This window comes from Burkholderia sp. AU33803, assembly GCF_002223095.1.
Lineage (GTDB): Bacteria > Pseudomonadota > Gammaproteobacteria > Burkholderiales > Burkholderiaceae > Burkholderia.
Window position 1 is genome coordinate 906,241 of sequence record NZ_NKFJ01000006.1, and the last position, 227,385, is coordinate 1,133,625.

Annotated in this window: 202 protein-coding genes and 2 tRNA genes (2 of these 204 cut by a window edge); 114 read left to right on the forward strand and 90 right to left on the reverse strand. The window is 67.2% G+C overall.

The features are described from left to right. A protein-coding gene (locus tag CFB41_RS21360) for a hypothetical protein (protein WP_218828696.1) crosses the window boundary here: on the forward strand, positions 1-769 show its 3' portion. 50 nt of this gene lie to the left of the window's left edge; the window shows 769 of its 819 coding nt (coding positions 51-819); its start codon lies off the left edge, out of view; its stop codon occupies positions 767-769. Between the two features lie 10 nt (positions 770-779). Here CFB41_RS21360 and CFB41_RS21365 read toward each other — a convergent pair whose 3' ends face one another. Beyond that, a complete protein-coding gene (locus CFB41_RS21365; protein WP_089457793.1) occupies positions 780-2,225 on the reverse strand; it encodes an MFS transporter in 1,446 nt (481 codons plus the stop codon). 142 nt (positions 2,226-2,367) lie between these two features. Here CFB41_RS21365 and CFB41_RS21370 point away from each other — a divergent pair, with 142 nt between their 5' ends. Beyond that, the gene (locus tag CFB41_RS21370; protein WP_089457794.1) at positions 2,368-2,811 is read left to right on the forward strand and encodes a GNAT family N-acetyltransferase; all 444 of its coding nucleotides are present in this window, start codon (positions 2,368-2,370) and stop codon (positions 2,809-2,811) included. Positions 2,812-2,872: 61 nt separating this feature from the next. Here CFB41_RS21370 and CFB41_RS21375 read toward each other — a convergent pair whose 3' ends face one another. After that, positions 2,873-3,646 (reverse strand): AraC family transcriptional regulator, encoded by a 774-nt coding sequence (locus CFB41_RS21375; RefSeq protein ID WP_089443015.1) that lies wholly within the window; start codon positions 3,644-3,646, stop codon positions 2,873-2,875. 34 nt (positions 3,647-3,680) lie between these two features. Next, positions 3,681-4,022: an FKBP-type peptidyl-prolyl cis-trans isomerase gene (locus tag CFB41_RS21380; RefSeq protein ID WP_011355854.1), complete on the reverse strand. Its 342-nt coding sequence runs from the start codon at positions 4,020-4,022 to the stop codon at positions 3,681-3,683. 581 nt (positions 4,023-4,603) lie between these two features. On the opposite strand from CFB41_RS21380, the gene CFB41_RS21385 reads away from it, so the two are divergent. Then, complete coding sequence (locus CFB41_RS21385; RefSeq protein ID WP_089458948.1) at positions 4,604-5,521, forward strand: metal-dependent hydrolase; 918 nt, start codon at positions 4,604-4,606, stop codon at positions 5,519-5,521. Positions 5,522-5,971: 450 nt separating this feature from the next. Further along, complete coding sequence (locus tag CFB41_RS21390; RefSeq protein ID WP_089457795.1) at positions 5,972-7,453, forward strand: sigma-54 dependent transcriptional regulator; 1,482 nt, start codon at positions 5,972-5,974, stop codon at positions 7,451-7,453. 28 nt (positions 7,454-7,481) lie between these two features. On the opposite strand, the gene CFB41_RS21395 is transcribed toward CFB41_RS21390, so the two are convergent. Next, a complete protein-coding gene (locus tag CFB41_RS21395) occupies positions 7,482-7,874 on the reverse strand; it encodes a GtrA family protein (RefSeq protein ID WP_089457796.1) in 393 nt (130 codons plus the stop codon). A 1,098-nt stretch (positions 7,875-8,972) separates the two neighbouring features. After that, positions 8,973-9,755, reverse strand: a complete 783-nt coding sequence (locus CFB41_RS21405; RefSeq protein WP_089457797.1) for an ABC transporter substrate-binding protein — start codon at positions 9,753-9,755, stop codon at positions 8,973-8,975. 233 nt (positions 9,756-9,988) lie between these two features. Here CFB41_RS21405 and CFB41_RS21410 point away from each other — a divergent pair, with 233 nt between their 5' ends. Beyond that, positions 9,989-10,408 (forward strand): MbcA/ParS/Xre antitoxin family protein, encoded by a 420-nt coding sequence (locus tag CFB41_RS21410; RefSeq protein ID WP_011355846.1) that lies wholly within the window; start codon positions 9,989-9,991, stop codon positions 10,406-10,408. A gap of 2 nt (positions 10,409-10,410) precedes the next feature. Beyond that, a complete protein-coding gene (locus CFB41_RS21415) occupies positions 10,411-11,106 on the forward strand; it encodes an RES family NAD+ phosphorylase (protein ID WP_089457798.1) in 696 nt (231 codons plus the stop codon). A gap of 55 nt (positions 11,107-11,161) precedes the next feature. Here the strand turns inward: CFB41_RS21415 and CFB41_RS21420 are convergent, their stop codons facing one another. Next, positions 11,162-11,893 carry a metallophosphoesterase gene (locus tag CFB41_RS21420; RefSeq protein ID WP_089443009.1) on the reverse strand — a complete coding sequence of 244 codons (732 nt, stop codon included), beginning with the start codon at positions 11,891-11,893 and terminating at the stop codon, positions 11,162-11,164. 139 nt (positions 11,894-12,032) lie between these two features. Here CFB41_RS21420 and CFB41_RS21425 point away from each other — a divergent pair, with 139 nt between their 5' ends. Further along, complete coding sequence (locus tag CFB41_RS21425) at positions 12,033-12,686, forward strand: DUF1345 domain-containing protein (RefSeq protein ID WP_039360521.1); 654 nt, start codon at positions 12,033-12,035, stop codon at positions 12,684-12,686. 24 nt (positions 12,687-12,710) lie between these two features. Here CFB41_RS21425 and CFB41_RS21430 read toward each other — a convergent pair whose 3' ends face one another. Continuing rightward, the gene (locus CFB41_RS21430) at positions 12,711-13,379 is read right to left on the reverse strand and encodes a glutathione S-transferase (protein ID WP_089457799.1); all 669 of its coding nucleotides are present in this window, start codon (positions 13,377-13,379) and stop codon (positions 12,711-12,713) included. Positions 13,380-13,505: 126 nt separating this feature from the next. Next, positions 13,506-14,213 (reverse strand): class I SAM-dependent methyltransferase, encoded by a 708-nt coding sequence (locus CFB41_RS21435; protein WP_089457800.1) that lies wholly within the window; start codon positions 14,211-14,213, stop codon positions 13,506-13,508. Between the two features lie 309 nt (positions 14,214-14,522). Here CFB41_RS21435 and CFB41_RS21440 point away from each other — a divergent pair, with 309 nt between their 5' ends. Next, complete coding sequence (locus CFB41_RS21440; protein ID WP_089458949.1) at positions 14,523-16,175, forward strand: DUF3459 domain-containing protein; 1,653 nt, start codon at positions 14,523-14,525, stop codon at positions 16,173-16,175. A 72-nt stretch (positions 16,176-16,247) separates the two neighbouring features. Here the strand turns inward: CFB41_RS21440 and CFB41_RS21445 are convergent, their stop codons facing one another. The 5 genes from CFB41_RS21445 to CFB41_RS21465 form a co-directional block, all read right to left on the reverse strand. Continuing rightward, on the reverse strand, positions 16,248-16,832 hold the full coding sequence (locus CFB41_RS21445) for a thiamine phosphate synthase (protein ID WP_089457801.1): 585 nt from the start codon (positions 16,830-16,832) through the stop codon (positions 16,248-16,250). 22 nt (positions 16,833-16,854) lie between these two features. Next, positions 16,855-18,198, reverse strand: coding sequence for a hemolysin family protein (locus CFB41_RS21450; RefSeq protein ID WP_089443005.1), 1,344 nt, complete (start codon positions 18,196-18,198; stop codon positions 16,855-16,857). Between the two features lie 76 nt (positions 18,199-18,274). Beyond that, a complete protein-coding gene (locus tag CFB41_RS21455) occupies positions 18,275-19,054 on the reverse strand; it encodes a sensor histidine kinase KdpD (RefSeq protein ID WP_089457802.1) in 780 nt (259 codons plus the stop codon). Between the two features lie 67 nt (positions 19,055-19,121). Continuing rightward, a complete protein-coding gene (locus CFB41_RS21460; protein ID WP_089457803.1) occupies positions 19,122-20,045 on the reverse strand; it encodes a DMT family transporter in 924 nt (307 codons plus the stop codon). A gap of 41 nt (positions 20,046-20,086) precedes the next feature. Further along, entirely contained in the window at positions 20,087-20,944 is an 858-nt protein-coding gene (locus CFB41_RS21465) for a LysR substrate-binding domain-containing protein (RefSeq protein WP_089443002.1), read from the reverse strand. Between the two features lie 115 nt (positions 20,945-21,059). On the opposite strand from CFB41_RS21465, the gene CFB41_RS21470 reads away from it, so the two are divergent. The 3 genes from CFB41_RS21470 to CFB41_RS21480 all read left to right on the forward strand — a co-directional run bounded on the left by CFB41_RS21470 (position 21,060) and on the right by CFB41_RS21480 (position 24,090). Continuing rightward, the gene (locus CFB41_RS21470; protein ID WP_011355834.1) at positions 21,060-21,443 is read left to right on the forward strand and encodes a tautomerase family protein; all 384 of its coding nucleotides are present in this window, start codon (positions 21,060-21,062) and stop codon (positions 21,441-21,443) included. A 126-nt stretch (positions 21,444-21,569) separates the two neighbouring features. Further along, positions 21,570-23,204: a CHAD domain-containing protein gene (locus CFB41_RS21475; RefSeq protein ID WP_089457804.1), complete on the forward strand. Its 1,635-nt coding sequence runs from the start codon at positions 21,570-21,572 to the stop codon at positions 23,202-23,204. A gap of 49 nt (positions 23,205-23,253) precedes the next feature. Then, positions 23,254-24,090: a TOBE domain-containing protein gene (locus tag CFB41_RS21480; protein ID WP_089457805.1), complete on the forward strand. Its 837-nt coding sequence runs from the start codon at positions 23,254-23,256 to the stop codon at positions 24,088-24,090. 167 nt (positions 24,091-24,257) lie between these two features. On the opposite strand, the gene CFB41_RS21485 is transcribed toward CFB41_RS21480, so the two are convergent. The 4 genes from CFB41_RS21485 to CFB41_RS21500 form a co-directional block, all read right to left on the reverse strand. Beyond that, a complete protein-coding gene (locus CFB41_RS21485; RefSeq protein ID WP_089432358.1) occupies positions 24,258-24,959 on the reverse strand; it encodes a sulfate/molybdate ABC transporter ATP-binding protein in 702 nt (233 codons plus the stop codon). A gap of 55 nt (positions 24,960-25,014) precedes the next feature. Continuing rightward, positions 25,015-25,692, reverse strand: coding sequence for a molybdate ABC transporter permease subunit (gene modB, locus CFB41_RS21490; protein ID WP_089457806.1), 678 nt, complete (start codon positions 25,690-25,692; stop codon positions 25,015-25,017). A gap of 10 nt (positions 25,693-25,702) precedes the next feature. After that, positions 25,703-26,503, reverse strand: coding sequence for a molybdate ABC transporter substrate-binding protein (modA, locus tag CFB41_RS21495; protein ID WP_089457807.1), 801 nt, complete (start codon positions 26,501-26,503; stop codon positions 25,703-25,705). A 137-nt stretch (positions 26,504-26,640) separates the two neighbouring features. After that, positions 26,641-27,339 (reverse strand): phosphatase PAP2 family protein, encoded by a 699-nt coding sequence (locus CFB41_RS21500; RefSeq protein ID WP_089457808.1) that lies wholly within the window; start codon positions 27,337-27,339, stop codon positions 26,641-26,643. A 248-nt stretch (positions 27,340-27,587) separates the two neighbouring features. Between CFB41_RS21500 and CFB41_RS21505 the strand changes: the two genes are divergently transcribed. Next, the gene (locus tag CFB41_RS21505) at positions 27,588-28,697 is read left to right on the forward strand and encodes a PHB depolymerase family esterase (RefSeq protein ID WP_089457809.1); all 1,110 of its coding nucleotides are present in this window, start codon (positions 27,588-27,590) and stop codon (positions 28,695-28,697) included. 81 nt (positions 28,698-28,778) lie between these two features. Continuing rightward, complete coding sequence (locus tag CFB41_RS21510) at positions 28,779-28,955, forward strand: DUF3563 family protein (protein WP_069251078.1); 177 nt, start codon at positions 28,779-28,781, stop codon at positions 28,953-28,955. 113 nt (positions 28,956-29,068) lie between these two features. Here the strand turns inward: CFB41_RS21510 and CFB41_RS21515 are convergent, their stop codons facing one another. The 5 genes from CFB41_RS21515 to CFB41_RS21535 all read right to left on the reverse strand — a co-directional run bounded on the left by CFB41_RS21515 (position 29,069) and on the right by CFB41_RS21535 (position 32,583). Then, entirely contained in the window at positions 29,069-29,488 is a 420-nt protein-coding gene (locus tag CFB41_RS21515; RefSeq protein ID WP_011355825.1) for an organic hydroperoxide resistance protein, read from the reverse strand. 156 nt (positions 29,489-29,644) lie between these two features. Further along, positions 29,645-30,097 carry a MarR family winged helix-turn-helix transcriptional regulator gene (locus tag CFB41_RS21520; RefSeq protein ID WP_089457810.1) on the reverse strand — a complete coding sequence of 151 codons (453 nt, stop codon included), beginning with the start codon at positions 30,095-30,097 and terminating at the stop codon, positions 29,645-29,647. A 190-nt stretch (positions 30,098-30,287) separates the two neighbouring features. Beyond that, on the reverse strand, positions 30,288-31,097 hold the full coding sequence (locus CFB41_RS21525; protein WP_089442995.1) for a BPSS1780 family membrane protein: 810 nt from the start codon (positions 31,095-31,097) through the stop codon (positions 30,288-30,290). Then, positions 31,088-32,086, reverse strand: a complete 999-nt coding sequence (locus CFB41_RS21530; RefSeq protein ID WP_089442994.1) for a homoserine kinase — start codon at positions 32,084-32,086, stop codon at positions 31,088-31,090. The genes CFB41_RS21525 and CFB41_RS21530 overlap by 10 nt, the downstream gene beginning before the upstream one ends. Before the next feature lie 101 nt (positions 32,087-32,187). Next, entirely contained in the window at positions 32,188-32,583 is a 396-nt protein-coding gene (locus tag CFB41_RS21535) for a hypothetical protein (protein ID WP_021160838.1), read from the reverse strand. Between the two features lie 129 nt (positions 32,584-32,712). On the opposite strand from CFB41_RS21535, the gene CFB41_RS21540 reads away from it, so the two are divergent. Together CFB41_RS21540 and CFB41_RS37655 are read left to right on the forward strand one after the other, a co-directional pair. After that, complete coding sequence (locus tag CFB41_RS21540) at positions 32,713-34,239, forward strand: AMP nucleosidase (protein ID WP_089442993.1); 1,527 nt, start codon at positions 32,713-32,715, stop codon at positions 34,237-34,239. 279 nt (positions 34,240-34,518) lie between these two features. Then, positions 34,519-34,716, forward strand: coding sequence for a hypothetical protein (locus CFB41_RS37655; protein WP_105749919.1), 198 nt, complete (start codon positions 34,519-34,521; stop codon positions 34,714-34,716). Between the two features lie 204 nt (positions 34,717-34,920). On the opposite strand, the gene CFB41_RS21545 is transcribed toward CFB41_RS37655, so the two are convergent. Both CFB41_RS21545 and CFB41_RS21550 read right to left on the reverse strand, forming a co-directional pair. After that, positions 34,921-35,217 (reverse strand): hypothetical protein, encoded by a 297-nt coding sequence (locus tag CFB41_RS21545; RefSeq protein WP_089457811.1) that lies wholly within the window; start codon positions 35,215-35,217, stop codon positions 34,921-34,923. A 391-nt stretch (positions 35,218-35,608) separates the two neighbouring features. Next, positions 35,609-36,367, reverse strand: a complete 759-nt coding sequence (locus tag CFB41_RS21550; RefSeq protein ID WP_069259466.1) for a TIGR00730 family Rossman fold protein — start codon at positions 36,365-36,367, stop codon at positions 35,609-35,611. A 1-nt stretch (position 36,368) separates the two neighbouring features. Here CFB41_RS21550 and polA point away from each other — a divergent pair, with 1 nt between their 5' ends. The 3 genes from polA (at position 36,369) to CFB41_RS21565 (ending at position 42,033) form a co-directional block, all read left to right on the forward strand. After that, positions 36,369-39,122, forward strand: coding sequence for a DNA polymerase I (gene polA, locus CFB41_RS21555; protein WP_089457812.1), 2,754 nt, complete (start codon positions 36,369-36,371; stop codon positions 39,120-39,122). A 269-nt stretch (positions 39,123-39,391) separates the two neighbouring features. Then, entirely contained in the window at positions 39,392-40,726 is a 1,335-nt protein-coding gene (locus CFB41_RS21560; RefSeq protein ID WP_089442990.1) for an NAD(P)/FAD-dependent oxidoreductase, read from the forward strand. Positions 40,727-41,157: 431 nt separating this feature from the next. Next, positions 41,158-42,033, forward strand: coding sequence for a dienelactone hydrolase family protein (locus CFB41_RS21565; protein ID WP_089457813.1), 876 nt, complete (start codon positions 41,158-41,160; stop codon positions 42,031-42,033). Positions 42,034-42,087: 54 nt separating this feature from the next. Here the strand turns inward: CFB41_RS21565 and CFB41_RS21570 are convergent, their stop codons facing one another. Together CFB41_RS21570 and CFB41_RS21575 are read right to left on the reverse strand one after the other, a co-directional pair. Continuing rightward, positions 42,088-42,957, reverse strand: coding sequence for a sulfurtransferase (locus CFB41_RS21570; RefSeq protein WP_069251090.1), 870 nt, complete (start codon positions 42,955-42,957; stop codon positions 42,088-42,090). A 117-nt stretch (positions 42,958-43,074) separates the two neighbouring features. Beyond that, complete coding sequence (locus CFB41_RS21575; protein ID WP_089442988.1) at positions 43,075-44,181, reverse strand: aromatic ring-hydroxylating dioxygenase subunit alpha; 1,107 nt, start codon at positions 44,179-44,181, stop codon at positions 43,075-43,077. 270 nt (positions 44,182-44,451) lie between these two features. On the opposite strand from CFB41_RS21575, the gene CFB41_RS21580 reads away from it, so the two are divergent. From CFB41_RS21580 to folE2, 4 genes are all read left to right on the forward strand, one after another. Next, positions 44,452-44,745 carry an exodeoxyribonuclease VII small subunit gene (locus CFB41_RS21580; RefSeq protein WP_027791079.1) on the forward strand — a complete coding sequence of 98 codons (294 nt, stop codon included), beginning with the start codon at positions 44,452-44,454 and terminating at the stop codon, positions 44,743-44,745. Beyond that, the gene (locus tag CFB41_RS21585; RefSeq protein ID WP_089457814.1) at positions 44,742-45,626 is read left to right on the forward strand and encodes a polyprenyl synthetase family protein; all 885 of its coding nucleotides are present in this window, start codon (positions 44,742-44,744) and stop codon (positions 45,624-45,626) included. The genes CFB41_RS21580 and CFB41_RS21585 overlap by 4 nt, the downstream gene beginning before the upstream one ends. An 81-nt stretch (positions 45,627-45,707) precedes the next feature. Further along, positions 45,708-47,612: a 1-deoxy-D-xylulose-5-phosphate synthase gene (gene dxs, locus CFB41_RS21590; RefSeq protein WP_039358114.1), complete on the forward strand. Its 1,905-nt coding sequence runs from the start codon at positions 45,708-45,710 to the stop codon at positions 47,610-47,612. Positions 47,613-47,766: 154 nt separating this feature from the next. After that, complete coding sequence (folE2, locus tag CFB41_RS21595) at positions 47,767-48,576, forward strand: GTP cyclohydrolase FolE2 (protein ID WP_011355803.1); 810 nt, start codon at positions 47,767-47,769, stop codon at positions 48,574-48,576. A 98-nt stretch (positions 48,577-48,674) separates the two neighbouring features. Here folE2 and tsaD read toward each other — a convergent pair whose 3' ends face one another. Further along, positions 48,675-49,715: a tRNA (adenosine(37)-N6)-threonylcarbamoyltransferase complex transferase subunit TsaD gene (gene tsaD / locus CFB41_RS21600; RefSeq protein ID WP_011355802.1), complete on the reverse strand. Its 1,041-nt coding sequence runs from the start codon at positions 49,713-49,715 to the stop codon at positions 48,675-48,677. 130 nt (positions 49,716-49,845) lie between these two features. On the opposite strand from tsaD, the gene CFB41_RS21605 reads away from it, so the two are divergent. The 7 genes from CFB41_RS21605 to CFB41_RS21635 all read left to right on the forward strand — a co-directional run bounded on the left by CFB41_RS21605 (position 49,846) and on the right by CFB41_RS21635 (position 58,510). Further along, a complete protein-coding gene (locus CFB41_RS21605; protein ID WP_089442984.1) occupies positions 49,846-51,066 on the forward strand; it encodes an NAD(P)/FAD-dependent oxidoreductase in 1,221 nt (406 codons plus the stop codon). Positions 51,067-51,172: 106 nt separating this feature from the next. Beyond that, the gene (gene rpsU, locus CFB41_RS21610) at positions 51,173-51,385 is read left to right on the forward strand and encodes a 30S ribosomal protein S21 (RefSeq protein ID WP_006479415.1); all 213 of its coding nucleotides are present in this window, start codon (positions 51,173-51,175) and stop codon (positions 51,383-51,385) included. Between the two features lie 208 nt (positions 51,386-51,593). Next, positions 51,594-52,040 (forward strand): GatB/YqeY domain-containing protein, encoded by a 447-nt coding sequence (locus CFB41_RS21615; RefSeq protein WP_089427999.1) that lies wholly within the window; start codon positions 51,594-51,596, stop codon positions 52,038-52,040. 70 nt (positions 52,041-52,110) lie between these two features. After that, positions 52,111-53,985, forward strand: coding sequence for a DNA primase (dnaG, locus tag CFB41_RS21620; protein WP_089442982.1), 1,875 nt, complete (start codon positions 52,111-52,113; stop codon positions 53,983-53,985). Between the two features lie 88 nt (positions 53,986-54,073). After that, positions 54,074-56,494 carry an RNA polymerase sigma factor RpoD gene (rpoD, locus tag CFB41_RS21625; protein WP_089442981.1) on the forward strand — a complete coding sequence of 807 codons (2,421 nt, stop codon included), beginning with the start codon at positions 54,074-54,076 and terminating at the stop codon, positions 56,492-56,494. A gap of 129 nt (positions 56,495-56,623) precedes the next feature. Continuing rightward, positions 56,624-56,699 (forward strand) — tRNA-Ile (locus CFB41_RS21630). A gap of 260 nt (positions 56,700-56,959) precedes the next feature. Beyond that, entirely contained in the window at positions 56,960-58,510 is a 1,551-nt protein-coding gene (locus CFB41_RS21635) for a phospholipase D family protein (protein WP_089457815.1), read from the forward strand. Positions 58,511-58,532: 22 nt separating this feature from the next. On the opposite strand, the gene CFB41_RS21640 is transcribed toward CFB41_RS21635, so the two are convergent. Then, a complete protein-coding gene (locus tag CFB41_RS21640) occupies positions 58,533-59,999 on the reverse strand; it encodes a PLP-dependent aminotransferase family protein (protein ID WP_089457816.1) in 1,467 nt (488 codons plus the stop codon). A 313-nt stretch (positions 60,000-60,312) separates the two neighbouring features. Between CFB41_RS21640 and CFB41_RS21645 the strand changes: the two genes are divergently transcribed. Then, a complete protein-coding gene (locus CFB41_RS21645; protein ID WP_089457817.1) occupies positions 60,313-60,963 on the forward strand; it encodes a pyridoxamine 5'-phosphate oxidase family protein in 651 nt (216 codons plus the stop codon). A gap of 136 nt (positions 60,964-61,099) precedes the next feature. On the opposite strand, the gene CFB41_RS21650 is transcribed toward CFB41_RS21645, so the two are convergent. The 7 genes from CFB41_RS21650 to CFB41_RS21680 all read right to left on the reverse strand — a co-directional run bounded on the left by CFB41_RS21650 (position 61,100) and on the right by CFB41_RS21680 (position 72,500). Further along, positions 61,100-62,791: a DUF3300 domain-containing protein gene (locus CFB41_RS21650; RefSeq protein WP_089457818.1), complete on the reverse strand. Its 1,692-nt coding sequence runs from the start codon at positions 62,789-62,791 to the stop codon at positions 61,100-61,102. A 436-nt stretch (positions 62,792-63,227) separates the two neighbouring features. Beyond that, positions 63,228-65,057 carry a protease pro-enzyme activation domain-containing protein gene (locus tag CFB41_RS21655; protein ID WP_089442976.1) on the reverse strand — a complete coding sequence of 610 codons (1,830 nt, stop codon included), beginning with the start codon at positions 65,055-65,057 and terminating at the stop codon, positions 63,228-63,230. Positions 65,058-65,770: 713 nt separating this feature from the next. Next, positions 65,771-66,382 (reverse strand): ankyrin repeat domain-containing protein, encoded by a 612-nt coding sequence (locus CFB41_RS21660; protein WP_089457819.1) that lies wholly within the window; start codon positions 66,380-66,382, stop codon positions 65,771-65,773. A gap of 73 nt (positions 66,383-66,455) precedes the next feature. Beyond that, positions 66,456-67,991 carry a catalase gene (locus CFB41_RS21665; RefSeq protein ID WP_089457820.1) on the reverse strand — a complete coding sequence of 512 codons (1,536 nt, stop codon included), beginning with the start codon at positions 67,989-67,991 and terminating at the stop codon, positions 66,456-66,458. A gap of 307 nt (positions 67,992-68,298) precedes the next feature. Beyond that, positions 68,299-69,786 (reverse strand): efflux transporter outer membrane subunit, encoded by a 1,488-nt coding sequence (locus tag CFB41_RS21670; protein ID WP_089457821.1) that lies wholly within the window; start codon positions 69,784-69,786, stop codon positions 68,299-68,301. 13 nt (positions 69,787-69,799) lie between these two features. Next, positions 69,800-71,386 (reverse strand): MDR family MFS transporter, encoded by a 1,587-nt coding sequence (locus tag CFB41_RS21675; protein WP_089432373.1) that lies wholly within the window; start codon positions 71,384-71,386, stop codon positions 69,800-69,802. Continuing rightward, positions 71,379-72,500, reverse strand: coding sequence for an HlyD family secretion protein (locus tag CFB41_RS21680; protein WP_089457822.1), 1,122 nt, complete (start codon positions 72,498-72,500; stop codon positions 71,379-71,381). The genes CFB41_RS21675 and CFB41_RS21680 overlap by 8 nt, the downstream gene beginning before the upstream one ends. A gap of 92 nt (positions 72,501-72,592) precedes the next feature. Here CFB41_RS21680 and CFB41_RS21685 point away from each other — a divergent pair, with 92 nt between their 5' ends. Beyond that, entirely contained in the window at positions 72,593-73,426 is an 834-nt protein-coding gene (locus tag CFB41_RS21685) for a CerR family C-terminal domain-containing protein (protein WP_089457823.1), read from the forward strand. A 27-nt stretch (positions 73,427-73,453) separates the two neighbouring features. Here the strand turns inward: CFB41_RS21685 and CFB41_RS21690 are convergent, their stop codons facing one another. Next, positions 73,454-75,940: a mechanosensitive ion channel family protein gene (locus CFB41_RS21690; RefSeq protein ID WP_089457824.1), complete on the reverse strand. Its 2,487-nt coding sequence runs from the start codon at positions 75,938-75,940 to the stop codon at positions 73,454-73,456. A 299-nt stretch (positions 75,941-76,239) separates the two neighbouring features. Continuing rightward, on the reverse strand, positions 76,240-77,199 hold the full coding sequence (locus CFB41_RS21695; protein WP_089457825.1) for an LLM class oxidoreductase: 960 nt from the start codon (positions 77,197-77,199) through the stop codon (positions 76,240-76,242). 185 nt (positions 77,200-77,384) lie between these two features. Between CFB41_RS21695 and CFB41_RS21700 the strand changes: the two genes are divergently transcribed. Further along, on the forward strand, positions 77,385-77,783 hold the full coding sequence (locus CFB41_RS21700) for a lysozyme inhibitor LprI family protein (RefSeq protein ID WP_089457826.1): 399 nt from the start codon (positions 77,385-77,387) through the stop codon (positions 77,781-77,783). Positions 77,784-77,804: 21 nt separating this feature from the next. On the opposite strand, the gene CFB41_RS21705 is transcribed toward CFB41_RS21700, so the two are convergent. Further along, positions 77,805-78,536 (reverse strand): GNAT family N-acetyltransferase, encoded by a 732-nt coding sequence (locus tag CFB41_RS21705; protein WP_089457827.1) that lies wholly within the window; start codon positions 78,534-78,536, stop codon positions 77,805-77,807. 1,044 nt (positions 78,537-79,580) lie between these two features. Here CFB41_RS21705 and CFB41_RS21710 point away from each other — a divergent pair. The 4 genes from CFB41_RS21710 (at position 79,581) to CFB41_RS21725 (ending at position 83,170) form a co-directional block, all read left to right on the forward strand. Beyond that, the gene (locus CFB41_RS21710; RefSeq protein ID WP_089457828.1) at positions 79,581-80,477 is read left to right on the forward strand and encodes an NAD-dependent protein deacetylase; all 897 of its coding nucleotides are present in this window, start codon (positions 79,581-79,583) and stop codon (positions 80,475-80,477) included. Beyond that, positions 80,474-81,115, forward strand: coding sequence for a DUF938 domain-containing protein (locus CFB41_RS21715; RefSeq protein ID WP_089457829.1), 642 nt, complete (start codon positions 80,474-80,476; stop codon positions 81,113-81,115). The genes CFB41_RS21710 and CFB41_RS21715 overlap by 4 nt, the downstream gene beginning before the upstream one ends. A 97-nt stretch (positions 81,116-81,212) precedes the next feature. Beyond that, positions 81,213-82,625: an NADP-dependent phosphogluconate dehydrogenase gene (gene gndA / locus CFB41_RS21720; protein WP_043177729.1), complete on the forward strand. Its 1,413-nt coding sequence runs from the start codon at positions 81,213-81,215 to the stop codon at positions 82,623-82,625. A 200-nt stretch (positions 82,626-82,825) separates the two neighbouring features. After that, the gene (locus tag CFB41_RS21725; protein ID WP_043177725.1) at positions 82,826-83,170 is read left to right on the forward strand and encodes a DUF4148 domain-containing protein; all 345 of its coding nucleotides are present in this window, start codon (positions 82,826-82,828) and stop codon (positions 83,168-83,170) included. Positions 83,171-83,303: 133 nt separating this feature from the next. On the opposite strand, the gene CFB41_RS21730 is transcribed toward CFB41_RS21725, so the two are convergent. Beyond that, a complete protein-coding gene (locus CFB41_RS21730) occupies positions 83,304-83,624 on the reverse strand; it encodes a hypothetical protein (RefSeq protein WP_089457830.1) in 321 nt (106 codons plus the stop codon). 424 nt (positions 83,625-84,048) lie between these two features. On the opposite strand from CFB41_RS21730, the gene CFB41_RS21735 reads away from it, so the two are divergent. Continuing rightward, the gene (locus tag CFB41_RS21735) at positions 84,049-84,783 is read left to right on the forward strand and encodes a peptidoglycan DD-metalloendopeptidase family protein (RefSeq protein WP_089457831.1); all 735 of its coding nucleotides are present in this window, start codon (positions 84,049-84,051) and stop codon (positions 84,781-84,783) included. 48 nt (positions 84,784-84,831) lie between these two features. Here CFB41_RS21735 and CFB41_RS21740 read toward each other — a convergent pair whose 3' ends face one another. Then, positions 84,832-85,470, reverse strand: a complete 639-nt coding sequence (locus CFB41_RS21740) for a Pr6Pr family membrane protein (protein WP_089443373.1) — start codon at positions 85,468-85,470, stop codon at positions 84,832-84,834. Between the two features lie 225 nt (positions 85,471-85,695). Between CFB41_RS21740 and CFB41_RS21745 the strand changes: the two genes are divergently transcribed. The 5 genes from CFB41_RS21745 to CFB41_RS21770 all read left to right on the forward strand — a co-directional run bounded on the left by CFB41_RS21745 (position 85,696) and on the right by CFB41_RS21770 (position 91,332). Next, positions 85,696-86,232 carry a cytochrome b gene (locus CFB41_RS21745; RefSeq protein WP_089458950.1) on the forward strand — a complete coding sequence of 179 codons (537 nt, stop codon included), beginning with the start codon at positions 85,696-85,698 and terminating at the stop codon, positions 86,230-86,232. Positions 86,233-86,387: 155 nt separating this feature from the next. After that, entirely contained in the window at positions 86,388-86,756 is a 369-nt protein-coding gene (locus tag CFB41_RS21750; RefSeq protein ID WP_089457832.1) for a DUF2946 domain-containing protein, read from the forward strand. Positions 86,757-86,838: 82 nt separating this feature from the next. Continuing rightward, complete coding sequence (locus CFB41_RS21760) at positions 86,839-88,971, forward strand: TonB-dependent copper receptor (protein WP_089457833.1); 2,133 nt, start codon at positions 86,839-86,841, stop codon at positions 88,969-88,971. Between the two features lie 228 nt (positions 88,972-89,199). Further along, positions 89,200-90,294, forward strand: a complete 1,095-nt coding sequence (locus CFB41_RS21765; RefSeq protein WP_089457834.1) for a triacylglycerol lipase — start codon at positions 89,200-89,202, stop codon at positions 90,292-90,294. A gap of 3 nt (positions 90,295-90,297) precedes the next feature. Then, complete coding sequence (locus CFB41_RS21770; protein ID WP_089457835.1) at positions 90,298-91,332, forward strand: lipase secretion chaperone; 1,035 nt, start codon at positions 90,298-90,300, stop codon at positions 91,330-91,332. A gap of 36 nt (positions 91,333-91,368) precedes the next feature. Here the strand turns inward: CFB41_RS21770 and CFB41_RS21775 are convergent, their stop codons facing one another. After that, the gene (locus CFB41_RS21775) at positions 91,369-92,892 is read right to left on the reverse strand and encodes a PLP-dependent aminotransferase family protein (RefSeq protein ID WP_089457836.1); all 1,524 of its coding nucleotides are present in this window, start codon (positions 92,890-92,892) and stop codon (positions 91,369-91,371) included. A gap of 108 nt (positions 92,893-93,000) precedes the next feature. Here CFB41_RS21775 and CFB41_RS21780 point away from each other — a divergent pair, with 108 nt between their 5' ends. From CFB41_RS21780 to CFB41_RS21800, 5 genes are all read left to right on the forward strand, one after another. Further along, complete coding sequence (locus CFB41_RS21780) at positions 93,001-94,107, forward strand: ABC transporter ATP-binding protein (RefSeq protein WP_089427971.1); 1,107 nt, start codon at positions 93,001-93,003, stop codon at positions 94,105-94,107. Between the two features lie 77 nt (positions 94,108-94,184). Next, entirely contained in the window at positions 94,185-95,231 is a 1,047-nt protein-coding gene (locus CFB41_RS21785) for an ABC transporter substrate-binding protein (protein ID WP_039358217.1), read from the forward strand. A gap of 102 nt (positions 95,232-95,333) precedes the next feature. Then, positions 95,334-96,590: an ABC transporter permease gene (locus tag CFB41_RS21790; RefSeq protein WP_179250219.1), complete on the forward strand. Its 1,257-nt coding sequence runs from the start codon at positions 95,334-95,336 to the stop codon at positions 96,588-96,590. 37 nt (positions 96,591-96,627) lie between these two features. Further along, positions 96,628-97,464, forward strand: coding sequence for an ABC transporter permease (locus CFB41_RS21795; protein ID WP_027791109.1), 837 nt, complete (start codon positions 96,628-96,630; stop codon positions 97,462-97,464). Positions 97,465-97,672: 208 nt separating this feature from the next. Then, a complete protein-coding gene (locus tag CFB41_RS21800; RefSeq protein WP_089458951.1) occupies positions 97,673-99,091 on the forward strand; it encodes an MFS transporter in 1,419 nt (472 codons plus the stop codon). A 106-nt stretch (positions 99,092-99,197) separates the two neighbouring features. Here CFB41_RS21800 and CFB41_RS21805 read toward each other — a convergent pair whose 3' ends face one another. After that, a complete protein-coding gene (locus CFB41_RS21805; protein WP_089457838.1) occupies positions 99,198-100,931 on the reverse strand; it encodes a protease pro-enzyme activation domain-containing protein in 1,734 nt (577 codons plus the stop codon). A gap of 645 nt (positions 100,932-101,576) precedes the next feature. Here CFB41_RS21805 and CFB41_RS21815 point away from each other — a divergent pair. The 3 genes from CFB41_RS21815 to CFB41_RS21825 are packed head-to-tail and all read left to right on the forward strand — an operon-like array spanning position 101,577 to position 102,765. Next, a complete protein-coding gene (locus CFB41_RS21815; protein WP_089458952.1) occupies positions 101,577-101,900 on the forward strand; it encodes a helix-turn-helix transcriptional regulator in 324 nt (107 codons plus the stop codon). After that, complete coding sequence (locus CFB41_RS21820) at positions 101,900-102,331, forward strand: SRPBCC domain-containing protein (protein WP_089457839.1); 432 nt, start codon at positions 101,900-101,902, stop codon at positions 102,329-102,331. Before CFB41_RS21815 ends, CFB41_RS21820 begins: the two co-directional genes overlap by 1 nt. After that, positions 102,328-102,765: a DUF1801 domain-containing protein gene (locus tag CFB41_RS21825; protein WP_089457840.1), complete on the forward strand. Its 438-nt coding sequence runs from the start codon at positions 102,328-102,330 to the stop codon at positions 102,763-102,765. The genes CFB41_RS21820 and CFB41_RS21825 overlap by 4 nt, the downstream gene beginning before the upstream one ends. A 122-nt stretch (positions 102,766-102,887) precedes the next feature. Here CFB41_RS21825 and acnA read toward each other — a convergent pair whose 3' ends face one another. From acnA to CFB41_RS21850, 5 genes are all read right to left on the reverse strand, one after another. Further along, a complete protein-coding gene (gene acnA / locus CFB41_RS21830) occupies positions 102,888-105,605 on the reverse strand; it encodes an aconitate hydratase AcnA (RefSeq protein ID WP_089457841.1) in 2,718 nt (905 codons plus the stop codon). Positions 105,606-105,657: 52 nt separating this feature from the next. Then, positions 105,658-107,109: a bifunctional 2-methylcitrate dehydratase/aconitate hydratase gene (locus CFB41_RS21835; protein ID WP_089457842.1), complete on the reverse strand. Its 1,452-nt coding sequence runs from the start codon at positions 107,107-107,109 to the stop codon at positions 105,658-105,660. A gap of 22 nt (positions 107,110-107,131) precedes the next feature. Then, positions 107,132-107,647, reverse strand: a complete 516-nt coding sequence (locus tag CFB41_RS21840) for a hypothetical protein (protein ID WP_089442945.1) — start codon at positions 107,645-107,647, stop codon at positions 107,132-107,134. Positions 107,648-107,877: 230 nt separating this feature from the next. Next, positions 107,878-108,885: a CoA ester lyase gene (locus CFB41_RS21845; protein WP_089457843.1), complete on the reverse strand. Its 1,008-nt coding sequence runs from the start codon at positions 108,883-108,885 to the stop codon at positions 107,878-107,880. A gap of 184 nt (positions 108,886-109,069) precedes the next feature. Beyond that, the gene (locus tag CFB41_RS21850; RefSeq protein ID WP_006479357.1) at positions 109,070-110,056 is read right to left on the reverse strand and encodes a malate dehydrogenase; all 987 of its coding nucleotides are present in this window, start codon (positions 110,054-110,056) and stop codon (positions 109,070-109,072) included. 288 nt (positions 110,057-110,344) lie between these two features. Between CFB41_RS21850 and CFB41_RS21855 the strand changes: the two genes are divergently transcribed. The 7 genes from CFB41_RS21855 to gltA all read left to right on the forward strand — a co-directional run bounded on the left by CFB41_RS21855 (position 110,345) and on the right by gltA (position 116,279). Then, a complete protein-coding gene (locus tag CFB41_RS21855) occupies positions 110,345-111,169 on the forward strand; it encodes a GntR family transcriptional regulator (RefSeq protein ID WP_039358249.1) in 825 nt (274 codons plus the stop codon). 170 nt (positions 111,170-111,339) lie between these two features. After that, entirely contained in the window at positions 111,340-111,756 is a 417-nt protein-coding gene (sdhC, locus tag CFB41_RS21860) for a succinate dehydrogenase, cytochrome b556 subunit (protein WP_034185792.1), read from the forward strand. 4 nt (positions 111,757-111,760) lie between these two features. Beyond that, positions 111,761-112,129 carry a succinate dehydrogenase, hydrophobic membrane anchor protein gene (gene sdhD / locus CFB41_RS21865; RefSeq protein WP_011355745.1) on the forward strand — a complete coding sequence of 123 codons (369 nt, stop codon included), beginning with the start codon at positions 111,761-111,763 and terminating at the stop codon, positions 112,127-112,129. A 3-nt stretch (positions 112,130-112,132) separates the two neighbouring features. Further along, a complete protein-coding gene (sdhA, locus tag CFB41_RS21870) occupies positions 112,133-113,911 on the forward strand; it encodes a succinate dehydrogenase flavoprotein subunit (RefSeq protein ID WP_089457844.1) in 1,779 nt (592 codons plus the stop codon). A gap of 21 nt (positions 113,912-113,932) precedes the next feature. Next, positions 113,933-114,634, forward strand: coding sequence for a succinate dehydrogenase iron-sulfur subunit (locus CFB41_RS21875; protein ID WP_011355743.1), 702 nt, complete (start codon positions 113,933-113,935; stop codon positions 114,632-114,634). A 7-nt stretch (positions 114,635-114,641) separates the two neighbouring features. Then, positions 114,642-114,911 (forward strand): succinate dehydrogenase assembly factor 2, encoded by a 270-nt coding sequence (locus tag CFB41_RS21880; RefSeq protein WP_039358259.1) that lies wholly within the window; start codon positions 114,642-114,644, stop codon positions 114,909-114,911. A 66-nt stretch (positions 114,912-114,977) separates the two neighbouring features. Then, positions 114,978-116,279: a citrate synthase gene (gene gltA, locus CFB41_RS21885; RefSeq protein WP_011355741.1), complete on the forward strand. Its 1,302-nt coding sequence runs from the start codon at positions 114,978-114,980 to the stop codon at positions 116,277-116,279. Positions 116,280-116,369: 90 nt separating this feature from the next. On the opposite strand, the gene CFB41_RS21890 is transcribed toward gltA, so the two are convergent. Then, positions 116,370-117,347: an AraC family transcriptional regulator gene (locus CFB41_RS21890; protein WP_089457845.1), complete on the reverse strand. Its 978-nt coding sequence runs from the start codon at positions 117,345-117,347 to the stop codon at positions 116,370-116,372. Between the two features lie 72 nt (positions 117,348-117,419). On the opposite strand from CFB41_RS21890, the gene CFB41_RS21895 reads away from it, so the two are divergent. The 5 genes from CFB41_RS21895 to CFB41_RS21915 all read left to right on the forward strand — a co-directional run bounded on the left by CFB41_RS21895 (position 117,420) and on the right by CFB41_RS21915 (position 122,332). After that, a complete protein-coding gene (locus tag CFB41_RS21895) occupies positions 117,420-117,809 on the forward strand; it encodes a VOC family protein (protein WP_089442941.1) in 390 nt (129 codons plus the stop codon). Between the two features lie 110 nt (positions 117,810-117,919). Further along, a complete protein-coding gene (locus tag CFB41_RS21900; RefSeq protein WP_089457846.1) occupies positions 117,920-119,170 on the forward strand; it encodes a DUF1479 domain-containing protein in 1,251 nt (416 codons plus the stop codon). A gap of 209 nt (positions 119,171-119,379) precedes the next feature. Then, entirely contained in the window at positions 119,380-120,138 is a 759-nt protein-coding gene (locus tag CFB41_RS21905) for a dimethylarginine dimethylaminohydrolase family protein (protein ID WP_089442939.1), read from the forward strand. Positions 120,139-120,236: 98 nt separating this feature from the next. After that, entirely contained in the window at positions 120,237-120,701 is a 465-nt protein-coding gene (locus CFB41_RS21910; RefSeq protein ID WP_089427955.1) for an Lrp/AsnC family transcriptional regulator, read from the forward strand. A gap of 98 nt (positions 120,702-120,799) precedes the next feature. Further along, positions 120,800-122,332 carry an amino acid permease gene (locus CFB41_RS21915; protein WP_089457847.1) on the forward strand — a complete coding sequence of 511 codons (1,533 nt, stop codon included), beginning with the start codon at positions 120,800-120,802 and terminating at the stop codon, positions 122,330-122,332. A 167-nt stretch (positions 122,333-122,499) separates the two neighbouring features. Here the strand turns inward: CFB41_RS21915 and CFB41_RS21920 are convergent, their stop codons facing one another. Then, positions 122,500-123,225: a glutathione S-transferase gene (locus CFB41_RS21920; RefSeq protein WP_089457848.1), complete on the reverse strand. Its 726-nt coding sequence runs from the start codon at positions 123,223-123,225 to the stop codon at positions 122,500-122,502. 143 nt (positions 123,226-123,368) lie between these two features. Further along, entirely contained in the window at positions 123,369-123,692 is a 324-nt protein-coding gene (locus CFB41_RS21925; protein WP_089442936.1) for a cupin domain-containing protein, read from the reverse strand. 400 nt (positions 123,693-124,092) lie between these two features. Here CFB41_RS21925 and CFB41_RS21930 point away from each other — a divergent pair, with 400 nt between their 5' ends. From CFB41_RS21930 to asd, 7 genes are all read left to right on the forward strand, one after another. Further along, complete coding sequence (locus tag CFB41_RS21930) at positions 124,093-124,914, forward strand: hypothetical protein (protein WP_089458953.1); 822 nt, start codon at positions 124,093-124,095, stop codon at positions 124,912-124,914. Positions 124,915-124,944: 30 nt separating this feature from the next. Then, the gene (locus CFB41_RS21935; protein ID WP_089458954.1) at positions 124,945-125,694 is read left to right on the forward strand and encodes a Tat pathway signal protein; all 750 of its coding nucleotides are present in this window, start codon (positions 124,945-124,947) and stop codon (positions 125,692-125,694) included. A 285-nt stretch (positions 125,695-125,979) separates the two neighbouring features. Then, complete coding sequence (leuC, locus tag CFB41_RS21940) at positions 125,980-127,389, forward strand: 3-isopropylmalate dehydratase large subunit (RefSeq protein ID WP_039358286.1); 1,410 nt, start codon at positions 125,980-125,982, stop codon at positions 127,387-127,389. 3 nt (positions 127,390-127,392) lie between these two features. Continuing rightward, positions 127,393-127,539, forward strand: coding sequence for an entericidin A/B family lipoprotein (locus CFB41_RS21945; protein WP_089442934.1), 147 nt, complete (start codon positions 127,393-127,395; stop codon positions 127,537-127,539). A gap of 68 nt (positions 127,540-127,607) precedes the next feature. Continuing rightward, positions 127,608-128,258 (forward strand): 3-isopropylmalate dehydratase small subunit, encoded by a 651-nt coding sequence (gene leuD / locus CFB41_RS21950; RefSeq protein WP_089442933.1) that lies wholly within the window; start codon positions 127,608-127,610, stop codon positions 128,256-128,258. 79 nt (positions 128,259-128,337) lie between these two features. Then, positions 128,338-129,405, forward strand: a complete 1,068-nt coding sequence (leuB, locus tag CFB41_RS21955) for a 3-isopropylmalate dehydrogenase (protein WP_089432401.1) — start codon at positions 128,338-128,340, stop codon at positions 129,403-129,405. Positions 129,406-129,703: 298 nt separating this feature from the next. Then, positions 129,704-130,825 (forward strand): aspartate-semialdehyde dehydrogenase, encoded by a 1,122-nt coding sequence (asd, locus tag CFB41_RS21965; protein WP_069251145.1) that lies wholly within the window; start codon positions 129,704-129,706, stop codon positions 130,823-130,825. A gap of 104 nt (positions 130,826-130,929) precedes the next feature. Here asd and flgE read toward each other — a convergent pair whose 3' ends face one another. Continuing rightward, a complete protein-coding gene (flgE, locus tag CFB41_RS21970; RefSeq protein WP_089442932.1) occupies positions 130,930-132,174 on the reverse strand; it encodes a flagellar hook protein FlgE in 1,245 nt (414 codons plus the stop codon). Positions 132,175-132,212: 38 nt separating this feature from the next. On the opposite strand from flgE, the gene CFB41_RS37660 reads away from it, so the two are divergent. The 13 genes from CFB41_RS37660 to CFB41_RS22030 all read left to right on the forward strand — a co-directional run bounded on the left by CFB41_RS37660 (position 132,213) and on the right by CFB41_RS22030 (position 146,443). Beyond that, positions 132,213-132,398: a hypothetical protein gene (locus CFB41_RS37660; RefSeq protein WP_143329524.1), complete on the forward strand. Its 186-nt coding sequence runs from the start codon at positions 132,213-132,215 to the stop codon at positions 132,396-132,398. Positions 132,399-133,023: 625 nt separating this feature from the next. Beyond that, positions 133,024-135,222 carry a FimV/HubP family polar landmark protein gene (locus CFB41_RS21975; RefSeq protein WP_089457849.1) on the forward strand — a complete coding sequence of 733 codons (2,199 nt, stop codon included), beginning with the start codon at positions 133,024-133,026 and terminating at the stop codon, positions 135,220-135,222. Further along, positions 135,222-136,034: a tRNA pseudouridine(38-40) synthase TruA gene (gene truA / locus CFB41_RS21980; protein ID WP_179243709.1), complete on the forward strand. Its 813-nt coding sequence runs from the start codon at positions 135,222-135,224 to the stop codon at positions 136,032-136,034. Before CFB41_RS21975 ends, truA begins: the two co-directional genes overlap by 1 nt. Continuing rightward, on the forward strand, positions 136,031-136,732 hold the full coding sequence (locus tag CFB41_RS21985; protein ID WP_089442929.1) for a phosphoribosylanthranilate isomerase: 702 nt from the start codon (positions 136,031-136,033) through the stop codon (positions 136,730-136,732). Before truA ends, CFB41_RS21985 begins: the two co-directional genes overlap by 4 nt. A 55-nt stretch (positions 136,733-136,787) precedes the next feature. Continuing rightward, the gene (gene trpB, locus CFB41_RS21990; protein WP_089457850.1) at positions 136,788-137,981 is read left to right on the forward strand and encodes a tryptophan synthase subunit beta; all 1,194 of its coding nucleotides are present in this window, start codon (positions 136,788-136,790) and stop codon (positions 137,979-137,981) included. A gap of 9 nt (positions 137,982-137,990) precedes the next feature. Continuing rightward, positions 137,991-138,842, forward strand: a complete 852-nt coding sequence (locus CFB41_RS21995; protein ID WP_089442927.1) for a site-specific DNA-methyltransferase — start codon at positions 137,991-137,993, stop codon at positions 138,840-138,842. A 41-nt stretch (positions 138,843-138,883) separates the two neighbouring features. Continuing rightward, on the forward strand, positions 138,884-139,699 hold the full coding sequence (gene trpA / locus CFB41_RS22000) for a tryptophan synthase subunit alpha (protein WP_089442926.1): 816 nt from the start codon (positions 138,884-138,886) through the stop codon (positions 139,697-139,699). A 64-nt stretch (positions 139,700-139,763) separates the two neighbouring features. Beyond that, a complete protein-coding gene (gene accD / locus CFB41_RS22005; RefSeq protein WP_089427938.1) occupies positions 139,764-140,636 on the forward strand; it encodes an acetyl-CoA carboxylase, carboxyltransferase subunit beta in 873 nt (290 codons plus the stop codon). A gap of 100 nt (positions 140,637-140,736) precedes the next feature. Further along, positions 140,737-142,047 (forward strand): bifunctional tetrahydrofolate synthase/dihydrofolate synthase, encoded by a 1,311-nt coding sequence (gene folC, locus CFB41_RS22010; protein WP_089457851.1) that lies wholly within the window; start codon positions 140,737-140,739, stop codon positions 142,045-142,047. A 29-nt stretch (positions 142,048-142,076) separates the two neighbouring features. Further along, a complete protein-coding gene (locus CFB41_RS22015; protein ID WP_089457852.1) occupies positions 142,077-142,922 on the forward strand; it encodes an SPOR domain-containing protein in 846 nt (281 codons plus the stop codon). Between the two features lie 6 nt (positions 142,923-142,928). Then, a complete protein-coding gene (locus CFB41_RS22020) occupies positions 142,929-143,423 on the forward strand; it encodes a CvpA family protein (protein WP_039358324.1) in 495 nt (164 codons plus the stop codon). Between the two features lie 51 nt (positions 143,424-143,474). Then, positions 143,475-145,007 carry an amidophosphoribosyltransferase gene (gene purF, locus CFB41_RS22025; RefSeq protein WP_089457853.1) on the forward strand — a complete coding sequence of 511 codons (1,533 nt, stop codon included), beginning with the start codon at positions 143,475-143,477 and terminating at the stop codon, positions 145,005-145,007. A gap of 245 nt (positions 145,008-145,252) precedes the next feature. Next, the gene (locus CFB41_RS22030) at positions 145,253-146,443 is read left to right on the forward strand and encodes an O-succinylhomoserine sulfhydrylase (protein WP_059815232.1); all 1,191 of its coding nucleotides are present in this window, start codon (positions 145,253-145,255) and stop codon (positions 146,441-146,443) included. 109 nt (positions 146,444-146,552) lie between these two features. On the opposite strand, the gene CFB41_RS22035 is transcribed toward CFB41_RS22030, so the two are convergent. The 3 genes from CFB41_RS22035 to CFB41_RS22045 are packed head-to-tail and all read right to left on the reverse strand — an operon-like array spanning position 146,553 to position 149,657. Then, positions 146,553-147,524, reverse strand: a complete 972-nt coding sequence (locus CFB41_RS22035) for an NAD-dependent epimerase/dehydratase family protein (RefSeq protein WP_089457854.1) — start codon at positions 147,522-147,524, stop codon at positions 146,553-146,555. Further along, complete coding sequence (gene gmd, locus CFB41_RS22040) at positions 147,511-148,557, reverse strand: GDP-mannose 4,6-dehydratase (protein WP_089427932.1); 1,047 nt, start codon at positions 148,555-148,557, stop codon at positions 147,511-147,513. The genes CFB41_RS22035 and gmd overlap by 14 nt, the downstream gene beginning before the upstream one ends. Positions 148,558-148,592: 35 nt before the next feature. Then, a complete protein-coding gene (locus CFB41_RS22045; protein WP_089457855.1) occupies positions 148,593-149,657 on the reverse strand; it encodes an acyltransferase in 1,065 nt (354 codons plus the stop codon). Positions 149,658-150,156: 499 nt separating this feature from the next. Here CFB41_RS22045 and CFB41_RS22050 point away from each other — a divergent pair, with 499 nt between their 5' ends. Genes CFB41_RS22050 through CFB41_RS22060 form a run of 3 tightly spaced genes read left to right on the forward strand, consistent with a single transcriptional unit; the run spans position 150,157 to position 156,304 of the window. Next, positions 150,157-152,349, forward strand: a complete 2,193-nt coding sequence (locus CFB41_RS22050) for a hypothetical protein (RefSeq protein ID WP_179250221.1) — start codon at positions 150,157-150,159, stop codon at positions 152,347-152,349. A gap of 26 nt (positions 152,350-152,375) precedes the next feature. After that, entirely contained in the window at positions 152,376-153,842 is a 1,467-nt protein-coding gene (locus CFB41_RS22055; protein WP_089457857.1) for a flippase, read from the forward strand. After that, positions 153,839-156,304 carry a glycosyltransferase family 4 protein gene (locus CFB41_RS22060; RefSeq protein WP_179250126.1) on the forward strand — a complete coding sequence of 822 codons (2,466 nt, stop codon included), beginning with the start codon at positions 153,839-153,841 and terminating at the stop codon, positions 156,302-156,304. The genes CFB41_RS22055 and CFB41_RS22060 overlap by 4 nt, the downstream gene beginning before the upstream one ends. Before the next feature lie 465 nt (positions 156,305-156,769). Here CFB41_RS22060 and CFB41_RS22065 read toward each other — a convergent pair whose 3' ends face one another. Next, positions 156,770-157,945, reverse strand: a complete 1,176-nt coding sequence (locus CFB41_RS22065; protein WP_089457858.1) for an acyltransferase — start codon at positions 157,943-157,945, stop codon at positions 156,770-156,772. A gap of 217 nt (positions 157,946-158,162) precedes the next feature. Here CFB41_RS22065 and CFB41_RS38250 point away from each other — a divergent pair, with 217 nt between their 5' ends. Both CFB41_RS38250 and galU read left to right on the forward strand, forming a co-directional pair. Then, positions 158,163-158,306 carry a hypothetical protein gene (locus tag CFB41_RS38250; RefSeq protein ID WP_006479318.1) on the forward strand — a complete coding sequence of 48 codons (144 nt, stop codon included), beginning with the start codon at positions 158,163-158,165 and terminating at the stop codon, positions 158,304-158,306. A gap of 230 nt (positions 158,307-158,536) precedes the next feature. Continuing rightward, positions 158,537-159,424, forward strand: a complete 888-nt coding sequence (gene galU, locus CFB41_RS22070) for a UTP--glucose-1-phosphate uridylyltransferase GalU (RefSeq protein WP_011548079.1) — start codon at positions 158,537-158,539, stop codon at positions 159,422-159,424. A gap of 395 nt (positions 159,425-159,819) precedes the next feature. On the opposite strand, the gene CFB41_RS22075 is transcribed toward galU, so the two are convergent. Beyond that, entirely contained in the window at positions 159,820-160,938 is a 1,119-nt protein-coding gene (locus CFB41_RS22075; protein ID WP_089457859.1) for an acyltransferase, read from the reverse strand. Positions 160,939-161,195: 257 nt separating this feature from the next. On the opposite strand from CFB41_RS22075, the gene CFB41_RS22085 reads away from it, so the two are divergent. Beyond that, complete coding sequence (locus CFB41_RS22085; protein WP_011355701.1) at positions 161,196-161,645, forward strand: HU family DNA-binding protein; 450 nt, start codon at positions 161,196-161,198, stop codon at positions 161,643-161,645. A gap of 278 nt (positions 161,646-161,923) precedes the next feature. After that, a complete protein-coding gene (locus CFB41_RS22090) occupies positions 161,924-162,715 on the forward strand; it encodes an AadA family aminoglycoside 3''-O-nucleotidyltransferase (protein WP_089457860.1) in 792 nt (263 codons plus the stop codon). Between the two features lie 145 nt (positions 162,716-162,860). Here the strand turns inward: CFB41_RS22090 and CFB41_RS22095 are convergent, their stop codons facing one another. The 3 genes from CFB41_RS22095 to CFB41_RS22105 form a co-directional block, all read right to left on the reverse strand. Continuing rightward, positions 162,861-163,334 (reverse strand): VOC family protein, encoded by a 474-nt coding sequence (locus CFB41_RS22095; protein ID WP_089457861.1) that lies wholly within the window; start codon positions 163,332-163,334, stop codon positions 162,861-162,863. 385 nt (positions 163,335-163,719) lie between these two features. Beyond that, positions 163,720-164,877 carry a porin gene (locus CFB41_RS22100; RefSeq protein WP_089457862.1) on the reverse strand — a complete coding sequence of 386 codons (1,158 nt, stop codon included), beginning with the start codon at positions 164,875-164,877 and terminating at the stop codon, positions 163,720-163,722. A gap of 403 nt (positions 164,878-165,280) precedes the next feature. Further along, entirely contained in the window at positions 165,281-166,228 is a 948-nt protein-coding gene (locus CFB41_RS22105) for a YihY/virulence factor BrkB family protein (RefSeq protein WP_089457863.1), read from the reverse strand. A 142-nt stretch (positions 166,229-166,370) separates the two neighbouring features. On the opposite strand from CFB41_RS22105, the gene fdnG reads away from it, so the two are divergent. The 8 genes from fdnG to CFB41_RS22150 all read left to right on the forward strand — a co-directional run bounded on the left by fdnG (position 166,371) and on the right by CFB41_RS22150 (position 176,010). Continuing rightward, positions 166,371-169,442 (forward strand): formate dehydrogenase-N subunit alpha, encoded by a 3,072-nt coding sequence (fdnG, locus tag CFB41_RS22115; RefSeq protein WP_144029958.1) that lies wholly within the window; start codon positions 166,371-166,373, stop codon positions 169,440-169,442. Positions 169,443-169,452: 10 nt separating this feature from the next. Further along, entirely contained in the window at positions 169,453-170,367 is a 915-nt protein-coding gene (gene fdxH, locus CFB41_RS22120) for a formate dehydrogenase subunit beta (protein WP_089457866.1), read from the forward strand. Beyond that, on the forward strand, positions 170,364-170,990 hold the full coding sequence (locus CFB41_RS22125; protein ID WP_011355693.1) for a formate dehydrogenase subunit gamma: 627 nt from the start codon (positions 170,364-170,366) through the stop codon (positions 170,988-170,990). The genes fdxH and CFB41_RS22125 overlap by 4 nt, the downstream gene beginning before the upstream one ends. 107 nt (positions 170,991-171,097) lie before the next feature. Further along, positions 171,098-172,033, forward strand: coding sequence for a formate dehydrogenase accessory protein FdhE (fdhE, locus tag CFB41_RS22130; protein ID WP_179250128.1), 936 nt, complete (start codon positions 171,098-171,100; stop codon positions 172,031-172,033). Positions 172,034-172,109: 76 nt separating this feature from the next. After that, positions 172,110-173,549, forward strand: a complete 1,440-nt coding sequence (gene selA, locus CFB41_RS22135) for an L-seryl-tRNA(Sec) selenium transferase (protein ID WP_089457867.1) — start codon at positions 172,110-172,112, stop codon at positions 173,547-173,549. Next, entirely contained in the window at positions 173,546-175,471 is a 1,926-nt protein-coding gene (selB, locus tag CFB41_RS22140; protein WP_089458956.1) for a selenocysteine-specific translation elongation factor, read from the forward strand. The genes selA and selB overlap by 4 nt, the downstream gene beginning before the upstream one ends. Positions 175,472-175,503: 32 nt before the next feature. Continuing rightward, positions 175,504-175,599, forward strand: a tRNA-Sec gene (locus tag CFB41_RS22145). 198 nt (positions 175,600-175,797) lie between these two features. Next, positions 175,798-176,010: a hypothetical protein gene (locus CFB41_RS22150; RefSeq protein ID WP_089457868.1), complete on the forward strand. Its 213-nt coding sequence runs from the start codon at positions 175,798-175,800 to the stop codon at positions 176,008-176,010. Positions 176,011-176,085: 75 nt separating this feature from the next. On the opposite strand, the gene CFB41_RS22155 is transcribed toward CFB41_RS22150, so the two are convergent. The 4 genes from CFB41_RS22155 to CFB41_RS22170 form a co-directional block, all read right to left on the reverse strand. Continuing rightward, positions 176,086-176,511: an NUDIX hydrolase gene (locus CFB41_RS22155; RefSeq protein ID WP_089457869.1), complete on the reverse strand. Its 426-nt coding sequence runs from the start codon at positions 176,509-176,511 to the stop codon at positions 176,086-176,088. A gap of 9 nt (positions 176,512-176,520) precedes the next feature. Continuing rightward, positions 176,521-176,763: a hypothetical protein gene (locus CFB41_RS22160; RefSeq protein ID WP_089457870.1), complete on the reverse strand. Its 243-nt coding sequence runs from the start codon at positions 176,761-176,763 to the stop codon at positions 176,521-176,523. A 66-nt stretch (positions 176,764-176,829) separates the two neighbouring features. Further along, positions 176,830-178,218 (reverse strand): nucleobase:cation symporter-2 family protein, encoded by a 1,389-nt coding sequence (locus CFB41_RS22165; RefSeq protein WP_089457871.1) that lies wholly within the window; start codon positions 178,216-178,218, stop codon positions 176,830-176,832. A gap of 142 nt (positions 178,219-178,360) precedes the next feature. Next, complete coding sequence (locus tag CFB41_RS22170; RefSeq protein WP_089457872.1) at positions 178,361-179,317, reverse strand: LysR family transcriptional regulator; 957 nt, start codon at positions 179,315-179,317, stop codon at positions 178,361-178,363. Between the two features lie 103 nt (positions 179,318-179,420). Between CFB41_RS22170 and CFB41_RS22175 the strand changes: the two genes are divergently transcribed. Further along, positions 179,421-180,158 (forward strand): SDR family oxidoreductase, encoded by a 738-nt coding sequence (locus CFB41_RS22175; protein ID WP_089457873.1) that lies wholly within the window; start codon positions 179,421-179,423, stop codon positions 180,156-180,158. A gap of 8 nt (positions 180,159-180,166) precedes the next feature. On the opposite strand, the gene CFB41_RS22180 is transcribed toward CFB41_RS22175, so the two are convergent. Continuing rightward, on the reverse strand, positions 180,167-181,144 hold the full coding sequence (locus CFB41_RS22180) for a LysR family transcriptional regulator (RefSeq protein ID WP_089457874.1): 978 nt from the start codon (positions 181,142-181,144) through the stop codon (positions 180,167-180,169). A 133-nt stretch (positions 181,145-181,277) separates the two neighbouring features. Here CFB41_RS22180 and CFB41_RS22185 point away from each other — a divergent pair, with 133 nt between their 5' ends. The 3 genes from CFB41_RS22185 (at position 181,278) to CFB41_RS22195 (ending at position 183,691) form a co-directional block, all read left to right on the forward strand. After that, positions 181,278-181,994 carry an SDR family oxidoreductase gene (locus CFB41_RS22185; RefSeq protein WP_089457875.1) on the forward strand — a complete coding sequence of 239 codons (717 nt, stop codon included), beginning with the start codon at positions 181,278-181,280 and terminating at the stop codon, positions 181,992-181,994. A gap of 207 nt (positions 181,995-182,201) precedes the next feature. After that, positions 182,202-182,537: a putative quinol monooxygenase gene (locus CFB41_RS22190; protein ID WP_089442900.1), complete on the forward strand. Its 336-nt coding sequence runs from the start codon at positions 182,202-182,204 to the stop codon at positions 182,535-182,537. Beyond that, the gene (locus CFB41_RS22195) at positions 182,534-183,691 is read left to right on the forward strand and encodes an iron-containing alcohol dehydrogenase (RefSeq protein ID WP_089457876.1); all 1,158 of its coding nucleotides are present in this window, start codon (positions 182,534-182,536) and stop codon (positions 183,689-183,691) included. The genes CFB41_RS22190 and CFB41_RS22195 overlap by 4 nt, the downstream gene beginning before the upstream one ends. Positions 183,692-183,775: 84 nt before the next feature. Here the strand turns inward: CFB41_RS22195 and CFB41_RS22200 are convergent, their stop codons facing one another. Next, on the reverse strand, positions 183,776-185,956 hold the full coding sequence (locus CFB41_RS22200; protein ID WP_089457877.1) for an ornithine decarboxylase: 2,181 nt from the start codon (positions 185,954-185,956) through the stop codon (positions 183,776-183,778). Positions 185,957-186,019: 63 nt separating this feature from the next. Next, the gene (locus tag CFB41_RS38255; protein WP_179250130.1) at positions 186,020-186,322 is read right to left on the reverse strand and encodes a hypothetical protein; all 303 of its coding nucleotides are present in this window, start codon (positions 186,320-186,322) and stop codon (positions 186,020-186,022) included. 141 nt (positions 186,323-186,463) lie between these two features. On the opposite strand from CFB41_RS38255, the gene CFB41_RS22210 reads away from it, so the two are divergent. Both CFB41_RS22210 and potE read left to right on the forward strand, forming a co-directional pair. Further along, complete coding sequence (locus CFB41_RS22210) at positions 186,464-188,764, forward strand: Orn/Lys/Arg decarboxylase N-terminal domain-containing protein (RefSeq protein ID WP_089457878.1); 2,301 nt, start codon at positions 186,464-186,466, stop codon at positions 188,762-188,764. Positions 188,765-188,810: 46 nt separating this feature from the next. Further along, positions 188,811-190,196, forward strand: coding sequence for a putrescine-ornithine antiporter (gene potE, locus CFB41_RS22215; protein WP_089457879.1), 1,386 nt, complete (start codon positions 188,811-188,813; stop codon positions 190,194-190,196). A 21-nt stretch (positions 190,197-190,217) separates the two neighbouring features. Here potE and CFB41_RS22220 read toward each other — a convergent pair whose 3' ends face one another. Then, positions 190,218-191,126 (reverse strand): LysR family transcriptional regulator, encoded by a 909-nt coding sequence (locus CFB41_RS22220; protein WP_089457880.1) that lies wholly within the window; start codon positions 191,124-191,126, stop codon positions 190,218-190,220. 175 nt (positions 191,127-191,301) lie between these two features. Between CFB41_RS22220 and CFB41_RS22225 the strand changes: the two genes are divergently transcribed. Next, entirely contained in the window at positions 191,302-191,886 is a 585-nt protein-coding gene (locus CFB41_RS22225) for a putative glycolipid-binding domain-containing protein (protein WP_089457881.1), read from the forward strand. A gap of 42 nt (positions 191,887-191,928) precedes the next feature. Here CFB41_RS22225 and CFB41_RS22230 read toward each other — a convergent pair whose 3' ends face one another. Further along, on the reverse strand, positions 191,929-192,921 hold the full coding sequence (locus CFB41_RS22230) for a sulfonate ABC transporter substrate-binding protein (RefSeq protein WP_046549856.1): 993 nt from the start codon (positions 192,919-192,921) through the stop codon (positions 191,929-191,931). Positions 192,922-193,222: 301 nt separating this feature from the next. Further along, positions 193,223-193,630: a DUF427 domain-containing protein gene (locus tag CFB41_RS22235; protein ID WP_089457882.1), complete on the reverse strand. Its 408-nt coding sequence runs from the start codon at positions 193,628-193,630 to the stop codon at positions 193,223-193,225. Between the two features lie 290 nt (positions 193,631-193,920). Between CFB41_RS22235 and CFB41_RS22240 the strand changes: the two genes are divergently transcribed. Next, positions 193,921-195,582: an ABC transporter substrate-binding protein gene (locus CFB41_RS22240; protein ID WP_089457883.1), complete on the forward strand. Its 1,662-nt coding sequence runs from the start codon at positions 193,921-193,923 to the stop codon at positions 195,580-195,582. Between the two features lie 100 nt (positions 195,583-195,682). On the opposite strand, the gene CFB41_RS22245 is transcribed toward CFB41_RS22240, so the two are convergent. From CFB41_RS22245 to CFB41_RS22270, 6 genes are all read right to left on the reverse strand, one after another. Continuing rightward, positions 195,683-196,630: a TauD/TfdA family dioxygenase gene (locus tag CFB41_RS22245; RefSeq protein ID WP_089457884.1), complete on the reverse strand. Its 948-nt coding sequence runs from the start codon at positions 196,628-196,630 to the stop codon at positions 195,683-195,685. A 159-nt stretch (positions 196,631-196,789) separates the two neighbouring features. Next, a complete protein-coding gene (locus tag CFB41_RS22250; protein ID WP_089457885.1) occupies positions 196,790-197,743 on the reverse strand; it encodes a TauD/TfdA family dioxygenase in 954 nt (317 codons plus the stop codon). Between the two features lie 148 nt (positions 197,744-197,891). Then, entirely contained in the window at positions 197,892-198,737 is an 846-nt protein-coding gene (locus CFB41_RS22255; RefSeq protein ID WP_089442888.1) for an ABC transporter ATP-binding protein, read from the reverse strand. Positions 198,738-198,777: 40 nt separating this feature from the next. Beyond that, the gene (locus CFB41_RS22260; protein WP_089457886.1) at positions 198,778-199,599 is read right to left on the reverse strand and encodes an ABC transporter permease; all 822 of its coding nucleotides are present in this window, start codon (positions 199,597-199,599) and stop codon (positions 198,778-198,780) included. 42 nt (positions 199,600-199,641) lie between these two features. Beyond that, the gene (locus CFB41_RS22265; protein ID WP_089457887.1) at positions 199,642-200,484 is read right to left on the reverse strand and encodes an ABC transporter permease; all 843 of its coding nucleotides are present in this window, start codon (positions 200,482-200,484) and stop codon (positions 199,642-199,644) included. 15 nt (positions 200,485-200,499) lie between these two features. After that, complete coding sequence (locus CFB41_RS22270; protein WP_089442885.1) at positions 200,500-201,567, reverse strand: ABC transporter substrate-binding protein; 1,068 nt, start codon at positions 201,565-201,567, stop codon at positions 200,500-200,502. Positions 201,568-201,781: 214 nt separating this feature from the next. Between CFB41_RS22270 and CFB41_RS22275 the strand changes: the two genes are divergently transcribed. Beyond that, the gene (locus CFB41_RS22275; protein ID WP_089458957.1) at positions 201,782-202,156 is read left to right on the forward strand and encodes a phage protein NinX family protein; all 375 of its coding nucleotides are present in this window, start codon (positions 201,782-201,784) and stop codon (positions 202,154-202,156) included. Positions 202,157-202,178: 22 nt separating this feature from the next. Here the strand turns inward: CFB41_RS22275 and CFB41_RS22280 are convergent, their stop codons facing one another. After that, positions 202,179-203,165: an ABC transporter substrate-binding protein gene (locus CFB41_RS22280; RefSeq protein ID WP_089458958.1), complete on the reverse strand. Its 987-nt coding sequence runs from the start codon at positions 203,163-203,165 to the stop codon at positions 202,179-202,181. A gap of 157 nt (positions 203,166-203,322) precedes the next feature. After that, positions 203,323-204,201, reverse strand: a complete 879-nt coding sequence (locus CFB41_RS22285; RefSeq protein ID WP_089457888.1) for a LysR family transcriptional regulator — start codon at positions 204,199-204,201, stop codon at positions 203,323-203,325. 100 nt (positions 204,202-204,301) lie between these two features. On the opposite strand from CFB41_RS22285, the gene CFB41_RS22290 reads away from it, so the two are divergent. Further along, complete coding sequence (locus CFB41_RS22290; RefSeq protein ID WP_089457889.1) at positions 204,302-205,873, forward strand: MFS transporter; 1,572 nt, start codon at positions 204,302-204,304, stop codon at positions 205,871-205,873. 87 nt (positions 205,874-205,960) lie between these two features. Further along, entirely contained in the window at positions 205,961-206,902 is a 942-nt protein-coding gene (locus CFB41_RS22295) for an AEC family transporter (protein ID WP_089458959.1), read from the forward strand. Between the two features lie 43 nt (positions 206,903-206,945). Here CFB41_RS22295 and CFB41_RS22300 read toward each other — a convergent pair whose 3' ends face one another. The 5 genes from CFB41_RS22300 to CFB41_RS38715 form a co-directional block, all read right to left on the reverse strand. Beyond that, on the reverse strand, positions 206,946-207,377 hold the full coding sequence (locus CFB41_RS22300) for a DUF1090 family protein (protein WP_089457890.1): 432 nt from the start codon (positions 207,375-207,377) through the stop codon (positions 206,946-206,948). Between the two features lie 160 nt (positions 207,378-207,537). After that, on the reverse strand, positions 207,538-208,722 hold the full coding sequence (locus tag CFB41_RS22305) for a LysR family transcriptional regulator (protein WP_089457891.1): 1,185 nt from the start codon (positions 208,720-208,722) through the stop codon (positions 207,538-207,540). A gap of 61 nt (positions 208,723-208,783) precedes the next feature. After that, positions 208,784-209,512 (reverse strand): aspartate/glutamate racemase family protein, encoded by a 729-nt coding sequence (locus tag CFB41_RS22310; protein ID WP_089442880.1) that lies wholly within the window; start codon positions 209,510-209,512, stop codon positions 208,784-208,786. Positions 209,513-209,534: 22 nt separating this feature from the next. Further along, positions 209,535-211,085 carry an NCS1 family nucleobase:cation symporter-1 gene (locus CFB41_RS22315; protein ID WP_089457892.1) on the reverse strand — a complete coding sequence of 517 codons (1,551 nt, stop codon included), beginning with the start codon at positions 211,083-211,085 and terminating at the stop codon, positions 209,535-209,537. 110 nt (positions 211,086-211,195) lie between these two features. Continuing rightward, positions 211,196-211,537: a hypothetical protein gene (locus CFB41_RS38715; RefSeq protein ID WP_256941126.1), complete on the reverse strand. Its 342-nt coding sequence runs from the start codon at positions 211,535-211,537 to the stop codon at positions 211,196-211,198. Between the two features lie 259 nt (positions 211,538-211,796). On the opposite strand from CFB41_RS38715, the gene CFB41_RS22330 reads away from it, so the two are divergent. After that, entirely contained in the window at positions 211,797-212,345 is a 549-nt protein-coding gene (locus CFB41_RS22330) for a DUF3005 domain-containing protein (RefSeq protein WP_089457893.1), read from the forward strand. A 64-nt stretch (positions 212,346-212,409) separates the two neighbouring features. Here the strand turns inward: CFB41_RS22330 and CFB41_RS22335 are convergent, their stop codons facing one another. Beyond that, the gene (locus CFB41_RS22335) at positions 212,410-213,171 is read right to left on the reverse strand and encodes a DUF4397 domain-containing protein (protein WP_089442877.1); all 762 of its coding nucleotides are present in this window, start codon (positions 213,169-213,171) and stop codon (positions 212,410-212,412) included. A 465-nt stretch (positions 213,172-213,636) separates the two neighbouring features. Continuing rightward, the gene (locus CFB41_RS22340) at positions 213,637-214,944 is read right to left on the reverse strand and encodes an MFS transporter (protein WP_089457894.1); all 1,308 of its coding nucleotides are present in this window, start codon (positions 214,942-214,944) and stop codon (positions 213,637-213,639) included. A 533-nt stretch (positions 214,945-215,477) separates the two neighbouring features. On the opposite strand from CFB41_RS22340, the gene CFB41_RS22345 reads away from it, so the two are divergent. Then, positions 215,478-215,924, forward strand: coding sequence for a MarR family winged helix-turn-helix transcriptional regulator (locus tag CFB41_RS22345; protein ID WP_046549825.1), 447 nt, complete (start codon positions 215,478-215,480; stop codon positions 215,922-215,924). 106 nt (positions 215,925-216,030) lie between these two features. Here the strand turns inward: CFB41_RS22345 and CFB41_RS22350 are convergent, their stop codons facing one another. The 5 genes from CFB41_RS22350 to CFB41_RS22370 form a co-directional block, all read right to left on the reverse strand. Further along, positions 216,031-218,316, reverse strand: a complete 2,286-nt coding sequence (locus tag CFB41_RS22350; RefSeq protein ID WP_089457895.1) for a xanthine dehydrogenase family protein molybdopterin-binding subunit — start codon at positions 218,314-218,316, stop codon at positions 216,031-216,033. Positions 218,317-218,535: 219 nt separating this feature from the next. Further along, complete coding sequence (locus tag CFB41_RS22355; RefSeq protein ID WP_089457896.1) at positions 218,536-219,189, reverse strand: isochorismatase family protein; 654 nt, start codon at positions 219,187-219,189, stop codon at positions 218,536-218,538. 19 nt (positions 219,190-219,208) lie between these two features. Next, positions 219,209-220,249, reverse strand: a complete 1,041-nt coding sequence (locus tag CFB41_RS22360; RefSeq protein WP_089457897.1) for a 2,5-dihydroxypyridine 5,6-dioxygenase — start codon at positions 220,247-220,249, stop codon at positions 219,209-219,211. A 47-nt stretch (positions 220,250-220,296) separates the two neighbouring features. After that, complete coding sequence (locus tag CFB41_RS22365; RefSeq protein ID WP_089457898.1) at positions 220,297-221,127, reverse strand: alpha/beta fold hydrolase; 831 nt, start codon at positions 221,125-221,127, stop codon at positions 220,297-220,299. Positions 221,128-221,154: 27 nt separating this feature from the next. Continuing rightward, positions 221,155-221,907 carry an Asp/Glu racemase gene (locus CFB41_RS22370; RefSeq protein WP_089457899.1) on the reverse strand — a complete coding sequence of 251 codons (753 nt, stop codon included), beginning with the start codon at positions 221,905-221,907 and terminating at the stop codon, positions 221,155-221,157. A 298-nt stretch (positions 221,908-222,205) separates the two neighbouring features. Here CFB41_RS22370 and CFB41_RS22375 point away from each other — a divergent pair, with 298 nt between their 5' ends. The 4 genes from CFB41_RS22375 to CFB41_RS22395 all read left to right on the forward strand — a co-directional run bounded on the left by CFB41_RS22375 (position 222,206) and on the right by CFB41_RS22395 (position 227,012). After that, positions 222,206-223,363 carry an FAD-dependent monooxygenase gene (locus tag CFB41_RS22375; RefSeq protein ID WP_089457900.1) on the forward strand — a complete coding sequence of 386 codons (1,158 nt, stop codon included), beginning with the start codon at positions 222,206-222,208 and terminating at the stop codon, positions 223,361-223,363. Between the two features lie 151 nt (positions 223,364-223,514). Beyond that, positions 223,515-224,018, forward strand: coding sequence for a (2Fe-2S)-binding protein (locus CFB41_RS22385; RefSeq protein ID WP_089457902.1), 504 nt, complete (start codon positions 223,515-223,517; stop codon positions 224,016-224,018). Then, a complete protein-coding gene (locus CFB41_RS22390; protein ID WP_089457903.1) occupies positions 224,008-226,428 on the forward strand; it encodes a c-type cytochrome in 2,421 nt (806 codons plus the stop codon). Before CFB41_RS22385 ends, CFB41_RS22390 begins: the two co-directional genes overlap by 11 nt. Positions 226,429-226,679: 251 nt before the next feature. Further along, complete coding sequence (locus tag CFB41_RS22395) at positions 226,680-227,012, forward strand: hypothetical protein (protein ID WP_089442876.1); 333 nt, start codon at positions 226,680-226,682, stop codon at positions 227,010-227,012. Positions 227,013-227,134: 122 nt separating this feature from the next. Here CFB41_RS22395 and mmsB read toward each other — a convergent pair whose 3' ends face one another. Then, positions 227,135-227,385, reverse strand: partial view of a 3-hydroxyisobutyrate dehydrogenase gene (gene mmsB, locus CFB41_RS22400; protein WP_089442875.1) — the end only. The gene runs 640 nt beyond the window's last position; only the last 251 of its 891 coding nucleotides appear in the window; the start codon falls outside the window, past its right edge — the gene reads right to left on this strand; it ends in the stop codon at positions 227,135-227,137.

The following is a 227,385-nucleotide window of genomic DNA, read 5'->3' on the forward strand; positions in this document are numbered from 1 at the left end:
CTGCAGCGTCGCATCCACGACTACTGCGAGCGCGTGGGACGAACCGTTCGACTGGACGCTGCAATGCCTTGCAGAGCGGGACGTCGGGGATCTCGTCACCGACCTCGCGTTCAGCGGTCTGGACGAAGGCGCCAACGGCTCGCGCGAATGGGATTTCGGTCCGCTGCTCGATTCGGATGGGCGTTTCCCGATGCTGCGCTCGCTGTATGTGCGGCCGACCGAGCCGGCCGATCACAACCAGTCGATGATCGTGCGCCGCGGCCTGATCATGCAGGAGGGCGGCGAGATTGCCCGCATTGCCGCGAAGGCGCCGTTTCTCACCGAGCTGACGGTGCCGAATGCGCCCGACGCGCATTTCTTCGACGTACCGCTTGCGCATCTCGAGCGGCTGCGCATCGGTGGCGGAGATGACACGCAGCAGTTCATCGAGCATCTGGCCGGCAGCGACAACCTGTCGTCGCTCGGCTGGCTCGATTTCTCGGAATCGACCGCGTTGCATTCGACGTGGAAGCGCGAGCGCGGCGCCGGCAGCGTGACGTCGTTCGACGCCTACGAGCGCTTGCTGAAGAGCCCCGCTGGCCAGCGGCTCCACACGCTGACACTGAGAAATACCTGCCTCGATCGGGAAGCGCTCGACGCGCTGCAGGCCCTGCATCCGCGCTTGTCGTTGATGGTGATCCAGGCCGGCACCGGTGGCTACGTGAGCCATTTCAAGGACAACGTGTTTCCTTGGCGTCACCTGATCCAGCGCGACCCCGGCGACGCATGACCGCATCTGTTCAATCGGCCGCCGTCACGACCTGACGCGCGGACGACGCGCCACGATGCGCATCGGGCCGCACCCGCGTCGCGAGCAACGCGGCGGTGACGAGCAGCGCAACCGACACGGCCGTTTCGATCCGCAATCCGCTCACGACCTGCGCCGCGCCGCCACCGCCGGCGAGCGCGCCGAACGCAGCCACGCCCATCGCGCCGCCGGCCTGCCGCGCGGTATTCAGCACGGCCGACGCGATGCCGGCCCGTTCGGGCGCGACCGACGCGAGCACGGCGGTCGTCATCGCCGGCACCGCGAAGCCCATGCCCGTCGGAATCAGCAGGAACGGCACGAGCAGGACGGCCAGCGGCGTCGACGCGTCGACGAAATGCAGCGACCCGTAGCCGAGCGCGGCGACGAGCGCGCCCGCCAGCATCGGCGCACGCGGGCCGTGACGCGCCACGACGCGCCCGCTGGCGAGGTTCGACAGCAGGAAGCCGCCGGTCAGCGGCAGGAACGCAAGGCCCGCCTGCAGCGCCGATTCGCCGCGTGCGCGCTGCAGGTACAGCGCGAGCACGAACACGGTGCCGTAGTACGTGAGGTTCACGCAGATCCCGAACAGCACGGCCGCGCTGAAGGTGCGATGGCGGAACAGCGAGAGCGGCAGCATCGGCGTGGCCGTGCGCGCTTCCACGGCGACGAACGCGAGCGCGGCGAGGGCGGCCAGCGCGAAGCCGCCGACGACGACCGGATGCGTGAAGCCGAGCGGCCGCCATTCGATCACGGCGCCGGTCAGCGCGGTCAGCATCGCGATCGCGATGAACTGGCCGCGCAGGTCGAGTGCGCGGATGGAACGGGACGCTGCGGCCGGCGCCGCCGTACCACGCGCGGGGATCCAGGCGAACGCCGCCGCCAGCCCGGCCGCACACAGCGGCAGGTTCACGAGGAAGATGCCGCGCCAGCCCCATGCCGCGATCAGCACGCCGCCCACCACCGGGCCCGCCGCGATCGAGATCGAGCCGGCCGCCGTCCACCCGCCCACGGCGCGCGCCCGCAGGTGCGGGTCGTGCCGGCACGCGTCGTTGAGCAGCGCGAGCGAATTGGGCAGCATCGCCGCGGCGCCGACGCCCTGCAGCGCGCGCGCCGCGATCAGCATCGCCGGCGCGCGCGCGGCGCCGCACGCGAGCGACGCCAACGCGAACAGCACGAGGCCGGCGAGGTACAGGCGCCGCGCGCCGAAGCGGTCGCCGAGCGCGCCGCCCGACAGCATCAGTACCGCGAACGCGAGCGTGTATGCGTCGACGACCCACTGCAGGCCGGCGACCGGCAAGTGCAGGTCGCCGGCGAGATGCGCGAGTGCGATGTTGACGATCGTCACGTCGAGCTGCGTCACGACGAAACCGGTGCTGACGGTCGCGACGACGCGGGCGAGCGCGGGCGGGAAAGCGGGCGTGGGGGCGGTCGTATCCATGCGTCAATCGTAGGCGCGACGGACATGCAATGTTTCAGCGGAACGTGAAGCGTCGATACGTGCCCGTGCACGGCGATTAACATGGCACTGCGGCGGCTCATGCCTGCCACCGCACACATCGACTATCGACAGGCCCGTCCGGATGACTTCCTCGAACCTGATGACGCGCGACGCGCAGATCGCCGATCACGCCGACATCGCAAGACTGATGCACCAGCTTGGCTACGATGCGACCCCCGCGATGATCCGCGACAAACTGGCAGCCCTGCTGCCGAGCGCGGTCGACCGCATCCTGGTCGCGACGGTCGCGGGCAGCGTGGTGGGCTGCATCAGCTTGCATGCGCTTGCGCTATTTCACGCGCACGGCAATCTCGGGCGTATCACCAGTCTGGTCGTCGACGAAGGCTGTCGCGGGCAGGGTGTCGGCGGCGCACTGATCGCGGCGGCGCACATCTGGTTCGAGTCGACGGGGTGCGTGAAACTGGAGGTGACGAGCGGCGACCTTCGGCTCGATGCGCACCGCTTTTACGCGCGGCACGGCTTCATGCGGGACGGACAACGGTTGTCGAAGCTCGTCCGGCCGTAATGCCGCCGCGCGAGCGCGCGGCGTAGCCGCTGTCGCGGAAAAACCGGCGACGTGTGGCCGTTCAATGCCGCTCGCCGCGCCAGCGTCCCGGCGCCACGCCGAAGCGTTTCGTGAACGCATGGGTGAACGTGCTTTGATCCGCGAAGCCGACCATCCCGGCGATGTCGACGAGCGGATACCGGCCGTCCGCGAGCAGGATCACAGCGGCGTCGAGCCTGAGCCGCTGCAGGTAGCGATGCGGCGTTTCACCGAACGCGTCGACGAACAGTTGATGAAAGCGGCGCATCCCGTAGCCGCAGTGCGCGGCGAGATCGGCGATGCGCAGCGGCTCGTCGAGCCGTGCGCGCAGCCAGCGGTCGATGCGCGCGAAATCGAGGCCCGAGGCAGGCGCGGCGATCGCGCGTTCGTCGAGCAGCGCGCCGCACAGCCGCGCGGCGGCCTGCCACTGGAAGCGATGCGCGGCCGCGTGCCGCGCGTCGTCGGCGGGGGCGTCGAGTTGCGCGGCGGCGGCCGCGATCTGCGCGACCAGCGACGTCAGTGCCGGATCGATCGCCACGGCGCGCGCGCTGTCGAACAGCCGCTGCGGCACCGCGAGCGACGCGAGGGGCAGATTGAGCACGAGCTGGCGGTTCTCGCCGAGGCCCGCGTAATCGTGGCGCGCGCCGGCCGGAACCAGCCACGCGCCGTGCCGGTCGAGCCGCTGGCTGACGCCGTCCACCGCCATCACCATCGCACCGTCGATGCCGAGCACGATCTGGTGAAAGTCGTGCACGTCCGACGCTTCGAGCGTGTCGTAGCGTTGCAGTGCGATGGTGGGGGACGAAAGGTGGGCCATGGGGCAGGCGTCAGGCGGCGGCTCGCGTGCGGTGTCAGATGTCGAGCAGTTCGACTTCGAACACGAGCGTGGCGTTCGGCGGAATCACGCCGCCTGCGCCGCGCGGGCCGTAGCCGAGTTGCGGCGGGATCGTCAGGCGACGCACGCCGCCGACCTTCATGCCCTGCACGCCTTCGTCCCAGCCCTTGATGACCATGCCGCCGCCGAGCACGAACGCGAACGGGTCGTTGCGATCCTTGCTCGAATCGAATTTCTGACCGTCGGTCAGCCACCCCGTGTAGTGGACGCTGACGGTCTGGCCGGCTTGCGCTACGTCGCCGGTGCCTTCGGTCAGGTCTTCGTATTTGAGGCCCGATTCGGTCGTGATGACAGACATGACTTCTCCTGAAAAAGGATGGGTAAAACCGCTATTGTAGGCGAGCGCGCAACGGGCCGCCGCTCGGGGTTGTCGGCCGCTCGCACGTGTGTCGCGGCGGCGGCGGGCCGCCGTGGCCGCGATCGTCCGAAACGCAAATGGAACGCGCGTTTGAATTTTGCGCGTGCCCCGCGACCGCGGTTGCACCGCGCGAGTGCGACGCGTGTATGAATCGGTGCTACCGGGGCGCGCCGCAGCGTACCGCGTGGCGTCGCCGATTTCCATGAAACGCCCGCCGCACAAGGCTTTCAGGCCGTCGACGTGACATTGCACGGCGCCGTGCGTAGCGCTCGCGAGCCGCCGCGCGCGTTCGAATCCCGCCTCGTCCGGACGCTGTTCGAGCGCCGTTTTTTCCGCCTGTTCGACCGTGCCCTGTTTGGAAGCGCGCATCTACCGCGCGGCTTGCGTGCGCCGCTGCGGGCGGCCTATCTTTACAGCTGTCGATGTCAAGATTTTGGCGGTGCGCGACGCGCCGCCCGGGCCCTGCGCCGGCTGCGTCCGACGACGCGCCCGGCCGCTCTGGAACCAGGAGAACGATGAACATGAAGTCAGCCGCTTCCGTCACCGCAGCCGGGATCATGCCGGTGCGCCGCGACCTGCGCTTCGACCTGCCGGTCGAACGCGCGAAGGACTGGCATGGCCTCGGGTCGCACGTGACCCATTTCTTCAACGCGTTGTCGCTGCTGTTTCCGGCCGGCGAGCGTTTCTTCATGGATTCGGTGCGCAATTACCGCGACCGGATCGGCGATCCCGTGCTGAAGCAGCAGGTGCTCGGCTTCATCGGCCAGGAGGCGATGCACACGCGCGAGCACATCGAGTACAACGAGCTGATGCAGGCGAACCGGCTGCCCGCGCGCAAGCTCGACAAGCGCGTGTGGACGGTGCTCGGCTACATGAAGCGCAAGCTGCCGCATTCGGTGCAGCTCGCGCATACGGTCGCGGCGGAGCACTACACGGCGATGCTCGCCGACTGGCTGCTGCGCGACCCGACGCGCCTCGACGGCTCGGTCGAGGGCTATCGCCAGATGTGGATCTGGCACGCGCTCGAGGAAACCGAGCACAAGGCCGTGTCGTTCGACGTATGGAACACCGCGATGGAACCGGGGCTGCGTCGTTACCTGATCCGCATCGGCGTGTATCTGCTGACGACGCTGACGTTCTGGCCGACCGTGTTCCTGATGCATGCGACGCTGCTGTGGCGCGATCGCGGCGCCGGCCATCACGTGCGCGGCATGCTGCGGATGATCGCGTTCCTGTACGGGCCGCGCCGGGGGCTGTTCCCGCGCATCGCCGGCGAATGGCTGAGCTTTTTCCGGCCGGGCTTCCATCCGTGGGATCACGACAATCACCACCATCTGGCGCGGGTCGATGCGCTCGCCGCCACCTACGGCGAACAGGGCGGCGCACCGGCCGGCCGCGGCCGCGCCAACGCGCCTGCGCCCCTCGCATCGGGCCGCTGAGACCGTCGCTGCGCCGGCATGCGCGGCATCGGGCCGCGCATGTTGCGTTCGTGCATCAGCCGGCTTCCTCTGACGATTGACCCAAATCAATTCGAACCGGCGGCACGGGTGCGCTGCGGGCTCGTCGACCGGTTGTGCACGCATGCGCGGGTCAGCCGATCCGGTGTGCGCGGCATCGCCCGGGAACGCCATGCGCCAGCACCGGCGCGGCTTTGCGCGCCGCGCAGCCCCCCGTTCAGGGGTTCCGCCGCGCACGCCACCGGGATAACACCCATCTAGCCGCGCGCCGGCCGCATCGATATACCGTTCATGACAATGTCCACCTCACGCGCGATTCCTGCACGGGGGGATTTTATTCGGACGGAAATGCGGCCAATATGTCGGTTCGACCAAGGTCCGTCGCGTGCGACGGCGAGCCGGCGCGATACCAACGCGAAGCGGGGAACAACGATGGTTGCTAGGTCACCTGACGCAAACGGGCATGCGGTGCCCGAGATGTCGCATGTGTCCGTCACCGCGCCCGAGGACGGACGCAAGCTGTTCGTGATCATGCGTTCGCCCGACGAGCCGTTGCTTGCGCAACTGCGCGGGCTCGGCTGGGAAATCGCGGTCGCGAAGACGGCCGGCGCCGCGCAGAACATGACCTCCGGCGTGAGCGTCGCCGCTGGCCTGGTCGATTTCACCGGGTTCACGTCGCGCGACTATCCCGCGCTGAAGGCGTGCCTGAGCCAGCCGTCGATCGGCTGGATTTCCATCGCGCAGGCCGGCATCACGATCGGCCCCGCGGTGCGCGAACTGATCCGCAGCTATTGCTTCGATTACGTGACCCTCCCGTTGCCCTACGAATGGATTTCGCACGTGCTCGGCCATGCGCGCGGGATGGCCGCGCTCGATCGCGTCGATGGCGCGGCCTATGCGGCGTCGATCGGCGAACACGGGATGATCGGCAACTGCGAGGCGATGCAGCAGCTGTTCAGCACGATCCGCAAGGTCGCGAAGACCGACGCGAGCGTGTTCATCTCCGGCGAGTCGGGCACCGGCAAGGAGCTGACGGCGCTCGCGATTCACGAGCGCTCCGGCCGCGGCAAGGGGCCGTTCATCGCGATCAACTGCGGCGCGATTCCGCATCACCTGCTGCAGTCGGAACTGTTCGGCTACGAGCGCGGCGCGTTCACCGGCGCGAACCAGCGGCGCGCGGGCCGGATCGAATCGGCGAACGGCGGCACGCTGTTTCTCGACGAAATCGGCGACATGCCGGTCGAAAGCCAGGCGAGCCTGCTGCGTTTCCTGCAGGAAGGGAAGATCGAGCGGCTCGGCGGCCAGGAATCGATTCCGGTCGACGTGCGGATCATCTCGGCCACCCACGTCGATCTCGACGGCGCGGTCGAGGCCGGGCGCTTCCGCGCGGACCTTTATCACCGCCTGTGCGTGCTGCGCATCCACGAGCCGCCGCTGCGCGCGCGCGGCAAGGATATCGACATCCTCGCGCACTACGTGCTGCAGAAATTCAAGTCCGACAGCGGCCGCAAGATCAGCGGCTTCACGTCGGCCGCGCTCGATGCGATGCGCCGCTACGAATGGCCGGGCAACGTGCGCGAGCTGATCAACCGCGTGCGGCGCGCGATCGTGATGGCCGAGAGCCGGCTGCTGACGCCGCACGATCTCGGGCTCGAGACGCCGGGCGAAACCGAACCCGTGACGCTCGAACAGGCGCGCGCGCTCGCCGAGCGCACCGCGATCGAGAATGCGCTGCTGCGCAACGATCATCGCATCAACAAGGCCGCGGCCGAACTCGGCATTTCACGCGTGACGCTCTACCGGATGATGATCGAGCACGGGCTGAACGATCACGACAACAACGGCGGGAACGGCGACAACGGCGGGCACGACGGCGCGCCGTCCGGCGACACGGGGCATCAGCGGGTCGGCTGAGCGGCGCACGCGTGACGCGTGAACCGGTTCAGCGATAGGTCCAGAGCCGGGGCAGCACGAACGCGACCGGCGGCACGCACGGCACGACCGCGACGATGCTCCACGCGCGGGCGAGGCCGAGCGTCCCGGTGCCGTGCGCCAGCAGCATCGTCATGCCGAGGCCGGCCATCGCGACGGCGAGAAAGCGCACGAAGTTGCCCCACGTCACCAGCGACGAAAAACTCCACAGCGTGTTGGCGAGAGACGAGAACGCGGTCGAGCGCGCGAACGCGACCGCGTTCGCGTTCGCGCTCACCGGCGTCGCGTCGAACAACGCGAACATCGCGGCCGCGATCAGCGCATGCAGCGCGGTCGAACCGACGCCCGACACCCCGAAGCGAATCAGCCTGGCGCGTTCGGCGGTATAGAGGGTGCGGATCATCGGGTGCGGTCGTTCGGGTGATGGGGCGGGGGCGTGCGCCACGCGCCGGCGAAGGGCGCCGGCGCAAACGTGACGCGCACCGGTTTCGCAGTATGGCGATGCCGCCGGCCGATGGATGTGCGGACAACCTGCGGCGCCCATGCCGCCCGCGCCATGTAAAGCGCATGAAACATTTTCGTCTCGGCTGCCACGCAAATTGCCGCAGCAAATCGGCGTGAACGGCGGCTACCCGTCGGTAAAAATGTCGCGCCGCATTGTTCAGCCTTATCCGGCAAGGCAGGGCCGCGACACCGCCGGCGCAGGCCGCGCGCCGCGTGTTTCAGTTTCGTAACTTCCCGCCTTCCGCCCCCGTTCCGGCCATCACGCTGCCGGGTCGACGCCTTGTCCGGACGGGCTCGCGCGACGCTGGCCCGCACCTTGCGACAGTGGGCGTGCGAAAGTCGACGATGCACGGTCCATCCGGTTCGGCAGCGAACCCTGTCAGTACCGGCCTGGACACGGTCCGCGGGGATGCGGCGGCGGAGCGCGGCACGACAGCTGCGTTCCGGCGAGCACGGCATGTCGTCGCCTGATCGTCGGGGCACCGGTCTCGTCCGGTTGCCGGAACAACCATCAGATTGAAACGGGGAAGAAAAATGATCGATCGCCACACGCCGCGGCCGGCAGGCCGCGATCGCAGTGATTCGGAGCATCGCCGGTCGAACGCCGTTCTCGCAGCCGGCCGGCATGCATCGACAGGCCATCTCTCCGCGCCCGGTGCGAGGCGCATCCGGCTGATTGCCGGCCATCCGCGCCGGGTCGGTACTTTCCTGCACGCGAACCCGATTCGCAAGGGCATGTGCACACGGGCGCCGGTCCCTCGACGCCCGGTCTTCGCCTACTGACTGAAGCCGCACGTTATCCGTTCGCGCGAGGCATCGTCCCCGCGAACGATCGATCTGCAATCCGAATGAAATTTGCAGCGTCGTGCGATGTGTGCGAAGGATGAAGCATTCGATGCGACGGCACACGGCGTGATGCCGGTGCCGTCCGGTGGTGAGGGGAGGGGCGGTCGGACGCGCGCGACGGGAGTGGCACCCGTACGCGCGCGACGCCGTTTCAGCCGCCGTAGATGTCGAAGTCGAAGTACTTCGACGCGAGCCGCTTGTAGGTGCCGTCCTTGACCATGTCGAGGATGGCGCCGTCGATCTTCGCCTTCAGGTCGGTGTCCTCCTTGCGCAGCCCGATGCCGGCGCCGATGCCGAGCACCTTCTCGTCGACGAGTTCGGGGCCGACGAACGTGTAGTTCGCGCCGCGCGGCGATTTCAGGAACCCGATGGCCGCCTGCACTTCATCCTGCAGTGCCGCGTCGAGGCGGCCCGAGGTCAGGTCCGCGTACACGCCGTCCTGGTTCTGGTACGACACGACGTTCGCGCCTTGCTTGCCCCAGTACGTCTTCGCATACGTTTCCTGCGTCGTACCCTGTTCGACGCCGATCGATTTGCCCTTCAGCGATTCGGCCGTCGGCAGCAGCGGCGAACCCTTCTTCACGACGAGCCGCGTCGGCTGGTTGTAGATCTTCGTCGTGAAGCCGATCTGCTGCGCACGTTGCGGCGTAATCGACATCGACGACAGCACCGCGTCGAACTTCTTCGCCTTCAGCGCCGGAATCATCCCGTCGAAATCGTTCTCGAGCCATACGCATTTCGCCTTCAGGCGCGCGCAGATCTCGTTGCCGAGGTCGATGTCGAAGCCGACGAGCTTGCCGTCGGGCGCCTTCGACTCGAACGGCGCGTAGCTGGCGTCGGTGCCGAAGCGGATCGTGGTCCAGTCCTTCGCGACGGCGGGGCCTGCGGATACCGCGAGCAGGGCGATCGAAACAGCGGCAATCAGTCTCTTCATGGTGCGTTCCTTGGCGGGGTGCTTCCGGGTTCTGTGCGACACGGTTTCACGGATACGAACCGCGTCTGCGCGCGGTGTCCGCACGGCCATTAACGCAGAAAATAAAATAAGAGTCCAGAATGGACAAAAAATATCGTTTTGCCGGATGAGCGGATCGATCGGCGGTCTCGACCCTTGCAAAAATACGAAAATGGACTAATCTTGTTAGTAAATTCGTTTCGAGACTAACGATCATGTCACAGCCCGCCTATGAATCGCACTCCGCCCCGCCGCAGGCCTCGGTCGCGCAGATGTCGGCGGCCGGCCTGCGCGCGTTTTTCAACATCGCGCGCGACTGGGAACTGACGATCGACGAGCAGATCGTGCTGCTCGGGTCGCCCGGCCGTTCGACGTTCTTCAAGTGGAAGGCCACGCCGGAATCGGCGCGGCTGCCGCGCGATACGCTCGAACGGCTATCGCTGTTGCTCGGCATCTACAAGGCGCTGCAGATCCTGCTGCCGCAGCCGGCCGCGGCCGATGCGTGGGTCAAGCGGCCGAACGACGCGGCGCCGTTCGGCGGCAAGCGCGCACTCGACCGGATGCTCGCCGGCAACGTCGGCGATCTGGTCGCCGTCCGGCAATATCTCGACGCGATGCGGGGTGGCTGGGCGTGACCATGCCGATCCAAGCACAACAATGGCCCACGACCACGGTCGACTGGACGCCAGCCTATCGCGTGATCCCCACCCGCTTCCCGGCGATCAACCTGTTCGACCGCGTGGCCTCGGCGGACGATTTCGACGCGCTTTATGCACTCGAATCGCTGACCAACGACCGCATCCGCAACGAAGTCGGCGCGCTCGACCTCGTGCCGCCCGCCGAGCGCCGCTACGGGCAGGGCTGGGGGCCGATCATGGCCGCGTTCACGCACCTGAATCCGCAGGGCAGCCGCTTTTCCGACGGCAGCTATGGCGTGTTCTACTGCGCGCGTTCGCGCGATACGGCGATCGCCGAAACGCGGTATCACAGCGCGCTGTTCCTGGAAGCGACGAAGGAGCCGCCGATGCGCCAGCAGATGCGGCTCTATACGGTGATCGCGCAGGGCGACGTGGCCGACATACGCGTGTGGCCGAAACGCGATCCGGCGCTGCTGCATCCGCTCGATTACAGCGCCGGGCAGGCGCTCGGTCGCGCGGTGCGCAATGCGGGCGGCGCGGGGATCGTCTATCCGTCGGTGCGCGACCCGCGCGGCGAGTGCCTGGCGGCGTTCCGCACCACGCTGCTGCGCGACTGCCATCACGCGGCGTACCTCGAATACAACTGGAACGGTTCGGCCGTCGATGCGGTGTTCGAACTGAACCAGGTCGGCTAGGGCCCGCTCGCGGGCGTCAGCACCTATCAGCATCTATCAGCGCATATCAGCCGCCTCAAGGGAGCGGCCAGTCGCCCGCATGGCGTTCGCGTGCCTCGGCCTGCGTCATCGACCAGGTGCGCCCGGTGCGCGGCTCGGCGAGCGTGAGCCGCCCGGCCGGCGCGAACGCGCCCGTGTCGATGAACCACTGCGCGCCGATCCGCTGCGGCGCGCGCACCGGTGTGTGCCCGGTGCAGGTCAGCGACAGCCCGGCCTGCCGCGCGGGATCGGCGAGCCCCTGGACGAGGTCGCGGCCCCAGATCAGCCGCTCGCGCACGTCGTGCGCATAGCTGCCCGTGTCGAGATCGGCGTCCGAGCCGAAGAATTCCGCATGCAGCACGTTGAAGCGCCCGGGGCCGTCGCCGATCACGCGCACCAGCGGCAGCGCGTCGATGCGTGCCGCATGCGCGTGCAGCCGTTCCGGCGGCAGGTCGGCCCCCCAGTCGCCGCCGATCCCGCGCCACGCGTCGGGCGACAGCTTGCCGCGCGCCACGAGGCTCAGCACTTCCTCGTGATTGCCGCGCACGACGTGGCACCACGGGCGGTCGAGCAGGTCGAGCGTGGTTTCGGAGGCCGGGCCGCGATCGACGAGGTCGCCGACCGAGAACAGGCGGTCGCGGGCCGGGTCGAAGCGGATGTCGTGCAGCAGCGCGCGCAGCACATCCACGCAGCCGTGCAGGTCGCCGACGACGAAGTCGCGGCCGACCGTGTTCGCCGGATGGCGGCAGAGGGGGGCGGTGGCAGTCATCCCAATATCTTAGGCGCTTGCGCCCCCATCGCCACGTCACGATGGAATGGCGATAATCGGGACAATACCCGCCGGTGCGGCGCGGCGGGCAGTCCCGCGCGCCGGCCGAATCCTTTCCATTCGCTTTCGGAATCACATGATGACGATTTATCCGCAGGTATTACGCAACCGGCCGCGCATGGTCGCGGCGTTCGTCGCCGGCTTGCTGTGCGCGGTATTGCTGCCGTTTCCGCTGCGTCCGACCGTACGGGCGCTGATCGGCTGGGATTGCGCGGTCTGGCTGTATCTCGCGCTGATGTGGGTGCGCATGGTCACCGCGCATCATGACCAGGTGCGCGACATCGCGATTCGCGAGGACGAAAACGCGACGACCGTGCTGACCATCGTGTCCCTTGCGACCGTCGCGAGCGTGGCCGCGATCGCGATCGAGCTCGCGACCGTCAAAAGCGTCGGCTTTCGCGCGGGGCTCAGCCACTACGCGATCACCGGCGCGACGCTGTTCGGCGCGTGGTTCATGATTCCGACGATTTTCACGCTGCACTATGCGCGCCTCTATTACGGCTCGCCCGGCAACGACCGCGCGCTTCGTTTCCCGGACCGGAGCCCGGAGCCCGATTACTGGGATTTCCTGTATTTCGCGTTCACCATCGCGGTCGCGTCGCAGACGGCCGACGTGTCGATGACGAACCGCTCCGCGCGGCGCTCGGTGCTCGCGCAGTCGATCCTGTCGTTCTACTTCAACATGGCCGTGCTCGGGCTGTCGATCAACGTCGCGGCGGGCCTGCTGAGCTGATGCCGGCCCAGGTCATCCACGGCGTTACTTGAGCAGGTCGTACGGGCCGCCGCGTTCCAGCGCCCGCTGGTACGCGGGCCGCGCGTGGATCGCATCGAGGAATCGTGCGATCGCCGGATAGCGGCTGCCGCCCCCGCGCGCGGTCGCGGCTTCGAGCGGAAAGCTCATCTGGATGTCGGCTGCGCTGAAACCGTCGCCGACGAACCAGCCGGTGCGGCTCAACGAGTCGTTGACATAGCCGAGATGCAGGGCGATCTGCGGATCGACGAAGCTCGATTGCAGCGTGTCGGCGATCTTGCGTGCGATCGGCCGTGCGAAGAACGGCATCGGCGCGTGTGCGATCCGCAGCGCGACGAGCTTGAGCAGCAGCGGCGGCATCGCCGACCCTTCCGCGTAATGCAGCCAGTACGTGAAGTCGTGCCGCTCGGGCGTGCCGGGCGGCGGCGCCAGGCGCCCGTTGCCGTAGCGTTCGACCAGGTATTCGGTGATCGCGCCCGATTCGGCGTACGTGCGGCCTTCGTCGGTGATGACCGGCGACTTGCCGAGCGGATGGATCGCGCGCAATTCGGGCGGCGCGAGCATCGTCTTCGGATCGCGCGCGTAGCGCACGATCTCGTACGGCACATCCAGTTCTTCGAGCAGCCAGAGCACGCGCTGCGAGCGCGAGTTGTTCAGGTGATGGACGGTGAGCATGTCGACGCTGGGAGTGGGGGCGGGAACGACATCATACCCAGCATGTAGGGCGCGTACGCGAAACGCGCTGCGCGCCGTGACGAACGGCGCCTGGCCGGCCGCGTTTGGCCGGCCGCCCCCGCTCCATCACGCGCGCCGCACCGCGATCCACGCCCCCCAGAACAGGCTCGCGAAAAAGCGCAGCGGCGCATCGAAGCCCGCGTCGCGCAGCAGGCCGAACACGGCGTCCTCGGACGCGGGCGGATCGGCGCCCTGCAGGATCTTCGCGAGTTGCGCGCGCACCGCGTCGGGCGTCGCACCTTTCATGCGCCAGCGCTGCTGCCACGCGTCGAGCAGGCGAGGGTGGTCCGCGTAGCGGCGATGGTTGCCGGCGAGCACGAGCGGCGCGCCGGGTTTCAGGCGCCGCGCGATCGCACGCAGCAGCGCCGCCTTCGCTTCGTCGCCGGGCACGTGATGCAGGACGCCGATCAGCGTCGCGCCGTCGAACGCGGGCGTGTCGGGCAACGCGTCGACACCGTCTTCTACGAACGCCGTGCGCGCACCGAACCCCGCGGCCTCGACGTTCGAGCGCGCGAGCGCGAGCATCGGCGCGGACGGGTCGACGGCCGTGAATTGCCAGCCCGGCTCGAGCGCGGCCGCCACGCAGATTTCCTGCCCGGTGCCGCCCGCGCCCGCGACGAGGATCCGCGCCTCGGGCACCGCGATCGCCGACGCGAGCATGCACGCAGTGAGTTCGTGGCAGGCATCGTAGCCGGCGAGCGCGATGCGGGATTGCTCGGCGTATTCGTGCGCGCGTGCCGGATCGAATTTGGCGGCGCTGGCGGGAAGCGACATGGCAGGTTCCTCGGGTCGGGCGCGGACGTCGTGTCCGCGAGCATGGCGCAGAGCGTAAGCGTGCGCGGCCGGTGCAACAAGGCGAGCAGCCATTCCGGTATGACTGCTACCCGACTCGGCGGGACCGGCAGGATCGCGGGTTTTCCCGGGGTCGATTCGTATTTAAAAATGTCCGGGCGCGATGTATCGCGGTAGCGAATCCGGCGCATACTCGTTTCTCTCCCCCCGCCTGGCCGTCGCATGCCGGGCCCCGATGCGCCGCGCCCCGCGGGCGCGGCCATGCCGCTCGGCACGCACGAGGAGCGCATGATGTCCGATTGTCCGCACGATCCGTATGCGCAGCACTACATTCACTGCTTGCCGTTCGGCGCCCAGCCCTGTGGCGCGCTCGGTACGACGCCGCGCACGCATTTTCGCGTGTGGGCGCCGGGCAGCACGCAGGTCCAGCTCGAACTCGACACCGGCTTCGGCCCGTTGCTCGTCCCGATGACGGCGGCCGGCACGAACTGGTTCGAGGTCTTTGCCGATTGCGGTGCGGGTGCGCTTTATCGCTATCGCCTCGACGATGCGGTATCGATTCCCGATCCCGCGTCGCGCTCGCAACCCGAAGGGCTCAACGGCCCGAGCGAGGTCATCGATCCGCGCGCATTCACGTGGCGCAATACGTTCTGGCATGGGCGCGCATGGGAAGACATCGCGCTCTATGCAATTCGCCCGCACGCGGTGGGCGGCTTCGACGGCGTGCGCCGGCGCCTGCCGCAACTCGCGCGGCTCGGCGTGACCGCGCTAGAGCTGCTCGCGTCGCCGCACGACAGCCTGCCGTTCGCGCCGCTCGCGGCCGAAGGCGGCCCCGACGCGCTGAAGGCGCTGATCGACGACGCGCACGGCTACGGTCTCGCGGTGCTGCTGGAGCTCGACTACGCGCGCTTCGGCAGCGGTACCGAGGCGCTGCGCCACTACGCGGCGCCGTTCTTCCATACGCGTGACGATCCGCTCCAGGCGCCGCCGCTCGCGCTCGATCATCCGGAAGTCTGCGATTTCTTCTGCGACAACGCGCTGTACTGGATCGACGAGTACCGTTGCGACGGGCTGCGCCTGCGCGAAGCCGACCGGATCGGCGTGTCGTGGCTGCGCGAGATCGCGGATCGCGTGCGCGCGGCCGTGCCGGCCGACCGCCTGATCCATCTCGTCCTCGGCAGCGAGCGGCATCCGGCGCATCTTGCCGATACCCATTTCGATGCGCAGTGGAACGGGTGCGGCGAACGCGCGCTGCACCGGCTGACGGGGCGCGATACGTCGGCCCACGAAGGCATTTCCACGCACCAGTCGATCCACACGCTCGCCCGCGCGCTGACCGCGGCCGGAGCCGCGTTCCAGCCGGCCGGGTCGGGAGAAGGCATGGCTGCCGACGGCGGGCTGTCGTTGACGTCGCTGGTGCTGTCCGATGGCGCGTGGCACGACAGCGGGCAGGGCGACCACGGGCGGGCGGCCGGTCTGGCCGCATTGGCGCTGTCGCTGCTCACGCCGCAGATCCCGTTGATCTTCGACGAAACCGCGCGCGATGCCGATCGCGCGCATTTCGTGCAGTCGGCACTCGCGGTGCGCGCGAAGCTGATCGCGCCGCGCTTGTCCGATTGCCGGCCGCAGGAGGCGCGTGCGCTGAAGTCGGACGGCGACGGCGATGCCGACGCGCTGCTCGCATCCTGGCGGCTCGCCGACGACGAGACGCTGACGATCGCGTTGAACCTGTCGCCCGACGCGGTGCCGTTCGATGCGCCGCGAGGGCGAGTCGTGTTCGAGACGCCGGCGCGTGCGCGCGACCGGGTCGATGAAGGGGTGTTGCCGCCGTATGCGCTCGTCGCGTGGCTGACGGGTGACGTCAACCGGTATGCGCTCACGCACGATGCGCGTCGTATCGATGGCGGCGCCTGGCGCGGCATGCGTCCGAACCTGAACGCATGACGACGTGAACGTGTGTGTGTATGAGAGGCCGCGCGCATCTGCGCCCGGCTGCACCGCAGGGCAATCTCCGACCTACCAGAACCCGCGAATGCCTGCGATGCCGTAGGCGCCGTGGCGGCGCGCCTCGTCGAGGTGGGTGCGTGTCATGCCGCCGAGCGCGAAGACGGGCATGGCGGCCTCGGCGGCCAGCGCGTCGAACCGGGCCCAGCCGAGCGTCGGCGCACCGGGATGGCTGAGCGTCGGCAACACGGGCGACAGCGTGACGAAATCCGCGCCGGCGCGCGCGGCCAGCAGCAGGTCGTCGCGCGTGTGACAAGCGGCGGACACCCATCGTCCGGCCGGCAACGGCCGCTGCGTGGTAGCACGCAACGCGGTGCCGTCGAGATGCCAGCCGGCGCCGTCGAGCCGCGTCACGCCGGCCGCATCGATCGGCCCGTTCAGCATCAGGTGCGCGCCGGTCGCCTCGCAGCGCGCGAGCGCTTCGGCGGCGAGTCGCGCGAACGCGGCTGCATCGAGCGACTTCACGCGCAGTTGCACGAGCGTCGCGCCGCGCGCGAGCACGGCCGACAATCGATCGAGAAACGCCGCGCAATCGGCCGCCGACGCGGACGCCGGCTCCGGCGTGATCACGCAGCAGCGCGGCAGCGTGGCGTTCATCGCGTGCGGCGCAGCGCGGCCGTCATTCGTCGGCCTCTTTCGAGATCTTCGGGTAGACGCGCACGAGCACGATGCGCGGCCCGTTCATCTTCTTCACGACGACGTCGAAGCGGTCGAACGACACGCGCTGCCCTTCGGTCGGCAGGTCGCTGAGCGCCTGGATCACGAGGCCGCCGACCGATTCCGCACGGCCTTCGTCGATGTCGATGCCGAGCGCCTGTTCGAGCGACACGACGGGCAGGCTGCCCTTGCCCATCAGCGTGCCGTCGTCGAGGCGGGTCCAGTCGGCGTCGCCCTGGCGGAACTCGTCGTGGATCTGGCCGACCAGCGCGCCGAGCAGGTTGTCGAGCGTCAGGAAGCCGATCGGCTTCTCGCCCTTGTTGCCGACCAGCGCGAAGTGCGGTGCGCCCTTGCGGAAGCGGCGGAACAGGTCGAGCGCGGGCGTGTCGGGCCGCACGTACTGCACCGGGCGGACGTAGTCCGACAGGTCTTCCAGCGCCGCACCCGCGTGACGCGCGAGCAGCAGGTCCTTCAGGTGGATCAGCCCGCTCACCTGTTCGCGCGACGCATCCTCGAACAGCGGATAGCGGCTGAAGCGGTGCCGCGCGACGATTTCCATGTTGTCGGGCAGCGGCAGGTCGCGGCGCAGGCCGATCATTTCATGGGCCGGCCGCATCAGGTCCGACACCGTCATCGACGAAAAGTCGAGCGAATGCGCGAGCGTGTTCCACTCGTCGTTGCTGTACGTGCCGCGCGCCGGCTGGGCCGGATTGCCGGCCGTGCTTCGGCGGCTGCGCAGGATCAGCTTCAGCTCGTCGGTCGAGTAGTGGGCGTCGCTGCCGTGGTCGGCGGACAGCCCCGCGAGCCGCAGCACCGCGTTGGCGCTGTTGTTGAGCACCCAGATCGCCGGATACATCGCCCAGTAGAACGCATAGAGCGGCAGCGCGACCCACAGGCCGATCTTTTCCGGCTGGCGGATCGCCATCGATTTCGGCGCCAGCTCGCCGACGACGATGTGCAGGAACGAGATCAGCGAGAACGCGAACACCAGCGAGATCAGGTGCACGACACGTTCGGATTCCACGCCGATCAGGTCGAGCAGCGGGCCGAGCAGTTGCGCGAAGGCCGGTTCGCCGACCCAGCCGAGGCCGAGCGACGCAAGCGTGATGCCGAGCTGGCACGCGGAAAGATACGCGTCGAGTCGGCCGTGCACGATGCCGAGGATGCGGCCGCGCAAGCCGTGCTTGCGGGCCAGGGTCTTGACGCGCGTGGCGCGCAGTTTGACCAGGCCGAATTCGGCCGCGACGAAGAACCCGTTCAGGGCCACCAGGAACAACGCGCCGATGAGCGCGAAGATCTGTAACAAAGAAACACTCCGGTTATGACAGGCCCATCAGTATAGAGCCGGAAAGGAATTTGTAATGTGACGGGCGGCCGATTGCTTACACCGGCGCCTCACCGGGGACGGAGAGCGTGATGGTGGCCGTGGCGCCATCGGCGAACGCGTCGTGCGCGAACGTGCCGCCGTGTGCGAGCGCGACGCGCTGGCAAAGCGCGAGCGTCCAGGCGACGCGCTTGGCGTCGCGCTCGCGCAGCATCTCGCGTCGTGCGAACGATTCGAATGCATGCGGTTGCACGGGATCGGCGAGTGCGTCGGCGTTGACGGTACACGTCGCGCGCGCGGTGAACTGCAGGCCGTCGCGCGCGCACGCAAACGTCACGCGGCTGCCGGCGGCGCTGGCTTCAACCGCGGTGGTGAGCATCGTCCAGAGCGCCTGTGCGATGCGTTCGCGGTCGGCGGTCAGCGACAGGTCGCCGTCCGGCAGCGTCGCGTCGAGCGCGACCTGTCGTGCGTCGGCGAGCGCGAAACGGGCGAGCGCGATCGTGTCGTCGAGCAGCGCGCGCAGCGCGAACGGCTGCGGCTTGACGGCGAGCGTGCGCGTTTCGGCGCGCGGCGCGTCGAGCACGTCGTCGATCAGCGCAACCTGCTGGTCGATGCCCGTGCGGATGCCCGCGAGCGCGCGCTGCAGGTTCGGATCGGCGTTGGCGAGCTGGCGATCGAGCACGTACGCCCAGCTATGCATCGCGTTCAGCGGGCTGCGCAGGTCGTGCGACGCGGTGGAGAGCGCCTGGTCGCGCAGGAACAGCGCCGCCTGGGTGGCGTAATGCGCTGCGCGTTCGCGCAGCAGGTCGGCGGCGGGATCGACGGTAGTGGACGTCACGGAGCTGGCCTGTCGGAAGCGGTTGGCGTGGAAGTCACGCGAACCGTCATTATAGGGACGGTGCGTGTCACGCCGGCAGCGCGTCTTCGTCCTTTTTCCGGGCGTCGCCGTTCGGCAGCAGCTGGCACGCGAGCAGGCCGGCCAGCATCAGCGCGCAGCCGACGAGCGCGCGCAGCGTCAGCGTTTCGCCGAGCGCGGCCCAGCCGGCGATCGCCGCGAACACGCCTTCCATGCTGAAGATCACGGCCGCGTGCGCGGGCGCCGCGTCGCGTTGCGCGACGACCTGCATCGTATAGCCGACCCCGACCGACAGCAGGCCGCCGTACAGCAGCGTCGGCAGCGCGTTGCGCAGCATCGTGCCGCTGACCGGCTCGATGACGAGGCCGACCGCGAGGCACGCCACGCCGCACACGACGAACTGCATGAACGCGAGCACGAGCGGATTGTGGCGCTTCGCGAAATGGCCGACGGCCATCACGTGCGCGGCGATGATCACGGCGCCGGCGAGCTGGAACCAGTCGCCGTACAGCACCGAGAATTGCTCGTTGATGCTGAGGAAATACAGGCCGATCGACGCGAGCAGCGCGCCGAACCACGTGCCCGGGCCGATCCGGTGACGGGCGAACACACCCATCAGCGGCACGATCACGACGTACAGCGAGCTGATGAAGCCCGCGTTGGCGATGCGCGTGTACTGCAGGCCGATCTGCTGCAGCGAAATCGACACCGCCAGCAGCCCGCCGAGCGCGAGGCCCGGCAGCAGCAGCGCCGGCTCACGGCGGATCGCCGCGAGTTGCGTGCGCGACGCCGTGTTCAGCATCAGCAGCGGCACCAGCACCAGCGCGCCGAGCAGGAAGCGGAGCCCCGTGAACAGGAACGGCCCGATCACGTCGAGGCTCAGTCGCTGCGCGACGAAAGCCGAACCCCAGATCGCGGCGGCGGCGAGCATCAGCAGGTTGGCTCGGAGGTGCTTGCGGGCGTCGGGCTTCATTGGAATTCTTCTGGAGATTGCGGGCGGCGAAACCCGTTAGTTTACGCCGAGATTGCAAGGCTGTCGGCAAACCTGCGCAACGCGGCGCCGGCACGGGCGTCGCGTACCCGCGAATACAGCACGACCTGCGACAGCGGCAGCGGCGGCAGCCCGAATTTCGCACCGACGTCGACCAGCGTGCGCGGCGCGACCCGCCGCGCCAGCGGGCAGACGGCGAGCCCCGCGGCGGCGGCGGCCGTGACCGCCGCCACGCCGCCGCCCGTAAAGCGCTCGCGCCACGGCCGCCCCGCATGGTCGAGCGCGCGCAGCGCGGCGGCCCGCACGCCGCACGGGCCGGCCAGCACCGCCAGCGGCAGCGGCTCGCCCGCGCGCGGCACCCAGTCCGGCGCGGCGAGCCAGGCCAGCGGTTCGGAAAACAGCAGCGTGCCGTCTTCGCGCGGCGGGTCTTCGCCCGGCTCGTGCCGCACGATCACCGCATCGAACCGGCGTTCGTCGTATTGCGCGAGCAGGTTCGTCGACGTGCCGAGATGCATTTCGAGCGACAACCCGGGATCCTGCCGATGCAGGCTCGTGAGCACGGCCGGCAGGTCGGGCACGGCGACGTGCTCGCTGACGCCGAGCGACAGCCGGTGCGTACCGGCCGAGATCGCGCCCAGCGCATGATCGTGCGCATCGAGCAGCGCGCGGGCGGCCGGCAGGAAATTCTCGCCGTCGGCGGCCAGCTTGACGATGCGCGGCGTGCGCGCGAGCAGCGGCTTGCCGAGGTGGGCCTCCAGCCGCTTCAGCTTCAGGCTGACGGCCGATTGGGTGGTGCCGAGCGCATCGGCGGCGCGCGTGAAGCTGGCGAGATCGGCGACCAGCACGAACGCGCGGACGGCATCGAGATCAAGGACTTTCATTTTCGATGTAAATGGATGAAATATTCATCGATGACTGTTCATTATAGTTCGGCGCGCCTAACCTGACGCTGTGTTTCCGTTCTTCAACGTCACCTTCACCGACAGGAGCAGGACCATGCCATTCACCCGTATCGCCGTGCGCGAAGGCAAGCCGGCCGCTTATCGTGCGGCGCTCGTCGACGGCGTGCATCGCGCGCTGATGCACACGTTCAACGTGCCCGAGGACGACATCTTCATGGTCGTCACCGAGCATGCGGCCGAGAATTTCGTGTTCGGTCGTCACTACCTCGATATCGAACGCAGCGACGATCTCGTGATGATCCAGATCACCGCGAACAACACGCGTACGCTCGAGCAAAAGCGGGCGCTGTACCGGGCGATCGCGGACAACCTCGCGCAGCAGCCGGGCGTGCGGCAGCAGGACGTATTCATCAGTCTTGTCGAGGTGCTGAAGGAGGACTGGTCGTTCGGCAACGGCCTCGCGCAATACGCCGTTTGACCTGTGACAGCCCGACAGGGCCAGATCGTCGCCGGCGAGTTTTGACGACGTGTACTATGGAAGGAGCTTCACGGTCGACGCCGGCGCGCACGATGCGCCGGCGCTTCTTCATGTGCAGGAGCCTCCATGTCGCGTGTGCTGGAAATCGTGTTGTCGCTGTCGCTGGAAGGGTGGCCGGTCAAGGCCGCGAGTCGCGCCCGGGGGGCGCAGCGTGATTTCGGCGCCGAACTCGTGCGGGCGTGGAGGATCTGCCCGCAGGTCCGGATGCGCCGCGGCCATGAGCGCGTGACGATCGAGCCATGCCAGATCGAGGAGGCCGAGTCGAGCCCCGGCGCAAGCTGGTGGACGTGGGTCGAGTCGAATGCGCACGGCAGGCGCGTGGTCGCGTCGCGCACGACGGTATTTGCGCCAGGCGTCACGGCGCGCGAACTGTTCGACGCGGAGCATGAGGGTATCGCCGTCGCGATGCCGCTGCCCGTGCCCGAGGCGGCCGCTGCGGCCGATGCCGATGCACCGGCAGACGAAGTGGATGGCGTTGCGCCCGACGCCGCGGTGCCCCCGGCCCCGAGCGTGCAGCCGGAGTCGTCGGCGCTGCGTGTCGTCAGCGAACGGCGGCGCGGGCGCTGGGCCGACGATTCCGGCGTCGTGGTCGAGATGACGCTCGACGACGTCACGCTGCATCGCGGCAGCGAGCCGCCGCGCCGCTTCGTCGAGCTGCGCCTTGCGGCGCCCGACTGGGAGACACTGCCCGCGCGCACTGCCGCGCTGCATGCGCTGTTTGCAGCGGCCCGCGAATTGAGCGGTGCGTGGCCCGCATTCGTGCAATTGACGAGCGTGATCGATCGCGCGTGCGCGGCCGAGCCGGCCGCCGACGGGCCCGTCAAGGCCAAGCCCGTCGACCTGACCGGCGTGCGCTCGCAGCGCACCGCGCTGTTCGCGCTGGCCGGCGACATCACCGCGCAGTGGCTCGGCAACGAGGGCGGGGTGCTCGAGCACGACGATCCCGAATTCGTGCACCAGATGCGTGTCGCGCTGCGCCGCCTGCGTACGCTGATGCGCTTCTTTCCGCGCTTTACCGACCGCCAGTGGCGCGACACGCTCGGTATCGACCTGCGCTGGCTTGCGTCGCTGCTCGGCACGGTGCGCGACTGGGACGTGTTCGCGACCGAAAGCCTGCCCGCGCTGATCGCGGCCGACGGCGGCGACGGTGAGTGGAACGGTACGCTCGACGCCGCGCGCGCGCAGTGCGCGGCCGCGCGCGCCGAGTTGCGCCAGGCGCTGCATTCGGCTCGCTATGCGCGGCTGACGCTCGGCTGGCTCGAGTGGCTGAGCTCGCTGGCGCTGCCGCCGGCCGAGGACGGCGACGCGCCTTCGCTGCGGCGCCACGCGACGAAGCGCGTGCGGCGGCTGTTCGGCCATCTGTACGCGTCACCGTCGCTGACGTCGCTCGACACGGCCGCGCGCCATCAGGTGCGGATCGATGCGAAGCGGCTGCGCTACGCGCTCGAATTCTTCGCATCGCTGGCGTCGCGCCGCACGCGCACCGAGACGGTCAAGACCCTCGCGCGCGTGCAGAGCGTGCTCGGCGAAGCGAACGACACGATGGTCGCGCTGCAGCACCTCGAAAAATTGGCTGCGCCGCCGTACCAGCTCGGGTTCGTGCGGGGCTACGGCGCGGCGCTCGAGCAGCGCGCGGCGCGCGACGCCGAGACGCTGCTGGCCAGCCTGCGGCCGCCGAAGCTCGACGGCAAGCCGGGTTGACCGGCACGCGCTGACTATAATGGCCGCCCGATTTCCCCTACGCATCCCGATGACCGACGCACCTCATGCTTTTTCGTCCGCCGAACCGCTCGAACTGGGCGGCGAGCTGTGGCTGCGCGCCGGCGAGCAGACACTCGGCGGCGCCACGCGCATCGCGTTGCTCGCGGCGATCGGCGACACCGGTTCGATCACGCGCGCGGCGAAGGCCGTCGGCCTCAGCTACAAGGCCGCGTGGGATGCGGTCGACACGATGAACAATCTTGCCGGCGAACCGCTCGTCGCGCGTTCGACGGGCGGCAAGGGCGGCGGCGGTACGACGCTGACGCCGCGCGCGACGTCGCTGATCGCCGCGTTCCGCACGATCGAGCGCGAGCATCGCCGGTTCATCGAGGCCGCGAGCGCGGCCGTGGCCGGATTCGACGTCGACTGGGCGCTGATCGGCCGGATCGGGATGAAGACCAGCGCCCGCAACCAGTGGTTCGGCAAGGTCGCATCGATCGTGCGCGGCACCGTCAACGACGAGGTCACGCTCACGCTGCCCGGCGGACAGTCGATCGTTGCCGTGCTGACGCACGAGAGCGCCGATGCGCTCGGCCTGCAGGTCGGCGCGGATGCCTGCGCGCTGGTGAAGGCATCGTGGGTCGTGCTCGCGGTCGACGATGGCGAGCACGAGCTGAAGGTGTCCGCACGGAATCAACTGCGCGGCAGCGTGGAAACCGTCGCGGCGGGGGCAGTGAACAGCGAGGTGACGCTGGCGCTCGACGGCGGCGGGACGCTGACGGCCGTCGTGACCAACGACAGCGTCGACGCGTTGCAACTCGACGCCGGCGAGCGGGCGATCGCGCTGTTCAAGGCGTCGAGCGTGATTCTTGCGGTGACGGGCTGACGAAGCAGGCCGGGCGGCGCGCATCGACGATCGTGTGACGGGCGGGGCGAAGCCGGCGTCGTACAGCGCCTGCACGGCACCGGCTTCGTTTCCGCTTTCAGCCTATGCCGCTACGCGCGGCTTCTCTCAGGCTCCAACCTGCCTGCCACGACCACGGCCCCGCGCGCTCAGGTGACGCGCGTCGGCCACTCGGCGTGCGGCGGAGCCGCCTGCACGCGTCCTTCGCTCAACTGCACGACCTGGTCGCCGAATGCGGCGACGTCGTCGGGGTCGTGCGAGATCAGCACCATCGGGATATCGAGCCGCGCCTGCAGCTCGGCGAGCTCGTGACGCATGCGCTGGCGCATGGCGCCGTCGAGCGCCGCGAACGGTTCGTCGAGCAGCAGGATCCGCGGTTGCGCGACCAGTGCGCGCGCCAGCGCGACGCGCTGTTTCTGCCCGCCCGACAATTGCGACGGATACTGCCCCGCGAGCGCTTCGAGATCGAACGCCTGCAGCCAGTACGCGACTTCCGGCGGCACCGTCTTCGCGCGCGGGTTGCGCAGCCCCGACGTGAGCCCGAATGCGATGTTCTGGCGCACGTTCAGATGCGGAAACAGCGCGTAATCCTGGAACAGGTACGCGACGCGCCGCTCGCGGGTCGGCACGTCGATGCGGCGCGCGGCGTCGAACAGCGGCTCGTCGTTCAGCGTGATCGTGCCTTCGTCGGGCGACAGCAGGCCGGCGATCGCCTGCAGCGTCATGCTCTTGCCCGCCCCGGACGGCCCGAACAGCACGACGCGCTGCGTCGTTGCCGTGAACGACATGTCGAGCGTGAAGCGGCGCTCGGCGTTTGCGTAGGTCTTGCGGATGTCGACGACGAGGCTCATGCGTGCCTCCGTCGAAGCCGCTCGATAGCGAAAGACGATGAACGAGGCGAGCGCATCATGTCAGCTGGCCCCGTCGGGCACGCGACGGCACGAGCCAGCCGGTCGCGAGCAGTACGAGCACGCAGGTGATCGACGTCACCAGCACGAGGAAGTTGGCGGTGCTGTCGTCGCCGGCCTGGACGGCCGCGTAGATCGCGACCGACAGCGTCTGCGTGCGGCCGGGCAGGTTGCCCGCGATCATCAGCGTCGCGCCGAACTCGCCGAGCGCGCGCGCGAACGCGAGCAGCGCGCCCGCGAGAATGCCGCGCGTGGCGAGCGGCAGCGTCACGCGGAAAAACACCGCGACTTCGCCGAGCCCGAGCGTGCGCGCCGCGCGTTCGAGGTGCGGATCCACGCCTTCGAACGCCGCCCGTGCCGACTTCAGGATCAGCGGAAACGCGACGACCATCGATGCGATCACCGCGCCTTGCCACGTGAAGACGAGCTCGATGCCGAGCGTGTCGAGCCACGCGCCGAACACGCCGCGCCGGCCGAGCAGCACGAGCAGGTAATAGCCGAGTACCGTCGGCGGCAGCACGAGCGGCAGCGTCAGCACGGAATCGACGACGTCGCGCAGCGGCGAGCGCCAGCGCGCGAGCATGAACGCGGCCGCGACGCCGAGCACGATGTCGAGCGCGGTTGCCCACCCGGCAACCTTCAACGACAGCAGCAGCGGTACCCAGGCGTCTTGCATCGCGCTACGCTCACTTGCCTGCGGGCTTGAAGCCGAACGTCGCCAGCACGGCCTGGCCCTGCGGCGACGCGACGAAGTCGATGAACGACTGCGCCTGCGCGGCGTGGCGGCTGTCCTTGACCACGGCGATCGGATAGGTGATGGCCGTTTTCGTCGGCACCGTCAGCGCGATTTTTACGCGGCCCGGCATGATCGCGGCGTCGGTGCCGAACACGAAGCCCGCCTCGACTTCGCCGCGCGCGACATAGTCGAGGCTCTGGCGCACGTTGGCGGCCAGTACGCCCTTCGCGCTGACGGCATCCCACACGCCGGCCGCGCGCAGCGCGCCTTCCGTGTAGCGGCCGACCGGCACCGATGCCGGGTCGCCATACGCGATGCGCTTCACGCCGGGCGCGGTCAGGTCGTTCAGCGACGTCGGCGCGGCAGCCTTGCTGTCCGCCGGCACGATCAGCACGAGCGAGTTCGCCGCGAAATCGCGACGCGTGCCGGGCACGATCACCTTTTCGTCCGCCGCGCGATCCATCGCCTTCTGGTCGGCCGACGCGAACACGTCGGCCGGCGCGCCCTTGGCGATCTGCTGCATCAGCACGTCCGACGCGCCGAAGTTGAACAGCACCTTGGTCTCCGGATGCTGCTTCTCGTACGCGTCACCGACGGCCTTGAATGCGTTCGTCAGGCTGGCCGCGGCCGACACGACCAGTTCGTCGGCGGCCGAAGCGGGCGCGCTGAACGCGATACCGGCAGCGGCAAGCGTGGCGATCGGCAGCAGGCGAAGCCGGGTGCGGCGAAGCGGACGGACGGTTGAGCGCATGGTGGATTCGTTTTGAATGGATGGAAACCGTAATCGTAATATAGGGCGGGTTATAACGCTCGACATACCGCTCATGCGATGGTGCGCATGTAATGGTCAGACGTGAAAAGTGGCGAACGCGACGGCCGGGTAGCCGGTCACGTACGGAGCGTATGCGGCGACGACTGGGTGCGCTGCAGCGACGACGGCTGCGATGCGGGGCGATAGTTCGGATTGGCCTTCCAGCGCGCGCGGACGAACGGACGCTCGTGGCCCGACAGTTGCAGCGCCACCTTGGTGACCCAACGATGCGACGGCACCGTGATGCCGTGCAGCGCCACGGTGACGAGCGCGAGGCTTGCGACGACCGCGGGCACCGACCAGCGGTGCGGCACCGCGCGCCACGAACCGGCGATGAACGCGATCGCGGCGATCGCGCCGACGATGCAGCCGGTGATCGATTCGGACGGCGAATGGGCGTCGAGCGCGACGCGCGACACGCCGACCGCGACGCCGGCTGCGAGCCCGAGCGCGATGCCGGCGAGTCGCACCGGCGTGCGGGTGCGGATCAGTGCCAGGAAAATCGCGACCGGATAGACCGACGTCGACAGCATCGCATGGCCGCTGAACCCCGTGAAATCCCACTTGCGGATGCCGATCCCCCAGCCGAGGAACGCGATCTTCGTGAGCGCGACCACGCCGATCGCGGCCGCGAGCACGCCGAGCCACGCGGCCGCGCGCTGCCACGAGTAGCCGAGCGCGAGCCAGACGGCGATCGTGATCGCGAGCGGCAAGGTCAGGCCGGCGCCGCCGAACGCGGTGATCATGATCCACAGGTGAGACGACCGGTCGAACATCGGGAAGGGGACGAACGAAGGCGGGGAAGATGCTTAAATCAACGCGCGAGCCGGAAAGAACGACTACAACGGATACAAGCGGCGAAGCCCCAGTATAGCGCCGCGTGCGCATGAGCCCCGTTTTTTGCGGGGCCGGGAACGATCCGCGTGCAGGAAAAGTCCGAGAAACAATGTTATGGTGCATTGCACAAAGACGAACGATGCATCCGCTGTGGTGCCCCTATTTTTCCTGACTGCGAGCCCGATCGATGACCAAAAGTCTGACCAAGGTGTGGCTGGGCGGCATGAAACGCATGCTGTCTCCGGCCGCCAAGCGCTCGGCGCGCGATGCACAGCGCATCACACGCGATGCACTCGAGGCCGCGGCCTCCGCCGCCGTATCCGATCTGTCCCCGCCGCGTGAATCGCGCGTGCGACCGCGCGCGGCCGCATGGGCGGCCGGCGAGTGGACGCGCGGCGAACATCCGATGGCCCCCGCGCTTGGGCGCCTCGTCCAGAATCTCGCGTACGGCCTTTACGTGCCGCCCGGCCGCCGGCGTGGCGCGATGCCGCTCGTGGTGATGCTGCACGGCTGCCAGCAGTCCGTCGACGAATTCGTGCAAGGCACGCGGATGAACCTGCTGGCCGACAAGCACGGCTTTGCGGTGCTGTATCCGGAGCAGTCGCTGCGCGCGCATGCGCACGGCTGCTGGCACTGGTATGAAGACACCGACCGCGCGGGCCGCGGCGAGGCGGACGCGGTGGCGTCGCTCGTCGACGCGCTCGTCGACGAACACGGTTTCGACGCGTCGCGTGTCTATGTCGCGGGGTTGTCGGCCGGCGCGGGTCTCGCGTCGCTTCTTGCACTGCACCATCCGGACCGTTTCGCGGCGGTGGCGCTGCATTCGGGCCCGGCGCTCGGCGAGGCGACCTCGGGCATTACCGCGATGGACGTGATGCGGCGCGGCGTGCGCCAGAATCCGGCGGCGGCCGTCGACGCGCTGGTCGATGCCGCCGCGTATCCAGGCATGCCGGCGCTGATCGTCCAGGGCGACGGTGACCACGTGGTCGCGCCGAAAAATGCCGACCAGCTGACGGTGCAGTTCATGCGCCTGAACGGGCTGGCCGACAGCCGCGGCGCGTTGCGCGGCGGCGAGCGAGTGGAGACGCGCGACGCGGGCGCGCAGATCACCGATGTCTGCCGCGACGGCGAGCCTGTCGTCCGGCTCTGTCATGTAAAAGGGCTCGATCATGCGTGGGCCGGCGGCGACGAAGCCGTTCCGTTCCACGCGGCGGTCGGCCCCGATGCGAGCGCGATGATCTGGGCCTTTTTCGAGACCCAGCGCCGCACTGTGGCGACCGAACGACGCACCGTCTGATCGACGCTGGCCAAAGCCTAGGGTTTTCCCTATAATTCGGGAAAACCCTAGTCAAAGAACCTTTGGATTGCGAGATCAACCATGTACCTGCTGAGCCACCTCTTCCTGATGCTGACCAAGAACGCTGAAAAGGCCTCGAAAGAGCGCGCCGACGCGTACCTGGCCGAAGCCACCGACATCTATGATCTCGAATTCCGCATGCGCAAGATCGATCGCGAAGCGGCGATGAACCGCCCGTACACGTTCGGTTCGCGCTAAAGCGCGCAGGGCGGGCAGTCAGGTCCGCCGCTCCGGCGAGTCACGCAGCAGAAAAGGGCGCGTGCGGCACCATGCCGCACGCGCCCTTTTTGCATTCCAGGCCTGGTGTCGCGTCAGACGACCGTCAGGCGCACCGGCACGTTGTTACGCGTCGCGTTCGAATACGGGCACACGTGGTGCGCCTTTTCGACCAGCGCTTGCGCGTCGGCCTTGTCGAACCCCGGCAGCGACACGCGCAGTTCGACGTCGAGCCCGAAGCCGCCTGCGTCGTTCGGGCCGATGCCCACTTCCGCCGTGACTTGCGTGTCGGCCGGCAGCGCCTTCTTGTCCTGGCCGGCGACGAATTTCATCGCGCTCAGGAAACAGGCCGAGTAACCTGCGGCAAACAGCTGCTCCGGATTCGTGCCTTCCGCGCCCGTGCCGCCCAGTTCGCGCGGCGCGGCCAGCTTCACTTCCAGCTTGTTGTCAGCGGATACCGCGCGGCCGTCGCGGCCACCCGTGCTCGTGGCGCTGGTCTTGTACAGAATGTTCATCGTGCAGCTCCTGTCTGGAAAAGGGGGAAAAGCGGCCCGGTCGAACGCGGTGTCGCCGGCCACGTACAAACAATAGAACACAAATGATTTGTGTGCAAATGAATTTTTGAAGAAAAAGGCCCGGTATCGTCGGGCCGGTTCATCGAGGCTCGGCTGTCAGCGTTCGTTGGCGGTCGAGAGCGCGTCGCGCAACTGCTGAAGATCGGCGCGCAGCCTGACCAGGAAGTCGGGGGATTGCTGCATCGCGCAGAAGAGATCGGCGGGCACCGAGCGCGCGCGCTCCTTCAACGCACGACCTTCTGGCGTCACCAGTACGTTCACGATGCGTTCGTCGGTCGCACTGCGCACGCGCGCGACGTAGCCGAGCGCCTCCAGCCGCTTCAGCAGCGGCGTGACCGTGGCCGGGTCGAGGTCGAGCCGCGCGGCGATGTCCTTCACGGCGATGTCGTCGCGTTCCCACAGCACGAGCATCGCGAGATATTGGGGATAGGTCAGCGACAGCTTGTCGAGCAGTGGCTTGTACGCCTTCGTCATCGCGTGCGAAGTCGCGTAGAGCGCGAAGCAGAGTTGCTCGTCGAGTGTCTGGGGCAGCGGAGGCAGGCGATCCATGATTCGGGCGGCGCGGCGAACGCGCGAACAATTTGTACGCAAATTATTTTGCGCGCAAAAGATCGGGATGAACAGGGGCGATCGGCGATGACCGGTGGCTGACGGAGGCGGCGGAAGGGAGGGGGATGCCGGGGGAGGCCGCCCGGCGCGGAGAACGGCGGGCCGGCGCCGCGCGCCGGCCGTGGGGGCTTCAGCGGCCCGACGTGGTGGTCGTCGCGCCCGGTTCCTGTACGCCGAAGCAGCCGCGATAGGTCGCGTAGAACGAGCAGTACAGCATCGTGACGATGATGATCGTCACCGGCATCATGATCGTCAGCGCATAGGCGCCGGCGCCGAGCGCCTGCAGCAGCAGCGACAGCGCGAGCGACGTGCCGAGCGCGACGGCGAACCACAGCACGCCGTACACGACGAACGCGCCGCGATTGCGCCAGCAGCTCACGACGCTGAAGAACAGCGCCTTGGCGGGCGGGACGTCATGCCACGCGACCAGCACCGGCGCGAACCAGAACAGCATCGCGACGGGCAGGTAGAGCAGCGTCGCGAAGAACAGCGCGCCGAGCGTGCCTTGCGCGGCGAGGGCTTCCGGCGTCGTGCTGGCTTCGTCGGCCGCGCCCATCATCACGTGGAACAGCGCGCCGCCGTCCACGAACGACGAAGCGGCGAACACGAGCACCATCGACGCGACGTAGATCACGCCGAGCACGAGCAGCCGCTGGGTCGCGACGGTGCCGTACGAGCGGAAGCCGTCGACGAGGATCGTCGGCATCACGGGCTTGCCGGCCACCGTGTCGCGGCACGCGGCCATGAAGCCGACCGCGACGCCGGGAATGAAGACCAGCGGCAGCGCGGAGCCGATCACGGGCACCATCGATATCAGCGTGATCGCCAGCAGGTACGTGAAGAACAGCGTGATGAACGCGAGCGGGTTCCGGCGGAACAGCCAGACGCCTTGACGGAACCAGACATAGCCCGTTTTGGCGGGCACTTCGATCAGTTGCATGCGGTGTGGATCTCGGGAAGCGCGGGCGTATGCGCGATACGCTCGCGCAGGATGCGTTCGAAATGGCCGGGGTCGTGCGGCTTGAGCATCTCGGCCGCGCGCGGCAGGTAGAAGTCGTACAGGCGCGACACCCAGAAGCGGTACGCGCCCGCGCGCAGCATGTCACTCCAGTGGCGGCGCTCCTCGGCCGTGAACGGCCGGACCGTCTGGTACGCGCGCAGCAGCGCATCGGCGCGCGCGACGTCGAGCACGCCGGTCGCGAGGTCGACGCACCAGTCGTTGACCGTGACCGCGACGTCGAACAGCCACTTGTCGCAGCCCGCGAAATAGAAGTCGAAGAAGCCGCCGAGCCGCACGTCGTGGCCGGTGCCGGGCGCCGCGTGCGCGAACAGGACGTTGTCGCGGAACAGGTCGCAATGGCACGGCCCGGCCGGCAGCGCCGCGTAGTCGTCCGACGCGAAGAAGCTGGCCTGGTGCGCGAGTTCGCCTTCCAGCAGCGCGCGCTGCTCGTCCGTGATGAACGGCACGATCGCCGGCACGTTCTCCTGCCACCACGGCAGGCTGCGCAGGTTCGGCTGGGTGCGCGGATAGTCGCGGCCGGCGAGGTGCAGGCGCGCCAGCATCTGCCCGACCTCGATGCAGTGTTCGACCCCCGGCGCCAGTTCGGCCGAGCCGTCGAGCTTCGTGACGATCGTGGCCGGCTTGCCGTGCAGCATGCCGAACAGCGCGCCGTCGTCGCGCGGGACCGGATCCGGCACCGGCACGCCATGGCCGGCCAGATGGCGCATCAGGTCGAGGTAGAACGGCAGCTGTTCCGCCGTGAGCTTTTCGAAGATCGTGAGGACGTACTCGCCGCGCGTCGTCGTCAGGAAGAAGTTGCTGTTTTCGATACCGGACGGAATGCCGCGGAACGCAAGCACGTCGCCCAGTTCGTAGTGGCGCATCCATTGCGCGAGATCGGAGTCGGAAACAGCAGTGAAAACGGCCATGCGGGATGCGTCAGGTCAGGGTGTCGGCACGCGGGCGGCGTGCGTCGCGACATCAGGTGAAGGGAGGCGGCGCGCGGCGTTCGGTGCCGCGCGCCACGGAATCAGTAGCGCAGGTTCAGCGACGGCAGGCGCGTGATCGGGATGCCCGCGTCGTGCGGCTTCGGCGACGTGTCGGGCGTCGAGCTCATCTGGTAGCGCGTGCCGAAGTTCGACTTCACGTCGATCTCGACCGGCTTGCCGCGATCGCGGTACTCGGTGACTTCGGTGCCGTTCTTGCTCTTTTCGTGAAAGCTCGGCGTGCGGCGGATGTCGGCGAAGTCGACTTTCGACGTGACTTCGGCGCCCGGCCGGTTGATCTTGCGGAGATCCGGCAGGCCGGCGGCCTCGTTGGCCTCGGCCCGAGCCTGCGCGTCGGCGTCAGGCGTGCCGCCGGCGGCGTAAGCGGCGCTGGCGGCGGCAAACGCGGCGGCAGCGACGACGAGAATGAGCGGCTTCATGATGAGTCTCCAGTGAACCCACCGATTTTAGCAAATACTGCGCCCCATCCGGCCCTCGCGTGCGTAGGGGCAGCCATAAGGGCGACCGGGTTCCGTGGTAATGTCGTCGGATCAGACGAGGTAATCAAAATGAAGAACGATTTGAGCCGCCGACACCGAGTGCTGACGCCCGAAAGCCCGTCGGTCGAGGCTTTTGACGATCCGATCGCCGCCGTCGCGCGGCTGTCCGCCATTTACGACACGAACACGGGCTTCCTGCGCGATGCGTTCGCCCGCTATCGCCGCCACGAATCGATTACCGAGCACGTGCGCGCGTGCTACCCGTTCGTGCGGATCCGCACCGACGTCAACACGCACGTCGATTCGCGCCGCTCGTACGGTTTCGTCGCGGGCCCGGGCGTATTCGAGACGACGGTCACGCGCCCCGATCTCTTCGCGAACTACTATCGCGAGCAACTGCGCCTGCTGGCGAAGAACCACCATGTGAAGATCGAGATCGGCGTGTCGTCGCAGCCGATTCCGATCCATTTCGCGTTTCCGGAAGGCATCCATCTCGAGGGCGAGCTCGACCGCGACCGCCTGCTCGCGATGCGCGACATCTTCGATACGCCCGACCTGTCGTATCTCGACGACCGCATCGTCAACGGCACGTTCGAGCCGGCGCCGGGCGAGCCGCATCCGCTCGCGCTGTTCACGGCCGCGCGCGTCGACTTCTCGCTGCACCGGCTGCGCCACTACACGGCGACGTCGCCCACGCATTTCCAGAATTACGTGCTGTACACGAACTACCAGTTCTACATCGACGAGTTCGTGAAGCTGGGCCGCACGGTGATGACGGAGAGCGACGATCCCGAGGTGCGTGCATACCGGAGCCAGTACAGCGCGTTCGTCGAGCCGGGCGATGTCGTCACCTACAACGCGAACCTCGGCAGCGAGCCGGCCGAGGGCAACGCGCCGCCGCGCCTGCCGCAGATGCCCGCGTATCACCTGAAGCGCGCGGACGGCAGCGGGATCACGATGGTCAACATCGGCGTCGGCCCGTCGAACGCGAAAACGATCACCGATCACATCGCGGTGCTGCGTCCGCACGCATGGGTGATGCTCGGTCACTGCGCGGGGTTGCGCAACACGCAGCGTCTCGGCGATTACGTGCTCGCACACGGTTACGTGCGCGAGGATCACGTGCTCGATGACGACCTGCCGCTGTGGGTGCCGATTCCGGCGCTGGCCGAAGTGCAGCTCGCGCTCGAGCGCGGGGTGGCCGAGGTCACGCAGCTTGATGGCGTCGAACTGAAGCGCGTGATGCGCACGGGTACGGTCGCGAGCGTCGACAACCGCAACTGGGAGCTGCGCGATCATCGCGAACCCGTGCAGCGCCTGTCGCAGAGCCGCGCGATCGCGCTCGACATGGAAAGCGCGACGATCGCCGCGAACGGCTTCCGCTTCCGCGTGCCGTACGGCACGCTGCTGTGCGTGTCGGACAAGCCGCTGCACGGCGAGCTGAAACTGCCGGGCATGGCCGACACGTTCTATCGCGGGCAGGTCGACCAGCATCTGCAGATCGGCGTGAAGGCGATGGAGATCCTGCGCACGAACGGGCTCGACAAGCTGCATAGCCGGAAGCTGCGGAGCTTCGCGGAAGTGGCGTTTCAGTAACGCGCATGACTGGTATGGGGGGGGGCGAGGCGCTGCCGGGCTTCACGGCGGCAGGCGCGCGCCTGCGTCACCCATCCGGTCGCGTGGACACTCGTCGTGGCCGCAATGTGGCCTTCGTACTCGGACGCGGCCACGGTCTCCAATTTGGAAGTTGTCCTATGGTTTTGTCCTTGTCATCGAGAATATGCTCTTCTGCGTGGCGTTCTCCGACGCCCGCACGAAGGAACGGTGCACAGCCGATCCAATTGATTCCTATAATATCGAGAGCAGACAAATCCGATGAAAATCAAAATCCTGCTGGCTTCCCTGATGCTCACTGCTTCGCTGTCGGCCATGGCCCAAGCGGTGATCGGTCCATCCAAGCCGCAGCCGCCTTGCGAACGAGAAGCCGTGCTCGGCCCGTCCGATCCTTGCAAACCCGTCGCAGTGGTCGGCCCGAGCAAACCCATGCCGTGTTGGTGCTACATCGTTAAGTAAGCCGTGAAACAGGCGCGCCCATCCTTGGGTGCGCCTCGTTCGCCGGTTGAAGAGCGACAGAGAACGGAGCGCGTCGAGGGCGCGGCGGCGCGGCTTCGACTACGCCCCTTCGGCCCGTTCAGGGCGGCTCGATAGAAGAGCGCGCCTGCGTCGGCAGATCGCCGATTCGCGGTACAGGCGGCTCAACGCGGCAAGGCCGCTGGCTCAGCACTCACCCTTCTTCGCATGCCCAGGCGGGCAGTGATAGCCGCGATCGTCGTGGCCGCGATGACGCTGGTGATCTTCCCAATCGCGGCGTTCCCAGTAGCGGTGGCCGTCGTAGTAACGATCGCCATGCCAGCCGACGATCACCGCGGGCGCCGGGGCGACCACGACGGGCGCCGGCGCGACGACGACCGGCGCGGGCGTGCCGATGTTGACGTCGACGTTGACGGCGTGGGCGAGGCCGGATAGCGAAAGGCCGAGGCCGGCGAAGGCAAGGGCGATCAGCGAGCGTTGCATGTTCTTTTCCGTGGTGTCGTTATAAAAGGCCGGCGCGACGCGATGGAAGCGAGGGGGACCGTTCCACCGGGGGAACGCCGCGCCGACACCTGCAGTGTGCTGGCGCGCGACGGAAAACGCGAGGCGGGTTTGTTACGGCGGATTGGCGGCCGGCAGGCGAGGGGTGCCGGCGTCGGGGCGCGTCATTTGACAATGGCGGCCCGCGCGTGCGGACGATGTGGCGCGCGCCGCACGGCACCGGCCGCGCGGATTTGACATTCGGCGGCGCTCGGCACGCGAAGCGCGATTAATGGCGCGTTACAAAGTGACACGCGGCAGGTGGCGGGATCGCCATGCCTGCCGCGCGGGAAGCGGTACGCCGGCCGTCGGACCGGCGGTCGTCATGGATGGATTACAGGTAGAACATCCGGTCTTCTTCGGGGCGCGGTGGATGGCCGTCATCGTCCGAACCTTCTTCCTCGCCGCTGTCCTCGTAGAACGCGAGCACCGCGTCGAGCACCTGGTCGGGATCGTCGATCACCTGCATCAGGTCCATGTCTTCCGGATTGATGAGGCCCATCGGAATCAGCTGGTCGCGGAACCATTGCAGCAGCCCCTTCCAGAACTCGCTGCCGACGAGGATGATCGGCACGAGGCGCGACTTCTTCGTCTGGATCAGCGTGAGCACTTCCGACAGCTCGTCGAGCGTGCCGAAGCCGCCCGGCATCACGATCACCGCATCCGAATTCTTCACGAACGTGACCTTGCGCGTGAAGAAGTGGCGGAAGCGCAGCGAGATGTCCTGGTAGTGGTTGCCGGCCTGCTCGTGCGGCAGCTCGATGTTGAGGCCGACCGACGGTGCTTTACCGGCGTGCGCGCCCTTGTTCGCCGCTTCCATGATGCCGGGGCCGCCGCCGGAGATCACGGCGAAGCCGGCGTCGGACAGCTTGCGCGCGATCTGCACGGCGAGCTTGTAGTGCGGCGTGTCGGGCTTGAGGCGGGCAGAACCGTAGATGCTGACAGCCGGGCGGATCTCCGACAGGTACTCGGTCGCCTCGATAAACTCTGCCATAATCGTGAACATCTGCCACGATGCGCGCGCCTTCTTGGCCGTCGCGCGTTCTTGATCTGCGAGCGAACGCAGACTCGGAATCACTTTTCTCTTGTTCATAATGCCTGAAGAACGAAATCTGGAAGGTAAGACCCTGCTATTGGTTGACGGTTCGAGCTATCTGTATCGGGCTTACCATGCGATGCCTGATTTGCGTGGCCCTGGCGGGGAGCCGACCGGAGCGCTCTACGGAATCATCAACATGCTGCGCCGTATGCGCAAGGAAGTCAGTGCAGAGTATAGCGCTTGCGTGTTCGATGCAAAGGGCAAGACGTTCCGTGACGACCTTTATGCCGACTATAAGGCAAACCGTCCGTCGATGCCGCCCGACCTCGCATTGCAGGTCGAACCGATCCACGGCGCGGTGCGTGCGCTCGGCTGGCCGCTGCTGATGGTCGAAGGCGTCGAGGCCGACGACGTGATCGGCACGCTCGCGCGCGAAGCCGAGCGGCACGGGATGAACGTGATCGTGTCGACCGGCGACAAGGATCTCGCGCAGCTCGTCACCGACCACGTCACGCTCGTCAACACGATGACCAACGAGACGCTCGACCGCGACGGCGTGATCGCGAAGTTCGGCGTGCCGCCGGAGCGCATCATCGACTACCTCGCACTGATCGGCGACACCGTCGACAACGTGCCGGGCGTCGAGAAGTGTGGGCCGAAGACGGCCGTGAAATGGCTGGCGCAGTACGACAGCCTCGACGGCGTGATCGAGCATGCGGGCGACATCAAGGGCGTGGTCGGCGACAACCTGCGCCGCGCGCTCGACTTCCTGCCGCTCGGCCGCAAGCTCGTGACCGTCGAGACGGCCTGCGATCTCGCGCCGCATCTCGAATCGATCGAAGCGTCGTTGAAGACCGACGGAGAAGCGCGCGACCTGCTGCGCGACATCTTCGCGCGCTACGGCTTCAAGACCTGGCTGCGCGAAGTCGACAGCGCGCCGGCGGAAGGCGGCGGCGCCGATGCGCCGGAAGGCGAGCCGGCGCCGGTGGTGGCGGCCGACATCGTGCGCGAATACGACACGATCCAGACCTGGGAGCAATTCGACGCGTGGTTCGCGAAGATCGACGCGGCCGAGCTCACCGCATTCGACACCGAGACGACCGCGCTCGACCCGATGCTCGCGCGGCTCGTGGGCCTGTCGTTCTCGGTCGAGCCGGGCAAGGCGGCGTATCTGCCGGTTGCGCATCGCGGCCCCGACATGCCCGAACAGCTTCCGCTCGACGAAGTGCTCGCGCGCCTGAAGCCGTGGCTCGAGTCGGCCGATCGCAAGAAGGTCGGCCAGCACCTGAAGTACGACGCACAGGTGCTCGCGAACTACGACATCGCGCTGAACGGCATCGAGCACGACACGCTGCTCGAATCGTACGTGGTCGAATCGCATCGCACGCACGACATGGACAGCCTCGCGCTGCGTCATCTCGGTGTCAAGACGATCAAGTACGAAGACGTGGCCGGCAAGGGGGCGAAGCAGATCGGCTTCGACGAAGTCGCGCTCACGCAGGCCGCCGAATATGCGGCCGAAGATGCGGACATCACGCTGCAACTGCATCACGCGCTGTATCCGCAGGTTGCGCGCGAACCGGGCCTCTTGCGCGTGTATCGCGACATCGAGATGCCCGTGTCGCTCGTGCTGCGCAAGATGGAGCGCACGGGTGTGCTGATCGACGATGCGCGCCTGCAGGCGCAGAGCACTGAAATCGCGACGCGCCTGATCGAGCTCGAAGCGCAGGCATACGAACTGGCGGGCGGCGAATTCAATCTCGGCTCGCCGAAGCAGATCGGGCAGATCTTCTTCGAAAAGCTGCAGTTGCCGGTCGTGAAAAAAACGCCGAGCGGCGCGCCGTCGACCGACGAAGAAGTGCTGCAGAAGCTGGCCGAAGACTATCCGCTGCCGAAGCTGCTGCTCGAGCATCGCGGGCTGTCGAAGCTGAAGTCGACCTATACCGACAAGCTGCCGCGCATGGTGAACCCGTCAACGGGCCGCGTGCACACGAATTACGCGCAGGCCGTCGCGGTCACGGGCCGCCTGGCATCCAACGATCCGAATCTTCAGAACATTCCGGTGCGCACGGCCGAAGGCCGGCGGATTCGCGAGGCGTTCATCGCGTCGCCGGGCCACCGGATCGTGTCGGCCGATTATTCGCAGATCGAACTGCGGATCATGGCGCACATTTCGGGCGACGCGTCGCTGCTGCGCGCGTTCTCGCAGGGTGAGGACATCCACCGCGCGACGGCCGCCGAGGTGTTCGGCGTGACACCGCTGGAGGTCAATTCCGACCAGCGCCGCATTGCGAAGGTGATCAACTTCGGGCTCATCTACGGGATGAGCGCATTCGGGCTCGCGTCGAACCTCGGCATCACGCGTGATGCGGCGAAGCTCTATATCGACCGCTATTTCGCCCGCTACCCGGGTGTCGCGCAGTACATGGAAGACACGCGCGCGGTTGCGAAGGAGAAGGGTTACGTCGAAACCGTTTTCGGCCGCCGCCTGTGGCTGCCCGAGATCAACGGCGGCAACGGCCCGCGCCGCCAGGCGGCGGAGCGCGCGGCCATCAATGCGCCGATGCAGGGCACGGCGGCCGACCTGATCAAGCTGTCGATGATCGCGGTGGACGACTGGCTCACGCGCGACAAGCTCGCGTCGCGGATGATCATGCAGGTGCACGACGAACTGGTGCTCGAGGTACCCGACGGCGAGCTGTCGCTGGTGCGCGAGAAACTGCCCGAAATGATGTGCGGCGTGGCGAAGCTGAAGGTGCCGCTGGTGGCCGAAGTGGGCGCCGGCGCGAACTGGGAAGAGGCACACTGACGCACCGTTGCGCGGTTCCCGATTCCTGCGGCATATTGTTGCAGGGATGCTGAATATCGAGATGGTTTGCTTGTGGTCAACGCGCAAGCTCCCGGACAATGCATGTCATTGACACGGGGGCAGCGCGCCCCGCGTTCCGAGTCGGGCGCATCGAAGTGCTTCGAACTGCACATCGATGATGTCCGAACCGGTTAATCCACCGGGTCGCGCGAATGCATCGCGTTCGCATCGTCCGGCGGCAGCAGTTTCGAATCGCAAAGGGGGAACAGATGCATCGGATCATCATCGTAGGTGGAGGCGCGGGCGGCCTGGAACTGGCGACGCGGCTCGGCGACCGTTACGGCGCGCGTGGCAATCGTCCCGCGCGTGCGCTTGTCACGCTCGTCGACCGCAATCCGACCCACATCTGGAAACCGCTGCTGCACGAGGTCGCGGCCGGCAGCATGGATCCGTTCACGCAGGAGCTCGAATACGCGGCGCAGGCGCGCTGGCATGGCTTCGAGTTCCAGCAGGGCGGGTTGACCGGGCTCGACCGCGCGGCGAAGCGCATCACGCTGTCACCCATCAACGACAGCGACGGCGAGGAGTTGTTGCCGGCGCGCGAGCTGGAATATGACACGCTCGTGATTGCGATCGGCAGCACGACTCACTTCTTTGGCGTACAGGGCGCAGCGGAAAACGCGATCGCGCTCGATACCGTTGGCGAGGCCGAGCGCTTCCGCAAGCGGCTGATCGCCGCGTGCATGCGCGCCGAGCATCAGGCGCCGGCGCCGACCGCGCCGGGTGAAGCGGCCGAGCCGCGCATCCAGGTCGCGATCGTCGGGGGCGGCGCGACCGGCGTCGAGCTGTCCGCCGAACTGCGTAACACCGCGCAGGTGTTGTCGGCCTACGGGCTGCACAAGCTCGACCCGCGGCACGACGTCGGCATCGTGCTGATCGAATCGGGGCCGCGGATCCTCCCGGCGTTGCCGGAGCGCGTGTCGTCGGCGACGGCCGAACTGCTCGAAAAGATCGGCGTGCGGCTGATGCTCGCCGAGCGCGTGACCGAGGTGGCGCCCGGGGCCGTCCATACGGCGAGCGGCAAGACGGTGCGGGCCGACCTGACGGTCTGGGCCGCGGGCATCAAGGCGCCGGCCGTGCTCGCCAATCTCGATGGCCTCCAGGTCAACAAGCTCGGCCAGCTCGACGTGCGCCGCACGCTGCAGACCTTCACCGATGACAACGTGTTCGCGCTCGGCGATTGTGCGGCATGCGCATGGCCCGGCAACGAGCGCAACGTGCCGCCGCGCGCGCAGGCTGCGCACCAGCAGGCGAGCTTCCTGCTGAAGGCAATCGGCTGCCGGCTCGACGGGCGCCCGCTGCCCGAATTCACCTATCGCGACCTCGGCTCGCTCGTGTCGCTTGGCCATTTCAGCGCGGTCGGCAACCTGATGGGCGGGCTGATCGGCGGCAACATGCTGATCGAGGGGCTGTTCGCACGCTTCATGTACATGTCGCTGTACCGGATGCACATCGCCGCGCTGCACGGCTATCCGCGCATGATGCTCGACACGGTCGCGCACTGGCTGCGGCGTACGACGCTGCCGCGCGTCAAGCTGCACTGAGCGCGCGTTCGCGCGGGAAGCGGGCGGAGAGTGCGCATGTCGTGCGTGGTCTCCGCCCGTTGTTCCTTGCGAGTAGTTGGGCAGTCGGGCCCTCGTGCCGGCGTGTGACGGGCCAAATCGACCGCGCGTTTTTCGTTTCAATCGGCAAGCATCCGATCGCGCAACGGCGATCGGCATGCGGGCTGTTGCGTCGCGATTCGACGGGTCGCCCGCGGTGTTTGGCGCGACGATCGACGGGCCGAATCAACACGCCGTAATCGAGTCTTACATATCCGACAGTTGACGCGACAACGGATTATTGGGCATCTTGTCCGGGTTTCCGTTCGCGGCGGGGTGCCAACCGCCGCGACATCCGCGCCGCGCGCCGGCGCGATGCCCCGTCATGCCGAGTCCGAGATCGTGACGGCGGCCCCCAATCGAGGAGTGCATTCATGTTGAAACCCGAAGTCGACAGCCTGGTTCCCCACGTTCCGTTCTCGCGCCGCAAGTTCATGCAGGCCGCGCTGGGCGGTGCTTTCGCGGCAGCCGTGCTGCCCGTGTCGGCGCAGACGGTCACGACCGACAGCGAAGGGCTGGACGTCGACACCGTCGAGATCCGCTCGGGCGACGCGAGCGTGCCCGCGTATCGCGCGCAACCGAAGGACAAGACGAACCTGCCGGTCGTCATCGTGATCCACGAGATCTTCGGCGTGCACGCGCACATCGCCGACGTCTGCCGCCGCTTCGCGAAGCTCGGCTATCTCGCGATCGCGCCGGACCTGTTCGCGCGGCAGGGCAATGCGGAGAAGTATCCGACGATCAAGGATCTGGTCGAGCACATCGTCAGCAAGGTGCCGGACCGGCAGGTGACCGAGGATCTCGATGCGACCGTCGCGTGGGCCGGCAAGAACGGCGGCGACCTGTCGCGTCTCGGCGTGGTCGGGTTCTGCTGGGGCGGCCGCCAGAGCTGGCTGTATGCGGAGCACAATCCGCACGTGCGTGCGGCCGTTGCGTGGTATGGGTTCGTCGAAGGCAAGACCGACGAGATGATGCCGTTCAACCCGGTCGATCATGCATCGTTGCTGAAGGTGCCCGTGCTCGGGCTGTATGGCGAGAAGGATGCGAACATCACGCAGGCGTCGCTCGCCGACATGCGCAAGGCAATCCAGACGAGCGATTCGAAGCTCGCGCGCGAATCGGAGATCGTCGTGTACCCGGATGCCGGTCACGCGTTCTTTGCCGATTACCGGCCGAGCTATGTGAAGGCCGACGCGGAGGAGAGCTGGAAGCGCGCGATTGCGTGGCTCCGCAAGTACGGCGTGATGTAAACGGCAGGCGGCGGCATGGGCCGCCGCTTCGTTGCGACTGCGCCGTGCCGGCGCTTACGGCGTCGGGCCGGTTGCGATCGGCCGCGACGGATCGGCGCTCCATTCGCTCCACGAGCCCGGATACAGCGATGCGCCGTGCAGGCCTGCCACTTCCAGCGCCAGTGCGTTGTGGCATGCGGTCACACCGGAGCCGCATTGCAGGATCACGCGGTTCGGTTCGGTGCCCGCCAGCACGGCGGAAAACGCTTCGCGCAGTTCATGGCCGGTCTTGAAGCGGCCGTCGGCGGTCAGGTTGTCCTTGAAGAAGCGGTTACGCGCGCCGGGGATGTGGCCGCCCACGCGATCGATCGTTTCGTTTTCACCGCGGTAGCGGTCGGGTGCGCGCGCATCGATCACGACACGCGTGGGTGCGTTCACGTTGGCGAGCACGGCTGCCGCGTCGACCGTCGATTCGAGCGGCGCGGCCGCACGGAAATCGCCGGCTGCCGGGTGCGGTACGTCGGCCGTCAGCGGCTGGCCGGCCGCTTCCCAGGCCTGCAGGCCGCCGTCGAGCACGGCAACCGAATCATGCCCGAGCCAGCGCAGCAGCCACCACAGGCGCGCCGCATAGGCGCCGCCTTGTGCGTCGTACGCGACGACCTGCTGGCCCTGCTTGAGGCCGCGGCTCGCGAGCAGCGTGGCGAGTGCGTCGCGGGTCGGCAGCGGATGGCGGCCGTTGGTGCCTGTCTTGCGGCCCGACAGGTCGCGGTCGAGATGGAGGTATTGGGCGCCGGGGATGTGGCCTGCCGCATAGGCGGCTTCGCCGGCAGCGGGATCGACGAGATCGAAGCGGCAGTCGAACAGTGCGACGCTGCCGGGCGCCGCCGCCAGGCGCTCGGCGAGATTGGCGGCGGAGATGAGCGTGGTGTAGTGCGTGTGTGGCATGACGGCTCCCTGGAGTGCGAATGACCTGACATTCCAAGTCTAAACAAAAAAAGACGGGCCGAAGCCCGTCTTTTCGTCTGCCGGATGCGGTGCAGCGTCAAAGCGCCGCACCGGTTATCAAATGTCGCCGAGGTGGCGGCGCAGGAACTCGTGGAAGTGCTGCATGCCGTCTTCCATCGGGCTCTGGTACGGGCCGACCTGCGATTCGCCGCGTGCCATCAGCGCACGGCGGCCTGCGTCCATCCGCATCGCGATCTCGTCGTCCTCGACGGCCGTTTCCATATAGGCGGCGCGTTCGGCCTCGACGAATTCGCGTTCGAACAGCGCGATTTCCTCGGGGTAATAGAACTCGACGATGTTGGTCGTCTTTTGCGGGCCTCGCGGAATCAGCCACGACACGACGAGCACGTGCGGATACCACTCGATCATCAGGCCCGGGTAGTAGACCATCCAGATCGCGCCGAACTCCGGCGGCACGCCGTTGCGGAACTTCAGCACCTGCTCGTGCCATTTCTGGTAAGTCGCGCTGCCCGGTTTCGCGAGCGCGTTGTGCACGCCGACCGTCTGCACGCTGTACCAGTCGCCGAACTCCCACTTGAGGTCGTCGCACGACACGAAGCTGCCGAGGCCCGGGTGGAACGGGACGACGTGGTAATCCTCGAGGTAGACCTCGATGAACGTCTTCCAGTTGTAATCGCACTCGTGCACTTCGACGTGATCGAAGAGGTACTCGGAGAAGTCGAAGTGATGCTTCGTGCCGAGGTGGGCGAGGTCGCGCGCGACATTCCGGCCCTCGGCCTCGAACAGCAGCCCCTGCCAGTTCTGCAGCGGGCTCTTGCCGAGGTTCAGGCACGGCTTGTCGGGGAAGTGCGGCGCGCCGAGCAACTCGCCTTCCAGATCGTACGTCCAGCGGTGCAGCGGGCACACGATGTTCTGCGTGTGGCCGCGCCCGTTGAGCATGATCGCCTGCCGGTGGCGGCAGACGTTCGACAGCAGTTCGATCTGGTTCGCCTGGTTGCGAACCAGCACGCGGCCTTCCTGCTCGGACGGCAACGCAAAATAATCCCCCGCCTCGGGCACCATCAACTCGTGCCCGACGTAACGAGGTCCTTTCTTGAAGAGGGTTTCGATCTCGCGCTGGAGCAACGCCTCATCGAAATATGCAGTGACTGGAAGCTGGCTGTGAGCCGACTTCAACTGAAGCGCATCGCTCAGATTGGACATTCCCACTCCCGGTGTTAGCGTGAAAGCAGTGAACAACCCAACCATCGAAAAATCGATTTAGGGAAACGGGGAATTATACCCGGTTCGCCTCGCAAGGCTAGGATTAAGTGCCTGATTTGTGTCAATTTTTTGTCGGGCGACAATCGGCAGGCGCACAATGTGTGTCGAAGGTGGGGCCGGAATATGTACCCGGGCGCCACGACGGCAGGTCGGAAAATTCTCTTTTGCCGTAGAATGTCCGACTTGTTTTGAAATTTGACACCCTCGTCCATGGCGAAAACCGCATCCCCAGGCGCCACGCCGCCCGGCAATGGTACCGAACCGTTGCCGGACAATTACGAAACGGCGCTCGCGGAACTCGAGACGCTGGTTGCCCGGATGGAAGGCGGCGCGTTGAGCCTCGAGGATTCACTGACGGCGTATCGCCGCGGTGCGACCCTCGTTGCGTTTTGCCAACAGCAGCTCGAGAAAGTGGAGCAGCAGGTTCGCGTGCTCGACGGCGCGACGCTGAAGCCGCTTTCGTCCGGAACGGCCGCCACGGACGGCGAAGACGACGATCTATGACATTCGAACAATGGATGCGGTCCGTGCTTGACCGTGTCGAGGACGCACTCGGCCACTATTTGCCCGCTGAAACCGTGGTGCCGGAGAAACTCCACGAGGCGATGCGCTATGCGGTCCTCGGCGGCGGCAAACGCGTTCGCCCGCTGCTGTGCCATGCAGCAGGCGAACTGACCGGCGCGACCGAGGCGGCCCGCAATGCGGCGGCGGCGGCGCTGGAGATGATCCACGTCTACTCGCTCGTGCACGACGACATGCCGTGCATGGACGACGACGCGCTGCGGCGCGGCAAGCCGACCGTGCACGTGCAGTACGACGAGCCGACGGCACTGCTCGTCGGTGACGCGCTGCAGTCGCAGGCGTTCATTGCGCTGACCGATGCCGCCGCGCTGTCGCCGGTGCAGCAGGCCGCGCTCGTGCGCGAGCTGGCGCTGGCAAGCGGCTCGATCGGCATGGCCGGCGGGCAGGCGATCGACCTGGCGAGCGTCGGCCTCAAGCTGACGCTCGAGCAGCTCGAGACGATGCACCGGAAGAAGACGGGCGCACTGTTGCGCGCGGCCGTGCGGATGGGCGCGCTGGCCGGCGAGACGCCGTCCGCGGAAACGATGGCGGCGCTCGATGTCTACGCGGGCGCCGTGGGTCTGGCCTTCCAGGTCGTCGACGACATTCTCGACGTCACGACCGATTCGGCGACGCTCGGCAAGACGGCCGGCAAGGATGCGGCGAACGACAAGCCGACCTATGTATCGATCCTCGGCCTCGACGCGTCGCGCGAGCTCGCAGCACAACTGCGCGCCGAAGCGCACGACGCGCTGAAACCGTTCGGCGCACGCGCACAGCGTCTGGCCGAACTTGCCGACCTGGTAGTGAACCGGGTCAGCTGACGCGAAAGCCCGCCGCCGCGCACCTGCTACGGTGCGTGCATCAGAATGCGGGCGCGTTTGATTTCCTACAATGGAACGACGATGTACGACTTGCTGAAAACCATCGACGACCCGGCGGATTTGCGCCGCCTCGATCGTCGCCAACTGCAACCGCTCGCGGATGAACTGCGCGCGTTCGTGCTCGACAGCGTGTCGAAGACGGGCGGCCATTTGTCGTCCAACCTCGGGACGGTCGAGCTGACGATCGCGTTGCACTACGTGTTCAACACGCCGAACGATCGGATCGTCTGGGACGTGGGCCACCAGACCTACCCGCACAAGATCCTGACGGGCCGCCGCGACCAGATGCATTCGCTGCGCCAGCAGGACGGCATCTCGGGCTTCCCGCGCCGCAGCGAATCCGAATACGACACGTTCGGCACCGCGCACTCGAGCACGTCGATCTCGGCCGCGCTCGGCATGGCGATCGGCAGTCAGTTGAACGGCGACGACCGCTTCTCGATCGCCGTGATCGGCGACGGCGCGATGACGGCCGGCATGGCGTTCGAGGCGATGAACAACGCGGGCGTGTCGGAAGACGCGAAAGTGCTCGTGATCCTGAACGACAACGACATGTCGATTTCGCCGCCGGTCGGCGCGCTGAATCGCCATCTCGCACGCCTGATGTCGGGCCGCTTCTATGCGGCTGCGCGCGCGGGCGTCGAGCGCGTGCTGAGCGTTGCGCCGCCGGTGCTCGAACTCGCACGCAAGCTCGAAGAGCACGCGAAGGGCATGGTCGTGCCGGCTACCCTGTTCGAAGAGTTCGGCTTCAACTACATCGGCCCGATCGACGGTCACGATCTCGATTCGCTGATCCCGACGCTGCAGAACATCCGCGAACTGCGCGGCCCGCAGTTCCTGCACGTGGTGACGAAGAAAGGCCAGGGCTACAAGCTCGCCGAAGCGGATCCCGTGCTCTACCACGGCCCCGGCAAGTTCAACCCGGCCGAAGGCATCAAGCCGTCGGCCACGCCCGCGAAGAAGACGTACACGCAGGTGTTCGGCGAATGGCTGTGCGACGAAGCCGAGCGCGACACGCGCGTCGTCGGCATCACGCCCGCGATGCGCGAAGGCTCGGGCATGGTCGAGTTCGAGAAGCGCTTCAAGGATCGCTACTACGACGTCGGCATCGCCGAGCAGCACGCGGTGACGTTCGCAGGCGGCATGGCAACCGAAGGCCTCAAGCCGGTCGTCGCGATCTACTCGACGTTCCTGCAGCGTGCCTACGACCAGCTGATCCATGACGTCGCGCTGCAGAACCTGCCGGTCGTGTTCGCGATCGACCGTGCCGGCCTCGTCGGCGCGGACGGCGCGACGCACGCGGGCGCGTACGATCTCGCGTTCATGCGCTGCATCCCGAACATGACGATCATGGCTGCGTCCGACGAGAACGAATGCCGCCAGATGCTGCACACGGCGCTGCAGCAGCCGAACCCGACCGCGGTGCGCTATCCGCGCGGCGCCGGCACGGGCGTGCCGACGGTGAAGGAATTCACCGAGATCCCGCTCGGCAAGGGCGAAGTGCGTCGCCAGACGTCGCAGCCGGAAGGCAAGCGCGTCGCAATCCTCGCGTTCGGCACGATGGTCGCGCCGTCGCTCGCCGCGGCCGAGGAGCTCGACGCGACCGTTGCGAACATGCGCTTCGTGAAGCCGATCGATGCGGCGCTCGTGCGTGAGCTCGCCGAGACGCATGACTACGTCGTCACGGTCGAGGAAGGCTGCGTGATGGGTGGCGCGGGCTCGGCCTGCGTGGAAGCCCTGATGGAGAGTGGGGTTATCCGACCCGTACTACAATTGGGCCTCCCTGACCTGTTCATCGATCACGGCGACCCCGCGAAGCTGCTGTCGCAATGCGGCCTCGACGGCGCGGGTATCGCGAAATCGATTCGCGAACGCTTTCTGAATCCGGCGGCCGACGTCGCCGGTCAGGCGAAGCGCGTCGCATAAGCTGGCGCCGCCCGCGGGCGGTGTCGGTGCGACTGGCGCAACCGGTCTTCATTGATGCGGAAAACATGGGCCTGCGGGCCCATGTTGCTTTTCCGGCTGCCGCATGACGCGGCGTGCGCGTCGTCGAACGCGCGGCTTACAAGGATTGAACAAGATGAACCAGATGAATCCCGCCTTCGTGATGCCCGACGTGCAGAGCACGGTGGATACCCGCCAGATTCCGATTCAGCGTGTGGGCGTGAAGGCGGTCCGGCATCCGTTGACGGTGTGCACCGAAAGCGGCGACGTGCAGCCGACCGTCGGTGTCTGGAACCTCGATGTCCGCCTGCCGGCCGACCAGAAGGGCACGCACATGTCGCGCTTCGTCGCGCTGCTCGAAGAGAATCGCGCACCGCTGACGGTCGAGCGTTTTCGCGCGATGCTCGCATCGATGCTCGAGAAGCTGGAAGCCGAAGCCGGTCGCATCGAAGTGACGTTCCCGTACTTCGTGAACAAGACGGCGCCGGTGTCGGGCGTGCAGAGCCTGCTCGACTACGAAGTGACGCTCGCAGGCGAAAGCCGCAACGGCGATACGCGCCTGTTCCTGAAGGTGCTCGTGCCGGTGACGAGCCTGTGCCCGTGCTCGAAGAAGATCTCCCAGTACGGTGCGCACAACCAGCGTTCGCACGTGACGATCGACGCGGAACTCGCGGCCGACCTGCCGGTCGAGGCGCTGATCCGTATCGCCGAGGAAGAGGCGTCGTGCGAGCTGTGGGGCCTGCTGAAGCGTCCGGACGAGAAGTTCGTCACCGAGCGCGCGTACGAGAACCCGAAGTTCGTCGAGGATCTCGTGCGTGACGTCGCGCAGCGTCTCGATGCGGACGAGCGCGTGGCGGCATACGTGCTCGAAGCCGAGAACTTCGAGTCGATCCACAATCACAGCGCGTATGCGCTGATCGAACGCGACAAGCGACAGGCTGCATAACGCCGCGGCGTTTTGTCGCGCCGATGAAGAAAGGCCGCTCATTTTTGAGCGGCCTTTCTGTTTGCCGGTGCGACGTTGCGTCGCGTGCGTGGCGCAGCTTAGCGCGCGAGCGACGCGAGATCCCAGCGCGGCTTCACCGTGAATGCGTAGTCGGCATTCGCCTGCTCGGGCCAGCGGCCGAGCCGCAACGCGCCTGCGAGCGCGATCATCGCGCCGTTGTCGGTGCAGAGCGCGAGATCGGGGTAATGCACATCGAAGCCGCGCTTGGCCGCGGCGGCCGACAGTGCCGCGCGTAGCTGGCGGTTCGCGCCGACACCGCCCGCGACCACGAGGCGCTTGAGCTTTGTCTTCTTCAGTGCGGCGAGCGACTTGGCGACGAGCACGTCGACGGCCGCGTCGACGAAGCCGCGCGCAAGGTCGGCCTTCGCGCGTTCGAGTGCTTCACCTTCGAGCTTGGCCGCTTCGAACTTCTTCATCTGCGTGAGCACGGCGGTCTTCAGGCCGCTGAAGCTGAAGTCGAGGTCGCCCGAATGCAGCATCGGGCGCGGCAGCACGACCGCGCCCGGCGTGCCGGTCTCGGCGAGCTTCGACACTTCCGGGCCGCCCGGGTAGCCGAGGCCGATCAGCTTGGCCGTCTTGTCGAATGCTTCGCCGGCCGCGTCGTCGAGCGTTTCGCCGAGCGTCTCGTACACGCCGACGTCGGTCACGCGCATCAGTTGTGTGTGGCCGCCGGACACCAGCAGCGCGACGAACGGGAACGGCGGCGGCTGGTCGACGAGCAGCGGCGACAGCAAGTGGCCTTCGAGGTGGTGGATGCCGACGGTCGGCTTGTTCCAGGCGAGCGCGAGCGCATTCGCGATGCTCGCGCCGACCAGCAGCGCGCCGGCGAGGCCGGGGCCCTGCGTGAACGCGATCGCGTCGATGTCGTCGCGGCGCGTGCCGCTTTGCGCCATCACTTCCTCGAGCAGCGGCAGCGCGCGGCGGATGTGGTCGCGCGATGCGAGCTCGGGCACGACGCCGCCGTATTCGCGGTGCATGGCGATCTGCGAGTGGAGCGCGTGCGCGAGCAGGCCGCGCTGCGTGTCGTAAAGCGCGAGGCCGGTTTCGTCGCAGGAGCTTTCGATGCCGAGAACGAGCATGGGTACGGGCAGGGCACGCCGTATCGGGCGCGCCGCGGGAAGGTCAACGTAACCGGAAAGTATAGCAGGCGAGGGCCTGTCGCCGCTGGCAGCGGCCCGGGCCGGATGCCGGGCAGGTACAATCCGCGCCATGGAAACTTATGACATCGCCGTGATCGGCGCGGGCGCCGCCGGAATGATGAGCGCCGCGGTTGCCGGGCAACTCGGCCGCCGCGTCGTGCTGATCGATCACGCGCCGCGGCTCGCCGAGAAGATCCGCATCTCGGGTGGCGGCCGCTGCAACTTCACGAACCTGTACGCCGGCCCCGACAACTATCTGTCGTCGAATCCGCATTTCGCGCGCTCGGCGCTGGCGCGTTATACGCCGCGCGACTTCCTCGGGCTGCTCAAGCGCCATCACGTGACCTGGCACGAAAAGCACAAGGGCCAGCTCTTTTGCGACCACGGCAGCGACGCGATCATCGACGTGTTGAAGCACGAGTGCGACGCGGGCGGTATCGCGTGGCGCCGGCCCGTGGTCGTCGACGCGGTGCGCCACGCGCCGTCCGACGGCTTCACGCTCGACACGCAGCAGGCGGGGACGATCGGTGCGCGCGCACTGATCATCGCGACCGGCGGCCTGTCGATCCCGAAGATCGGCGCGACCGACTTCGGCTACCGGATCGCCAAGCAGTTCGGCCACAAGCTCATCGATACGCGGCCCGCGCTCGTGCCGTTGACGTTCGCGCAGCAGGACTGGGAGCCGTTCGCGGCGTTGTCCGGCGTATCGCTCGAAGTGCGCGTCTCGACCGGCGACAAGAAGCGCGGCGGCGAATTCGTCGAGGACCTGCTGCTGACCCATCGCGGCCTGTCCGGGCCCGGGATCCTGCAGATCTCGAGTTACTGGCAGCCCGGCGACCCGATTCGCGTCGATCTGTTGCCGCAGCGCGATACGGTGGCCGACCTGCTCGACGCGAAGCGCACGTCGAAGCGCCAGATCGGTTCGCTGCTCGCGGACTGGGTGCCGTCGCGCCTCGCGCATGCGTGGCTCGACACGCATCGCGTCGCGGCCGACGCGCGGCTCGCGGACCTGCCCGACAAGACGCTGCGCCAGATCGGCGACGCGCTGTCCGGCTGGACGCTGACGCCGAACGGCACCGAGGGCTACAAGAAAGCCGAAGTGACGAAGGGTGGGGTCGATACGCGTGATCTATCGTCGGCGACGATGATGAGCGCGCGCGTACCGGGGCTGTTCTTCGTCGGCGAGGCGGTGGACGTGACGGGCTGGCTCGGCGGCTACAACTTCCAGTGGGCGTGGGCGTCGGGCACGGCGGCCGGACAGGCGGCGGCCGAGTATTCGCGCGGTGCCTGACAGGCCGGCCCGACGCTGTTTTGGCGGGACCCGTCCCCGTGCCTTTAGGCAATCGCTCTGCTATACTCGGAAGTCTTTCCTTGCAAACCTTTATTCGTGTCGGATCATGACGATCATTCGCGTTAAAGAGAACGAGCCGTTCGAAGTTGCAATGCGTCGCTTCAAGCGCACGATCGAGAAGAACGGTCTGCTGACCGAGCTTCGGGCGCGCGAGTTTTACGAGAAGCCGACCGCGGAGCGCAAGCGCAAGAAGGCTGCTGCAGTGAAGCGTCATTACAAGCGCATCCGCAGCCAGACACTGCCGAAAAAGCTGTACTGAACGATTGGGCGCCGCGCGGTTCGCTGAGCGGCGCACCGGCGACTCCGTGCGATCAGGTGATCGCGAAAGATCGTGCATGATCGTGCGACCGATCAGGCGAGCCGCCGATGCCGGATTCGAGCAACCCGCTTGAGACATTGTCCCAAGCGGGTTTTTGTGTTGACGCCCTTCGCGGGCGTCGGATTCACGTTTCCTTCCCGGGTGAAAGATGAGTTTGAAAGAGCAGATCAGCGAAGACATGAAGGCCGCGATGCGCGCGAAGGACAGCGAGCGTCTGGCAACGATTCGCCTGCTGATGGCCGCGATCAAGCAGCGCGAAGTCGACGATCAGATCACCCTCGACGATGCGGGCATCACGGCCGTGATCGACAAGATGATCAAGCAGCGCAAGGATTCGATCAGCCAGTTCCAGGCCGCCAGCCGTGACGACCTCGTCGCGAAGGAGCAGGCCGAACTGGTCGTGCTGAGCGGCTACATGCCCGAGCAGCTGTCGGAGGCCGAGGTGGCCGCCGAAGTCCAGGCAGCGGTCGCGCAGACGGGCGCCGCCGGCCCGCAGGACATGGGCAAGGTGATGGGCGTGCTGAAGGGCAAGCTCGCCGGCCGCGCCGACATGACGGCCATTTCCGCGCTGGTCAAGGCCGCGCTCACGAAGTAACACCGGTTTCCCCGGCGCGCGCGATGCGTGCGCCGGGGTGTCGTATTGTCTTTTTTCGCTCGATCCCACGGTGATTCCGCATTCGTTCCTGCAGGACTTGCTGAACCGCGTCGATATCGTCGACGTGGTGGGCAAGTACGTGCAGCTCAAGAAGGGCGGCGCCAATTTCATGGGGCTGTGCCCGTTCCATAACGAGAAGAGTCCGTCGTTTACCGTCAGCCCGACCAAGCAGTTCTATCACTGCTTCGGTTGCGGGGCTCACGGCACGGCGATCGGCTTCCTGATGGAGCATGCGGGGCTCACATTCCCGGAGGCCGTGCAGGATCTCGCGCAGTCCGTCGGGCTGACCGTGCCGCACGAGCCGTCGATGCGCGGCGGCGGTGGGGGCGGCGGTGGCGGTGACTATCCGGCGCCCGTGTCGAAATCGGTCGCAACGGCGTTGTCCGATGCGATGACCGCTGCATGCGACTACTACCGCAAGCAGTTGCGCGGCGCGACCGTCGCGATCCAGTACCTGAAGAACCGGGGCCTGACCGGCGAGATTGCCGCGCGCTTCGGGCTCGGTTATGCGCCGGACGGCTGGCAGAACCTCGAGGCCGCGTTCCCTGATTATCGCGACGAGTCGCTCGTCGAGTCGGGGCTCGTGATCGTCAGCGAGAAGACCGATGCGCAGGGCGTCGCGCGCCGCTACGACCGGTTCCGCGAGCGGATCATGTTCCCGATCCGTAACGTGAAGGGGCAGGTGATCGGCTTCGGCGGGCGCGTGCTCGGCAGCGGCGAGCCGAAGTACCTGAATTCGCCTGAAACCCCGCTGTTCAACAAGGGCAGCGAGCTGTACGGCCTGTTCGAGGCGCGGCTCGCGATTCGCGAGCGCAAGTACGTGCTGGTCGTCGAAGGCTACATGGATGTCGTCGCGCTCGCCCAGCTCGGGTTCCCGAACGCGGTCGCGACGCTCGGTACCGCGTGCACGCCGATTCACGTGCAGAAGCTGCTGCGCCAGACCGATACGGTCATTTTCAGCTTCGACGGCGATTCGGCCGGGCGGCGCGCGGCCCGGCGCGCGCTCGAGGCCTGCCTGCCGCATGCGGGGGACAACCGCACGATCCGGTTCCTTTTTCTGCCGGCCGAGCACGATCCGGACAGCTATGTGCGCGAGTTCGGCGAGGCGGCGTTCTCCGAGCAGATCGAGCGCGCGATGCCGTTGTCGCAATTTTTGCTGAACGAAGCAATTGCCGGTAAGGCGCTCGATCAGCCGGAAGGGCGTGCGAAGGCGCTGTTCGATGCGAAGCCGTTGTTGCAGGCGCTGCCTGCGAACGCGTTGCGCGCGCAGATCATGCACATGTTCGCCGACCGCCTCGACATCCCGTTCGAAGAGGTCGCGGCGCTGTCCGACGTCGATACTCGGATCGCGGCACCGCCGCGCCAGGCGCCCCCGCGCAGCGAGCGGCGCCGCGTGACGGACAGTGAAAAGCGGGCATTGCGCACGCTGGTGATGCATCCGCGCATCGCGTCGCAGCTCGACGATGAGCAACTGGCGACCTTGCGCGCATTGCCGCGCATCGGCGAGCTGTTCGCGGAAGTCGTCGATCATGCGCGCGCGCTGGGCGAAGGCGCGGAGTTCCGGCTGCTGTCGGATGTCCTGCGGACGTCCTCGAATGGAGCGACTTACGAGGAAATCTTCCGCGAAATTCTGGACTATGATGAAAACGTCCGTGACTTGCTGTTACAGAATCCGGAAGACGAGACGGTGCCCGAGCGGCAGCGTGAACAGGAACGGATCGCGGGGGAGGAACTGCAGGCAGCGGTGCTCAAGATGCGTTACGACGCCTGCTGCGACCGGCTTGACAGGCTGGCGCGGCAATCTGCCTTCACACCCGAGGAATTGGCCGAATTGACGGAATTGAACCAGCAGCGGACCGACATGAAGCGTCGGCTCGGGCTGTAGGCGGCTGGAGAGCTTAGAGAGGGCTCCCCAGCGTGCTATAATATAAGGTTTCCAGCGGTTTGTTTTCTAAGCAGAGGCGAGAATCGCGATGGCAAAGACGACAGGCGGAAAGAAAGCAACAGGCAAGGGCTCGACGGAGCCGACCAAAAAGGTCACAGCGGCCAAGTCTGCTTCTTCCACCAGGACAACGTCTTCAGCCACGTCAGCCCCGGCAGGAAAGAAAACCGCGGCCGGCACTGCTCAGGCTGCGCCGGCGCCGGCAGCCAGAACACGGGCTGCCGCCAGACCCGACTCCGGGCCGGCCAAGCCGGCGGCGAAGCGGGCAAGTGCGAAAAGCGCAAGGGACACGACTGCCGCCGCGGACGAAACGGCAGTACGTACTACTCATGCACCCACGGTTCAACCGGCTGTCGTCCAGCAGCCGCGAGTCGATATAGCCGGTACGGCGAACTCCATGACCAAAAAGCTGAACGAAGTATCCGTCGAAGACGACGCAAATCAGAGCGACGAGCAGCCCGCAGCAGCGGCGGCTGCACCGGGCAAATCCAAGGTGCGCGATCGTCGCGCCAAGGAAAAGGCGCTGCTGAAGGAAGCGTTCGCGACGAGCACGCCGGGTACGGCCGAGGAGCTCGAAGAGCGCCGCGTGAAACTGCGCGCGCTGATCAAGCTCGGCAAGGAGCGCGGCTTCCTGACGTACGCCGAAATCAACGACCACCTGCCGGACAACTTCACCGAGACCGAAGCCCTCGAGGGCATCATCGGCACGTTCAACGACATGGGCGTGGCGGTCTACGAGCAGGCGCCGGACGCGGAAACGCTGCTCCTGAACGACAACGCGCCTGCCGCGTCGTCGGACGATGAAGTCGAAGAGGAAGCGGAAGTCGCGCTGTCCACCGTCGATTCCGAATTCGGCCGCACGACCGATCCGGTCCGGATGTACATGCGTGAAATGGGCACGGTCGAGCTGCTCACGCGCGAAGGCGAAATCGAGATCGCGAAGCGGATCGAGGACGGCCTGCGTCACATGGTGATGGCCATCTCCGCGTGCCCGACGACGATCGCCGACATCCTCGCGATGGCTGAACGCGTCGCGAACGAAGAGATCCGCGTCGACGAGCTCGTCGACGGCCTGCTCGATCCGAATGCTTCGGACTCCGCCGATACCGACGGCTTCTCCGCGAAGGAAGCGGAAGCCATCGAGAACGAGGACGAGGAGGCCGAAGAGGAAGAGGAAGAAGAGGAAGAGGAGGAAGACGACGGTGCCGCGCAGGCATCGGCCAACGCCGCCCAGCTCGAAGCCCTCAAGCGTGCGTCGCTCGAGAAGTTCTCGCAGATCAGCGAGTGGTTCGACAAGATGCGCCGCGCGTTCGAAAAGGAAGGCTACAAGTCGAAGGCCTACCTGAAGGCGCAGGAAACGATCCAGAGCGAACTGATGACGATCCGCTTCACCGCGCGTACCGTCGAACGCCTGTGCGACACGCTGCGTGCACAGGTGGACGAAGTGCGTCAGGTCGAACGCCAGATCCTGCACATCGTCGTCGACAAGTGCGGCATGCCGCGCTCGGAATTCATCGCGCGCTTCCCGGGCAGCGAGACCGATCTCGACTGGGCCGAGAAGATCATGGCGGAAGGCCATTCGTACAGCGCGGTGCTGTCGCGTAACATCCCGGCGATCCGCGAACAGCAGCAGCGCCTGCTCGACCTGCAGGCGCGCGTCGTGCTGCCGCTGAAGGACCTGAAGGAAACCAACCGCCAGATGGCGGCCGGCGAACTGAAGGCGCGCCAGGCGAAGCGTGAAATGACCGAGGCGAACCTGCGTCTCGTGATCTCGATCGCGAAGAAGTATACGAACCGCGGCCTGCAGTTCCTCGACCTGATCCAGGAAGGCAACATCGGCCTGATGAAGGCAGTGGACAAGTTCGAATACCGTCGTGGCTACAAGTTCTCGACCTATGCGACGTGGTGGATCCGTCAGGCCATCACGCGCTCGATCGCGGACCAGGCGCGCACGATCCGTATTCCGGTTCACATGATCGAGACGATCAACAAGATGAACCGCATCTCGCGGCAGATCCTGCAGGAAACCGGTCTCGAGCCGGATCCGGCCACGCTCGCCGAGAAGATGGAGATGCCGGAAGACAAGATCCGCAAGATCATGAAGATCGCGAAGGAGCCGATCTCGATGGAAACGCCGATCGGTGACGACGACGATTCCCATCTCGGCGACTTCATCGAGGACACCAACACGGTCGCGCCGGCGGATGCCGCGCTGCATGCGAGCATGCGCGACGTCGTGAAGGACGTGCTCGATTCGCTGACGCCGCGCGAGGCGAAGGTGCTGCGGATGCGCTTCGGTATCGAGATGAGCACCGATCACACGCTCGAGGAAGTCGGCAAGCAGTTCGACGTCACGCGTGAGCGGATCCGTCAGATCGAGGCCAAGGCGCTGCGCAAGCTGCGTCACCCGAGCCGTTCCGACAAGCTGAAGTCGTTCCTCGAAGGGAACTGATTTCCAGCGTCTCTCCTGCGAACGCCGCCGGTATCCGCGTGATGCCGGTGGCGTTTCTCTTCTTTGTTGTTACAATGCCGGCCCGGCTTCTTCGTCGGGGTAGCGTGTGACACGCTTCGCTTCTCATCAGGGCTTGTAGCTCAGCGGTTAGAGCAGTCGACTCATAATCGATTGGTCGCGGGTTCGAACCCCGCCGGGCCCACCAGATTTCATGTGCGCGTTCGCGCAGCATGCCGAAAACCCGCGATGGCTTCATGCGTCGCGGGTTTTTCTTTGTGCGGATGCGAGACGAGTGTCGTAATCAGGAAAGTACCGAGAGGGTGCCGCGTCGCCGTCAATCGAAGTATGCTGTAGCGCGGCCGTTTCACACGCGATACCGATTGCGGCCGAAGGAAAACCCAACAGCCCCGCGATCCATCCGGCGGCAAGAATAAACAGACTTCGGCCGGGAGTGGGACGGCAATCATGACCATGCTGCGTTCGTGGGGTGCGCTTCTTTCGTTGCTGGCGCTCGTTGCATGCGCGAGCCTGCCCCCGCAGGCCGAGCGCGTGCCGACGCACGCGTACACCGATACGGACAACACGCGGCTGGGCGTCGCGTTCCAGAAGCAGGCCAGTGCGCATCCGGGGCAGGACGCGTTTCATCTGCTGACCGATCCGGTCGATGCGCTGGATGCGCGCGTGTTGCTCGCCGATCGCGCGGACCGCTCGCTCGACCTTCAGTACTACATCTGGCATGACGACCTGACCGGGCACGAGCTGGCCGACGCGATCATCCGCGCGGCCGATCGCGGCGTGCGCGTGCGTGCGCTGCTCGACGACCTCGGCACGAACGCGGACGACCGCAAGCTGCTCGAGATCAGTTCACATCCGAACATCGAGATCCGGCTCTTCAACCCGGTTGCCACGCGCCGGTTCAAGAAGATCGGCACCGTGTTCGAGTTCTCGCGCGTCAACCGGCGCATGCACAACAAGGCGATGATCGCGGACAGCCAGGCAGCGATCGTCGGTGGCCGCAATATCGGCGACGAGTATTTCGGCGCATCGTCGATGCTGGAGTTTGGCGATCTCGACGTCGTCGTTCGCGGCCCGGTCGTGAAGGACATCTCGACCGAATTCGATACGTTCTGGAATTCCCCGTATGCGTATCCGATCAGCGCGCTGGTCGGGCATGATGCGGCGCCTGGCGGGCTGGATCGCGAGCGCGAACGGTTGCGCGACTACCTGAGGGCCATGGAAGACAATCCGTACGTGCTCGAGGCCAGGCAGCGGCTCGACCAGATCGTTCATGGGCAGGGCACCGAACTGTCATGGGGGCACGCGACGGTGCTGTACGACGATCCGTCGAAGATCGCACACGCGCCGAAGGACAGCGACGGGCACCTGATGCCGCAATTGCGGGCGCTCGCGTTGCAGCCCGAACATGACCTGCTGATCGTGTCGCCGTACTTCGTGCCGGGCAAGGAGGTCGTCGAGCGGCTGCGCGCGCTCACGGCGCGCGGTGTGCGTGTGACGGTACTGACCAACTCGCTTGCGTCGACCGACGTGGCGGCCGTGCATGCGGGCTACCGGCACTACCGAAGCGATCTCGTGGCGGCCGGCGTGCGGCTTTACGAGCGGCGGCCATCGGGTGACAAGAGTATCTCGAAGCAGGTCATCATCGGGTCGTCGCGTGCGTCGTTGCATGCAAAGACCTACGTGTTCGATCACAAGAGCATTTTCATCGGGTCGATGAATCTCGATCCGCGTTCGCTGAATCTCAATACGGAAATCGGCGTTTACTGCGAGAGTCCGGCGATTGCGTCGCAGGTGGCCAACGATCTGGAGGCACGGCTCGATCGGATCGCGTGGCGGGTCGAGCTGAGGACCGATCCGGCGGGCAAAGGGCAGCTCAAGTGGATTCAGACCGATTCGGACGGGAAGGTCACCGAGCGCGATCACGAACCGGAAGTGTCTACCGCGCGGCGGATGGAAGTCTGGTTCCTCGGGCTGTTTCCGCTCGAGTCGCAACTGTGAGCAACGATGCCGCGCGCGACACTCAGCAACGCGTGCGGCCGTGCTGCTCGATGACGGCCGCGAGCTGCCTCGTCGCGGTCTCGATCGTCGTGTCGCTCAGCCCCGAGTATCCGAGCACGAAGCCGTTGTACGGCCGTCCGTCGCCGACCCGGTAGCTGCTCAGCGGCTGAAGCAGCAGGCCATGCGCGGCTGCGGCGCGGGCGACGTCGGTATCGTGCAGCGGCATCGCGAGATCGGCCGACAGATGCATGCCGCCCGGGCTTTCGCGAACGCTCAGCACGGCGCCGAGGTGACGGGCGAGTGCGGCTTCGAGGCTGCTCCGCCGCTCGGCGTACAGCGTCCTCATCCTGCGCAGGTGTCGTGCAAAAAGGCCGGTATCGATGAATTCGGCCATCGCCAGTTGATCGGCCGAGTGGCCGCGATGGACGAGTTCGCGCAGCGTGCGGGTGAAGCGGTCGACCAGCGTCGGTGGTACCACCATGAAGCCGAGCCGGAGGGCGGGAAACATCGTCTTGCTGAAGGTGCCGAGATAGCAGACCGGTGCGTCGGCGTCGAGACCCTGGATCGCGGGCAGCGGCTGGCCGCCGAGGCGGAACTCGCTGTCGTAATCGTCCTCGATGATCCACGCGCCGCACGCACGTGCGTGCTCGACGAGCGCCGCGCGCCGACGGGGGCTCATCAGCGCGCCGAGCGGGTATTGGTGCGACGGTGTCGTATAGATCAGCCGGGGCGGGCGGGTGCGCCACTGTTCGTCGGTTGGCGCCATGCCTTCATGGTCGACCTCGATCGGCACGAGCTCCAGGCCGGTCGACCGGAATGCGGTTCGGGCGCCGTTGTAGCAGGGGTTCTCGAGCCAGCCATATTCACCGGGATTCGCGAGCATGCGCGCGCACAGTTCGAGGCTGCTTTGCGTGCCGTCGGTGATGAATACCTGGCCTGTTTCGCAGCGCACGCCGCGCGAGACCCGGATGTAGGCGGCCACGGCACGCCGCAACTCGGGCAGCCCCTCGACCGGGCCGTAGGCGAGCTGCGCGGGCTTGATGACTTTCCACGCGCGCTCGATGCAACGGCGCCACTGGGTGACGGGGAATTCATCGAGCGAAGGGAGGCCGGGAACGAACGGCAGCATGCGTTCGGGTTCGGGATCGTCGTTCTCCAGCCCGTGCACGCGCTCGGCCAATCGAACCGGGGCTGGGCCGCGTTCGGGCCCGGTGCTGGAACGGCCGCACCCGTCCCATCGCGTGATCGTCCCGTTGCGCGTGGCCGCCACGAAGCCTTCCTCGGCAAGACGCTCGTACGCATAGACCGCCGAGTTGCGCGCGATGCCCAGCTCGGCCGCGAGCACGCGCGTCGATACGAGTCGCGTGCCGGGCGGGATGTGCCCGTCCAGCAGCAGGTTGCGCAGGCTCCGGTACAGGGCTTCCTGCTGGCTGTGGCGTGTCGTGCCGTCCTGTCTGGAAAGCGATGAGACGAGCAGCGCGAGATCCATGGGCTGGTTCCAGAATTTTTTGGTGAGCTGGTTCTTTTGAAGATCCGATGCGCGTCGTATCGTTCACGTTCCCGTGGCGCCGGCCGGTGCGCGGGCATGTGCAGCGATCGTCACGGATAGGCGCGTGTGCGTATTTTGATCGATTTGGAAAGTGACTGTCGATGGGCCGATCGACCGGTCATTCGCGCGTGCAAGCTGTAGTGTTCGATGTCGTTAACTTCGTAGTGCCAATATATTTGGAGTGAATGCCTGCGCGTTGCCGAAACGCGGGCCGCTCGATGCGCGCAAGGGCGTGCAAACAGGAAAACGAAACATGCAAGACCGGACCGTCATCTCCCCCACATCCCGCACCACCATTCGCCGCCTGCCGGAGCTGGCAAGCCACGATCGCGAGATGCTTCATCGCATCGTGGACGAGGCCTACGTGTGCCACATTGCATTCGGTTCCGGCGAGGACACGCACTGCATCCCGACCGCGCACTGGAGACGGGGCGATCATCTCTATATTCATGGGTCGAACGGTAGCCGGATGATCAAGGCGTTGGCGGCGGGTGTACAGGCCTCCGTCGCGATGACGTTGCTGGACGGACTCGTGCTGGCCAGGTCGGCCTTCAACCATTCGATGAATTACCGGTCCGCAGTGATCTACGGGCGGTTCGAGATGGTGGAGGGTAGTGCGGACAAGCTGGCGGCGCTGGATGCATTGATGGACAAGATCGCGCCCGGCCGCAAGCATGACGCGCGGCCCGGCAACGACAAGGAACTCAATGCGACCAGCGTGCTGCGGATTGCGCTTGCGGAAGCAGCGGTAAAAGTCAGCGATTCACTGCCGTCCGACAAGGACGAAGATCTCGCGCTTGCGGTCTGGACGGGGATCCTGCCGCTGAAGATGACGCGCGGTGCGCCGGTCCATGCCGAGGGCAGCGTGCCGGTGCCGGATTATGTCCGGAACTGGGAGGAGTAAGTTGCACGGCACCGCCGTGCGGTTTCGCTGAAAACGGTGGCGCGCGAAATATTGTGCCGAGCGGGGTTCGCACGCCAACGAGACGCGGTTTCGCCAGCCGGCAGTGCGAAACCCGCGCTGCCGGCTGGCGTGTATTTCACTCGGCGCGATGCTCATGCGTCTCGTGTGGCGGATGCGACGCCGCAGCGTGCGGATGCGGTGCGGGTGCGTGCTCGGGGGCCGGTTGCCGCGGCTGTGCTGCCGCGTGTTCCTGCGGTTGCGCTTCGTTGTGCGGCGGCGCCTCTTTGTGCACTTGCTGCTGAGTCTCGTTGCGTTGCTGCATGGCTTCGCGCTGCCGTTGCTGCTCCGCATTGTGTTGCTGCAACGCCTCGCGCTGCTGTTGCTCCGCTGCGTTGTGTTGCTGCATTTCCTCGCGTTGCTGCTGTTGCGCGGCGTTGTGCTGTTGCATCGCCTCGCGCTGCTGCTGAGCTTCGTTGCGCTGTTGCTGCTGCTGGGCGGCCGCACGATTTTCCTGCGCGGCGTGCGCCTGCTGCATGGCCTGCTGCCGCTCCTCGCGCATCGCGCCGGGCGCATGCTGTGCTGGTGCCTCGGCATGCGGTTCGTTCGCACGGTTCTGTGCGAACGCGCCAGGCGACGGTCGCGCGCCGGGGCGTGCATCGTTCGCGCCGAAGTGCGGCATCGTCATCGGCACGGCGCCCGGGCGTTGCTCCATGGCCTGCCCGCGCATGGGCTCCGCACCCGGCTGCATCGTGTTGCGTTCGATCGTCGTGTTCGTCGTATTGTTGGTGACGTTGCCGCCGTAGTTGTTCGTGATTCGCGTGTTGCGGATGTTGGTGATGTTGTTGATCACAGTGGTCGACTTCGACACGTACGTGGTGTGGTTGTACACCACGGCCGGGCGCTCCCAGCCGCCGTTCCAGCGGGGGCCTTCCGGACGCGGCGCGCCCCAGTTCATGCCCCATGCATGCCAGCCCCAGTCGTGGTGCCCGAAGATCGCGGCGCCGACGGCGATGCCGACGCCGAACGTGATCACGCCGGCGGTAACGACTTCCCCCGTGCTGTATGAAGGCGGCCGGTACACGTAGCCGGGGTAGGCCGAAACCGGCTCGCCGTAGACGACCGTCGGGTTGTACGACGGGACATAGACGACGTCGGGCTGTGCCGATTCGATCTCGATGGCCTGCGCGGGGGGCGGCACGATCGCCGGCCCGGCGTAGACCACGGGCGCATCGTTGGCCGGCGTATAGCCGGTCGGTGCGGCCTGAGCGACTTGCGTGACCCGCATCTGGCCGCCCGAGCGGAGATGGCCGGAGGTCTGCGCGCGCTGGCGCATCACCTGGATCGCGTTCATCACGTCGGTGGGGTCGTTGTAGTACGCCTGGCCGAGCGACGTGGTCCAGGCCGGGTTCGACGCCATCTGCGACAGCACCGCGGGGAACGCGGTCAATGCCTTGACGGACGGATCCCACGGCTGCGTATCGGCGGCGGTGGCGAGTGGCTGTCCCTTCAACGACGGGTTCTGCATGACCCAGTTATTGGCGGCCGTGACCTGATCCGGGTACGTTGCACCCGCCAGCACCAGCGCGACGAGCTTGTCGGGGAAGAGTGCGATCGGCGCGACCATCTGGTAGAGCTGGTCGGCAGTCGGCGGCGTGTAGGCGACGGGCGTCGAAGCGGGCTGGGCTGCGGCGGCCGCGCTCGCGTCGCTGGCCGCAGCGGCGGCGCTGCTGTCGGCGTTCTTGTTGCAGGCCGAGAGGCCGAGCAGCGACACGATGAGGGACGACGCGAGCAGCGTTCTGACGGGGCGGTATGCACGTGTGTGGTTCATGTGGTTCGTTCGGTGTTGTGTCGGCGTTGGCAGGCACGCGGGCCACCCGATCGGTTTGAGCACGGTGCCGCGACAGTCAGCGCATGCCCGGGGGCATCGGCAGGGTCGTGCTCGCAGCGTGGTCGTCCCGCGACGAATCGATATATTCAGTTAAACGCACGACACGCGCGGAAGTTGTCTGCGTGTTGTGTAACAGTGTGTACCTTGCAGTCCGTAAGCGGGCGGGTGCTGCCCGGGTAATGGACATGAAAGTTGCTTGCGCAACGATTGCAAGGTTGGCGAGCGCATCGTCGCGCCGGAGGCCGCGCCTCGAGAGTGCGCGGAATACAAAAAACCCGCAAAGGCCTTGCGGCCCTCACGGGTTGTTCAAGCGATCACATCCGGTTCCATGCATGCGTTGCGGTGCGCACGCGGAACCGGGGCAGTCATCGATCCATCAGCGTGCGAAATCCGACGTGCTCTGGATGAACGTGTTCAGCTTCGAGATGTTCACGCTGCCGAAGCCCGTCGTCGCGTCCCAGCCGGCCTTTGCCTTGTAGCCGTAGGTGCCGCTGCCGTTGTTGCCGGACGTGACGTCGTGCAGCAGTGCCGCGTTGCTCGGGAAGTACTTGTAGAAGCTCGACGCGGGAAACCCGAGCGCATTGTTGTTGGCGGACTGCAAGCGCGCCCAGATGCCCGTGAAGATCGGCGCGGCGAGGCTCGTGCCGCCTTCGTTGTTGAGGTAGCCCGAGCCCCACAGCGTGTTGGACGTCTGGCCGTTGACGACGAGAATCGCGCCGGTGCGCAGGTCCGCGTCGAAGCCGACGTCAGGCAGTGCGCGCTTGGTCGATCCCGTGAGGCTCGACGATTGCCACGACGGCGCGGCTTCGTATTTGCTGTACCCGCCGCCCGTCGACCACACGGTGCCCGGCTGCCAGCTCGGATCGTTCCAGACGATCTCGCTGTTGTACGCGTTGGTCGACGTATTGGTGAACAGCGTCGTGCCGCCCACGGCGATCACGTACGGCGACGTTGCCGGCTCGCTCACCGTGTAGGTCGAGCGCGACGGCGTGCCGCTCGCACATTCGTACGCGCCATGATCGCCGGCGGATACCGAGAAGGTCTGCCCCTGCGCGACTGCCTGCTTGAAGATGGTGTCGTCGGTGGCCTGCGAGCCGGTGCTGTTCGCGGACGATTCGCACACGCCGAGCGATACGTTGATCACCTTTGCGACGTTGTCGGTCACGGCCTTGTTGTACGCGGCGGTGATTGCCGTGAGCGTCATCGACGGCGCGACGTAGAACACGACCTGCTTCACGCTGCCGCCGGCCGCGCCGACGATCGACTGGCTGTCGAGGTTCCATTCGACGGTGCCGTCGGTGTCGGTGTACGAACTGCCGGACGGGCCCGTCTTTACGATGCTGCTGCTGATCGTGCCGAGACTGTTGTTTGCGGCGAACGTATTGAGGTCGCTTACCGTCTGCGACAGGTCGCCTTCGGAGATGATGCCGACGGTGGTCTGCGAGGCGGTCGGCGTGCCGTCGCCGCCGTAGATCGACGAGAATTCGGTCGGGTTGTGCGGCACCGCCGATGCGCCGGCCGGAATCGTCAGGTTGCTGGTGTTGCCTTGCGGCTGGCTGCCCGCGCCCGTATGCATCAGCTCGACGTTCTGCAGGCCGAGCACCGAACCCACGACGCCGCCGATCGCGTTCGGCACTTGCGCGGCGTCGGTATTCGCGTAGACGCTGCGGCCGTTGCGCGTGAAGCGCTTGAGCGTCGTGCGGAACGCGGACTTGATGGTGGCGGCGGTGCCGGAGGCGGAGACCAGCAGGCGGTTCGGCGCGACCACGATGTTCACGAAGCCTGCCTTGCGCAGATGCGCGACGACCGAGGCGACCTGCTGGTCGGTCGGCGCATATTGCGACGCGAACTGCGCCGGCGTGAGGAATTGCCGGTAGTGCGGCGAACCAGGCGTATGCAGGTCGTGCAGATACTGGTCGAGTTGCGCCTCGTTGCGCAGGTTCAGGCCGAGCACGATGTCCACCGACTCGCCCGGCGCCATCTCGACGGCGGCTGCTGCAGCCGCCGCCGTGCTCGCGGCGGGCGCGCCGGCCGTACCGGCTTCGCTCTGCTGCACGAGCGGCAGGAAGCCCTTGGTGTGCGTTTCCGTCCAGCCGGCCGCAGGCGCGGCGTGGGCGGTCGCCATGCCGAACGATGCGGCTGCGGCGGCGAAGGCGAGTTTGACGAAGCGATTGTGCTTTTGATTCTTGTCTGCAACCTGATTCATTTGAATTACCCCTCCGGTTGAACATCGAACAGCACGAACAACAACGGTCGACAGCGGTACGGGTCATGCACCGCCGATTTCTGTCGCACGCATGCGGATGGCACGGACGCGACAGGGCCTTCCGCCCGATCCGGAAAGGTGTCTTGTCTCCGGGGGCGAAATACGGAAAACGCGGTAACGGGAAGGCTGCGCCGCGATACGACGCAACTGCGCCGGACGGGGCGCGGGCGAGATTGCTAGAGCAACAGTTTCGTTGTCCTGCTCATTTGATTCGATCCTTCGGCCCGCTGCCGGATGGCAGTTGTCCAATGAGATGCATCGGGATGTTGCATGCGTCGGCGCGCGAACGATGCGGCCGGCGGCGAGCATTGCGGTGCGGCGGAAGCAAAAACGTAGAGCGGAAGCGATTGCGTAGTGAGCAATTCGTCAGATTGCTTGCATCGGACGGTATCAAGAACGAAAGCGAGGTGTCAAACTTTTTTTGATTATATGAAACTAAATTAAAGCGAATAGGTGAAATGTTTTTGAAAATATTGGCAGTGTTTTGTAATGTCCAGGGCCGCTAAAGAAAGTAATGCGGAATGCGATTTGCCGATCGTTTCCGGTTTGATGCGTAATGGGGCAATTGGCCGATCGTATTCGAGGCGGGACTCGAATCGCCGGACGCGGTGAAGCGAGGCGAGTCCGCGGGCATCAGGAAGCAGGGCATGAAGCTACTGCCTTGCACCTGCATGCCGCAGCGCGTCCACGGCTTCCGTGTTGTCGTGCGACCGCGCGAGCTGCAGCAGCGACTGACCGCGCCGATCGACATGATTCGGATTCGCGCCACGCGCGACGAGGAGCGGAATCAGGTCGAATCGATTGAACAGCGTGGCGAATCCCAGCGCGGTTTCCCCGGCGCCGTTCGTCTGGTCGATCGGGCATGGCGTGTCGATCAGGCGCCGCGCGATGTCGGGTTCGTTCTTGAAGAGGGCGCCCATCAACGCCGTGTTGCCGTGACGGTCGCCGGCGCATGCATTCGCGCCGGCCGACAGCAGGTAGTCGAGCGCGGCCGGCTGGCCGTCATAGGACGCGAGTATCACGGCGGTGAAGCCGCTGCTGTCGGTGGCGTCGACCGGATAGCCGGCGTCGTGCAACGCACGCAGGATGTCGACGCGTCCGACGCGGGCGGCGTCGAACCAGTCGCCGTCGTAGCGGCGCAGCGCGGCAGGGTCGGCCGGCGCATACGCCGGCTGCTCGGGAAGGTGCGTGCAACCGGCGAGCGCGGCCAGCGCCAGGACCGTTGCGGTGGCGCGGATCGCGCGCGTCAGGCGTTCGGATTGCATGAGGATGTCCTGGGGGGTAAGGTCGACGTGCGCGGCGGTACCCCGCACGTCGACGGCGACCGGAGTCGCGGGATCAGTTCTCGCTGAGCTTCGCGGCGAGCGCCTGCACTTGCCCGACGTCGGCATGCACGGCCTGCGCGAGACGCGTGCCGTAGTCGGCATCGGCCTTGTAGAAGTACGACAGCATCGCGTACTGGTTGTGCGCGTTCGTCACCTTGCCGAGATCGCCGGACAGCGCGGTGACCAGGTCGTCCCTGTCCTGCGGCGACAGGCCGCGGTAGTACTCGCCCGCCTGACGGAACCGCAGCTTCTTGTGGATCGCTTCCTGCTGCGTCGTGCCGTTGAGCGTCATGCGCACGGACTTGTACTGCGGATCCGGCGCGAGTTCATGCAGCGTAGACGGTTCGTAGTTCACCTCGCCCTTGCGGTCGCCGGCGTTCATCTTGCCGTCCTGGTTGTTGTTGACCACCGGCACGACGGGCCGGTTGATCGGCAGGTCCATGTAGTTCGCGCCGAGCCGGTACATCTGCGTGTCGGCGTACGCGAACAGCCGGTCCTGCAGCATCCGGTCTTCGGACGGCTCGATGCCGGGCACGAGTCGCGACGGCGCGAACGCCGATTCCTCGGTCGACTGGAAGTAGTTGTCGGGCACGCGGTTCAGCGTCATCGTGCCGATCTTGCGCTCGGGCACACCGGTCCACACCTTCGTGTCGTCCAGCGCATCGAAGTCGAAACGATTCAGGTCCTGCGGCGTGAGTACCTGCACGTACAGATCCCACTTCGGGAAGTCGCCTTGCTTCAGCGCGCCGTACAGGTCGTTCGTCATCATGTTCCAGTCGCGCCCGATCGATGCATCGATGTCTTGCGGACGCAGGCCGTGCACGCCTTGCTGGCTCTTCCAGTGGAACTTCACGTAGTGCACGTCGCCGTGCGCATTGACGAACTTGAACGCGTGCACCGCGAAGCCGTCCATGTGACGATACGAATCGGGCATGCCCGCGTTCGTGTACAGCATCGTCAGCATGTTCGTCGCTTCGGGCGTGTGCGCGAAGAAGTCGAATGCGAGATTCGGGTCCTGCACGCCGGTCACGGCGCTCGGCTTGTTCGCGTGAACGAAGTCGGGGAACTTGATGCCGTCGCGAATGAAGAACACGGGCCAGTTGATACCGACCATGTCCCAGTTGCCCTGTTGCGTATAGAACTTCACCGCGAAACCGCGCGGATCGCGCGCCTGTTCAGGCGAGCCGCGATAGCCCATCACGGTGGAGAAGCGCACGAACACGGGCGTTCGGGTGCCGGGCGTGAAGACCTTCGCTTTCGTCAGGTTCGAGATGTCGGCGGTCGGCACGAACTCGCCGAATGCGCCGGTGCCGCGCGCATGCACGACGCGTTCAGGGATGCGCTCGCGATCGAAGCGCTGCAGTTTCTCGATGAGGGCGGAGTCTTGCAGGAGCACGGGGCCGGCAGGGCCCGCCGTCTGCGAATTCTCGTTGTCGCCGACGGGGGCGCCCGTGTCTCGCGTCAGTTCGGCGGCATGGGGGGACGCGGAAAGTGCAACGCAGATCGCGGCGACTGCGTGTCTCAGCACGCGATGGGAGGATGGGGACATGACGATGGAACTCCTTGAATCCGATCGGTGGTGGGGAAGCCGACTGAATTAGAAGAGATCGTCAGACGATTGGCTAATTGATATTCGATATGTTTCCGATAGCGACGGCGTCGATGCGGCGTGGGTGCGGTTCTCATCGACGCAGGCGATGAATATTGTTGTGTACGCAATGAGTTGTTGCGTCGCGCGCCGCGAAGCGATCCGCAAGCGTCGAACGCGGGCGCTTTGGACTTGCGATCCACATGTCGAGCATCGGCGCCGCAGTAGCCTCGACAAATCCTGCCGTGCAGCGCAGAACAACTCGGCATCACCCCGCGCCCGTCTGCCAACCGAGCCCGAGGTTTTTTTGCAGCGACACGTAGTCCTTGATCAGCTCGGCCTGCCCGGCGATCACGTTCTGCTGCGCGGCCAACGCTTCGCGTTGCGTATCGAGCAGGTCGATCATCGATGCGACGCCCGCGCGATAGCGCTCGTCCATCAGCGTCCTGGAATGCACGGCCGACGTCTGCACCTTGGTGAGCGCAACGACGTGTTCGCGCTGATGCCCATAGCGCTGCAATGCCGTGTTGGCATCCTGCAGGGCGCCGAGCACCGCCTTCTGATAGTTCGCTTCCGCCTCGTCTCGCGATGCTTCGGCCGCGCGCACCGCACCGCGCGTGCGCCCGAAGTCGAGAATGTTCCATTGCAGATACGGCGCGCCGACCCAGGTGAAGTTCTGCTTGCGGAACAGGTGGCCCGGATCCGTCGCGCTGAAACCGAGATCGCCGAGCAGCGTCACCTTCGGGAAATAGTCGGCGACGTGCTCGCCGATCTGCGCATTGCTCGATGCGAGCCGGCGCTCGGCCGCGCGAATGTCGGGACGCTGTTTCAGCAGCGTGGCCGGATCGCCGATCGCGACGCTGCCGGGCAGCGTCGGCAGCGTCGCATCCGGTGTCGACAGTGCCGCGTCGAGCGCACCGGGTGCGCGGCCCGTCAGGATCGCGAGCCGGTCGAGCGATTCCGTCACCTGCGCGTCGAGCGGGATCAGCGATGCGCGCGTGTTTTCGACTTGCGTCGTCAGGCGTTCGATGTCGGCATCGGCCGCAACGCCACGCGTGCGCCGCTGCTGCGTGAGTTCGAGCATCTTCTGCTGCAGCTCGGCAGTGCGCCGCGACAGCGCAAGCCGCTGCTGTTGATCGCGCAGGTCGATGTACGCATTAGCGACTTCGGCCGTGATCGACACCTGCGTGTCGGCTAGATCGGCGTCGACCGCTTCCGCTTGCGCCGATGCCGCTTCGACCGCGCGGCGCGTGCCGCCGAACAGGTCGATTTCCCAGGTTGCGTCGAAGCCTGCCGAATAGAGCTGCAGCGGGCCGGAGCCACCCAGCGACGGCGAGGTGCCACTCGATTGGCTCGAACCGTTCGACGGCAGCAGCGAACCGAGCGCGCTGACGTCGGGCTCGCGCATGCGGATGGCGGCGACGGTGGCCGACGATTTCGGCAACTGGGCCGCACGTTGTTGCGAGAGTTGCGCGCGTGATGCGCGCAAGCGGGCTTGTGCCGCATGCAGATCGGGGTTGTACGCGAGCGCGGCGGTGATCAGGTCGTCGAGCTGGCGATCGTTGAGCGCGTGCCACCATGCGCTCGGCGCGGGCGCAGCGGGGTCGACACCGGAGGCCGGCGCGCGCACGAAGGTCGGCGCATCCGGCGCGGCGGGCGCGCCGCGATAGTCGGGGCCGACCGTGCAGCCGGCGAGCAGGCACGCGGCCGCGCACAGCGTGAGCGCAGGGCGGCGGGGCAGGGAGAAGGGTTTCATCGCGTAAAACGGTTCAGTGGCCGGACGACATCGGCTGCGGCCCGCGCGGCGTTCTCAGCAGCAGCGCGAGCGGCACGCAGGCAAGCAGCGCGAGGCCTAGCAGATAGAAGGTTTCGGAATAGGTCATCACGACGGCCTGGATCTGGATCTGCTGCGCCAGCTGTCCGAGCGCGCGCATGTTCGAATACGCGAGGTCGCCGGTGTGCGAGAACCAGTTGGCCGCGTAGGCCGACAGCCGGTCCTGCCCGATCAGCGAGTTCGCCGTCACCGATTCGCGGAGCGCGGCCGTATGGAAGGTCGTGCGCCGGTCGATCACGGTGCCGATGATCGCGAGTCCGATCGAGCCGCCGAGATTGCGCGCCATGTTGTAGAGCCCGGCCGCATCGCCCGAGTCTTCGCGTGCGACTGCCGCCATCGAGGCCTGGTTCAGCGGCATCATCGCAAGCATCTGCGCGACGCCGCGGATCAGTTGCGACCAGACGAAGTCGTGGCCGACGCTCTGCGCGGTCAGGCTGATGTCGAGCATGCAGCTCAGGCAGAACAGCAGCAGCCCCGAGATCACGAGGATGCGGAAATCGACCTTGCCGAGCAGGCGCGGCAGGATCGGCATCACGAGGAAGGCGGGCAGCCCCGACAGCAGCATGATCGCGCCTGCCTGCTCCGCGTTGTAGCCGGCGACGATCGCGAGGAACTGGGGCAGCAGGTAGGACACGCCGTACAGCCCGGCACCGACCGCGGACACGATCACGATCACGCTCGCGTAGCGCGGGTTGCGCATCAGCGACAGCCGCATGATCGGCCGCTTCGCAAAGATCTGCGACAACGCGATCAGGATCATCCCGGCAAGCGACACGAGGCTCAGCGTGACGATCATCTGCGATTCGAACCAGCGTTCGCGCTGGCCTTCCTCGAGCACGACGGTGAGCGAGCTCAGGCCGATCGCGAGACCGAAGATCCCGAGCCAGTCCGCGTTCAGGAATGCATGCCATTGCGGGCGGTCCGACGGCAGCCCGAATATCAACAGCGCCATCAGCAACAGGCACACCGGCAGGTTCAGGAAAAAGCACCAGCTCCAGCTGACGTTCTCCGCGAGCCAGCCGCCGAGCACGGGGCCGAACAGCGGCCCGAGCAGCACGATCAGGCCGAACAGCGTCATGCCGACCGGCAACTGCGACAGCGGCAGCCGCGTGCGGATGATGGTTTGTGCAGTCGGGATCAGCGCACCGCCGGTGAAGCCCTGGCCGATCCGGCCGGCGATCATCATCGGCAGCGAATGCGACCAGCCGCACATCATCGAGAAGGCAATGAACAGCGCGGAGTTCGTCAGCAGGAAATTGCGCAGCCCGAACACGCGCGTGAGCCACGCGGCGAGCGGGATCATCACGATTTCCGACATCAGGTAGCCGGTCGAGATCCACGTGCCTTCGGTGCCGGTCGCGCCGATTTCACCCTGGATCTGCGGCAGCGCGGAGTTCGTGATCGAGATGTCGAGGGTCGCCATCAGCGCGCCGAGCGCGCCGGCCGCGACCGCGATCCAGTCGGTCACGCTCGCGCGGCCCTCGTGCGGCGGCATCGGCATCGTGGCGGACGGTTCAGCCATGGTGCGTCTCGTCGCGGGCCGAGCGCGTATCGACGTCGACCGTCACCGACAGCCCCGGCAGCAGCATGCGCTGCGCGCGGGCGTTCGCGGCGAGGCGGATGCGCACCGGCACGCGCTGGACGATCTTCGTGAAGTTGCCGGTCGCGTTCTCGGGCGGCAGCAGCGCGAATTGCGCGCCCGTGCCGGGGGCGAAGCTGTCGACGACGCCGGACAGCGCGCCGTCCGGCAGCGCGTCGACGTGCAGTTCGACGGGCTGGCCGATGCGCATGTTGGCGATCTGCGTTTCCTTGAAGTTCGCGACGAGGTAGATCGAGTCGACGGGCACGACGGTCAGCAGGCGCGTGCCGGGCTGCACGTATTGACCGACGCGCACCGTGCGATCGCCGACGCGGCCGGCGAGGGTGCTGCGCACGATCGTGTTGTCGAGGTCGAGCTGCGCCTGTGCGGCACTGGCCTGCGCGGCTTCGAGCTGCGCGCGCGCCTGCTGGAGCTGCGCGGTGAACGACGCGATCTGCGTACGGGCGGCCGCGATCGACGCATTGTTCGCGGCGAGCGTCGCGGCGGCCTGATCGCGCGTGCTCTTCAGGTCGGCCACGCGTTCGTGCGTCTCCGCACCCGTCGCGGCGAGCGGCGCATAGCGCGTGTATTCGTCGCTGGCGTGCTGCGCATTGATGCGCGACACCTTCGCCTGTGCGTCGGCCTGTTCGAGATTCGCATGCTGCTGGCTGATGTCGGCCTCGGCGCGTGCGATGTCGGCGCGGCGCGCGTCGACGGTCGCAAGCGACTGCGCGAGCGCGACCTGGTACTGGCGGACGTCGAGCCGCACGAGCGGATCGCCGGCCTTCACGGCCTGGTTGTCGCGCACGTACACGTCGGTCACGTAGCCGGCGACCTTCGGCGCGGCCGTCATGCTGTCCGCCTGCAGGTACGCGTCGTTGGTGCTTTCGATGAAGCGGCCGACCGTCCACCAGCGGCCGAGCCAGACGGCGCCGCCGATCGCCGCGAGCACGGCGACGACCAGCAGGATGCGCCGTTTCGATCCGTTGCCGTTGCGCGGGGTTGTTCCGTTTTCCTGACGATCTGCTTTCGGTGGCGGGTCTTGCGGCGTCGACATGCTGGCATCCAATTTATTCCAAGTGGAAGAATTATTCCAGTTGATAAAATTGTGTCAAGTAGAATGTCGGTCGATCGAATGACGAGGAAGGCATGAACGAAGCGAAGAAGCTGCGCCGTACGTCGGCGGGCGGCTACGCCCGCGGCGACGAAACGCGCCAGCGGATCATCGAGGCGGCGATCGAACTGTTCGGCGAGCGCGGGTTCGCGGGGGCATCGACACGCGAGATCGCGGCGATGGCCGGCGTGAACGCGCCGGCGCTCCAGTATTACTTCGAGAACAAGGAAGGCGTGTACCGCGCGTGCGTGGAGACGATCGCGGAGCTCGGCCGGGAAGCGTTCGCGCCGGCGGTCGGCCATGCATGGGCGATGCTCGATGCGGACGCGGACGTCGACGTGCTGATCGATGCGTTCGTCGGGCTGCTGCGCGCGCTGGCGGACCGGATGTTCACGACGCCGAAGACGATGAACCAGCGGATGTTCTTTGCACGCGAGCAAGGCGGCCAGGAGCCGGCGAGCGCGAGCGAAATCCTGATGAAGCGCATGCGCAAGCCGCTGAACGACGTGAGCGCCGAGCTGATCGGCCGCATCTCGGGGCGGCCGGCCAACGATCCCGTCACGCGCTTGCGTGCATTGAGCCTGTTCGGGCAGATCACGGTGTTCCACATCGCGCAGCGTTCGGCGCTGCAGTTGCTCGAATGGGAGGCATTCGAAGGCGAGCGCGCGAAATTGCTGATCGACACCATTGCCGAGCAGACGCGGGTGCTGCTCCAGCAATGGCACGTGCAGCGCGACGCCCTGGCGGCCGATCCTGCAGCCGGCTCGAAGCGCGAGCCGGGCGCGACGGCGAAACGTACGGCGAAGGCGGGGGAGTCGACACCCGCCGCGAAAGGCCTCCGGCGCGGGAGCAAGCCTGCCGCGCGTTGAACGCGGCGCGCGGTCGGCCCCGGCCGGTCAACCCGGCTTGCGCGCCGGTGCTTCCGGCGACGGCGGCCGGGCCGTCACGTCGGCAGCATGGCTGCTGTCGCCGTGGGTGCCGTTTTCGTCATCGCCCCCAGGCCGCGATCCGTCCGCGTACGCAACGACGCTGCGCTGCGGATTGGCGATCCGGATCCCGCGTTCGAGGAACGTCTCCGCGATCCGCCGGTTGAATTCACGCTGCACGCTCCAGCGCGTCGAGTCCGTGCATTGCATCTGTCCGGCCAGCGCGAGCGTCGCGCCGTCGACCTGGTCGATACCCCAGTAGCTGAAGTCCGACAGGATGCCGTCGCGGTATTTCGGATCGTCGCGCAAGGCCGCACCGATCTCCTTCAGCGTCGCGATCGCGCGATCGATATCCTCGCCGTAGGCAATGCTGATCTTGACGGCCGCGTTGCCGAGCCCGCGATTCGTATTGTTGACGGTCGTCACCGAGCTGAACGGGATCGTGTACAACGACCCGTCGCCGGCGCGCAGCCGCACGGTGCGGATCGACAGGTATTCGACCGTGCCCGACACGCCGGCGAGCGTGACCCAGTCGCCCACCTGCATCGCGTTTTCCATCAGCAGGAAGATCCCGGTGATGAAATCCTGCACGAGCTTCTGCGAGCCGAAGCCGAGCGCGACACCGAAGATGCTGGCGCCGGCAAGCAGCGGGCCGACGTTCACGCCGAGCTGGCTGAGGCCCGTCAGCACGACGACGAGCGCGATCATCACGAACAGCAGCGTGCGCAGCATCGGCAGCAGCGTGCGCAGCCGCGCCGCGCGCATGAGATTGCCTTCGCGCGTCCAGCGCTGCAGGCGGCGCTCGATGGCGATGTTCGCGGCTTCCCACACGACGAGCGCGACGATGGCCGCGATGGCGATCGTCACCAGCGCCGACGCGAGCCGGTGGCCGATCGTGCCGGTCTCGAACGCGCGGAAGATCGGTACGCCCCAGATCTGCAGCAGCAGCACGATGGTCACGATGCCGATCGCGCCCGACACGAACTGGCGCAGCAGCGGGTAGTAGCGGTATGCGTGCGCATGGACGAGCGTGCGATCTTCGTCGCGGCCCTGGAACAGCCGCGCGAGCGCGCCGAACACGACGATCGACACGATCCGCATGCCGATCATCACGGCGATCGAGCGGCCGCCGAGCGTGATCAGCACGCGGTAGCCGTTGTGGACATCGAGCGCCCACACGAACCACAGCGCCATCACGATGAAGACCGATACGGGCGCCCACGCGTCCGCGAGCGCGTTGGCGATCATCGCGAAGGACGGGCGATCCTCGCCGGCCGCGCGGATCCGCGCGGCGACCGGCAGGCGGCACTGGAGGATCAGCGCCGAGACCATCAGGTGCCCGACGAGCGCGACGGCTTTCAGCAGCGCGACGTGACCGGCGTCGCTGAGGCCAAAGTTCGCGGCGATCTCGACCGCGGCCGTGCAGGCGCCGACCACGATCACGATGCGCGCGATCGAGCGTTGCGCGAAGTCGGCCCACGCGTCGCTGATGTGCAGCAACCGCAATTGCCGCGCATCGGGCTGGAAGAACAGCCGGCTGACGATCGTGACGAGCCGGCAGATCACGTAGATGTCGATCAGTGCTTCTAGCGCGGATTCGATCGGGGCGGCCGTATCGCCGATCACCGACATCGTCAGGCTCGCGACGCCGACGAACACGAGCAGCGGCACGGCACGCAATGCCAGGCTGACGAGTGCGCGCGGCATCCGGTGCAGCAGCGTGGTGTGGCGGCGCGCGTGGCCGCGGCCTTGCGACGACGCGGGCGCGGCGTCGGGGATGTTGGAAGCGTCAGGCGGGGCGGCTGCGCCCGGTGGTGCGTTGTCGTCGGCAAGCGTCGCGGAGTCGGGTGTAACGGACTCGGATTCGGACTCGGGCGCGGTGCGGCGCGACGTGTCGGCGCGCCGAGCGGCCACTGTGGCCAGCGCGCGTCGCAGCAGCCGCTTCGCGAACCATTCGACGACGAGCGCGGGCACGAGCACGGCGATGATGATCCAGAGTGCGTGTGCAAGATCCGCGCGCTCGTCGGCGCGCACGAGCTTGTCATGCCACCAGTTGCCGACTGAACCGACGTCGAGCAGCGAGTGCAGCGATTCCTTCAGCGCACCGCCGATTTCGATGGTCCAGCGCGATCCCTGCCGCACGAGCATCGATGCGAGCCCGTTCGACGCCAGCGCCGCCGGGGCTGAGGCGGCCGACGCGGCGCTGGCCGCGGCCGCATCGCTCGCCGCGATCGCGGGTGCGCTCAACGCGCCGACGGCCGCGATGGCACGCAGCGTCGTTTCGACCTGCGCGCGATCGCGCGGATTTTCGAGCACATTGAGTGCCTGCTGCGCCTGTTGCGGCGTCAGCGCGGGCGCGGTGCCGGGAGCGGCCGACGCGGCGGCCGGGGCGGGAGCGGCCGCATGAGCGGCCGAGACGACGGCGGCCAGCAGCCAGCCGAGGAGGAAATGTCGCATGGAGTAGGCATGCGGGCGCGCATCGGCGCGCGGCCCGCCAGGCTGAACGATGGACGGAAGTTAACATGATCGCGATCGGAACCGAATAGTTCCGTCGACGATCATTCGAATCGGGCATGCCCGATGCGGCGCGGGCGTTTGCGGCGCATTTGCGCGGTCATGTGTCCGACGCGGACTGCAGGTCGTCGGATAGGTTGGGGTGTTTCAACGGTTAGTGCGTAAGATATTTGTAATGCCGGCTCGTCGACAACGATGAGCCACGCACGCGTCGGGTCGAATTAATCTGGAATCCTGCCGAATCACGCTGGCCCGTCGTGAAAAACCGGCAGAACGTGTTCCGCGATTTCCTCGATGACTTCGCGCACGGGCCGGTCCGAGCCCGGATTCAGCGTGACGTGGTGCGTGCCCGCCGCGTGCATGTCCCGCAGGATGTCGATCAATGCCCGGCGTCCGGTTGCATAGCCGAGCGGCAACGCGGTGGCCGGCGCATCGGGATTCGCGGCGAGGTCGAGCCGCATCGAGACGCCGAACGCGCGAAAGGCTGGCGTCGCGAGCCGGTCGACCGCCGCGCGCCACATCGAATAGCGTGCGCGCTGCGTGTCCGGATCGCGGTGGTACGTCATCCAGCCGAGCGAGTGCCGTGCGATCCAGTCGACGCTTTGTCCGCCCGAGCCGACTGCCAGCATCGGCACGGCGTCGGCGCCGCGCGGCAGCAGCGTGAATTCGGGCGCATCGGGCGGCGCTTCGTCGGGCAGCACGCGCGACGGCACGCCGAGCGCGGCCGCGACGACGTCCCAGTGGGCGCGGTAGCGGTCGCGCCGCGTCTCTGCGTTGACGCCGAACGCCGCATATTCGGGCGGTCGGTCGCCGGAGCCGAGCCCGAGGATGAAGCGGCCGCCCGACAGCGTCGCGACCGACAGCGCGCCTTTCGCGATATGCAGCGGATGACGCAGCGGCAGCACGATCGCACCGCTGGCGAGCGCGATCCCGCGCGTGCGCGACGCCAGTGCGCCGAGCAGGACCCACGGGTCGAGGTGGCCGACCGGATCGGGATAGTCGGCGCTGTTCAGCGGCACGTCGCGAATCCACAGTGCGCGAAAGCCGAGCGTATCGGCCAGCGTCGCGAGTTCGAGCTGCTCGCCGAAGTCGGCGACGATATGGCCGGTGCGAAGCAGCGGAAGCGTGAGGCCGATCGACAACCGTCCGTCCGAAAAGACGCGATGCGCGACATCGGGGCGGGCAGAGGCGGGTGTGGTCATGTCGAGTCCTGGGAGGCAGCGCGAAGCCGACGCGCGACGTTGCGTGTTCGAATGCTAGCGTGTTTGCCCGACGGTTGTGCGGCACGGCATGCGCAGAGACCGGTTCACGTCGCTGCAACGCAGGTCATGCGGGCAGCGGGCCGGGCATAATCGGTGCCTTCCGTCATTGAAAACAACGCATCCGGATGAACATGCTTCAACACATGGCGATCGGTCTGGCGGCAAGCGCGGTGCTTTTCGCGGTCGCGTCGGACGCGCTCGCGGACGATGCGCAGCGCGCCGCAATCTGCAAGACCGCCGAGGAAACGGGCTACACGGCCGACATCCGCAATTGCCTCCGGCTGAAATACGAAGCGGCCGACAAACGGCTGAATGCCGTCTACAAGATGAAGATGGCGAGTCTGGACGAGCAGGGGCAGGCAAGACTGCGCAACGACGAGCGCCGCTGGCTCAAGGCGCGGGACGCGAAGTGTGCCGAATCGCGGCAGCCCGATGCGGGCGGCACGCTCGGGCTCGTGGAGGTCGACAGTTGCTTCGTCAACGAAACCGAGCGTCGCATCAAGGTGATCGAGGCCTTTCGTTGAGGTGTCGCGCCGGCTCCTGTGCTATGCCACTCGCAGCGTCGTGCCGCGCAGCGTGAGGCCGAGGCGCGACGCCACGCGTCGTGACGCGCGGTTGTCGCTGTCGGTGCTGTAGAACAGCGTGTGCGTTTGAAGCGACGGCAGCCGCGACCACGCCGCGGTCACCGCCGCCGCGAGCCCGCGCCCGCGAAATGCAGGGGCCGTCGCGAGACCGAGTTCGGCACCGCCTTCGGACAGCCGCGCGGCAAACGCGACCGACGCGACTTCTCCATCGACGACAGCCGCGCACCACGGCGCCCACAGATCGGCGGCGCTTCGAAATCCCATCGAGTACAGGCCTTCGGGCATCCCGTGTGTGGACAGCGCATGCCGCAGATGCCGGCCCGCGTCGCTGTCGCCGTCGATCAGCGCGACGCGCGCGTCGGTGTCGAAACCGAGTGCGTGAGGCAGCGGGTAGACGAGGCCGATATTCCAGTGCGGAACAGGGGCGAGCAGCGCGAGATAGCGATCGAGGTGCGCGGGCTGCATGCGGTTCGCCAACGGCGGTTCGCTGCTGGCCAGGCGCGCGAGTTCGTCTGCAACAGCAGTGGGCACGTCGGCGCGTATGCCCGCCAGGTTGCCGTCGGTGCTTCGGCCGAGCCAGAAGCGCGGCCCGGGCGAGCAGTCGGGATCGTTCTCGCGTTCGATCCGGCGATCCGGATGCAGGCGGAACAGCGTGCGGTAGTCGGTATCCAGCCAGTCGTGTGCGTCAGGCATGCGTCGGGTAGTGGGCTCCGGTCGGGTGGCGCGTGCCGCGCGAGGAAGGCCAGGACGGCGCCGCGCGCCGGTTCATGCGGCACTGTGGGGCGATTGTAAGCCGTTCGGCGATCGCGCGCCGATGCAACGTCGCGCTGCCCGCCTGGGCCGGGCGGGAGCGGCCTGACGGCTCGCGCGGCCGACGCCCGCCGATCCGGCACGCGTTTCAGTTTCGAAACGTTCGCGCGGCTTGCCGGTGCGCGATCCGCGTCGATGGCCCCGTTTTGACCCGCGCGGCCTTGCGGCGTGACGCATGGTGCGCTCCTTGCATATCTGTGCAGGCCGTGAGCGCGGTCGCGGACGCAGTCGGTCCGGCGATCGCTTCAGTGGGTCGGACGCATCGGAGACGGGGACAAGAGAATGAAAACAGACCGAATCGCAACGTGTCGTGTTGCAAACATGAATCGCCGACCTGCCGGGCCTTTCGCTTCGCCGTTTATCGAGGCGACGTGAGCGCGCGGCTTTCCGTTCCATCCGAGCAATCGGGTCTGTTCTGAACGACGACGTGCAGGCATGACGCACGAGGCCGACTGGTGCCGGTCGGCCGTCGGGGATGAACCGTGAATGCCTGCGGATGGCCCGGCCCGGATCCCGGATCGTCAATCTGCCGCGCGCAACGCAAGTCGTCGCGCGGCGTCGGCGTGTGCGTGCCGTGCATCGCGGCGGCGCGACGGGGCCGAACCGGCAAGCACCGGACAGCACCGGAAAGCCGGCAGCGCATCGATGCATTCGGCATCGCGGAACACATGGAGTCCAGGGGAAGCGTTCACCCGCAGCAGCAGGGCGGACGCCGCGAAATTGTGCTGTCAGTTGATCCACTACCCCGATGGATCAATTGTTGAAGCGCCCATCGCCGAATGGCGGATGGGCGTCTTTTTTTGTGCGCCGGTGTGCGACGCGCGCCATCGGCCCGAGCACGCGGCGTTCTGTATCATGTGCTGGCGTGCCTGGCCGCCCGTGCGGGCGCACGGTGCTTGCCGGCGCGCCCGATCACGCGTTGCCAACATGAACGACACAGCTCAGAACGATCCCTCAACCGCCGACGTCGACCCGGCCGCACTCGATGCGCTGCACACGTTCGTCGAGCGTCATCCGCGCCTGCTGGTGCTGACCGGCGCGGGCATCAGCACCGATTCCGGCATTCCCGGCTATCGCGACCGCAACGGCCAATGGATGCGCTCGCCGCCGATCCAGCTCCACGAATTTCTCGGCTCCGATGCCGCGCGGCGGCGCTATTGGGCGCGCAGCATGGTCGGCTGGCCCGTCGTCGGCCGCGCGCAGCCGAACGGTTCGCACGTGGCACTGGCGCGACTCGGCAGCGCGGGACGGATCGAGCGGCTCGTCACGCAGAACGTCGACGGCCTGCACCAGCGCGCGGGCAGCGGCGACGTCATTGAACTGCACGGCGGAATCGACGGTGTCACGTGCCTCGGCTGCGGCGCGCATCATGCGCGCGCGACGATCCAGGTCATGCTCGAGGCCGACAATCCCGAACTGCTGGGCGCGCAGGCCGAGCCGGCCGCGGATGGCGACGCGCACCTCGAATGGGCCGCGCTCGACACGTTCCGCATTCCGGCATGCCCCGCGTGCGGCGGGCTGCTGAAGCCGGCGGTCGTGTTCTTCGGCGAAAACGTGCCGCGCGAGCGCGTGGCGCTCGCGTCGCAGGCGCTCGAGGCGGCCGATGCGCTGCTGGTCGTCGGCTCGTCGCTGATGGTGTATTCCGGCTACCGCTTCTGCGTATGGGCGCAGGCACAGAACAAGCCGGTCGCCGCGCTCAATCTCGGCCATACGCGCGCCGATCCGATGCTGACGCTGAAGGTCGAGGCGCGCTGCGCCCCCGCGCTCGACGCGCTGACGGCGCGGCTGGGCCTCGCGAGCCACGCACCGGAGCAGGCATCGTGACCGATCCGACCGCTTCTCCCGATCCGTCCGCGCGGCTGTCGGCGCCGGCGGCCGAACGCAATCGCGGGCCGATCCTCGACGTCTTGCGCCGGGTGCTGCCGGCGAGCGGCAGCGTGCTCGAAATCGCGAGCGGCACGGGGCAGCACGTGGTCCACTTCGCGCAGGCGCTGCCGGCCCTGCACTGGCAGCCGAGCGATCCCGATGCGCAGGCGCGGCGCTCGATCGCCGCGTGGGTGGCCCATGCGGGCCTCGCCAACGTTGCCGGGCCGCTCGCGTTCGACGTGCGCGATGCGTCCTGGCCGGTCGACGCGCTCGATGCCATCGTCTGCATCAACATGATCCACATCTCGCCGTGGGCCTGCACCGACGCGCTGTTCGCGGGTGCGTCGCGCCTGCTGCGGCCGGGCGGCGTGCTGTTCCTGTACGGGCCGTATCGCCGCGAGGGCCGGCATACGGCGCCGTCGAACGAAGCGTTCGACCTGCAACTGCGCAGCCGCGACCCGTCGTGGGGCGTGCGCGATCTCGAGACCGTCGTCGCGCTCGGCCTCGATCGCGGGCTCGACTGCATCGAGGTGGTCGAGATGCCGGCGAACAACCTGAGCGTCGTGTTCCGGCGGCTGCCGCACGCGGAGCAATGACAGGCAAGCGCGCATCGCCGCCGGGTTTCCACTATCCTTTCGCCTGTGCGCGCGACCCGGCTCGGGTCGCGCCCCGTTTTTTCCGGAGAATTGACTAATGGGCAAACAAGCAATCGGTGTGATCGGGCTCGCGGTGATGGGCCGCAATCTCGCACTCAATATCGAGAGCCGCGGTTACGCGGTGTCGGTGTACAACCGCAGCCGCGAGAAAACCGACGAACTGATCGCCGAATTCCCCGGCCGCAATCTGGTGCCGACCTACACGCTCGAGGAGTTCGTCGCGTCGCTCGAAACGCCGCGCCGGATCCTGATGATGGTGAAGGCCGGCGAGGCGACCGATGCGACGATCGCGTCGCTCAAGCCGCTGCTCGAGAAGGGCGACGTGCTGATCGACGGCGGCAATACGCACTTCACCGATACGATCCGCCGCAACCAGGAACTCGCGCAATCGGGCCTGCACTTCATCGGCACCGGCGTGTCGGGTGGCGAAGAGGGCGCGCTGCGCGGCCCGTCGATCATGCCCGGCGGCCAGCGTGACGCATACGACCTCGTCGAGCCGATCCTCAAGCAGATCGCTGCCAAGGCGCCGTCGGACGGCGAGCCGTGCGTCGCCTACATGGGCCCGGACGGTGCAGGCCATTACGTGAAGATGGTCCACAACGGCATCGAATACGGCGACATGCAGCTGATTGCCGAGAGCTATGCGGTGCTGAAGGACGTCGCGGGCCTGACCAACGACGAACTCGGCGCGGTGTACACCGAGTGGAACCAGGGCGAGCTCGACAGCTACCTGATGGAGATCACGTCGAAGATCTTCGGCAAGAAGGACGAGGAAACCGGTAAGCACCTGGTCGACGTGATCCTCGATCGCGCCGCGCAGAAGGGCACCGGCAAGTGGACGAGCCAGAATGCGCTGGATCTCGGCGTGCCGCTGCCGCTGATCACCGAATCGGTGTTCGCGCGCGTGCTGTCGTCGCTGAAGACCGAGCGCGTCGCAGCCAGCAAGGTCCTGTCGGGGCCGGCCGCCGCGCCGTTCGACGGCGATCGCGCCGCGTTCGTCGAAGCGGTGCGCCGCGCGCTGTACCTGAGCAAGGTGATCTCGTACGCCCAGGGCTTCGCGCAACTGCGCACGGCGTCCGAGGAATACGGCTGGAACCTCGATCTCGGGACGATCGCGAAGATCTTCCGCGCGGGCTGCATCATCCGCGCGCGCTTCCTGCAGAAGATCACGGACGCGTACGCGAAGGATTCGGCGCTCGCGAACCTGCTGCTCGACCCGTACTTCAAGGACATCGCCGCGAATTACCAGGCTTCGCTGCGCGACGTCGTGGTTGCCGCGGTGAAGGCCGGCGTGCCGGTACCGGCGTTCGCGTCGGCGGTCGCGTACTTCGACAGCTACCGTTCCGAGCGGCTGCCGGCGAACCTCGTGCAGGCGCAGCGGGATTTCTTCGGCGCGCACACGTTCGAGCGTACCGACAAGCCGGGCAGCTTCCACGCGAACTGGTCGTAACCGGCCCGCGAGGGCGGCATTGTTGCGAAAATCTATTCTATCGATAGGGTTTTTCGATACCGGATGCCGGGATTGTTGGTTCCTGGGAAATAGTGTTTTCGTCGTTTCATGGTTTTCCCTAGGTGCTGCCGGGACTAAACTCTGTTCCATCGCTGCAGACATGGTGTGTGCGGCGGAGCAAAAAAATCCCGGAGGTAATCATGAAATCGCTGATCGCAACGTTCGCCGCAGCTGCCGTCCTCGCCGTTCCCGCCGTCTCGTTCGCCCAACAGAACGCGCCCGTCACCCGTGCACAAGTGAAGGCCGATCTGGTCGCCGTGCAACAGGCCGGCTACAAGCTGGGCAGCGACCGTACGAACTACCCGGAAGGCATCCAGGCTGCTGAAGCCCGCCTGAACCCGCAACAGAACGTCGCCGCTGCCGACACGACCGGCTACGGCGCGCAACCGGCTGCCGCGCAAGAATCCGGCGCGCCGGCCAAGGCCAAGACCGGCTGGCAAGTCAAGCGTATCGCCGACGACGCCCCGATCTACAAGGGTCGTTAATGGTGCGGCCGCATCGGCGGCCTGATCCGACCCTGGAAGCACAAACAGCCCGTCGTTCCGACATGCGGAACGGCGGGCTGTTTTCATTGGCGGCGCACGTGTCGCGCCAGCCGTCGGTTCAGTTCAATTCAGTTCAGTGCAGCGCGTGCCGGCGGTGCCCGATACCCCGGCACAGCGCTTCGGCCGGTTCGAGCACCTGCAGCCACGTTTCGTCGTAGCCGCTCAACGTGTCGAGCGCATCGCGCAGCCGCTCGATCGCGAGGATCGGCAGCTCGACGCTGTGGCGCGTGGCCCCGGTCATGTGCGCGACGCTCGCCAGCTGGACGAGCGCATCGGCCGCCTCGGCGACGTCGGTCGCGAACAGCAGGTGCCGGTTGAGCAATTCGACCAGGCCGCTGGAACCGGAGAAGTCGTCGGCGTTGAGCTGCACGGAAAGAAACGTCGCGTTGTTCATTGTCATGCTCCTCGTTGTCGTTGGATCGCGCAGTGCATCACCGAGTATAGGTGGCGATCGACGGGGAGAATGTGACGGGATCGATACCGCCCGCGACGGCGGCGCGGCGTGCGCAAGCGCCGCCCCAGCCCGCCCGACGGCCCGCGCGGCGCGGCTTGCAGGCCACCGGCACCCCGGTGCGACGCCGCAAGATTGTTGCCGGATCAGGCACCTGACGCGGCCTTGACCGCCACAAATGGTATCTTTGCCGGTCGGGACGACGCGAAAAAGGGGCCGGTGAGCCCATTCGCACCGACGTCCCGCTGTGGAAACTGACGGCCGCGAGCGCGGTCGGATACTGGTTGATCCGGCCGTTAGGCCGGACATCGTGCGCCGCACGCCGGGGGGCGGTGGGCGGCGCAACGACGCAAATCCGGGAGGACCCTTGAGAGAAACTATTCCCATCCACGATGCGCTGACGCGCTGGCTGCCGCAGGCGGCGCTCGTTGCCGCAGCCATCGCGCTGACGGGCTGCACGATGACGCCGTGGACCGACAGCTGGCAGCCGGCGCGTCAGCCGGCACCCACGTCGGCCGCGACGCCGGGCGTGATCGCCGGCTATTACCGCGTGAATCCGGGCGATACGCTCGCGGGCGTCGCGAACGCCTACGGGCAGCGCGTCCAGGACGTGGCCAGCTGGAACCACATGGCACCGACCGATGCCGTGTATCCCGGCCAGGTGCTGCGTGTCGCGCCGCCGCCTGCCGCGACGTCGCTCGGGCAGCCGCCCGCGGCGGCCGCACAGCCGGGCTCGCTCGCCTGGCCGGCCACCGGTGCCGTGGCGACGCCGTTCTCGGCCGGCAAGACGCGCGGCATCGTGATCGTCGCATCCGGGCCCGACCATTCGGTGCGGGCCGCGGCGGCCGGGCGCGTGGTGTACGCCGGGTCCGGCGTCAAGGCTTACGGCCCGCTCGTGATCCTCAAACATGAGAACGGGCTCATCACGGCCTACGGACACAACGGCAAGCTGCTCGTCAACGAAGGCGACGCGGTACGCCAGGGCCAGCCGGTCGCCGAAATGGGCACGGACGCGAGCGGCCGCGCGACGTTCGAATTCGAAGTCCGCCAGAACGGCAAGGTCGTCGATCCGATGAACTTCCTGCCGCGCAACGGCGGCTGATCGTCCGCTTCATCCCGTGTGCGCCGGGCGGCGCACACGCTCCCGCCTTCATCCTTTCCTGAGCGTCACCGCGCCGAGTTGCCTCGCGTGATTGCCGAGCCAGCGTATCCCCATTGCGAGCGCCACCGCGCCCAGCGCGATCAGCGAACACTGAATCGCGACCGGCAGGTAGCCGTGCGGCCGCGGATCGACGAACGGGTAGGGATACCAGTTCTCGAATGAGCCGCGCACGAGCGTATAGCTGAGATAGACGATCGGGAAGCCGAGCCACGCGAACGCGCTGCGCCGCGGGATCGGCAGGCGCGGCTCCACGTACAGCCAGTCGCACAGCACGACGAGCGGCACGATCCGGTGCAGCACCCAGTTGTTGAACGCCGGCGTGACGTGGTGCAGCGCATCGAGCCGCGCGAGCAGGAGTTCGTAGACGATTGCGGTGATCAATACATACAGCACCGCGGCGCCGCGCATCGATTCGTAGCGGGCCGAGCCGGGGCGCGCGATGCGCCAGAGCCCGACGGCGAGCATCGCGGCCGCGTAGAGGCTGCTCAGTTGCGTGAAGTAGCTGAGATAGTTGCCGAGATGAAAGCCCGGCAGGTGCCAGTAGTCGGCGACGCTGTGCAGCGTGGTGGATACCGCGAGCAACGCGGCGGTCAGCCGATAGGCCGCAACGAAGAACGCCTTGCTCATGATGCCCGCGCGCCGTCGCACCAAAGCTTCATCGTGCCACAGCCGTCCGGGCGCGCGATGCGGACTTTCCATATGGTGCGCTGCGCGGCGCGCGTGGACGATTCGTCGGATATTTGCGCGCGTCGTGCAAAACCGGGTGCCCGTGCGGCTACAATCGGGGCAGTTTTGCCGGGCGCCGGCCGGTGGCTGCATGCGCTCCTCCCCGCATACAACACGAGACGAAGCATGAGAAACATCCTCGCGAAACAGACGCGCTACAGCTCGCCCGCGATCTTCTTCCACTGGGCCGTCTTCCTGCTGGTGGCGCTGGCCTACCTGGCCATCGAGATCCGCGGGCCGAAAGGCAGCGACAGCCGGGTGTTCTGGATGAACGTGCATCTCACCGCGGGCACGCTCGTGCTCGTGCTGTCGGTGCTGCGCGTGCTGTGGCGAGCCGTCAGCCGGGTGCCGCAGGCCATTGCGCAAGCGGCGCTGCTGCGCTGGCTCTCGAAGCTCGCGCATCTCGCGCTCTACGTGTTCATCATTGCGCAGCCGCTGCTCGGCATCATGATGATCAACCTGGGCGGCAAGCCGGTGTCGCTCGACTGGCTCGGCATCTCGTTCACGCTGTTCGGCCCCGACAAGGCGCTGCGGCCGACGATCAAGGCAGCGCACGAGCTGATCGGCAACGCGTTCTACTTCGTGATCGGCCTGCACGCGCTGGCTGCGCTTTACCATCATTTCATCCGGCGCGACGACGTGCTGCGGCGCATGGTGCCCTGAGCGGCACGTTCCGCAAGCATGCAGCAGGCGGGGGCGCATGGTTGTGTTGACAACCATGCGCCCCCGGTTCGTTTACCGCCATCCGCGCTGGCCATCGCGTTGAACATTCTGTAACATCTCGGCTGTTTTTACATTCCGCTTACTCGTTGCCGAGCATGCTGCACCGACATCGTCACCTGACCGCCTGGCTTGGCGTGCTCGCGATCTGGTTCGCGATCGCGGCGCCGCTGGTGTCGCAGTGGCGCGTCGCGCAGGCGGCCACGCCCGACGCAATCGTCTGCAGTACGGAGCATGGTGCGCACCCGTCGCCCGATGCGGGCCGCATGCACGATCATGCGCTGCATCTCGATGCGTGCGGCTACTGCGGTTTCTTCGCGCACAGCCCCGCGATCGGCGGGCCGGCCGCCGCAGCACTCGCTGCGGTTTCCTTCGTTGCCGTTTCCGCCGTCGCGCCGCCTGCCGTCGCGGCGCACGCCGACCGCTATCCGCGCGCATACCCGCGCGCCCCGCCCGAGCGCGCCTGACGCGCTGTTTCCGTTCCATTCATCGCCGATATCCGTGCGGTCCGTCGAGGCCGCGTGGAGGGCGTCACTCGGGCTTTCGATCATGACCATTTTCCAGTTGCGTGCGCCGCGGGCGTCACGCAATGCCTGTGCACGGCGCATGCCGCGCGTGCTGAAACTCACCGTTCCCGCGCTCGCTGTCGGCGCATTGGCCGCGAGCGCCGCGGCCGCCGAAACGGCGCGCGTATCCGGCGCGCCGACCGACGAGACGGCCGCGCCGCTGCCGGCCATCGAAGTCGTCGCATCGCCGCTATCGACGCCGCTCGTCGTCGTCACCGATCCGAAGACCCCGCGCCAGCCGCTGCCCGCCAGCGACGGCGCGGATTACCTGAAGACGATCCCCGGTTTCACGTCGATCCGCAGCGGCGGCACCAACGGCGACCTCGTGCTGCGCGGGATGTTCGGCTCGCGGCTGAACATCCTGGCGAACGGGATGTCGACGCTCGGCGCATGTCCGGGCCGGATGGATGCGCCGACGTCGTATATCGCGCCGGAAAGCTATGACAAGGTCACCGTCGTGAAGGGGCCGCAGACGGTGCTGTACGGTCCCGGCGCGTCGGCCGGCACCGTGATGTTCGAGCGCGTGACGCCGCGCTTCGACAAGCCCGGCATGCGCTTCGACGGCAGCCTGGTCGGCGGGTCGTTCGGCCGCAACGACCAGAACATCGACGTGACGGCCGGCACGCCGGACGTCTATGGCCGCGTGACCGCGAACCACGCGCATTCGCAGGACTACAAGGACGGCAACGGCAACACCGTGCCGTCGCAGTGGGACAAGTGGAATGCCGATGCGGCGCTCGGCTGGACGCCGGACGACCACACGCGCGTCGAGCTGACCGCCGGCACCGGCGACGGCTATGCGCGCTACGCGGGGCGCGGGATGGACGGCGCGCATTTCCGCCGAGAGACGTTCGGCCTGTCGTTCGACAAGCGGCATCTCGGCGACGTGCTCGACCGGATCGAGGCACGCGTGTACTACAACGAAGCCGATCACGTGATGGACAACACTACGTTGCGGCAACCGGACCCGACCAGCAGCATGCCGATGCGGATGGCGTCGGAAGTGCGGCGTCGCACGTTCGGCGCGCGCGCGGCCGCGACGTTCCGTCTTGCCGACGACTTCAAGCTCGTGACGGGCGTCGATGCGCAATCGAACCGGCTCGACTCGCGCTCGGCGATGGGGCGGCAGAACTACGGCGACCAGCCGTGGAATGCGCAGGCGACGATGTGGAACGCAGGCGTGTTCGGCGAGCTGACGTGGTACGCGAGCGACGTGTCGCGCGTGATCGGCGGCGCGCGTGTCGACTATGCGAGCGCACGCGACAAACGCGCGACGACGAGCGGCACGATGAAGAGCATGCCGAACCCGACCTTCGACGACGATCGCACGCGTGTGCTGCCGAGCGGTTTCGTCCGCTACGAGCGCGATCTCGCGTCGCTGCCGGTCACGTGGTACGCGGGCGTCGGCCATACGGAGCGCTATCCCGACTACTGGGAGCTGTTTTCCGCGAAGCGCGGGCCGGCCGGTTCGGTCAACGCGTTTTCGGCGGTGCAGCCGGAGAAGACCACGCAGCTCGACATCGGTGCGCAATACAAGAGCGACCGGCTCGATGCATGGGTGTCGGCGTATGCGGGTTATGTTCAGGACTTCATCCTGTTCAACTACGCGGCCGGCATGATGGGCCCGACCACGCAGGCAACCAACGTCAACGCGCAGATCATGGGGGGCGAAGCGGGCGTGTCGTGGAAACCGGCTTCGCCGCTGCGCGTCGAGACGTCGCTCGCGTATGCATGGGGGCGTAACGTCGCAACCGGCGATCCGTTGCCGCAGATGCCGCCGCTCGAGGCACGCATCGGGCTCGAATACACGCAGGGTGCGTGGTCGGCAGGGGGGCTGTGGCGCATCGTTGCGCCGCAGCATCGCTATGCGCTGAACGAGGGCAACGTGGTTGGCAAGGACTTCGGCCCGAGCGCCGGATTCGGTGTGCTCTCGCTGCATACGCAATACAACGTCAGCAAGACCGTGCAGATCTCGGTCGGCGTCGACAACGTGCTGAACAAGGCCTACACCGAGCACCTGAACCTCGCCGGCAACGCGGGATTCGGCTATCCGGCGAACTCGCCGGTGATGGAGCCGGGCCGGACCGCGTGGGTGCGCGTGAGTGCGAAGTTGTAACGCAGCGCGCGTGTGCATTGCAGCATGCGCATGCATGAACGCGGCCCCGCCCGAACGGGCGGGGCGCGTCAACCGATTAGAGAGCCGTGTCTAGTCAGGGCGCAAACGTTCGCGACTCGTGATTCACTCCCGCATTCGACGCACACGGTGGTCGCGATGCTGGCGACGCATAGTGCGTGTCGATTCGGCTTCATTCGCACCGGCAGCACAATAATCAGGAGAACATGCATGGCCAATACGATGCGTTCCAGGGTGGTGGCAGGGGCAGTGGCATGCGCGATGAGCATCGCGCCGTTCGCGGGGACGACTGCGGCAATGACGCTCGCGACGACGCAAGCGGCGATGGCGGCGACCGCGCCCGCCGATGGCTACGCGGCGACGCGTTATCCGATCATCCTCGTGCATGGGCTCACAGGTACCGACAAGTACGCCGGGGTGCTCGAGTATTGGTACGGGATCCAGGAGGACCTGCAACAGAACGGGGCGACCGTCTACGTCGCGAACCTGTCGGGGTTCCAGAGCGACGACGGCCCGAACGGGCGCGGCGAACAGTTGCTCGCTTACGTGAAGACGGTGCTCGCGGCGACGGGGGCGACCAAGGTCAATCTCGTCGGCCACAGCCAGGGCGGCCTCACGTCGCGCTATGTCGCGGCCGTCGCGCCCGATCTCGTCGCGTCGGTGACGACGATCGGCACGCCGCATCGCGGCTCCGAATTCGCCGACTTCGTGCAGAACGTGCTTGCGTACGATCCGACCGGGCTTTCGTCCTCGGTGATCGCCGCGTTCGTCAATGTGTTCGGGATCCTGACGAGCAGCAGCCACAACACGAACCAGGACGCGCTCGCCGCGCTGCAGACGCTGACCACCGCACGGGCCGCCACGTACAACCAGAACTACCCGAGCGCGGGCCTGGGTGCGCCGGGCAGTTGCCAGACCGGTGCGCCGACCGAAACCGTCGGCGGCAACACGCATCTGCTGTACTCGTGGGCCGGCACGGCGATCCAGCCGACGCTCTCGCTGTTCGGCGTCACGGGTGCGACGGATACGAGCACCATTCCGGTCGTCGATCCGGCGAACGCACTCGATCTGTCGACGCTCGCGCTGCTCGGCACCGGCACGGTGATGATCAACCGCGGCTCCGGGCAGAACGACGGGCTCGTGTCGAAGTGCAGTGCGCTGTACGGCAAGGTGCTGAGCACGAGCTACAAGTGGAACCATCTCGACGAGGTCAACCAGCTGCTCGGCGTGCGCGGTGCGTACGCGGAAGATCCGGTCGCGGTGATCCGCACGCATGCGAACCGGCTGAAGCTGGCGGGCGTGTAATCGATGACGGTACGTGAAGGACGCGCGCCGCTGGCGCGGCGCGCCATGATTTATGGTGTCGTGGGGCTGGCGGCGATTGCCGGCGTGGCGATGTGGAGCGGTGCGAGCCGGCATCGCGGGACGGGCGCTGGCGGCGATGCGCCGGATGTGCCGGCGGCAGGCGGATTGGCTGCCGCACCGCCGCAGGCCGCCGTGTCGGCAAGCGCGGGCCCGCCGCCGTCGCTGGCCGGCTCCAGCGCGCCCCGGTTGCCGCTCGATGCCGGCGGCCATCTCGCGAAGTCGCGCGCGGTGCGCGACTTCTTCGACTACTGCCTGACCGCGCAGAGCGACCTGGGCGCGCCCGCGCTCGATGCGTTCGTCGTGCGCGAGATTGCCGCACAACTCGACGGCACCGTGGCGCAGGTCGAGGCGCTCGACGTATGGCATCGCTATCGCGCGTATCTCGACGCACTCGCGAAACTGCGCGATGCCGGCGCGGTCGACAAGTCCGACCTCGGCGCACTGCAGCTCGCGCTCGACCAGCGCGCGTCGATTGCATATCGCACGCTCGGTGACTGGAGCCAGCCGTTTTTCGGTGCGGAGCAGTGGCGGCAGCGCTACGATCTCGCGCGGCTGAAGATCACCCAGGATCGGACGCTGACGGATGCGCAGAAGGCCGAGCGGCTCGCTGCGCTCGAACAGCAGATGCCGGCCGACGAACGCGCCGCGCAGCAGCGCATCGACAAGCAGCGCGCCGCGATCGACCAGATCGCGCAGTTGCAGAAGAGCGGGGCGACGCCCGATGCGATGCGCGCGCAACTGACGCAGACGCTCGGCCCCGAAGCCGCCGCGCGCGTGGCGCAGCTGCAGCAGGACGACGCGTCGTGGCAGAGCCGCTATGCGGACTATGCGGCGCAGCGTACGCAGATCGAGTCGGCGGGCCTGACGCCGCAGGATCGCGACGCGCAGATCGCCGCGCTGCGGCAGCGCGTGTTCACGAAGCCCGGCGAAGCGGTGCGCGCGGCATCGCTCGATCGCGGGGCGGGTAGCGCGCGGTAAGGTGAGAAGCGCGGGCGGCGCGGCGCATGAGCGCCGCTATGCCGCGCGCGTGAGGTCCTGCGGCAGGTGTCGCTCGATGGTGTTCGCGAGCGTGTCGAACGCGGGGCCGATGCCTTCGTGCGGGACGCACGCATAGCCGAGCAGCAGGCCGCGCCGCGCGGTGTCGAGGCTGCTGTAGTAGCTGGTGAGCGGGCGCACGATCACGCCCGCATCGAACGCGCTCTGCGTGACCGCGCGATCGTCGCAGGCGTCGGGCAGGCCGAGCACGAGATGCAGGCCTGCCTCGTCGCCCATCACGGGCAGCGCGTCGCCGAAACGCGCGCGGATCGCGTCGATCATCAGTTGCCGGCGCTCGCCGTACAGCGTGCGCATTCGTCTGACGTGCGAAGTCAGGTGGCCGTCCATGATGAATTCGGCGAGCACGGCCTGCTGCATCAGCTGGCCCTCGCGGTACAACTCCGACAGCCCGGTGCGGAACGTGTCGACCAGATGCTCGGGCACGACCATGTAGCCCATCCGCAGCCCCGGGAACAGCATCTTGCCGAGGCTGCCGACGTAGATCACGCGGCCGCCATCGTCGAGCCCCTGCAGCGACGCGAGCGGGCGGCTGCCGTAGCGGAACTCGCTGTCGTAGTCGTCCTCGATGATCCAGCAGCGGTGCTGGCGCGCATATTCGAGCAGCATCCGGCGTCGCGCGAGGCTCATCACCATCCCGAGCGGGTACTGATGCGACGGCGTGACGAGCACGAGCCGCGGCGGATGCTGCATGTCGCTGGCACGCGGGTCGAGCCCTTCCTGGTCGACCGGCACCGGCGTCAGCGTGAGGCCGGCCGCCTGCAATACGCTGCGCACGCCCCAGTAGCACGGCTCCTCGACCCATGCGCGATCGCCGATGTCGGACAGCAGCCGCACCGCGAGATCGATCGACTGGTGGATGCCCGTCGTGATGATCACCTGGTCCGGCGTGCATTTGACCGAGCGCGCGACGCGCAGGTAATCGGCAAGCGCCCGCCGCAACGGCCGGTAGCCGCCGCCCGGCGCATAGGTCAGCAGCTCGGGATTCGCTTCCTTCCACAGCCGCGCCTGCAGGCGGCTCCACGTCCGGCTCGGGAACTCCGACACGTCCGGCACGCCCGGCATGAACGCGCCCCACTGGCGGCGCGACACGCCCGCATGCTCGATCAGTTGGCGGCCGCGCATCGACAGGCCGCCCTGCGCGTCCGGCAGCGGCGGTTCATCGGCGCTCGACGGCGGCGGCACGGCGCCCGGCACGTGGATCGCCGCGGCATCCGGCCGCGTGTCGGCCACGTAGGTGCCGCTGCCGGTGGTCGTCAGCACGTAACCTTCGGCCGTCAGCTGGTCGTACACGTGCAGCACGGTATTGCGCGCGATCGACAGGTCGGCCGCGAGCGTGCGCGAACTCGGCAGCTTCGTTCCTGGCCCCAATTCCCCGGTCAGGATGGCCTGCTGCATCTGCTGCAGCAACTGCCGGTACATCGGCTCGGGCGAGCTGCGGTCGAGGCGGGCGGAGAGCCAGTCGGCGAGGATCACGGTATCCAAAGTGGTCCTACTAGTAATATTGAAATGGTTCCCTATTGTAGAACCGTGGGCGCCGTATAGTGGCTCGCATCTCAAAATCAATTGTCGCGAAGCAAGGGGACAGCCACGATGAAGTCCGATGATGTGATCGTCAGCTTTCGCGGCGTGCGGAAGACCTACGACGGCGAGACGCTGGTCGTCAAATCGCTCGACCTCGATATCCACCGCGGGGAATTCCTGACGCTGCTCGGGCCGTCCGGCTCGGGCAAGACCACCTGCCTGATGATGCTGGCCGGCTTCGAATTCCCGACCGGCGGCGAGATCCGCCTCGACGGCGAGCTGCTGAACAACGTGCCGCCGCACAAGCGCAACATCGGCATGGTGTTCCAGAACTACGCGCTGTTTCCGCACCTGACGGTCGAGCAGAACGTCGCGTATCCGCTGACCGTGCGCAAGCTGCCGGCGGCCGAGCGCGCGGAACGCGTCGCGCACGCGCTGAAGATGGTGCAGATGGAGCGCTTCGCGAAGCGCTACCCGGCGCAGTTGTCGGGCGGCCAGCAGCAGCGCATCGCGCTGGCGCGCGCGCTCGTGTTCGAGCCGAAGCTGGTGCTGATGGACGAGCCGCTCGGCGCGCTCGACAAGCAGTTGCGCGAACACATGCAGTACGAACTGAAGGCGCTGCACGAGAAACTCGGCGTGACCTTCGTGTACGTGACGCACGACCAGGGCGAGGCGCTGACGATGTCCGATCGCGTCGCCGTGTTCGACAAGGGCATCGTGCAGCAGCTCGACACCGTCGACCGCCTGTACGAATCGCCGTGCAACGAATTCGTCGCGAACTTCATCGGCGACAGCAACCGGCTGCGCGGCACCATCGCGCGCGTCGACGGCGAATTCTGCGAATTCCGGCTCGACGACGGCACCAAGCTCGTCGGTCGCCGCATCGGCGATGCGGCCGAGGGGGCGCCGGCAGTCGCGTGCATCCGCCCCGAACGCATGAGCCTCGCCGCGCACGGCGCGAACGGGCACGCGAACGGCGCGGCCGCCAACCAGCTGAGCGGCGAGGCGCGCAGCCTCATCTATTTCGGCGACCACGTGCGCATGCGCTGCGCGCTGCCCGGCCAGGACGAATGCTTCGTGAAGGTGCCGCTCGGCACCGGCGCGCTCGATGCGTTCTCGCCCGGCGCACCGGTCGCGCTCGCGTTCTCGCCCGAACACCTGCGCGTGTTCGCTTGAGCAGGGTTTTCCCGATTTTCCGTAGCACGTCGTCAACAACAACTGCCCACTTCCACCACGAGAGGAGAGGAACCACCATGAACCGAGCACGCATTACCGCACGGCGCACCGCGCTGGCATTGGCGCTCGCCGTCGTCGGCGCATCGGCATCGGCTGCCGAACTCACGGTCGTCAACTTCGGCGGCGCGAACGGCGACGCACAGAAGGCCGCGTTCAACCAGCCGTTCGAGAAGGCGACCGGCAACAAGGTCACGGCCGTCGAATACAACGGCGAGCAGGCGAAAGTGAAGGCGATGGTCGAGGCGAAGCACGTCAACTGGGACGTGGTCGAAGTCGAATCGGGCGACCTGAACCGCGGCTGCGACGAGGGGCTGTACGAGAAGCTCGACTGGTCGAAGATCGCGAAGAAATCCGACCTGATTCCGGAATCGCCGCAGGTGTGCGGCGTCGGCTTCTTCGTGTGGTCGACGGCGCTGTCGTACAACGCGGACAAGCTGAAATCGGCGCCGACCGGCTGGGCCGATTTCTGGAACGTGAAGAAATTCCCGGGCAAGCGCGGCATGCGCAAGGGCGCGCGCTACAACCTCGAATTCGCGCTGATGGCCGATGGCGTTCCGACGAAGGACGTGTACAAGGTGCTCGGCACGAAGGCCGGCCAGGACCGCGCGTTCAAGAAGCTCGACGAGCTGAAGCCGTACATCCAGTGGTGGGAAGCGGGCGCGCAGCCGCCGCAGTTCCTGGTGGCCGGCGACGTCGTGATGTCGACCGCGTACAACGGCCGCATCGACGCCGCGCAGAAGGAAGGCAAGAACCTGAAGGTCGTGTGGAACGGCAGCATCTACGACCTCGACTATTGGGCGATTCCGAAGGGCTCGCCGAACAAGGCGCTGGCCGAGCAGTACATCGCGTACACGCTGACGCCGAAGCCGCAGCAGGGCTACGCGCAGCACATCGCGTACGGCCCGACCAACATCGCGGCGATCAAGTCGCTCGACGCGAAGACGCTCGCGAACCTGCCGAACTCGCCGGCCAACGGCAAGAACGCGGTGCTGGAAGACATCGGCTTCTGGACCGACCACAGCGACGAGCTCGAGCAGCGTTTCGCCGCGTGGGCGACGAAGTAACCGTCGTTCAGGCATCCTGATGCAACCGGCCGCGCGACGCATCGATCGTGTCGCGCGGCCTTCCGCCGGATCGTGCCCGGCCGGAGAGAACCGTTGAATACGATGACGATCGCGCCTTCCTCGCCGTCGAACGCCGCGCTCAAGCGCGAGCTGAAGGCCGCCGAGGCCCGCAAGCGCACGATGGCACTGCTGCTGGTCGCGCCGCTCGCGATTTTCCTGCTGCTGATTTTCGTCGTGCCGATCGGCGCGCTGCTCACGCGCGCCGTGCAGAACCCCGAGATCGCCGCTGCGCTGCCGAACACGGTCAGGGCGCTGTCGGGCTGGGACCGCCAGACGCCGCCGGCCGACGCCGCGTATGTCGCACTCGCGGCCGACATGACGAAGGTGGCCGACAGCGAGGCGATGGGTGCGCTCGCGCGGCGGTTGAACACCGAGATTCCAGGCTATCGCTCGCTCGTCGCGAAGACGGCGCGCGCGATGCCGCTGAAGGGCGACAACGACGCGGCACTGACACCCGCGCAGACGCGTGACAAGCTGGTCGAGCTCGATTCGCGCTGGGGCGACGCCGCCTACTGGCAGGCGATCGCGAAGAACGGCAGCGCGTATTCGCCGTTCTACCTGCTCGCCGCGCTCGACCACAAGCAGGACGGCTTCGGTCACGTCGTGCAGGCCGACCCCGACCAGTCGATCTATCTGGCGATCTTCGGCCGCACGTTCGTGATCGGCGTCGCCGTCACGCTGTTCGCACTGCTGCTCGGCTATCCGCTCGCATACTGGATCTCGACGCTGTCGGAGCGGCGCGCGAACCTCGTGATGATCCTCGTGCTGATTCCGTTCTGGACGTCGGTGCTCGTGCGCGTCGCCGCGTGGATCGTGCTGCTGCAGAGCGAAGGGCTCATCAATACGGCGCTGATCGGCAGCGGGCTGATCTCGCATCCGCTGACGCTGCTGTTCAACCGCGTCGGCGTGTACATCTCGATGACGCACATCCTGCTGCCATTCATGATCCTGCCGCTCTACAGCGTGATGAAGTCGATCCCGCCGACCTACCAGCGGGCGGCCGTGTCGCTCGGCAGCCATCCGTTCGCCGCGTTCTGGCGCGTGTACGTGCCGCAGACCTACCCGGGCGTCGGCGCCGGCGCATTGCTCGTGTTCATTCTCGCGATCGGCTACTACATCACGCCCGCGCTGCTCGGCGGGCCGAACGACCAGATGGTCAGCTACTACGTTGCGTACTTCACGAACGTGACGATCAACTGGGGTATGGCGTGCGCGCTCGGCGGGCTGCTGCTCGCGGCGACGCTCGTGCTGTACGCGGTGTACGGGCGCTTCACGCGCACCAACGTGAGCCTCGGCTGAGCGCCGCGTGCAACGAAACGGGAAGGGGATTCGAACCATGAAACTCGCCAGGCCGCTGTTCGCGCCGCACATGTCGTTCGTCGAGCGCGCGTGGTACGTCGCATTGCGCGTGCTCGTCGTGCTGACGCTGCTGTACCTGATCCTGCCGGTGCTCGCGATCGTGCCGCTGTCGTTCTCGTCGAGCACGTTCCTCGTCTATCCGATCCCGGGCTTCTCGATGCGCTGGTACGAGAACCTGATCGCATCGGACGAGTGGCGGATGGCCGCGAAGAACAGCTTCATCGTCGCGCCGTCGGCGACCGTCGTCGCGACCGTGCTCGGCACGCTCGCCGCGATCGGCCTCACGAAGGCCGACTTCCGCGGCAAGGGGCTGCTGATGGCCGTGCTGCTGTCGCCGATGATCGTGCCGGTCGTCGTGGTCGGTGTCGGCATGTACCTGTTCTTCGCGCCGCTCGGGCTCGCGAACACCTACACGGGGCTGATCGCGGCGCACGCGGCGCTCGGCGTGCCGTTCGTCGTGACGACGGTGGCGGCAACCCTGCAGGGCTTCAACCAGAACCTCGTGCGCGCGAGCCTGTCGCTCGGCGCGAATCCGGTGTCGACGTTCTTCCGCGTGACGCTGCCGGTGATCGCACCGGGCGTGATGTCCGGCGCGCTGTTCGCGTTCGCGACGTCGTTCGACGAAGTCGTCGTCACGCTGTTCCTCGCGGGCGCCGACCAGACGACGCTGCCGCGCCAGATGTTCACCGGCATCCGCGAGAACATCAGCCCGACGATCGCTGCGCTCGCAACGATCCTGATCATCTTCTCGACGAGCCTGCTGCTGGCGCTCGAATGGCTGCGCGGTCGCAATGCGCGGCGCGCGGTGAGCTGACGCGGCGAGCCTGCGTGGCCGTGCATCCTGCGCGGCCATGCATTTGCTTTCATTTCGCTGACTGACGAGGCGGCCGCCTGCACGTTCGATGCGGCTCTGCAACAATACGGGGCGCGGCGGCGCGCGTTCCGTGCGGTGCGTCCGGAACGCCGCCGCGAGTCCAATCCGCGACGCGGCGCAACGCGTCGCTCGTCAGCCGAGCCTCATCTTGTCCGAATTCGCTTCCCCCGCCGGCGCGCATGAGCCCGCCGTCAACTGGCGCGCGATGTCCGCCGTGCTGCTGGCCGTCGCGCTCGCGACGCTCGACACCGCGATCGCGAACACCGCGCTGCCCGCGATTGCCGCCGACCTGCATGCGTCGCCGGCCGCGTCCGTCTGGATCATCAACGCGTACCAGCTCGCGATGGTCGCGACGCTGCTGCCGTTCGCGTCGCTCGGCGACATCGTCGGCCACAAGCGCGTGTATGTCGCCGGGCTTGCGGTGTTCACGGTGGCGTCGCTCGGCTGCTCGCTCGCGTCGACGCTGCCGATGCTGACGGCCGCGCGGATCGTGCAGGGCTTCGGCGCGAGCGCGATCATGAGCGTGAACGTCGCGCTGATCCGCGGCCTGTTTCCCGCGCACCGGCTCGGGCGCGGCGTCGGCTTCAACGCGCTCGTCGTCGGCGTGTCGTTCGCGGTGGGGCCGACCATCGCGTCGCTGATCCTGTCGGTCGCCGCATGGCCGTGGCTGTTCGCGGTGAACGTGCCGCTCGGCGTGTTCGCGCTTGCCGTGGCGATTCCGTCGCTGCCGCAGACGGCGCGCGGCAAGCATGCGTTCGATCCGGTCGCCGCGCTGTTCAACGTGATCACGTTCGCGTCGCTGATCTTCGCGCTCGGCGAGTTCGCGCAGCGCGGGCCGCTTTCCATCGTGTTCGCGGCGGCCGCGGTCGCGCTCACCTTCGGCTGGCTGCTGATTCGCCGTCAGGCCGGGCACCCGGCGCCGATGCTGCCGGTCGACCTGTTTCGCCGGCCGGTGTTCACGCTGTCCGCGCTGACCGCGGTGTGCGCGTTCGCTGCACAGGGGCTCGCGTTCGTGTCGCTGCCGTTCTATTTCGAAACCGTCCTGCATCGCAACGCGGTCGAGACGGGGTTCCTGATGACGCCGTGGTCGGCGATCGTCGCGCTCGCCGCGCCGATCGCGGGGCGCTTGTCGGATCGCTATCCGCCGGGCCTGCTCGGCGCAATCGGTCTGGCATTGCTGAGCGCGGGCATGGTGTCGCTCGCCGCGTTGCCGGCGGCGCCCGGCGTCATCGACATCGGCTGGCGGATGATGCTGTGCGGCGCGGGCTTCGGTTTCTTCCAGTCGCCGAACCTGAAGGCGCTGATGTCGAGCGCACCGCCCGAGCGCAGTGGCGGCGCGAGCGGGATCATCGCGACCGCGCGGCTGATCGGGCAGGCGACGGGCGCGGCGCTCGTCGCGCTGTCGTTCGGGATCGCGGGGCGCCACGGGCCGACGCTCGCGCTGATGCTCGGCGCGGGCTTCGCCGGGGCCGCGAGCGTCGCGAGCGGATTGCGGCTTTTTGCGCCTTCGCATCGGGCCGGTGTGCCGGCCGCGTCGGAGCGTGTGGGCGAGCAGGCGACGGAGTAGGGTGGCGCGCGGTTGCGGCGCAAGCCGATGGCCGAACGACGATCGCGGGAACGTCTCGAGCCGGCGCGCGGCCCACCACCGCCACGCGCCGGCCTTCACGCTTCGCTTAGAACCCGCCCGACTTGATCAGCTGGTTGAGGTTCGCGATGTTCAGGCTGCCGAAGCCGGTCGTGTAATCCCAGCCGGTGCCTGCGTTGTAGCCATACCCCTGATAACCGTTGTTTCCCGACACTACGTCGTAGCGCACGAGCGACGGGTTCGACGGAATGTCGGCGTAGAACTTGCCGGCCGGGAAACCGAGGCCCGTGCCGTTCGCTGCGAGCAGGCGCGCCCAGAGGCCGGTGAAGATCGGCGCGGCGAGGCTCGTGCCGCCGATCTGCTGCAACTGGCCGTAGTTGTAGATGTACGCGCCGGTGCTTTGCGCGGCGTCGAACGCGACGTCCGGCAACTGGCGGTTGCTGCCCGACTGCCACGACGGCGCGGGCAGGATCGTGCTGACGCCGCCGCCCGTCGCCCACAGCTTGCCGTTGCCGTCGAGCCCTTCGTTCCACACCGTCTCGCTGGAGAACGCGCCCGACGACGTCGTGTAGAGCGTCGTGCCGCCGATCGCGAGCACGTGCGGCGACGATGCCGGCCACGACACCGTGTAGTTCGAGCCGTCCGGATAGCCGCGGTTGTTGCACTCGTACACGCCTTCGTCGCCCGACGAAACGGAGAACGTCTGGCCTTGCGCCGCGGCGGTCGTGAAGATCTGTTCCTCGGCGTCGAGCGTGCCGTCCGCGCTCGCATCGGTCTCGCACCAGCCGAGCGATACGTTGATCACCTTCGCGGTGTTGTCCGACACCGCGCGGTTGAACGCCTGCGTGAGGCCCGTGTTGCCGCTCGCATTGAGATCGGCCATGTAGAACACGAGCTTGCCGACCTGGCCGCCGGCCGAGCCGACGATCGACTGGCTGTCGAGATCCCATTCGCCCTGACCTTCCTGGTCATCGGTGTAGCTGCCGCCGGTACCGTTGGTCTTGATGGTCTGCGTCGACACCGTGCCGTAGCCGTTGCTCGACGTGAACTGCTTCAGGTCCTGCAGCGTCTGCGACACGCCGCCGATCGTGATGATGCCGACGGTGACGCCGGCTGCGGTCGGCACGCCGGTTGCGTTGTAGAGGCCCGGGAATTCCTTCGGATAGTGGCCGGTCGCCGTGCCGGCTGCGAGCGCCTGCGGCTTCGACACGTTGCCGATGCGCAGCAACGGCCGCGCGTGTGCAACGTTCTGCAGCCCGAGCACCGAGCCGACGACGTCGCCGAGCGCGCGCGGCACCTGCGCAGTCGACGTGTTCGCGAAGCCCGAGTGACCCGCGTAGTCGAAGTGCACGAGCGACGTGTTGAATGCGGTCTTCACCGTGGCGGCCGTGCCGCTGGCGGAGACCAGCAGGCGGTTCGGCGCGACCTCGACGTTCACGAAGCCGCTCTTGTGCAGATAGTCGACGACCGACTTGACCTGCGCATCGGTCGGCGCGTAGTTGGCGAGGAACTGCTCGTGCGTGAGGTACTGGCGGTAATGCGCGCTGCCGGGCCGGTTCACGTCGCGCGCCAGTTGCTTGAGCTGCGCGGCGTTGCGCAGTTTCAGGCTGACGACGACGTTGGTCGTTTCACCGCCTGCCAGTTCGAGCGACGGCGCCGCGCTGCGCGCCATCAACTGCGGGCCGGTCAGAAAGGCCTTCGTATGCGTATCGACCCAATCCGTCGTCGCATGCGCCGCGGCGGCGGCGAACACGAACGGTGCCACGCACGCGAGGCGGCGGGGCGACGGAAGGGGAAGGGCAAACCAGGTGTTCCTTTTCATCGGGAGTCCTTTTTTAGGAGAGGCGACGTTACTGGAACCCCCGGCCCTTGTGGGGCCGCGAGCGGTGACGAGCGTAGGGCGTCGGTGCCGTTCGGGTAGCTGCCATTTTCCATAGCTGTCAGTTCTGACATCGGCGCGGGTGCACGCCGGTGCTGCGTCATGCGCGTATGCGAATTGCGGCAGCGGCGAGCGGAACCGGTTCGCGATACGGCGGCGCAGCGGCGCGCGACGCTCGCGCGCACGAGTCGCTCGCCGCGACGCCGGAACGTGCGCGATCGCGGAGCGAATCGCCGTGTGAACGCATCGTGCGCGGGCGGTCGTTGTCGCATGCCGCGTCGCACTATGTGGTCAAACGCCGCGACACGGCAGGAACGGATTCGCGCGTGCACAAAATTGGGGTCGCTCGAGCGCAAACGTTTCCCGAACTGTGGAACGGTGCTTCCGGCAGTCTTGCGGGTGTCTTTCGGATCGCATGCGGCAATTGCGGATTAGAGGAAAGATTCGAATTCGGTGGCGTGGACGCCCCGGCGCGGCGGATAGCGGGCACGCGCAAGATCGCGTGGCGTCGTTCGCGAGATTCCGCCTTGACGTGCGTCGATCAGCGGATATCCTTCAATCCATAACCATCGGGTTATGGATTTGGACATGCAGAACGCACACGACATGCTTTTCAGGACACTGGCCGATCCCACGCGCCGCGCGCTCTTCGAGCGGCTGTGTGCGGACGGCGAGCTGACGGTTGCCGCGCTGACGGCCCATGCGGGCGTCTCGCAGCCGGCCGTCTCGAAGCATCTGGGCGTCCTGAAGCAGGCCGGGCTCGTGAGCGACCGTCACGAAGGCCGGCAGACGCACTACAGCGCGCAGCCTCAAGCGCTGGCCCCGTTGATCGACTGGACGAGCCAGATGGCTGGCTTCTGGCAGACCCGGTTCGATGCCCTCGAAGCTCTTCTGAAAAGGATGGACCAGTAATGAACCAGGCCACCACCGAAACGCGCTCCGTCGTCGTCGACCGGGAGCTGCCTCATCCGCCGGAGAAGATCTGGCGCGCGCTCACGCAGCCGCACCTGATCGAGGCGTGGCTGATGAAGAGCGACTTCGAGCCCGTCGCGGGCCGCGCCTTCAGCTTCCGTGCGGATTGGGGCTCGGTCGACTGCACCGTGCTGGCGATCGAACCGCCGCGCACGCTGTCCTACACGTGGGCCGCGTACGGCCTCGAAAGCGTCGTCACGTGGACGCTCACGCCAACGCCGCGCGGCACGCACCTGCGGATGGAACAGGTCGGCTTCCGTCACGACCAGGAGCAGGCGTACCGCGGTGCGCAGCACGGCTGGGTCCGCTTCTTCGACTCGCTCGAACAGGTGCTGGCACGCCCCGACGAAGCCACGGAGGCTCGCGCATGAGCACAACGGATCTCACGCCGTCGGAGCGTATCGACGCGCTGATCGCCGGCATCGCCGACTGGCGCGGCAAGACCTTCGCCGACCTGCGCCAGACGATCCTCGACGCGCAAGCGGGCATCGTCGAGGAATGGAAATGGATGGGCAGCCCCGTATGGTCGTGCGACGGGATGATTGCGGTGGCGAACGCGCACAAGGGCAAGGTGAAACTGACCTTCATGCACGGCGCGCAGTTGCCCGATCCCGACAAGCTCTTTAACGACGGCCTCGACGGCAATGCGCGGCGTGCGATCGATTTCTTCGAAGGCGACAAGCTCGACAAGCGGGCACTGAAGAATCTGGTACGCGCGGCGATCGACTACAACCGCACGCATCTGAAGAAGAACACCCGGCGAGCGGACGCAGGCACGAAGGCGCGGGCCGACAAGGCGGCGTGACGCGCCGCACGACCGGTCACGCGGCGTAGCGCAGGCAAAAAAAAGCCCGACACGAGGTCGGGCATCCAAATCGGCCGCAACCGCCCGCGAGGCGGCTGCGGCACCTGCAAGGTGCAGGGCGCTTACGCTGCGAGCAGCGAGCGCAGCACGAACGGCAGGATCCCGCCGTGCTTGTAGTAGTCGACTTCGATCGGCGTATCGATGCGCAGCAGCACCGGCACGCGCTGCGATTCGCCGTTCTTGCGGTGGATCACGAGCGTGACGTCCTGTTGCGGCTTGAAGTCGTCGCCGAGGCCTTCGATGTCGTACGTTTCTTCACCGGTGATGCCGAGCGACTGGACGCTGTCCGCGCCCTTGAACTGCAGCGGCAGCACGCCCATGCCGACCAGGTTCGAGCGGTGGATGCGCTCGAAGCTGCGTGCGATCACGGCCTTCACGCCGAGCAGTTGCGTGCCCTTCGCGGCCCAGTCGCGCGACGAGCCCGTGCCGTACTCTTCGCCTGCGAACACGACCGTCGGCGTGCCGGCGGCAACGTACTGCATCGCTGCATCATAGATCGACTGCTGTTCGCCGCTCGGCTGGTGGATCGTCAGGCCGCCTTCGACGCGCGTGCCGTCCGCCTTCGGCGGGATCATCAGGTTCTTGATCCGGACGTTCGCGAACGTGCCGCGCATCATCACGTCGTGGTTGCCGCGGCGCGAGCCGTAGCTGTTGAAGTCGGCCTTCTGCACGCCGTTTTCCTTCAGCCACTTGCCTGCCGGCGAGTCTTCCTTGATCGAGCCTGCCGGGCTGATGTGGTCGGTCGTGACCGAGTCACCGAAGATGCCCAGTGCGCGCGCGCCCTTGACCGTCGGGATCGACGCAGCCGGTTCCATCGAGAAGTCGTTGCCGAAGAACGGCGGTTCGGCGATGTACGTCGACTTCGGCCAGTCGTAGACCTGGCCCGATTCGCCCTCGATCTTGCTCCAGAGGTCGCCCTTCTTGGTCAGCTTCGAGTAGTTGTCCTCGAACTTCTTCGGGTCGAGCGCGAACTTGAGCAGCGCGTGGATTTCTTCGCTCGTCGGCCAGATGTCGCCGAGGTAGATGTCGCGGCCGCCCTTGCCCTTGCCGACCGGTTCGGTCATCAGGTCGCGCGTGATGTTGCCGGCGATCGCGTAGGCGACGACCAGCGGCGGCGACGCGAGGAAGTTCGCGCGGATGTTCGGGTGGATACGCGCTTCGAAGTTACGGTTGCCCGACAGCACGGCTGCCGCGACGATGTCGTTCTTCGTGATCGCTTCGTTCAGCTCCGGCGTCAGGTCGCCCGCGTTGCCGATACAGGTCGTGCAGCCGTAGGCCGCGACTTCGAAGCCGAGCTTCGACAGGTAGGGCAGCAGGCCCGTCTTCGTCAGGTACTCGGTGACGATGCGCGATCCCGGCGCGAGCGAGGTCTTGATCTTCGGATCGACCGTGAGGCCGGCCTCGACCGCCTTCTTCGCGAGCAGGCCGGCGGCCAGCAGCACGCTGGGGTTCGACGTGTTGGTGCACGACGTGATCGCGGCGATCAGGATGTCGCCGTTCTTCACGTCGACGCCGTTGCTCGTCGTGTATTGCGCGGCCAGGTCTTCCGCCTTCTTCGCGAAGCCGTTTTCCGCGACCGGCTTCGAGAACAGGTCGGTGAACGTCGACTTGACGTGGCCGATCTCGATGCGGTCCTGCGGGCGCTTCGGGCCGGCCAGCGACGGCGCGACCGTCGTCAGATCGAGCGTGACGACCTTCGTGTAGTCGATGTCGCCGGCCTTCGGGATGCCGAACAGCTTCTGCGCCTTGAAGTAGTTTTCGAACGCGGCGATTTCGGCCTTCGTGCGGCCCGTGCCTTCGAAGTAGTCGATCGTCTTTTCGTCGACCGGGAAGAAGCCCATCGTCGCGCCGTATTCGGGCGCCATGTTGCCGATCGTCGCGCGGTCCGGCAGCGACAGCGACTTCGTGCCTTCGCCGAAGAACTCGACGAACTTGCCGACGACCTTCTCCTTGCGCAGCATTTCGGTGATCGTCAGCACCAGGTCGGTGGCCGTCACGCCTTCGCGCAGCTTGCCCTTCAGCTCGACGCCGACGACGTCCGGCGTCAGGAAGTACACCGGCTGGCCGAGCATGCCCGCTTCAGCCTCGATGCCGCCCACGCCCCAGCCGACCACGCCGATGCCGTTGATCATCGTCGTGTGGCTGTCGGTGCCGACGAGGGTGTCCGGGTAGTACACGGTGTCGCCGCCGTCCGCCTTCTTGTGGACGCCGCGCGCGAGGTATTCCAGGTTCACCTGGTGGACGATGCCGACGCCCGGCGGCACGACCTTGAACGTGTCGAATGCCTGCATGCCCCACTTCATGAACTGGTAGCGCTCGTTGTTGCGCTGGAATTCCAGTTTCATGTTCAGGTCGAGCGCGTCCTTCTGGCGGAAGTAGTCGATCTGCACCGAGTGGTCGACGACGAGATCGACCGGGACCAGCGGCTCGATCTTCTTCGGGTTCTTGCCGGTACGCTCCGCGACGCCGCGCATGGCCGCGATGTCGGCGAGCAGCGGCACGCCCGTGAAGTCCTGCAGCACGACGCGCGACACCACGAACGGAATCTCGTCGACGCGCTTGTCGTTCGGCTTCCAGTTCGCGAGCTGCTGGATGTGCTCTTCGGTGATCTTCTTGCCGTCGTAGTTGCGCAGCACGGACTCGAGCACGATGCGGATCGACACCGGCAGGCGTTCGATCTTCGTCTTCAGTTCCTTGCCGAGCTGCGGCAGCGAGTAGAACTTGCCTTTGCCGGAACCGCTGTCGAATTCCTTGAGGGTCTTGTGGAGATTGTGGGCCATGGTGATTTTCCTGGGTTTAAGGCTAGGAAACTACGTGTCCTGTAAATGACGGCTATATCACGTACAGATCGACGTACTCATCGACCGGCATCGCGTCGAGCTTTGCCTGGTCCAGCGACACGTCGAGAATCGCTTGTTGCTGCTTGGCCGGGAAGCGGCGGGCAAGGTTGGTCCTGAACTTCTCGACCAGGAGCGGGATGCCTTCGGCCCGGCGTCGCCGGTGGCCGAGCGGATATTCGACCGCCACCTCGGCAAGCTTCGCCCCGTCCTTGAACTCGATCGTCAGTGCATTCGCGATCGAGCGCTTGTCCGGGTCGTGGTAATCCTGCGTGAACTGCGGATCCTCGACGCACACGGTCTTCGCGCGCAGCGCGTCGATGCGGGGATCGGCGGCGGCCGAATCTTCGTAGTCGGCCGCGGTCAGCCGGCCGAACAGCAGCGGCACGGCGACCATGTACTGGATGCAGTGGTCGCGGTCGGCCGGATTGGCGAGCGGGCCCTGCTTGTCGATGATGCGGATCGCGGCCGCGTGCGTGCGGATCGTGATCCGGCTGATGTCGTCGGTCGTGCGGCCCGCGGCGGCGAGCTGCGCATGCAGCTGCAGCGCGGCCTCGGCGGCCGTTTGCGCGTGGAATTCCGCGGGGAACGCGATCTTGAACAGCACGTTCTCCATCACGTACGTGCCGTACGGGCGCTGGAAGCGGAACGGCTTGCCGTCGAACAGCACGTCGTAGAAGCCCCAGGTCCTGGCGGTGAGCGCCGACGGGTAGCCCATTTCACCCGTTTTCGCGATCAGCGCGAGGCGCACCGCGCGGGAGGTTGCGTCGCCGGCCGCCCATGACTTGCGCGAACCCGTGTTCGGCGCATGGCGGTAGGTGCGCAGCGCGTGGCCGTCGACGAACGCGTTGGACACAGCGTTGATCAGCTCGTCGCGCGCGAGCCCGAGCAGCCGGCCGACGACGGCCGTCGACGCGACCTTCACGAGCAGCACGTGGTCGAGCCCGACCGCATTGAACGAATTCTCGAGCGCGAGGCAGCCCTGGATCTCGTGGGCCTGGATCATCGCGACCAGCACGTCGCGCATCGTGAGCGGCTTGCGGCCGGCCGCGCGGGCCGTGCGGGAAAGCCAGTCGGCCGTCGCCAGGATCCCGCCGAGATTGTCGGACGGATGACCCCATTCGGCGGCGAGCCAGGTGTCGTTGAAGTCCAGCCAGCGGATCATCGCGCCGATGCCGAAGGCGGCCTGGACGGGATCGAGCTGGAAGGACGTGCCGGGCACCTTCGCGCCGTTCGGTACGATCGTGCCGGGCACGACGGGGCCGAGCAGCTTGGTGCAGGCAGGGTAGGAGAGCGCCTCGAGTCCGCATCCGAGCGTGTCGATCAGGCAATGACGCGCCGTCTCCAGCGCGAGCGCGCTGTCGATGCCGGTATTCAGCACGTAGTCGACGATATCGACGAGTACCGTATCCGGAGCAGGGCGGACGTTGGAGACCGGGGCGGACATCGAGGGGCCGATGGGAACGCGCTTAGTTCGTTGCCGGCTTCAGCTCGTTCGACTGCGTCGGTGCCGGCGTGCCTTGCGCCATTTCCGGCGTCACGCATTCGTCCGCGAGGCGTTCGCCGCCGTTCGCGTCGGAGAACAGCATCGCCTTGGTCGGGATCACGACCAGCTTGAAGCCTGCGGCCGGATCGTAGAACGTGTCGGCGCCCGTCGTCGTGGCCTGACGCGGCAGCTTGTAGTTCTTCTTCGCCCAGTGAACCGTGACGACCTGGTCGCGCTTCATGTCACCGGCGAGGTCGAACGACAGACCTTCCTTGCAGGACCACTTGACTGCGCCGTCCGGTACCGGATCGACCTTCGCTGCGGCACGTGCCTGTGCCTTCTTGCTGCGCGGGATGATGCGCTTGGCCGGCGCCGGGCGCTTGGCCGCTGCCTTCTTCGCGGTCGTCGTGGTCGTACCCTGGGCAAACGCGCTCGGAGCCGACACCAGCATCGTGGCGGACAAGGCGCCGATGGCGGTAGCGATCAGGAGTTTCTTCATGGAGTCAGAACCTTTCGATAATCAGTTGACAAGGGCCGGCAATCTGCGCCGCCGGCCGGTTTGAAACTGCACGCGCCCCGAAAGCGCGCAGCGGCCGCTATTTTCACCTATTTGGCCGCGTGTATATCAGGTTTTCGGGCTCCGTTACGTTTTTTGTCGTTTCGCAAACCTCTATCCGGTTCGCGCGTCGTCGAATGCATGAAACTCGTGTATCGGCCGGCGGCGCGCGCTTATCGCGCGCTGCCCGCGGCGGCCGGGCCGAACAGCGGCGCGGCCTCGGCCGGCACCGGCTGGCCGGTGGCCCGTGCGCGGCGCAGCACCGACCAGTAATAGCGGTAACTCGCGCGATCGTGCAGCGTATCACCGTGGCGCGTCGGGCCCCAGTCCGCCGCTTGCGCGGCCAGCAGGATCTCGGCGGCCAGCGCGACTTCGTCGGTGCGCGGCGCGAATGCGTCGACGATCGGGCGGATCTGTGCGGGGTGAATGCTCCACATCCGCGTGAACGCGAATTCGTCGCGCGCGCGGCGTGCATCGGCGGCGGCGACGCTCATGTCGCGCACCTCGGTCGTCACGTTGTGCGACGGCGTCTTGCCGTGCGCGTGGCAGGCCGCGGCGATTTCCAGCTTCGCGCGACGCACGAGCGGATGCTCGAACTGGCCGGGCGAGCGCATCGCGGAATCGGGAATCGCGCCGTGGTGCGCGGAGACGAAATCCATCAGCCCGAAGCTCAGCGTGCCGACCGTCGGCAACGCGGCGAGGGCGGCCGCCTGCGCGAGCGCGCCGTGCGTCTCGACCAGCACGTCGACCGGAATCGGCTGCGCGATGCCGAGCTCGCGGCGCGTGCCTTCGATGAACGCGGCCATTTCGGCGGCATCGGCGGCGCTGGCGATCTTCGGGAGCGTGATATAGGCGGGTGCACGCGATGCGCGCAGCACGATGCGGACGTCGTCGCGCCAGTGCGGGTGGGAAAAGTCGTGGATGCGGACGCCGACGCGGCCGAAGCGGTTCTCGTCGCTGCCGAGGATGTCGGTGACGAGTGCCGCGTGCGCGGCTTCCTGGCCGACGGCAGCGCCGTCTTCGCAGTCGAGCGTGATGTCGAACACGGGGCCTAGCTCGGCCTGCAGCGCGAGCGACTTGCGCATCAGCTTTTCGCTGCCCGCGTAGTGATCACAGCAGGGCAGGATCGCGGGCGGGGACGCCCCGTCGTACAGCACTTGTGCGGGAGTGAGCGCGGCCATCTCGTCTACGTCAGGGAAGCGGGTCAACGTGGAGAAAATCGGATTCGGACGCGTTCTGGGCGGGGGCGCGGCAAGCGCGGGGCGGCAAAACGTGCGCGGATCGGATCGGTCGGCCGGGCCGGCGGCTTGCCGTCCCGGGCCGAAACCGGGCTGCCCGAGGGCCGCCCGGCGAGGTGCGCAATGCTTAGTTCTTCAGCAGGTGGGCGACGCCATCGCGCTCTTCGAGCAGTTCGGCCAGCGTGCCGTCCATCTTCTCGCGCGAGAACGCGTCGATTTCCAGGCCTTCGACGCGCTTGTATTCGCCGTTTTCGCAGGTGACCGGCACGCCGTAGATGATGTCTTCGGGGATGCCGTACGAGCCGTCCGACGGGATGCCCATCGTGACCCACTTGCCGTTCGTACCGAGGACCCAGTCACGCACGTGGTCGATTGCTGCGTTCGCTGCCGATGCTGCCGACGACAGGCCGCGCGCTTCGATGATCGCCGCGCCGCGCTTGCCGACGGTCGGGATGAACGTGTCGCGGTTCCACACGTCGTCGTTGATCAGCTTCAGCAGCGATTCGCCTTCGGCGGTCGCGAAGCGGAAGTCGGGGTACATCGTCGGCGAGTGGTTGCCCCACACGGCGAGCTTCTCGATCGATGCGACCGGCTTGCCCGACTTCGCTGCGAGCTGCGACAGCGCGCGGTTGTGGTCGAGGCGCAGCATGGCCGTGAAGTTCTTCTTCGGCAGATCCGGTGCCGACTTCATCGCGATGTAGGCGTTCGTGTTCGCCGGGTTGCCGACGACCAGCACCTTCACGTCGCGGCTCGCGACTTCGTTCAGCGCAGCACCCTGAACCGTGAAGATTTCGGCGTTTGCCGACAGCAGGTCCTTGCGCTCCATGCCCTTCGAGCGCGGACGTGCGCCGACCAGCAGTGCGACGTCGGCATCCTTGAATGCGACCTTCGGATCGTCGGTGATCACGACGCCCGCGAGCAGCGGGAACGCGCAATCGTCGAGTTCCATCACGACGCCCTTGACGGCGCCTTGGGCTTGCGGGAGGTCGAGCAGTTGCAGGATGACCGGCTGGTCCTTGCCGAGCAGGTCGCCGTTCGCGATGCGGAACAGCAGGGAGTAAGCGATTTGACCTGCGGCGCCGGTGACGGCAACACGCTTTGCGGGCTTAGCCATTGAAAATCTCCAGGACGGGTAAAGCGTTGGACACTCGCGAAAACGCCATTCTATGCGCGTTGTGCGGAGTGTTGCATTGAAGCAGGGCGGAGGACTCGCGATGGCAGACGCGGTGAACCTGGAGACGGCCGTGGCACGTAGCCGGGGACGCGCTTTTGCACCCGCGAACCCTTGCTCGACCCGGAGTGTAGGAGCCGTCCGGCTCAAAGTCAAACGGTATCATATGTCTTATATAAGACAGATGTTTTGCGGAAATTGAGTGGACTTAAAAGTGCGGTTTGTGATGAAATGCGCGCCATGACATCGAACCAGGCGAATACCGCGAATCAGACCGGCGCAGGCGGCCCAGGGCAGCCGGGCGCGAGCGATCCCGCACCTTCGCCTGCGGCGGCTCCGTCGCCGACGTTCAGCCCGTTATACCAGCAGATTAAGTCATTAATCACGCAAAGTCTCGAAACCGGCGAGTGGAAGCCCGGCGAGATCATCCCGAGCGAGGTGGAGCTGGCGGCCCGTTACAAGGTCAGCCAGGGCACCGTCCGCAAGGCGATCGACGAGCTGGCCGCCGAAAACCTCGTGGTCCGGCGGCAGGGCAAGGGCACTTTTGTTGCAACGCACAATGAAGATCGCGCGCAGTTCCGCTTCCTGCGGCTGCTGGCCGACGACGGTGCCGAGCATCCGCACGTGAGCCGCCTGCTCGAATGCCGTCGCCTGCGCGCGCCGGCCGAGATCGCGCGGCAGCTCGACCTGAAGCCGGCCGATCCGGTCGTGCAGGTGCGCCGCCTGCTGGAGTTCGAGAACGAAGTGACGGTGCTCGACGAGATCTGGCTGCCGGGCGCGATGTTCCGCGGGCTCACGTTCGAGCGGCTGAGCGAGTATAAGGGGCCGCTCTACGCGATGTTCGAGACGGAGTTCGGCACGCGGATGATCCGCGCGACGGAAAAGATCCGCGCGGTCGCGGCGGAGCCGGCGGTGGCCGACCTGCTGCACGTGCCGGCAGGTTTCCCTTTGCTGTCGGTCGAGCGCGTGTCCTATACATACGGAGACCGACCGGTGGAAGTGCGTCGCGGCTGGTATGTCACGACCGGGTACTACTATCAGAATGACTTGAGTTGACGGTGTATCGGCTCAAGCCGAGTGCGTTCGCGTTCCCCACGTTCGCGAAGCACGTTTCGGGCCGCCTTTGTTCTTGTTCGCGCAACTATCCAGAGCAGACTTTCGCTGCAGCGCGATATAAAAAGGCGCTAAAATCGCGGATTAGTGTGACAACATAGTAGGGGTCTAGCATGACTGATGCAGTAAGAAAGCCGAGGCCGGAATACCGGAACATCGGATTCGGCGATATCACGATGAAATATCGCATGCCGCTGGCAGCGATATTGTCGATTCTCCACCGAGTCAGCGGCGCGCTGCTGTTCTTGTTCCTGCCGTTCCTGCTGTTCCTCTTCGACCAGAGCCTCACGTCCGAGCTCAGCTTCGAAGTCTTCAAGGCTTTCCTCTCCAACATCATCGTCAAGCTGATCGTCCTCGCACTGTCGTGGGCCTTCTTCCACCATTTCTGCGCCGGCATTCGCCACCTGCTGATGGACGTCAACCACGACGCCGTCACGAAGGAAGGCGGCAAGCGGACGGCAGTCGTCGTCTTTGTCGTCTCGATCGCGCTGACGATCGCCATGGCACTCAAACTGTTCGGAGCATTCTAAGAAAATGGCAGCCAATAACCGAATCGGCTCGAAGCGCCTCGTCGTCGGCGCTCACTACGGCTTGCGTGACTGGCTCGCGCAGCGTATCACCGCCACGATCATGGCGGTCTACACGGTGATCCTGCTCGTCCTGTTCTTCGGCGCGCACGATTTCTCGTACGAAGGCTGGGCATCGATCTTCGCCGCGCAATGGATGAAGCTCGCGACCTTCGTGATGCTGCTTTCCCTCTTCTACCACGCATGGGTCGGCGTGCGCGACATCTGGATGGACTACGTGAAGCCCGTCGGTGTGCGCCTGCTGCTGCAATCGCTGACCATCGTCTGGCTGCTCGCATGTGCGGGCTACGCCGCGCAGATTCTCTGGAGAGTGTAAAGAATGGCTGCAATCAAAACTAATCTCCCGCGCCGCAAGTTCGATGTGGTGATCGTCGGCGCGGGCGGCTCCGGCTTGCGCGCAGCGCTGCAACTGTCGCGCGCGGGCCTGTCGGTCGGCGTGCTGTCGAAGGTGTTCCCGACCCGTTCGCACACGGTGGCCGCGCAGGGCGGTATCGGTGCGTCGCTCGGCAACATGAGCGAAGACAACTGGCACTTCCACTTCTACGACACGATCAAGGGCTCCGACTGGCTCGGCGACCAGGACGCGATCGAATTCATGTGCCGTGAAGCGCCGAACGTCGTGTACGAACTCGAACACTTCGGCATGCCGTTCGACCGTAACGCGGACGGCACGATCTACCAGCGCCCGTTCGGCGGCCACACCGCGAACTACGGCGAGAAGCCGGTCCAGCGCGCCTGCGCGGCCGCCGACCGTACCGGTCACGCGCTGCTGCACACGCTGTACCAGCAGAACGTCGAAGCGAAGACGCAGTTCTTCGTCGAATGGATGGCGCTCGACCTGATCCGCGACGCGGAAGGCGATGTGCTCGGCGTGACGGCCCTCGAGATGGAGACGGGTGACGTCTACATCATGGAAGGCAAGACGACGCTGTTCGCGACGGGCGGCGCAGGCCGGATCTTCGCGGCATCGACCAACGCGTTCATCAACACCGGCGACGGCCTCGGCATGGCTGCGCGTTCGGGCATCGCGCTGCAGGACATGGAGTTCTGGCAGTTCCACCCGACCGGCGTGGCCGGCGCGGGCGTGCTGATCACCGAAGGCGTGCGCGGCGAAGGCGGTATCCTGCGCAACGCGAACGGCGAGCGCTTCATGGAGCGCTACGCGCCGACGCTGAAGGATCTGGCGCCGCGTGACTTCGTGTCGCGTTCGATGGACCAGGAAATCAAGGAAGGCCGCGGCGTGGGTCCGAACAAGGATCACGTGCTGCTCGACCTGTCGCACATCGGCGCCGAGACGATCATGAAGCGTCTGCCGTCGATCCGCGAAATCGCGCTGAAGTTCGCGAACGTCGACGCGATCAAGGAACCGATCCCGGTCGTCCCGACGATCCACTACCAGATGGGCGGCATCCCGACCAACATCCACGGTCAGGTCGTCGGCACGTCGCGCGGCGGTCACAAGGATCCGGTCAACGGTTTCTACGCAGTGGGCGAATGCTCGTGCGTGTCCGTGCACGGCGCGAACCGCCTCGGCACGAACTCGCTGCTGGACCTCGTGGTGTTCGGCCGTGCGGCCGGCAACCACATCGTCGAGCACGTGAAGAACCAGAAGGAACACAAGCCGCTGCCGGCCGACGCAGGCGAATTCTCGCTGGCGCGCCTGGCGAAGCTCGACAAGTCGAGCTCGGGTGAATACACGCAGGACGTCGCGAACGACATCCGCTCGACGATGCAGAAGCACGCAGGCGTGTTCCGCACGTCGGAACTGCTGAAGGAAGGCGTCGACCAGATGGCCGGCCTGAAGGCACGCGTGGAAAACATCCACCTGAAGGACAAGTCGAAGGTGTTCAACACCGCGCGCGTCGAAGCGCTCGAGCTGGAGAACCTGATCGAAGTTGCTCGCGCAACGATGGTGTCGGCGGAAGCACGCAAGGAAAGCCGTGGCGCACACGCCCACAGCGACTACGAACACCGCGACGACGAGAACTGGCTGCGCCACACGCTGTGGTACAGCGAAGGCGATCGCCTCGACTACAAGCCGGTTCAAATGAAGCCGCTGACGGTCGAATCCGTGCCGCCGAAGCCGCGCACGTTCTAAGCCGAGTCAAAGGAATCCGAAATGGCAAAACGCATTTTTGAAGTCTACCGCTACGATCCGGACAAGGACGCAGCGCCGCGCATGCAGACGTACGAGCTGGAGCTCGAGCACGAGCGCATGCTGCTCGACGCACTGGTCAAGCTGAAGGCCGTGGACGAGACGCTGTCGTTCCGCCGTTCGTGCCGTGAAGGCGTGTGCGGTTCGGACGCGATGAACATCAACGGCAAGAACGGTCTCGCGTGCCTGACGAACCTGAACGACCTGCCGCAGAAGATCGTGCTGCGTCCGCTGCCGGGCCTGCCCGTCGTGCGTGACCTGATCGTCGACATGACGCACTTCTTCAACCAGTACCACTCGATCAAGCCGTACCTGATCAACGACGCGCCGCCGCCGGAGAAGGAACGCCTCCAGTCGCCGGAAGAGCGCGACGAGCTCGACGGCGTGTACGAGTGCATTCTGTGCGCGAGCTGCTCGACGTCGTGCCCGAGCTTCTGGTGGAACCCGGACAAGTTCGTCGGCCCGGCCGGCCTGCTGCAGGCTTACCGCTTCATCGCGGACAGCCGCGACACGGCCACCGGCGAGCGTCTCGACAACCTGGAAGACCCGTACCGTCTGTTCCGTTGCCACACGATCATGAACTGCGTCGACGTTTGCCCGAAGGGCCTGAACCCGACGAAGGCGATCGGCAAGATCAAGGAACTGATGGTTCGCCGCGCTGTTTAAGGTCGAGATGAGCGATTCGCATCAATCCGACCCGCACCGTCGCGCACGCCTTCGCTGGCGTGCGCGGCGGGGTCTGCTGGAGAACGACATCATTTTCGAGCGTTTCTTCAGCAGATACGAGCATGACCTCACCGATGCAGACGTAGGCGCGTTGTCGCGCCTGCTCGATCTGAGCGACAACGACCTGATGGACTTGCTCCTCGCGCGCAAGGAACCAGAAGGCGACCTAGACAGCCCGGATATTCACCGGCTGTTGGAGATGCTGCGCAACGTGTAACGCCAAGGCGTCACACGCTGTGCCCGTTATCGAATCCCGTTTCTTTATTTCGATTGAGGATGTGCCATGACTCCGTCTGATGTTAAAGCCACGCTATCGTTCAGCGACAACTCGCCGAGCGTCGAACTGCCGATCTACAAGGGCACGATGGGCCCGGACGTGATCGACATCCGCAAGCTGTACGGCCAGACCGGCAAGTTCACGTACGACCCGGGCTTCATGTCGACGGCAGCTTGTAATTCGGCGATTACGTACATCGACGGCGACAAGGGCGAGCTGCTGTACCGCGGCTACCCGATCGACAACCTCGCGCAAAACGCGGACTTCCTCGAAAGCTGCTACCTGCTGCTGAAGGGCGAACTGCCGAACGCAGCGCAAAAGAAGGAATTCGTCGACACCGTCACGAAGCACACGATGGTGCACGAGCAGATGCACTTCTTCTTCCGTGGCTTCCGTCGCGACGCGCACCCGATGGCGATCCTGGTCGCTGCAGTCGGCGCGCTATCGGCGTTCTACCACGACTCGCTCGACATCAACGATCCGCGTCACCGTGAAGTGTCGGCGATCCGCATGATCGCGAAGCTGCCGACGCTCGTCGCGATGGCGTACAAGTACAGCATCGGCCAGCCGTTCGTGTATCCGAAGAACTCGCTGTCGTACAGCGCGAACTTCATGCACATGATGTTCTCGAACCCGTGCGAAGAGTACAAGGTCAACGACGTGCTCGTCCGCGCACTCGACCGTATCCTGATCCTGCACGCCGACCACGAGCAGAACGCATCGACGTCGACCGTCCGCTTGGCCGGCTCGTCGGGCGCGAACCCGTTCGCGTGTATCGCTGCCGGTATCGCCTGTCTGTGGGGCCCGGCGCACGGTGGTGCGAACGAAGCCGCGCTGAACATGCTCGAGCAGATCGGTTCGCCGGACAACATCCCCGAATTCATCAAGCAGGTGAAGGACAAGAATTCGGGCGTGAAGCTGATGGGCTTCGGTCACCGCGTGTACAAGAACTACGACCCGCGTGCGAAGCTGATGCGCGAAACGTGCTACGAAGTGCTGAACGAACTGGGCCTGCACGACGACCCGCTGTTCAAGCTCGCGATGCAGCTCGAGAAGATCGCGCTGGAAGACGAATACTTCGTGTCGCGCAAGCTGTACCCGAACGTCGACTTCTACTCGGGCATCGTCCAGCGCGCGCTGGGCATCCCGACGTCGATGTTCACGTGTATCTTCGCGATGGCACGTACGGTCGGCTGGATCGCACAGTGGAACGAAATGATCGGCGATCCGGAACAGAAGATCGGCCGTCCGCGCCAGCTGTTCATCGGCGATACGCCGCGCGAAGCGAAGCCGCTCAACGCACGTTAAGTCGTGCGCGGCGCGAACGGCCGGCAGGCCGCTCGCGTCGGGCGATCGCAACGCCACGACACCCCGACGGGTCATCCCGTCGGGGTGTTTTCATTTGGGCGGCGGCGGTTCGCCCCGGCCCGCGTGGCGTTCCAGCGACGGCGGGCGCGTGTCGAGTGCGGGCGTGTCGTGATCGGGCGCGTGGCCGTGCTGCACGAAGAATTGCCGGTATGCGCCCGGCGTCATCCCGCGTGCGGCGAGGAACTGGCGATTGAAGTTCGCGGCATTCGGAATGCCGCAGCGCGCGGCCACGGTCGCGATCGGCCAGTCGGTGCCGACGAGATGACGGCATGCGTGCGCGAGCCGCAGCCGTTGCACGTAGCGGCCGACGCTTTCGCCGAGATGCCGGACGAACAGGCGCTGCAACGTGCGTTCGGACATGTGCGCGGTGGCGGCGAGTGCGTCGATGCGCAACGGCTCGTGGAAGTGCCGGTCGATCGCGTCGAGCACGCGGTCGAGGCGTTCGGCTTCGGGGGCGGCTGCGTCGGTTTGGCGTGTCGTGCCGTCGGTGCGCTCGTACGCGTGCGCGGTGGCAAGCGGTTCGCCGCCGGCTTCCGCGAGATCGACGAGCGTGTCGAGCGTGGCCGCGAGCCGCGTGCGCGGCGACGGATCGAGCAGCTGCGGCAGCCGTGCGCGCATCGCGCGGGCCGCGTCCGTATCGAAGCGCAGGCCCGGTGCGGCACGCCGCAGCAGTGAGCGCAGCGGCGCGTATTCGGGGCAACAGTCGGCGAGACGCCGTGCCCAGTCGCCGTCGAACCAGATGACGAGCGCGACTTCAGGCGCATCGCGATCGATGCGTGCATTCGACGACCACGTATGCGGCAGGTTGGGCGGCACGAGCACCAGGTCGTCGTCCGCGTAGTGCGCGACGTGATCGCCGATGAAGCGCCGGCCGCGGCTGTTGAGCGTCAGCGTCAGTTCGTACTCGGGATGGCGATGCCATTCGAACGGGATGCGCGCGAGCTGGCGGTGATAGACGCGGATCGAACAGCCGGGGGCGAACGTCACGTGCTCGTACTGCGGTTTCATTGCGGCCTCCGGGGGAGCGCCGGCATCGCGCCGTGGCATGATCGTGAGCGATCGTCACGACGGAGCGATGCCATGTTTTCACATGTTTGCGTGGGGGTGGCCGACACCGCGCGCGCCTACGATTTCTACGCGCCGCTGTTTGCGGAACTCGGGCTGCGCCTGAAATTCCGCGAGCCGGACGGCTGGTCGGGCTGGATGCCGGCCGACACCGACCGGCCGCTGTTCTTCTTCGGCCACCCGCTCGACGGCCGCGCGCCCGAGCCGGGCAACGGCCACACGATCGCGTTCGTTGCGCCGACCCGCGCGCACGTCGATCGCTGCCACGCGCTCGCGCTACGCCACGGCGGCACTTGCGAAGGGCCGCCGGGCCTGCGGCCGGACTATCACCGCGACTACTACGGCGCCTATTTCCGCGATCCGGACGGCAACAAGCTGTGCGTGGTCTGTCATCGTCCGGCGTGACGCGCGGTTGTCAGGATTGTATCGATAGTTGGCCGGATAGTGGTAATCGCGGCCGCGTGCCGGCCGTACGCTGACGGCACATCACGACACCTGTCAGCGAGGAGACCACGATGCAACTGACGATTGACGACCTGCCTGCCGCGATTCGCGACGCGAAAAGGGCGCTGCGCGCCGACTTGCCCGGTTATGCGGCCACGTTCCGCGAACTGGAAGGCGATATTGCGCGGCAGGTCGACGCGATTCGGCGTGCGCATGCGCATGGCCATGACGTGATTCCGGTGGTGCCGTTTGCGGACATCGCGAGAGGGAGCGTCGATCCGCATGCGGTTGCCGCGATCCGCACGCATGGCGCGATCGTGATCCGTGGCGTATTCGATGCGCAGCAGGCGCGCGACTGGAACGACGAGATCGGTGCCTACCTGGACGCGAACCGCTTCACCGACCGGCTGCACGCACGTGCCGAGGACCGCTATTTCGGCAACCTCGCGTCGGGCAAGCCGCAGATCTACGGCGTCTACTGGTCGAAGCCGCAGGTGGCTGCGCGCCAGTCGCCGGCCCTGACCCAGGCGCGCGTGTTCCTGAACCGCCTGTGGCGGCACGCGGACGGCGGCCGCACGCACTTCGATCCCGACCAGGTGCCGGCCTATGCGGACCGGATTCGTCGCCGCCCGCCCGGCTCGACGTCGCTCGGGCTGTCGCCGCATGTCGACGGCGGTTCCGTCGAACGCTGGCTCGGCGAGAATTTCCGCAAGGTCTACCGTCACGTGCTGGCCGGCCGCTGGCGCGATTACGACCCGTACGACGCGGCGTTCCGTCCCGACGTCGAGGAGATTCCGTCGCCGGCCGTGTGCTCGATGTTCCGCACGTTCCAGGGCTGGACCGCACTGACGCCGCAGGGGCCCGGCGACGGCACGCTGCAGTTGATCCCGGTGGCGAACGGGATGGCTTATGTCGTGCTGCGTGCGCTGCAGGACGACGTGGCCGACGACGACCTGTGCGGCGCGCGCCCGGGCCGCGCGCTGTCGATCCGGCCCGAATGGCACGCGCTGCTGCTCGACGCGCTGGTGCCGATCCCGCACATGGAGCCGGGCGATGCGGTGTTCTGGCACGGCGACGTCGTGCACGCGGTCGAGGATGCGCACCGCGGCAGCGGCGACAGCAACGTGATGTACATCGCGGCCGCGCCCGGTTGCGCGAAGAACGACGCATACCTGCAGCGCCAGCGTGCTGCGTTCCTGCGCGGCGAGAGCCCGCCCGATTTCCCGGCCGATCATTTCGAGGTCGAATTCGACGGGCGGGGCGGGGAGGGCGATCTCACGGCGCTCGGCCGTTCGCAGATGGGGTTCGGGGCGGGCGTGTAGCAAGCATGCCGCGTGTGAAGGCGGCGGCTCGCCGGGCGGCGCACGGCGGCCTGCCGATTCCGCTGCGCGCCGCGCGCAATTCGACGCAATCGGCTGCCGGCGCAGCCGAAATCGACGCGAATTGCGCAATTTGGCTTCCGATAATGGTCCGGACACAACGCAGCCGCTCCGTGTGAAGCACGGGTGCGGCGCTGACCATGGAGGAGTCGATGCAATTCACGCAAGCGATCGTTCGCCGCCCCGCGCCGTCCTGTGGCGCGGGCCTGACCACCGCCGAGCTCGGCGCGCCCGATTACGACAAGACGCTCACCCAGTTCCACGCTTACTGCGAAGCGCTGCGCACGCTCGGCGTCGCGCTGACCGAACTGCCGCCGCTGGAGGCATTCCCCGATTCGCACTTCGTCGAGGACACCGCGGTCGTGACGCCGGAATTCGCGGTGATCACGCGCCCCGGTGCGCCGGCGCGGCGGGGCGAGACGGTGCACATCGAAGCGGCGCTGGCCGCGCATCGCGACCTGCTGCCGATGCAGGACGGCCGGCTCGACGGCGGTGACGTGATGCAGGTCGGCAAGCGCTTCTACATCGGCCTGACGGGCCGCACCGACGCCGAAGGCATCGCCGCGTTCGAGTCGCTCGTGTCGCGCTACGGCTACTCGGTCGTCGCGGTGCCGGTGGGCGCCGGCCTGCATCTCAAGTCGGTCGTCAACGCGCTCGGCGACGACACGCTGCTCGTGACCGAATCGCTGGCCGCGCATCCGGCCTTCGCCGACTATCGCCGGATCGCGATCTCGGCCGCCGACGAATACGCGGGCAACACGCTGCGCGTGAACGGCACGCTGATCACCCCGGCCGGCTACCCGCGCGTGCACGACAAGATCGCGTCGCTCGGGCTGCCGCTGCACGTGATCGATACGAGCGAGTTCCGCAAGATGGACGGCGGCCTGACCTGCCTGTCGCTGCGGTTCTAGCCGATTGGCGCGCGGCCGCTTCGGCCGGATAATGTGGCCCCCGCGCGGAACCGGAGACGTTCCGCGCACCAGCCACGACCCGACCGGAGCGAACGCGGATGACCGACAAGAAGATGCAGCTCGACAAGATCGATCTCCGGATCCTCGACATCCTGCGCACCGACGGGCGGATTTCCTACCGGAAGCTGTCCGAGCTCGTGAACCTCACGCCGCGGCCGTGCCAGGCGCGCGTGGAGCGGCTCGAGGCCCTCGGCGTGATCGAAGGGTACCGCGCGGTGATCAAGGCGCCGCGCGCGACCAAGCCGATCGTCGTGATCGCGCAGATCACGCTGGCCGACCACGGGCGTTCGCAGGCGCCGTTCGAGGACGAAATGCGGGCGAATCCGGCCGTGCTCGATTGCTGGCTCGTCAGCGGCACGTTCGATTTTCTCGTGCGGCTCGCGTGCGAGGATCTCGACGAGTACCGGCGGATCGCGAACCTGTGGCTGGAAAGCCCGCGGTTCCGGATCGAGAAGATCGTGACGACGGCCGAACTGCAGGCGATCAAGCGCAGCGTCGTGTGATGCGGCCGGGAAGGACCGGCTTCGACGCGAATGACCCGGCCTGACGATTTGCATTCCGAATCAAATCGTCGGGCCTGAATCCAATCAGGGTGAACACTATGGATGCTTTGCAAGCGGCAGCGGAGACGGCCGCACCGTCCGGGACGACGCTGAAACGCCGTCTGCAGGGCCGCCACATCGCGATGATCGCGATCGGCGGCTCGATCGGCACGGGGCTGTTCGTCGCGTCGGGGGCGTCGGTCGCGCAGGCGGGGCCGGGCGGGGCGATCGCCGCGTATATCGCGATCGGGCTGATGGTGTACTTCGTCGTCACGGGCCTCGGCGAGATGGCCGCGCTGATGCCGGTATCGGGCTCGTTCGCGATCTACGGCGAGAAGTACGTCGACGAAGGCTTCGGCGTCGCGCTCGGCTGGACCTACTGGTACAGCTGGGCCGTGACGATCGCGATCGAGCTGGTCGCCGCGCAGATCGTGATGCGCTACTGGTTTCCAACCCTGCCCGGCATCTGGTGGGGCGCGGGTTTCCTCGTGCTGATTTTCCTGCTGAATACGCTGTCGGTGCGCGGTTTCGGCGAATCGGAATACTGGTTCTCGCTGATCAAGGTCGTCACCGTGGTCGCGTTCATCGCGGCCGGGCTGCTGATCGCCGCCGGCCTGATCGGGAACGGGCATCCGGTCGGCTTGCGCAACTTCACGACGGGCGATGCGCCGTTCGTCGGCGGCGTGCACGCGATGATGAGCGTCGCGCTGATCGCGGGCTTTTCGTTTCTCGGCACCGAGCTGGTCGGGATCACGGCCGGCGAATCGGAAAACCCGCGCAAGACGATCCCGCGTGCGGTGAAACAGATTTTCTGGCGGATCATGCTGTTCTACGTGTTCGCGATCTTCGTGATCGGGCTGCTGGTGCCGTACACGGACCCGAACCTGCTGAAGAGCGACGTGACCGACATCGGCGTGAGCCCGTTCACGCTGGTGTTCAGCCACGCGGGTTTCCGGCTCGCGGCCGGCGCGATGAATCTCGTGATCCTGACGGCCGTGCTGTCGGCCGGCAATTCCGGGACTTACGCGGCCACGCGGATGCTGTACAACCTCGCGGCGGAAGGGCGCGCGCCGGCGATGTTCGCGACGCTGTCGCCGGGCGGCGTGCCGCGCAACGCGCTGTACGCGACGATGGCCGTCGGCGGGCTGTGCTTCCTCACGTCGCTGGCCAACAACCAGAGCATCTATCTGTGGCTGCTGAATACGGTCGGCATCACCGGCTTTATCGCGTGGCTCGGCATCGCGGTCTGCCATTACCGGTTCCGCAAGGGGTTCCTGAAGCAGGGCTACCGGCTCGATCAGTTGCCGTACCGTGCGAAATGGTTCCCGTTCGGGCCGCTGTTCGCGATCGCGATCTGCATCGTGATCTCGCTCGGGCAGGATTACCAGGCATTCTTCGCGGCCCGCATCGACTGGATGGAAGTGCTGTCGATCTACGTGTGGATTCCGCTGTTCGTCACGATCTGGTGGGCGTATCGCCGTGCGCGCAAGAGCCGGCTCGTGCGCTACGAGGAGATGGACATCGGGCCGTGGCTGACGCGTTCGGTCGAAGCCGTCGATGCCGCGGCCACGCAGCGCGGGCAGTCGCACTGACTGCCTGGTACGGAAAGCGCGATAACGGGAGCCGGCATGTTTTGTCCGGCCGGCTCCGATGCGTGCGGCTGGCGTGCGGCGTCATCTGCACGAGACGCCGGTCGCCGCGTGGGCAGGGGGCATCCGCTGCCCTGCATGAGGGAAGCGATGCGGATCCCGTGCCGGCGTTACTTGTCCAGTTCGGGATAGTGCCGGAAGATGCCCATGTCGTTGAACGGGATGCGGCGTTCCGACTCGAGATAGAACGCGACAGGCGGATGCAGTGCAACGCGGTCGTGCAGTGCAACCAGCGCCGCGATCTGCCGCTCCGCACGCTTCATCGCTTTCGGAAACGCGTAGCGCAGGCCCTCGATCAACTGGAACATCGACAGGTCCGCATAGCTGAGTGCGTTGCCGGCGAGGTAGCCGCTCTTGTGCGGATTCTGTGCGAGCACACGCTCGAAGTATCCGAGGAATTTCGGCAGCCGGTTTTCGAGGAAATCGGCGGCACGCTCTGCGGCTTCCGCCTGCTGATCCTCGTAGTAGAGGCCGCTTGCGATCGGATGGTGCGTGTCGTGGATCTCGGTGACGAAATCGGCGACGGTCAACTGAAGCTGGTGCACCCACAGCCGGCCGGCTTCGTCGTCGGGCGCGAGCCCCAGCCGCGCGCCGAGAAACAGCAGGATGTTCGCGGTCTGCCCGATGACGACGTCGCCGGCCTTCAGGAACGGCGGCGCGAACGGCACGCATTCCGCCTTCGAGCTGTCCATCATCCGCATCATGGCCGGCACGCCCATGCCGCGCCCCGATTCACGCGCGACGTCGACATAGTCGGCTTCCGCCGCTTCGAGCGCGAGCCGCACGTACTCGCCTCGGCCCTGGATCTCGGGCCAGTAATACAGTTCGTATCGCATGCTGTCTTCCCGTTCGTTTAACCGACTGCTGCCGGCATCGTGACGACCGGGCGGCCACGTGTCGCGCGCCACCCGCTGCGAATAGACAGTCTAGGCGATTGCAGGAAAAGTGCCGCGTGCGTCGTGCGTGCGTCATACATGCGTTACGCGCCGCGCTCGCCGCCTTCGGGGCCGTAGAAGAACACCCACGTCGAGAAGTCGTCGGAGAAGCCGATGAAGCGGTGCTCGGCGTGTGCCGGGACGAACAGCACGTCGCCGGCCGCGATTTCGCATTCGCGTCCGTCGACGACGAAGCGCGACGTGCCCGTGGCGATTGCGTAGACCTCGTCGCGCGTATGCGGCTTCTGCTTGTCGTCGATGCGCGGCCGGTACAGCTCGACGTCCAGCGTGCCGTGGCGAAACAGCGTCGTGAACAGCGTGCCTTGTTCGTCGAGGTGGGCGAGCGATTCATTCAGGCCGAGCTTCATGGGGAGGGCTCCAGGTCTGGATCGTGGGAGCGTGCGCGTTGCGCCATCGTATCTCGAAATCAGGAGCGCGATGTGCAGCACGCGACGAGGCAAGCGAATCACGTTGCTCGCCACCGATGAAACGGTGGCCGCACATGCTCGCCATGGATGAAACGCGTGCGTCCATCGATGAAACAGCGTGACGATCGTCCGCATTCGATCGACAGGTTCACCGCGATTTAATAAACGCCCACTACGATCCCGCATCGTCGATCGACCGATGCGCAGCGATTCGATTCGAGCGTCGCCCCTGCCATTCATCGCCCAACCGCGCGACGCATCAGGTTGTCATTCCCGTGAACCCGCGATTTGCAACGTCGTGATCGGCTGCCGGCGTTGCTCGCATCATTTCGTATTTCTCATGAATCGAACCCCGTCGGCTTCTTTACGCAGAAAATTCCTGGCTGCCGCCCCCGCGGTTGCCGTGGCGCCGTGGTTGAGCGCATGCGGCGGTGACGACGTCACGTCGGCACCCGTGACCGATGCGGCGCTGGCCGCGCAGATGTCCGCGAAGCTCAATGCGCAGCTCGGCGACGCGGCGACGGTCAACGCGATCGTGCCTGCGCTGACCGATGTCGGCTTCACGTGGGACCTGCCGACGGTGCCGGCCGCGCAAATTGGCGCGATCGTCGCATACAGCTTCGGCAATCGCCCGAACGCGGCAAGCGGCAATACGTCGAGCACGGGCGGCAACCAGTCCGCGCTGCCCGATCCGGGGCCCGTCAACGAAGCGCTCGCGGACGCCGTCTACCGTATTCGGCAACTGAAACCGGTCAAGGTCTACGCGCAGTGGGAGATTGCGCGCTTTCTCGTGTCGAAATACGGGATGGGCGCCGACGTGCTGTCGTCGATCGAGCCCGTGATCGCGAGCGACGGCACGATCGTGTACCTGAGTACGGCGGGTGTGGCCGCCGAGGCCGTGGCGCGCGCGGGCGGCGCGGTCGCGATGGGCAGCGTCGCGGTGGTCGGTCATCGGGACCACGCGAAGCGCTGCATCCAGACCTCGCAACAGGCGGGCATGAAGGCGGCCGCGGTTGCCGAGGTGTCGTTGCCGACGCTTTACGACCCGCAGTCGGGCCAGCCGTGGACGCGTAACCGCAGCCTCTACCTCGTGCACGACATGTATGCGCAGATGCTCGGCCGGGCGATCGGCGCGACGATGCAGGCGTTCCCGAAGGGCTGACGCATTTTCTCTTTCCCGATTCCGATGACCATGCAGACCCGCCGCCATTTTCTCGCTTCCGTTTCCGCTTCCGCGCTGGCCGCGACCGGCGCCGCCAGTGCGCCGGCCTTCGCGAACGACGCGCCTGTTTCAGACGCCGAACTCCAACGCCAGATGCTCGGCAAGCTGACGAATGAACTGAACGACCGCGCAGCCGCCGCCGACGAGACCGGCTACCTGTTCGACCCGTTTTTCTCGTGGCTGCCGCCGACCGTCCCGAACACGACCATCAACACGATTGCCGCCTTCAGCTTCGGCAGTCGCGCTGCGGCGGCGCCGGGCCCGGTGAACGAGGCGATTGCCGACGCCGTGTTCCTGCTGCACCAGAAGGTTGCCGTGCGGATCTTCGCGCAGCAGGAAGTCGCGAGCGTGCTCGCGTCGAAATACGGGCTGACGGCCGGCGTGACGTCGATCGCGACCCCGGCCGCGGTCGCCGGCAGCCCGATACCGACGCCTGACGGCATCGCCGCCGCGATCGTCAAGCAGGCCGGCTCGGCTGCGGCACTCGGCAACGTCGGTGTCGTCACCCATGCGGATCAGGCGTCGCTTGTCGTGCGCGTGTCGAATGCCGCGGGGATGCAGGCCGCGGTGCCGGCGGGCCTGACGCTGCCGTCGCTTTACGACGCGTCCGCGCAGATGCCGGCATTGCGCCGCCGCGATCTCTACCTGCTGAGCAACGTCGGCGTGCAACTGGGCATGCTGCGGCTCGACCTGATCAACCGCGAATACCCGAACGGCTGACGCTGCCGGACCTTCGCGGAACATCTCTCGTTCATCAATCTCTTCCATTCCGGGACCGTCATGTCCTTTCGCGTGTCGCCGTGACATGCGCAGCGCGGTGGCGGCCGGGGCCACCGCGCCGTGGTGTCCGCGTTGCCGGGTAATGCTTATCCGGGTATCGCGTGTACCACCCAACTCACTGTTTTTATTCACTTTTTTCGTTATCGTGGTACTCCATGGGCCGATTTTGCGTGGCATAATCGATCACATCCGCAAGGCTTGTAGTCACAACGACCCCGCATACCCATGGCACAGACTCTCTACGACAAACTGTGGAACACCCACGTGGTCCACACCGAGGAAGACGGCACGACCCTGCTCTACATCGACCGTCAGCTGCTGCATGAAGTCACGAGCCCGCAGGCGTTCGAAGGGCTGAAGATGGCGCAGCGTCCGGTGTGGCGCATCAGCGCGAACCTGGCCGTGTCGGACCACAACGTGCCGACCACCGATCGCAGCCACGGCATCGCCGATCCCGTCTCGAAGCTCCAGGTCGACACGCTCGACGCGAACTGCGATGCGTTCGGCATCACGCAGTTCAAGATGAACGACGTGCGCCAGGGCATCGTCCACATCATCGGGCCGGAACAGGGCGCGACGCTGCCGGGCATGACGATCGTGTGCGGCGATTCGCATACGTCGACGCACGGCGCATTCGGTGCGCTCGCGCACGGCATCGGCACGTCGGAAGTCGAGCACGTGCTCGCCACGCAAACCCTGTTGCAGAAGAAGAGCAAGAACATGCTCGTGAAGGTCGAGGGCACGCTGCCGCGCGGCTGTACCGCGAAGGACATCGTGCTCGCGATCATCGGCAAGATCGGCACGGCCGGCGGCACGGGCTACGCGATCGAATTCGGCGGCTCGACGATTCGCGCGCTGACGATGGAAGGCCGCATGACCGTCTGCAACATGGCGATCGAGGCCGGTGCGCGTGCAGGCATGGTTGCCGTCGACGACACGACGATCGACTACCTGAAGGGCCGCCCGTTCGTGCCGACCGGCGCGGAATGGGACCAGGCCGTCGAATACTGGCGCCAGTTCAAGTCGGACGACGGCGCGCAGTTCGATCGCGTGGTCGAGCTGAACGCGGCCGAGATCGTCCCGCAGGTCACGTGGGGCACGTCGCCGGAAATGGTCACGTCGATCGACGGCCGCGTGCCCGATCCCGAGCGCGAGAAGGATCCGGTCAAGCGCGATGCGATGGAGCGTGCGCTGGCGTACATGGCGCTCGAGCCGAACACGCCGATCGAATCGATCAAGGTCGACAAGATCTTCATCGGCTCGTGCACGAACGCGCGAATCGAGGACATCCGTGCGGCCGCGTATGTCGTGAAGAAGCTGAACCGTCGCGTCGCGTCGAACGTGCGGCTCGCGATGGTCGTGCCGGGCTCGGGCCTCGTGAAGGCGCAGGCCGAGCGCGAAGGGCTCGACAAGGTGTTCACGGACGCCGGCTTCGAATGGCGCGAGCCGGGCTGCTCGATGTGCCTCGCGATGAATGCCGACCGGCTCGAGCCGGGCGAGCGCTGCGCATCGACGTCGAACCGCAACTTCGAAGGCCGGCAGGGCGCGGGCGGTCGCACGCACCTCGTGAGCCCCGCGATGGCGGCAGCCGCGGCGATCGAAGGCCATTTCGTCGACATTCGCCAGCTGGGGTAACGCATGACGGCATCGAAGGTCATTGCGCGGCTGGTTGCCGCGCTGGCGCTGGCGGGGCTGGGTTTCGGCCTCGCGGGCTGCAATACCGTCCAGGGCTTCGGGCAGGACGTCAACGCTGCCGGCAGCGCGCTGAAGCGCGCCGCGGAGTGACGGCCCCCACCGAGAATTTGTCGATGTGCGCCGGCTGAACGCCGGCCCTTCAACCGGATAGACGGATCATGGAAAAATTCACAGTGCATACCGGCGTCGTGGCGCCGCTCGATCGCGAGAACGTCGACACCGACGCGATCATCCCGAAGCAGTTCCTGAAGTCGATCAAGCGCACCGGCTTCGGTCCGAACGCGTTCGACGAATGGCGTTATCTCGATCACGGCGAGCCGGGCCAGGACAACTCGAAGCGTCCGCTGAATCCCGACTTCGTGCTGAACCAGCCGCGCTACCAGGGCGCATCCGTGCTGCTCGCACGCAAGAACTTCGGCTGCGGCAGCTCGCGCGAGCACGCACCGTGGGCGCTGCAGCAGTACGGTTTCCGCGCGATCATCGCGCCGAGCTTCGCCGATATTTTCTTCAACAACTGCTACAAGAACGGCCTGCTGCCGATCGTGCTGACCGAGCAGCAGGTCGATCACCTGTTCAACGAGACGGTCGCGTTCAACGGCTTCGAAGTCACGGTCGACCTCGACGCGCAGGTCGTGCGCACGGGTGACGGCCGCGAGTATCCGTTCGAGATCGCCGCGTTCCGCAAGTACTGCCTGCTGAACGGCTACGACGACATCGGCCTCACGCTGCGCCACGCGGACAAGATCCGCCAGTTCGAGGCCGAGCGCCTCGTGAAGCAGCCGTGGCTCAACACCAAGCTGGTCGGCTGAGATCGCCTTTCGGGCGGGCGCGCCGGCGGCGCGTTCGCCGGCCTGCCTCCATAAAAACCTACCCAGTCAGGAATTTCGCATGAAGATTGCAGTGCTGCCCGGCGACGGCATCGGTCCGGAAATCGTCAATGAAGCCGTGAAGGTGCTGAACGCACTCGACGAGAAGTTCGAACTCGAACAGGCGCCGGTCGGCGGCGCGGGCTACGAGGCGAGCGGCCATCCGCTGCCCGACGCGACGCTGACGCTCGCGAAGGAAGCCGACGCGATCCTGTTCGGCGCCGTGGGCGACTGGAAGTACGACTCGCTCGAACGCGCGCTGCGCCCCGAGCAGGCAATCCTCGGGCTGCGCAAGCACCTCGAGCTGTTCGCGAACTTCCGCCCGGCGATCTGCTATCCGCAGCTCGTCGATGCGTCGCCGCTGAAGCCCGAGCTGGTCGCGGGCCTCGACATCCTGATCGTGCGCGAACTGAACGGCGACATCTACTTCGGCCAGCCGCGCGGCGTGCGCGCTGCACCGGACGGCCTGTTCGCGGGCGAACGCGAAGGCTTCGACACGATGCGCTATTCGGAACCGGAAGTGCGCCGCATCGCGCACGTCGCGTTCCAGGCGGCCCGCAAGCGCGCGAAGAAGCTGCTGTCGGTCGACAAGGCGAACGTGCTCGAGACGTCGCAGTTCTGGCGCGACATCATGATCGACGTGTCGAAGGAATACGCGGACGTCGAGCTGTCGCACATGTACGTCGACAACGCGGCGATGCAGCTCGCGAAGGCGCCGAAGCAGTTCGACGTGATCGTCACGGGCAACATGTTCGGCGACATCCTGTCGGATGAAGCGTCGATGCTGACGGGCTCGATCGGCATGCTGCCGTCGGCGTCGCTCGACAAGAACAACAAGGGCCTGTACGAGCCGTCGCACGGTTCGGCGCCGGACATCGCGGGCAAGGGCATCGCGAACCCGCTCGCGACGATCCTGTCGGCCGCGATGATGCTGCGCTACTCGCTGAATCGCGCGGAGCAGGCCGATCGCATCGAGCGTGCGGTGAAAACGGTGCTCGAACAGGGCTACCGCACGGGCGATATCGCGACGCCGGGTTGCCAGCAGGTCGGCACGACGGCGATGGGCGACGCAGTGGTCGCGGCGCTGTAACGCGACCAAGTAGAAAGGGCGCGAACAGGCCGCGAAATCGGCCGGTTCGCATGCGGTTGGCCGTTGTGCGGGCCACCGGCTTTGTGTAGACTCGAACGATGGCGCATCTTTCCCTGATCTCCCCGGTCTTGAAACTCCACGGCAACACAGCCCGTGCGGGTGCGCGCGCCATCGTCATCACGAAAACCATTACCACGAAAACGATCATTAAACGCTGATCGTCCGTCGTGCCCGCCTATTTCCCCGCGCGGTCACACCGGGGACGGAATGGCGGGGAAGCTCCATCAAAGGGTTAGTCATGAACGTAGGTCTCGTAGGTTGGCGCGGCATGGTCGGCAGCGTCCTGATGCAGCGCATGCAGGAAGAGGGCGATTTCGACCTGATCGAACCGGTGTTTTTCAGCACCAGCAACACGGGCGGCAAAGCGCCGTCGTTCGCGAAAAACGAGACTACGCTCAAGGACGCGACCAACGTCGACGAGCTGAAGAAGTGCGACGTGATCATCACGTGCCAGGGCGGCGATTACACGAACGACGTGTTCCCGAAGCTGCGCGCGGCCGGCTGGAACGGCTACTGGATCGATGCGGCATCGTCGCTGCGGATGAAGGACGACGCGGTCATCATCCTCGATCCGGTCAACCTCGACGTGATCAAGGACGCGCTCGTCAAGGGCCAGAAGAACTTCATCGGCGGCAACTGCACGGTCAGCCTGATGCTGATGGCGCTCGGCGGCCTGTTCCGCGAGAACCTCGTCGACTGGATGACGGCGATGACCTACCAGGCCGCATCGGGCGCGGGCGCGCAGAACATGCGCGAACTGCTGGCGCAGATGGGCACGCTGAACGGCGCGGTTCAGGCGCAACTCGCCGATCCGGCTTCCGCGATCCTCGACATCGACCGCCGCGTGCTGGCCGCGATGAACAGCGACGCGATGCCGACGAGCAACTTCGGCGTGCCGCTCGCCGGTTCGCTGATTCCGTGGATCGACAAGGATCTCGGCAACGGGATGTCGAAGGAAGAGTGGAAGGGCGGCGCGGAAACCAACAAGATCCTCGGCAAGCCGGCGATGGGCGAGCCGGGTTCGATCCCGGTCGACGGCCTGTGCGTGCGAATCGGCGCAATGCGCTGCCACTCGCAGGCGCTGACGATCAAGCTGAACAAGGACGTGCCGCTCGACGAGATCAACGGCATCCTCGCGTCGGCGAACGACTGGGTGAAGGTCGTGCCGAACGAGCGTGAAGCGTCGATGCGCGACCTGTCGCCGGCGAACGTCACGGGCACGCTGACGGTGCCGGTCGGCCGCCTGCGCAAGCTCGCGATGGGCGGTGAATACCTGTCGGCGTTCACGGTCGGCGACCAGCTGCTGTGGGGCGCGGCCGAGCCGCTGCGCCGCATGCTGCGCATCCTGCTCGACAAGTAAGTGGCGTGTCCGGCCCGCGATGCGCGGGCCGCGGTGCACGAGATTGCGCGCCGCGTCTGCCTTGACGATATCAAGGCGGGCGCGGCGCGTTTTTCATGTGCGGGTCAGCGCATGTTCAGGAGCGTCTGGTCGACGGCCTGCTGCGTCTTGATCGTCTGCGCATTCGCCTGGTAATCGCGCTGCGCCTTGATCAGGTTCACGAGCTCGGTCGTCAGGTTGACGTTCGAGTTTTCCAGCGCGCTTCCCTGCAGCGTGCCGTGGTTCGTGCTGCCCGGCGCGGAGATCTGCGGCACGCCCGACGCGGTGGTTTCCACATACTGGTTGCCGCCGATGTTCTCGAGCCCGTTCGGGTTATTGAAGTTCGCGAGCGCGATCAGGCCGAGCACCGCGCTCTGGCCGTTCGAGTAATTGCCGGTGAGCTTGCCGTCGGTGCCGATCGAGAACGTCGTCAGCGTGCCACTCGCGAAGCCATCCTGTGCGAGGTTGTTCACGCCGCTTTTCCCGCCGAACTGCGTCGTGCCGGTCAGGTCGAGCGTCAGGTTTTGCGGATTGGCGCCGCCCGACGCGTTGGGGATCGAGAACGCGAACTGGCCGAGGCTCGGCGTCGGCTGGCCGGTTGCGGCCGACGTCGTCGAGCTGATCCGGCCCGATGCGTCGAACGTAACGGTGCCGAGATTCGTCGGCGTCTGGCCCTGCACGCCCGCATAGGCCTGCCAGGTGCCGGCCGCGTTCTTCGTGAAATACATCGACACCTGTTGCGAGCCACCGAGCGTGTCGTACACCTGGATCGACGAATTGTAGTTGTACGTGGTGTTGTCGCCCGCGTTGAACGGTGTCTTGGCCGGCACCTTGTCCTGCGAGTTCAGGTTGAACTGGCCGGTGATCTTCGTGGTCGCCTGCGGTGCGATGTTGGTGGTCGGCGCTTGCAACGGCACGGTCGCCGCGGTGTTGATCGCGCCGCCCGGCCCTGCCGCATAGCCCATCAGGTTGCGGTTCTGCGCGTCGACGATGGCGCCGCTCTTGTCGCGGTGGAATACGCCGTCACGCGAGTACGTCGTCACGCCGTTGTTCGACATCTGGAAGAAGCCGTTGCCATTGATCGCGATGTCGAGCGACGACTTCGTCGAGTTGATCGTCCCCTGGCCGAATTGTTGCTGCACCGATGTGAGCCGCGTGCCGATGCCGATCTGCGTGTTGGTCGACGTCGCGACCGAGTTCGCGTACATGTCGGCGAAGTTCGCGCGACCCTGCTTGTAGCCAACCGTGTTTGCGTTCGCGATGTTGTTGCCGATCACGTCGAGATGGTTCGCCGCGCCGGCCAACCCGCTCAAACCCTGTTGATAGCCCATGTTCGATCCCCGTAACGAGCTGGTGAGTAAATGCAGTCGTGCGACTGCGCGATGCCTCCCTGGCACCTCACGGCGTCAGTCAAGCCGACCGCGTTCCCGCTTTTGTCGCAGGTGCGAGCGCGATGGTCGAACTGCGCCGATTCTTGTTTGAAGACGATCCTAGCGACGGCAATTATTCGATCTGTGTAATTTTGTGTAATGAAATTGAATTGATGTCGAAATGATCGATTTCGTATGAGAGATGAAGCTGCGGAGAGGCTGGAAAGCCTTATGGGACGGGGGTTTGGTGGTGGGGGTGTTCAATTCGACGATCAGAGAGGGGAATTGGCCTCTTATCGATCAATTGAAATTCATTTGAATGGGGTGATGGCCGGCTGGATTTATTTTGATTGGTGCTGGTTAATCCATTAACGGCAAGTGGCGCGAATTATTGAGCAACCCGCCGTGATTCCCCGGTCGTGGTTCTGTGTGGGACCTCGGGTTGGGCGAATCGCATCGTTGAGTGACCAAAGGCATGTGGGATGGGTTCGGCAGGCGACGCGGCCGGATCGTTTTGCATCCGAGAGAGGCACACTCCCGGTCGATCGCGGGCGCGGGTCGCAGCGTGCGCAGCCGGACACCCACGCGGCCCGATCGCCGGATGCCCCGACGCGCGCACGCAATCGGTTGCACCTGTCGGCGATGAATTCGGCCCGAACCTGATCACGTGAAGTAAACTACGCGGTTACGACGCACAGACCCGCCGAAAGCGTCGCGTTCCACGCGACGCTTTTGCATTTCTGCGGCAACTTTATTGACGCTTTCAACCGCGAATCCGAGCCGCGCCCACGCGCGGCGATAGAGCCAACGATGTCCCGAATTTCCTTGTTTCCGCGTCAGTCCCGTCTGTCGCGCGCCGTGCGTGGCGCGCTGGCGATCCTGGCGCTCGGCGCAACCGCGTCGGCCTGGGCGGCCGGCACCGGCGAACTGCCGGCGTCCGCTGCCGACGGCGCAGTGCCGCTTACCGTGACGGTCCAGCCGGGCCAGTCGCTGAACGACATCGCGAAGGCGGCCACGCAGTCGCGCGATCCCGGGGTGCTCGCGCGCGCCGGCCGCGCGCTGTTCGACGCCAATCCGCAGGCGTTCATGAAGCGCGACGCGAGCCGCCTGAAAGTCGGCGCGACGCTGACCGTGCCGGCGCTCGATGCGACAGGCGCGGCAGTCGTGCCGGCTGCTGCATCTGCTGCATCCGCTGCGTCCGCTGCGTCCGGTACGACTGCCGCGTCCGCACCCGCCGCCGCATCGGGCGGTACGGCAGTCGCGCAGCATGGTGCGTCCGCACCGCATCCGGGGTCGACCGTGCAATCCGCGCCGGTGGCGCCGGCCGTGCATGCGGCGCCTGTCAGCGGTGCGAGCGTCGCGACGGCTGCCGGCGCGTCGGCATCGGTCGGTGCTTCGGCTGCTCACGGCGCATCGGCTGTGGAAAGCATGCAGCCGGCGGCACCCGTTGCCGGTGCAAGCGGTCCGCATGTGTGGAGCGGCACGATCCAGTCGGTGCCGTCGTCCGCGAGCGGTGCCGTGATCCCGCCAGCGTCGGGCAGCCAGGTTCCGGGTATGAACGAACCGGCTGGCGCGGCACCTGTCACGGGCACGTCGCAGCCGCGGCCGTCGAGCCTGCAGCAACTGCTGGCGCTGAAGAACCGCGTGCTGATGGAATTGCAGAAGCACGGTATCGGCAAGCCGGCCACGACGAACGAGGTCAAGCCGGCGCCGGCACCTGTCGCGCCGCCTCCGGTCGCGAACGAGGCGGGCGCGTCCGCGGCTGCGGCTGCGTCGACGGCGGGCGAAGCGGCATCCGGCGTTGCTGCCAGCGCAGTGGAGCCGGCATCGGTATCGGCGCCCACGCAGCCGGTCGCGCCGGTGGTGACACCTGCGCGCAGTCACGAGCAGATGGACTGGCGTCCGGCCGCGGTGGCCGGTGCGGCCGTGATCGTCCTTGCCGCAGGTTTCGCGTGGCGCAAGCGCAGGAAGAGCCGCCGCACGGACGATGCGGGGACGGACACGGTGGCTGCCGCTACGGCAGCGGGCGGTGTCGCGGCTGCGACTGCCACTGCGCAAGCCGAAGCCGCGCCGTCCGTCGAACCGGAACTGCCGATCCGGCCCGAGATGCCGGTCGCGCGTGATGCCGCTTCCGACTTGAACCTTGCCGCGGCGACTGCCGCAGCGGCGGAGCCGGTCGAGACACCGGATGCGGAGGTGTCGTCGTCGTCGGATGTGGCGAAGCCGCATGCCGAGCAGCCCGAGTTGCCGACCGCACACGCGGCAGTACCGCCCGCGAGCGAGACGGCTCCGGTTTCGCACGATGCCGAGCCGACCGAAAAGGTCGCGACTGAAACGCCGATCGAAAAGCCGATCGAAACGTCGTCAGCGACGCCGATCGAGACGTCGGCGGAGCCACGGGTAGCGACGCCGGTGGAGACGCCGGCCGCACCCGCGGCCACGGAAGCGCAGCATGCGGCGCTGATGCAGAACGCGATCAGCGCGCTCAGCAGCCTCGACATGCCGCTGCCGCCGCGCACGCCGGACGAGCCGTCGCCGGCGGCGGATGAGCCGGCTGCGCAAGCAGGGCAGTCCGACACCGATAAAATCGCAACTAACGGTCAAGCCGCCCAGCGTCTCCCGATTGGTTCGATCGACCCGGCCCCGGAACATCCGGCCGACCAGGACGACGAGTTCGATTGGGATCCGGACGCAGCGACGCCGGCAAGCCAGGCGGGCAGCCCGTTTGCGACGTCGTCGCTGCCGCCGCTCGGCGGCGCGCAGTTCGGCGCGCTGAAGCTCGATTTCGATCTCGACCTGCCGTCCGCGCCGGGCGCTGTATTGCCGGCGCTGACGCCGGACGAACTCGCCCGCATCGCGCGCAACAAGCTCGACCTCGCGTCCGAGTACGTCGAGCTGGGCGACCTGTCCGGCGCGCGGACACTGCTGCAGGAAGTGGTCGACGCGAACGACGCCGCGACGCGCGACGATGCGCGCGCGCTGCTCGCGAAACTGGCGGACGAGGCGTGATGCGGATCGCGCTCGGCATCCAGTACGACGGCGCGGCGTTCTGCGGCTGGCAGGCGCAGCCGCACGGCAAGACCGTGCAGGATCGGCTCGAGCACGCACTGGCGGAGTTCGCGCGCGTGCCGCTGCATACGACGGTGGCCGGGCGGACCGATACGGGCGTGCACGGGCTCGGGCAGGTCGTGCACTTCGATACCGACCTCGATCGGGAGGTTTTTTCGTGGGTGCGCGGCACCAACGCGTTCCTGCCGCCGACCGTGGCGGTGCAATGGGCGAAGCCGATGCCCGATACGTTCCACGCGCGTTTCTCGGCGTTCGAGCGCACCTATTACTACACGCTGTACGTGCATCCGGTGCGCTCGCCGATGCTGGCGGGGCGCGCGGGCTGGATCCATACGCCGCTCGACGACGACGCGATGCGCGCCGCCGCCGCGCACCTGATCGGCGAGCATGACTTCTCGTCGTTCCGGTCGTCGGAATGCCAGTCGAAGACGCCGGTCAAACACCTGTATCAGATCGACGTGCGGCGCGTGGGCGATTTCATCCATTTCCGGTTCCGCGCCAACGCGTTCCTGCACCATATGGTGCGCAACCTGATGGGCTGCCTCGTCGCGGTCGGTCGCGGCCGCTATCCGGCCGACTGGCTCGCCGACGTGCTGGCCGGGCGCGACCGCAAGCTTGCGGCGCCCACGTTCATGGCCGACGGGCTGTATCTCGCCCACGTCGGTTACCCGGCGGAATTCGCCGTCCCGCCCGCGCAGCTCGGCAGTGTGCCGTGGAGCAGCGTCTGGGCCGATCTGGACCCGCAATCATGACGGATCACGCCGTGTCTTCCTCGTCTCCCGCCGCGGCCGGCCTGCCGCCGCGCACGCGCATCAAGCTGTGCGGGCTGTCGAAGCCCGAGGACGTGCTGCATGCGGCCGCGCTCGGCGCCGATGCGATCGGCCTCGTGTTCTATCCGAAGAGCCCGCGCGCGGTGTCGATCGCGCAGGCGGCGGAGCTCGCGCGCCTCGCGCCGCCGTTCGTGTCGGTGGTCGGGTTGTTCGTGAACGCGACCGAGGCCGAGATCGAGGCCGTCGTGCGCGACGTGCCGCTCACGCTGCTGCAGTTCCATGGCGACGAGACGCCCGAGCAGTGCGACGCACTCGGCCGCGCGGCACGCCTGCCGTGGCTGCGCGCGGTGCGCGTGGGCCCCTCGACGCAATCGGCCGATTTGGTAGAATCGGGGCTTCATTATTCGAAAGCGCGCGGCCTCCTGTTCGACACCCTGGTGCCGGATTACGGTGGTAGCGGCAAGGTCTTCGATTGGTCTCTTATTCCCGCAGAGCTCGCGCATCGGGCCGTTTTGAGTGGTGGCTTGAGCGCGCAAAACGTCGGTGATGCGATTCGCCAGTTGCGCCCGTTTGCTGTCGATGTCTCGAGTGGCATCGAAGTGGAGGGCGCGAAGGGCGTGAAGGATCACGCCCGGATGGCGGCGTTCGTACGCGCGGTGCGCGAAGCGGACGCCGGGTGATGCAAGCCGGTGCGGCCCGACAAGCGGGGCGCGCCGACCGATCGAGAGAGACACCATGTACAACCTTCCTGATGATCGCGGCCACTTCGGCCCGTATGGCGGCACGTTCGTCGCCGAGACGCTGATTCACGCGCTGGACGAACTGCGCGCGGCGTATGAAAAATTCCAGAACGATCCCGATTTCGTCGCCGAATTCGAGCGCGAGCTGAAGCATTTCGTCGGCCGCCCGTCGCCGATCTATCACGCGCAACGCTGGAGCGAGACGCTCGGCGGCGCGCAGATCTACCTGAAGCGCGAAGACCTGAACCACACCGGCGCGCACAAGATCAACAACGTGATCGGCCAGGCGCTGCTCGCGAAGCGCATGGGCAAGAAGCGCGTGATCGCCGAGACGGGCGCCGGCCAGCACGGCGTCGCGACCGCGACGATCTGCGCGCGCTTCGGGATGGAATGCGTCGTCTACATGGGTTCGGAAGACGTGCGCCGCCAGGCCGCGAACGTCTACCGGATGAAGCTGCTCGGCGCGACGGTCGTGCCGGTCGAATCGGGTTCGCGCACGCTGAAGGACGCGCTGAACGAAGCGATGCGCGACTGGGTCACGAACATCGAGAGCACGTTCTACATCATCGGCACGGTCGCGGGCCCGCACCCGTACCCGATGATGGTGCGCGACTTCCAGCGCGTGATCGGCGACGAGTGCAAGGTGCAGATGCCCGAGCTCGCCGGCCGGCAGCCTGACGCCGTGATCGCCTGCGTGGGCGGCGGTTCGAACGCGATGGGCATCTTCTATCCGTACATCGACGACACCGCGGTGCAGCTGATCGGCGTCGAAGCGGCCGGCGACGGCCTCGACACGGGTCATCACGCGGCGTCGCTGATCGCCGGCAGCCCGGGCGTGCTGCACGGCAACCGCACCTACCTGCTGCAGGACGACAACGGCCAGATCATCGAGACGCATTCGGTGTCGGCGGGCCTCGACTATCCGGGCGTCGGCCCCGAGCACGCGTGGCTGAAGGACAGCGGCCGTGCGCAGTACGTCGGCATCACCGACGAGGAAGCGCTGAAGGCGTTCCACGACTGCTGCCGGATCGAGGGGATCATTCCCGCGCTCGAGTCGAGCCATGCGATCGCGTATGGCGTGAAGCTCGCGCCGACGTTGCCGAAGGACAAGATCCTGCTCGTCAACCTGTCGGGCCGCGGCGACAAGGACATGCACACGGTCGCCGAGCGATCGGGCATCGAGCTCTGACCCCGACCGATGCGTGACCTGATCGAAGAACCGGGCGGCGGTGCCGCGAGCGAGGCGGGGGCGGTTCAGCCCGCCGCTGCCGTGCCGCGCGCGCTGCCGTCCGGGATCGAACTGCATAACCGCGATTTCCTGACCCATGCCGCGCACCTGCCGGACGCGTCGATCGACCTGATCGTCGCCGATCCGCCGTACGGGCTCGGCAAGGACTACGGCAACGACTCGGACAAGCGTTCGGGCGACGACTTTCTCGCGTGGACGCGCGAGTGGCTCGAGCTCGCGATTCCGAAGCTGAAGCCGAGCGGGTCGATGTACATCTTCTGCACGTGGCAGTACGCGCCGGAAATCTTCAGTTTCCTGAAGACGCAGCTCACGATGGTCAACGAGATCATCTGGGACCGGCGCGTGCCGAGCATGGGCGGCACGACGCGTCGTTTCACGTCGGTGCACGACAACATCGGCTTTTTCGCGGTTTCCAGGGCGTATTACTTCGATCTCGATCCGGTCCGCATCCCGTACGACGCCGACACGAAGAAGGCCCGCTCGCGCAAGCTGTTCGAAGGCAGCAAGTGGCTGGAGATGGGCTACAACCCGAAGGACGTCTGGTCGGTCTCGCGCCTGCATCGGCAGCACGCGGAGCGCGTCGATCATCCGACCCAGAAGCCGCTGGAAATCATCGAGCGGATGGTGCTCGCAAGCTGCCCGCCGGGCGGCCGCGTGCTCGATCCGTTCATGGGCAGCGGCACGACCGCGGTGGCCTGCGCACGGCAGGGGCGCGACTTCGTCGGCTACGAGATCAACGAAAGCTATTGTGCGATCGCGCACGAGCGCGTGAACGCGCTCGCTGCGCCGGCGTGCGCGTGAATCGCGCCGCCGCATCGCCGAACGCATTGAGGAAAATTGCCATGTCCCGTATTCAGCAGACCTTCGCCGCGCTCGCCGAACAAGGCCGTAAGGGCCTGATCCCGTTCATCACGGCCGGCGACCCGGATCCGGCCAAAACCGTCGAATTCATGCACGCGCTCGCCGAAGGCGGCGCGGACGTGATCGAACTCGGCGTGCCGTTCTCCGACCCGATGGCCGACGGCCCCGTGATCCAGCGCTCGTCGGAACGCGCGCTCGCGCGCGGCGTCACGCTCAAGAGCGTGCTCGCCGACGTGAAGCGCTTTCGCGAAACCGACCCCAAAACCCCCGTCGTGCTGATGGGCTATGCGAACCCGATCGAGCGTATGGGCGTCGACGCGTTCGCGGCCGAAGCACAGGCGGCCGGGGTCGACGGCGTGCTCGTCGTCGACTATCCGCCGGAAGAGGCGGGCGTGTTCGCCGAGAAAATGCGCGCCGCGCAGATCGATCCGATCTTCCTGCTCGCGCCCACGTCGACCGATGAACGCATCGCCGACGTCGGCAAGATCGCGAGCGGTTACGTGTATTACGTGTCGCTCAAGGGCGTGACCGGCGCAGGAAATCTGGATGTTTCGAGCATTGCGGGTAAAATCCCGGCCATCAAGTCGCGCGTGCCGGTTCCGGTCGGCGTCGGCTTCGGGATCCGCGACGCCGAAACGGCGCGCGCGGTGGCCGAAGTGTCGGACGCCGTCGTGATCGGCAGCCGCCTCGTGCAGCTGCTCGAAAGCGCTGCGCCGGAGGGTGCCGCCGCCGCGCTGAAGACGTTCATCGCCGAGCTGCGCGCCGCCCTGGACGGCGCGGGCAAGGCGGCGCGATAAACACAACACAGGAAGCGGGAACGGGCCGGTTGGCCCGCCCCGCCACGGAACAGGAAACCATACGATGAGCTGGCTCGACAAACTGTTGCCGCCGAAGATCAAGCAGACCGACCCGAAAAGCCGCAAGGGCATTCCGGAAGGCCTGTGGGTCAAATGCCCGTCCTGCGAGGCCGTGCTGTACCGCAACGACGTGGACGCGAACCTGCACGTGTGCCCGAAGTGCGATCACCATATGCGCATCGGTGCGCGTGAGCGCCTCGACGGGCTGCTCGATCCGGAAGGCCGCTACGAGATCGGCCAGGAAATCGTGCCGGTCGACACGCTGAAGTTCAAGGACAGCCGCAAGTACCCCGATCGTCTGAAGGAAGCGATGGACGATACGGGCGAGACCGACGCGATGGTCGTGATGGGCGGTGCGATCCACACGCTGCCGGTGGTCGCGGCCTGCTTCGAATTCTCGTTCATGGGCGGCTCGATGGGCTCGGTGGTGGGCGAGCGCTTCGTCCGCGGCGCGCAGAACGCGCTGGAGCAGCAAGTGCCGTTCATCTGCTTCACCGCTTCCGGCGGCGCGCGGATGCAGGAAAGCCTGCTGTCGCTGATGCAGATGGCGAAGACCACCGCGATGCTGACCAAGCTGTCGGAAGCGAAGCTGCCGTTCATTTCGGTGCTGACCGACCCGACGATGGGCGGCGTGTCGGCGAGCTTTGCGTTCCTCGGCGACGTCGTGATCGCCGAACCGAAGGCGCTGATCGGCTTCGCCGGCCCGCGCGTGATCGAGCAGACGGTCCGCGAGAAGCTGCCGGAAGGTTTCCAGCGCGCCGAATTCCTGCTGAAGACGGGTGCGATCGACATGATCGTCGACCGTCGCAAGATGCGCGACGAGATCGCCCAGCTGCTCGCCCTGCTGCAGCGGCAACCGGCCGACGCGCTGGCCTGACCGGCGCGAGGTTGTGAACACTGCGCGTCGCCTGGCTTCAGCGTCAGGCGGCGCGCTTCGTTTTTTGGCGTAGTGGCGGCACCGATCCAGATTTGAACCGATGAGCACTTTTCCCACTCTCGACGCGTGGCTTTCGCATCTCGAACGCGCGCACCCGGTCGGCATCGACATGGGCCTGACCCGCATCGGGCAGGTCAAGGCGGCGCTGCAGCTCGAATTCGCGTGCCCCGTCATCACCGTCGGCGGCACGAACGGCAAGGGCTCGACCTGCGCGTTCCTCGAGACGATCCTCGTGCGCGCCGGCTACAAGGTCGGCTGCCACACGTCGCCGCACCTGCTCGAATTCAACGAGCGCGCGCGCGTGAACGGGCAGAACGTCACCGATGACGAACTGCTGCCGCATTTCGAGGCCGTCGAAGCCGCGCGCACGTCGCTCCCCGAGCCCGTCTCGCTCACGTACTTCGAATTCACGACGCTCGCGATCCTGCATCTGTTCGCATCGCGCGGGCTCGACGCGGTGATCCTCGAAGTCGGCCTCGGCGGCCGGCTCGATGCGGTCAACATCATCGACACCGATTGCGCGATCGTCACGAGCATCGACATCGACCACACCGAATACCTGGGCGACACGCGCGAGAAGATCGCGTTCGAGAAGGCCGGGATCTTCCGCGCCGGCAAGCCGGCGATCTGCGGCGATCCGGCCGCGCCGCAAACGCTGATCGACCACGCCGAAGCGATCGGCGCCGACCTGTGGCTGGTCGGCCGCGATTTCCGCTACGAGGCGCAGGCAGGCGCGGAGCGCCAGCAGTGGAGCTACCTCGGCCGCGAGAAGCGCTATCCGGCGCTTGCGTACCCGGCGCTGCGCGGGGCGAATCAGCTGATCAATGCGTCGGCCGCGCTCGCCGCGCTCGAAGCGCTGCGTCCGCTGCTGCCGGTGTCCGCGCAGGACATCCGGCTCGGCCTCGCGAACGTCGAGCTGCCGGGGCGCTTCCAGGTGCTGCCCGGCAAGCCGGCGATCGTGCTCGACGTCGCGCACAACCCGCATGCGTCGGCCGTGCTCGAGCAGAACCTCGGCAACATGGGCTTCTTCCCGTACACGTACGCGGTGTTCGGCGCGATGCACGACAAGGACATCGACGGCGTGCTGCAGCACCTGAAGGGCGAGATCGACCACTGGTGCGTGACCGACCTGCCGCTGCCGCGCGCGGCTTCCGCGGAGCAGCTCGAAGCCGCGCTGCGCAAGGCGGGCGTGGAGGAGGGGCCCGATTCGAGCGTCACGCGTTACACGTCGCCGGCCGAAGCGTTTCGCGATGCACTAAAAAGAGCATCCGAGAATGATAGAATCGTGGTTTTCGGCAGTTTCCATACGGTTGCCGGCGTGCTGGCCTACCGCAAATCGCAGCAACACTGACTGACGGGCAGTTTCGGACTCAGCCATTCATGGGAATTTTCTCGTTCGGCAAGAAAGACGACGACGCGCCCCCGCGGCGCGGCGGTCGCACCGGGACCTCCCGGAACGTGCGCACGGAGCGCACCACTGAACGCGTCGAGCGACGCTCGCGCCGCACCGAGCGTCCGGAATCGGACGCACTGCTCCTCGATCCGACCCTTCCAGAAAAGCAACGCGCGCGCCGTCGCCTCGTCGGCGCGATCGCGCTCGTCGTCGCCGCCGTGATCGTGCTGCCGATGGTGCTCGACTCGCACCCGAAGCCGGTCACGGACGACATCGCCATCGACATTCCGAACCGGCCTGCGCACCAGGCGGTCGCACCGCGCGACGATGACGCCTCCGACGTACAGGCAGGCGTCGCGCACGACGAACCGCCGGCATCCGATGTGGCCGTGGCGGCTGCACCAGCGCCCGCGCCGAAGGATGCCGACAAGCCGGCCGCGAAACCCGATACCACGACCACGGCGAGCGTGACGCCGCCGAAGCCCGCGCCGAAACCGGCCGCCCCCGTGGCGAAGCCGGCCGCGCCGAAGCCTGCACCCGCGCCCGCGGCCGTCGCGCGTACCGACGCCGCCAGCCCGGACAGCAGCGATGCTTCGTCGCCGTCGTCGCCGGCCGGTGCGCGTTTCGCGGTGCAGCTCGGTTCGTTCAAGGACGACGCGACGGCCCGTTCGTGGGCCACCAAATTGAAATCGGCGGGTGTGCCCGCATATGTCGAGCATCGCAAGCAGGCAGACGGCAGCACGGCTACACTGTTGCGTGCGGGCCCGTTCGCGGATCGTGCGGCGGCGTCCGCCGCGATCGCGAAGGTGCGCGAAGCCGGGCTGACGCAGTAACGCGCGATGCTGACGGCTTTCGACTACGCTGTATTGGCGGTGATCGCGTTGTCTGCGCTGCGTGGCGCGTGGCGCGGTTTCGTGTCCGAGATTTTCGGGCTGATCGGCTGGATCGCGGCGATCGTGATCGCGGGCCGCTACGTCGGACTGGTCGTGCCGTATATCCCGGCGAACTGGCCGGGCGGTGCGCTGACGCAGTGGGTGATCGCCTTCGCGTTGGTCGTGATCGGCGTGGTGCTGGTCGCCGGCGTGGCGAACGCGTTGCTGTCGCGGATCGCGCAGGCGAGTGGCCTGGGCGGCGTCGACCGCTCGCTGGGCATGATGTTCGGGCTCGTCCGCGGCTGCGTGCTGGTGGTGCTGCTGGTCGCGGCGGCCGGGCTGACCGAGCTGCCCAAACAGGATTTCTGGCGCAATGCGCTATTGCGTCCTTTCGCCGAACAGGGCGTGCACGAGTTGAAGCAGCTCCTGCCCGACGGCATGGCCCAGTACGTACGCGTGTGACGACGCGGCCGGGCAGGACGGAACCGATTTTGTCATTCTGAAGGACATGCCATGTGCGGCATCGTAGGCGTTATCTCCCAATCCCCGGTCAACCAGCTGATCTATGACAGCCTGCTGCTCCTGCAGCATCGCGGTCAGGACGCGGCGGGCATCGCGACGGCGGACGGCAGCAATTTCCACATGTACAAGGCGAACGGCATGGTGCGCGACGTGTTCCGCACGCGCAACATGCGCAGCCTGCCCGGCACCTACGGCATCGGCCAGGTGCGCTACCCGACCGCCGGCTCGGCGTCGAGCGAAGCCGAGGCGCAACCGTTCTACGTGAACGCGCCGTTCGGGATCATCCTCGCGCACAACGGCAACCTGACGAACTGGCAGCAACTGAAGGACGAGATGTTCCGGATCGACCGCCGGCACATCAATACCAATTCCGACAGCGAAGTGCTGCTCAACGTGTTCGCACACGAGCTGCAACTGTCGACCACGGGCCTCGAACTCGATCCGGCCTCGGTGTTCAAGGCCGTCTCGGGCGTGCATCGCCGCCTGCAGGGCTCGTACGCGATCGTGTCGCTGATCGCCGGTTACGGCCTGCTCGCGTTCCGCGACCCGTTCGGCATCCGCCCGCTGTGCATCGGCAAGCTCGAGACCGAGCACGGCACCGAATGGATGGTCGCGTCGGAGTCGGTGGCCGTCGAAGGCATCGGTTTCGAATTCGTCCGCGACGTGCAGCCGGGCGAAGCGATCTTCATCGATCCGGCCGGCAACTTCCACAGCCAGCAGTGCGCGGAGCAGCCGACGCTGAATCCGTGCATGTTCGAATACGTGTACCTCGCGCGTCCGGATTCGTGCCTCGATGGCGTGCCGGTCTACAACGTGCGCCTGCGCATGGGCGACTATCTCGCCGAGAAGATCAAGCGCGAGCTGCCGAACGTGCCGATCGACGTCGTGATGCCGATTCCCGATTCGTCGCGCCCGGCTGCGATGCAGGTCGCCGCGAAGCTCGGCGTCGAGTACCGCGAAGGCTTCTTCAAGAACCGCTACGTCGGCCGTACCTTCATCATGCCGGGCCAGGCCGTGCGCAAGAAGTCGGTGCGCCAGAAGCTCAATGCGATGAGCATCGAGTTCAAGGACAAGAACGTGCTGATCGTCGACGATTCGATCGTGCGCGGCACGACCTCGCATGAAATCGTGCAGATGGCGCGCGATGCGGGCGCGAAGTCGGTGATCTTCGCGTCGGCCGCGCCGCCCGTGAAGTTCCCGAACGTGTACGGCATCGACATGCCGACGCGCGGCGAACTGGTCGCCCATGGCCGCACCGACGAAGAAGTCGCGAAGATCATCGGCGCCGACCACCTGATCTATCAGGACGTCGACGATCTGCGCCGCGCGGTGCGCGACATCAACCCGAAGCTCGAACGCTTCGAGGCGTCGTGCTTCGACGGCAACTACATCACCGGCGACGTGACGCCCGAGTATCTCGATGCGATCGAGCGCGCGCGCCTCACGCCGGCATCGCAGGCCGATCGCGACACGGCGGGCGACACCGAACGCTCGCAGATGAACCTGCAGCTGTCGGTCGAGTGACACCGGCGCACGCTTTTGACGAAGCGTGATAGGATGTGGCCTTGCGTCGATTTGATATCAGCTTGCGGACGCGGGGCGACTTCCCAAAACAGCTAAAGCGAAGGCCGGTGGCAACCGGCCCGAGTCGATCGCTGTCGTACCGCACCGAAGCCCGCTGATGCCGACGCATAGCGGGCTTTTTGTTTTGGCCTGGTTTTGACTGGGTTCGCGCCACTCGCGCGACCCTCGAATACGGAAAACGGAACATGGACGACTCCCTCAACTTCGACACGCTTGCCGTGCGCGCGGGCACGCTGCGCAGCGACTTCAACGAGCACTCGGAAGCGCTGTTCCTCACGTCGAGCTTCTGCTTCCAGAGCGCGGCCGACGCGGCCGAGCGCTTCGCGAATTCGGAAGACTACTTCACCTATTCGCGCTTCACGAACCCGACCGTCACGATGTTCCAGGAGCGTCTCGCGGCGCTCGAGGGCGGCGAGGCGTGCATCGCGACGGCGTCGGGGATGGCCGCGATCATGTCGGTCGTGATGGCCGCGCTGCAGGCCGGCGACCACCTCGTCAGCTCGCGCAGCCTGTTCGGCTCGACGCTCGGGATGTTCTCGCAGATCTTCAACAAGTTCGGGATCACGACGACCTTCGTCGACCCGACCGACCTGAACGCGTGGAAGGAAGCCGTGCGTCCGGAGACGAAGATGTTCTTCCTCGAGACGCCGTCGAACCCGCTGACCGAACTCGCCGACATCGAGGCGATCGGCAAGATCGCGAAGGCATCGAACGCGCTGTTCGTCGTCGACAACTGTTTCTGCAGCCCGGTGCTGCAGCAGCCGCTGAAGCTCGGCGCGGATGTCGTGATGCACTCGGCGACGAAATTCCTCGATGGCCAGGGCCGCGTGCTCGGCGGCGCGCTGGTCGGCTCGAAGGAATTCATCATGGGCAAGGTGTTCCCGTTCGTGCGCAGCGCGGGCCCGACGCTGTCGGCGTTCAATGCGTGGGTGCTGCTGAAGGGGATGGAGACGCTGTCGCTGCGCGTCGAGAAGCAGTCGGCGAATGCGCTGGAAATCGCACGCTGGCTCGATTCGCATCCGGCGGTTGCGCGCGTGTTTCACCCGGGCCTCGAATCGCACCCGCAGCACGAACTCGCGAAGCGTCAGCAGAAGGCGGGCGGGTCGATCCTGTCGTTCGAGCTGAAGGGCGACACGCCCGAGCAGCAGCGCGCGAATGCATGGCGCGTGATCGACAACACGAAGCTGATCTCGATCACCGGCAACCTCGGCGACACGCGCACGACGATCACCCATCCGGCGACGACCACGCACGGCCGCATCACGCCGGAAGCACGCGCGGCGGCAGGGATCAGCGAAGGGCTGATCCGGTTGTCGGTCGGCCTCGAAGACGCGGGCGACCTGCGCAAGGATCTCGCGCGCGGGCTGGAAGGCTGAGCGCGGCACGTCACGCATGTCGTGACGTGATTTGACGTGACACTTGGACGAAGGGCCGGTCGCTTGCGTGACCGGCCCTTCGTTTTGGTGTCGATGCAAATCTCCCGGCTTACCCGGCGGGATGCCCGCCCGCATGCGCGTCGTGGCGCATCGCGTCCACCATCCAGCGCAGCGTTTCGTCGAGCGGCGTGACGGGCAGCTCGCCCACCGCGCGTCGCAGCTTGTCGCGCGACCCACTCAGACTTTTCACTTCGTTGTGCCGCACGAAACGCGGATCGATCGTCACGTCGATCACGTAACCGGCGATACGCGACAGCATCGCCAGCACTTCCTTCAGCGAATACGCGCGCTCGGAGCAGACGTTGAACGTCTCGCCGGCCGGTGCGGCCTCGACCAGCTTCAGGTACGCGGCCGTCACGTCGCGCACGTCGGAGAAATCGCGGCTCACGTCGAGATTGCCGAGCGAGATGCGCGGCGCGTTGCGCGCGTAGTGCGCGACGAGCTTCGGCAGCAGGTACGCATCGCTCTGGCCGACGCCCGTGTAGTTGAACGGCCGCGCGATCACGATCGGCAGCCGGTCGGCCCACAGCTTCGCCGCGTATTCCATCGCGAGCTTGCTGACCGCGTAGTCGTTCGCCGGGGCCGGGGCGACGGATTCGTCGAGCACGCCGGCCGTCGAGTTGCCGTAGATGTTCGCGCTGCTGGCGAGCAGTACGGCCGACGGGCGGCGGTCGAGGCCCGCGAGCGCGGCCAGCAGGTTGCGCGTGCCGACGATGTTGACCGCGTAAGTCTGCGACGGCTCGTCCTGCGCGACGTGCGCGCGGGCGGCGAGATGCACGACCGCATCGGGCCGCGCGTCGGCGGCCGCCGCGCGCATCGCATCCGCGTCGAGCAGGTCGACGGGGAGCAGCGTGCAGTGCGCGAAGGCCGGATCGTCGTGCCGTGCCGTACCGGGCGCGACCGTGCCCCAGACCTCATAGCCGGCCGCCTGCAGGCGGTCGGCCATGTAGCGGCCGGTGAAGCCCGTCAGGCCAGTGACGAATGCACGGCGCGACGGGCGTCCGGCTTCAGAACGTGTCATGGTGTTGATTCCGCGTCAAATCCGCTTCGACCATCATCTGGCAAAGTTGTTCGAGCGTCGTCTTCGGTTCCCAGCCGAGTTTGGCTTTAGCCTTGTCCGCGCAGCCGATCAGCAGGTCGACCTCGGCAGGGCGGTAGAACTTCGGATTCACTTCCACGAGCACGTTGCCGGTCGCCGCGTCGAGGCCGCGTTCCTGCTCACCCTTGCCGGTCCATTCGATCTGGTAGCCGGCCGCCGCGAACGCCATCCGCACGAAGTCGCGCACGGTTTCGGTCCGGTTGGTTGCCAGCACATAGGTATCGGGTTCGTCGGCCTGCAGCATGCGCCACATGCCTTCGACGTACTCGAGTGCGAAGCCCCAGTCGCGCTTCGCGTCGAGGTTGCCGAGCTCGAGGCGGGTCGCCTTGCCGAGCTTGATCTTTGCGATGGTGTCGGTGATCTTGCGCGTGACGAACTCGCGGCCGCGCAGCGGCGACTCGTGGTTGAACAGGATGCCGCTGCTGCCGAACAGGCCGTACGACTCGCGGTAGTTCACGGTCATCCAGTGCGCGTACAGCTTCGCGACGCCGTACGGGCTGCGCGGATAGAACGAGGTCGCTTCCGTCTGCGGAATCGACTGCACCTTGCCGAACATCTCGGAGGTCGATGCCTGGTAGAAGCGCGTCTTCGGGCTCACGACGCGGATTGCCTCGAGCAGGTTCAGCGGACCCAGGCCCGTCACTTCGGCGGTCGTCGCCGGCTGGTCGAACGACACGCCGACGAAGCTTTGCGCGGCGAGGTTGTACAGCTCGTCGGGCTGCGTGCGTTCGAGCAGGCGCAGGCTCGAGCCGGCGTCGGTCAGGTCGTGCTCGACGAGCGTGAGGTTCGGGTGCGTGTCGACGCCGAGCTCGGCGATGCGCCAGAAATTCACCGAGCTGGTGCGGCGGTAGGTGCCGGTAACCTCGTAGCCCTTGTCGAGCAGCAGCTTGGTCAGGTAGGCGCCGTCTTGCCCCGAGATCCCGGTAATGATGGCCTTCTTGCGAGTTTGGCTCATGACGTTGTCCTGGTAAAAACGATGGATGATGAAAGTCAGGCGGTCGTGCCGGCGGCGGCCGGCAGCGCGCGGCGTGCGGGGCCGCGCGTCAGGCGCCGTTCGAAGCCGTACCAGCTCACGGTCGCGTACGCGAGCGTGATCGCGAGCGCCAGCGCGGCCGTGACGAAGCGGTTCAGGTGCAGCGGCCACAGCGCGTACAGCACGCTGAGGTGGATCAGGTACACGGAGTAGCTGACGGTACCGACGTAGACGAGCATCGGGTTCGTCAGCACACGCTGCACGAGGCCGCGGCCGCGCAGCGCGATCACGACGATCGACGTGCACAGCAGCAGCGAGATGCTGTAGAGCGCGGCATTCGACAGCGGCGTGTTCGCGGCGCGGAAGCGCGGGAACGACAGGTGCAGCCAGCCGAGGATCGCGAGTGACACGAGCGCGCCGACGATCGCGAGCGGATAGAACGGCTCGAGCGCGCGCCGGTCGCGGCGCAGCACGATCGCGAGCAGCGCGCCCGCGGCGAGCAGGTCCATGCGGAACGGCGTCAGGTAGTAGATCGGCCAGAACGAGTCGAACCACGGCGTCGCGATCGCGCGCAGCACGGGGGCCGCGACGATCAGCGCGGCGGCGACCCACAGCAGCGCGCGCTCCGAGCACCACAGCACCACGAACGGCCAGAAGATATAGAACTGTTCCTCGACCGCGAGCGACCACAGCACGTTCAGGCTGTCATGGCCGATGCTGCCGAGCGACAGCCCGATGTTGGTCGAGAAGAACGCGAACCACGGCCAGTGCGGCAGCCAGCCCGCGCCGAACAGGATCGTCGACACCACCAGCAGCAGCACGTACGGCGGCAGGATGCGACGCACGCGGCGCGCATAGAAGTGGCTGAAGTACGACTGCCCGCGCGCCTTGCGATCGAGCAGGATGCCGGTGATCAGCAGGCCGCTCAGCACGAAGAACAGGTCGACGCCCATCCAGAGCGGCGCCTTCAGCGCGTGCTGCAGGAACACGGCGCCCACCGCGATCGCGCGCAGCCCGTCGAGCTGCACGATGCGGCCGTGTTGCGGCGGGGTGAGATCCGCGGGTCGCGAGATGCCCGTCATCGCGCCGCTCCTTCGCGACGCGCGGCGTGGGCCGGGGCGTGTCGCACATCCGATACGTAAACGTGAACGTAATGCATGCTATTAAATGAAATATCGAATCGAAATCGATTCTAGGGAAAAGAAATCGGCAAAAAAACGCGCGTCATTTATCTGACGGCAAATATTCAAATGCCGATTATTTCTGTCGCCGGGTGAAAGGTAGGCGCCCGGACGGCCCCGTCAGGCGGTGAAAGGCGGAATTTTCTACGGGACGGAAATCGAAAGGCGGTCGTTATTGCCGCTTTCGGGCGCCTTTTCGGCGCTGTTCCGGTTCGATATTTCACGCGGAAACATCCCCAAATATTTCCAAATTTCTTGTGATTATTTTTGCTTGTAACCTGCATCGCGACGTTTGAAACCCATTTAGCGACAGGGTGCGCCGGCGGCAGTCCTTGCGGCGGCCCGGTCGTTATTGCATCAAGTCTGGAGAAGCGCATTGCGACGTCTGATTCTGGTAGGCATGACGGTGTGCGCGACGCTGCTGACGGGCGCCGCACCGGCCGAAACGGTGTTGCCCGCGACGACGTCGTGGATCGGCAATACGTTCGGCTATGGCGATGGCAGCTGGACGCAGATCGACATCCGCGCGATCGCGGTGACGCCTGAAGGCAAGGTGTATACGAACGCGCCGTGGGACGAGAGCGGGGCCGAGGCGAGCGTCTACCAGGACGGGAAGATGCTCGGCTTCGCCGGCGGCACGCACGGCTGGGGCAATCTCGGCGGCAGCGCGATCGCGGTGAACAGCAAGTACGCGTATGTCGCGATCGGTGTCGGCAACGAGCGCGGCCATCTGCAGTCGCCCGGCATCTGGCCGGACAAGGGCAAGCAGTGGTTCGGCATCTCGCGTCGCACGATCGGCGACCTGAAGCAGCCCGCGCCGTTCCGCGCGGCGCCGCAGGTTGCGCCGGGCGGCCGCGCGGACACCGGTCGCGCGCGGATGGCCGCGAGCTTCATGATGATGAACGAGGTGGCGGCGCCTGCGCGTTCGGAAGTGGGCGAGCAGAAGGCGGAAGTCGGCGGCCTCGCGGCCGACGACAAGACGCTGTTCGCGACAAATCCGTCGCGTGACGCGGTGGACGTATACGACGCGGAGACGATGCAGCAGAAGGGCACGTGGAGCGCGCACGAGCCGGGCCGCCTCGCGCTCGCGGGCGACGGCACGCTGTGGTTGCTCACGGACACGATCAACGGGCCCGCGCACCTCGTGCACGTGCGCGCGGACGGCCGCAAGCTCGACGACGCGCCCGCGCTGCCGGAAGGCACCGACGCGGTGGACGTGGCCGTCGACGCGAAAGGGCGTGTGCTCGTCGCGGACAACGGGCCGCGCCAGCAGATCCTGATCTTCTCGAAAGGCGGCAAGGGCTATGCGCAGTCGGGCACGCTCGGCGAGCGCGGCGGCATCTTCGCGGGCCCGGTGCCGGGCCGGCCGGGGCCGCAGCGGTTCAACGGGCTGACGGGTGTCGGGGTCGACCGCGCGGGCAACATCTACGTGTCGATGAACGGCATCGGGCCGCGCCACGACACCATCGGTGCAGGGCTCGGCGCGGTGCTCGAAAGCTACACGCCGGACGGCAAGCAGCGCTGGCAGGTGCAGGGGCTGCTGTTCGTCGACGGCGCGTGGCTCGACCCGGCGCGGCCGAACAGCGTGTACACGGGCAACAAGCGCTTCGAACTCGACCTGTCGAAACCGCCGGGCCAGGACTGGAAATACGTCGGCTTCCTGTCGAACCGCTTCAAGTATCCGGACGATCCCGTGTTCCACACGGACCAGTATCCCGGCATGCCTTTCGCACGGCGCCTCGACGGCCGCACGTTCCTGTACCTGACCGACATGTACGCCGATCACCTGAAGATCTACCGCTTCGACGCGAAGCGCGACGGCGAGGTCGCGATTCCGTCGGGCCTGATCGCGGGGCGTGCGCGACCGGTCGACAAGGTGCCGAACAAGCCGCCGGGCGGCGACTGGCTGTGGCGCGACGCGAACGGCAACGGCCGGCTGGATGCCGACGAGTTCGAGACGAACACGACGGGCAAGGCGAAGGCGGGCGGCTGGGGCTGGTGGGTCGACACGAAGGGCGACATCTGGCGCACCAGCGACGTGCGCGGCATCCACCGCTTCCAGTACGGCGGCGTCGACAAGGCCGGCAACCCGGTCTACTCGTACGACAAGGTCACGACCTATCCGATGCCGCAGCCGTTCACGCAGTTGCGCCGCGCGATCTACGAGCCGCAGACCGACACGCTGTACGTGACCGGCTACACGGCCGACGCGCCGCCGCAGCCGGGCATCAACAAGGAAGTGGGGCGTGTGCTGATCCGCTTCGACAAGTGGTCGACGGGTTCGCCGGTCGTGCGTTACCAGGTCGCGCTGCCGTGGCAGCTCGACGCGAAGCCGATCTTCGACCTGATCGGGCTCACGGCCGAGGGCCGCTACCTGTTCGGGGTGGAGCCGGTCGGCAAGATCCACGTGTACGACAAGGAAACCGGCAAGGAAGTGGGCGTGATGAGCCCGGGCGCCGAGGTCGGCAAGGCCTCCGGCTGGGTCGACGTGCCGTTCGGCATCAGCGCGTTCCGGCGCGAGAACGGCGAGTACCTCGTGTTCGTCGAGGAAGACGCACGCGGCAAGGTGCTGATGTATCGCTGGAAACCGTGACGGGCGACGTCACACAAGGCAGAAGCATGGACAAAGGCATACTCAAGAACGTTTCGATCAACTTCATCGGGCTGATCCTGCCGACCTTCGTGTCGCTGGTGACGGTGCCCGCCTATATCCACGCGCTCGGCGTCGAACGCTACGGCGTCGTCAGCCTCGTGTGGACGCTGATCGGCTATTTCGGGATCCTCGATCTCGGGATGAGCATGGCCGCGCAGAACCACATCTCGAAGGCGCTCGCGAGCGGCAACGCCGACGAAAGCGCGCGCGTGTTCTGGAGCGCGTTCTGGCTGAACCTCGGCACCGGCATCGTCGGCGGGCTGCTGATCTATTTCGGCGCGTTCGTCTACACCGCGTACTTCACGAAGGTGTCGGCGGCGATGCAGCATGAGGTGTATCTCGCGCTGCCGTGGCTCGCGCTCGCGATTCCGCTGGCGAACGTGTCGTGGGTGTTCGCCGGCGCGATCAACGGCGCCGAACGCTTCGGCGTGTTCAACACGAACCAGACGATCGGCACGTTCCTGTTCCAGCTGCTGCCGCTCGGCGCCGCGTGGTGGATCGCGCCGAACCTGCAGACGGTGCTCGCCGCGGCGGTCGTCGCGCGGCTGATCGCCGCGGTGATGCTCGGCCAGGCCAGCATCAAGGTGCTCGGGATCCGGCGCATCGATCCGCCGCAGTGGGGCACCGCGAAAGGGCTGTTCAACTTCGGCGGCTGGATGCTGATCGCGAGCACGACGAGCATGATCGCCGACACGCTCGACCGCGTGATGCTCGGCGCCGGCATGGGCGCGAAGTTCGTCACGTACTACACGGTGCCGCAGAACCTCGTCACGCGCCTGAACATGCTGCCGAACGCGCTCGTGCGCACGCTGTTCCCGCGCCTGTCGGCCGTCGGTCGAGACCACGCGGACACGCTCGCGCGCCAGTCGCTCGAATTTCTGAACGGCGTGTTCACGCCGGTCGGCATCGTCGCGATCTTCGCGCTCGCGCCGTTCCTCACGCTGTGGGTGGGCGCGGATCTCGCCGCGCATTCGGCGCCGGTCGGCCGCGTGCTGGTGATCAGCGTGTGGCTCGTCGGCCAGGCGAGCGTCACGCGAATCCTGATCCAGTCGCAGGTCAATCCGGCTCGCGCGGCGTTCGCCGGGCTCGTCGAGATGCCGTTCTTCGTCGGCGGCCTGTGGTTCGGCATTCATCACTTCGGGCTGATCGGCGCGGCGGTGGTCGTCGCGGCGCGTGCGCTCGTCGACTATGGCGTGCTGCTGTACCTGTCGGCGATCCGGATGCGCGCGATCGTGCTCGACATGCTCGCGCATCTGGCGTTTCTGCTGGCGAGCCTGTTTCTGGCGCAGGCGTGGCCGGGGCTCGTCGAGTCGGTCGGTATCTGCGCGGTCGTGCTGTTGTTGAACGTCGCGTGGTCGCTCACGATGACCCCCGGGCTGCGTGCGCTCGTGCGCGACCTGTTTGTCCGTCTCAATGCGAGGAAAATGGTATGAATCGCGATCTGGCGGAACACGCCGTATTGAATCTCGCCACCGCCGATGCGGCCGTGGCCGAAGCGGGCGATGCCGCCGCGCTGCGCCGGGCGCTGCCGGCCGAACGGGCCGGCGCACGCCATCCGACGCGCGCGCTGCGCGTCGCGATCGTCCACGACTGGCTCGTCACCTATGCCGGAGCCGAGCGCGTGCTCGAACAGATCGTCGCGTGCTTTCCCGACGCGGACCTGTTCAGCCTCGTCGACTTCCTCGACGATCGCGCGTTCGTGCGCGGCAAGCCCGTGACGACGTCGTTCATCCAGAAGCTGCCGTTCGCGCGCACCAAGTACCGCAGCTACCTGCCGCTGATGCCGCTCGCGATCGAGCAGCTCGACGTGTCCGAGTACGACCTGGTGATCTCGAGCAGCCATGCGGTCGCGAAGGGCGTGCTGACGGGGCCGGACCAGGTGCACATCAGCTACGTGCATTCGCCGATCCGCTATGCGTGGGACCTGCAGCACCAGTATCTGGAACAGTCGAACCTCACGCACGGGCCGAAGTCGCTGCTCGCGCGGATGATCCTGCATTACATCCGCAATTGGGACACGCGCACCGCGAACGCGGTGGACGGTTTCGTCGCGAACTCCGCGTTCATCGCGCGGCGCATCAAGAAGGTCTACCACCGCGACGCGGCGGTGATCTTCCCGCCGGTCGACGTCGACGCGTTTTCGCTGAACGCGGAGAAGGAGGATTTCTACCTGACCGCGTCGCGGATGGTGCCGTACAAGAAGATCGACCTGATCGTCGAAGCCTTTTCGCGCACGCCCGAGCGCAAGCTCGTCGTGATCGGCGACGGCCCCGAGATGCAGAAGATCCGCGCGAAGGCCGGCCCGAACGTCGAGATCATGGGCTACCAGCCGTTCGCGGTGCTGCACGACCGGATGCGGCGCGCGAAGGCGTTCGTGTTCGCGGCCGAGGAGGATTTCGGGATCTCGGTGGTCGAGGCGCAGGCGTGCGGCACGCCGGTGATCGCGTACGGCAAGGGCGGCGCGCTCGAAACCGTGCTCGACCCGCAATCGGACCTGAACCCGACCGGCCTCTTTTTCGACGAACAGACGCCGCTCGCGATCGTCGCGGCCGTCGACGATTTCGAGCGTGCGCCGCAGCGCTTCACGCCGACCGCCTGCCGCACGAACGCGGAGCGGTTTTCCGCCGATACGTTCCGGCGGCGCTTCCTCGACTACGTGGAGGCGGCGCTGCCCGGCTCGACCGCGCAGCGCGGTACGGCGATCGCGCCGATGCCGGCCGCGCGCGGCCCGGCGACGCTCGTGCTCGACCAGAGCGGCGTGCTCGGCGGCGCCGAACTGTCGCTGCTCGAGATCATGAAGCACATGCGCGCGAACGCCGATGTGCTGCTGTTCGACGACGGCCCGTTCCGCGCGGCGCTCGACGAGATCGGCGCGCGCGTCGACGTGGTCGACCAGGGCGCGCTCGCGGGCGTGCGCAAGCAGGGCGGCGTGTCGCTCGGTGCGTTGAAGCAGCTCGTGCGGCTGGTGCGCGACGTCGCGCGCCGCGCACGCCGCGCCGAGGTGATCTACGCGAACACGCAACGCGCGATGGTGGTCGCCGCGCTGGCCGGACGGCTCGCGCGCAAGCCGGTGGTGTGGCACCTGCGCGACATCGTCAGCACCGATCATTTCGGCAGCAAGCAGTTGCTGGCGATCAAGTACTGCGCGCGGCTCGGCGTCACGCGCGTGATCGCGAATTCCGATGCGTCCGCGCAGGCGTTCCGGACGCTGACGGGCTTCACGCCGCAGCACGTCGACGTCGTGTTCAACGGCATTTCGGCCGAGCCGTTCGACGCGCTGGAAGGCGTCAGCCAGGCCGCGCTGCGCACGCGCCTCGGGTTGCCCGAAAACGCGTGGCTCGTCGGTTCGTTCAGCCGGCTCGCGCGCTGGAAGGGGCAGCACGTGCTGCTGGAAGCCGCCGCGCCGCATCCCGACATGCACGTGGTGCTGGTCGGCGCGCCGTTGTTCGGCGAGGACGAATACGCAGCTCAGCTGCACGAATACGTCGCGCGGCGCGGGATGGACGAGCGCGTGCATTTCCTCGGGTTCCAGCGCGACGTGGCCGCCTGCATGACGGCGGTCGACGTCGTCGCGCACACGTCGATCACGCCCGAGCCGTTCGGGCGCGTGATCGTCGAGGGGATGCTCGCGCGCCGGCCGGTCGTCGCGGCCCGCGCGGGCGGCGTCGTCGAGATCATCGAGGACGGCGACAACGGGCTGCTCTGCGCGCCGGGCGACGCGGTCGCGCTGGCCGATGCGCTGGCTACGCTGAAGCGCGACGGCGCGCTGCGCGAGCGGCTCGTCGCGAGCGGCCGGGCGACGGCGGTGCGCCGGTTCGGCACCGAAACCTACGTGGAGCGGGTCGAGAAGATCCTCGCGGATACAGTAAAGGCGGCGAAGGCGAAGAAGCGCTAGCAGCCGTCGGCGCGAGCCAGTGGGAAACGGGCCCTCATGCGGCGGTGTGCTGCGTGGGGGTTTTGTTTTTCAGCGCCGGGGGCCTTTGTCGGGCGGGTGGTGGGCAGGTTGTTGTGCGTCGAGTGGGGCGTGCTTGGCCGATTGTTGAGTGGGAGGGCGCGGTTGGTGACGCGAGAAGGCGACGCCAATGGTGGCGTCAGAGGAAGACTTCAGAAGGTGACGCCAGAAGGTGACGCCAGAAGGTGACGCCAGAAGGTGACGCCAGAAGGTGACGCCACGAGACCGTGCCCAGGCAGTCCCGGTGGCGAAAGGCGGTCGAGGGCGGCTCCTGCGGGCCGTGGCGCGGCCGGACGCCCGAAGGCTACCCACCCCCCCGCCAACCCGGCATGCCGGCGCGCTCAGGCCATGAAAAGCCCCCAGGCAGCGCAGCGCCGCGCGAGGGCTCGGGAAAGCGTTCCGGCCGGATCAAACGGCCCGTTCAGGCGCCGGCGTAACGACCCGAGCGGGGCGAGCCGGCTTGAAGCTGGCCGACCACGTCATCGCGGGCCGTTCGAACATCCGGTAGAACACATACGCGACCGGGATCGCGGCGGCCATGAACGCGAACGACGGCCAGATCGACAGCTGCAGCTCGGAATGGAACAGCACCGAGCCGAGACAGACGAACAGCGGCAGGTGGATCAGGTACAGCGAGTAGCTGAAGTCGCCGAACCAGCTCAGCACGCGCAGCGGCGGCGTCGGGCGCGGCGGACGGGCGAGCGCGCGGTACAGGAAGCACGCGAAGCCGGCCGACCACAGCTGGAACGCGCCGTACTGGCCGAAATGGAACGCGCCGCAGCCGGCGGCCAGCAGCACGGCAGCCGCGCCGTACCACGCACGCGACGGCACGGCGGCCGCGCCGCGGGCCGGCTGCGCGCGCACGTCGGCGATCCACGCGCCGATCGTCCAGGACAGCCAGTACGACGTGAAGAACTGCAGGTCGTGCCGTTCGAGCAGCCACGCCGACGCGACGTTGACGAGCGCGACCGCGGCCACGACCGCCGGCATGCCGATGCGCCGGCGGATCGCGAACAGCAGCGGGTAGATCGCGTAGAACTGCACTTCGAGCGACAGCGTCCACAGCGCGCCGTTCGACCCGTACGTGTAGCCGGCGACGCCCTGCAGCGAGAACAGGTTCACGAGGAACGCGACGAGGCCGACATCGCGGATCTTGTGGCTGACGGGCTCGATCTGCAGGCTGACCGAGTCGAGTGCGAACGTAAACAGCAGCGCGGCGAGCAGCACGGGGTAGATGCGCGCGAACCGGCGCACCCAGAAGTTCGGCGCGTCGAGCCGGTAGGCGGGATCGGCCGCGAGCTTGAGCGCCGCGTTGCGATGGATGCAGTAGCCGCTGATCACGAAGAAGATCGGCACGCCGGCGGAGCCCCACGCGAACGGGAAGGTCAGGTAGCCGGCGATCGCGCTCGGGGTGAGCGCATGGCCGTAAGCGTGATGGAAGCTTTGCATGCCGACCCAGACGACCTGGCGGCAGTGGAAATAGGCGACGAGCAGCGCCGCGAAGCCGCGCATCGCGTCGATCACGTGTTCCTTGTGATCGGCGACGGGCGGCGCGGCCAGAGACGATCCGCTGAAAGCTTGCATGCGATTCGATTCCTTGCGACGGATGGACGGGAAGTTTCATCCAATCGTAATGCGCAAGAATTCGATCAATGAATAAAAAAATCTCGCCGTGAAATATCGGAATTCCACATCATGGTTTTATCGCGTTCAGAAAGCGGCTCCGCGACGCGGGTCAATTATTTACCGATTTTTTTCTGATAGTTTGAAGCTCCAGTTGATTGATGCAAGGAGCGGCAAGATGGACATGCATTGGATCGCGAGCGCTGCAGTACTGCTGGTCATGGCCGTGCTGTCGGCGTACCGTGAGGCGCTGAAGAACGAACCGATTCGCCCGGGTCTCGAACGGGGCGGCGTGCCCTATATCGAGGAATTCGAATCGTAAGAATTTGTATCTGGAAAATCGGTAATTTGTTTCTGCCTCGGCACTCGGTCCGGCAATATCGACCGGGTTGAAAGGATTATATTTTTTCCGGAATCATTGGGCAATCAGTCCATATCGAAAATGAGCGGAGTCGAATTGGCCGTACCGTCGATTCTCGATATGCCGTTCGGAACACAATCGCGCCGGGTCGCGGGTCGACGCGGCGCAGTCAACGCAATCAGGATGCGAACATGTTGAAAGTCACCAAGGCCGTGTTCCCCGTCGCCGGTCTCGGCACGCGGTTCCTCCCGGCAACGAAGGCGAGCCCGAAGGAAATGTTGCCCGTCGTCGACAAGCCGCTGATCCAGTACGCGGTCGAGGAAGCGATCAACGCCGGTATCACCGAGATGATCTTCGTCACCGGTCGCAGCAAGCGCGCGATCGAGGATCACTTCGACAAGTCCTACGAGATCGAGGCCGAACTCGAGGCGCGCGGCAAGGAAAAGCTGCTCGAACTGGTGCGCGGCATCAAGCCGAGCCATGTGAACTGCTTCTACGTGCGCCAGCCGGAAGCGCTCGGCCTCGGCCACGCGGTGCTGTGTGCGGAGAAGCTGGTGCACGGCGAGCCGTTCGCGGTGATTCTCGCCGACGACCTGCTGCACGGCGAACAGCCGGTGCTCAAGCAGCTCGTCGACGTGTTCGACCACTATCACAGCTCGGTGATCGGGGTCGAGACGATCCCGCGCGAGGACAGCCGTTCGTACGGCGTCGTCGAAGGCCGCGAATGGGAAGAGGACATCATCAAGCTGTCGGGCATCATCGAGAAGCCGGCGCCGGAAGATGCGCCGTCGAATCTCGGCGTGGTCGGCCGCTACGTGTTCATGCCGACGATCTTCGATCACCTGCGCAAGCTTAAGCCGGGCGCCGGCGGCGAACTGCAGCTGACCGATGCGGTCCAGTCGCTGCTCGCGAACGAGCAGGTGCTCGCGTATCGCTACTACGGCACGCGCTTCGACTGCGGCAGCAAGATCGGCTATCTCAAGGCCACCGTCGAGCTCGCGCTCCAGCATCCGGAAGTGAGCCGCGAATTCGAGGCCTACCTGCGTACCTGCTTGCCCGCGCTGGCTGCTGTCGCCTAAGCAGTCGCGCGCTCCGTTGTTTCAGGTGGTGGTTGTTCCGTTGGCCCCGGCCGCTCGCGCGCCGGGGCTTTTTTGCGTGTGCGGGTGGCACCAGTGCACGATCGCCGTGCGAGCCGCCGGGGTGCGTGTCGTGGCGGATCGGCTTCAGGATCGGGGTTGCGTGCGGAGTGGGGCGCGCCGACGAGCGCGGACGTCACGGCTGAAACCGGTGCCGCGACGGGCGCTCGGATGACAGGATCGGCGGTTCGATTGCGCGATGCGCATCGACGTTCGTGACTGCATCGGTTTTGCCGGCGCCGGTCGATGACGCGACGGCTCGAGTGTTGAGCGTCAGCGCCGGGGTGTGGCATGAAGCACCGCTTCCTCGCTCGACCGTTGCCGCGTCCGTGCCGTATTCAACGCGCCGACGTGCTCGGCCGTGCGACGAAATACCGGGCCAGCATCGCGGCGACCGGCTTCTTGAAATCGAGCAGCCGCTTTTCGAGATAGCGCCAGGACAGGTGCGCGAGCAGCACGGCGAGCGCGAACTGCAGCAGTTCGGGTAGCGTGTCGCGGACGATTTCCGGGATGGTCACGTGCGCGACGTGCGCGGGCAGCACGCCGAAGCGCGCCGGAATGAGGTTGTGGAACAGGTAGAAGCCGTAGCTGATCGTGCCGAGATAGGCGAGCGGCGCCCAGTCGAGCAGCGCCACGACCGGATGCCCGGGTTCGCTGACGATCCACAGCAGCAGCGCGCCGAGCGACGCGGACAGGCCGAGATCCGCGAGCCCCGCGATCGCGTCGGGCAGCGGCGTGCAGGCCGGCAGCACGAGAAAGAACACGACGCCGGCCGCGCCGAGCCAGCCGGGCGGAACGCGGCGCACGGCGGCCGCGCCGCGATCGGCGAGCGCCATCGCGCCGACGCCGCCGAGCGCGATCAGCGCGAAATTCCACGGCGAAAACGCATAGATCAGCACCGGCGACGCGTCGCACAGGTAGAGCGCGAGATGCGCGAGCGCGCACAGTACGATGGCCGCGATGCCGAGCGCGACGTGTCGCGCGGCGGGCACCGCGAGCAGCGCGAGCGGTGCGATCAGATAGAACTGCTGTTCAACCGCGAGGCTCCAGAAGTGCGACGTGGAGCCCGGCCAGCCGTCCTTGACTGCGCCGATCCAGTAATTCGACAGGAACACCGCGTGCCACGCGAGCCCGAGATTGACGCCGCGCTGGTAGAACAGCGCGTGCGCGATCGCGAGCGCGGCGAGCAGCAGGTAATAGACGGGAAAGATCCGCAGCGCGCGTTTCGCGAGGAACAGCGCGAGCGCATGGCGGCGCGTCATGGTGCCGCGCTCGACCGCCTGGCGGTTGCGATGCAGCTCGCCGACGATCAGGAATCCGCTGATGAGGAAAAACGTCCACACGCCAAGCTTGCCGACGTCGACGGCAAGGACGTGGCCCTTGTGGGACAGGAAAACGAGGATGACGGCGAGGGCTCGCAGGCCGTCGAGTCCTTTGACGTATCTGGCTTCGCGCATGGAGGCATCCGGGCATTGAGCGAGCCCAGTATAGGTGCGCAAATATCGAACGTAATTCGCATTCGGGTGCCTACGTGAAGGCGTTTTTTGATGCTGGAGCGTCGATGAAATCGGTCGCATGCAAAAAAACCTGCGGGAAACCCCGCGAAAACGCATAAAAGTACTGCACGAAGCGTCAAGGCGCTTGTAGAATCCGGCGTTGAAGCGCGCGCGTTGCACGCTTCGTGTATCCAACGACCACACCTGGTAGGAGAAACATGGCGACTTCCGCAAAAAAGGTGGCCAAGAAGGCTGCCGCACCGGCCACCAAGAAAGTGGCTGCCAAAAAGGCTGCGCCCGCGAAGAAAGTAGTAGCCAAGAAGGTTGTCGCGAAGGCGGCACCGGCTGCTCCGACGCCGCTGAAGGACAAGTTCACGAAGGCATCGCTCGCAACGCACATCGCTGAGCGCGCAGCTGTCGAAGTGAAGGCTGTCAAGGCAGTGCTCGTCGCACTCGAGAACGTCGTGCTGGGCTCGGTTCACAAGAAGGGCGCGGGCGAGTTCACGCTGCCGGGTCTGCTGAAGATCACGGCGCAAGTCGTGCCGGCGAAGAAGAAGCGCTTCGGCAAGGATCCGTTCACGGGCGAAGAGCGTTGGTTCCCGGCGAAGCCGGCCAGCGTGCGCGTGAAGGCACGTGCGCTGAAGAAGCTGAAGGACGCAGCAGCGTAATGCTGCGCAGTGGCTGCCGAATGCATGTCGGCAGCCACTGCGATGTCCGACGATCCCCGCACGCGAAAGCGTGCGGGGATTTTTATTGCGCTGCGCAAATCGCGCGGCAGCGAAGCGGCGAAATGGCGGAAGGTCCGGTTCGACGCGTGACGCACGACGGAAGACGTGTCGCGCACGCGCGATGACGAGCGGCAATCCTCTGCGTGCTTGCAGCCGATCCGCCGCTGCCTGTCGCGCGCGTTGTGCCGGTTGCGTGCGCATCGTGAGGCACACGCATCGTGACTGAATGCATTCCGGACGAAATCGCAGCCCAGGTCACCGCCGCGTGCGACACGATCGAGCGGCATCTCGGCGCGACGCTCACGGCAATCCACCTGTTCGGATCGGCGCTCGACGGCGGACTGAAGCCGCGCAGTGACGTCGACCTGCTGGTGACGGTGTCGGCCCGGCCGGACGAATCGACGCGGCACGCACTGATGCTCGACCTGTTGGCCGTGTCGGCGCCGCCGGGTCGCGCCGGCGGCATGCGCGCACTGGAAGCGACCGTCGTCGCGCACGATGCGGTCGTGCCGTGGCGTCATCCGGCGCGTCGTGAATTGCAGTTCGGCGAGTGGCTGCGTCACGAGCTCGAGGCCGGCATCGTCGAACCGGCGCGCGTCGATCACGATCTGGCGATCCTGTTGACGAAGGTGCGGCAGCACAGTGTCGTGCTGGTTGGCGTGCCGGCGGCGGCGCTTTTCGAGCAGGTGCCCGCACGGGATTTTGTCGCCGCGCTGCTGTCGACCGTTGCGCAGTGGAATGCCGAACCGGACTGGCGCGGCGACGCGTGCAACGTGGTGCTCGCGCTCGCGCGCATCTGGTACAGCGCCGCGACCGGCAGGATCGCGCCGAAGGACGTCGCGGCGACATGGGTTCTGGAACGCCTGCCGCAAGCCTACCGGCCGGTTGTCGCGGCGGCGCGTGCCGCCTATCTCGGCGGCGAGGAAGACGCGGCGATCCTGTCGGGCGAACCCGTTGCCGCATTCATCGGCTACGCGCGGCGAACGGTCGAATCGATGCTGTCGACGTAGCGGTGGATGCCGCGCGCGTGCCCGGCTTGAGAGCGACGCCGATGAAGATCATCGGCACTGGCGCGGCAGTCGCACGCGGTCGAGCCGGATGCCTGTCGGCAACCCGGCGCGTCATCGCGCATGCGCCGTGCGACGTGCTGCTTCGTCAGCCCGCCGTACCGGCGTAGGCGGCTTTCAGCGCGGCGTCGTCGAGCTTGATCATCTGCATCATCGCGGCGGCCACGCGCGTGGCCTTGACGGTGTCCCGGTCGGACATCATCGGGATCAGCGTGTCCGGAACGATCTGCCACGACACGCCGTAGCGGTCTCTCAGCCAGCCGCAGGCGTCGGCCGTGCCGCCGTTGTCGAGCAGGGCATGCCAGTAGCGGTCGAGTTCCGCCTGGTCGGCGCAGCTGACCAGCAGCGAAATTGAATGGTTGAACGCATCGGTGCGCGGGTGGCTCATCGCGAAGAACGGTTGCCCGAACAGTTCGAACTCGACCATCCGCGTGCCGTCGGTGCCGGGCACCGTCGTGACGCGCACGACGCGCGAATCCGGAAAGATGCCCGCATAGAAAGCGGCGGCTTCTTCTGCTTCCGCCGCGTACCAGAGGAAAGGCGTGATCTTCTGAATCGTCATGGCGTATCTCCTGTGAATGGGGCGATGCGCGAACCGCGTGCCGCCATCGAGACGACGGATGACGATTGCCGAAATCGACACGCGTCGGCACATGGCGATCGCACCGGACGCGCGGTGCCGGCAGTGCGGATGGTAGTCGCTCGGCGGACGGATGGCGACCGGTGCGGCGCTTCGCAAACGGTGTTCCCGGTGCTTGGCAGCCGCCAGGCGCCGCTGCTGGCTCGCGGGCGTGGGTCGTGGCGCGGGTTGCGGTTCCCGGCCCGTGCGGGCGCTGCGGGCACGCGGGAGACGGACGAAAAAAAACCAGCCGCGGCCGAAACCGGGGCTGGCTTTCCAGGTCGGCGGCAAGGCGTCGGAGACGCCATGCACGCCGGAAACGTACTTCTTAGAACTTGTGACGCAGGCCGAGTGCGACCAGCTCTTGGGACTTCGTGCCGGCGATGCCGTACGAGCCGACCGAAGCTTGCGCTGCCGACGTCGTGCCGTCCGCGTTGAGTTGCGTGCCGCTCGCGTGCTGGTAAGCGCCGACCAGGTAGATGTCCGTGCGCTTCGACAGCGAGTAGTCGCCGCCCAGCGAGACCTGATGGTACTTGGCGTTCGTGTTGCCGCTCGCCTTCGTGTACGAGTAGCCGAGGCCCAGCAGCAGCGGCGGCGTGACCTGATACGTCACGAACCCGCGGCCCGTGTTGTATTTTTCGGTCGAACCGAAGCCCGACGATGCGTCCGGCTTGTACTGTGCATTGCTGTAACCGAGGCCGAACGTCACCGGGCCGAATGCGTACTGGCCTGCCACTTGAGCGATGCCGATCGACTTCGCCGACACGTAACCCGCGTTGATCGGACCGTCGACGATATTGTCCGACGTCGTCGAACCCCAGCCTGCGCGCGCGCCGGCTGCCGGCGTCGGGTTGTTCGCGTAGAAGTAGCCAGCAGCAACGCCGACCGGGCCGTTGTTGTAAGCGGCCGCGACCGACCACGTTTGGCCAGCGCCCGTCTTGCCAGCGACGCCGCCGAGGGCGTACATGCCTTCGACCTGGAAGCCGGCGAACACCGGCGACGTGTACTTGATTGCGTTGCTGACGCGCAGGCTGTTGTCGTTGTTGTCGACGTCGCCCGGCGTGGCGAACACGCTGCCGAAGTAGTTGTCAGCCGTCACGCCCTGGACCAGGTCGACGATCGGATCGTATTGGCGGCCGAGCGTCAGCGTGCCGTACTGATCGCTTTGCAGGCCGACGAAGGCCTGGCGACCGAACATCCGCTTGCCTTGGCCCAGTGCGCCCGACGTCGAGTCGAAACCGTTTTCCAACTGGAAGATCGCCTTCAGGCCGCCACCGAGGTCTTCTGCGCCCTTGAGGCCGAAGCGGCTGCCTTGCAGGTTGCCGCTACCCATCGACCACGCATTGTTACCTTGACCGTCGTTACCGTGAACATAGGTGATCGACGTGTCGATCACGCCGTACAGCGTCACGCTCGACTGGGCCTGTGCGGCACCAGCGGCGCCCAGCAGGGCGAGCGAGAGGGTCGAGAGAGCAAGTTTCTTCATCGTTGAATATCTCCACGCAAGTGATTCATCGTTATTTGTTGCGGATTGGAGAATAGCTCAGTGCCATCGACGCAAGAAAGCTTAAAAAATAAAGTGTCTCGAAAAGGTAACAGCGAGAAAAAGTCTATATATATCAAGCACATTAACGACTGTTTCTGTTTTTGAAAAAGTTGACAATTGCTGCGATGCGATTGTTTCGCGGGTTGATGCGTATCGTGGCAGGAAGCCTGTTTCGGCCCTTCCGCGCACGGAAATCGAAGCATGCAAACGTTTGCGATTGCGGCAACGAATGCGCGGGCGTGCAAAGAACGTGTCAACGCCGCGCGAATGCGCGGCGGGCAGCGGGGTTGCAAAGCGGCGGACGGGTGTGCGGGGCGTGCGGCGGTGCGGCGAAAGCGTTGGGTCAGTCGTCGCGCCTGCCGTCGGCGGGTCGATCGATGGCGCGATCGGCTTGAGCAGTAACGGCCGGTGTGGTGGTCGCGGCGGGCCGATGCGCGTTGCCGCGGGCGGCCGCGAATTCCGCGCCGAGCAGCAGCACGATCGCGGAGAAGTACAGCCACATCAGCAGGACCGCGAACGATCCGGCCGCGCCGAATGCACTCGCGGTGCCGGCGTGCGCGAGGTACAGCGCGAACAGCTTCTTGCCGCCGGAGAACAGGATCGCGGACACGATGCCGCCGATCGCGGCGTCACGCCATGCGACGCGCGCATCGGGCAGGAACTTCATCAGCGCGGCGAACGCGCCCGCGAGCACGGCGATCCCGACGAAGAACTGCACGAGGTTCGTGACGATCACGTACGGCGAATTGCCCAGCAGCCAGGTGCCGACGAACGTGATCGCGGTGTCGAGCACGAGCGACACGATCAGCAGGAACGCGACGCCGAGCACGAGCCCGAACGAGATCAGCCGCACGCGCACGAGCCCGAGCATGCTCGACCAGCGGTTCTCGGTGGCCGGCCAGATCACGCTGAGCGCGGCGCTGAGCGACGCGAAGGTGGCCGACGCGCCGATCGCGAGCGCGGCGAACGAGATCAGGGTGGCCAGGCCGCCGCGCTCGCCCGCGCGGTGCGCGTTCTGCACGATCGTCTGGATGCTGGCCGCCGCGTCGTCGCCGATCAGCTGGTGGGCCTGTTCGAACACCTGGCCGCGCGCGGCATCGTCGCCGTAGAACCAGCCGGCCACGGCGATCACCATCACGAGCATCGGCGCGAGCGAGAACGCGGAGAAAAAGGCGATGCCCGCGGCCATCGCGGAGCAGCGGTCGGACGAGAAGCGCTTGAACGCGGTGAGGGCCCAGTTGGCCTGTTCTTGCGCGAGACGGGTGGCTTCGGAGGTGATCTGTCGTTTCATGACGGTTCGGGTGCGCGCGGAACGCGGATCATCGTTGGTAATCAGACAATTCAGTATTGATCCGAAGATTCGAACATAGTTGCGCGAACTGTCTATAATTCCTTTCAGTTTCCTCACCCCCACAATAACGCCGAGACCAGCCATGCTACAAATGTCCCGGCGCCAGTTCCTGAAGGTGACGGCTACGTCGCTTGCCGGATCGAGTCTAGCCCTGATGGGCTTCTCTCCGTCCGAAGCGCTCGCCGAAGTCCGACAGTACAAGCTGGCGCGCACAGTCGAAACGCGCAACACCTGTCCCTACTGTTCAGTGGGTTGCGGCATCCTCATGTACAGCCTCGGAGACGGCGCGAAGAACGCCCAGCCGAGCATCATCCATATCGAAGGCGATCCCGACCATCCCGTCAATCGCGGCACGCTGTGCCCGAAGGGCGCGAGCCTGATCGACTTCATCCACAGCCCGAACCGCCTGACGCACCCCGAGTATCGTGCGCCCGGCTCGGACAAGTGGGAACCGATTTCGTGGAATGACGCGCTCGACCGCATCGCGAAGCTGATGAAGGCCGACCGCGACGCGAACTTCGTCGAGACGGCGGAAGACGGCTCCAAGGTCAACCGCTGGCTGACCACCGGCATGCTGGCCGCGTCGGCGGGCAGCAACGAAGTCGGCTACCTGACGCACAAGACCATCCGCAGTCTCGGGATGCTCGCATTCGACAATCAGGCGCGTGTCTGACATGGCCCGACGGTGGCAGGTCTTGCCCCGACGTTTGGCCGTGGAGCGATGACGAACCATTGGGTCGACATCAAGAACGCGGACGTGATTCTCGTGATGGGCGGCAATGCAGCCGAGGCCCATCCGTGCGGTTTCAAGTGGGTAACGGAGGCGAAGGCGCACCGCAAGGCGCGGCTGATCGTCGTCGACCCGCGCTTCACGCGTACGGCCTCGGTGGCCGACTACTACGCGCCGATCCGCACCGGCACCGACATCGTCTTCCTGGGCGGCGTCATCAACTATCTGCTGACGAACGACAAGATCCAGCATGAGTACGTGAAGAACTACACGGACTTCTCGTTCATCGTGCGCGAGGATTTCGCGTTCAACGACGGCATCTATTCCGGCTATGACGCCGAGAAGCACGCGTACCCGGACAAATCGAGCTGGGACTACGAGCGCGGCGACGACGGCTTCGTGAAGGTCGATCCGACGCTGCAGCATCCGCGCTGTGTTTACAACCTGCTGAAGCAGCACTACGCGCGCTATACGCCGGACATGGTCCAGCAGACGTGCGGCACGCCGAAGGAGAAATTCCTGAAGGTGTGCGAGATGCTCGCGACCACGGCCGTTCCCGGCCGCGCCGGCACGGTGCTGTACGCGCTCGGCTGGACGCACCACTCGATCGGCGCGCAGATCATCCGCACCGGTGCGATGGTGCAGTTGCTGCTCGGCAACATCGGCATCGCGGGCGGCGGGATGAACGCGCTGCGCGGCCACTCGAACATCCAGGGGTTGACCGACCTCGGGCTGATGTCGAACCTGCTGCCGGGCTACATGACGCTGCCGATGCAGGCCGAGCAGGATTTCGACGGCTACATCAAGAAGCGCGTGCAGTTGCCGCTGCGGCCGAACCAGTTGAGCTACTGGAAGAACTACAAGGCCTTCCACGTGAGCTTCATGAAGTCCTGGTGGGGCGATGCGGCGACCGCCGAGAACAACTGGGGCTACGACTACCTGCCGAAGCTGGACAAGCAGTACGACCTGCTGCAGGTGATCGAGCTGATGAATGCCGGCAAGATGAACGGCTACATCTGCCAGGGCTTCAACCCGCTTGCGGCGTCGCCGTCGAAGGTGAAGACGGCGGCCGGGCTCGCGAAGCTGAAGTGGCTCGTGATCATGGACCCGCTCGCCACCGAAACCTCCGAGTTCTGGAAGCATCACGGCGACTACAACGACGTCGATTCGTCGAAGATCCAGACCGAGGTGTTCCGTCTGCCGACCACGTGCTTCGCGGAGGAAAACGGTTCGCTCGTGAGTTCGAGCCGCGTGCTGCAATGGCACTGGAAGGGCGCGGAGCCGCCGGGCGAGGCGAAGAGCGACCTCGAGATCATGTCGGGGCTGTTCCTGCGCATGCGCAAGATGTACCAGACGGACGGCGGCAAGTATCCGGATCCGATCGTCAACCTGACCTGGCCGTACGCGAACCCGGAAAGCCCGACGCCCGAAGAGCTGGCAATGGAGTTCAACGGCAAGGCACTCGCCGACCTGCCCGATCCGAAGGATCCGACCAAGACGCTCGTGAAGAAGGGCGAGCAGCTGGCCGCGTTCGCGCAGCTGAAGGACGACGGCACGACCGCGAGCGGCTGCTGGATCTTCTGCGGTGCCTGGACGCAGGCCGGCAACCAGATGGGGCGGCGCGACAACGCCGACCCGACCGGCATCGGCCAGACGCTGAACTGGGCGTGGGCGTGGCCGGCGAACCGGCGGATCCTGTACAACCGCGCGTCGTGCGACGTTGCCGGCAAGCCGTTCGACCCGACCCGCAAGCTGATCGGCTGGAACGGCAGCGCGTGGAAGGGGGCCGACATTCCCGACTTCAAGGCGGACGAAGCGCCCGAGAACGGGATGGGGCCGTTCATCATGAACCCGGAAGGTGTCGCACGCTTCTTCGCCCGGGCGGGGATGAACGAAGGGCCGTTCCCCGAGCACTACGAGCCGTTCGAGACGCCGCTCGACGCGAACCCGCTGCACCCGAACAACCCGCAGGCGCTGAACAACCCGGCTGCCCGCGTGTTCCCGGTCGACCGCGCGTCGTTCGGCAAGGTGGCGGAGTTCCCGCACGTGGCGACGACGTACCGGCTCACCGAGCACTTCCACTACTGGACCAAGCATGCGCGGCTGAACTCGATCATCCAGCCCGAGCAATTCGTCGAGATCGGCGAAGACCTCGCGAAGGAAGTCGGCGTCGCGCATGGCGAGCGCGTGAAGGTGTCGTCCAAGCGCGGCTACATCATCGCGGTCGCCCTCGTCACGAAGCGGATCAAGCCGCTGACGGTCGACGGCAAGAAGGTCCAGACGGTCGGCGTCCCGTTGCACTGGGGCTTCAAGGGTCTGACGAAGCCCGGCTATCTCGCCAATACCCTGACTCCGTCCGTGGGTGACGGCAACTCCTATACACCGGAATTCAAGTCGTTCCTGGTGAAGGTCGAAAAGGCGTAAGGGGAAAGAGATGGCATTGCAATCGCTGGATATCAAGCGCGTCTCGGCCACCACGACGCCACCGCCCACGGTGCGCGAACCGGTGACCGGGAGTGTCGCCAAGCTGATCGACGTATCGAAGTGCATCGGCTGCAAGGCATGCCAGACGGCATGCATGGAGTGGAACGACCTGCGTGACGAGGTCGGCACCAACGTCGGCGTGTACGACAACCCGGCCGACCTGACCGAGCATTCGTGGACGGTCATGCGGTTCTCCGAATACGAGAACCCGGCCGGCGACCTCGAGTGGCTGATCCGCAAGGACGGCTGCATGCACTGCGAGGATCCGGGCTGCCTGAAGGCGTGTCCGTCGCCGGGCGCGATCGTGCAGTACAACAACGGGATCGTCGATTTCCACGAGGAGAACTGCATCGGTTGCGGCTATTGCGTGACCGGCTGCCCGTTCAACGTTCCGCGGATCTCGAAGAAGGATCATCGCGCATACAAGTGCACGCTCTGTTCCGACCGCGTCGCGGTCGGCCAGGAACCGGCCTGCGTGAAGACCTGCCCGACGGGCGCGATCGTGTTCGGCACCAAGGAGGACATGAAGCAGCACGCGGCCGAGCGGATCGAGGACCTGAAGGAGCGCGGCTTCGAGCATGCGGGGCTGTACGACCCGCAGGGCGTCGGCGGCACGCACGTGATGTACGTGCTGCACCACGCGGACAAGCCGTCGCTGTACCACGGGCTGCCCGACAACCCGTCGATCAGCCCGATGGTGAAGCTGTGGAAGGGCATCGCGAAACCGCTCGCGGTGGCCGGCCTCGCGCTGACTGCGCTTGCCGGGTTCTTCCACTATGTCCGGGTCGGTCCGAACGAGGTGAGCGACGACGAGGAACAGGCCGCGCGCGACGAGGCGCGACGCATCAAGGAGGACGCGAAATGAATCACGACGACCCCAACCTGATCGTCCGCTACTCGGCGAACGAGCGCACGAACCACTGGATCACCGCGATCACGTTCGTGCTGCTCGCGCTGTCCGGGCTCGCGCTGTTTCATCCGTCGATGTTCTGGCTGACCGCGCTGTTCGGCGGCGGCCAGTGGACGCGGATCCTGCATCCGTTCGTCGGCCTCGTGATGTTCGTGTCGTTTGCGATCCTGGTGGTGCGCTTCTGGCACCACAACGCGCTCGATGCGGACGATCGCCAGTGGCTCAAGCAGATCGGCGACGTGCTGACCAACCAGGAAGACAAGCTGCCGCCCGTCGGGCGCTATAACGCCGGGCAGAAGCTGCTATTCTTTACGTTGGTCGCGTGCCTGCTGCTGCTCCTGCTGTCGGGAGTCGTGATCTGGCGGCGCTACTTCTCGTTCTACTTCCCGATCGGGGTGATCCGCGCGGCCGCTGTCGTGCATGCCGTGGCGGCCTTCGTGCTGATCGCGAGCATCATCGTGCACATTTACGCGGCGTTGTGGGTGAAGGGCTCGATCGGCGCGATGGTGCGCGGCACCGTCACGCTGGGCTGGGCTCGCAAGCATCACCCGAAGTGGTTCCGTGAAAGCGTGAAATAACGCACCGGAGCGGGGCGGCTCGCCGATCGCGGCGGGCTGCTCCGTCATCCGTCGGAACCGCCTGAAGCGCCGACCTGTCGGCGCTTGTTTATTTGGAAGATATATTTGTGACACAACGCATCCTCGAACCGACCGAGATCTCGACCCTCGATCATTCGGCCATCCCGCGCTTTCGCCTGCCGGAGCGCGCCACCGCGTTCTCGGCGCGCGCCGCGCGGCTGCGCAAGCTGGCCGACCTGAACCCGATCAGCGGCTACCTGCGGCTGATGGCCACCGTCGCCGATGCGCAGCACGCGACGCTGCAAACGCTCGAACTGCCGCTGCCGTCGAAGGAAGCGATCGCGCGTGCGCAGGAGCATTCGATGCCGCTCGTGCCGGCGCTCGACGGCGAGCGCGATCCGCGCTGGCGGGCCGTGCTGTACGAACTGCTCGACCGCGTCGAAGGCGCCGGGCTCGTCAACCCGCAGCTCGCGAAGCTGCTCGACCGGCTGCGCCTGATGGCGCCCGCCGAACTGGACGCGCAAGCCGACGCGATCCTCGCGCTGCGTTTCGCCGAAGTCGACCCGGCTACCGCGCCGTTCCTGATGGCCGCGCTGCAGGTCGTGTGGACGGACCTCGCCAGCCGGGTTCCGCCGGCCGACGTCCCGTATCTCGACCAGCCGGGGCTGTGCCCCGTGTGCGGCACGCATCCGGTCGCGAGCGTCGTGCGGGTCGGCGGCCAGTACCAGGGCTACCGTTTCCTGCAATGCGGGCTGTGCACGACCGAGTGGCACATGGTGCGCACGAAGTGCTCGCACTGCGATTCGACCAAAGGCATCGCCTATCACGGGATCGAGGGCGGCAGCGAAGCCGTCAAGGCCGAATCGTGCGACGAGTGCAAGACCTATCGCAAGATCGGCTATCAGGACAAGGACTACGAGTTCGAGCCGCTGGCGGACGATCTCGCGAGTCTCACGCTCGACCTGCTGATGAACGAAGCCGGCTACCAGCGCAGTTCACCGAACCCGCTGCTGTGGCCGGATGTCTCGCGGGACGCGAATTGACGGCACGGGCCGGAGGGACGGTGCGCGAGCACCGGCGCCGGCCCGCTGCGAAGCATGAGACTGGAGCCTCAACGACGTGACCGAACCGGGTGTGAATGAACTGAATGCGGTACTGGCGCGCGTGCCGTCCGTCGAACGCGTGCTGTCGTCGGCGCCGCTGCAACCGCTCGTCGCGGAGTACGGCCGCACGCGCGTGCTGAACGCCGTGCGTGCCGAACTCGAACGCTGGCGTACCGCCGCGCAACACGATCCGGCGGCGGCCGAGCCGCTCGACGAGCCGCGCATCGCCGCGGCCGTCGCGCGCACGCTGGCCGCGCAGAGCGCGGGCGCGGTGCGCGCCGTGTTCAACCTGACCGGCACCGTGCTGCACACGAATCTCGGGCGCGCACTGTTGCCCGACGACGCGGTGCGCGCGGTGGTCGACGTGCTGACGCGGCCGGTCAACCTCGAATTCGATCTCGCCACGGGCCGCCGCGGCGACCGCGACGACCTGATCGACGATCTGCTGTGCGAACTGACGGGCGCGGAGGCTGCGACCGTCGTCAACAACAATGCGGCGGCCGTGCTGCTGGCGCTGTCGGCACTGGCGACGAAGCGGGAAGTCGTGGTGTCGCGCGGCGAGCTGGTCGAGATTGGCGGCGCATTCCGCATTCCCGACATCATGAGCCGCGCGGGGGCCAAGCTGCGCGAGGTCGGCACCACCAACCGCACCCATCTGCGCGACTACGCGGAAGCCGTCGGCCCGCGTACCGCGCTGCTGATGAAGGTGCATTGCAGCAACTACGCGATCAGCGGCTTCACGAAGGAGGCGACGCTCGCCGAACTCGCGCCGCTCGCGCGCGAGCATGGGCTGCCGGTGGCCGTCGATCTCGGCAGCGGCACGCTCGCCGACCTGTCGCAGTGGGGCTTGCCGCACGAGACGACCGTGCAGGAAACCGTCGCTGCCGGCGCAAACGTTGTCACGTTCAGCGGCGACAAGCTACTCGGCGGGCCGCAGGCCGGCCTGATCGTCGGCGATCGCGCGCTGATCGCGAAGATCAAGAAACATCCGCTCAAGCGCGCGCTGCGCGTCGGCAAGCTGACGCTCGCGGCGCTCGAGCCGGTGCTGCGCCTCTACCAGTCACCCGAGTTCCTGCGTGACCGGCTCACCACGCTGCGGCTGCTGACGCGCCCGCAGCGCGAGATCGCCGAGGCCGCCGAGCGCGTGCGTCCGGCGCTGCAGGCCACGCTCGGCAGCGGTTTCGACGTGACGGTCGAGCCGATGTTCAGCCAGATCGGCAGCGGCGCGCTGCCGGTCGACCAGTTGCCGAGCGCCGGGCTCGTCGTGCGCACGGCGGACGGCAAGCGCGGCGGCCGTGCCCTGGCGCAGCTCGAGAAACGGCTGCGCGAATGGCCGCGCCCGGTGATCGGCCGCGTCGCCGACAATGCACTGCGGCTCGACCTGCGCTGCCTCGAAGCCGACGACGAGGCGGTGTTCGTCGCGCAATGCGTGCCGCCCGCGGGGCCCGCTGCATGATCGTCGGTACCGCGGGACACATCGACCACGGCAAGACGACGCTGGTGCGCGCGCTGACGGGCGTCGACACCGATCGCCTGAAGGAAGAGAAGGCGCGCGGCATCTCGATCGAGCTCGGTTACGCGTATACGCCGCTCGACAACGGCGACGTGCTCGGCCTGATCGACGTGCCGGGCCACGAGAAGCTGATTCATACGATGGCGGCCGGCGCATGCGGGATCGACTTCGCGCTGCTCGTGATTGCCGCCGACGACGGCGTGATGCCGCAGACGCGCGAGCATCTCGCGATCCTGCAGCTGCTCGGCGTCATGCATGGCGCCGTCGCGCTGACGAAGTGCGATCGCGTCGACGCCGCGCGCGTGGCCGACGTGCGCGACGAGATCGTCACGTGGCTGAACGACTCGACGCTGGCCGGCGTGCCGATTTTCGAGACGCGTGCGACGGCTGCGGACGATCCGGGTGTCGCCGCGCTGAAGCGTTATCTGGCGGACGCGGCGATCGCGTGGCGTGCGCGCCGCGACGACGGGCTGTTCCGGCTCGCGGTCGATCGTGTGTTCACGCTTACTGGGCAGGGTACCGTCGTGACGGGCACCGCGTTCGCGGGCCGCGTCGCGACCGGCGACACGCTCGCGATCGTGCGCACGGGCGGCGCGGCCCGCGTGCGCAGCATCCATGCGCAGAACCGGCCGGTCGAGGCCGGCCGCGCAGGCGAGCGTTGCGCGCTGAATCTGGCCGGAGTCGACAAGGCCGAGGTCGAGCGAGGCGACACCGTCGCCGATGCGCGGCTCGTCGCGACGTCGCCGCGTCTCGACGTCGAGCTGACGCTGCTCGCGGATGCGGGGCTCACGCTGACGCACTGGGCGCCGCTGCACGTGCATCTCGGCACGCTGCATCGCGTCGCGCATGTCGCGCTGCTCGACGGCGATACGCTCGCGGCCGGCCAGCGGATGCGCGTGCAGCTGGTATTCGACGAGCCGGTGTTTGCGCTGCCGGGCGACCGCTTCATCGTCCGCAATCCGCAGGCGACGCGCACGGTCGGCGGCGGCCGCGTGCTCGATCCGTTCGGGCCGGCGCGCAAGCGTCGTACGCCTGCGCGCCGCGCATGGCTCGACGCGCTGGCCGAATGGCTCGACGCAGGCCGCCTCGATGCGCTGCTTGCGCAGGCGCCGCTCGGCATCCCGCGCGCGATGCTCACGCATCTGACGGGTTTCGCGCCGAATGCGCTGGCGTTGCCGGAAGACGCGCTGGCGATCGGGCAGCGCGACGCCGCGTCGAACGAAGGCGCGGTGATTGCCCAGGCGCACTGGCGCGCGCTGCAGACGCGGGCAATCGATACGCTGCGCGCGTATCACGAGCGCATGCCGGACGAGCAGGGGCTCGACGCCGCGCGGTTGCGGCGGATGGCCGCGCCGCTCGCCGGCGATACGCTGTGGCGCGCGCTCGTCGATGCGCTGGTGGCCGGCGGCGAAGTCGCGCGAAGCGGGCCGTGGCTGCATCTGCCGTCGCATGCGGTGAGCCTCGAGCCGCGCGAGGAGGCGCTGGCGCAGCAGCTGCTGCCGCTGATTCACGCGGGGCGCTTCGATCCGCCGTGGGTGCGCGACCTGGCCCGTGACACGGGCGCGGCTGAAGACGCGGTGCGCGCGTTGTTGCGCAAGCTCGCGCGGCGCGGCGACGTGCACCAGGTCGTGCGCGACCTGTTCTACCACGCGAGCGTGGTGCGCGAGCTGGCGGAACTGGTCGCGCATCTCGTGCCGTCGCGCGACGGCGGGCTCGATGCCGCGACGTTCCGCGATGCGACGGGGCTCGGCCGCAAGCGCGCGATCCAGATTCTCGAGTTCTTCGACCGGGTTGGGTATACTCGCTTCCACCGCGATCTTCACCTCCTGCGGCCTGACAGCGGTTGGGCGGGTATTCAGGCGTAGGCGCTCGTTGTTCTTTGGGTTCTTTTCCCCACGGAAGGCATTCGTATCCGGTGGTACGGCTGGACTTCAAATCCAGTTGGGGGTGTCAGACACTCCCGGGTAGGTTCGACTCCTGCTGCCTTCCGCCACCCCGTTTTCTTGTCGACCCGACACGCTTCAATCAACGTGCAATTGCACGACAGCACCGGCGATTGCAATTGCCAAAACTTGATCGGGAAAAGCACTAAAAGTTTGCGATTTTTTTCCGGGCTATAGTCGAATCACTGAAGGTAGACGCGGCGTCCCTTGCCGATATCGTTCAGGTAATGACTGTAGACGGATGCAGTATGAAAAATAAAATCGACAAGACCACCGGACCGATCTGGGGCGTGGCTGCAGGATTGCTTCTTGCTGGCGCGGGATTGAGTCTCGGCATTTTCCCGACGTCCCTGCAAAGCTCGGGAAGCGCGAACGACTTCATGGCGTCCGGTATTGCGATGCTCGGCATCTTCCTGGTCGTCTATGCGACACACGAGTTGCGAAGAAGGCGTCCGCACTGAGCGCATACGCGCTGCCGATCCAGGCAGGACGATCCGGGCCGGTTTGCCGGCTCGCGAATACGCTCGCCCGTCGCGCTACGTCTTGCTGATTTCGTGTTGATAAACGAGTTCGACGATGCGCTTCGTCGGAATGCTGGCGCGCAACCCTTCGACGCCGTCGATCGGAAACCACTTGCATTTCTCGATCTCGTTGTTTGCTTGCGGCGTCTGGTCCGGGCCGACTTCCGCGAAGAACACGTGATGGATTTTGGCGAGGCCGGTGAACTGCATCGAGTAGACGAGCGGCTGGCCGGTCATGCCCGTTTCTTCGCATAACTCGCGATGTGCGGCGTCGAGCGGCGTTTCCCCGCGCTTGATCGTGCCGCCGGGAAGGGCCCAGCGCGACGCCGCACGGGCAACGAGCAAGACCTGTTCGCCGCGGTAGCAGACGATGGTCGCGCGTTCCTTGACCGGGACGGTGCTCCCTTCAGGGGCGATATTGGGCGCTAGGGTTTGAGGCATGAAGCAATTCTAACCATCGCGGATCGATCGGCAAAGCGCGTCTGACGTGGTTTGACGATCGATCGTCACGGTTGCGTGTCCGGCCACGCCGCCGCTGCGTTTCGCAGGTTCGAGTCCATGCCCGGCCGGCGCCCGGTCGTCCGCGCCCAAGGGGCGGGGCGTCGGCATGAAGTGCGCCATGGGCTCGCCCTTCGCTTCGAATCGGGTGACGTTATCGCTCGATGCCTCGATGCGGGACATATCGTTCGCCATGAAAAAAGCCGCGCGCCCGATGCACCGGGCGCGCGGCTTGAGGGGAGCCGGTCAGGCGTGCCGCCGTTACTTCTTTTCCGGCAGGAACCAGTTCATCACGAGCGCGCAGATGCCGCCCGTCGCCACGCCCGATTCCAGCACGTTCTTCAGCGCGTGCGGCAGGCTGTTGAGGATGTCCGGCACTTGCGACACGCCGAGGCCGAGCGCGAGCGACACCGCGATGATCAGCAGTGCGCGACGATCGAGATGGACGCCCGCGAGGATGTTGATGCCCGATGCGGCCACCGCGCCGAACATCACCATCGCCGCGCCGCCGAGCACGGGCTCCGGCACGGCCTGCAGCACGCCGGCGACGACCGGGAACAGGCCGAGCACCACGAGCATCCCCGCGATCCAGATGCCGACGTAGCGGCTGGCGACGCCGGTGATCTGGATCACGCCGTTGTTCTGCGCGAATACCGAGCTCGGGAACGTGTTGTACACGCCGGCCAGCAGCGAGTTCGCGCCGTTCACGAGCACGCCGCCCTTGATACGCTGCATCCACACCGGGCCTTCGACCGGTTCGTTCGAGATCTTGCTGGTGGCCGTGACGTCGCCGATCGCCTCGAGCGACGTGACGAGGTAGATGATCAGCATCGGCACGAACAGCGCCCACGAGAAGCCGATGCCGAAGTGCAGCGGCGTCGGAACCTGGAACAGCGCGGCCTGGTGCATGCCGGTGAAATCGAGGCGGCCGAGGAACGCGGCCGCGAGATAGCCGATCACGAGCGCGATGACGAGCGCGGTGCTGCGCACCCACACGATCGGCACGCGGTTCAGCAGGATGATCGTGCCGAGCACGACGCCGGACAGCGTCAGGTTCTCCGCGCTCGCGAAGGTGCCCTTGGCCATCGCGCCAAAGCCGCCGCCCATGCTGATCAGGCCGACCTTGATCAGCGTGAGGCCGATCAGCAGCACGACGATGCCGGTGACGAGCGGCGTGATCAGGCGCTTCACGAACGGCAGGATGCGCGATACCCCCATCTCGACGAACGACCCGGCAATCACGACGCCGAAGATCGCGGCCATCACGGTCTCGACCGGCGTGCCTTGCTTGACCATCAGGCTGCCGCCGGCGATCAGCGGGCCGACGAAGTTGAAGCTCGTGCCCTGGACGATCAGCAGGCCGGCGCCGAGCGGGCCGAAACGCTTGCACTGGACGAAGGTAGCGATGCCGGAAATCACCAGCGACATCGACACGATCAGGGTCGTATCGCGGCTGGACACGCCGAGCGCCTGGCAGATCAGCAGGCCGGGCGTGACGATCGGCACGATGATCGCCAGCAGGTGCTGCAGCGCGGCGACGAAGGCAACCATCGGCGCCGGCCGGTCGTTCGGGCCGTAGACGAGGTCGCGGGCCGAATCTGCAGCGTCGGCGCCGTGGGCGGCGGGTTGGGCGGGAGAGGCGGGTTGCATGGCGAGCGGGCCGGACAAGGTGGAAAGTGCGGCATTTTAGCCGAACGGCCCGCCGGCGCCGCTGCAATAGCGGGGATTCGGCGGATCGGGAAAACGGTGGCGGATCGACGCGCGGGCCGGCCGTGGCCGCGGCGAGCGCCGGTCAGCGGGCCCGCCGCGACGCGGGGGCGCTCGGGATGGCAGTCGGGGCAGTGATCGCATGGAACCCGGGCAGCTCGGGAATCCGCTGCTCCATGAACTGCAGGAACGTGCGGGTCCGCAGCGGCAGATACCGGCGCGACGCATAGACGAGGTGCAGCGCATGCGGCGGCACCATGTCCCACTTCGGCAGCAACCGGACGAGCCGGCCGCTGTCGATCAGGTCCTGAACGAGCCACGCGGGCCCGCTGCCCACCGCGTTTCCGGTCAGGAAGCATTCCCGCAGCGCCATCGAACTGTTCACGCGATACCGGCCGTGCACCGGAACGACGACCTGCTCGCCGCCGCGCGCGAAGGCCAGTTCGTTGCCGATGTCCGCGCGCGCGTAGCCGACATACTCGTGCTTCACGAGGTCGTCCGGCCGGCGGAGCTTCGGCGCCCGCGCCACGTACGCCGGCGTGGCGACCAGCAGGCGCGGCGACGACGCGATGTGGCGCGCCACGGCATCCGGCGGCAGCAGCTGGCCGAGGCGAATGGCGACATCGACGCCTTCTTCGACGAGGTCGATCACGCGGTCGGTCAATTGGAGCTCGACCTCGATCTCGGGCCACGCAGCGAGGAATTCGAGCACGAGCGCGTTCAGTCTCAGCTCGCCCAGCCCCAGCGGCGCATTGACGACCAGCTTGCCGACCGGCCGCACCGTTTGGCCGCGCACCTCGGCCACCGCGCTCGCGTATTCGTCGATCACGCGCTTGCAGCGATCGTAGAACCGGCGGCCTTCGTCGGTGGGCGCGAGGCTCGTGGTCGAGCGTTCCAGGAGGCGAACGCCCAGTTCCTTTTCGAACGCGGCGACGATCTTGCTGATCGTCGGCTGGCCGGTGCCTTCCTCCCGCGCGACTGCCGAAAAATTGCCGAGCTCGATCGCGCGGACGAATACGCGCATGGATCGCAATGAATCCATCTTATTCCTTTCGGGCATGAACCTTATTCAAGTCTCCCACGTTCCTGCGCAACGGAGAATGACCTAACGTTCGCGAACCTTCAATCCCTGATGAGGAGTCGACATGAACGAGGCAACGCAATCTTCGGCACTGGACGGTGCGCACGTCGTGGTATTCGGCGGGAGTTCCGGCATCGGCCTCGAGGCAGCGGCCGCCGCGAAGGCGAAAGGCGCCAGCGTCACGCTGGTCGGCCGGACCCGCGCGACGCTCGAATCCGCCTCACAGGCGATCGGCGGCGCGCGCGTCGCGGTGGCCGACATCGCGGACCGGCAGGCAGTGGAGGCCGTGTTCGACACGATCACGCGCGTCGATCACCTGATTGTCACGGCCGGGCGGTTCATTGCCGGCAAGCTGAACGAGACCGATCCCGATCACCTGCTCGCCGCGTGGCAGGAGCGTATCGCCGGGCCGGTCTACGCGATCCGCGCTGCATTGCCGCTGATGCCCGTGACCGGTTCGATCGTGCTGACCGGCGGGCAACTGTCGGATCGTCCGGCCGCGCAGGGCGTTTCCGTCATTGCCGCCGCCGTGCGCGGGGTCGAGGCGCTGGCGCAGTCGCTCGCGCTGGAGCTGAAGCCGATTCGCGTCAACGTGGTGGCGCCCGGTTTCGTCGAGACGCCGCTTTACGACGCGTTTGGTGCGGAGGCGCGCGAGGCGATCCTCGCGGGCGCGGCGGCGACATTGCCCGGCGGCCGTGTCGGGCGCGCCGATGAAGTGGGGGAAGCGATCGCGTTCCTGCTGGGCAACGGCTTCATGAATGGCGAGATCCTGCACATCGACGGCGGCGGGCGGCTGGTCTGAGCCGCGCGTCAGCCTGCCACGCGCGTGCCGGTGCGACGTGCCGGCGGGCGCGGCGCGCGACCCTCCGGATACGCGCGCTGGCAGACGGCGATGACCGCATCGCGCAGGCGACGGTGCACGGGGTCGCCGTGCATGCGCGGATGCCACAGCGCGGACACGAGGATCTCGGGCAGGCGCACCGGGATCTCGAAACTGCGTAGCCCGAGCGCCTCCGTGAGCCCCGGCGAGAACGCGTTGCCGAGGCTCGAGCGCGGCACGAGCGCGATCAGGTCGGTGCTGGCCGCGACCCGCATCGCATCGGGGTAGCCCGGTACGACGACCTGCACGGAGTGGCTCGGGCCAGTCTTGTCGGTCGAGTCGTCAGCCGGACCGCCGAAATCGCCGAGCTGCGACGCGATCACGTGGCGGCAGGCCGCATAGCGCGCGGGCGTGATCCTGCCCGATGCGAACAGCGGGTGCCCGGCGCGCGCCACGGCGACGTGCCAGTCGTGAAACAGCATGCGCGTGTGCAGTTCGGGGGCGTCGTCGCCGCGCTTGCCGATTTCCAGGTCGACGGTGCCGTCGCGCAACGCTTGCGGATCGCGATCGGGCTTCGGGACGAAGCGGATGCGCACTTGCGGCGCGATTTCGGCGAGTGCGGCGACCACCGGGCCGGACAGCATTTCCATGAACGAGGCGGCAGCACGGAGGGTGAACGTGGAGGCGTGCGTCGCCATGTCCACGTCGGCCGTCGCGGGCCGCAGCACCGCGCGCGCATCGCTGGCAATCGCATGCACGCGGTCGCGCAACGCGGCGGCGTGCGGTGTCGGCACGAGCTTGCGCCCGGCGCGCACGAGCAGCTGATCCCCGGTGGCCATCCGCAGCCGCGTGAGCGTGCGGCTCATGGCCGATGTGCTCAGGCCAAGCCGGCGCGCGGCGCCGGTCACGCTGCCTTCCGACAGCAGCACGTCGAGCGCGGTGACGAGATTCAGGTCGATGTCTTCCATGGCGACAGGATACGCCGCTGTGCGATTTGACATGGCGTTTGATGCAACAATAAGTTGAATCTGGTGCGTCTGGCGCCTGCCGTGTTGCGAACCTATAGTGGCTGCATGACGAAACCCGGCAAAGGCGAAAACCATGCAACCCACTGAATCGAACCGAAACGTCCCTGCGCTCCTGCTCGTCGCGGCCTCGCGCGGCCTCGGGCTCGCGATGGCGGAGGCGTTCCTGGACAAAGGCTGGCGCGTAACAGGCACCGTGCGCGCAGGCTCGGGACGCACGAAGCTGCACGATCTCGCCGACCGGTTCGACGGCCGGCTCGACATCGAGACGCTCGACATCTGCGAACCGGTGCAACTCGCCGCGCTGCGCGAGCGGCTGTCGGGCCTGCGCTTCGACATGCTGTTCGTGAATGCGGGCACGACCAACGAACCCACCGAAACGATCGGCGAAGTGACGACCGACGAGTTCGTGCGCGTGATGGTCACGAATGCGCTGGCGCCGATGCGGGTGATCGAGACGCTGCAGGATCTCGTGACCGACGATGGCCTGATCGGTGCGATGTCGTCGGGGCAGGGCAGCGTCGCGAACAACGTGAGCGGGATGCGCGAGGTCTATCGCGGCAGCAAGGCCGCGCTGAACCAGTTCATGCGCAGTTTCGCGGTGCGCCAGGCCGATACGCGGCGCGCGATGGTGCTGATGGCGCCCGGCTGGGTCCGCACGGAACTCGGTGGGCCCGACGCACGCCTGACGATCGAGGAAAGCGTGCCGAGTCTCGTCGACGTGCTGATCGCAAAGCGTGGGCGCCCGGGGCTCGAGTATCTCGACTATCTGGGGCGGACGGTGCCGTGGTAGTCGGCGTGTCGCGCGAGTAGCGGCCAATGGCGATCGGCGCTGTTTTTCGGGGCGCGGTGGCGGCACTGCGAAGCCCGCGCCGATTCAATACAATGCGACGACCCGCCAGTGACACGGCGTCGCGCCGTCGCGTTCGAATCCCTCCGGTTCGCCGCGCATGGCGTGCATCCCCGTCGTGACGGCCCCCAGTCGAACCCGGAGCGCAACATGAACGAACCGTACCTGCAGGTCATCGCGCATTTCCACGCCAAGCCCGGCAACGGCGATCGCGTGGTCGAATTGCTCGCGGAGCTCGCGCCGCTGACGCGCGCCGAGCCGAAGAATCTCGACTACGCGTATTTCCGGTCGCCGGAGGATCCCGACCACGTCGTAATCCTCGAACGCTACAGCGACGCGGACGGCCTCGACGTGCATCGGGAAACGCCGCATTTCCAGCGGATCGGGTTCGGCGCGATCATTCCGTTGCTCGATCGCCGCGAAGTGTCCAGCTACATGGTGCAGCCCGGCACCGGCGCGGCGACGCCACCGGGAGGCACCCGATGAACCCGTTTCAATTCCGTACCGTTCCGACGCAGGTCGTCGAATTCGGCGCCGCGCGCCGGCTCGGCGTGTTGTTGCGCGAACGCTTTCCGGCGCTCGTGCGGCTCTGTGTCGTCACCGACGCGTTCCTGCATCGCAGCGGCGTGCTCGCGCCCGCGCTGGCGAGCCTCGCCGCGCACGGCTGGCAAGTCACCGTGATCGACGACGTGATCGCCGATCCGCCCGAGCACGTGGTGCTGGAAGCGACCGAGCGGGCCGTCGCGGCCGATGCCGAGATCGTGCTCGGCCTGGGCGGCGGATCGTCGATGGACGTCGCGAAGCTGATCGCGGTGCTCGCGCCGGGGCAGCAGGCGCTGGCCGACATGTACGGCGTCGACAAGGTGACGAGCGCGCGACTGCCGCTCGTGCAGATGCCGACGACGGCTGGCACCGGCTCCGAAGTGACGGCCGTGTCGATCGTCACGGTCGGCGAGGCGCGCAAGATGGGCGTCGTGTCGCCGCACCTGTTCGCGGACGTCGCGATCCTCGATGCCGAACTGACGCTCGGCCTGCCGCGTGCGGCCACGGCCGCGACGGGCATCGACGCGATGGTGCATGCGATCGAGGCCTACACGTCCGCGCGGCTGAAGAACCCGGTATCCGACATGCTGGCCGTGCACGCGCTGACGCTGCTGTCGCGCAACCTGCTCGCGGCGTGCGACGACGGCCGGAACCGCCACGCGCGCGAGGCGATGCTGGTCGGTGCGATGTTCGCGGGGCAGGCGTTCGCGAATGCACCGGTCGCGGCCGTGCACGCGCTCGCCTATCCGGTCGGCGGGATCTTCCATGTGCCGCACGGGTTGTCGAATGCGCTCGTGCTGCCGCACGTGCTGCGTTTCAACGCGGCGGCCGCCGCGCCGCTGTATGCGGAACTCGCGTCGATCGTCGCGCCGTCGGCGACGGGCAGCGATGAAGCGCGCACGCACGCGCTGATCGCCGAGATCGACCGGCTGATCGTCGCGACGGGCATTCCGCGCACGCTGCGCGAGGTCGGCATCGGGGAGGGCGACCTGCCGAGAATGGCATCGGATGCGATGCTGCAGACGCGCCTGCTCGTGAACAATCCGCGCGAGGTGACGGAGGCCGACGCGCTGGAGATCTACCGGCAGGCGTGGTGAGGCGGCGGGCGGGTCGCGCCGCCCGTCATGTCCCGCGATGCGCGCAGGACCGCGAGCGGCGCGAGGCCAACCGCCAGGCCGCCGTTACGCGCGTGACGCGTCGGCGCCGGCCGCCACCACGTACGCCGACGCCTGCTTCGTACCGTCCGGCCGCGTGTGCAGATAGACGCCCTGGATTTCCGGCTCGAAACCCGGCAGCGCGTTGATCCCCGCTTCGAGCGCACGGAAGTAGTCGAGCGCCGGGCCGCCCCACCTTTCGCCGGGCACGACGCAGAAGATGCCGGGCGGATAGGGCAGCGCGCCTTCCGTCGCGATCCGGCCTTCGATGCGATCGAGCGTGACGAGCTCGACGTTGTTGCGGATCAGCTCGGCATTCGCGGCCTGCGGCAGCATCGCCTGCTTCGGGAACTGCGCACGCCGGAACATCTGCTTCTGCAGGTGCTTCATGTCGTGGCTGCGGTAGAAGTCGTGCATCCGCTGGCACAGCTGCCGCAGGCGCATGTCGCCGTACAGCGCCGGATACGCTTCGCACAGCGATGGAATCGCTTCGCGCAGCAGCGTGTCCTGGTCGAGATGGCGTTCGAACTGCGCGAGGTGTGCGACCAGATGCTGCAGCTTGCCGAAACTTTCGGAAGGCGTGAGCAGGAACAGGATCGTGTACAGGTCGGCCTTCTCGGGCACGACGCCGTGCTCGCGCAGATAGCGCGCCAGGATCGGCGCCGGTGCGCCGAACGCCGCGTACGCGTGCGTGTCGCGATCGATGCCGGGCGTCGTCAGCAGCAGCTTGCACGGGTCGACGAAATACTGGTCGTCCGCATAACCCTCGAAGCCGTGCCACGTGTCGGCCGGATGAAAGCGGAAGAAGCGCAGGTCGTCGACGATCTGCTCGGTCGGGTAGTCGGCCCACGGGCGGCCGTCGATAGTCTGGGGAACGAACGGTCGGATCTGGCGGCAGGTCTTCAGCAGCAGCTTGCGCGCATCGACGCCATGCGCGACGCAGTCGCGCCACAGGCGCTTGCCGGCCGGGCCCGCGTGCATCTGCGCGTTGACGTCGAGCGCGGCGAACATCGGGTAGAACGGGCTCGTCGACGCATGGATCATGTACGCGTTGTTGAAGCGCCGGTGATCGCAGAAGCGCTTCTGGCCTTCGATGTGGCTGTCCTTCTTGTGAATCTGCGACGTCTGCGAGAAACCGGCCTGCTGCTTGTGCACCGACTGCGTGACGAAGATGCCGGGATCGTCGGGGCCGAGCGTGAGCATCAGCGGCGAGCAGTCCTGCATCATCGGGATGAACTGCTCGTAGCCGACCCACGCCGAATCGAACAGGATGTAGTCGCACAGATGGCCGATCCGGTCGACGATCTCGCGCGCGTTGTAGATCGTGCCGTCGTAGGTGCCGAGCTGGATCACCGCGAGCCGGAACGGGCGCGGCAGGCCGGCGCGCTCCGGTGCGACGTCGCGGATCGCGTCGCGAATGCGGGTTTCGTCGAGCGCTGCGCTGTCGACGCCGCCGATGAGGCCCCACGCGTTGCGGGCGGTCTCGAGGTAGACTGGCCGCGCGCCCGACAGCACGAGCGCGCCGAGGTGCACCGACTTGTGATTGTTGCGGTCGAACAGCACGAGATCGTCGGGCGCGAGCAGCGCGCTCGTGACGACCTTGTTCGACGTCGACGTGCCGTTCAGCACGAAGTACGTCTTGTCCGCGTTGTAGATCCGTGCGGCATTGCGCTGCGCTTCCAGCGCGGGGCCTTCGTGGATCAGCAGGTCGCCGAGCCGGACGTCGGCGTTGCAGAGGTCGGCGCGAAAGATCGTCTCGCCGAAGAAGTCGAAGAACATCCGGCCGAGCGGGTGGTTCGAGAAGAACTGGCCGCCCTGGTGGCCGGGGCAGTCGAATTCGACATAGCCGCGCTGCACGTATTCGCGCATCACCTTGAAGAACGGCGGCAGCAGGTTCTCGCTGTAGATGTCGGCGGCGGCGGAGATCTGCCGGCCGTAGTAGTGGCGTCCGCCATGGCGGAGCTGGATCACGCCGCTCGCGCTCGGCAGGATCGACGGCGGCACTTCCTGGTCGGGCTCGACCGCGACGAAAAACGGAATCGCGAATCCGGTTCTTTCGACGGTTTTAAGCACCTGTTGCGCCGAATCGATTCCGACGACGATTGCCGCGATATTCGTGAAATCGGTCTGGAATACGTCGACCTGTTCGTGCGTGGTGAGGAAGGCGCCAATCAGCGCCGGCTCGACTGCGATTTTCAACAGGCTCACGCGAACTCTCCCGTAAATGTGCGGAAAAACGAGAGCCGCATTCGCACGGGCGCGCCATCCGTGTCATCCGATACGCGCTGCAGCCGATTGAAACGCTCCCGCGAATGCTGAATGCCGAATGGCGCGCCGCACGAAGAAGCCTTGCGCGGCGAGGCCGCCGCCGGTCAATGCACGGCGCAGCCGATCGTAGCAACAAAACCCGGCGAATTCAATCGAGCGGAATCGACAATCCGACTGCCGGATGAGATCGATCAAATAATCGGAAATCGGCGTGCTGCAATGCACATCAAAATGAACCGATTGTGAAACGCGATTTGAAAACGATCGATCGTTTCGCCGAATCGTCTGCTTTTCATCAAAAGACATCTATGGCATAGTCGGCTCCGAATTGGATGGCGAATCAAACCGGATTTGCGTGCGTCTCATGCCGCCGCCCGTGGCCTGCTGTCCGCGTGCTCGTGAGACGAATTAAACCCAACGAAGCATCGGAACAACGAGGGCAAAAACATGAATACGTCCGTCGGTGGCATTCGTCGTCTCGGCCTGCGCGCGTTATTGGTCGATGACGAGATCACGCAGGAAACCGCGACCGGGCGTGCGGTCCGCACGCTGAGCGCGGAACTCGTGCAGCGCGACATCGACGTGCTCACGGCCACCTCGGCCGACGATGCGATTATGCTGATCCGTTCCGATCCGTCGATCCAGTGCGTGCTGCTCGACTGGGATCTCGGCGTGGACGGCCACGGGCCGTCCGAGGCCGTGGTCGACGCGATCCGGCATCGCAACGCCAACGTGCCGATCTTCCTGCTGGCCGACCGCAGCGTCGCATCGTCGGTGCCGTCCAGGGTGATGGGGCAGGTCGACGATTTCGTGTGGCTGCTCGAGGATACGGCCGACTTCATCGGCGGGCGCATCCACGCGGCGATCGAACGCTATCGCGCCACCGTGTTGCCGCCGATGTTCGGCGCGCTCGCGAAATTCTCGCGCGTCTACGAATACTCGTGGCATACGCCCGGCCACACGGGCGGCACGGGCTTCCTCAAATCGCCGGTTGGCCGCGCATTCTTCGAATACTTCGGCGAAGCGCTGTTCCGCTCCGACCTGTCGATCTCGGTCGGCGAGCTGGGCTCGCTGCTCGACCACTCGGGCCCGATCGGCGAAAGCGAACGCTACGCGGCCCGCGTGTTCGGCGCGCATCGTACGTATCACGTGACGAACGGCTCGTCGACGTCGAACCGCATCATCCTGATGGCGAGCGTGAGCCGCGACCAGATCGCACTGTGCGACCGCAACTGCCACAAGTCGGCCGAGCATGCGATGACGATGTCGGGCGCGATCCCGACCTACCTCGTGCCGACGCGCAACCGCTACGGGATCATCGGGCCGATCGCGTCGGAGCGCCTCACGCAGGCGGCAATCCGCGAGGCGATCACGTCGAACCCGCTCACGGCCGGGCTGGCCGATCGCCAGCCGAAGCACGCGATCGTCACCAACTCGACGTACGATGGCCTGTGCTACAACGTCGCGCGCGTCGAGGAGCTGCTCGGCGCGAGCGTCGACCGGCTGCATTTCGACGAGGCGTGGTACGGCTATGCGCGTTTCAACCCGATCTACCGCGATCGCCACGCGATGCACGGCGACCCGCGCGACCATCGTGCGGACCGCCCCACGGTGTTCGCGACGCAGTCGACGCACAAGCTGCTGACCGCGCTGTCGCAGGCGTCGTACATCCACGTGCGCGACGGCCGCAACCCGATTCCACATGGTCAGTTTAACGAAACGTTCATGATGCACGCGTCGACGTCGCCGAACTACGCGATCATCGCGTCGAACGACGTCGCGGCCGCGATGATGGACGGCCCCGGCGGCGCGGCGCTCACGCACGAGTCGATCGAGGAGGCCGTCGCGTTCCGGCAGATGATCGCGCGGATGAACAGCGAGTTCGGCGCGAAGGGCGACTGGTTCTTCGAGTGCTGGCAGCCCGACACCGTGCTCGAGACGCGCACCGGCCGCACGCTGCCGTTCCATGATGCGCCGCCCGATCTGCTCGCGAGCGACCCGTCGTGCTGGGTGCTGCGCCCCGGCGCGCAATGGCACGGCTTCGGCAATATCGAGGACGGCTACTGCATGCTCGATCCGATCAAGGTGTCGATCGTCACGCCGGGCGTCGCGCCGGCCGGCGGGCTGATGCCGGTCGGCATTCCGGCGAGCGTCGTGACCGCGTATCTCGATGCACGCGGGATCGTCGTCGAGAAAACCACCGACTTCACGATCCTGTTCCTGTTCTCGATCGGCATCACGAAGGGCAAGTGGGGCTCGCTCGTCAGCGCGCTGTGCGACTTCAAGCGCGACTACGACGCAAACCTGCCGCTCGACATGGCGATTCCGTCGCTCGCGAAGGCGCATGGCTCACGCTATGCGGGCATGGGGCTGAAGGACCTGGCCGATACGATGTTCGCGGCCATGGAGCAGCTCGGCACGACGCGGTTGATGTCGGAAGCGTTCTCGATCCTGCCGAAGCCGGAGATGAGCCCGGTGCGCGCATACGAGCATCTGGTGCAGGGCCGCGTCGAGCAGGTCACGCTCGAGGAACTGGCCGGGCGCACGGTCGCCACCGGCGTCGTGCCGTATCCGCCGGGCATTCCGCTCTTGATGCCGGGCGAGAACGCGGGGGCGGCGGACGGCCCGGTGCTCGGCTACCTGAAGGCGCTCGAAGCGTACGACCGGCGCTTCCCGGGCTTCGCGCACGATACGCACGGCGTGGAAGTCGAGGACGGCACGTACCGCGTGTATTGCCTGACGGCCTGAACGCGCGACCGGCCGCGCGGCGGCCTCACATCGAGGGATCGACATCATGGAAAACACAGCGCGCATGTCCGACGCGGCCACCGCGGCCGCGCCGAAGAACCGGATGAACGTCTGGCAATTGACCATCCTCACGGCGGTCAACATGATGGGCTCCGGCATCATCCTGCTGCCGTCGAAGCTCGCGCAGGTCGGCACGATCTCGCTGCTGTCGTGGATCGTCACGGCCGGCGGCTCGCTCGCGCTGGCCTATGCGTTCGCGCGGTGCGGGATGCTGAGCCGCAAGCCGGGCGGGATGGGCGGCTACGCGGAATACGCGTTCGGCAAGGCCGGCAACTACATGGCGAACTACACGTACGGGCTGTCGCTCGTGATCGCCAACGTCGCGATCGGCGTCACGGCGGTCGGCTACGGCACCGTGCTGTTCGACGCGACGCTGTCGCCGCTGCAGACCGGCCTGTGGACGATCTTCCTGCTCGTGCTGACGACGGTCGCGAACTTCGGCGGCTCGCGCATCACCGGCCGGATCGGCGCGGTGACGGTGTGGGGCGTGATCATTCCGGTCGTCGTCGTGTCGCTGATCGGCTGGTTCTGGTTCAGCGGCGCGACCTGGGGCGCCGCATGGAATCCTAACAACCTGCCGTTCGGGCCGGCCGTCGGCAGCTCGATCGCGGTGACGCTGTGGGCGTTCCTCGGGCTCGAATCGGCGTGCGCGAACTCGGACGCCGTCGAGAATCCGGAACGCAACGTGCCGATCGCCGTGCTCGGCGGCACGATCGCGTCGGCGATCTTCTACATCGTGTCGACCAACGTGATCGCGGGGATCGTGCCCAACGCGATCCTCGCGAAGTCGAACGCACCGTTCGGCATCGCGTTCGCGACGATGTTCACGCCGACGGTCGGCACGATCGTCACCGCGCTGATGGTGATCGCGTGCATCGGCTCGCTGCTCGGCTGGCAGTTCACGGTCGCGCAGGTGTTCAAGAGCTCGGCGGACGTCGGCTACTTCCTGCCGGTGTTCGCACGTGCGACGCGCACCGGCACGCCGATCGTCGGGATGGTGATCCTGCTGGTCGCGCAGGTCGCGCTGGCGCTGATGACGATCAGCCCGGAGCTGAGCAGCCAGTTCCAGAAGATCGTCGATCTCGCGGTCGTCACGAACCTCGTGCCGTACGTGATGTCGATGGCCGCGCTGATCACGATCCAGAAGGTCGCGAAGGTGCCGCCGGCGAAGGCGCTGCTGACCAACGTGATCGCGATGGTGGCGACCGCGTACAGCTTCTACGCGCTGTTCAGCTCGGGCGAGCAGGCGCTGATGCTTGGCGGCCTGTGCGTGTTCCTGGGCTGGACGCTGTTCGGTTTCGTCAGCGCGCGCTTCTACCAGATGGAAGTCGACGCCCACGTGAAGGAGCCGGGGAAGTCGCTGCAGGCGTGACGGGGGCGGTGGGCGCCGCCGTTATCGGGCAGGGCGGGCCAGCAGCGGCGGGAGGTCCTGCTTCAGCAGGTCGACGACGGCTCGCACGCGCGGTGGCAGCGGCCGCTGCGCATGCACGAGCACGTTGAGCGCGAAGTCGGGAATCACGTAGTGCGGCAGGATCTCGACGAGCGTACCGGCCGCGAGCGCGTCGGCGCACGCCGGCTGCTGGACCACGCCGATGCCGCCGCCGGCCACGATCGTGTCGAACATCGGGCGCCAGTGGCTCGTCGTCATGATCGTGCGGATGCGCGCGTAGTGGAGCGCGTTGCCGTCGCGCCGCAGCGGCAGCCGCTCGCTCGTGAAGACGCCTTTCACGCGGACGAACGGATGGTTCGCGAGATCGGCCGCTGTGTCGATCGGGCCGTGCCGCTCGAGATACGACGGCGCGGCAACGAGCCGGCGGCCGACCGCACCGACCGGATGCGCGACGAACCCGCCGTCGCCGAGCTGGCCGACGCGGATCGAGATGTCGACGCCTTCCGTGACCGGATCGACGATGTCGTCGTTCAGGACCAGGTCGATGTGCAGGTTCGGATACGCGCTGCGGACATGCATCAGCACACCCGGCAGCACGACCTCGCCGATGCACTGCGGCGCCGCGAGCCGGATCGTGCCGTCGAGGGCGTTCTCCGTCTTCGACACCGACGCGACCGCGTCGTCGGCCGCTTCGAGCAGTTCCTTGCTGCGTTCGTAGAAGATCCGGCCTTCTTCGGTGCACGTGAGGGTGCGGGCACTGCGCAACAGCAGCCGTGTGCCGAGATGCTTCTCGAGCCGCTCGATGCGCTCGCTGACGGCCGGCTGGCCCATGTCCAGATCGCGCGCCGCGCCGGACATCGTGCCGCGCTCGACGACCCTCACGTAGATGCGCATCGTCGCCAGCAAATCCATGAAGTCGCGCCCCTTGTCCGGTTCCGGTTGATGCCGATCGACGGATGGTACCAAAGCAGCACTGCCGGAAGGTGCGCGACGAACCGATACTGACCATCGGTTGGCGAAGCCGAGTGTGTTTGCTCGTGCGATTGGGGGACAATCGGCTTCCGTGCGATCGACCGGAGACGATGACATGACGCAACAGGATGAAGCGGTGCACACGCGCTGCGTCGCATGGCAGGTCGTGCAGACGTGGCAGGCAGCCGAATGGTGCCGACTCGGCGAGTCGCGAACGGGAGTCGACCTGTCGGGATCGGTGTCGGGTGCGATCGACAGCTCGCCGTTTCGCATCGATTACGCAATCGCATGCGGCCCGGACTGGCTCACGCGCTCGGCACGCATCACGCAGTGGGGCGGCACGCAGCCGCCGCGGCAGTGGGATATCCGCTGTGACGCAGGGCGATGGACGATCGATGGCGTCGACGTCCCGGCGCTCGCGGGCGCGACCGACCTCGATCTCGGTTTCAGCCCGTCGACGAATACGCTGCCGATCCGGCGGCTCGGGCTGGCCGTTGGCGACGCGGCCGTGATCCATACCGCGTGGCTGCGCTTTCCGGATTTCACGTTCGTGCGCGGCGAGCAGCGCTACACGCGTACGGCGGAGCACGTGTACCGCTACGAAAGCGGCACGTATGCAGCCGATATCGCAGTCGACGAAGCGGGTCTCGTCACCGACTACGACGAATGGCGGCGCATCGGCGCGGCCCCCCCACGCTGATTCACGCGTACCACCGCGCCGCCGTGCGTTGGCCGCGATGCGTCAGCGTGCGCTCGCGACCGACAGCTTGCCCGGAATCAGCTTCAGCGCGCTGAATGCGTCCGCGATGTTCTGCTGATACGCGAGCGTCGCGTCGCTGATCGGCTGCACGCCGTAGCCGGCGCGCTTGAGTGCGACTTCGAGCGTCGGCGCGTCGAGGCCGACGAGCGGCGACAGTTGCGTGGCGACTTCGGGCACATGGTCGCGCGCCCAACGGTCGACCGCGTCGACTTCGTCGAGCAGCGCGCGCACCACCTGCGGGTGAGCGGCCGCGTATTTGCGCGCGGCGAGGTAGTACTGCGTATTGCGCACGAGCCCTTCGCCGTTCGCGATCACGCGCGCGCCGATCTGCCGCTCGGCGGCGGCCAGGTACGGATCCCAGATCACCCACGCATCGACGTTGCGCTGCACGAACGCGGCGCGTGCGTCGGCGGGCGTCAGGTAGATCGGCTGGATGTCGGCATACGTGAGGCCCGCGTGTTCGAGCGCCTTCACGAGCAGGTAATGGACGTTCGAACCCTTGTTGAACGCAACCTTCTTGCCGCGCAGTTGCGCGACGTTGCGGATCGGCGAATCGGGCAGCACGACGATCGCCTCGCCCTGCGGCGCGGGCGGCTCGTTGCCGATGTAGACGAAGTCGACGCCGCCCGCCTGCGCGAAGATCGGCGGCGTCTCGCCGACCGTGCCGACGTCGATCGCGCCGGCGTTCAGGCCCTCGAGCAATTGCGGGCCGGCCGGAAATTCGAGCCACTGCACGGTGACGCCCTGGCTCGCGAGCCGTTTCTCCAGCGTGCCGCGCGCCTTGAGCACGACGAAGTTGCCGTATTTCTGGAAGCCGACGCGCAGCCGCGTGCCGCTGTCTTGCGCATGAGCCGGCAGGCCCGCGAGCGGGCCGAGCGCGAGCCCGGCCAGCCCGGCGGCCGCGCCTTGCAGCCACTGGCGGCGATGTGGGTTTGCGGGTGTCGGTTCAACGTCTGCGTGCGGTGTGTCGTTCATCGAAGCGTCCTGCGGGCGGGTTCACGGGCCGCGCGCGAAAGACGGCGCGGCCGGCGCAGGGCGGGGGCCCGATGCGGGCGCTGCGCGCCACGGGCCGGCCCGCGCCGGATTCAGGACGATACGGCCGCGCAGGCCGACAGCCAACCAACGAATCCGCATATGCAAATCAGCGGCGGGCCAGGTGGGCGGGTTCGGGCCGGTCATCGGCGCGCGAACCCGCCGGCACGGCGCCGCCGTGCCGACGAATGCGCCCACGCGCACGCGCAGCCGCCCGGAATTCGACGAACGGCTGTCACGACCCTCAATCGGAGCCGGCCGGGCTTTCCTCGATCGAATCGACGCGATCCGGATAGAACGCGAGGTGCCCGCGGATCCCGTCGACGGCCGGATAGGGCGCCTCGTAGGTCCAGACGGCATTCACGGCGCGCTCGCCGCCGACCGGAATCGAGTAGTACGCGGCGTCGCCCTTGTACGGACAGTACGTCGCGTGGTTGGTGCGTTGCAGCAGTGTCAGGTCGGCGTCCTCGCGCGGGATGTAGAACACCGCCGGGTAGGCGGCTTCGCGCAGCGCCAGCGCGCGGCGCGTATCCGCGACGACCCTGCCGGCCGCCTTGACCACGACGCGCCGCGGGTGCAGTTCGACCGTGATCGGGTGATCGGGGCCCGGCGTCTTCACCGGGCGAGCAGACGTTTCGGAGCTGACAGGCATCGTGTGTCCTCCTGGAATCGGCGGCACGGGCGCGCCCGGGCAAATCCCGGCGCGCCCGTGCCGGCGTTGGCCAGCCGATACGATGCGCCATTTCGGGCGAGTCTGCAGGGGGCCGGAAGACGGCGGCGCGAGACGGCCACCCGACGTTCGCGTGGACGTTTTGATGCACGGGCGGCGGGATGCATCCACGACGATAAGCAACGCGAAATTAATTGGTAAGCGATCGGCGGGAGGCGCGCGAAGATCGGCCGTCTTCATTTGTATGACAGCGCTCTCCTGTCCCCGTCACCATGAAAAACGCTTTCGTTTCGTCAGCCGCGCGTCGTGCGCGTGGCGTCCCCCATGCCGCGATCGCCCTGCGCTGTCTCGCGGCGTCGCTGCTGCTCGCCGGCGCGGCCACGCATGCGCTTGCCGCGCCGTCCGGCAAGACGCTCGTGTATTGCACCGAAGGCAGCCCGGCCGGCTTCGATCCGGGCCAGCATACGACGAGCACCGATTTCGATGCGAGCACGTACCCGGTCTACAACGGGCTCGTGCAGTTCAAGCGCGGCACGCTCGATCTCGAGCCGGCGCTCGCAACGAGCTGGGACGTGTCGCCCGACCAGCGCACGATCACGTTCCACCTGCGGCACGACGTGAAATTCCAGACCACCGCGTGGTTCAAGCCGACGCGGCCGTTCCAGGCCGACGACGTCGTGTTCACGTTCCACCGGATGCTCGATCCCGACGATCCGTTCCGCAAGGCCTATCCGGTCAGCTTCCCGTATTTCAGCGACCTCGGCTTCGACCGCAACATCGAGCGCATCGACAAGGTCGACGACTACACGGTGCGCTTCGCGCTGAAGACACCCGACGTCGTGTTCGTGCGCAATCTCGCGATGGCGTTCGCGTCGATCCTGTCGGCCGAGTATGCGTCGCAGCTCGCGACGCGCCATCGCGAGGCCGACATCAACCAGTTCCCGGTCGGCACGGGGCCGTTCCTGCTGCGCACGTACCAGAAGGACGCGCTGATCCGTTACGACGCGAATCCCGACTACTGGAAGCCGGACGACGTGAAGCTCGCGCGCCTCGTGTTCGCGATCACGCCCGATCCGGCCGCGCGCCTGCAGAAGCTGGTGGCCGGCGAGTGCCAGGTGTCGGCGTTCCCGCGGCCGGCCGATCTCGACACGGTGCGGCGCGACCCGAAGCTGACGTTGTTCTCGGGGATGGGCTTCAACGTCGGCTTCGTCGCGTACAACACGCAGCATGCGCCGCTCGATCGCGTCGACGTGCGGCGCGCGCTCGACATCGCGATCGACAAGGCGGCGATCGTGAAGACCGTGTTCAACGGCGACGCGAAGATCGCGACGAACCCGATGCCGCCCGCGCAATGGTCGTACAACCCGCGCCTGAAGGACGCGCCGCGCGACCCGGCGGCCGCGAAGGCGCTGCTCGCGCAGGCCGGTTTCCCGAACGGCTTCGACCTGACGCTGTGGGCGATGCCCGTGCAGCGCCCGTACAACCCGAATGCGCAGTTGATGGCGCAGCTGATCCAGCAGGACTGGGCGAAGATCGGCGTGCGCGCGAAGATCGTCAGCTACGAATGGGGCGAATACAACCGCCGCGCGAAGCACGACGGGCAGCACGACGCGATCCTGTACGGCTGGTCGGGCGACAACGGCGACCCCGACAACTGGCTCGGCACGCTGCTCGGTTGCGACGCGGTGCACGGCAGCAATCTCGCGAAGTGGTGCAACCAGGATTTCGAGAAGCTGGTGGACGCGGCGCGTTCCAATGGGGATGTCGCGAAGCGCACGGCGCTGTACGAGCAGGCGCAGGTCGTGTTCAAGGACCAGGTGCCGTTCACGCCGATCGCGACGTCGATCGTGTCGCTGCCGATCTCCAAGCGCGTGCACGGGCTGACGTTCTCGCCGCTCGGCGGGCATCGCTTCGACGGGGTCTGGCTGGATTGACGGGCGGGCCGCGCGGACAAGTGTTTTCGTCCGCGCGGTGCGATGAAGGGAAAGGCCGGCGCGATGCGGTGCGCGCCGGCTACCGGCAGAGCGGTTCGGTTCAGTTGAGCGCGACCGCCGCCGCGGCTTCGACCGGCGAGCCTTCGAGCGCGACCGACGGCCGGCCGTCGGGGCCGACCGGCACGTCGCCGATGAGCGTCGTGCGATACAGCTGGCGATCGAAGTCGAGATCGAAGATGTCGACGGGCGCGAGGTGGGCAGTCGCGCGGTTGTCCCAGAACGCGATGCTGCGCGGTTCCCACTTGAAGCGGATCGTGAATTCCGGCCGCGTCACGTGTTCCCACAGCAGTTCGAGCAATGCCTGGCTCTCGCGCGGCGTCAGCCCGACGATCGATTTCAGGAAGCTCGGGCTCACATACAGCGCGCGTTCGCCGGTCTCCGGATGCACGCGCACGAGCGGGTGCTCGGTGACGAGCGGGCGGCGTTCGACCGCGTCGTCGAACGCGCCGGTGGCGCGCGCGCCGGCCGGCGGCGTGAAGCGGTGAATGCCGCGCAGGCCGTCGACGAAGCCGCGCAGCGGCGCGGACAGCGTTTCATACGCCCGCACGAGGTTCGTCCAGTGCGTATCGCCGCCGTACGGCGGGATCGTCACGCCGCGCAGGATCGACGCCCACGGCGGGTTCACGGCGGCCGTCACGTCGGTGTGCCAGCCGGTCCACGGGCGGCGCACCGGTTCGCCTTCGAAGCGCGTCGCCTTGCGGTGCTTCGCGATCGAGTAAATGGCCGGATGCCCGTCGACGTGCCCGAACACCGGGTGGCCGACCGTCGGCTCGCCGAACTGCGCGGAGAACGCGACATGCTGCTCGTGCGTGAGGAACTGCTCGCGAAAGAAGATGACGCGCCATTTCAGCAGCGCGGCGCGGATCGCTGCAATCTGCGGCGTGGTCAACGGTTGGGTGAGGTCGACGCCGCGGATTTCCGCGCCGATATGGGCGGACAGCGGAATCACGTCGACCGGCTGGGCGGCGGGTTCGAGTAGGGCGCTCATGTGACGCTCCTGGCGGAAGTGGAGGGGTCGATGGGCCGACATCGTTGCGCGGGTGCGCGTCGGTCCGGCGGCGGGAAGGGCATGGTCGGTGTCCGGTAGCGGAAAGCGGGGGTAGGCGCGGCGGCGCGCACGGAGCGCCGCCGCCGCGCGACACGGGCATTACTGCAGCGTCGCGCCCGGCCCCTTCAGCACGACGCTCTGGCGGCCGTCGATGCCGACCGGCACGTCGCCGTGCACGGTGGCGCGGCGCACGACGCGGCGCGCATCGCCGTAGTCGTTGATCGCGTAGTGCTGCGTCGCGCGGTTGTCCCAGATCGCGACGTCGCCTTCCTGCCAGTTCCAGCGCACGGTGTTCTCGAGACGCGTCACGTGTTCATGGAACACCTGCAGCAGGTGCGCGGAATCCTGCGCCGACAGCCCCTTGAGCCGCTGCACGAAATGCCCGAGCACGAGCGTGCGTTCACCGGTTTCCGGGTGGACGCGCACGACCGGGTGTTCGGTTTCGTAGACGGTCGACGTGAACACTTCGCGGTAGCGCTTCAGTTGCGTGTCGTCGGCATGCACGTGCGTCGACGCGTAGTCGTACGCGTTGGTGTGCAGCGCCCACAGCGTGTCGGCGAGCGCGCGCAGCGGGTCGGGCAGGTTCGCGTACGCGGCGGCCGTGTTGGCCCACACGGTGTCGCCGCCGAACGGCGGAATCACGACGGCACGCAGGATCGAGATCTTCGGGTACGCATCGACGAAGGTCACGTCGGTGTGCCACGAATTGGCGCGCGCGCCATGCGCGGAATCGAGTTCGAGCAGATGCGCGCTGCCGTCGACGGACGGCACGGTCGGGTGCGCGACGGTCTTGCCGAAGCGGCGTGCGAACGCTTCCTGCGCGGTGTCGTCGAGATGCTGCTGGCCACGGAAGAACAGCACCTTGTGGCGCAGCAGCGCGGCCTGGATCGCGTCGAACGTCGCGTCGTCGAGCGTGCCCGACAGCCGCACGCCGGCGATCTCGGCGCCGATCCGGCCGGCGACCTGGCGAAGCTGGAGCGGCGTGGCGGCCGTGCGCGGCGCGGCGTGCGAAGCATGCGAAGACGGGTGAGCGGCGTGCTGGACTTCGGACATCGGGAGTCTCCTGGAGTCGGGTCGGGCGAGTCTCCATTCAAGCAGGGACCGCGCGCAATCGGAACCGATGAATCGTCACAACCTTAGCGTGTGCGCAGCGATGATCGATATGCATCGTCGTGCTGAGCAATGCGTTGCGGCATGCGCGCTACCACGCAAGCCGCCATTCGCCGATCCGGTGCGGGCGCGGCGTGTCGATGCGCTTACCGCCCGGGCGATCGTCGCCCGGCGGTTCGTGGTCGTCGAAATCGGCGAGCACGGTGTCGCGCAATCGCGCAAATTCCGGCGAATCGCGTCGGCGCGGGCGCGGCAACGCGACATCGACGATGCGTTCGATACGGCCCGGGCGTGGCGCCATCGTCACGACGCGGTCGCCGAGATACACGGCTTCGTCGACGTCGTGCGTGACGAGGATCATCGTGATGCGCTCCTGTTCCCAGATGCGCAGCAGTTCGTTCTGCATCCGTGCGCGTGTCTGCGCGTCGAGCGCGCCGAACGGTTCGTCGAGCAGCAGCACGCGCGGGCGGTTCACGAGGCCGCGCGCGATCGCGACGCGCTGCGCCATCCCGCCCGACAGCTGGTTCGGATACGCGTGCTCGAAGCCGTTCAGCCCGACGAGCGCGATGTGATCGGCCACCGCGCGCCGCTTCGCGGCCGCATCGAGCGGCGCGTTGCGCAGCGCGGCCTCGATGTTCTGCGCGACGGTCAGCCACGGGAACAGCCGGTGATCCTGGAACACGATCCCGCGCTGCAGCGACGTGTCGCGCACGCGTTCGGCGCCGGCCCGGATCTCGCCCGCGTAATCGGTATCGAGCCCGGCGATCAGCCGCAGCAGCGTCGACTTGCCGCAACCGCTCGAGCCGACGATCGTGACGAATTCGCCGGCGCGCACATGCAGCGACACGTCGTCGAGTACGGCGAGCGCGGCGCCGCGTTGCGCGTAATGCTTGCTCACGTGGAGGATGTCGAGCGAATCGGAGGCGAGGGTCGTCATGACGGGGCGAGGAAGAGGGTGACGAGAAAGAAACGGGCGATCAGCGCGCCAGGTCGCCGCGCCGGGCCAGCACCTTGCGTTCGATCGCACGCGCGATCGCGTTCAGCGCCCAGCCGGTCACGCCGACGACGATGATCCCGAACAGCACGAGATCCATGCGGAACTGTTCGCTGCCGTCGATCAGCGTGTTGCCGATCCCGCTGCCGGCGACCAGCAGGTATTCGGCACCGAGCGTCGCGAGCCACGAATAGATCAGGCCGAGATACAGCCCGGTGAAGATCGACGGCAGCGCGGCCGGCAGGATCACGTAGCGCACCAGCTGGAGCCGCGAGTAGCGCAGCGCGCGGGCGACGTCGACATACGCGCGCGGCACCGCATGAATGCCGTCGCAGGTGTGCGCGGCGACGGGCAGCAGCGCGGCGAGCGACAGGAACACGACCTTGGCGACGTCGCCGAGGCCGAACCACACGGAAATCAGCGGAATCCATGCAAACAGCGAGATCTGCTTGAACGTGTCGAAGCTCGGGCCGACCATGCGCGCGGCGACGCGCGACAGTCCGAGCGCGGCGCCGAGCAGCAGCCCGCCCGTCGCGCCGAGCACGAAGCCGCACGCTTCACGCGCGAGCGACGCGGACAGCGCGCGGCCGAGTGCGCCGCTCGTGGCTTGCGCCCATGCGGTGCGCAGCACGTCGGCGGGGCCGACGAGCAGCCCGCTCGTCACCAGGTGCGCGGACGCGATCGCCCACCACAGCGCGAACGCGACGAGCGGCAGCACGAAGCCGCGCCAGTCGGGGGCGCGCAGGCGGCGGGCGGTCGTGGTGGCGGGCGGGGTGGCGTCAGGCGCGGCGGCGGGATACGTCAAGGGTAGGACTCCTTCGGTTGCGCGGGCGGGGGCAGCAGCAGTTCAACCGCGGAACGCGGACGGCACGCCGCGGCGCAAGCGCGCTTCGAGCGCATCGAGCAGCCGGTTGATCAGCAGGCCGACCGCGCCGACGACGATCACGGCCGCCATCACGAGATCGAGCTGGAACAGTTGCCGCCCGTACACGATCAGGTAGCCGAGCCCTTCGGACGACGCGACGAGCTCGACGACGACGAGCGCGAGCCACGACTTCGTGAACGCGAGCCGCACGCCGGTCGCGAGCGTCGGGATCGCGGCGGGCAGCACGACGTGCACGATGCGTTGCCGGCGCGTGTAGCCGAATACGCTGGCGACTTCATCGAGCGCGGGCGGCGTCTGGCGAAACCCTTGCAATGTGCTCAGCGTGACGGGGACGAGCGCCGCATGTGCGATCAACAGGTATTTGAGCGGCTCGCCGACACCGACGAGCAGCAGCAGGAACGGCAGCCAGCCGAGCACCGGAATCTGCACGAGTGCGTTGAAACTCGGCAGCACGTAGGCTTCCAGCGTGCGCGACAGCCCGAGCGCGACGCCGGTCGCGAAGCCGAGGAGCGTGCCGGCGGCGAAGCCGACCAGCACGCGTTGCAGGCTGATCAGCGTATGGCGCACGAGGTCGCCGCTCGTCGCGAGATCCTTGAGTGCGTCGAACACGCGTTCGGGCGGCGGCAGGATCTGCGGCGCGATCCAGCCGCGCGCGCTGCCGATGGTCCACAGCGCGAACAGCAGTGCAGGCAGCAGCCACGGCGCGAGCCGCCACGACCACCGCTTCACGGCCGCCGCACGGCGGGGCGGCGCGGCGAGCGCGTGGCGCCCGGATGACGGAAGGGAAAACGCGGTGTCGCTCATCGTGGCGGGTCCGGGTCAGGAAAGCGGCTTGCCGGCTGCGTCGTAGCGTGGCCAGTAGCTTTCGAGCTTCAGCGTGCGCAGCGCATTGTCGAGATACTTCGGCTCGAACCAGCCGTCGACGTCGACCGGCTGACGGATCAGCTTCAGCGCCAGCGCATCCTGCGCGACGGACTTGTAGCGCGCGACGAAGAACGGATCGATCAGCGGCGACAGGCGATCCTTCAGGCGCTGGTTCGCATAGTCGGCCTGCCATGAAGACACCGGCACGCCGCTTTTCGCCCAAAGCTTGAACAGCGCGTCGCGGTTCGCCTCATCGGACGACCATTGCGCGCCCTTCACGACTGCGGTGACGACGCGCTGCACGATGTCCGGATGCGCGCGCTCGAACTCGTCGAGCACGAGCAGGTGAGTCTGGCGCGTGAGCTGCGGGCCGTCGTTCTGCGATTCGTAGATGATCTTCGCGAGCCCCGCGTCGCGCAGCTTGTACAGCTGGTAGTCGCCCACCGACGCATCGATGCCCTTCGACGCGAGCGCGGCGAGCGAGCTCGCGGCGTCGAGATTGATCACGCGCAGGTCGCGTTCGCCGAGGCCGTTTTTCGCGAGCGCGTTGTCGGCGACGAGCTGCAGGTTCGTGCCGCGGAAAATCGATACGCGGCGGTCCTTCAGGTCCTTGATCGAGCGGATGGGGGAGTCGGGCGGCACCGCGATCTTGACGCCCGAGCGCACGCTCGCGGCGAGCAGCAGGCGCGTCTTGATCCCGTTCGCCCGCGCGAGCACGGCGGGCAGGTCGCCCTGGTACGCGAAGTCGAGTGCCTTGTTGGCGATCGCCTCGTTGACGGCCGGCCCCGCGCCCTTGAAGAACAGCCACTCCACCTTGATGCCGTCGGCCGCGAACTCCTTTTCGACCAGCTGCTGCAACTGCGCGGTGGCCGCACTCGAGCCGCCGAATGTCGGCGGATCGCCGGCGCCTTGCTGGGCGACACCGATGCGGATGGTGGCGGGCTTGTCGGCGTGCGCAGCGGTGGCCGGCAACGCAATGAGGGACGCGATCAGCAGCGAGCGAAGCAGGCGCAGTGGAAGCATGAATCGATGGGTCCGGAACGTTGGGGAGCGAGGCTGTGCGACAGCCTGTCGAGGCATTCTCGATGACGTGCCGGGGCCGGACAAGAAACGATTTGAACTATGCTTATCGCGGGGCGGCCGATGACGATACCTGCCGCGCGAGCACCGAGCCCGTGCGGCTGCGCGCACAATGGACAGGCTATCTTTCGTCGCGACGGCGACCATGGAGGCGGGCATGCAAGTCCACGACCTGACGGGCGCGGCGCTCGACTACTGGGTGGCGATGGCGGAGGATCTCGACGCCCCGCGCGCCGACGCATCCGGATGTACCGCGATCCGCGAGCCGGGGGGCGTACCGGCCCTATTCGCGCCGTCTTCGTCATGGGCCGACGGCGGCCCGATCGTCGAGCGCTTGCCGTTCGCCGGATTCGAGCGCGACGGCGGGCGCGGCGCGTGGCGGGCCGTGCTGCACCGGGCCGTGCCGGCCGCGGGCGAGCGCTGCACGTTCAACCAGTCCGGCCCGACGCTGCTGGTCGCCGCGATGCGCACGCTCGTCGCGTCGACGTTCGGTGACGACGTGCCGGATCTCGATATGGCGCGCCCACGTTGAACGCGGCCACGCGCGGCAGCGTTCAGGCCGATACGTTGCGGATCGCGATCGACGCGACATCGACGCGCCGCGGCAGGATCGCGTCGGCCGCCGCGCGGTCGGCGACACGCTGCAGCACGTCGATGTCCGCGCTGCTGAGGCTGCGCTGCGCGAGCGCGGCCCGGCGCGCGATGTCGGTGGCCGCGTCGGGCGGCAGGCGCGTGAGCGACGCATAGACGCTCGCATAGTCGCCCGGATGCGCGAGCGCCCATTGGCCCGCGCGGGCGAGCCGCGCCAGCACGTCGGCGAGCGCCGCGCGCTTCGCGCGATCGTCGAGGGTGTCGACCGGCGACGTCAGGAACGCCAGCCCGGAATTGATGCCGCTGCCGTCGCGGACGATGCGCGCGCCGCGCCGGACCGCATGCCCGTAGTACGGATCGAACGTCGCCCAGATGCCGATCCGCTTCGCCTCGAACGCGGCGAACGCGTCGACGGGCAGCACGAAGCGCACCTCGACATCGCGCGGCGCGAGGCCGTGTTCGCGCAGCGCGCCGTACAACTGGTACTGCGAGATGCTGCCGCGCGCGGACGACACGACGACGGTTTGCCCTTTCAGGTCGGCGACGGTGCGGACCGGCGAATCGGGCTGCACGACGATGCCGAGCGACGCCGGCGAGCCGACGCGCGTCGCGACGATCCGCAACGACGGGTCGCCGAGCGCGGCGGTCAGCACGGGCAGGTCGCCGGCCGGCGCGAGATCGATCGCGCCGGCGCGCTGCGCCTCGAACAGCGGCGCGGCCCCCTGGAAATTGGCCCAGCGGAACCGGTAAGGCGTGCCGTCGAGCACGTGCGCGGCTTCCGCAAGCGCGCGCAGGCCGCCGGCCTGGTCGCCGAGCACGAGCGTCACGCCCGACAGGTCGGCGCCGGCCGCTTGGGCGGGCGGTGCGATGGCGCCCGCGAGCGGCGCGGCGGCGAGGGCGGCAAGCTGCTGCAGCACGCGGCGGCGCGCCGGGGTGGCGGAGGGATGCATCGGCGGGGTGTCCTCGATGATCCGCGCGCAGGCGGCGCGGCTGCCGGGCAGGTTACGGAATCGGTTTCCCGCCGACAAACATTGAATCGTGCAATGCATATTCGCGCGGCGACGGCCGGCATGGCTGCGCTCGCCGCATGCGGGCTTCGGACGGGGCCTACGCGGCCGACGGAACCGTCCGCAGGAACGCGCGTACCGCCGGCGCCTTGTCGAAGCGCCGGTGCGCGAGCGCCAGTTCCGACGTGATCGGCTTGCCGGCGATCGGCCGGTACACGACGCCCGGCAGCGACACGCAGCCGGCGAGCGCATCGGGAATCACCGCCACCCAGCCATTCACGGACACGCACGCGAGCACCGCGAGCAGGCCGCCCGGGCGGGCGGCGATCAGCGGTGCGAAGCGGCCGCGGCGCGCGACGTCGAGCGTGCCGCGCTCCTGTTCGGGTACCGCGAAGCGCGCGTCGGCGAGGTCGGCCGCACGAATGGCCGACATCGACGCGTAGCGCGACCCGGCCGGCACGGCCGCGACGAACACGTCGCGCTGCAGCGTGACGATCCGCAGGCCGCCGGGCAGCGGCAGCGGCGGGCGCACGTACGCGAGGTCGAGCCGGCCCGTGTCGAGCTGGTTCGCGACGTCGTCCATCGGCACTTCGCGCAGGTTCAGCTCGATGCGCGGGTGCGCGTCACGAAACGCGCCGACGGTGCGCTGCAGCGTGCCCGAATAGACGGCCGACGACACGTAGCCGATCTCGATCCGGCCGAGTTCGCCGCGCTCGGCCAACGCAGCGAGCTCGCGGCCGCGCTGCAGGTGCTCGACCGCGGCGCGTGCCTCGGCGAGATAGGCCTCGCCGGCGGCGCTCAGCGTGACCGCGCGGCGCGACCGGTGAAAGAGACGCACGCCGAGCACGCGCTCGGCCTCCTGGATCTGCCGCGTGAGCGCGGGCGGCGCCATGTCGAGCGCTTCGGCCGCGCGGGCGAAGTGCAGGTGCTGCGCGACGCTGAGGAACGCGCGGACGTGACGGAATTCGAGCCGGTCCATGATTGCAATTTTCGTTAATAAAACAGCATCGGTGTGTCAATGACAGGCAATACGGGCCAAGCCTAGCATAAGGCTCGTCGATCCTGTTCCGGAGTAACCGATGTCCCAACCTTCCCCGGCATCGCGCGCAGGCGCGGCTGCCGCCCCACGCGCGGGCGCCCGCCTGCCCGCCGCCGCGACGCTCGCCGTCGCGTCCGCCACCTGCTCGCTGATCGTGCTCGACACGAACGTCGTCGCCGTGTCGCTGCCGAGCATCGCGCGCAGCTTCCATGCGAGCTTCGCCGATATCGAATGGGTCGTGAGCGCGTACATGACCGCGTTCGCCGCCTGCCTGCTGCCGGCCGGCGGGCTCGCCGACCGCTTCGGGCGCAAGCGGATGCTCTTCACGGGGCTCGCGCTGTTCTTTCTCGCGTCGCTCGGCTGCGGCGTCGCGCCGACGGCCGGCTGGCTGATCGCCGCCCGGGCGGTGAAGGGCGGCGGCGCCGCGCTGCTGCTGACGGCCGCGCTCGCCGTGATCGCGAACCGCTTTCCGGACGGGCGCGAACGGGCGCGCGCATGGGCGATCTGGGGCATGTGCATGGGGACCGCGACGGCCATCGCGCCGCTCGTCGGCGGCGCGATCACGCAATGGATCGGCTGGCGCTGGGTGTTCCTGCTGAACCTGCCTGTCTGCCTGCTGCTGGCGGTTGGTGCGCGTGTCGCGATCGACGAATCGCACGATCCGCACGCGAAGCGCGTGGACGGGGCCGGCAGCCTGCTGTTCGGCGCGGCGCTCGCGTGCGCGATCGCGGCGCTGATCGGCGCGCCGTCGCACGGCTGGCTGTCGGCCGCGACGCTCGGCCGGCTCGCGCTGGCCGCCGCGCTCGTCGCGGCGTTCATCGGCGCGGAGCGCTGGCAGGCGCGGCCGATGATCGATCTCGCGCTGTTCCGCCAGCCGCGCTTCGTCGGCGCCGTGCTCGCGATGTTCGGCTATGCGGCGTGCGCGCAGGTGATGATGACGTTCCTGCCGCTGTACCTGCAGAACGCGTTCGGGATGTCGGCGATCGACGCGGGGCTCGGGATGCTGCCGTTCGCGTTCGCGATGATCGCCGGGCCGTCGCTCGGCGCGGCGCTCGCCGCGCGCGTGTCGTCCGGCGGCGTGCTGGCGGGCGGGCTCTCACTGATCGGCGCGGGCAACCTCGCGACCGCGGCGCTGACGGCCAGCGGCGACTACCGGCTCGTCGCGCTCGGCATGTTCGTGACGGGCTGCGGCGCGGGCATCATGAACGGCGACACGCAGAAGGCGATCATGGCGTGCGTGCCGCCGAACCGCACCGGCATGGCATCGGGCATCAGCACGACGACGCGCTTCTCGGCGATCGTGACGGCCGTCGGCGTGCTCGGCGCGGTGTTGGCGGCGAGCACGCAGGCGCGGCTCGACCGGCTGCTGTCCGCCGCGCCCGGCCTGCGCGCGTTCGCCGACGCGCCGTTCATGTCGAGCCTGCTGGCCGGCGACCTGGCGCGGGCGCTCGAGCGTGTGCCGCCGTCGGCCGCCGGTGCGCTCGCGCACGCGGCGCCTGTAGCGTTCGCGAGCGGGTTCGCCAATGCGCTGACGGTGAGCGGCGGGCTCGCGCTCGCCACCGCCGTCGTGGCCTACAAGTTGCTTGCGCAACCGATGCGCGACGGCGCGTGACGCGCGGAGCAATCCGCGCCGCGCATTGGACGCGACCCGCCGGAACCATTAAGCTGGCGCGTTCCGGTTTCATGCAGCGTGTTCAAGATGTCATCGACGATCGAGATTCTGTTGCCCGTGTTCGGGCTGATCGCGGCAGGGTTCCTGTGCCGCCGGCGCGGGGTGCTGGGGCCGGCGGCGGCCTCGGAACTCAACCGCTTCGTCGTGTGGCTCGCGCTGCCCGCGTTGCTGTTCCAGATCATGGCGCACGCATCGTGGCACCAGCTGTATCGGCCGGCTTTCGTGGCCACGTTCGCGCTGACCTGCGCGCTCGTATTCGTCGGCGTGCTCGCGTGGCGCCTGTTCGCGGGGCGCGGGCTCGCCGATGCGAGCATCGACGCTATTGCCGCGTCGTATCCAAACACCGGCTATCTCGGCTTCCCGCTGTGCCTGCTTGCCTTCGGCACCGACAGCCTCACACCGACCACGATTGCGACCATCCTCGTGGCGTGCGTGCTGTTCGCCGGCGCGATCGTGCTGATCGAGGTGGGGCTGCAGCGCGATCGCGCACCGTTGCGGCTGGTGTGGAAAGTGGTCGGCGCGCTGCTGCGCAACCCGCTGATCGTCGCGCCGCTGGCCGGCGTTTGCGTGTCGGCCGCGCAGGTGCCGCTCGGTGCGCCGGTCGATACCTTCCTGAAGCTGCTCGGCGGGGCCGCGAGCCCGTGTGCGCTCGTCAGCCTCGGGCTGTTTCTCGCGGAGAAGCGGGAAGGGGCCGGCGCCGCACCGCGGGGCAGCATCGCGCTGACGGCGGTGAGGCTGTTCGTGCAGCCCGCGCTCGCGTGGTGGCTTGGCGTGCGCGTGTTCGCGCTGCCGCCGGTGCTCGCGCAGATCGCGGTCGTGCTCGCCGCGTTGCCCACGGGTACCGGGCCGTACATGCTGGCCGAGTTCTACGGGCGTGAAGCGCAGGTGACGTCCCGCACGATCCTGTTGTCGACGCTCGGGTCGATCGTGTCGTTGTCGGTGCTGCTCGTGCTGGCGCGGCACGTCTGACGCGGCACACCTTGTCAGCGCATCACGTCAACCCTTCAACCCTTCAGCCCTTCAGCGCGTCGCGATCGATCTGCGCATCGTGCAGGTCGCGTGTCGCGTTGCGCAGCTTGATCTGCTTGTCGGCGAGCTTGCGCTGCGCCTTGTTCAGCTGCTTCGCATCGCCGAGCGCTTCGGCTTCATGGATGCGTGCCTGCGCTTCGTGCACCTCGTCCTGCGCGCGCTGCAGATCCCGCTGCTTGTCGGCGACCTTGCGTTCGGCGCGCGCGAGCTGGCCGGCGTCCGTGCAATGGGCTTTGATCTGGTCGAGCGCGGCTTGCTGGCGCATCGCCTGTGGCGCGTTGCCGAACCGCTTCGCGTTGTCGATCTGCGTCTGCAACGCCCGGATGCGCGTCGCGCAGTCCTGCGTATCGGCGAATGCGCCGGTACTCGCGAGCAGCGCGACTGGAACGGCCAGCGCAACGAGTGTCTTCTTCATGCGGGTTTCCTCGATAGGGCGGCGGCGGGCATCCGCGATGCAGAGTGTCATCCGCCAGGGTTCGAGGCGTCATTCTGACGATTCGGTGCGGACCGGGTACATAGGACCGGTCTGACTTGCCGCGACTGCACGGATCGCTCCGGCGTGTGAATGACGACCGTCAATGCGACTTCGTCGCGAGGCGGTGGAGGCGTGCCGCTTGGGCGACACGCCGAGGATGCGGCACGTGGCAATGCGTGGCCCGCCTGCGGCGCGTGCGTCGTGCGGGTTCGGGGGGATCGGCCGCGACCAGCGTGCCATTCCGTGCGTCCGCGTCCACGTCCACGACTGCACCGGCGGCCACCGCCGCCACCGCCGGCTGCCTCGCCTCGGCATCGAGCCACGCACGCGTCGCTTCCGCGATCAGCCCGCGCAGCCAGCGCACGCCCTCGGCGCATGCCCCCGCTTCGTTCCAGGTCATCCGGTACACGATGTCCGGCGGTTCGGCCGGCAGCGCGACGGCGGCGAGCGGCAGCAGCTTCGCATAGTGCCGCGCGAGCCGGTACGTGGTGGTCAGCAGCAGGTCGGTGCGCACAAGCGCATGCGCGGCGAGTTCGAAATGCGGCAGCGTGACGACGATCCGCCGCTGCAGGCCCACCCGTTCGAGTTGCCGGTCGATCGCGCCGGACGCCTCGAGCCACGACGGTGTCGGGCACAGCTGCGGCGCATCGGCAAACTCGGCCGCCGTCATCGTGCCGCGCCGCGCGAGCGGATGCGTCGCGCGCATCAGGCAGACGACGCGATCGTCGAACAGGTCGTCCTGCCGGAACCGCGACGCGCGCGCCGGGCGATTGTCGATCACGATGTCGAGCTCGCCGTCGGCCAGTGCGCGCTCGTCGTCGAAGCCGTCGCCGAGCGGATGGAACACGAGTTGTGCGTCCGGCGCGCGTTCGCGGAACAGCGCGACGAGCTTCGGCACGAACAGCACGTTCAGGTAGTCGGGGCAGCCGATCCGGTAGGTCCGCACCGACGTGCGCGCATCGAACCTCGGCTGCTGGATGCGGATGAAGTCGATCACGCGCAGCGCGTTGCGCAGCGGTTCGATCAGCCGCGCGCCGAATTCGGTCGGCACCATCCCGTAGCGGCTGCGCACCAGCAGCGGATCGCCGAGCAGCGTGCGCAGGCGCTTGAGCGCGGCGCTGGTGGCCGGCTGCGACATGTTCAGGCGCACGGCCGCACGCGACACGGTGCGCTCGGTCAGCAGCACGAGCAGGATGCGCATCAGCCGTGCATCGAGCACGTCGAGCGCGTCCGCGGCGTCGGACGCGCCGCGGGGCAGGGTGTTCGGGTCTAGTGGGTCCCGCATGCCGATGTGCCTCCCGGCGCCCCGCTGCGCGAGTGCGACGCTGCAGCGGGCCGGCGCCGCGTCATTGTGCGAAGGTGCCCGGCCAGCCGACGATCCGCTTCGGGCGCGGCGGCGCGTACGTGCGGACTTTCGACGTCTTCAGCTTCAGGCGCACCAGCGACTCGGCGAGCGCCACCGCGGCCGAGACGCCGTCGACGACCGGCACGCCCGTGCATTCCTCGATCTGCCGGTCGAGGCCGGCCATCCCGCCGCAGCCGAGGCAGATCACTTCCGCGTGATCGTCCTTCACAGCGCGCTGCGCCTGGCCGACGATCGACTCGATCGCGCGGGCCGGGTTCTCCTCGAGCTCGAGCACCGCGAGGCCGCTTGCGCGCACCGACGCGCAGCGCGCGTCGAGCCCGGCGAGCTTCAGGCGATCCTCGATCAGCGGCACCGTGCGGTCGAGCGTCGTGACGACCGAGTAGCGATGGCCGAGCAGCATCGCGACGCTCGCGGCCGCTTCGGTGATGTCGACGACCGGCACCGTCAGCAGTTCCTGCAGGCCTTCGCGGCCGTGTTCGCCGTAGCCGGCCTGGATCACCGCGTCGTACGGCTCGTCGTAGTGCATGACGCGATCCATCACGGCGATCGCCGCGAGGTAGCTCTCGAAGTTGCCTTCGACCGACTCGGCGCCGAAGCGCGGCGTCAACCCGACGATCTCCGTGCCCGGCGACGCGGCGGCCTGCGCCTGCGCGGCGATCGCGTCGGTGATCGACTCGGTCGTGTTGACGTTGACTACCAGGATCCTCATTGCGACTCCGTATGCAGGTGTTTCAGTGTTGGGTGCAGGCGACCGCGATGGATTCGCCCGAGCGCGCCTCGTAGTGCCGGTTGCGATCGGCCAGCAGCCAGTACACGCTGCCCGCGATGGCCGCGCCGAGCAGCCACGAGAACGGCGTCATCGCGCTGAAGGCCGGCACGACGGCGAGCGTGATCGAGATCAGCGCGGACGGCACCAGTGCCGCGAGCGCCTTGCGGTTCACGCCGCGCGTGTAGAAGTAGGCGCCGGTCGGCGCTTCGGTATAGAGGTCGGGCACGTTCACGCGCTGCTTGCGCACGAGCCAGTAGTCGACCGTGATGATCCCGTACAGCGGGCCGAGCAGCGCGCCGAGGCCGGACAGGAAGTAGACGATCACGATCGGGCTGTTGTACAGGTTCCACGGCAGGATCAGCACGGCGACCGTCGCGCTGATCAGGCCCGCGCGGCGGAACGACAGGCGGTGCGGCGCGAGGCTCGTCAGCACGAAGGCCGGCGCGACGAAGTTCGCCATGATGTTCACCGCGACCGTCACGATCAGGAACGCGAGGCAACCGAGCACGAGGAACAGCTTGTTCGGCACCGTCGCGATGATTTCCGTCGGGCTGTGGATGATGTGGCCGTTCAGCTTGAACTGCGCGCCGGCGAGCACGAAGCTGATCGTCGCGAACACGAGGATGTTGACCGGCAGGCCCCAGAAGTTGCCCACGCGCACCGTCTTCGCGCTCGGCGACGAGCGCGCGAAATCGCAGAAGTTGAGCACCAGCGTGCCGTAGATCGCGAGCCACAGCGAGCCGCCCGCGAAGATCTCCGTCCACATCCTGAAGCCGGTCAGCGGCTTGCCGATCGACATCGCGAGATGGCCGCCGGTGCGGCTATACATCCACGCGGCGAGCGACAGGGTCGTGACGAGGATGACCGGGCCGGCGAGCCCCTCGTACTTGCGGACCATTTCCATCCCGTACGTGAGGATGCCGATCTGCACGAGCCAGATCGCGACGAACGTGACCCAGCCGAGCGTCGACAGCCCGAAGATCGCGTTCTGGTCGAATGCGGCGAGGCCCGGCCAGATCGCGGTGAGCAGCACGCGCAGCACGACCGACGCGAGATAGGTCTGGATTCCGAACCATGCGATCGCGATCACCGCGCGGATCATCGCGGGCAGCAGCGCGCCGTAGATGCCGAAGCTCATCCGGCTGATCACCGGGAACGGCACGCCGGTCTTCTGGCCCATGTAGCCGGTGAGGTTCATGAAAAAGTAGACGAGCACCGCGCCGATCGCGAGCGATGCGAGCATCTGCCAGCCCGACAGGCCGAGCGCGAACAGCCCGATCGCGAACGAGTAGTTCGCGATGTTGTGCACGTCGTTGGTCCACAGCGCGAAGATGCTGTAGCGGCCCCACGTCCGGCCCTCGGCCTGGGTCGGCGCGAGGTCGGCGTTGTGCAGCCGCGGACTCAGCGCGGGGTCGCGCGCGGCCGAATCGGTTCGATGCGATGCGTCGTCCGCGCCGGGCACGATGCCCGGGCGGTGGGTGGCTTCCAGTTGCACGCCGTTGTCTCCTTCCATGTGCGGGGCGCGTGACCGGCAACGTGCGAACGCTGCGCCGGCCCGGCCGCCGTGGACGTTATGTCTCGGATTTGTTCGCGAGTATGGAAGGCCGGCAAGGCGATGGGAAATTAAATATTCGGTTGGGCGTCATTTGAAAAATGAATGGTAGCGGGCGGCCGCGGCGGCGGGGCGCGGCACGCGAATTGCGCGCCTGCGGGCTCCATCCACATCGACATCAGCGGAGGTGTCATGCAGCGATATTCACTTCGACATGTATCGCGAGCCGTCTTCGCCGGCATCCTGATTGCGGGCCTGGCGGCAGGTGCGGGTTGCCAGAAGAAGAGCGACAACGGCGGCACAAGCTCGGAATCGAGCGCCACGGGCGGCATGTCGGCCGCACCGTCCACCGCGCCATCGGGTACGCCGAGCAGCGGGGCGGCCGGCAGCAGTGACGACAGCGGCGCGAGCATGCCGGGCGCGGCTTCCGCGCCGGGCGGCGCGAGCGGCGGCTGACACGGCTGACGCGTGGGACGGACGGTGCGCCGGCGGCGCGCCGGTTGTGCGCGGGTGCACCGTCCGTATGAAGGGCCGTGCCGGCCTGGCACGTGCGCCCGGCGCGGTGCGTGTCGGGCCGCGCCCATGAAAGATTTGCAAGGACCGTTGTAGTGATTCCCGGACCGGCGGCGGCAGCCCTGATGCCGGCGCGCGCCGGCCGGACGAGGAGGTGCAATGCAGAACGCGGAATCGAACCCTACCCCTGAACAGCAGCGGGAACAGATCGAGAAGAGCCCGGTGAAGACGCCGGCGGCCGGCGACATGCCCGACGCGGCAACCCAGGCGGCGCAGGTCGCGCAGCGTCCGCTGACGCCCGAGAAAATTGCCGGGAAAATGCCGACCGGCTTGCCGCCGATCGAGCGCGGCACGCAGGCGCCCGACAGCGACGACCCCGTACGGCGAGCGGCCGCGCGGATCCCGACGCTCGACAACGCGAACATGGCGATGACCGACAACACGGTCGACGTCGACGGCAAGGGCATGGAAGCCGCCGCGGGCGCGTCGAAGTGGCACGACAACGTGATTTATTCGAATGCGTCGCTCGACGAAGCGGTCGAGACGCCCGACGAAGGGCTCGGCGGGATCGAGAGCCGTCCGTCCGGCAACATGCCGCAGATCGCGACGCGGCCGGGCTGGCGCGTACGCCATGTCGGCGATGTCGACGTCGAGCACGGCGACGGCACGCGCGCCGAGCATGTGATCGTCCTGGAGCGGAACAACTGACCGCGTGACGGGAAGAGGCGGCGGGCGGCACGATCGCGCCGCCCGCCGCAATCATGAGCGGTCCCTACTGCGGACCGAGTTCCTGCGCGGACGCATCGGCGTCGTTGCCCTGCGCAACCAGCACGTGGATATCGTTCGGCGTCACGTCGCCGACCCCGCCCGACGGGATCGTCAGCAGCAGCCAGTCGGCGTTGTTGTTGATGGTGACCGGCGCGGTCTTGAGGATCGGCGTCTTGCTGCCTGCCGTCGTGACGATCACCTGGTAGCTGCCGCCGTTCAGGTAGATCGAATCCTGCGTCGATGCCGGCACCGCGTTTTGATAAGCCGCGCCCGCGAGCGTCGGGCTTTGCGTCGTGATGTCGGTGCCGGGCGGCACGACGTACACGTCGACGTTCTGTGCATTCGGCGACGCGTTGAAGCTGCGCACGCGCGCCTTGTCCGACAGCAGGCCCTTGGCGTACGGATCGTCGATCACGGAGATCAGCGACGTCGTGCTCGGCAGCGCGATCGTCGTGTAGTGATGGCCGTTTGCCGCACTGAACGATTGCGCGGCGATGGTCGTCGTCGTGCCGGAGACGTCGTAGCTCGCGTTCTGCGTGCCCGAGTCGACGTCGTGATAGCGCGTCACGCCCTTGTACGCGATATTGCCCTGGTCGAGCTTCGCGTTGAGGTAGTAGTCGAGGTTCGGCCCGGCCGGCACCGCGTTGATGAAGCGCGCCTGCGGCTTCGAGATGCCGAGTTCGGTCCCGGCGTCGTCGCCGCCGCCACACGCCGCGAGCACGGAAACGACCGAGCAAAGGGCGACCAGCGTTCGTATTGATTTCATGTTGTCCTCTCGTTCATGGAACCTGCTTGCGATGCGGGATCGCCGCGCGAAGGGTCGCGCGGTGCGCAGCGCCGGTTGTGGGAAAGATGCCGTCCGCCGGAGCGGCGGGCGCGTGGAAGACGCAAGCGATGTGCCTGTGGGGCGAACGGCGTCGGCAAGGCGGCGGGAAAGGGGCGGGAAAGGGGCGGGAAAGGGGCGGGAAAGGGGCGGGAAAGGGGCGGGAAAGGGGCGGGAAAGGGGCGGGAAAGGGGCGGGAAAGGGGCGGGGTAGGGGCGGGGTAGGGGCGGGGTAGGGGCGGGATAGGGGCGGGATAGGGGCGGGATAGGGGTGGGGAAGCGGCCGCGGGCGGCGCGCACGCGTCGGCGGGGCGGCGTGCGCGGGATGAGAGGGGGCGTGGGGCGAACCGCGCGCTCGGCGCGGTTGCGGGTTGTAAAAATGACCGCGTCGCGTTCGCGACGCGCTGCGTCAGCGGTTCACGAGCCGGGTCGGATAGGCGAGAGCGAGGGCGCAGCCGACCACCATGCACGCGGCGAAACCGTACAGCCCTGCGCTTTGCGAATGGAACGTGTCGCGCAGCCAGCCGATGAAGTAGGTGCTGCCGAACCCGCCGAGGTTGGCGATCGAGCAGGCAAACGCGATCCCGCCGGCGGCGGCCGAGCCCTTCAGGAACGTCGACGGCAGTGCCCAGACGACCGGCATCGCGGCGGCCGCGCCCGCGTTGATCAGCGAGAACAGCAGCACCGTGCCGAACGTGCCGTGCGACGACGAGGCCGCGATTGCCAGCGCGACGGCCGACACCATGAACGGCACGACGATATGCCAGCGGCGTTCGCGCGCGCGGTCGGAACTGGCGCCGCAGTACAGCGTGGCGAGCACGGCCGCGGCATTCGGGATCACCATCAGCCAGCCGATGTGATACGCATCCTTCACGCCCGTGTCGCGCAGGATCGTCGGCAGCCAGAAGCTCACCGCATAGAGGCCGAGCAGCACGCACAGGTCGATCAGGCCGAGCGCCCATACCTTCGGATCGGAGAACGCCTTGCCGAGCGCATGGCTCTTGTTGCCGGACGGATCGGCGTCGAGGTTCGCGCGCAACGCGTGCTTCTCGTCGGCGTTCAGCCACGGTGCGGATTCGATGCTGTTCGGCAGCCAGCGCAGCACCGCGAAGCCGAGCAGCACCGACGGCAGCGCTTCGAGCAGGAACAGCCACTGCCAGCCGCCGAGCCCGTGCGTGCCGTCGAACGCGCGCATGATCCACCCGGAGATCGGGCTGCCGATCATGCTCGACAGCGGGAGCCCGACCATGAACTGCGCGACGATTCGCGCACGACGCGCATCGGGGTACCACTGCGTCAGGTACAGCAGCACGCCGGGCAGGAAGCCGGCCTCGGCCGCGCCGAGCAGGAAGCGCACGAGGTAGAACTGCATCGGCGTATGCACGAACATCGTCGCACCCGACAGCAGGCCCCACGTGATCATGATCCGCGCGATCCACAGCTTCGCGCCGACGCGTTGCAGCACCAGGTTGCTCGGGACTTCGAACAGGATGTAGCCGGCGAAGAACAGGCCGGCGCCGAGCCCGTACACCGTATCGCTGAACTTCAGCGCGTCGAGCATCTGGAGTTTCGCGAGCCCGATGTTGATGCGGTCGAGATAGGCCGCGAAGTAGCACAGGCAGAAGAGGGTAATCAGACGCAGCGTGACCTTGCGATAGAGATTGCCGTGCAGCGCGTCGTCGGGGGAAACGGCGGCGCTCGGGTGTGCGGTAGACATGGGATTGCCCCTGTTCGAATGTGACGGATGAATGGGTGGCCGATCGACGCGAGCGGACGCTCCGCTGCGCTCTGGAGTCTGTATATCACGGCAATTAAATAGCGTACACACTAGAAAATACCGAATCGCACAGGCACGATTCCGGCCGCGAGAAGGCAAGCGTTTGCGTGAGAAAAGCCGCGTGTTTGATGAGGTTTTTTGGGGAAATGAACGCGCTTTGAAAGAGGGCGCCAATACGTAAGGTCATGCACGAAATTCGTGCGTCTACGCTTAAAAGTAAAGTGTGTGCACGAAAGTCTGCCGATGCACGCAAGCACGTGCGCGGCAGCGGGTTCGAGCGCGCATTGCCTGCCGTCGCTGCGCCGTACTCGGCGGACAACGCGCAGCCGCCGGGCGATCGTCACGCACGCGGCGCGCCGGGTGCCGCGAATCCTGATGCACCGCAATGAAGCGGCCCCCGGCCGCTGGTCGGGCCAAATTGAGGGTGTACACTGCTTGTCTTTCCCTTACATGCGGCGCGGGCCTGCACTTTCATGGCGTCTTCGAAGGATTCGTACGACTTTCACGACCAGGTCGGTCACCTGCTGCGCCGCGCGTATCAGCGGCACGTGTCGATCTTCCAGGAAGCGATCCCCGATTCGGATCTCACGGCCGCGCAGTTCGTCACGCTGTGCGCGGTCAAGGAGCGCCAGGGGTGCTCGCTGAACGACATCGTCAAGGCGACCGCGATCGACCAGGCGACGATTCGCGGCGTGGTCGACCGGCTGAAGGCGCGTGCGCTGATTGAGGTGCTGCCCGATCCGAACGACGGCCGCAAGCTGATCGTGCGCGCCACCGCGACCGGCCTCGCGCTGATCGACCGCACGGTGCCGTTCGCGCGGCAGGTGACGGAGCGCACGTATGGCGCGCTCAATCCGGGCGAGCGGGTCGCGCTGCAGTTCCTGCTGCGCAAGATGATGGAAGAAGACGGCGACGCATGATGCGCGTCGCGCGCGAGGCGACATGCCCGTCTGGTCCGGCCGCTGGTTGGCCCGTTCCTCGGTCCGTTGGTTGGCGGACTTGATCCCGCGATGCGGCCGGCCGCCTTCAAGCCGTGCTGGCTGCCGCCTGCGCACCGGCCGCGTCGGCGGTCATCAACCGACCTGCGTTGCGTAACGCCGCCCGGACCGTCTCCGGCGTAAACGGCGGCGCGTAGAACCGCACGCCGGTCGCATCGAACAGCGCGTTCGCGACGGCGGCGGGGCCCGGCACCGACGCCGACTCTCCCGCGCCGAGCGGTGGCTCGCCTTGCCTCGGCATCAGCACGACATCGACGTCCGGCACTTCCGCGAAGGTCAGGATCGGATAGCTCGCCCATTCGCGCGACGCGACCTTGCCGTCGGCGAAGCGCACGCGCTCCTTCAGCGTGCGGCTCAATACCTGGATCACGTTGCCGTGGATCTGGTGGCGCACGCCGTCGGGGTTGATCATCGTGCCCGTGTCCTGGCCGACCGTGACGCGTTCGATGCGGATCTCGCCCGACACGCGATCGACGCTCAGGTCGACGACCCATGCCGACCACGCCGCGCCGAAGCCGGGGAAGCGGCTGTGCACGTAGCGCGCGTAGGCGATCCCGCGGCCGCGCACCAGCCGCGACGGCTCGGGTTCATGCGGCGTGCGCCGCACGCGTGGCGTCCAGCCCGCGCGGTCGGCCACGGCCTGCAGCAACTCGGTCGCGCGCGCGTCCTGCAGGTGGCGCAGCCGGAACGCAAGCGGGTCGACGCCGGTCAGCGCCGCGCATTCGTCGACGAACGCATCGTGCGCGAACGAGTTCGGCAATGCCGACACGCCGCGTAGCCACGACGCACGCACGAGCGGGGCAAGATCCTCGCAGACGAAGCGGCGATGCGGGCTCGCGTAAGGCGACACGGCTGTGCGGTCGCCCATCTCGAACACGCGCGGCTCGGGCGCGATCGTGCCGGTCAGCAGCGCCGCGAGCAGCGGCGCATCGTTCGACGGATAGCGTGTCGTGAAGTCGTAGCCGAGCAGGCGGCCCTCACGCGTGACGGTGCCGGTCACCTGCATCAGCTGGCCCGCGCCTTTCGGTTCCCACAGATGTTCGTCCGCGCGCGACAGCTGCACACGCACCGGGCGGCCGACCGCGCGCGACAGCAGCAGCGCGTCGCCGCACACGTCGTCCGCGCCGTTGCGGCCGTAGCAGCCGGCCGCTTCCATCCGCACCACGTCGAAATCGGCTTCGTCGCGCGCGACGAGCGTCGCGAGGTCGTAGCGCAGCGATACGGGATTCTGCGTGCCGGACCACACGGTGATCCGGCCGTTGCCCGGCTCGCGATAGTCGGCAAGCGCGCATGACGGGCCGATCGAGCCGTGCATCTGGAACGGCCACGCGTAGGTGCGCGATAGCGTGATCGTGTCGGGCTGCGCACGCGCCGCGTCGACGTCGCCTTCGTCGAGCAGCACGCGGCGTTTGGCCGGCGCGGCGGCGATCGCGGCCGACGGTTCGTCGAGCGGCGGCAGCGCGGGGAGCGGACGCCAGGTCACGCGCAGCTGGCGCGCCGCGCGGATCGTGTGTTCCTCGCGCTCGGCCACCACGCCGACGAAATCGCCGATCGCGACGACGGCCACGAGCCCCGGCACGTCGGCCACCGATGCGCGATCGACGTCGATCAGCGAACCCCCGACGAACGAACCGCTGTCATGCCCCGCATACGGCGGCCGCACGACACGGCCATGCAGCATGCCCGGCACGCGCATGTCGTGCACGAACGTGAGCTGGCCGGTTGCCTTCGCGGGCAGGTCGACGCGCGGCGACGGCTTGCCGACGACCCGGTACAGGGCGGGATCTTTCGTGCGGGTGCTCAGGTCCAGCGTCAGCGCGATCCGGTGCGCGGCGACGAGCGCGGAGAACGTGATCGCCTGTCCATCGGATGAAATCGTTCCATCGTCGACGGCCAGCCGTTCCGCAGCGACGCCGAACCGCTCGGCCGCGAGCGCGAGCAGTGCATGCCGCGCTTGCGCGGCCGCACAGCGCAGCGGCGTCGCGGAAATCTGGATCGTCGCGCTCGCGATGGTCGGGCCCTGGTTCGGTGTCGCGGCCGTGTCGCCGAGCACCATCGTCACGCGCGCGGCCGGCACATCGAGTTCCTCGGCGACGATCTGCGCGAGCGATGTGCGGATGCCGGTGCCGAGATCGACGTGGCCGTTGAACGCGAGGATGCGGCCGTCGTCGAGGATCGCGACGAACACTTCCGGCAGCGCCGGCACGTAGGACGACAGGCTGCCCGGCTGGCCGGGCGCCGGCTTGACGGGCGGCGCGGGCGGCCGGATCACGGTGAGGCAGCCGTTGCGCGCGAGCAGTTCGGAGCGGTTCACGGATGAAGGATCCTGTCGAGGGAGGGGCGGCGCGCCGCCGGATGCAGCGTACGCGGAGCGAGGCGGCCGGCGACCCAAGTGTCCTGTTCGCGGTGTGCATCGAGCGCCATGCCGGTGACCGTCGCGAGCGCGCGCGTCCCCAATCTAGGCCGCCAAAAGCGCAGCGTCAATCGCGCGGGTGGGCGTCGGCCGGTCACGCCGTGGGCCCGCCGTGACGATTCAGCGTGCGCGTGCCTGTACCGCGTCGATCGCCGCGATCGCATCGTCGAGCGGCATCACCGCCGCGTATTTCTGCTGCATGTCGAACAGGTTCGCGTCGTGCGGCGCGATCGCGCGATCGCCGACACAGTCGGCGAGCACGAGCGGGCGAAACCCGTGCGACATCGCGTCGACGACGCTCGCACGCACGCAGCCGCTCGTCACGGCGCCCGCGACGAGCAGCGTCTGCACCGCGCGCTGCGCGAGCCACGGCGCCAGTTGCGTGCCGAAGAATGCCGACGGCACGGTCTTGCGCACGACGAGTTCTCCGGGCGCGGGCGTGAGTTCGGGCACGATCGCGCTGTTCGGATGGTGCTCGGTCAGCGTCGCCATGCCGGGCACCTTCAGCGAGAACACGTTGTCGTCGCTGCCGTCTTCCGCATACACGATGCGGCTGTGCGCGACGGGCCAGTCGCGTTCGCGTGCGAGCGCGAGCGCACGCGTCGTGCGCGCGATCGCCGGTGCGATGTTGCCGCCGCCGAACGTCGCGGGATCGGCGAAGCCGACCACGAAGTCGACGATCAGCAGGCCGAGGTTGCCGTGCGGCGGCAGCGGCGTGCCGAAGCCCTGCTGGCGATAGACGTTCGCTTCGGCGTGGCGGGAAAGATCGTTCATGGTGTCGGGAGCTCGTCGGTCAGGCGGGTTGGTCAGTGACGCGGCCGTCGCGCACGACGGTCGCGCCGTCGAGTTCGACCGTGCAGCGGCGCAGCGGGATGTCGATGTGGCAGGTGGTCGTGCGGTTGCCGCCGCCTTCGTTGTTCGGACCGAGCGAGAACAGGAAGTTGCCCTCGAACGCGCGCGCGTCCATTCCGATCGTCGCCTCGCGGTCGTACAGCCCGAGCGTCGACCAGCGCGCACGCGGCTGCAGCCCCCAGCCGATATGCGAGATCGCATAGCCTTCGGGGTCGGCGAAGGTCTCCATGTAGTCGCGCAGCAGATCGGCGTCGACGCCGCCTTCGATGCGCGTTGCATAGCCGCCTTCGACGGTCAGCGCGATCGGTTCGCGCACGTAGTGCTTCTGCGGCAGCAGGATGTCGCCGCGGTCGATCACGATCGTGCCGCGCGCGGTGCGGTCGTTCGGGTAGGTCAGCGCGAAGCCGCTCGGCCAGTGGTCCCAGCGGCCCGGCGCGTCGACGAAGCCGTATTCGGCCGTCGGCGGGAACTCGCCGAGCGGGCACACGAGCGCGGTGCCGGCCGCCGACGTCACGCGCATCTCGCGGGCAGCGGCGATTTGTTTCGCCGCGGCGAGCACGCGCGTGCGGTCGGCCAGCGTCGGCACCATCCGTACGAGCACTTCGGGCGGCTCGACCGCGAGCAGGATTTTCGTGCCGGACTTCAGGATGTCGTGCTGCTCGGGTGAGAACAGCAGCGTCATCAGGTCGAGCACGAGGTCGCTCTCGCGCAGCGCGGCGATCGCGGCCTTGTTGCCGGTCAGCGGCGTCGTGCCGAGATACGCGAGCGGGTCGCGGCTGAACGCCTTGTCGCCGTTCACCGGCGGCAGGTCGAGCCGGTTGACGATCGCGCCCATCGTTTGCGTCGCGATCAGCGCGCACGACAGCGTCTGCGGGTGGGTGGCCGCGCTCGTCAGGATCGTGACGGTCTGGCCCGGTTCGAGGCGCGACAGCGTGAGCACCTGCTTCCACGCGTCGATCAGTTGGGAATCGCTGACTGGCATCGTCGGCTCCGGTAAAGGCGTGAGGGGAAGGGGCGGGCGCCGCGCGATCAGGCCGCGAGCGGCGCGCCGAGGAAGTCGCCGAACGCCGCGTAGAAGCCCGGCGCGTTGTCCCACGGAATCATGTGGCCGGCGTCGGGCACGCGCACGTGCCGCATCGACGGCGTCGTGCGCTGCAGTTCGGCGACGTCGTCGTCGCGCACCACGTCGCCGCGTTCGGCCGTGATCAGCAGCGATGGCACGGCCAGTTGCGCGGCGTCCGCGTGGAAATCGTCGGTATGAAAGCCTTCGTACGACGCGCGCACCGCGCGCTCGTCGCAGGTATGCAGCCATTCGGCGCGCAACTGCAGTTCGGCGTCGGTCCAGGTCGGGCAGAACGCGCGCATGCCTTCGGCGTCGGTGCCGGCACGTGCGAGCGCCATCGAGTCGATGTACCACGGCAGCTTGCCCGGATAGTCGCGGCGGTTCGGGCCCGACACGGGCGGATCGACGAGCACGACCGATGCGAGCCCGTGGATGCCGCGCCGCGCGGCGCGCGCGGCGATCCGCGCGCCCATCGAATGGCCGACGAGGCTCGTGCGCGGCAGGCCGAGCGCGGCGACGAGCGCCGCGACGTCGTCGGCCTGCGCATCGAGGCTGTAGTCGAGCGACGGCGACGCGTCGGACAGCCCGCGGCCGCGCACGTCGAGCACGTAGGTATCGAACGCCGCGCCGAACACTTCGCCGACGAAACCCCACGTGATCGCGGGGCTCGTGATGCCGGGAATCAGCACGATCGCCGGGCGCGACGGGCGTGCGCCGGTCGCGCCGCCGTAGCGCAGGTAGTGCTGGCGGATGCCGTTCGCGCGGATGTTCGCGCCATACAGGAAAGTCGAGGGCATGAAGGGACTCCGTCGAAAGGGCCGCGCTCAGTACGCGCCGGACAGCAGCGCGCCGGCGCCGGGCACGATCGGCTCGAGGTCGAGCTCGCGCAGCATCGCGTAGGTCGTCGCGATCGCGGCCGTGATCACGGGCTTGCCCGTCATCGCCTCGACCTTCGCGACGGCCGGCAGCGACGGCATCTGCACGCAGGCGGACAGCACGATCGCATCGGCGTCCTGGTACGGCAGCGTCTTCACGATGTCGGGCAGGCGCGCCGGGTCGTGGCGGCCGACGTCGAGGTTGTCGGGGATCTCGAGCGCGCGGTACGCGAGCACGTCGAAGCCTTCGTTGCGGATGTAGTCGACCACGAGTTCGGTCAGCGGCAGCATGTACGGCGCGACGACGATGATCCGCTTCGCGCCGATCACCTTCAGCGCGTCGACGAGCGCGCCCGCACTCGTCAGCACCGGCGCCTGCGCGCCGTTGTCCGCCGTGTGCTTCGTCAGGCGCGCCTGCGACACGCGGTGATAACCGTGCCCCATCGCCATGATCGCGACCAGGCACGCGTAGCCGAGCACGTCGACGCGTGCATCGCTCAGTTCCACCGCGCAGCGGTCGGATTCGGCGTCCATCGCCGCGAGTTCTTCCTTGACGACCTTCTTCATCCGCATCCGGCTCGAGTGATACGTGAAGCGCTCGGGACGGATCGCTTCGCGCAGCCGCAGCATCGCGGGAATCTCGGTTTCCATCGTCGTGTTGGAACTCGGCACGATCTGGCCGATGCGGTAGGTCTTGCTCATGACGGGAGGCTCCGTGTCGGTAAGGGTGGGGCGGCACGCGGGTGCGGGATCGCCTGATGTCGAGCAAAGTCTAGTGTGTACATTTGAAAATGGCAATGAATCAAAATGACGTTGATCTTGCGTCGATCGCTTTAAGGTGCGGTTATTCGTGGAATTATTGGTGTTTTCCCGAATGTCATTACCGGTGACGACAATCCGCTTGTCCTGAATAAATTGAGTGTGTACGCTACATAAACGCTATTCAATCCGCCCGTTCTCGCGCCGCGTTCGGCCACGGGCCCACGATCAGGAGATCCGCATGAGCACACCCCGTATCGCAATCATCGGCGCCGGTCTCGGCGGCACGGCCGCCGCGGCGCTGCTGCAGCGCGGCGGCTACGACGTCGCGCTGTACGAGCAGGCGCCGGCGTTCTCGCGCCTCGGCGCGGGCATCCACCTCGGCCCGAACGTGATGAAGATCATGCGGCGCATCGGCTGCGAGGACGCGCTGGAGTCGATGGGCTCGCATCCGGATTACTGGTACAGCCGCGACTGGCAGACGGCCGACGTGCTCGCGCAGATCCCGCTCGGCGACTACGCGCGCAACGCCTACGGCGCGAGCTACCTGACCGTGCATCGCGGCGATTTCCATGCATTGATGACGCAGGCGGTGACGCCCGGCACGATCCGCTTCGGCAAGCGGCTCGCGGCGGTGGAGGACACCGGCGACGCGGTGCGCCTGACGTTCACCGACGGCAGCGTCGAGACGGCCGACATCGTGATCGGCGCGGACGGCGTGAATTCGCGGATCCGCGAGCACCTGCTCGGCGCGGAACCGCCGCGCTACACGGGCTACGTCGCGCACCGCGCGGTGTTCCCGGCGTCGCTGCTCGGCAACAAGCCGTACGACATGTGCGTGAAGTGGTGGTCGGAGGATCGCCACATGATGGTCTACTACGTGACCGAGAAGCGCGACGAGTATTACTACGTGACGGGCGTGCCGCAGGCCGAATGGCCCGAAGGCGTGTCGATGGTCGACAGCAGCCGCGACGAAATGCGCGAGGCGTTCGCGGGTTTCCATGCCGACATCCAGCACCTGATCGACGTGTCGCCGTCGATCACCAAGTGGCCGCTGCTCGAGCGCGATCCGTTGCCGTTGTGGAGCCGCGGCCGCCTCGTGCTGCTCGGCGACGCGTGCCATCCGATGAAACCGCACATGGCGCAGGGCGCGGCGATGGCGATCGAGGATGCCGCGATGCTCGCGCGCTGCCTCGACGAAGTCGGCGTCAGCGACTACGCGGGTGCGTTCGCGCTGTACGAGGCGAATCGCGCGGCGCGTGCGTCGAAGGTGCAGCTCGTGTCGCACAACAACACGTGGCTGCGCACGAACGAGGATCCGTCGTGGGTGTTCGGCTACGACGTGTTCGACGTGCCGCTCGTCTCGCCGTCGCGCAACAGCGTCGCGGCCGTGGCCTGACGCGTACGCGATGCCCGCGCCGGCCGGCGCCGCGCCGTCGGCGTCGCGAGCGCCGATGCGCCGGACCGTGTGTTTTTCGGCGTGTTATATGTCAGGCGCGCGCCGGCGGCAGTGCCCGCTGCCGGTCGCACGCCGCATTCCGGATCCATTCATGTCCCATCCCGCTTCTCCGTCGCGGCCGCTGGCGTTTCGCGTGAACGGCACGCCGCACACCTTCGTCGAGGCCGCGCCCGACGCGCTGCTGCTGCTGGTCCTGCGCAACGACTGCGCGCTCAACGGCCCGAAGTACGGCTGCGGGCTCGGGCAGTGCGGCGCATGCACGGTGCTGGTCGACGGGCAGGCGACGCGTTCGTGCGTCGTGCCGGCCGCCGCCGCGAGCGGGCGCGACGTCACGACGCTGGAAGGGCTCGGGTCGCACGACGCGCCGCATCCGATCCAGCGCGCGTTCATCGACGAGCAGGCCGCGCAGTGCGGCTATTGCCTGAACGGGATGATCATGAGCACGAAGGCGCTGCTCGACCGCCATCCCGCGCCGGACGATGCGGCGATCCGCGATGCGTTGCGCTTCAATCTGTGCCGCTGCGGCACGCACCTGGAAATCATCCGGGCCGTGCATCGCGCGGCACGCTACCTGCGAGGCGGCGATGAAGCCTGACGCGGGTTTGCCCGTTGCACCGGCGCGCGTGACGGGCCCCGAGCCGCGCGACGAAGTCGGCGCCGATGCGTGGCGTGCGCACCACGCGCGCTACACCTGGCCGATCGGCGATACACACGCAGACGCGCAGGTATCGCTCGACGTCGAAACGCGGACCGCGGCCGACGGGCGGATGACGACCTGGCGCTATCGCGCGCAGGCGGCTACGGACGATCATCACGCGCCGCACGGTGCGCAGACCGAGCGCGCGGATACCGGCCCGGCCGAGCCGTTCGTCTACCGGCACGCGCAGACGTCGATCGAACTCGCCGATGCCGGTCACACGATTCCCGGGCATGCCCACGCGTTCGCGCGCGAATCCTTCGTCGACGAACTCGCGGGCGCGTTGCGGCGCGATCCGGTCGCGTTGCGCCTGCAGCATCTAGATGCGGCGCGGGACGCGGGGCCGCGCGAGATCATCCGGATGGTCAGCGAGCGTGCGGCATGGGGCGCACCGGCCGCGGTCGACCCGGATGCCCATGCGCGCCTGAGCGGGCGCGGCTTCGCCTTCGATGGCGCCGCTGCGTCTTCCGGCAAGCCATCGGCGGCCGCCGACGCGACAGGCGACGGCGATGCGCGCTGGTCCGCATGGGTCGTGGATCTCGAGGTCGACCGCGCGACGGGCGACGTCGCGGTGCGGCGCGTCGTGGCCGGGCAGGGTGCCGGCACGCCGGGCGACGCGGCGATGGCCGGCTTGCCCGCATGGCAGATCGAGGCGGCGATTTCGCGCGTGATGGGGGCGCGCCTGTCCGCGCGGCCCGCGCACGACGAAACCGGCATCGGTGCGCAGCCGGATGCGATCGCTCATGAACTGATTGCGTTTGACGACACGGACACGGCTCATCGCGTGCACGGCGAGCTGTCCGTGCACAACGCGCGCCGGATCGAGCAGGCGGCGGCGCCCGCGGCGGCGGCGATCGCGAACGCACTGTACGACGCGACGGGCGTGCGGTTTCGCGCACCGCCGTTCGACGCCGAGCGCATTCGCGCGGTGCTCGCGCGACCGGTGCCGGCCGATTCCGCGGAAGCGGGGCGCCGCGACCCGCGTCGCGCATCGCGCTGGCGCCGCTGGCTGGCCGGCGGCGGCGTGGGCGGGGTGGTCGGCGGGCTGATCGGCCTGGCCTGCGCGATCCTGCCGGGCCCCGCGTCGATCGCACCCGTTGCGCCGGGCGGCGCGGACGGCGCGATGTGGAGCGCGGCGACGCTCGAGCGCGGCCGCCTGGTTGCCCTCGCCGGGGATTGCGCGGTGTGCCACACGGCGCCCGGCGGCGCGACCAACGCGGGCGGCCTCGCACTCGATACGCCGTTCGGCACGATCTACACGACGAACCTCACGCCCGATCCGGACACCGGCATCGGCACGTGGTCGTATCCGGCGTTCGCGCGCGCGATGCGAGAAGGCATCTCGCGCGACGGCACGCACCTGTACCCGGCGTTCCCGTACACGGCGTTCGCGAAGCTGAGCGAACCCGACCTGCTCGCGCTCTATGCGTACCTGATGTCGCAGCCGGCGGTGAAGCACGTGCCGCCAAAGACGAAGCTGCCGTTTCCGCTCGACCAGCGGCGCGTCGTCGCCGGCTGGAACTGGCTGTTTCACGATGCGCGGCCGTTCGCGCCGGACCCGGCACGCTCCGCGACGTGGAATCGCGGCAAGTATCTGGTCGACGGCGCCGGGCACTGCGGCGCGTGCCATACGCCGCGCAACGCGCTGGGTGCGGAGAAGGGCGGTAGTGCGTACCTGTCGGGCGGTGAGGCCGAGGGTTGGGTCGCGCCGCCGCTCGTCGCGTCGCCGGCTTCGCCGGTGCCGTGGACCGAAGGCGCGCTGTTCGACTATCTGCGCACCGGCTTCTCCGCGCAGCATGGCGTCGCGGCCGGCCCGATGGCGCCCGTCGTCGCGGGGCTTGCGTCGCTGCCGGAGGCCGACGTCCAGGCGATCGCGCACTATCTCGCGTCGCTGTCGCCGCCCGTCGACACAGCGGCCGCCGCCGACGCGGCCGCCCGGCAGGCGCGCGGCGCGGAAGCCGTTGCGACGCTCGGCCTCGAGAACGGTCGCCGGGCGTTCGACGCCGCGTGTGCGGTCTGTCATGCGGAATCGGGCGGCGTCGGGCATTTCGGCGTACGCCCGCTGATGGGGCTCAACACGAGCGTCAGCCAGGCCGCGCCGGACAACCTGCTGCGCGTGCTGCATCACGGGATCGACCAGCCGGCCACCGGCGGACTCGGCTACATGCCGGGCTTCGGCGACGCATTCGACGACCGGCAGATGGCCGAGCTGGCCGCGTATATCCGCGCGCGCTACGCGCCGGGGCAGCCGGCGTGGCGGAACCTGGCGGAGGCGTCGGCACGAATCCGGCAGGCCGCCGCGCATTGATCGGCCGCCAGGCAACGGGCTGCGGGAGGCGGGAGGCGGGGGGGCGGGCGACGGGTAACCGGCAACCGGGCAAAACTACCCGCTGGGGCGATCTGGCCCGGAAAAGGGGCGGAAATATTGCCCCATTTTCCTCATCGTTTAACCATTCGAAACAATGTGTTCACTGAAAGGGGCATGATCTCCGGCGATCGAGCAGGCATACTGTCGCCTATGTTGCTCAATACGCGTCGAACGGCGCGCGCCTGCCCCCCATGTCCATTCCAGTTTCCTTTCGAACCTTGCGATGGTTGACCGTCGCGGCTGCTGCATGCTTGCTCGCCGCGTGTTCGACCGCTTCCGACGTGACCGCGACGTCGAACCCGAACGTCTATACCGTGACGACGCGCACGGTCGGCGTGTCGACGACGTGGGCCGACGCCCATACGAAAGCCGTCGACGAAGCCACCAACTACTGCACGCAGCGCGGCATGCGCGCGAGCATGAAGCAGGAATCGCTGACCAGTGGCAGCCGGGTCGGCGCGCGCTCCGAACTTGCGTTCGAGTGCCATCCGACCTTCGAGACGGCGTCGAACCCGCGCGGTTGAGCGACCGGCGGCGTTGACGCCGCGTCTGCGCCGCCCGTTTTCCTTCCCCCGCATGCAAAACGACCCGCGATGCCGTTCAGGCACATCGCGGGTCGACGCACGTCCGGTGCGGGCGGCGGCAGTTACGCCGGCTGCGCCTCGTACAGCTTCACGCACGCGGAGAAGTCGAGCGTGCCGAGCCCCTGCTGGCTCATCGACTGATAGAGCTGTTGCGCGAGCGCGCCCATCCACACCGGCTGGTGGGCGCTGCGCGCCGCTTCGGTCGCGAGCCCGAGATCCTTCAGCATCAGGTTCGCCGCGAACCCGCCCGCGTAGCCGCGCGCGGCCGGCGCGGTGTCGCTCACGCCCGGATACGGGTTGTACGCGTCCGAGC

Bases quoted from the DNA above. Each gene is read 5' to 3' on its own strand.
- CFB41_RS21365 (WP_089457793.1), bottom strand. From the start codon at position 2,225: ATGGATACGACCGCCCCCACGCCCGCTTTCCCGCCCGCGCTCGCCCGC.
- CFB41_RS21370 (WP_089457794.1), top strand. From the start codon at position 2,368: ATGACTTCCTCGAACCTGATGACGCGCGACGCGCAGATCGCCGATCAC.
- CFB41_RS21375 (WP_089443015.1), bottom strand. From the start codon at position 3,646: ATGGCCCACCTTTCGTCCCCCACCATCGCACTGCAACGCTACGACACG.
- CFB41_RS21380 (WP_011355854.1), bottom strand. From the start codon at position 4,022: ATGTCTGTCATCACGACCGAATCGGGCCTCAAATACGAAGACCTGACC.
- CFB41_RS21385 (WP_089458948.1), top strand. From the start codon at position 4,604: ATGAAGTCAGCCGCTTCCGTCACCGCAGCCGGGATCATGCCGGTGCGC.
- CFB41_RS21390 (WP_089457795.1), top strand. From the start codon at position 5,972: ATGGTTGCTAGGTCACCTGACGCAAACGGGCATGCGGTGCCCGAGATG.
- CFB41_RS21395 (WP_089457796.1), bottom strand. From the start codon at position 7,874: ATGATCCGCACCCTCTATACCGCCGAACGCGCCAGGCTGATTCGCTTC.
- CFB41_RS21405 (WP_089457797.1), bottom strand. From the start codon at position 9,755: ATGAAGAGACTGATTGCCGCTGTTTCGATCGCCCTGCTCGCGGTATCC.
- CFB41_RS21410 (WP_011355846.1), top strand. From the start codon at position 9,989: ATGTCACAGCCCGCCTATGAATCGCACTCCGCCCCGCCGCAGGCCTCG.
- CFB41_RS21415 (WP_089457798.1), top strand. From the start codon at position 10,411: ATGCCGATCCAAGCACAACAATGGCCCACGACCACGGTCGACTGGACG.
- CFB41_RS21420 (WP_089443009.1), bottom strand. From the start codon at position 11,893: ATGACTGCCACCGCCCCCCTCTGCCGCCATCCGGCGAACACGGTCGGC.
- CFB41_RS21425 (WP_039360521.1), top strand. From the start codon at position 12,033: ATGACGATTTATCCGCAGGTATTACGCAACCGGCCGCGCATGGTCGCG.
- CFB41_RS21430 (WP_089457799.1), bottom strand. From the start codon at position 13,379: ATGCTCACCGTCCATCACCTGAACAACTCGCGCTCGCAGCGCGTGCTC.
- CFB41_RS21435 (WP_089457800.1), bottom strand. From the start codon at position 14,213: ATGTCGCTTCCCGCCAGCGCCGCCAAATTCGATCCGGCACGCGCGCAC.
- CFB41_RS21440 (WP_089458949.1), top strand. From the start codon at position 14,523: ATGTCCGATTGTCCGCACGATCCGTATGCGCAGCACTACATTCACTGC.
- CFB41_RS21445 (WP_089457801.1), bottom strand. From the start codon at position 16,832: ATGAACGCCACGCTGCCGCGCTGCTGCGTGATCACGCCGGAGCCGGCG.
- CFB41_RS21460 (WP_089457803.1), bottom strand. From the start codon at position 20,045: ATGAAGCCCGACGCCCGCAAGCACCTCCGAGCCAACCTGCTGATGCTC.
- CFB41_RS21465 (WP_089443002.1), bottom strand. From the start codon at position 20,944: ATGAAAGTCCTTGATCTCGATGCCGTCCGCGCGTTCGTGCTGGTCGCC.
- CFB41_RS21470 (WP_011355834.1), top strand. From the start codon at position 21,060: ATGCCATTCACCCGTATCGCCGTGCGCGAAGGCAAGCCGGCCGCTTAT.
- CFB41_RS21475 (WP_089457804.1), top strand. From the start codon at position 21,570: ATGTCGCGTGTGCTGGAAATCGTGTTGTCGCTGTCGCTGGAAGGGTGG.
- CFB41_RS21480 (WP_089457805.1), top strand. From the start codon at position 23,254: ATGACCGACGCACCTCATGCTTTTTCGTCCGCCGAACCGCTCGAACTG.
- CFB41_RS21485 (WP_089432358.1), bottom strand. From the start codon at position 24,959: ATGAGCCTCGTCGTCGACATCCGCAAGACCTACGCAAACGCCGAGCGC.
- modB (WP_089457806.1), bottom strand. From the start codon at position 25,692: ATGCAAGACGCCTGGGTACCGCTGCTGCTGTCGTTGAAGGTTGCCGGG.
- modA (WP_089457807.1), bottom strand. From the start codon at position 26,503: ATGCGCTCAACCGTCCGTCCGCTTCGCCGCACCCGGCTTCGCCTGCTG.
- CFB41_RS21500 (WP_089457808.1), bottom strand. From the start codon at position 27,339: ATGTTCGACCGGTCGTCTCACCTGTGGATCATGATCACCGCGTTCGGC.
- CFB41_RS21505 (WP_089457809.1), top strand. From the start codon at position 27,588: ATGACCAAAAGTCTGACCAAGGTGTGGCTGGGCGGCATGAAACGCATG.
- CFB41_RS21510 (WP_069251078.1), top strand. From the start codon at position 28,779: ATGTACCTGCTGAGCCACCTCTTCCTGATGCTGACCAAGAACGCTGAA.
- CFB41_RS21515 (WP_011355825.1), bottom strand. From the start codon at position 29,488: ATGAACATTCTGTACAAGACCAGCGCCACGAGCACGGGTGGCCGCGAC.
- CFB41_RS21520 (WP_089457810.1), bottom strand. From the start codon at position 30,097: ATGGATCGCCTGCCTCCGCTGCCCCAGACACTCGACGAGCAACTCTGC.
- CFB41_RS21525 (WP_089442995.1), bottom strand. From the start codon at position 31,097: ATGCAACTGATCGAAGTGCCCGCCAAAACGGGCTATGTCTGGTTCCGT.
- CFB41_RS21530 (WP_089442994.1), bottom strand. From the start codon at position 32,086: ATGGCCGTTTTCACTGCTGTTTCCGACTCCGATCTCGCGCAATGGATG.
- CFB41_RS21535 (WP_021160838.1), bottom strand. From the start codon at position 32,583: ATGAAGCCGCTCATTCTCGTCGTCGCTGCCGCCGCGTTTGCCGCCGCC.
- CFB41_RS21540 (WP_089442993.1), top strand. From the start codon at position 32,713: ATGAAGAACGATTTGAGCCGCCGACACCGAGTGCTGACGCCCGAAAGC.
- CFB41_RS37655 (WP_105749919.1), top strand. From the start codon at position 34,519: ATGAAAATCAAAATCCTGCTGGCTTCCCTGATGCTCACTGCTTCGCTG.
- CFB41_RS21545 (WP_089457811.1), bottom strand. From the start codon at position 35,217: ATGCAACGCTCGCTGATCGCCCTTGCCTTCGCCGGCCTCGGCCTTTCG.
- CFB41_RS21550 (WP_069259466.1), bottom strand. From the start codon at position 36,367: ATGAACAAGAGAAAAGTGATTCCGAGTCTGCGTTCGCTCGCAGATCAA.
- polA (WP_089457812.1), top strand. From the start codon at position 36,369: ATGCCTGAAGAACGAAATCTGGAAGGTAAGACCCTGCTATTGGTTGAC.
- CFB41_RS21560 (WP_089442990.1), top strand. From the start codon at position 39,392: ATGCATCGGATCATCATCGTAGGTGGAGGCGCGGGCGGCCTGGAACTG.
- CFB41_RS21565 (WP_089457813.1), top strand. From the start codon at position 41,158: ATGTTGAAACCCGAAGTCGACAGCCTGGTTCCCCACGTTCCGTTCTCG.
- CFB41_RS21570 (WP_069251090.1), bottom strand. From the start codon at position 42,957: ATGCCACACACGCACTACACCACGCTCATCTCCGCCGCCAATCTCGCC.
- CFB41_RS21575 (WP_089442988.1), bottom strand. From the start codon at position 44,181: ATGTCCAATCTGAGCGATGCGCTTCAGTTGAAGTCGGCTCACAGCCAG.
- CFB41_RS21580 (WP_027791079.1), top strand. From the start codon at position 44,452: ATGGCGAAAACCGCATCCCCAGGCGCCACGCCGCCCGGCAATGGTACC.
- CFB41_RS21585 (WP_089457814.1), top strand. From the start codon at position 44,742: ATGACATTCGAACAATGGATGCGGTCCGTGCTTGACCGTGTCGAGGAC.
- dxs (WP_039358114.1), top strand. From the start codon at position 45,708: ATGTACGACTTGCTGAAAACCATCGACGACCCGGCGGATTTGCGCCGC.
- folE2 (WP_011355803.1), top strand. From the start codon at position 47,767: ATGAACCAGATGAATCCCGCCTTCGTGATGCCCGACGTGCAGAGCACG.
- tsaD (WP_011355802.1), bottom strand. From the start codon at position 49,715: ATGCTCGTTCTCGGCATCGAAAGCTCCTGCGACGAAACCGGCCTCGCG.
- CFB41_RS21605 (WP_089442984.1), top strand. From the start codon at position 49,846: ATGGAAACTTATGACATCGCCGTGATCGGCGCGGGCGCCGCCGGAATG.
- rpsU (WP_006479415.1), top strand. From the start codon at position 51,173: ATGACGATCATTCGCGTTAAAGAGAACGAGCCGTTCGAAGTTGCAATG.
- CFB41_RS21615 (WP_089427999.1), top strand. From the start codon at position 51,594: ATGAGTTTGAAAGAGCAGATCAGCGAAGACATGAAGGCCGCGATGCGC.
- rpoD (WP_089442981.1), top strand. From the start codon at position 54,074: ATGGCAAAGACGACAGGCGGAAAGAAAGCAACAGGCAAGGGCTCGACG.
- CFB41_RS21635 (WP_089457815.1), top strand. From the start codon at position 56,960: ATGACCATGCTGCGTTCGTGGGGTGCGCTTCTTTCGTTGCTGGCGCTC.
- CFB41_RS21640 (WP_089457816.1), bottom strand. From the start codon at position 59,999: ATGGATCTCGCGCTGCTCGTCTCATCGCTTTCCAGACAGGACGGCACG.
- CFB41_RS21645 (WP_089457817.1), top strand. From the start codon at position 60,313: ATGCAAGACCGGACCGTCATCTCCCCCACATCCCGCACCACCATTCGC.
- CFB41_RS21650 (WP_089457818.1), bottom strand. From the start codon at position 62,791: ATGAACCACACACGTGCATACCGCCCCGTCAGAACGCTGCTCGCGTCG.
- CFB41_RS21655 (WP_089442976.1), bottom strand. From the start codon at position 65,057: ATGAATCAGGTTGCAGACAAGAATCAAAAGCACAATCGCTTCGTCAAA.
- CFB41_RS21660 (WP_089457819.1), bottom strand. From the start codon at position 66,382: ATGCAATCCGAACGCCTGACGCGCGCGATCCGCGCCACCGCAACGGTC.
- CFB41_RS21665 (WP_089457820.1), bottom strand. From the start codon at position 67,991: ATGTCCCCATCCTCCCATCGCGTGCTGAGACACGCAGTCGCCGCGATC.
- CFB41_RS21670 (WP_089457821.1), bottom strand. From the start codon at position 69,786: ATGAAACCCTTCTCCCTGCCCCGCCGCCCTGCGCTCACGCTGTGCGCG.
- CFB41_RS21675 (WP_089432373.1), bottom strand. From the start codon at position 71,386: ATGGCTGAACCGTCCGCCACGATGCCGATGCCGCCGCACGAGGGCCGC.
- CFB41_RS21680 (WP_089457822.1), bottom strand. From the start codon at position 72,500: ATGTCGACGCCGCAAGACCCGCCACCGAAAGCAGATCGTCAGGAAAAC.
- CFB41_RS21685 (WP_089457823.1), top strand. From the start codon at position 72,593: ATGAACGAAGCGAAGAAGCTGCGCCGTACGTCGGCGGGCGGCTACGCC.
- CFB41_RS21690 (WP_089457824.1), bottom strand. From the start codon at position 75,940: ATGCGACATTTCCTCCTCGGCTGGCTGCTGGCCGCCGTCGTCTCGGCC.
- CFB41_RS21695 (WP_089457825.1), bottom strand. From the start codon at position 77,199: ATGACCACACCCGCCTCTGCCCGCCCCGATGTCGCGCATCGCGTCTTT.
- CFB41_RS21700 (WP_089457826.1), top strand. From the start codon at position 77,385: ATGAACATGCTTCAACACATGGCGATCGGTCTGGCGGCAAGCGCGGTG.
- CFB41_RS21705 (WP_089457827.1), bottom strand. From the start codon at position 78,536: ATGCCTGACGCACACGACTGGCTGGATACCGACTACCGCACGCTGTTC.
- CFB41_RS21710 (WP_089457828.1), top strand. From the start codon at position 79,581: ATGAACGACACAGCTCAGAACGATCCCTCAACCGCCGACGTCGACCCG.
- gndA (WP_043177729.1), top strand. From the start codon at position 81,213: ATGGGCAAACAAGCAATCGGTGTGATCGGGCTCGCGGTGATGGGCCGC.
- CFB41_RS21725 (WP_043177725.1), top strand. From the start codon at position 82,826: ATGAAATCGCTGATCGCAACGTTCGCCGCAGCTGCCGTCCTCGCCGTT.
- CFB41_RS21730 (WP_089457830.1), bottom strand. From the start codon at position 83,624: ATGAACAACGCGACGTTTCTTTCCGTGCAGCTCAACGCCGACGACTTC.
- CFB41_RS21740 (WP_089443373.1), bottom strand. From the start codon at position 85,470: ATGAGCAAGGCGTTCTTCGTTGCGGCCTATCGGCTGACCGCCGCGTTG.
- CFB41_RS21745 (WP_089458950.1), top strand. From the start codon at position 85,696: ATGAGAAACATCCTCGCGAAACAGACGCGCTACAGCTCGCCCGCGATC.
- CFB41_RS21750 (WP_089457832.1), top strand. From the start codon at position 86,388: ATGCTGCACCGACATCGTCACCTGACCGCCTGGCTTGGCGTGCTCGCG.
- CFB41_RS21760 (WP_089457833.1), top strand. From the start codon at position 86,839: ATGACCATTTTCCAGTTGCGTGCGCCGCGGGCGTCACGCAATGCCTGT.
- CFB41_RS21765 (WP_089457834.1), top strand. From the start codon at position 89,200: ATGGCCAATACGATGCGTTCCAGGGTGGTGGCAGGGGCAGTGGCATGC.
- CFB41_RS21770 (WP_089457835.1), top strand. From the start codon at position 90,298: ATGACGGTACGTGAAGGACGCGCGCCGCTGGCGCGGCGCGCCATGATT.
- CFB41_RS21780 (WP_089427971.1), top strand. From the start codon at position 93,001: ATGAAGTCCGATGATGTGATCGTCAGCTTTCGCGGCGTGCGGAAGACC.
- CFB41_RS21785 (WP_039358217.1), top strand. From the start codon at position 94,185: ATGAACCGAGCACGCATTACCGCACGGCGCACCGCGCTGGCATTGGCG.
- CFB41_RS21790 (WP_179250219.1), top strand. From the start codon at position 95,334: ATGACGATCGCGCCTTCCTCGCCGTCGAACGCCGCGCTCAAGCGCGAG.
- CFB41_RS21795 (WP_027791109.1), top strand. From the start codon at position 96,628: ATGAAACTCGCCAGGCCGCTGTTCGCGCCGCACATGTCGTTCGTCGAG.
- CFB41_RS21805 (WP_089457838.1), bottom strand. From the start codon at position 100,931: ATGAAAAGGAACACCTGGTTTGCCCTTCCCCTTCCGTCGCCCCGCCGC.
- CFB41_RS21815 (WP_089458952.1), top strand. From the start codon at position 101,577: ATGCAGAACGCACACGACATGCTTTTCAGGACACTGGCCGATCCCACG.
- CFB41_RS21820 (WP_089457839.1), top strand. From the start codon at position 101,900: ATGAACCAGGCCACCACCGAAACGCGCTCCGTCGTCGTCGACCGGGAG.
- CFB41_RS21825 (WP_089457840.1), top strand. From the start codon at position 102,328: ATGAGCACAACGGATCTCACGCCGTCGGAGCGTATCGACGCGCTGATC.
- acnA (WP_089457841.1), bottom strand. From the start codon at position 105,605: ATGGCCCACAATCTCCACAAGACCCTCAAGGAATTCGACAGCGGTTCC.
- CFB41_RS21835 (WP_089457842.1), bottom strand. From the start codon at position 107,109: ATGTCCGCCCCGGTCTCCAACGTCCGCCCTGCTCCGGATACGGTACTC.
- CFB41_RS21840 (WP_089442945.1), bottom strand. From the start codon at position 107,647: ATGAAGAAACTCCTGATCGCTACCGCCATCGGCGCCTTGTCCGCCACG.
- CFB41_RS21845 (WP_089457843.1), bottom strand. From the start codon at position 108,885: ATGGCCGCGCTCACTCCCGCACAAGTGCTGTACGACGGGGCGTCCCCG.
- CFB41_RS21850 (WP_006479357.1), bottom strand. From the start codon at position 110,056: ATGGCTAAGCCCGCAAAGCGTGTTGCCGTCACCGGCGCCGCAGGTCAA.
- CFB41_RS21855 (WP_039358249.1), top strand. From the start codon at position 110,345: ATGCGCGCCATGACATCGAACCAGGCGAATACCGCGAATCAGACCGGC.
- sdhC (WP_034185792.1), top strand. From the start codon at position 111,340: ATGACTGATGCAGTAAGAAAGCCGAGGCCGGAATACCGGAACATCGGA.
- sdhD (WP_011355745.1), top strand. From the start codon at position 111,761: ATGGCAGCCAATAACCGAATCGGCTCGAAGCGCCTCGTCGTCGGCGCT.
- sdhA (WP_089457844.1), top strand. From the start codon at position 112,133: ATGGCTGCAATCAAAACTAATCTCCCGCGCCGCAAGTTCGATGTGGTG.
- CFB41_RS21875 (WP_011355743.1), top strand. From the start codon at position 113,933: ATGGCAAAACGCATTTTTGAAGTCTACCGCTACGATCCGGACAAGGAC.
- CFB41_RS21880 (WP_039358259.1), top strand. From the start codon at position 114,642: ATGAGCGATTCGCATCAATCCGACCCGCACCGTCGCGCACGCCTTCGC.
- gltA (WP_011355741.1), top strand. From the start codon at position 114,978: ATGACTCCGTCTGATGTTAAAGCCACGCTATCGTTCAGCGACAACTCG.
- CFB41_RS21890 (WP_089457845.1), bottom strand. From the start codon at position 117,347: ATGAAACCGCAGTACGAGCACGTGACGTTCGCCCCCGGCTGTTCGATC.
- CFB41_RS21895 (WP_089442941.1), top strand. From the start codon at position 117,420: ATGTTTTCACATGTTTGCGTGGGGGTGGCCGACACCGCGCGCGCCTAC.
- CFB41_RS21900 (WP_089457846.1), top strand. From the start codon at position 117,920: ATGCAACTGACGATTGACGACCTGCCTGCCGCGATTCGCGACGCGAAA.
- CFB41_RS21905 (WP_089442939.1), top strand. From the start codon at position 119,380: ATGCAATTCACGCAAGCGATCGTTCGCCGCCCCGCGCCGTCCTGTGGC.
- CFB41_RS21910 (WP_089427955.1), top strand. From the start codon at position 120,237: ATGACCGACAAGAAGATGCAGCTCGACAAGATCGATCTCCGGATCCTC.
- CFB41_RS21915 (WP_089457847.1), top strand. From the start codon at position 120,800: ATGGATGCTTTGCAAGCGGCAGCGGAGACGGCCGCACCGTCCGGGACG.
- CFB41_RS21920 (WP_089457848.1), bottom strand. From the start codon at position 123,225: ATGCGATACGAACTGTATTACTGGCCCGAGATCCAGGGCCGAGGCGAG.
- CFB41_RS21925 (WP_089442936.1), bottom strand. From the start codon at position 123,692: ATGAAGCTCGGCCTGAATGAATCGCTCGCCCACCTCGACGAACAAGGC.
- CFB41_RS21930 (WP_089458953.1), top strand. From the start codon at position 124,093: ATGAATCGAACCCCGTCGGCTTCTTTACGCAGAAAATTCCTGGCTGCC.
- CFB41_RS21935 (WP_089458954.1), top strand. From the start codon at position 124,945: ATGCAGACCCGCCGCCATTTTCTCGCTTCCGTTTCCGCTTCCGCGCTG.
- leuC (WP_039358286.1), top strand. From the start codon at position 125,980: ATGGCACAGACTCTCTACGACAAACTGTGGAACACCCACGTGGTCCAC.
- CFB41_RS21945 (WP_089442934.1), top strand. From the start codon at position 127,393: ATGACGGCATCGAAGGTCATTGCGCGGCTGGTTGCCGCGCTGGCGCTG.
- leuD (WP_089442933.1), top strand. From the start codon at position 127,608: ATGGAAAAATTCACAGTGCATACCGGCGTCGTGGCGCCGCTCGATCGC.
- leuB (WP_089432401.1), top strand. From the start codon at position 128,338: ATGAAGATTGCAGTGCTGCCCGGCGACGGCATCGGTCCGGAAATCGTC.
- asd (WP_069251145.1), top strand. From the start codon at position 129,704: ATGAACGTAGGTCTCGTAGGTTGGCGCGGCATGGTCGGCAGCGTCCTG.
- flgE (WP_089442932.1), bottom strand. From the start codon at position 132,174: ATGGGCTATCAACAGGGTTTGAGCGGGTTGGCCGGCGCGGCGAACCAT.
- CFB41_RS21975 (WP_089457849.1), top strand. From the start codon at position 133,024: ATGTCCCGAATTTCCTTGTTTCCGCGTCAGTCCCGTCTGTCGCGCGCC.
- truA (WP_179243709.1), top strand. From the start codon at position 135,222: ATGCGGATCGCGCTCGGCATCCAGTACGACGGCGCGGCGTTCTGCGGC.
- CFB41_RS21985 (WP_089442929.1), top strand. From the start codon at position 136,031: ATGACGGATCACGCCGTGTCTTCCTCGTCTCCCGCCGCGGCCGGCCTG.
- trpB (WP_089457850.1), top strand. From the start codon at position 136,788: ATGTACAACCTTCCTGATGATCGCGGCCACTTCGGCCCGTATGGCGGC.
- CFB41_RS21995 (WP_089442927.1), top strand. From the start codon at position 137,991: ATGCGTGACCTGATCGAAGAACCGGGCGGCGGTGCCGCGAGCGAGGCG.
- trpA (WP_089442926.1), top strand. From the start codon at position 138,884: ATGTCCCGTATTCAGCAGACCTTCGCCGCGCTCGCCGAACAAGGCCGT.
- accD (WP_089427938.1), top strand. From the start codon at position 139,764: ATGAGCTGGCTCGACAAACTGTTGCCGCCGAAGATCAAGCAGACCGAC.
- folC (WP_089457851.1), top strand. From the start codon at position 140,737: ATGAGCACTTTTCCCACTCTCGACGCGTGGCTTTCGCATCTCGAACGC.
- CFB41_RS22015 (WP_089457852.1), top strand. From the start codon at position 142,077: ATGGGAATTTTCTCGTTCGGCAAGAAAGACGACGACGCGCCCCCGCGG.
- CFB41_RS22020 (WP_039358324.1), top strand. From the start codon at position 142,929: ATGCTGACGGCTTTCGACTACGCTGTATTGGCGGTGATCGCGTTGTCT.
- purF (WP_089457853.1), top strand. From the start codon at position 143,475: ATGTGCGGCATCGTAGGCGTTATCTCCCAATCCCCGGTCAACCAGCTG.
- CFB41_RS22030 (WP_059815232.1), top strand. From the start codon at position 145,253: ATGGACGACTCCCTCAACTTCGACACGCTTGCCGTGCGCGCGGGCACG.
- CFB41_RS22035 (WP_089457854.1), bottom strand. From the start codon at position 147,524: ATGACACGTTCTGAAGCCGGACGCCCGTCGCGCCGTGCATTCGTCACT.
- gmd (WP_089427932.1), bottom strand. From the start codon at position 148,557: ATGAGCCAAACTCGCAAGAAGGCCATCATTACCGGGATCTCGGGGCAA.
- CFB41_RS22045 (WP_089457855.1), bottom strand. From the start codon at position 149,657: ATGACGGGCATCTCGCGACCCGCGGATCTCACCCCGCCGCAACACGGC.
- CFB41_RS22050 (WP_179250221.1), top strand. From the start codon at position 150,157: ATGACGGTGTGCGCGACGCTGCTGACGGGCGCCGCACCGGCCGAAACG.
- CFB41_RS22055 (WP_089457857.1), top strand. From the start codon at position 152,376: ATGGACAAAGGCATACTCAAGAACGTTTCGATCAACTTCATCGGGCTG.
- CFB41_RS22060 (WP_179250126.1), top strand. From the start codon at position 153,839: ATGAATCGCGATCTGGCGGAACACGCCGTATTGAATCTCGCCACCGCC.
- CFB41_RS22065 (WP_089457858.1), bottom strand. From the start codon at position 157,945: ATGCAAGCTTTCAGCGGATCGTCTCTGGCCGCGCCGCCCGTCGCCGAT.
- CFB41_RS38250 (WP_006479318.1), top strand. From the start codon at position 158,163: ATGGACATGCATTGGATCGCGAGCGCTGCAGTACTGCTGGTCATGGCC.
- galU (WP_011548079.1), top strand. From the start codon at position 158,537: ATGTTGAAAGTCACCAAGGCCGTGTTCCCCGTCGCCGGTCTCGGCACG.
- CFB41_RS22075 (WP_089457859.1), bottom strand. From the start codon at position 160,938: ATGCGCGAAGCCAGATACGTCAAAGGACTCGACGGCCTGCGAGCCCTC.
- CFB41_RS22085 (WP_011355701.1), top strand. From the start codon at position 161,196: ATGGCGACTTCCGCAAAAAAGGTGGCCAAGAAGGCTGCCGCACCGGCC.
- CFB41_RS22095 (WP_089457861.1), bottom strand. From the start codon at position 163,334: ATGACGATTCAGAAGATCACGCCTTTCCTCTGGTACGCGGCGGAAGCA.
- CFB41_RS22100 (WP_089457862.1), bottom strand. From the start codon at position 164,877: ATGAAGAAACTTGCTCTCTCGACCCTCTCGCTCGCCCTGCTGGGCGCC.
- CFB41_RS22105 (WP_089457863.1), bottom strand. From the start codon at position 166,228: ATGAAACGACAGATCACCTCCGAAGCCACCCGTCTCGCGCAAGAACAG.
- fdxH (WP_089457866.1), top strand. From the start codon at position 169,453: ATGGCATTGCAATCGCTGGATATCAAGCGCGTCTCGGCCACCACGACG.
- CFB41_RS22125 (WP_011355693.1), top strand. From the start codon at position 170,364: ATGAATCACGACGACCCCAACCTGATCGTCCGCTACTCGGCGAACGAG.
- selB (WP_089458956.1), top strand. From the start codon at position 173,546: ATGATCGTCGGTACCGCGGGACACATCGACCACGGCAAGACGACGCTG.
- CFB41_RS22150 (WP_089457868.1), top strand. From the start codon at position 175,798: ATGAAAAATAAAATCGACAAGACCACCGGACCGATCTGGGGCGTGGCT.
- CFB41_RS22155 (WP_089457869.1), bottom strand. From the start codon at position 176,511: ATGCCTCAAACCCTAGCGCCCAATATCGCCCCTGAAGGGAGCACCGTC.
- CFB41_RS22160 (WP_089457870.1), bottom strand. From the start codon at position 176,763: ATGGCGAACGATATGTCCCGCATCGAGGCATCGAGCGATAACGTCACC.
- CFB41_RS22165 (WP_089457871.1), bottom strand. From the start codon at position 178,218: ATGCAACCCGCCTCTCCCGCCCAACCCGCCGCCCACGGCGCCGACGCT.
- CFB41_RS22170 (WP_089457872.1), bottom strand. From the start codon at position 179,317: ATGGATTCATTGCGATCCATGCGCGTATTCGTCCGCGCGATCGAGCTC.
- CFB41_RS22175 (WP_089457873.1), top strand. From the start codon at position 179,421: ATGAACGAGGCAACGCAATCTTCGGCACTGGACGGTGCGCACGTCGTG.
- CFB41_RS22180 (WP_089457874.1), bottom strand. From the start codon at position 181,144: ATGGAAGACATCGACCTGAATCTCGTCACCGCGCTCGACGTGCTGCTG.
- CFB41_RS22185 (WP_089457875.1), top strand. From the start codon at position 181,278: ATGCAACCCACTGAATCGAACCGAAACGTCCCTGCGCTCCTGCTCGTC.
- CFB41_RS22190 (WP_089442900.1), top strand. From the start codon at position 182,202: ATGAACGAACCGTACCTGCAGGTCATCGCGCATTTCCACGCCAAGCCC.
- CFB41_RS22195 (WP_089457876.1), top strand. From the start codon at position 182,534: ATGAACCCGTTTCAATTCCGTACCGTTCCGACGCAGGTCGTCGAATTC.
- CFB41_RS38255 (WP_179250130.1), bottom strand. From the start codon at position 186,322: ATGTCTTTTGATGAAAAGCAGACGATTCGGCGAAACGATCGATCGTTT.
- CFB41_RS22210 (WP_089457878.1), top strand. From the start codon at position 186,464: ATGAATACGTCCGTCGGTGGCATTCGTCGTCTCGGCCTGCGCGCGTTA.
- potE (WP_089457879.1), top strand. From the start codon at position 188,811: ATGGAAAACACAGCGCGCATGTCCGACGCGGCCACCGCGGCCGCGCCG.
- CFB41_RS22220 (WP_089457880.1), bottom strand. From the start codon at position 191,126: ATGGATTTGCTGGCGACGATGCGCATCTACGTGAGGGTCGTCGAGCGC.
- CFB41_RS22225 (WP_089457881.1), top strand. From the start codon at position 191,302: ATGACGCAACAGGATGAAGCGGTGCACACGCGCTGCGTCGCATGGCAG.
- CFB41_RS22230 (WP_046549856.1), bottom strand. From the start codon at position 192,921: ATGAACGACACACCGCACGCAGACGTTGAACCGACACCCGCAAACCCA.
- CFB41_RS22235 (WP_089457882.1), bottom strand. From the start codon at position 193,630: ATGCCTGTCAGCTCCGAAACGTCTGCTCGCCCGGTGAAGACGCCGGGC.
- CFB41_RS22240 (WP_089457883.1), top strand. From the start codon at position 193,921: ATGAAAAACGCTTTCGTTTCGTCAGCCGCGCGTCGTGCGCGTGGCGTC.
- CFB41_RS22245 (WP_089457884.1), bottom strand. From the start codon at position 196,630: ATGAGCGCCCTACTCGAACCCGCCGCCCAGCCGGTCGACGTGATTCCG.
- CFB41_RS22250 (WP_089457885.1), bottom strand. From the start codon at position 197,743: ATGTCCGAAGTCCAGCACGCCGCTCACCCGTCTTCGCATGCTTCGCAC.
- CFB41_RS22255 (WP_089442888.1), bottom strand. From the start codon at position 198,737: ATGACGACCCTCGCCTCCGATTCGCTCGACATCCTCCACGTGAGCAAG.
- CFB41_RS22265 (WP_089457887.1), bottom strand. From the start codon at position 200,484: ATGAGCGACACCGCGTTTTCCCTTCCGTCATCCGGGCGCCACGCGCTC.
- CFB41_RS22270 (WP_089442885.1), bottom strand. From the start codon at position 201,567: ATGCTTCCACTGCGCCTGCTTCGCTCGCTGCTGATCGCGTCCCTCATT.
- CFB41_RS22275 (WP_089458957.1), top strand. From the start codon at position 201,782: ATGCAAGTCCACGACCTGACGGGCGCGGCGCTCGACTACTGGGTGGCG.
- CFB41_RS22280 (WP_089458958.1), bottom strand. From the start codon at position 203,165: ATGCATCCCTCCGCCACCCCGGCGCGCCGCCGCGTGCTGCAGCAGCTT.
- CFB41_RS22285 (WP_089457888.1), bottom strand. From the start codon at position 204,201: ATGGACCGGCTCGAATTCCGTCACGTCCGCGCGTTCCTCAGCGTCGCG.
- CFB41_RS22290 (WP_089457889.1), top strand. From the start codon at position 204,302: ATGTCCCAACCTTCCCCGGCATCGCGCGCAGGCGCGGCTGCCGCCCCA.
- CFB41_RS22295 (WP_089458959.1), top strand. From the start codon at position 205,961: ATGTCATCGACGATCGAGATTCTGTTGCCCGTGTTCGGGCTGATCGCG.
- CFB41_RS22300 (WP_089457890.1), bottom strand. From the start codon at position 207,377: ATGAAGAAGACACTCGTTGCGCTGGCCGTTCCAGTCGCGCTGCTCGCG.
- CFB41_RS22305 (WP_089457891.1), bottom strand. From the start codon at position 208,722: ATGCGGGACCCACTAGACCCGAACACCCTGCCCCGCGGCGCGTCCGAC.
- CFB41_RS22310 (WP_089442880.1), bottom strand. From the start codon at position 209,512: ATGAGGATCCTGGTAGTCAACGTCAACACGACCGAGTCGATCACCGAC.
- CFB41_RS22315 (WP_089457892.1), bottom strand. From the start codon at position 211,085: ATGGAAGGAGACAACGGCGTGCAACTGGAAGCCACCCACCGCCCGGGC.
- CFB41_RS38715 (WP_256941126.1), bottom strand. From the start codon at position 211,537: ATGCTCGCGCCGCTGTCGTCACTGCTGCCGGCCGCCCCGCTGCTCGGC.
- CFB41_RS22330 (WP_089457893.1), top strand. From the start codon at position 211,797: ATGCAGAACGCGGAATCGAACCCTACCCCTGAACAGCAGCGGGAACAG.
- CFB41_RS22335 (WP_089442877.1), bottom strand. From the start codon at position 213,171: ATGAAATCAATACGAACGCTGGTCGCCCTTTGCTCGGTCGTTTCCGTG.
- CFB41_RS22340 (WP_089457894.1), bottom strand. From the start codon at position 214,944: ATGTCTACCGCACACCCGAGCGCCGCCGTTTCCCCCGACGACGCGCTG.
- CFB41_RS22345 (WP_046549825.1), top strand. From the start codon at position 215,478: ATGGCGTCTTCGAAGGATTCGTACGACTTTCACGACCAGGTCGGTCAC.
- CFB41_RS22355 (WP_089457896.1), bottom strand. From the start codon at position 219,189: ATGAACGATCTTTCCCGCCACGCCGAAGCGAACGTCTATCGCCAGCAG.
- CFB41_RS22360 (WP_089457897.1), bottom strand. From the start codon at position 220,249: ATGCCAGTCAGCGATTCCCAACTGATCGACGCGTGGAAGCAGGTGCTC.
- CFB41_RS22365 (WP_089457898.1), bottom strand. From the start codon at position 221,127: ATGCCCTCGACTTTCCTGTATGGCGCGAACATCCGCGCGAACGGCATC.
- CFB41_RS22370 (WP_089457899.1), bottom strand. From the start codon at position 221,907: ATGAGCAAGACCTACCGCATCGGCCAGATCGTGCCGAGTTCCAACACG.
- CFB41_RS22375 (WP_089457900.1), top strand. From the start codon at position 222,206: ATGAGCACACCCCGTATCGCAATCATCGGCGCCGGTCTCGGCGGCACG.
- CFB41_RS22385 (WP_089457902.1), top strand. From the start codon at position 223,515: ATGTCCCATCCCGCTTCTCCGTCGCGGCCGCTGGCGTTTCGCGTGAAC.
- CFB41_RS22390 (WP_089457903.1), top strand. From the start codon at position 224,008: ATGAAGCCTGACGCGGGTTTGCCCGTTGCACCGGCGCGCGTGACGGGC.
- CFB41_RS22395 (WP_089442876.1), top strand. From the start codon at position 226,680: ATGTCCATTCCAGTTTCCTTTCGAACCTTGCGATGGTTGACCGTCGCG.